This is a genomic window from Pseudomonas sp. LB3P25, from assembly GCF_054897985.1.
The window spans coordinates 6,365,043-6,595,728 of the sequence record NZ_CM142711.1; the positions used below are offsets into that span (position 1 = coordinate 6,365,043).

The following is a 230,686-nucleotide window of genomic DNA, read 5'->3' on the forward strand; positions in this document are numbered from 1 at the left end:
CGGTGCCGGAGTAGCCGGCTGAGCCTTGGCCGATTGCAGTTCGGCTTGCAATTGCTGGACTTGCTGGGCGAGCTGTCTGTTCTGTTCGTCGAGACTTTTGATGGCGGCCTCTTGCACCAGAATCGCCTGGGTCATGAAATAGCCTGCCGCGGGCTGGCGAGTCAGGTGTTCCTTGATCCGCGCCTCGGCCTGGGCGTCGCGCGGGGCTGAATCCGTTTCGGCCTGTTGCAGCCGGGAAAACAGTCCATCGATCAGGGTTTGTTCTTCGCTGTTCATGGCGACCTCGTAGATTGCCGGGAATATCTGCCCTATCCACTGTGGATAAGGTACTCATCCGTAATGGAGGCTGATACAGGATGTTTCAATGGTCTTTACCGAACGTTTACGTTTGCGCCCCAAAGCGCTTCATCGGTTAAAGTGGGCCACTGCTTACAACCTGCGATACCGACTGATGAATTCGTTCGATGTGCTGCGTGACTCTCTGTACTTCTTCAAGCGCAATCTGGGCCAGATCGTGCGGCTGTGCCTGCCGCTGGTGATCTTCGAGGCGGTCCTGCAACAAGTGGTCGACCACTCCACGGAGCCGGACAGTTTCCCCGGCATCAGCGTGATTGTCGGCTTGCTGGTGTATCCGCTGTACACCGCCGCGCTGATTCTGTTTCTCGATGCCCGCAGCCGTGGCGAATCGCCGCGCAACCGCGACCTGCTGGCGATGTCCGCGACCCTGTGGCCGCGCTTCGCCCTGCTCACCGCGCTCAATACCTTGCTGATCCTGATTGGCTTGTCGCTGTATTTCCTGCCGGGCATCTGGCTGATGGTGACCCTGGCGTTTGGCGAGTACCTGCTGGTGCTGCGCGGCCTGGCGCCACTGGCGGCGATGAAGGAAAGCCTGCGCCTGACCCGCGGCCATTTCCTGCGCATTCTGGTGTGCATTCTGTGTGTGATGGGTCCGTTGTGGGTGCTCAAGGGCGCGACGCTTGCGGTCTACCCCGAACCGCAGAACCCGGTGATTTCCCTGCTGATCGACAGCGCCCACAGCTTCCTGCAACTGTTCACCAGCGTGGTGCTGTTCCGCCTGTTCATGCTGATCAGCGATGTGCCTGAAAAGATTGATCGACCGCTTTGAAAAACGACGCGCCCCCTTGTAGCAGCTGGCGAAGCCTGCGTCCGACTGCGCAGCAGTCGTAAATCCGGCGCACGAGGTTTGCCTGATGCACCGTGAGCAATGATTTTACGACTGCTTCGCAGCCGAACGCAGGCTTCGCCAGCTGCTACGGAGTCTGTATTACAGCTGATTGATGGGCATGCCGTTTCACCCTTGGGATTACACCCGACGCTCGGTTATGCTCGGGGTCAACTTTTGTAACGCTATTAAGCCGAGCCATGACCCGTCTACTGCGCTACACCCTGCTGGGCCTGTTGATCGTGACCGGCCTGATTGCCTTGCTGATCTACAACCTGACCTGGCGCCCCGAAGCCAAGGAAGCCTTACCGGTCAGTTGCAACGCCAAGGCACCGACGCTGGTGCCCGGTCAGGCGCTGAAGGTGATGACCTGGAACGTTCAGTACCTGGCGGGAAAACGCTACGTGTTCTGGAATGACCTGGCGGCCGGCAATGATGAAAAACCCACACCCGAAGACATGGCCTTCAGCCTCGATGAAGTGGCCCGGGTGATCCGCGACGAGCAACCGGACGTCGTGCTGCTGCAGGAGCTCGATGACGGCGCCAAGGCCAGCGATTACCAAAACCAGTTCAAGCTGCTTCAGGAGCGAGTCGCGGACCTGTATCCGTGCACCGCTCACGCCTTCGACTGGAAAGCCGACTTCGTGCCTGAGCCGCACATTTTCGGCAGCGTCGGCCGGCAACTGGCCACCCTCAGCCGCTACCAGATCGAACATGCCGAACGCCTGCAATTGCCGATCGCACCGGCCAATGTCATCAGCCGTCAGTTCAAACCGAAAAACGCCTTGTTGGTCACGTATCTGCCGTTGAGCGACAAGGGGCAGATAGCGGTGTTCAACACCCATCTGGACCGCGTCATCCAGCCTGACGAAACGCTGCAATCTCAGGTAACGGCGGTCACCAAAGTCCTCGACAAGTTCGAAAGCCGCGGCACGCCGTGGTTGATCGGTGGGGACTTCAACTTGTTACCGCTGGGGCAATATCGACGCCTGCCCGACGCACAACGCACGTCCTACTCCGCCGACAGCGCGCTGCATGTGCTGTGGGATAAATACCCGATGATCCCGACCAACAACGAAGCCAGCGGCATCGACCGGGCGCAGTGGCTGACTCATTACCCGAACGATCCGGGCTTGAACGGCCCGGACCGGACTGTCGACTACCTGTTCTACAGTCCGCGGATCAAACGGGTTGAGGCGACGGTGAGGCAGGACGACACCTTGCGGATCTCCGATCACCTGCCGGTGATCGCCCGTTTCCTGTTGCCGGCAGCACCTTAACTTCGGGCCAACGCAAAACCTGTGGGAGCGAGCCGGCTCCGGGCGGCGTTCCGACGAAAGCGGTGTGCCAGGCAACATCAATGTTGAAGGTACTGCCGCCTTCGCGAGCAGGCTCGCTCCCACAGGGATAGATAGCGCACGGTCAATGTTCCTCCTCCAGCTCATCATGCAATAACCCGAAGATCTTGCGTTTCATATCGATAAACGAGCGCTCCATCACCATGTCCAGGGTCCGTGGGCGTTCGATCGGCACGTCCAGAATCTGCTTGATCCGACCCGGCCGTGCGCCCATCACGTAGACCCGGTCGCCCAGCAGAATGGCCTCGTCGATATCGTGGGTCACGAACAACACGGTCTTCTTGCTGTTGCCCCAGACCCGCAACAACAGCTGCTGCATTTGCAGGCGCGTCTGGCTGTCGAGCGCACCGAAGGGCTCGTCCATCAGCAGGATTTGTGGGTCGTTGGCCAACGCTCGAGCAATGGCGACGCGCTGCATCATGCCGCCGGACAGCTGCTTGGCGTAGTTGTCGGCGAACCCGGTCAGGCCGACTTCATTGACGTAGTAATCGACGATCTCCTTGCGCTGAGCGGCCGCCATGCCGCGACGCTTGAGGCCGAACTCGACGTTCTGCCGCACAGTCAGCCACGGGAAAAGCGTATAGCTCTGGAACACCATGCCACGATCCGCACCCGGTCCTTGAACTTGCTGGCCACCGACGTAGATCTCGCCTTCCGTGGGCTCATTCAATCCGGCGGTGAGGTACAGCAAACTCGACTTGCCACAGCCCGAAGGCCCGACCAGTACGGCGAATTGCTGATCCGGCACTTCGAACGACACCTGATCCAGCGCGGTGAACACGCCACCGTCGGGCTTTTGATAGCGAAGGCTGACCTTGTCCACTTGCAGCCGTGGCGCGGCGTGCACCGGGGCGGCCTGTGGCGTGACGAAACGAGGGTTGACGGCGCTTACTGAGCCCATGCGGCGATCCTCAGACGTAGGAAACGGAACAGTTGATCGGTGACCAGGCCCAGCAGGCCGATGATCGCGATTGCCAGGAAAATCACATCCACTTGAAAGCCGCGCATGGCTTTGAGGCTCAGATAGCCCAGGCCACTGGAAGCCGCGACCAGCTCGGCAACCACCAGGTAAGTCCAGGCCCAGCCCATGGTCACGCGCAAGGTGTCGAGCACACCCGGCAACGACGCCGGGGCGATCACATGCAGCACCGCATCGCGGCGGTTTGAACCCAAGGTATAAGACGCGTTGATCAGGTCCTTGGAGATGCCCTTGGACACGTCCGCGATCATCACCAGTTGCTGGAAAAACACGCCGAAGATGATCACCGAGACCCGCTGTTCCAGACCGATACCGATCCACAAAATGAACAGCGGCACGAACGAGGTCACCGGCAGGTAGCGGATGAAATTGACCATCGGCTCGAGGAACGCCTGAACGATGCGAAAGCTGCCCATCAGCAGCCCCAACGGCACCGCCACCAGCGACGACACGATAAAACCGACCATCACCACTTCGACGCTGGCCCACACGTGCTGGCCGAGCGTGCCGTCGCGGCTCAGGCGCACGGCGGCCTCGACCACCGCGCCCGGTGTCGGCAGGAACATGCCCGGCACCACGCCGCCGTAAGACAACCCGGCCCACAGGCCGACCAATAACACCCAGGCCAGACCGCTCGCGCTCCAAATCACTGACACCGGCAAGCCGGTCTTGGGCGTGATGCAGCGGCTCAGCCATGAATTGCGCTTGAACATGCAAACCTCCTAGAGCGGGCTGACGAAGCGGTTATCGATCAGGTCGTCATTGCTGACGTTGTAGGGTTTGCCCTGCAATTCGCTGGCGGTCTCGTTGGCCAGTTTGATCAGCGGCTCGCTGTCACCCGGCTTGCCCGGCGAGCCGAGGAGTTTTTCGCTCATGGCCTGATCGTAGAAGCGCACGCCCTGCGCGGCAGCGGCCAGTTCCTTCGGATCGGCGAGGTAGCCGCCGACGCCTTTGGCCATGATTTTGTAGGCTTGCTCCGGGTGATCCTTGGTGTACTGGACCGCCTTGTACAGACCGGCCACCAACGCCTTCACGTCTTCCGGCTGCTTTTCGATGACCGTGCAGTTGAGCGCGACCACGTCGACAATCACTCCCGGCGTGCTACTGCTGTCGATCAGCACCTTGCCTTGTTGCTTGCTGCGGACCATCGACAGATGCGGCTCCCAGGTCACGGCGGCCGGCACGCGACCGGCGATGAACGCAGTGGCGGCGTCGTCGGCCGTCATGTTCTGCACGGTGATGTCACTCATGGTCATGCCGTGTTTTTTCAGCAGGTAAGACAGCCAGAACTGAGAGGTCGAACCTTCGTTCACCGCCACGGCTTTGCCCTTCAGCTCCTGCAGGCTTTTGACGTCCTTGCCGACCAAAACACCGTCGCCACCATGGCTGTCATCCAGTGCGGCCACTGCTTTGAAGCAAAATTGCGGACGGTATTTGAGCACCTCGTCGATGGTCGACGCCGAGCCCGATAACTCGCCCGAAGCTTGTGCGGCCATGTACATCGAAGCCTCTTCGACGACGGGCAATTCGACGGTCAAACCGTTTTCCTTGAAGTAGCCCAGATCCTGAGCCAGGTAGAGCGTGCCGTAACCGACCCACGTGGTGTGGCCGATAGAGAGGGTGCCGGCCTGGGCGCTGGTAGCGACCGTCGCGGCGATGGCGGTGACCACCAGTGGATGTGCGTAGCGGGTAAGCAAGGACTTGATCATGGAGCACTCCCAAAGCTGTTGATTTAGTTTTGTCATGGGCAGTACGGCCAGCGGCCATGGAGAAGAGCTGCCACCTGAGGTCTCTGATGGACCTTTCGGTGAGCAGCGTTTGGCTGACTGGCGAGGTCGATGGTGGCCCAAGGCGGGGATTAGGAAAATTAGGAAATATGTCGATGGGAGTGATGAAAAAACTGGGTAGTGCGCACTGCGAAAGGGCGGGGTTGGCGAGGGTGCACGGGGTGGGTGCAAGACTGGGGAAATGTGCTGAATGGGCAAAAGCATTCGCGAGCAGGCTCGCTCCCACAGGGGATCTGTGTCGAACACAATTCCACTGTGGGAGCGAGCCTGCTCGCGAAAAGGTCCGAAGGACCTTCCGGCAATGTCAGAGTCTGCCAAATTCCTGCGCCGTACGATCGACCGCTTTAAGGGTTTTGCCAACCAACTCATCAACCTCTTCCCGACTGGCAATCAACGCCGGCGCCATGATCATCCGCCCCAACGTCGAGCGAATAATCACCCCCTCTTCAAACCCAATCGTGCGGCAACGCCAGGCAATATCGTTCTCGTTGGCAAAGCGCTTGCGACTGGTTTTGTCCTCCGCCAATTGCAACGCCGCCACCATACCGACACCCTGAATATCGCCCACCAACGGGTGATTGCCGAACACCTCGCGCAAGCACTGTTGCAGGTACGGCCCGATGTCATCCTTGACCCGCGTCACCACCCCTTCATCGCGCAATGCCGTGAGGTTGGCAATCGCCACCGCGGCTGCCACCGGGTGCCCGGAGTAAGTCAAACCGTGGGCAAACACCCCGCCCCGCTCCACCAGCACCTGAGCCATTTTCTTCGACAGAATCAGCCCGCCCATGGGGATGTAACCGGAGGTCAAACCCTTGGCGATCGACAACGTGTCCGGCTCGAAACCGAAGTGCTCGTGGGCGAACCATTCGCCGGTGCGACCGAAGCCACCGATCACTTCGTCAGCGCACAACAGCACGTCGTACTTGTGGCAGATCCGCTGAATTTCCGGCCAGTAACTCTCTGGTGGAAAGATCATCCCGCCGGCGCCCTGGAACGGTTCGGCGATGAACCCGGCGACCTTGTCCGCACCGAGTTCGAGAATTTTCGCTTCCAGCTGCTGCGCCGCTCGCAGGCCAAATTCAGCCGGGGTCAGATTGCCCTCGTGGGCGAAAAAGTACGGCTCATCGATGTGTTCGATGTCGGGAATCATGCCGCCCATTTCGTGCATGAACTTCATGCCACCGAGCGCCGTCGCCGCCAGGGTCGAGCCGTGATAACCGTTCCAGCGACCGATCATGATTTTCTTCTCGGGCTTGCCGAGGATCGTCCAGTAACGGCGCACGGTGCGGATCAGCACCTCGTTGGCTTCGGAGCCTGAGTTGGTATAGATCGCGTGGCTGTAGTGCCCCGGCAACAGGCTGAACAGCAGCTCCGAGAGCTCGATCACCTGCGGGTGAGTGGTGTGGAAAAACATGTTGTAGTACGGCAACTGCTCCAACTGCCGGGACGCGGCGGCGGCCAGGTCCTTGCGCCCGTAACCGAGGTTGGTGCACCACAGCCCGGACATGCCGTCGAGGTAACGCCGACCATCGTTGTCCCACAGGTGCAGACGCTCGCCACGGACCATCACCCGAGGCCCTTCATCGTTGAGCGCTTTTTGATCGACGAATGCGTGGATGTGGTGCGCAGCGTCGGCGGCCTGGTAGTCGCGGGTTTCACGTGGTGTGGTCATCGCCAGTTCTCCGTTTTGTTATTAGCGGCTGTTATGAGCGCAGCTGAAACCAGGTGGTCTTCAACTGGGTGTATTTATCGAATGAATGCAGCGACAGGTCGCGGCCGAAACCGGATTGTTTACCGCCACCGAAAGGCACGGTCACATCCAGCGCATCGACGCTGTTGACCGACACCGTGCCGGCTCGCAATTGCCGCGCCACGCGGTGGGCACGATTGAGGTCGTCGGTCCACAGCGACGCGGCCAAACCGTAGACGCTGTCGTTGGCCAGCTGCAAGGCGTGGGCCTCGTCATCGAACGCCGTGACCGCCAGCACCGGGCCGAACACTTCATCGCGAAACAGCGGCATGTCCGGGCTCACGCCGGTGAAAATGGTCGGCTGAATGAAGTTGTCGGAGCCGTTGAAAATCGACTGGCGACCGCCACAGAGTTTCGTTGCGCCTTGGCGTTCGGCCTGCTGGACGAACTTCATGATGCGTGCCGTCTGGCGGCTGTCGACAATCGCCCCGGCGCGGCTCGACGGGTCCAGCGGATCACCCGGTTGCCAACGTTCGGCCTGCACTTTGAGGCGCTCGACGAACTCATCATGAATCGAACGTTCCACCAGCAACCGCGAGTTGGCCGAGCAGACTTCGCCCTGATTGAAGAAGATCCCGAACGCGGCTTTCTGTGCAGCCAGATCCAGGTCCTGACAATCGGCGAACACCAGATTGGCGCTCTTGCCGCCGCACTCCAGCCACACCTGTTTCAGGTTCGATTGCGCCGAGTACTGCATGAAATATTTACCGACTTCGGTGGAGCCGGTGAACACCAGGCAATCAACATCCGGGTGCAAACCGAGGGCTTTGCCGGTCTGCTCGCCGAGCCCCGGCAGCACGTTCAGCACGCCGGCTGGCAGGCCGGCTTCCAGCGCCAGCTCGGCCAGCCGCAGGGCGGAAAACGGAGACTGCTCGGCGGGTTTGAGGATCACCGAATTGCCCGCCGCCAGTGCCGGTGCGAGTTTCCATGCAGCCATGTCCAGCGGGAAATTCCACGGCACCACGGCAGCGACCACACCCAGCGCTTCGCGGGTGATGGTCGCCAGCACGTTCTGCGCGCTGGGGGCGATCTGGTCATAGAGTTTGTCGAGGCTTTCGGCGTACCAGCGAAACACCCCGGTGGCGCCTGGCACGTCGATGTTGTAGGCGTCCATCACCGGTTTGCCCATGTTCAGCGAATCGAGCAGCGCCAGTTCTTCGCGATGGGTCATGATCAGATCGGCCAGGCGCAACAGCACGTGCTTGCGCTCATTCGGCGAACGCGCCGACCAGGTTCCGGACTCGAATACTTGCCGCGCATTGCGCACCGCGGCGTCCACGTCTTCATCGCCGCACGCGGCCACGTTGGCCAGGCACTGGCCGGTGGCGGGGTTGATCGCGGCGAAGGTCTGCCCCGACTGCGCCGTACGGGGTTTGCCGTCGATCACGGCTTGATCGGGAAATTGCAGCGCGGCGGCTTTGCTTTGCCAATTGGTAAGCTCGAACACGTTCAGATGCTCCATGGGCTTTCTTGTGGATTGGATGGTGGCCCAGGCCTGTGTCCAGGAAAAATAGTAAAAATGTCTTCGCAGACCATGAAAAAACTGGGCAGCTAATCTCCCCGGTGGCGCGGTATGTGGTTATTGTTCAGGCATAACAACACCGTCGTCAGAACGGATGCGGGCGGCTCGCAATTTGCTTGGATGTCGAGACCATCCACCCCGAGGTTTGCCGTGGCTGCCTACAACCTGCGTCAATTGAAGTACTTCATCACCACCGTCGAATGCGGCAGCGTCGCCGAGGCCTCGCGCAAGCTGTACATCGCGCAACCGGCGATCTCCACGGCGATCAAGGGCCTGGAAGACAGCTTCGGCGTGCAACTGCTGATTCGTCATCACGCCCAGGGCGTGTCCTTGACCCCCAGCGGCGCACGCTTCTACCGCAAGGCTCAGGAACTGCTGCGCATGGCCAAGGAGTTCGAACAGAACGCCCTGGCCGACAACGACGTGGTGGCCGGGCAAATCGATATCGGTTGCTTCGAAACGGTCGCTCCGCTGTACCTGCCGCAGTTGATTGCCGGGTTCTCGGCGCTGTATCCAGGGGTGAAAATCCGCATCCGCGACGGCGAACAGCAAGAGCTGGTGCAAGGCCTGACCTCGGGCACCTTCGACCTGGCGATCCTGTATGAACACGACCTCGACGCCACCATCCAGACCGAACCGCTGATGCCGGCGCAGCGGCCTTATGCGTTGCTGCCAGCGGATCATCGCTTTGCCCAACTCAAGCAAGTGTCGCTGCGTGATCTGTGCCTGGAGCCAATGATTCTGCTGGACGTGCAACCGAGCCGGACCTACTTCGTCAGCCTGTTCGAGGAGTTGGACCTGACGCCTAACATTGCCTTCAGCTCACCGTCGATCGAGATGGTCCGGGGCATGGTCGGGCAAGGGTTCGGCTTCTCGATCCTGGTCACCCGGCCGCATTCGGAATGCACCTATGACGGCCAGAAAGTGGTGTGCGTGGACATCGTCGAAGACGTCACCGGCTCAGGGCTGGTGGCGGCGTGGCTCAAGCGCGGGCAGTTGACCAAACCGGCGCAGCTGTTTGCCGATTATTGTCGGGAGCAGCTCACCGCGAAGGCCACGACAAGAATCTGAGTCAGGTGAGCCCCTGTGGCGAGGGAGCTTGCTCCCGCTCGACTCTGCGCAGCAGTCGCAAAACCATTGCATGCGGTGCATCTGACGCATCCAGGTGGCTGATTAAGGGGCCGCTTCGCGGCCCAACGGGAGCAAGCTCCCTCGCCACAGGTTTTGTGTTCGGCCTTAAGGATTATTTGCGGGGTTTGATTCTCGCGGTAGCCTCGGCCACCAGCGGATCATCCGGCCAATAATGCTTCGGATACCGCCCTTTCAAATCCTTCTTCACCTCGGCATACGTACTGCGCCAGAAGTTCGCCAAATCCTGCGTTACCTGCACCGGCCGCCGCGCCGGGGACAGCAGATGCAACTTCACCACTTGCCGGCCACCGGCAATGCGCGGGGTTTCCGCCAGGCCGAACAACTCCTGCAACCGCACCGCCAGAATCGGCGGCTGCTCGCTGTAATCCAGACGAATCGATGAACCCGACGGCACGCTCAGATGATGTGGCGCCAGCTCATCCAGCCGTTGCGGCAGCGGCCACGGCAACAGGTTATGGACGATGCTCGACAGGTCCAGATTGGCGAAGTGACTGAGGCGCGAGACTTTGCCCAAATAAGGCATCAACCAATGTTCGAGGCTTTTGAGCAGGGCGGCGTCGCTGACATCCGGCCATTCACTTTCACGCTTACTGTTGAGGTCCAACTGTCGCAACAACGCAACCCGCGCCTGCCACTGACGCAGCTCCGGGGTCCATGGCAACAGTTCCAGACCTTTGCGCCGCACCAGATTCACCAGTGCCTGACTGCGAGCAGTTTCGTCGAGGCCCGTCAGCGGTTCACGGCTGAGGATCAACTCGCCAACCTTGCGCTGCCGCTCGGCGCGCAACACGCCTTCACGCTCATCCCAATCCAGTTGATCGACGCAACGCACCTGTTCGGCCAGCACCGAGTCGAACAGCGCCGGATCGAAATCCGCCGCCAGATAAATCCGTTCTTCACGCTGGCCCTGACGACTGCCGAGATCGGCGATCACCAGCCACGGTTGCTTCATCAAACTGTCGGTTTCGGCGAACAGTGCTGCGCGGCCGTTGGCCAAACGATACTCCGCGCCACCGGCCCGGCGCTGTTGGGCAACTCGATCGGGATAGGCCAACGCCAGCAGTGCGCCGAGCCAGCGCGGATGATCCGGATCGCCGACCGGTTCCGACGCCTTGCCCCGCAGATAACCGCGATATTGCCGCGCCAATTGCCGGGCACGTTGCACGCCACCCTGAGCGCCGCGTGCGGCCCGTTCTTCGCCGGACAACAGCACCAGTCGGCTGTGCAGATCGGCTCCAGCACCGCGCAAGATATCTCGCTCGCCGAGCAAGGCCGCTACATCACAGGCCATGTCGGCCAAGCCAAGCGCCTGACCGCGCAACAGCAAATGCGCGATGCGCGGATGGGCCGGTAGTTCGGCCATGGCCTGACCGTGACGGGTCAGCGCTTCGCCGTCCAATGCGCCCAGGCGATCAAGCAAGTCCTGAGCCTGTGCATAAGCGGCCGCTGGCGGCACGTCGAGCCAAATCAATTGCCCCGGTGTCACGCCCCAGCGACCGAGCTGCAACGCTAATCCGGCAAGATCCGCCGAGAGGATTTCCGCGCTGGCGTAGGCCGCCAGTTGTTCGTGCTGATCTTGCGACCACAACCGATAACACACACCCGGTTCCAACCGCCCTGCCCGGCCCGCGCGCTGAGTGGCACTGGCTTTGGAAATACGCTGAGTGTCGAGGCGGGCCATGCCACTGCCCGGATCGAAACGCGGCACCCGCGCCAGCCCGGCATCGATTACCACGCGCACGCCGTCGATGGTCAGGCTGGTCTCGGCGATGTTGGTCGCCAGCACCACTTTGCGTTTGCCTGCGGGGGCCGGATCGATCGCCGCGCGTTGCGCGGCAAGATCCAGTTCACCGTGCAACGGGCAGAGCAGGACTTGCGTGCTCTCGCCCAGTGCATCGGCAAGTTGCTGATGCACCCGACGGATTTCCGCTTGCCCCGGCAGAAACACCAGAACGCTGCCGGTTTCGTCATTCAAGGCGTCGAGAATGGTCTGCACCAAACGCGGTTCGATGAATTCACCGGGCTGGAACGGTCGGCCCCAGCGCATCGCCACCGGGTACATGCGGCCTTCGCTGCGCAGGATCGGCGCGTCGTCCAGCAACCCGGCCAGGCGTTCGCCTTCCAGGGTTGCCGACATTAATAGAATTTTCAGTGGCTGATCGTCACGAAACAGCTCGCGGCCATTCAGGCTCAAGGCCAACGCCAGATCGGCGTCGAGGCTGCGCTCGTGGAATTCGTCGAAGATCAGCAGGCCAACGCCTTCGAGTGCCGGGTCGTCTTGCAAGCGTCGGGTCAGAATCCCTTCGGTGACCACTTCGATGCGGGTGTTGGGGCCGACTTTGCTGTCGAGACGAATGCGATAGCCGACGGTTTCGCCGACCTTCTCGCCCAGTTCACTGGCCAGACGCTCCGCCGCCGCCCGCGCGGCCAACCGGCGCGGTTCGAGCATCAGAATGGTCTGCCCGGCCAACCAGGGCTCATTGAGCAAGGCCAACGGCACGCGGGTGGTTTTACCGGCGCCGGGCGGTGCTTCGAGCACGGCTTCGTGGCGTGTAGCCAAGGCTTCACGCAGGGCGGGTAAAACTTCATCAATCGGCAAAGAAATCATGCTGGCTCCAAAACAGAGCGGCGAGTATAACGGCGAACTGCTCGGCGTTAATGACGGTCCTAATTCATACAGGCGTCCTTTCGTTTTGAAATTACCCAGGAGATTTCATATGCGTGTTCCCTTTCGCTTGATTGGCGGTGTATTGGTCGCGACGTTGCTGACCCAGGTGACCGCTTGCGGATCGATTTTCTACCCTGACCGTCGTGGTCAGATCGACGGCAAGATCGACCCGGCCATCGCCGCGCTCGATGCCGTGGGTCTGCTGTTCTACATCATTCCCGGCCTGATCGCGTTTGCCGTGGACTTCGCCACCGGCGCGATTTACTTCGAGCCCGGCAAGACCGCCCAGGTGGCCCCGGAAAAACTCAAGGAAGCCATCGGCGCCGATGGCAAGGTCGATAACCACAAATTGCAGACTATTCTCGAAACCGAACTGGGCCGCAGCTTCCCGCTGGATGACCCACGCCTGATCCAGCACAAGGGTAGCGCGCAGCAACTGGCCATGTTCGGCCTGCAACCTGCCGCGTAATCCGTGCCTGTGAAGGAACACTTAAAGGACAAGCCACCCCTATGATCGCAAGCTCCGAACATGCCCGCCTGCTGCGGCTGGCGACCCGTGCCTCGGTGGCGGTGGCGTGCACGCTGATCGTCGCCAAAGCCATTGCCTGGTGGTTGAGCGGTTCAGTGAGCATGCTCGCCGGGTTGACCGACTCGACCCTCGACGGCGTCACCTCGCTGCTCAACCTGCTCGCCGTGCATTACGCCTTGCGCCCGGCCGACGATGATCATCGGTACGGGCACGGCAAGGCCGAGTCGCTGGCGGGCATGGCTCAGGCGTTGTTCATTGGCGGCAGTGCGGTGCTGATTGCCTTGCAGGCGATTGATCGACTGAAACACCCGGAACCGGTGGGGGCGCCATGGATCAGTATCGGGGTGATTGTGTTTTCCCTGGTGCTGACCCTGGCCCTGCTGATGTTGCAACATCGCGTCGTCAAGGCGACCGGCTCCAACGCGGTGCGCGCCGATTCCCTGCATTACCGCTCGGACCTGCTGCTCAACGGCAGCATTCTGGTGGCGCTGGTGCTCGCCGGGTTTGGCTGGCATCAGGTCGACCCTTGGTTCGGTTTGGGGATTGCCGCCTACATTCTCTGGAGCGCGATTCATATCGCCCGGGAAAGTTTTGCCGTGCTGATGGATGAAGAATTGCCACTGGACGTCAGCCAGCACATGCTCGAACTGGCCTGCAGCGTACCGGGAGTCTTGGGGGCGCACGACCTGCGCACACGGATTTCCGGTAACCAGTGGTTCGTGCAGTTGCACCTGGAATTGCCGGGGGATTTGACCCTGTCAGTCGCTCACGGCATCAGCGACCAGGCCGCCGATGCGATTCACGCGGCTTATCCGCGAGCCGAAGTGCTGGTGCACGCCGACCCGCAGGAAGTGGTACTGGCAGACAGGGCTCAGAAAGAAACCTGATAACCGCGACTGCTCAGACAGTTGCCCTGGGCCTGGCGGTAGGCTTGTACCACCGACGGGTCTGGCTGATAGGTGGCCGTTCGCGGATCGAAGCCACTCTGCTGCACCGCGTATTGATAGCACTCGTAACCATCCTGATTGACCTGCTCTGGCGACTGACCGTTGGCCGGATACGCCACCACGTCATAACCATTGCTGACCGGTTGCGGCTGCGGTTCCACGGGCGGCTCGACCACGACGTAATCCTGAGTGCTTTCTTCGTAGGCGTAGTAAGAGCCGGCCGCGAGAAATAACAGCGCACCGCCGATCCACACTTCACGGGCGTAATCGGGCATGTAGTGGACGCGAATCCCGCGTGGCGGTTGAACCACCACGTAACGCGGGCCTTGTGGGCGATACCAGTAGCCGCCGGAGTAGAAGTAATCCTGACCTCGGTACGGCACACGGTAATCACGGTCCGGGAAGCGATCGATCACATGACCGGGGCGATACTGCGGGCCTGAGCCCCAGCCATTACCGTGCCCGTCCGGGCGACCGGCCCAGCGATGATCATCGGGACGCGGACCGTTGTTCTGCCAATGCGCGTTGTTATCATTGCGCCGCGGAACGTCCTGATAGTAGCCACGCTGCGGCTGCTGGGTCTGGCGCACGGTGTCGGGCCGGCCCTGGATCGGCAGGTCATTGGCCGGTAGTTGCGGCGGTGGCGGTGGTGATCGAACCGGACTGTTGTAGTCGTGCGCCGGACGGTCCTGCCGTTGACCGCCGTTCTGATTCTGGCCGTTGTGCTCGAACTGACGGTTGTTGTCGCCACGAATGATGTCGTTATTCTGCTGACGCGGCTGATTATTCTGTTGTGGGTTGTTCTGCGGGCGTGGCTGGTTATTGCCGCCATGGCCCTGATTGTTTCCCTGATGACCGTCCGACCCGCGCTGCCCGCCATCGGGGCCACGATTTTGCGGCTCATCGGCCAGGGATTGCGCAGTGACACTGATACACAACAAACCAACACCGGCCAAACGCCAGATGCGCGACTTCATGCTTTTCCTCACTGCGGGTTAGGGCCTGTACGTAAGACTGGGAAAGCACGGGCCGGTTCTGCAACAGGTTATCAGTCGCGCAACTTATTTATTGAGCGCGGCGCCAAATTCCGGGCAAAAGAAAAGGGAGACCCGTCGGCCTCCCTTTGAGAACTTCGTCCGTGCTCGACGCTTTTGACGTCGGCTCACCTCACGCCGTCTTCTGGACAGTGTGTAGCTCGGGGGCCGGCACATCCCCTGTGGGGGTGGCGACCGCCGCCGGCCTGATTCGGCGAGCGGCTGTGGACTGTTTGTCCGAGCAGTGATTCTGGTGATAAGAATAGGCTCGTGGCGCCAGCAGAGGATTGCGAAGATTGCTCAAATAAACATCACTTGCGCAATTTTTAACCCTGGATAGATAATCCACCGCAATAGTTATGACAAAGGCCTGATTGATGAGCAAACTCGACCGATACGACCTGAGCATTTTGGCCGAATTGCAGCGTGACGCGCGCATTTCCAACCAGGAGCTGGCCGAACGCATCGGCCTGTCCCCCTCGCCATGCTCGCGGCGGGTCAAGCAGCTGGAAGACGACGGCTACATCTCCCGCCAGGTGGCCTTGCTGGACCGCAAGATGCTCGGCTTGAGCCTGACGGCTTACGTGTTGATCGGCATGGACCGACACACACCCGAGCGTTTCGAAAACTTCGAAGCGGCGATTCGTACGTTGCCGCAGGTGCTGGAGTGCAGTTTGGTGACCGGAATGGATGCCGACTATCAGCTCAAGGTGGTGGTGCCGGACATGGACCATTATCAGAAATTGCTGCTGGGGCATCTGACCCGGATTGAAGGGGTGACGAGTGTGCGGTCGAGTTTTGTGTTGAACCAGGTGCTCAACAGTACCGAGTTGCCGCTGACTCATCTGCGCAGCTGATTGTGGCGAGGGGATTTATCCCCGCTGGGTTGCGAAGCAACCCTAAAAGTCTCGGCCAGTGCTACGCACTGGAACGGGGATAAATCCCCTCGCCACAGTGTGTTTTCAGACAAATGACTGCGGTACACCGACGCAGGTCAATGCCCCGCCAATCCCCCTTGGCGTATACTCGCTCCGCCCTTTTAGCCCCGCCCGCGCTGGAGATGTTCGATGGATCCTGCAGTATTCGAAGAGTGGATGATGACCGGACTGGTCAGCATTCTGATCATTTTCATGGGTTTCATCGTCTGGGATCTGGCGAAGAAATCCAAGGCCGGCAAGTTCGGTACGTTCATTCTGTTCTTTGTACTGGGCCTGGGGATTCTCGCGTTCATCATCAAGAGCGTGGTCATCGCGTACATCGAAAGCGGCTCGTCATAAACGCGCCGGCACTTCCTTCCACTGGCCCTGATCGAGCCCTTCGATCGACCAGTCGCCGATTTTGACCCGCACCAGGCGCAACGTCGGCAAGCCGACCGCCGCGGTCATGCGCCGTACCTGACGGTTACGCCCTTCGCGAATCACCAACTCCAGCCAACGGGTCGGCACGCTTTTGCGAAAACGCACCGGCGGGTTACGCGGCCACAACTGCGGCTCATCCAGTTGCCGCGCCTCGGCCGGCAACGTCATGCCATCGTTCAGCTCAACGCCATCGCGCAAGCGCTGCAACTGCTCGGCACTCGGCTCGCCTTCCACCTGCACCCAATAGGTCTTCGCCAGTTTGTGTTTCGGGTCGGCGATCCGCGCCTGAAGCTGGCCATCATTGGTCAGCAGCAGCAAACCTTCACTGTCGCGGTCCAGCCGTCCTGCCGGGTAAATCCCGGGAATCTCGATGTAATCCTTGAGCGTCGCCCGCCCTTCGCCGTCGCTGAATTGCGTCAGCACATCGAATGGTTTGTTGAACAAAATAAGCTTCGGCTCGGCGGGCGGCGCTTTGGCGACACGGCGCGGAGCTGAGGACGATGGCGCAGGCTTCACGCCAGGGCGGCGGGAAACGGGACGTTGAGGACGGGACATGGGAAAAGGAACATCTAGCGGTCAGGGCTGCTAATGCTAGGGCGTGCCATCGATTATTTCCACTGCCGCGCCGGGTCTGCTGTTGCGCAGGGCAAGGCGCGAGGAGCGTGGTTTGGTCATTCCAAATAAGCTCCGAGCAACGCGGCCCTGCGCAACAGCAGGCCCGGCCCTTCGGGTTGTGCCTGAAAGCGGGCCAGACTGCGTTGCAGTCCTCGGCAAGGGAGAAACCATTACCTTCGGACTGCGCCTTGCCTGGCCCGCTTTCAGGCGACAACGCGGCGGTGGAAATAATCGATGGCACGCCCTGCCCTGACCGTTAAATGACCATCTCGCAATCAGCGGAACGGCGGCTCGTCGAAGCTGCGCAGTTTGCGCGAGTGCAGCGAGTTGAGTTCGGTGCGCAACAGATCCACCGCCTCAATCCCGATCTTCAAATGCTGGCTGACCGCGCGTTCATAGAAGGCGTTGGCCGAACCCGGCAGCTTGATTTCGCTGTGCAACGGTTTGTCCGAAACACAGAGCAACGTGCCGTACGGAACCCGCAAGCGATAACCTTGCGCTGCGATGGTGCCGCTTTCCATGTCCACCGCCACGGCGCGGGACAGGTTGATCAGCGGACGTTCCTGAGCCCAACGCAATTCCCAGTTTCGGTCGTCGTAGGTCAGCACGGTGCCGGTACGCAGGCGTTTTTTCAGCTCGTCGCCCTTCTCACCGGTGATATTGGCCGCCGCTTGCTGCAACGCCATCTGCACTTCGGCCAGGGCCGGAATCGGGATATTCGGCGGCACGACCCGATCGAGAATCCCGTCGCGGCGCATGTAAGCGTGCGCCAGCACGTAATCGCCGATGGTCTGCGACTGACGCAAGCCACCACAGTGGCCGATCATCAGCCAGCAATGCGGACGCAGCACTGCCAAATGGTCGGTGATGTTCTTGGCGTTGGACGGGCCGACGCCGATGTTCACCAGGGTCACGCCATGGCCGTCGCTGGCGATCAGGTGATAAGCCGGCATCTGATAGCGGTGCCAGACCACACCGGCGGCAATCGCCGAGGCTTCGCCGTGGTCCATGCTCTTTTCGATGATCACGTTGCCCGGCAAGACCATGCGCACGAAGCGCGGATCGCTGCGCAACTGTTCCAGGCCATGGACGATGAACTGGTCGACGTAGCGGTGGTAGTTGGTCAGCAGAATCCATGGCTGCACATGACGCCAGTCGCTGCCGGTGTAATGCACCAGGCGGCGCAAGGAGAAATCCACCCGCGCGGCGTCGAACAAGGCCAATGGCAACGGGTCAGTGTTTTCCCAATCGTACAAACCGTCGGCAATGCCATCGGTCGCGGCGGACAAATCGGTACTCGGGAACACCCGCGCCAGCACGGCGGCGGTGACGCCAGAGCCGGCCAGTTCATCGCCCTGCTCAACCACGTACGGATAAGGAATGTTTTGCTGGCTGATACCGACTTCCACCGTCACGGTGAAGTCATGCATCAACGGCACCAGCTGTTCCAGCAGGTACTTACGGAAGGCGGCGGGATGAGTGACGGTGACGCTGTAAGTCCCCGGCAGTTGAACCTTGGCGTAGGCCCGAGTGGTCTGTGGGACTTCGCCCTGGCAATGGTAGGTCAGACGCAGTTCGGGATAGCGAAACATCGCACGCTGTTCAGCGTCTGGTTCGACTCGATCCTTGAGGTAACGCTTGAGCGCCTGGTTCAGCGCGGTGGTTGCACGATTGTGCAAGAGCGCAAGCCGGTCCACGGCTTGCTCGGCGGTTTGAACGACAATAAAAGCTTCGGTCACGATCAGCATCCTGTGTTCTGACTTGCAGGCCTTCATCTTGCCTGCATCGTCGCTTCACGGGAACAGTGGTTGCTACACAAATGCCAAGTCCACCCTAGATCCAATGTGGGAGCGAGCGGGCGACAATCGCTTCCACATCCAGCCCGCGTGGTAACGCGCCATACACCCGACCGGCGGAACCGAGACGACTGGCGATAAATGCATCACTGACCGCCGCATTGCCAGCCTCCAGCAACAGCTTGGCCTGAAGGCCCAACGCAATGTCTTCGGTCAATTGCCGCGCGCGGTATTGAATGTCGCTGGTGTCTTTGAAGGCCGCCTGCAATTGGCTGATGTGTGCAGCCAGGTGCTTGTCGCCATGGCCATCGCCCAATTCGCCGAACAGTACGTCAAGCACACCCGGCTCCTTGGACAACGCTCGCAATACGTCGAGGCATTGCACGTTGCCGGAACCTTCCCACGTCGAATTGACCGGTGCCTCACGGTACAAACGCGGCAAGATGCTGTCTTCGACATAACCGGCGCCGCCCATGCATTCGGCAGCCTCGTTGATCATCCCGGGCGCGCGTTTGCAGATCCAGTACTTGCCCACCGCAGTGACCAGCCGCGCGAATTTGGCTTCATGGTCGTCATCCAGATGATCCAGCGCCTGGCCCATGCGCAGGCTCAAGGCCAGGGCGGCTTCGCTTTCCAGGGCCAGGTCGGCCAGTACGTTCTGCATCAAGGGTTGTTCGCTGAGCAACTTGCCGCCGACCTTGCGGTGAGCGCAGTGATGGCTGGCCTGGGTCAGGGCCTGGCGCATCAGCGAACTGGAACCGACCATGCAATCGAAGCGGGTCATGGCGACCATTTCGATGATGGTCGGAACGCCTCGCCCCTCCTCGCCGACCATCCACGCCAGCGCACCACGGAACTCCACTTCGCTGGAAGCGTTGGAGCAATTGCCGAGTTTGTTCTTCAGGCGCTGTATGTAGAACTGATTGCGTGTGTCATCCGGACGATGGCGCGGCAGCAGGAAACAGGTCAGCCCCTTGTCAGTCTGAGCCAGGGTCAGAAAGGCATCGCACATGGGTGCGGAGCAGAACCACTTGTGGCCCACCAGTTCATACGCCTGGCCCGGACCACTGGCGCCGACCGGAAAAGCCTTGGTAGTGTTGGCCCGCACGTCGGTGCCGCCCTGTTTCTCGGTCATGGCCATGCCTATGGTGACCCCGGCCTTGTGGACCATGCCGACGTTGCGCGGATCGTATTCGGTAGAGAGGATTTTCGGCAGCCATTGCTCCGCCAGATCCGCTTGCAGGCGCATCGCCGGGACGCTGGCGAAAGTCATGGTCAGCGGGCAACCACTACCGGCTTCGGCCTGGCTGTGCAGGTAGGTCATGGCGGCGCGGGCGACGTGGGCGCCGGACTGTGGATGTGCCCAGGGCAATGAGGTCAGACCGTGCTCGACCGCCGTGCGCATCAGTTCGTGATAGGCCGGGTGAAATTCCACCAGGTCGATGCGATGGCCGTAACGGTCATGGCTGCTGAAAACCGGCTTGTTCTGATTGGCCAGGAACCCCGCTTCCATCAGCGGCCCGCCGGCCAGGGCGCCGTAAGCGTCGATCCGCGACTCGGCCCACCCGGCCCCGAAACGCCGCGACCACTCCTGCAAGGGCAGGTCGATGCGGTACAGGTTGGCGCCGTCCAGCGACGGTGGCTGGTTGGTGACTTCGTGGGTTTCGGCGAACTGATGCAGGTTCATGACGGGGCTCCTTTGGTCAGCCAAGGGACTTCAGTTAAGCACCGCCCCCCGGCCGAACAAAGTGTCATATCTGCCTAACTGTCGGCGCTTTCGCCTTGCCTTGGACACAGCACCCGGCGATAGAGCGCTGCCTGCAGGTCCTCGAATTTCACCGGCTTGCTCAGGTAATCGATCAAGGCACCGGTCGGGCAGCGTTCCCGATCAATGCTCAAGGCAATCACGAATACCGGCAATTCGGTACAGCCCGGCAACGTGCGGATCTGGCAACAGAGGGACGTGCTGTCCAAAGGTGGAAGCTGGCAATCGAGCAATACCGCATCGAAGGTTTCGCGCTGCAAGTGATCGAGCGCGGTAGCCCCGTTGTCGACGGTGCGCACCCGGAACCCCAGCTTGAGCAACATGCCGCGCATCACCAACTGATTGATGCTGTTGTCATCAACCAGCAGGACAGTGCAGTCCTGAGGCAGTCGCAGTCGAGGAAACTCCCGGTTCATCAAGGGCACTGGCGACCGCTCCACCACGGGCAGTTCGAACTCGACGTCGAGCTGGAAGCGGCTGCCACGACCAGGCTCGGAGCGGTGAGTCAGCTTTCCACCGAGCAGTTCGACCAACTGCCGACAGATCGCCAGGCCGACGCCCAGACCACCGTATTCACGGGTCATCGAGCCGTCGAGCTGGAAGAACCGCTGATACAGTGTCGCCTCCCCCAGATCGGTGAAGCCGATGCCAGTGTCGATCACCGCAAAGGACAGTGCCAGTCGGTCGGGCGCCACGGGCTTACCCGTCACCCGCAGCGCCAACCCGCCGATCCGAGTGAACTTGATCGCGTTATCCAGCAGGCACTCCAGGCATTGCGCCAACTTGGCGCTGTCGCCGTGCAAACGATCCGGCAGCCCCGGCGTGACCTCGACTTTGAAGTCCAGCGACTTGCTCAACGCGTTGCCCTCGAACTGCAGGCGCAAAGCCTCGACCACGCCGCGCAAACTGAAAATGGCCGGATAGGTCTTGAGCTTGCCGGCCTGCAACTCGGTCAGGGTGAGGATGCCGTTGACCATGCGCATCATGTCTCGCGCCGAACCGGCGGCCGTTTGCTGATATTGCTCCAGCTCCGGGTCCATCTCGACCGTCTGCATCAGTTCCAGCGAACCGATCACACCGTTCATGGGCGTGCGCAGTTCGTGGGTCAGGGTGGCGAGGAATTCGTCCTTGAGCTTGTTACTGTGAGCCAGTTGCTGGTTCAGCACTTCAAGCGTTTGACCGGCATCGAACAGGGTCTGCGCCTGTTGCTCGCGCATGGCGTTGATGCGATCAGCCAGCGCCAGGGACAGCAGCGCCACCTCTATCGCCGAGCCAATCTGGCTGGAATACATGGTCAGGAACACGTTCGGCAGGTAACCCAGCACCATCAGGGTGTTGACGATGCCGCCGAGTAAAAACGCCGACCAGGCAATGATGAAATAACGCGCCACTCGCAGACCACGCAGCCAGGCGAAAATCCCTGCGGCAAAAATCACCACGGTGAAGACCAATGCCAGCGCTGTCGCCAGGCGCAGGGCCAGGGCGTAACTGGTCATCAACGACAACCCGACCACCACCGCGCTAAACGCAATCAGCGCCAGCAGCAAGCGGTCGAGCCAACGACTGTGGGTCGCCGTCTGCAAGAAGCCGCGCGCGAACTGGCTGCCGAACAGGCCTGCACAACCGATGAAAAACGGCGTCGCGGCGTTAGCCCACCAGGGATTGTTCGGCCAGAAATATTCCACCGCCGCGCCATTCACTGACAACTGATACAAGCCGAACGAGGCGATATAGAAGATGTAATGGAGGTAGCTGGTATCGCGCACGCTGAGGTAGATGAACAGGTTGTACACCAGCATTCCCAGCAATACGCCGTAGATCAGCCCCAGTACATAGAGGCGGATTGGCTGCTCTTCCAGGTAGGCAGTGCTCGACCACAAGGTGACCGGCGCCTGGATCGACCCTTCACTCTGCAGACGCAGGTACAGGGTTTGCGCTTGATCAGGGGTGAAGTTCAGATTGAACAAATAATTGTTCTGGCGGATCTCGCGACTGTCGAACGGCAAGGCATCGCCCGTCTGGCGTGCCAGTTGATAGCCACCGGCGGTATCGGGCAAGTACAGATCAAGGTGATCGAGGGGCGGATAGGCCAGTTCCAGCAACCAGGTGCGTTGCACCGCGGGGTTGTTCGGCCGGTAATGCAGGTCGATTTTTAACCAGAACACTGAACGCGAGTAACCGGCGTTGAGGGTGGCTTTGTCGTGGGGCTTGAAGTTTCCGGCCGCGGCTTGTGCACGGACATCGGCGATGGTCGCCTGACCGCCCGCGTCTTCGAACACTTGCAGGGTTCGGCCCAGGGGAAGGCTTTGAGTGAATTCGTCGAATTCGAATGCACTCGCCATGAGGGGCAAGCACAACAGCAACATCAGCAAATAGCGCATTTAAGCCCCAGCGTGGCCTGTCCGGTTATCTCAGGAAGCCCCTCATTCCTTTTGAGTAGACGTAAAACCGGTATTACCTGTTATTGGTTTGGATCCACTCTAGCATAGCCGTTGGTGGCCATTGAACACCATTGAAATTTTTCCTACAAAGGCTCTAGCACGGGCGCTCCAGCTCCATGCACTGAGATAGAGCTGTTTGCCCGGTCAGATTATGAAAATGCCCTGTTCCCTGTAGCAGCTGGCGAAGCCTGCGTTCGGTTCGGGCCGCGTTCGGACGTAGCAGTCGTGAAGTCAGTCGCTGCGGTGTATCAGGCAGACTGCGTGTTCAGGTTTTACGACTGCTACGTCCGAACGCGGCCCGAACCGAACGCAGCCTTCGGCAGCTGCTACATGGACCGCGTCATGACTCGCTGGGGACACCCGAAAAAAGATGTTTGGTGGTAAGCTCGCGCACCATGAATATCTACAGCTCTCGCCCCGTTGTCCTCTGTCTCTCCGGCCACGACCCAAGTGGTGGCGCCGGCTTGCAGGCAGATATCGAAGCCCTGCTCGCTCAGGGTTGTCATGCGGCCCCGGCCGTCACCGCCCTGACCGTGCAAGACACGGTCAACGTCACTGACTTTCGCGTGCTCGACCGTGAGTGGGTGTTGGCCCAGGCCAATGCCGTGCTCAACGACTCGACGGTCGCGGCCGTGAAACTGGGCATGCTCGGTTCGCTGGAAATGGTCGACACCGTGGTCGAACTGTTGTCGGCGCACCCGCATTTGCCGGTGGTCTGCGACCCGGTGCTGCGCGCCGGTGGCGGCGGACGGCTGGGCAAGGACGAAGTCGGTTACGCCATGCGCGAGCGCCTGCTGCCCCTGTCGATCATCGCCACTCCTAACCTTCCCGAAGCCCGCATCCTCGCCGAACTGCCCGAAGGCACCGCGGACGAGTGCGCTGAAAAACTCCTGCCATTCGTCAAACACCTGCTCATCACCGGCGGCCATGGCGATGAACACGAAATCCACAATCGCCTGTACAGCCGCGACGGTCGCCGCGAAACCTTCACCTGCCAGCGCTTGCCCGGCAGTTATCACGGCTCCGGTTGCACGTTGGCCAGCGCCCTGGCCGGTCGTCTGGCCCAGGGTGAAAATCTCGTCAGTGCCGTGCAGACCGCGCTTAACTACACGTGGCGCACCCTGCGTGATGCGGAGCAGTTGGGCAAAGGCCAGTTCGTGCCGCGCCGCCTGCCGCTGGATTTCTGTTCGTAACTGTCCATGCGTAAAGCAAAAAGGATTGCCAGATGAAGCTACGTGGCCTGTACGCCATTACCGATAGCCAGCTGCTGGCCGGTAAATTTCTTTCGTATGTGGAGGCGGCGTTGGAAGGCGGCGTCACCCTGCTGCAATACCGTGACAAGAGCAGCGACGAGGCCCGCCGTCTGCGCGAGGCCGAAGCCCTGCGCGATCTGTGCGAACGCTACAAGACCCAGTTGATCATCAACGACGATGCCGAACTGGCTGCACGGCTGAACGTCGGCGTGCACCTGGGCCAGACCGATGGCCCGCTGACCCCGGCCCGCGCGCTGCTCGGTCGCCAGGCGATCATCGGCTCGACCTGCCACGCGCAGCTCGAACTCGCTGAACAAGCGGCCAAGGAAGGCGCCAGTTATGTCGCCTTCGGCCGCTTCTTCAACTCCAATACCAAACCCGGCGCACCGACCTGCAGTCTCGAACTGCTCGACCAGGCCCGCAGCAAACTGCACCTGCCGATCTGCGCGATTGGCGGCATCACGCTGGAAAACGCCGCGCCACTGGTGGCCCACGGGGTCGATCTGCTGGCGGTAGTCCATGGCCTGTTTGGCGCCGAGAGCACGGCTGAAGTGACACGCCGCGCCCGCGCATTCAACGAATTACTAAAAATCTGATTTGAGAACCCGATCATGTCTCGTTCCGAAACGCTGTTTGCCAATGCCCAGAAACACATTCCCGGTGGCGTGAACTCGCCTGTTCGCGCATTTAAAAGCGTTGGCGGCACGCCGTTGTTCTTCAAACACGCCGAAGGCGCCTACATCACCGACGAAGACAACAAGCGTTATGTGGATTACGTCGGTTCCTGGGGGCCGATGATTCTCGGCCACAGCCACCCCGACGTGCTGGACGCCGTGCGCAAACAGCTTGAGCACGGTTTGTCCTACGGCGCGCCGACCGAGATGGAAACCCAGATGGCTGATCTGGTCTGCTCGATCGTGCCGTCGATGGAAATGGTACGCATGGTCAGCTCCGGCACCGAAGCGACCATGAGTGCTATCCGTCTGGCCCGTGGTTTCACCGGCCGCGACAGCATCATCAAGTTCGAAGGCTGCTACCACGGTCACTCCGACAGCCTGCTGGTCAAGGCCGGTTCCGGCGCCCTGACCCAAGGCGTGCCGAGCTCGGCCGGTGTGCCGGCGGCCTTCGCCAAACACACCCTGACCTTGCCGTTCAACGACATCGACGCCGTAGCAACCCTGCTCGCCGAAGTCGGCCAGGACGTGGCGTGCATCATCGTCGAGCCCGTGGCCGGCAACATGAACTGCGTACCGCCGGCACCAGGTTTCCTCGAAGGCCTGCGCACCCTGTGCGACAAGCATGGCGTGGTGCTGATTTTCGACGAAGTGATGACCGGTTTCCGTGTCGCCCTTGGCGGAGCACAAGCCCACTACGGCGTGACGCCTGACCTGACCACCTTCGGCAAGATCATCGGTGGCGGCATGCCGGTTGGCTGCTTCGGCGGCAAGCGCGAAATCATGTCGCACATCGCACCATTGGGCCCGGTCTATCAGGCTGGCACATTGTCGGGTAACCCGCTGGCCATGGCGGCCGGCCTGACGACCCTGCGCCTGATCAGCCGTCCCGGCTTCCACGCAGAGTTGACTGACTACACCAGCCGCCTGCTCGATGGCCTGCAACAGCGTGCCGATGCCGCGGGCATTCCGTTCGTGACCACACAGGCCGGCGGCATGTTCGGCCTGTACTTCAGCGGCGCCGACGACATCGTGACTTTCGATGACGTGATGGCCAGCGACGCCGCCCTGTTCGGGCGCTTCTTCCACTTGATGCTCGAAGGTGGCGTGTACCTGGCGCCGAGTGCCTTCGAAGCCGGCTTCACCTCGATCGCCCACGGCGAAACCGAGCTGAAACTGACATTGGATGCCGCCGAGCGTGCATTTGCTGCCTTGAAATAGCGCTGTGTCGCTGATGTTGGCGATTGCCAGCGTCAGCTTTCACCTACATTCCCGCCCTTATTCCTACGCTTCTGCTAAAAATCCCCAGCAAAGTGGGCGATATATTCCCCGTGCAGCAGAAAAACGAGTAAAGACTTTGTAAGGTTGGCCCTGCTTATTTCATAATGCGCGCTTATTGGATCCCTCGATGGGTCCGCGCGCCCTTCAGAGGTAAGTCGATTCCCATGAACCGCACCGGCCGCGCCCTTGCATTGGGCTGCCTGTTGCTCCTTCAGCCCCTGCTCGCGCTCGCACAAGCAGGCGGCAACTCGTTGTTAATCCCAGCGATGGGTCGTTGCACCCTCAATACTCAGCCGCAAGACCTGGCACAGGCGCTCGCCGCCTGCCAGAAAGCGTCGGATGAAGGGGATGCGCAAGCGCAATACGAGTTGGGTGAGTTCTACTACGACGGCAAAAACACGCCGCGCGACCTCAAAAAAGCCCTGGGCTACTTCGAAAAGGCCTCGCTGCAAGGCCATGCTCAGGCGCAATTCAAACTCGGCACCATGTTCTTCCACGGCGAAGGCGTACCGGCCAATAACGTCCAGGCTTACATCGTGCTGAAAATGGCTGCGGTCAATGGCGCTGAAGAAGCGTTGGACACCGCCGACGAAGTCGCCGAGAAAATGCCTCGCGAAGAACTTGAGGTGGCTACCCAAGTGCTGGGGCAAATCTTCCGCAAATATCTGATGGAATTGCAGAGCGCCGATGGGCGTACGCCTTTTTCGCCCCTTCCCTGACTGTGGCGAGGGGATTTATCCCCGTTCGGCTGCGCAGCAGTCGTAAAGTCAGCGAATGCGATCCAGTTGAGCGAATGGGATGCCTGAATGCGGGGCTGCTTCGCAGCCCAACGGGGATAAATCCCCTCGCCACAATAAATCCCCTGACCACAATGACTCTCTAGCCACAGAAGAGAGCCCTGTCAGCTTCAAGATTGCTACTTACTTCTCAGGCATCGGCATCGGAAACGGCATGACATTGCCGACCGCGCCGCGGGCTTCGCTGATTTTCGGCGTGCCGAGGCGCTCGACCTCGTCGATCCGCACGATCGAATGCATCGGCACAAAGCTGCGCACAACGCCTTCGAACTGAGCCTTGAGCTTCTCTTCGCTCGGATCGACGACCACTTGCGTGCGCTCGCCAAAGACGAACTCTTCCACTTCCAGGAAGCCCCACAGATCACTTTGATAGATCTGTTTGGCATACATTTCGTACACCTGGCCCTGATTGAGGAAAATCACCTTGTAGATTGGAGCTTCACGTTTGGTCATGGTGGGCGAACAACACATCGGGGATAAAAATGAGGGCGCGAACTATAGCATAGCCACCGGACGCACAGCGGTAGGAACCTTGGGTCATGTTCCCTATAATGCGCGGTTCTTTGAATCACGTGATGACTCTTTCCATGGCCAAGAAGCTTTACATCGAAACCCACGGTTGCCAGATGAACGAGTACGACAGCTCGCGCATGGTCGATTTGCTGGGTGAACATCAGGCCCTGGAAGTCACCGCTCGCGCTGAAGATGCCGACGTGATCCTGCTCAACACCTGCTCGATCCGCGAGCGCGCCCAGGACCGTGTGTACTCCCAACTCGGCCGCTGGCGCGAACTGAAACTGGCAAACCCGGACATGGTCATCGCCGTCGGCGGCTGCGTGGCCAGTCAGGAAGGCGCGGCAATTCGCGACCGTGCCCCATATGTGGACGTGGTCTTCGGCCCGCAGACCCTGCACCGCCTGCCGGAAATGATCGACGCCGCGCGCGCTACCAAACTGCCGCAAGTCGACGTCTCGTTCCCGGAAATCGAAAAGTTCGACCACTTGCCCGAGCCGCGCATCGATGGGCCAAGCGCCTACGTGTCGGTCATGGAAGGCTGCAGCAAGTACTGCACCTTCTGCGTGGTGCCTTACACCCGCGGTGAAGAAGTCAGCCGCCCCTTCGATGACGTGATCGCCGAGATCATCCACCTGGCTGAAAACGGCGTGCGCGAAGTGACCCTGCTGGGGCAGAATGTCAACGGTTATCGCGGCACCACTCACGATGGGCGCCTGGCGGATCTCGCCGAGTTGATCCGAGTGGTGGCCGCCGTCGATGGCATCGACCGCATCCGCTACACCACCTCACACCCGCTGGAGTTCTCCGATAGCCTGATCCAGGCCCACGCCGACGTGCCGGAACTGGTCAAACACCTGCACTTGCCCGTGCAATCGGGTTCGGACCGAATCCTGGCGGCGATGAAGCGAAACCACACCGCACTGGAATACAAATCAAAACTGCGCAAGTTACGCGCTGCCGTGCCGGGGATTTGCATCAGCTCGGACTTCATCGTTGGCTTCCCGGGTGAGACAGAGAAAGACTTCGAACAGACCATGAAGCTGATCGAAGACGTCGGTTTCGACTTCTCCTACTCGTTCGTCTATAGCCAGCGTCCGGGTACTCCGGCTGCCGATCTGGCCGACGAAACGCCGGAAGAGCTGAAAAAAGAACGCCTGAACGCCCTGCAACATCGCCTGAACCAGCAAGGCTTCGAGATCAGTCGACAAATGGTCGGTTCGACCCAGCAGATCCTGGTGACCGATTATTCGAAAAAGGACCCCGGCGAACTGCAAGGCCGGACCGAGAATAACCGCATCGTCAATTTCCGCTGCGACAATCCAACCTTGATTGGTCAGTTCGCCGATGTGCACATTGATGCCGCTCAGCCACACTCGCTGCGGGGCTCGTTGATCCAGTGACAGCGCATTCCCCTGTGGGAGCGAGCCTGCTCGCGAAGGCGGTGTATCAGCTACATTAATCTCGACTGACACTCCCTCTTCGCGAGCAGGCTCGCTCCCACAGGTCCGGTGTTGGACGTTGCTTTATTTAAGAGCTTTCGCACCCAGGCCACTGGCGTTATCCTTGATTTCATCTTAATTGCCCCAGGGCGGCTAAATACGACCTTGAACGCACCCATAGAACCACATCGTTTTATCCTCGAGCCTTTTGAAGCTCGCCGCTTCGCCAATCTGTGCGGGCAATTCGACGAGCATCTGCGCTTGATCGAACAGCGCCTGACCATCGAGATCCGCAACCGCGGAAACCAGTTCGAACTGATCGGCGAGCCCAAACACACCACCTCCGCGGAAAACCTCCTGCGCCGCCTGTACCGGGAAACCAAGGGTACCGAGCTGTCGCCGGACATGGTTCACCTGTTCCTGCAGGAATCGGCCGTCGAAGAGCTGGACAACGTCTCCCCCTCCGAACCTTCCGTCGCCCTGCGCACCAAAAAAGGCATGATTCGCCCTCGCGGCTTGAATCAGTTGCGCTACGTGAAGGAAATCCTCGGTAACGACATCAACTTCGGCATCGGCCCGGCCGGTACCGGCAAGACCTATCTGGCCGTTGCCTGCGCGGTAGACGCGCTGGAACGCGAGCAGATTCGCCGCATCCTGTTGGTGCGCCCGGCGGTTGAAGCGGGCGAAAAGCTTGGCTTCCTGCCCGGCGACCTGTCGCAGAAAATCGACCCGTACCTGCGCCCGCTCTACGACGCACTCTATGAAATGCTCGGCTTCGAACACGTCGCCAAGCTGATCGAGCGTCAGGTGATCGAAGTTGCGCCGCTGGCCTACATGCGCGGTCGCACCTTGAACAACAGTTTCATCATCCTCGACGAAAGCCAGAACACCACCGTCGAGCAGATGAAGATGTTCCTGACCCGGATCGGCTTCGGCTCCACAGCAGTCATCACCGGTGACATCACCCAGGTCGACCTGCCGAAAGGCACCAAGTCCGGGCTGCACCATGTGATCGAAGTGCTAAAAGACGTGCCGGGAATCAGCTTCACCCATTTCATGCCCAAAGACGTCGTGCGCCATCCATTGGTGCAGCGCATCGTCGAAGCCTACGAGCGCTTCGAGAATCGCGTGGCCGACGAACCGGCGAAGTTCTCGTCCAAGGACACTCGCCACGATGCTTGAGCTTGATCTGCAACTGGCTACCGAAGCGCCTGCCCCAAGCGAAGCCGAGTTCCGCCAATGGTGCGAACTGGCGCTGCGCCAGCGCACAGCCGACTCCGAAATGACCATCCGTTTGGTCGATGAAGAGGAAGGTCGCGAGCTGAACCACACCTGGCGGCAAAAGGATTACGCCACTAACGTCTTGTCGTTTCCTGCCGATGTGCCCGACGAGTTTCTCGACATCCCGCTGCTGGGCGATCTGGTGATCTGCGTGGCGGTGGTCGAGCGCGAAGCCGCCGAACAAGGCAAGGCACTCAAGGCCCATTGGGCGCATCTGGTCATTCACGGCTGCTTGCATCTGCTGGGTTACGACCATATAGATGACGATGAAGCCGAAGAAATGGAAGCACTGGAACGAACGTTGCTTGCAGAGTTGGGCTATCCCGACCCTTATGCGGACGACGAAACAGACGCATCCCCTATCGTTACAACAAAGGATTCAGAGTAATCGCTATGAGCGAAGATCGATCGAGCAACGGGCAAAAGTCATGGCTGGGTAAGCTCACCCAGGCTTTTGCCCACGAGCCGAAGAACCGCCAGGAGCTGCTGGAACTGCTGCGCGACGCACACCAAAACAAGTTGCTGGACAGCGAAGCGCTGGCCATCGTCGAAGGCGCCATCCAGGTCGCTGACCTGCAAGTACGGGACATAATGGTCCCGCGCTCGCAGATGATCAGCATCAAGGCGACCCAGACACCCCGCGAGTTTTTGCCCGCCGTGGTCGACTCGGCCCACTCCCGCTACCCGGTGATTGGCGAAAGCCATGATGACGTGATGGGCGTGCTGCTGGCCAAGGATTTGCTGCCGTTGATCCTCAAGGAGAACGGCGACAGCTTCAACATCAAGGACCTGCTGCGCCCGGCCACTTTCGTGCCCGAGTCCAAGCGTCTGAATGTGCTGCTGCGCGAGTTTCGCGCCAACCACAACCACATGGCCATCGTCATCGACGAATACGGCGGTGTGGCCGGCCTGGTGACCATCGAAGACGTGCTGGAACAAATCGTCGGCGACATCGAAGATGAGCATGACGTCGAAGAAGACAGCTACATCAAGCCGCTGCCCAGCGGTGACTTCCTGATCAAGGCCCTGACGCCGATCGAAAACTTCAACGAATTCTTCGACAGCCAATTCTCCGATGACGAATTCGACACCGTCGGCGGTCTGGTGATGAGCGCGTTCGGGCACCTGCCAAAACGCAACGAAATCACTGAAATCGGCCCTTATCGCTTCCGCATTTTGAACGCTGACAGCCGTCGGATTCACCTGCTTCGCCTGACGCCTATTGCCCGGTAATTCTAAGGACTGAAATGCAGCGTATGACCCGCCCCGGCTGGCCCGGTAACCTGCTGGCCGTGGCGGCCGGTGCAATCACCACCCTGGCCCTGGCGCCGTTCGATATCTGGCCGTTGGCGTTGCTGGCGGTCGGTTTCTTCTATGCCGGCTTACGCGAACTGAACCCCCGCCAGGCGCTTGGCCGTGGCTGGTGTTTCGGGTTCGGTCTGTTTGGCGCCGGTACCAGTTGGATCTACTACAGCATTCACCACTTCGGCGGCGCTTCGGTACTGCTGGCCGGTTTCCTGATGCTGATCTTCACGGCGGCGATTGCCTGGTTCTTCGCCCTGCCCGCCTGGATCTGGGCGCGCTGGCTGCGCCGTAACGAAGCACCGCTGGCAGACGCCTTGGCGTTTGCGGCGTTGTGGGTCGGTCAGGAAGCCTTTCGCGGCTGGTTCCTGACCGGTTTTCCCTGGCTTTATTCCGGCTACAGCCAGCTCAACGGTCCGTTGGCCGGGCTCGCACCACTCGGCGGAATGTGGCTGATCTCCTTCACCCTGGCCCTGACGGCCGCGCTGCTCTACAACGCGTTGCGCCTGGTGCGCACGGGCCGCAAAGGTTTCATCGCCGCTGGTGTGTTGCTGCTGGTCGGCCCTTGGGTGGCCGGCGTGGCGCTCAAGGAGCATGCCTGGACCAGCCCGGCGGGCGCACCGCTGAGTGTCGCGGCGATTCAGGGCAACATCGAACAGAGCATGAAGTGGGACCCGGCGCAGCTCAACGCGCAGCTGGCGCTGTACCGCGACATGAGCTTCAGCTCGAAACGCGTCGACCTGCTGATCTGGCCGGAAACGGCCATCCCGGTGCTCAAGGAGTCCGCCGAGGGCTACCTGAACATGATGGGAAGCTTCGCTGCAGAGCGTAAGTCCGCGCTGATTACCGGCGTACCGATTCGCGAGGAAGTCCATCACCAGAAGCGTTTCTTCAACGGCATCACCGTCGTGGGTGAAGGAGACGGCACTTACCTCAAACAGAAGCTGGTGCCGTTTGGCGAATACGTTCCGTTGCAGGACGTACTGCGCGGACTGATCGCCTTCTTCGACCTGCCGATGTCGGACTTTGCCCGTGGCCCGGCCGATCAGCCGATGCTGCAGGCCAAGGGTTATCAGATTGCGCCGTTTATCTGCTACGAAGTGGTTTACCCGGAATTCGCCGCCAGCCTTGCAGCGCGTAGCGATCTGCTGCTAACCATCAGCAATGACACCTGGTTCGGGACGTCCATCGGCCCGTTGCAACACTTGCAAATGGCGCAGATGCGCGCGCTTGAGGCCGGTCGCTGGATGATCCGCGCCACCAACAATGGCGTAACCGGTTTGATCAACCCGTTCGGCCAGATCACCGTGCAGATCCCGCAGTTCGAACGCGGCATTCTGTACGGCGAAGTGGTGCCAATGCACAACCTGACGCCTTATCTGGAATGGCGCTCTTGGCCGCTGATCATTGTTTGCGTGCTGCTGTTTGGCTGGGCGTTGGTGGCTAGCCGGATGGCAAAAACCGTTTAGGTATCGCGGCGCCTGCAAAAAGATCGCAGCCTCGTTTCACTCGACAGCTCCTACAGAGTACGCAATTCCCTGTAGGAGCTGTCGAGTGAAACGAGGCTGCGATCTTTTGATCTTCAGCGGTAAAACATCGAATACCCGACCTGCCCCACCGCTTCATTCAACAACTGCCCGCTCTGCCAGATCGATTTAAATTCCGGTATCCAGCCACCCAATGGCCGGGCGTTGTCCACGCCTAAAAAACCGACCGGCGCTGGCACCACTTCAAATCCTGCCTTTTTGAAACTCCAGAGCGCTCGTGGCATGTGCCAGGCCTGAGTCACGACGACCACGCGCTTGATCCCTTCCGGCAACAACACCTCGGCGCTGAACTGCGCGTTCTCCCAGGTCGTGCGGCTGCGCCCTTCTTGCCAGCGCACCGCCATGCCGAAATCATCGCGCAACGAGTCCGCCATCAACTTCGCTTCGGTCGGCGGCGTGCCGTAATGCAGGCCTCCGCTGGTCAGAATCGGCAAACCGGAGGCCTTGGCCAGCCGCGCAGCATAGCGCTCGCGTTCCAGGCCCACGCCCGTTGGCTGGTCAGCGCCCCATGCCGGATCACCCCGCTCACGCCCCGAACCGAGCACCACGATCGCATCGGCGCGCTGACGCAGTGTTGCCCATTCGTCGCGAGCCAGCGGCGCTTCACGCTCCAGCGCCTTGGCGCCCCACTGCACCACCACCGGCAAGCTCATCAGCCAGAAACCGCCCACGCCCAGCGCAAAGCACACTCCGGCAAGGCGCGGTCTTGAGCGACGCAACCACCAGGCAAGCACCAACAACAGCAAAAGAATGCCGGGCGGCAGCAGTAGTTGTTTAACGAAATAGCGAAAAGGCATCGAGCATCTCCAAAAAGATGCCCGAAGCCTAAGTGGGTTGACGCAATGCGACAACAAATACGGAAGGACTATGCTTCAAAAAACCATACGTCATGGCTTCAAGTGCCCTTACTTGAATTGCAGAGACCGGACCTTTACCGCGTCTCTGCCGGGAGCCTTGTCCTTGAGCCAGATGATCTTGGCCGAACGTGGTGCGTCGAGTTGCTTCACTGCTTCTGACAAGCATCCGTGTGTCTCACGTTCACTGCGATCGAGATACGCTTTGACCAGTGCAAACTCTGCGGGACTCAAGCCACGCAATTCCAGTTCCAGCGGACGCTCATCGCGTAACCGGCCAGCGGTTTTTGCCGCGTCCAGGGCCATTCCCAGACGATCGATCAGTCTTTCGTACAGCTCCGGTTTTGTAACTTTTTGCCGTGACTCAACCATCCATCACCTCATTGAAGATAAGACTTACTCCCCATTTAGAGCTTAGCTTCCATGAACAAACCGGCTGAGCGCTGCGACCAACGGCCCTCGCAGCGGTTTTTGGGAGGCCCGCAGCAGTAATCAGGGTTTCCCTCGGTAGAGTGCGGTCATGTATGCTACGGCGCTTCCTGTAACTCCACTTCCAGCTCGCCTGGGCACCGAACCGCCGATTTGGCGTGATCACCGTCCAGCGTTGCATTGAAGAGGATTAGGCCACCCCTATTCAGTTCAAAAGTAGCCATGCACGAACAATATCAGCCCCGTGAAATCGAAGCCGCCGCCCAGTCGTTCTGGGACGAGCAAAAGTCCTTTGAAGTCAGTGAACAGCCAGGCAAGGAGACTTTCTACTGCCTGTCGATGTTCCCTTACCCCAGCGGCAAGCTACACATGGGGCACGTGCGCAACTACACCATCGGCGACGTGATCTCCCGCTACCAGCGCATGCAAGGCAAGAACGTCCTGCAACCCATGGGTTGGGACGCCTTTGGCATGCCGGCGGAAAACGCCGCGATGAAGAACAACGTAGCGCCCGCCAAGTGGACCTACGAAAACATCGCCTACATGAAAACCCAGCTGCGCAGCCTGGGCCTGGCGGTGGACTGGTCCCGCGAAGTCACCACCTGCAAGCCTGATTACTACCGCTGGGAACAATGGCTGTTCACTCGCCTGTTCGAAAAAGGCGTGATTTACAAGAAAAGCGGCACCGTGAACTGGGACCCGGTCGACCAGACCGTCCTGGCCAACGAGCAAGTGATCGACGGTCGCGGCTGGCGTTCCGGCGCGCTGATCGAAAAGCGCGAAATCCCGATGTACTACTTCAAGATCACCGCTTACGCGGATGAGCTGCTGTCGAGTCTCGACGACCTGACGGGCTGGCCTGAACAGGTCAAGACCATGCAGCGCAACTGGATCGGCAAGTCCCGCGGGATGGAAGTGCAGTTCCCGTACAACGTCGATTCCATTGGCGAAGCCGGCGCACTAAAAGTCTTCACCACCCGTCCAGACACCCTGATGGGCGCGACCTACGTTGCTGTAGCCGCCGAGCACCATTTGGCGACCCTGGCCGCGCAGAACAACCCTGAGCTGCAAGCGTTCATCGCTGAATGCAAGGGCGGCAGCGTCGCCGAAGCCGACGTCGCCACTCAAGAGAAAAAAGGCCTGCGCACTTCGCTGTTCGTGGAGCATCCGCTGACCGGTGAAAAACTCCCGGTGTGGGTCGCCAACTACGTGCTGATGCACTACGGCGATGGCGCGGTCATGGCCGTCCCGGCGCACGACGAACGTGATTTCGAGTTCGCCACCAAATACAACCTGCCGATCAAGTCGGTGGTGCGCACCAGTTCCGGTGACATTAACCCGGCGCCTTGGCAGGATGCTTACGGCGAGCACGGCACGCTGATCAATTCCGGCGAGTTCGACGGCCTGGACTTCGAAGGCGCCTTTGACGCCATCGAAGTCGCGCTGATCAAGAAGAACCTCGGCGCCTCTCGCACCCAGTTCCGCCTGCGCGACTGGGGCATCAGCCGCCAGCGCTACTGGGGCTGCCCGATCCCGATCATCCACTGCGACACCTGCGGTGATGTGCCAGTCCCGGAAGATCAACTGCCTGTCGTACTGCCGGAAGACGTCGTACCGGACGGTGCGGGCTCGCCACTGGCACGCATGCCCGAGTTCTACGAGTGCATCTGCCCGAAATGCGGCCAGCCTGCCAAGCGTGAAACCGACACCATGGACACCTTCGTCGAGTCCTCGTGGTACTACGCCCGTTACGCCTCGCCTCACTATGAAGGTGGTCTGGTGGAAAAATCGGCGGCCGACCACTGGTTGCCGGTTGATCAGTACATCGGCGGTATCGAACACGCCATTCTTCACCTCCTGTACGCGCGCTTCTTCCACAAGCTGATGCGTGACGAAGGCCTGGTGAGCTCCAACGAGCCGTTCAAGAACCTGCTGACCCAAGGCATGGTGATCGCCGAGACCTACTATCGTCGCGAAGCCAACGGTGCCTACACCTGGTTCAACCCGGCGGACGTCGAACTCGAACGCGACAGCAAGGCCAAGGTCATTAGCGCCAAGCTGATCGCAGACGGCCTGCCGGTGGAAATCGGTGGCACCGAGAAGATGGCCAAGTCAAAGAACAACGGCGTTGACCCACAGTCGATGATTGACCAGTTCGGCGCAGACACCTGCCGCCTGTTTATGATGTTCGCCTCGCCACCTGACATGAGCGCGGAATGGTCCGACTCCGGAGTAGAAGGTTCGCACCGCTTCCTCAAGCGTGTCTGGCGCCTGGCTCAAGCCCACGTCACTCAGGGCCTGCCGGGCAAACTGGACGTCACCAGCCTGAATGACGAACAGAAAGTCATTCGCCGTTCGATCCACCAGGCCATCAAGCAGGCCAGCCACGACGTCGGCCTGAACCACAAATTCAACACCGCCATCGCTCAGGTGATGACGCTGATGAATGTGCTGGAAAAAGCCCCGCAAGGCACCGGACAGGATCGCGCGCTGGTTCAAGAAGGTCTGGAAACCGTAACTCTGCTGCTGGCTCCGATCACGCCGCACATCAGCCACGAGCTGTGGAATCAACTGGGTCACGCTGACCCGGTGATCGACGCCGCTTGGCCGGTACTGGACGAAAGCGCTCTGGTACAAGACAGCCTGCAACTGGTGATTCAGGTCAACGGCAAGCTGCGCGGCCATATCGAAATGCCCGCCAGCGCCAGCCGCGAAGAAGTCGAAGCCGCCGCACGGGCCAACGAGAACGTGCTGCGCTTTGTCGACGGTCTGACCATTCGTAAAGTGATCGTAGTGCCCGGGAAACTGGTCAATATCGTCGCCAGCTAATTGGATCAGGCGCCAGGTCATGCCTGGCGCCGAGTAAAACCTTTCGGGCCGCAAGATCGGCCCACATGGTTTCAAGGGGAGCAACAAGATGATCAAACGCAATTTGCTGGTGATGGGCCTCGCCGTTCTGCTGAGCGCCTGCGGTTTCCAGCTGCGTGGCACCGGCACCACCGAACTGGCGATCAAGGAACTCGACCTGAGCGCCCGCGACGCCTACGGCCAAACCGTGACTCAACTGCGCCAGGTACTCGAAAGCAGCGGCGTCAAGGTTTACACCGGTGCCCCCTACAAACTGGTGCTGACCGATGAGCAGGAAAGCCAGCGCATCCTCAGCTATGCGGGTGCCGGTCGCACTGGCGAGTATCAGGTGACTACGGTGCTGAACTACGATATCCGTGGCCAGGGCAACCTGCCGTTGATGACCGACAAGCTCGAAGTGCAGAAAGTCTTCATTCACGACGGCAACAACCTGGTGGGTTCCGATCAGGAAGCCAACGATGCCCGCATCGAAATGCGTCGCGAACTGGTTCAGCGCATGATGCTACGCCTACAACAGCTCACGCCGACCCAGCTGGACCAGCTGCAACAGACTGCCGAAGCCCGTGCCAAGGCTGAAGCCGCGGCCCTGGAGGCGGCGCAGAAGGCTGAAGCGAACACTCCGCGTCAGTCGCCAATCCAACTGCCGCAGCAGTAAGACTTACGGGGCGCTCAGGCGCCCCGTTCGCCCTCGCCTATGAAACTCGCCCCCGCCCAACTCGCCAAACACCTGCAAGGCGCTCTCGCGCCGGTCTACATCATCAGTGGCGATGACCCACTGCTGTGTCAGGAAGCCGCCGACGCCATTCGTGCCGCTGCCCGCCAACAGGGCTTCGACGAACGCCAGGTCTTCGCCGCCGACGCCAGTTTCGACTGGGGTACGTTGCTGCAAGCCGGCGCGAGCATGTCGCTGTTCGCCGAAAAGCGCCTGCTGGAACTGCGTCTGCCGTCCGGAAAACCCGGTGACAAAGGCGCGGCCGCGTTCATCGAGTATTGCTCGCGACCGGCCGAAGACACGGTGTTGCTGATCAGCCTGCCCAAGCTGGATGGCAGTGCGCAGAAAACCAAGTGGGGCAAGGCGCTGGTCGAAGGCCAGCAGACCCAGTTCGTGCAAATCTGGCCGGTAGAGGCCAACCAGTTACCGAGCTGGATCCGTCAACGTTTGTCCCAGGCCGGGCTTTCCGCCAGCCAGGACGCCGTCGAACTGATCGCCGCACGGGTCGAGGGCAACCTGCTGGCCGCCGCCCAGGAAATCGAAAAGCTCAAGCTGATGGCCGAAGGCGGTCAGATCACCGTTGAAACCGTGCAAGCGGCGGTGGCCGACAGTGCGCGCTTCGATGTCTTTGGCCTGACCGATGCGATTCTCAACGGCGAAGCGGCTCATGCCCTGCGTATGCTCGAAGGGCTGCGCGGTGAAGGCGTCGAACCGCCAGTGATTCTCTGGGCGCTGGCCCGGGAGCTGCGCCTGCTGGCCAACCTGTCGCTGCAGTACAGTCAGGGTGTGCCGCTGGACAAAGCCTTCAGCTCTGCCCGACCGCCGGTCTGGGACAAACGCAAACCGCTGATGAGCAAAGCCCTGCAACGCTATTCGGCGCAACGCTGGGCGCAGCTATTGCTGGAAGCGCAGCGCATCGACGCACAGATCAAAGGCCAGGCGGCGGGTTCACCGTGGATGAGCCTCAGTCGATTGTCGTTGTTGATGGCCGGGCAGAGATTGTCGTTGCCCGCTGAATAAGATCAAAAGATCGCAGCCTCGTTTCACTCGACAGCTCCTACAGGGGGACGCATTCCAATGTAGGAGCTGTCGAGTGAAACGAGGCTGCGATCTTTTGATCTTGCTTCCTACAAATCAAATCTGAATTTCCCCTCTAGACAGCCCCCCAACTTCGGCAGATTATTTCCCCCCGCAAAACCCACTCAATCGAGAGATCTGATCATGAGCAAAAAGCCATCGAAGCATGGCCCCAACAAGGCCAAATCCATCATCGCCCAGCCACTGTTCCGCAGCCGTCAGGAACCAGCCGGCAAGGGCAAAGGCAGCTACCGCCGCGAAGCCTTCCAGTCTAATAGCTGGGAGGCTTCTTACTTTCTGGCGGCCTGAAAGGCAAGCGCTCGCTCAACATGTTAAGGTCTGCACCTGATTCGTACTCCCTGGACCCGTGCATGCCCCTTTGTATTTCCCGTCGTTGGCACCTGCGCCAACTGATCGCTGCCTCCAGCCTCGTTTTGCTAGTCGCCTGCGCGGAAAAACCGACCGCCGCCGACGCCCAACCGCTTCAGACCCTCCCCGTCGCGACAGCCCCTGCGGTCATTCCGCCCGTGGTGCCGACCGGTGAAAACCTCGACATCCAGCCCACCCAGACCTTCGCCGAATGGCAGGCGGGTTTCCGCAAGGACGCTCTGGCCGCCGGTATCCGCGCCGATCTGTTCGACCGCGCCTTCGCCAATGTCAGCCTCGACACCAGCGTGATCAACGCCGACCGCAGTCAGCCGGAATTTTCCCGCCCGGTGTGGGAATACCTCGACGGCGCCCTTTCGCCGCTGCGGGTACGCAAAGGTCAGGCGCTGGTCAGCCAGTACGCCGACATCCTGCAAAGCATCGAACAGCGCTACGGCGTCGACCGTCAGGCACTTGTCTCGGTGTGGGGCATGGAAAGTAACTTCGGTCAATTCCAAGGCAACAAGTCGGTGATCAACTCTCTGGCGACCTTGGCCTATGAGGGCCGGCGTCCTGGTTTCGCCCATGCGCAACTGATCGCCGCGCTGCAGATCCTGCAACAGGGTGATATCGAACCTGAAAAAATGCTCGGTTCGTGGGCGGGCGCCATGGGGCAGACCCAGTTCATCCCGACCACCTACAACACCCATGCAGTGGATTTCGACGGCGACGGCCGCCGCGACATCTGGGGCAGCCCGGCCGATGCCCTGGCCTCGACGGCGCACTACCTGCAAAGTTCAGGCTGGCAGAAAGGCCAGCCATGGGGCTTTGAAGTGCAGCTGCCGGGCAGTTTCAACTACGTCCTGGCCGATGGCACGATTCGCAAGAGCGTCGCTGAATGGCTGCAACTGGGCGTCACCCTGCCCACTGGCGGCCAGGTTCCGCCGGGCTCAGAACACCTGTCAGCCGCCCTGCTGCTGCCGGCCGGTTATCGCGGCCCGGCGTTCCTCGTCTTCGACAACTTCCGCGCAATCCTCAAGTACAACAACTCGTCGTCCTACGCCTTGGCCGTAAGCCTGTTGTCCGAGCGTTTCAACGGTTCAGGCTTCATCAGCGGCACGTGGCCCAAAGATGATTTGCCGCTGAGCCGTACCGAGCGGATCGAACTGCAAAGCTTGCTGAGCGCGCAGAACTATGACGCGGGCAACGCCGACGGCATTATCGGCGCCAACACTCGCAAGGCGATCCGCAGCGCCCAGCAGTCGTTTGGCTGGCCGGCGGATGGGTATCCGACGCACAAGCTGCTCGAAGGCCTGCGTAACCGCTAAAAGCATCGCGAGCAGGCTCGCTCCCACAAGTTTTCGTTAACCCTGTGGGAGCGAGCCTGCTCGCGAAGACTGACTAACAGGCGACCACTATCTAGCGTCTGACCACCACATCCTGCTCCAACACCAATTCCTTGTTCCCCGCATCCAGCCTCACCAGCGCGCCCATCGGCAATGTCAGGTTCGGATCGCAATGCCCGCTGCGCCACCCGGACAACACCGGTATCCGCAACGGCTCGAAGGTCTGCTTGAGCAAGCGCTCCAACGCAACCCTATCAACCCCCGCCACATCCCCCACCAGAACCCCGCGCAGCTTATGCAGCGTGCCGGCCAGACGCAGATGGGTCAGCAGCCGGTCGATGCGATACAGCGGCTCGTTAATGTCCTCGATGAACAGGATGACGCCCTCGGCATCCATCTCATACGGTGTGCCCATGGTCGCGGCGATTATCGACAGATTGCCCCCCAGCAAACGCCCGTGAGCGATGCCAGGCTCGATGGTGGTCAACGGGTAGGCCACCGGATGCGCCAGCACGCTGCCCGTCTTCACCTGTCCTCTGAGCATGTTGAAGAACGAAGACTCGGTAGGTTTTTGCTTGTCACCCAGCAAGTCAGCGTTGAGCATCGGGCCATGAAAGGTCACGAAGCCCGCATAACGGCTGATCGCCAAGTGCAGCGCGGTGATGTCGCTGTAGCCGATGAACGGCTTGGCATTATTGCGCAGCAGTTCAAAGTCGATGCGATCGAGCAAGCGCGGCGTACCGTAACCCCCACGCAAGCAAATGATGGCGTCGACCTCACTGTCGGCGAACGCTGCGTGCAGGTCATTGAGCCGCACATCATCACTGCCGGCCAGGTAATCATCTTTCTCGTACACGCCGGGGAAAACCCGCAGTGAATATCCGCGAGCGCGCATCCAGGCGATGGCCTTATCGGTATCCAGCGCTGCGGGACCGGCGGGCGCGATGACGCCAATCAGCCCTTCTGACGGCAAGGCCGGAACGGGTGCGTGCGGACAAAGTGTGTGAGTCGGTCGAACGGTCATCCATGAATCTCCCTGCGTGAAAGTGTCAAGCACACAGTAGTCAGGAACGGGGACAAACAGAAGAGGGTCAGTCGCCCCGCAAGTTGCAGGAAAAGACGGTCATTGCCGTGGGCAAGGCAAAAAAAATGCCCGCAAGGCCGGATAAGCATTGCGGGCGCCTTTTTTACTGGCAGCTGATCAGGACGACATCAGCTCGGCCTTGACCAGTTTCGCCTGCTCGTCGGCGTGGTACGAGGAACGTACCAGCGGGCCGGAAGCGACGTTCTTGAAGCCCATCTTGTAACCTTCCTCGGCAAACCAGGCGAACACGTCCGGGTGCACAAAACGCTGCACCGGCAAGTGGCTGCGGGATGGTTGCAGGTACTGGCCAAGGGTCAGCATGTCGATGTCGTGTTCGCGCATGCGCTTCATGACTTCGATGACTTCTTCGTCGGTTTCGCCCAGGCCCAGCATCAGGCCGGATTTGGTTGGAATGTGCGGCATCATCTGCTTGAAGCGTTGCAGCAGGGTCAGCGACCACTGGTAATCCGAGCCCGGACGCGCAGCCTTGTACAGGCGCGGCACGGTTTCCAGGTTGTGGTTGAACACATCCGGCGGCTCGGCAGCGGTGATTTCCAGCGCTACGTCCATACGGCCACGGTAATCCGGGACCAGGGTTTCAAGTTGCACGTTCGGCGACAGTTTGCGGATCTCACGGATGCAATCGGCAAAGTGCTGGGCACCGCCATCACGCAGGTCGTCGCGGTCAACCGAGGTGATCACTACGTACTTGAGTTTCAGGTCGGCGATGGCGATGGCCAGGCTTTCCGGCTCGTTGACGTCCAGTGGCTTCGGACGACCGTGACCAACGTCGCAGAACGGGCAGCGACGGGTGCAGATGTCACCCATGATCATGAAGGTCGCGGTGCCGCCGGAGAAGCATTCGCCCAGGTTCGGGCAGGACGCCTCTTCGCAGACACTGTGCAGCTTGTGTTTGCGCAGCAGGGCCTTGATGCGGTCGACTTCCGGGGAAACCGGGATGCGCACGCGAATCCAGTCAGGCTTCTTCGGCAGTTCGGTGGTCGGAATGATCTTCACCGGGATACGTGCAACCTTCTCGGCGCCGCGCAGCTTGACGCCGGCTTCAACCTTGGCACGCGGGGCCGGACGCTCGGTGACATCCAGCGTCGGGATCATGGTTTGCACTGCATCAGTAGTCATATCAGTCGATTCCGCCCGTTAGGGTCGTCTGCTCAGCATAGTCGAGGTGTTTGACGAGCTGCGCGCGCAGCCGGGCACTTACCTCGGCAAATTCAATCGATCCTGCGTGATCGCTTAGCTGGGTCATCGCCAGCCCGGCGTAGCCGCAGGGATTAATCCGTTGAAACGGTTCCAGGTTCATGTCCACGTTCAGGGCCAGGCCATGAAAGGAGCAGCCGTGGCGGATCCGCAAACCCAGAGAAGCGATTTTCGCCCCATTGACGTAGACACCCGGTGCATCCGGCTTGGCCACTGCGGTCACGCCGTAGCTGGCCAGCAACTCGATCAGGCATTGTTCCATGCGGCTGACCAGGTCACGCACGCCGAAACCCAGCTTGCGCACATCAAGCAACAGGTAAGCCACCAATTGGCCGGGACCGTGATAAGTCACCTGACCACCGCGATCAACCTTTACCACCGGAATATCCCCCGGGAGCAACACGTGCTCGGCCTTGCCGGCCTGCCCCTGGGTGAACACCGGTGGGTGCTCGACCAGCCAGATCTCGTCCGCGGCATCGCTGCCGCGTTCGTTGGTGAAGCGTTGCATGGCATGCCAGACCGGCTCGTAAGCCATCTGGCCGAGCTCGCGAAAACCCACCGCGGCGGACATCACAGCACCATATGCACGAAACCGGTAGCCCGCAACTCGCTGTTGATGTCGTACAGCTGTTCTTGACCGGTGGCGATGATGTGCAACTGGATGGTCGTGTACTTGCCGTTGGTACTCTGGCGCTCGGCCAGGGTCTTGTGGTCAACGGTCGCGTGTTTCTCAAGGATTGCGATGATCTTGTCCTTGAAACCCACGCCGGTGTCGCCGATTACCTTAATAGGGTAATCCGCGCAGGGGAATTCGATTTTTGGCGCCTTTACTTCGGTGTCTGTCATGGCGTAACGGCCTCGTAAGCCGTGGCAACGGACATGGCCCCGTTCCGGATTGGAACAGGGCCATGCAGGTCCACACTAATTCAGTTGAACAAGCCGTAGAAGAATAGACGGATGCTATCCCACATGCGGCGGAAGATACCACCCTCGTCGACCGCGTCCAGAGCGATCAGATCAGCGCTGTGCACGACTTTGTCGTCCAGCTTCACTTCGACTTTACCGATTACGTCGCCCTTGGCGATTGGCGCAACCAGTTGCGGGTTCATGGTCATGCTGGCGGCGAGCTTTTTCAGCTGGCCTTTTGGCAGGGTCATGGTCAGGTCTTCAGCCAGGCCGGCCTTGACTTGATTGGTGGTGCCTTTCCAGACAGGAGCCTGAGCCAGCTCGGCGCCTTTCTGATAGAACGTCTGGGTTTCGAAGAAGCGGAAACCGTAAGTCAGCAGCTTCTGGGTTTCAGAGGCGCGAGCCACTTCGCTGTTGGTACCGAACACCACGGCGATCAGGCGCATGCCATCACGTACAGCCGAAGACACCATGCAATAGCCGGCTTCGTCGGTGTGGCCGGTTTTCAGGCCGTCAACCGTCTTGTCGCGCCACAGCAGCAGGTTACGGTTAGGTTGCTTGATGCCATTCCAGAAGAACTCTTTCTGCGAGTAGATCGCGTAGTGAGCCGGGTCTTCGTGGATGATCGCGCGAGCCAACACCGCCATGTCGTGAGCCGACGAGTAGTGCTCAGGGTTCGGCAGACCGGTCGGGTTCAGGAAGTGGCTATTGGTCATACCAAGGTCGGCCACGGTTTTGTTCATCATGTCAGCGAAGGCGTCTTCGCTGCCGGCGATGTGCTCGGAGAGCGCAACGCTGGCGTCGTTACCCGACTGAATGATGATGCCGTGCAGCAGGTCGCTGACAGTCACCTGCGAGCCGACCTTGATGAACATCCGCGAACCGCCGGTACGCCAGGCGTTTTCGCTGACGGTCACCGGATCGTTTTCGCCGATCTGGCCACGACGGATTTCCAGGGTCGCGATGTACGCGGTCATCAGCTTGGTCAGGCTGGCCGGAGGCAGACGCTGATCACCGTTGTTCTCTACCAGCACGTTGCCGCTGCTGGCGTCCATGAGTACGTAGGCTTTGGCGGCCAGTTGCGGTGGCGACGGCATCATCTCGACCGCGAAAGCGGCAGGCGAGAGGAGCAGCGGGACTAGCAGACACAGGCGTTTGGCAAAGGTGGTGATGTTCATCCGTCTCTCGAAATCGCTAATGGAAACTGCCTAAAGGCAAAACTAATCAGACAACCTTCAGGCTTTGCCCGAAAACTACCTGCGCGACGATCATGCTGCGTTAAAAACAGGCTCAGAATGCTCATGTAGGTCCCCTACACTCCGCTTCCGCGCCTGTTTTTGCCTTGCCTGATCGCCGCTCGGCGAGTTTTCGAACAAACCCTACGGGTCATCGCGTGTTCAGTTGCTCACTCTGTAACCCTTGCCGGGCTTTTGTTCTTTAACGAGCCAACAACCAGGTCCACCCCCCAAACCGCAAGCGAACCGTCAATCAAGTACTACGTATTACTCGGCAGTGACCAGGCTCGGCGAACCAAGATTGGCCAGGCGCACGCTGTTCTGCACTTGCTGGATTTCACCCGGCGAACCGATCGGCCCCAGGCGCACCCGATGCAGCGTCTGTTGATTGCGCACGATCGAGCTGATGAACACCGGAGCGCTCACCATCCCGCTGAGCTTCGATCTCAGGAGTTCTGCAGCGTCCGGGTTGGCGAACGCGCCCACCTGCAGATACTGGCCAGAGGCTGGTACAGAAGCGTTTTTTTTTGCATCGATCTGCACGGGCACAACGGCCGCGGCGTGTTGCTGCGGCGGTGGTGTCCATTGCTCGACCGTCCCCGCCGAAGCGGTAATCGTCGGCGCGGCATTTTGCGCTACTTGAGGCTCGTTGAGCATCAAAGGCGCCGGACGGCCTTTGGCGGCCCACCACGTTTGCGGGTCGATGCCTTCGACCTTGACCCTTGCCGTGCCGATTTCGGCGTAACCGAGTTTCTTCGCGGCGGCGTAGGACAAGTCGATGATGCGGTCCGAGTAGAAAGGCCCACGGTCATTGACCCGCAGGATCACGCTCTTGTTGTTGTCCAGGTTAGTCACCCGAACGTAACTCGGCAGCGGTAAAGTCTTGTGGGCGGCACTCATGCCATACAGGTCATAGACCTCGCCGTTGGCGGTGTTCTGGCCATGGAACTTGGTGCCGTACCACGACGCCGTACCCGAGGCGACGTACGTCTTGGAGTCTTGCAGCGGAAAGTAGGTCTTGCCCAGCACGGTGTACGGGTTGGCTTTATAAGGACCGGAGTGCAGGGTCGGCGTGGCGTCCGGGATGCGCGATACATCGACGTCCCACCACGGCGCGCCATCTTTGTGCGCGCGGTTGATGTCCAGGCCTGGCGCTGCGCGCACGACGGTGGAAGACTTTTGCGTCGGCGAACGACTGGTCGAACAACTGGCGATCAGCACCGCCAACGCGGCGAATGCCATCAGCTTCAGGGGTTTATTCATAGGCAATGCCCGCATTACTTGACGCCCCGTGCTTGGACCAGCTGTTCAGACAGTTGATGTACGGCCATGGCGTACATCACGCTGCGGTTATAACGCGTGATTGCGTAAAAATTCGTCAGGCCCATCCAGTATTCGGGGCCATTGTCACCTTCCAGGCGGAAAGCCGTAACCGGCATATCATCGCGCAGCGCATCATGACTTGACCACCCCAGCGCCCGCAACTCCCCGACGGTTTTAGTCGGTTCGATGCCCGCGGTCAAACCTTCGTCCACCTGATCGCCACGCACCTCGGCGCGGCTGACCACCGGTTCGCCGGCCACCCAGCCGTGACGCTTGAAATAACTGGCGACGCTGCCAATGGCATCATCCGGATCGGTCCAGATATTAATGTGGCCGTCACCGTCAAAATCCACCGCATAGGCGCGGAAACTGCTCGGCATGAACTGCGGCAACCCCATGGCGCCGGCGTAGGAGCCTTTGAGGGTCAGCGGATCGACCTGCTCTTCCCGGGCCAGCAACAGGAACTCACGCAATTCCTTGCGGAAAAATTCGGCACGGGGAGGATAGTCGAAACCCAGGGTCGACAAGGCGTCGATTACCCGAAAATTGCCGGTATTGCGGCCGAAAAAGGTCTCAACACCAATGATCGAAACAATAACCTGCGCCGGCACGCCGTATTCCTGCTCAGCACGGGCCAGTACCGCCTCGTGCTGACGCCAGAAATCCACACCACGGGCGATGCGCGCGTCGGTGATGAACATCGGGCGATATTCGTTCCACTGCTTGACCCGCTCGGCAGGTTTCGAGATCGCGTCCAGAATCGACTGCTTGCGCTCGGCTTCGCGGAACACGCCCATCAGCTGTTCGCCGGCAAAACCGTAGTCGCGGGTCATTTCACCGACGAATTCGGCCACTTGGGGTGAGCCTTCGTAATCGCCGGCCAACGCTTCCTGCGTTGTGCCAAGGATGCTTACCAGGCCGACCCATGGCGCATATCGAGTCGCCCAGCCACGCATTACTTGCATTGAAATCTTCACCTTATTCAAACCTGAGCGATCCACTTACGATGGGTATGGATCGACATCAAAACCCCAAACGCTGACAGCAGCGTCACCAGCGAAGTTCCTCCGTAGCTAATGAACGGCAACGGCACCCCCACAACCGGCAACAGGCCACTGACCATACCGATGTTGACGAAAACGTAAACAAAAAACGTCATGGTCAGGCTGCCCGCGAGCAATTTGCCGAACAATGTCTGGGCCTGGGCGGTAATCACCAGTCCGCGGCCGATCAACAGCAGGTAAATCAGCAGCAGTGCGCAGATGCCCACCAGGCCAAATTCTTCGCCCATGACCGCAATAATGAAGTCGGTGTGGCTTTCCGGCAGGAAGTCCAGGTGCGACTGGGTACCGAGCAACCAACCCTTGCCGAACACACCGCCGGAACCGATGGCGGCTTTCGACTGAATGATGTTCCAGCCCGTGCCCAGCGGATCGCTCTCGGGATCGAGGAAGGTCAGGATTCGCTGCTTCTGGTAGTCGTGCATGATGAAGAACCACATCGCGACGGCCACCGGCACGGCGGCGGCGATCACGCTGATGATCCAGCGCCAGCGCAAGCCACCCATGAACAACACGAAAGCGCCACCGGCGAGGATCAGCAACGAAGTGCCGAGGTCGGGCTGACGCACGATGAGGATGAACGGCAACCCGATCAGAAACAGACTGACGCCCACATGCTTGAGCTGCGGCGGCAAGGTGCGCTTGGACAAGTACCAGGCGATGGTCGCGGGCATCAGGATCTTCATGAATTCCGAGGGCTGGAAACGGATCACCCCGGGAATGTTGATCCAGCGTGTGGCGCCCATGGCGTTGTGGCCCATAACGTCCACCACCACCAGCAACAGCACGCCGAGCACATAACCGACCGGCACCCAACGGGCCATGAAGCGCGGCTCGAACTGAGCGATGACGATCATCGACACCAGGCCGATGCCGAACGAAGTGGCTTGCTTGGCCAACAGGTCCCAGCTCTTGCCGCTGGCCGAATACAGCACGAACAGGCTGCCGGCCGCGAGGGTCAACAGCAGGATCAGCAACGGGCCGTCGATGTGCAGGCGTTGCAACAGCGTCGCACGGCGACGCATCACATCCTCGCTGGAGAGGATGCGATCGAAATTACTCTTCACGGGCCGTAGCCTCCGCACTGATAGGGCTGGCGTATTCGGCCTTCAACCGACCGTCCTGGTCCAGAAGCCAGGCGTCCATGACTTGACGCACCACCGGCGCGGCGACGCCGGAACCGGACTCACCGTTCTCGACCATCACCGACACCACGATTTGCGGGTTCTCGGCCGGCGCGAAGCCGACGAACAAGGCGTGGTCACGGTGGCGTTCCTGAACCTTGGAGCGGTCGTACTTCTCGCCCTGCTTGATGGCGACCACCTGGGCCGTACCACTTTTGCCGGCAATCCGGTATTGCGCGCCGATCGATGCCTTGCGCGCGGTACCACGGGCACCGTGCATCACCTGCTGCATGCCGTGGTTGACCTTGGTCCAGTCCGACGGGTCGCGCAGGATGATGTCCGGCATCGGATTTTGATCCTTGGGCTTCTCGCCCTCGACGGTCCTGGCCAGGTGCGGGCGGTTCCACACGCCCTTGTTGGCCACCAGTGCCGTGGCCTGGGCCAACTGCAACGGAGTGGACTGCATGTAGCCCTGGCCGATCCCCAGAATCAGCGTTTCGCCCGGGAACCAGGCCTGACGACGGGTTGCACGCTTCCACTCACGAGACGGCATCAGCCCCGGCGACTCTTCGAACATGTCCAGGGAAACCTTCTGGCCAATGCCGAACTTGCCCAGGTACGTCGACAACCGATCGATCCCCAGCTTGTGGGCCAGGTCATAGAAGTAGGTGTCGTTGGACCGCATGATCGCCGTATCCAGATCCACGTAGCCGTCGCCAGTGCGGTTCCAGTTACGGTACTTGTGATCGTAGTTGGGCAACATGTAGTAACCCGGGTCGAAGACCCGGGTCGAAGCGGTGACCACACCCGAATCCAGACCGGCAATCGCCACCGCAGGCTTGATGGTCGAGCCCGGCGGGTACAGACCACGCAGCACGCGGTTGAACAGCGGCCGGTCAATGGAGTCGCGCAGCTCGGAATAGGCCTTGAAGCTGATGCCGGTGACGAACAGGTTCGGGTCGAAACTCGGCTGGCTGACCATTGCCAGCACTTCGCCGGTTTTCGGGTCCAGTGCCACTACCGCGCCGCGACGACCACCCAGCGCGGCTTCGGCGGCCTCCTGCAATTTGATGTCCAGGCTCAGGACGATGTCCTTGCCGGAAATCGGCTCGGTACGTTTGAGCACCCGCAGCACGCGGCCACGAGCGTTGGTCTCGACTTCTTCGTAACCGACCTGACCGTGCAACTCCGGCTCATAGAAGCGCTCGATGCCGGTTTTGCCGATTTGATGGGTGCCGCTGTAACTCACCGGATCAAGAGACTTGAGTTCTTTCTCGTTGATCCGCCCCATGTAACCCACCGAGTGCGCAAAGTGCGCACCCTGTGGATAGTGACGAACCAGTTGCGCGACCACTTCCACCCCAGGCAGGCGAAACTGGTTCACAGCGATCCGCGCGATCTGTTCTTCGGTCAGCTCGAACAGGATCGGTACCGGCTCGAACGGCCGGCGCCCCTGACGCATGCGTTTCTCGAAGATCACCCGATCCTCGGGCGTCAGCTCCAGCACTTCGACGATCACGTCGAGCACTTGCTGCCAGTCGCCGGAGCGCTCGCGGGTCATGCTCAGGCTGAAGCTGGGCCGGTTATCGGCCACCACCACGCCATTGCGGTCGAAGATCAGCCCGCGCGTCGGCGGAATCGGTTGCACATGGACGCGGTTGTTTTCCGACAGGGTCGAGTGGTACTCGTACTGAATTACCTGGAGGAAATACAGCCGCGCAATCAGCACACAGATCAGCGACACCACCGCAATTGCCCCGAACACGACGCGGCCACGCACCAGACGGGCGTCTTTTTCGTGGTCCTTGATGCGGATCGGCTGGGGCATGAGGGCAGAACTACTTGTGGTAAGGGTGGCCGGACAAGACTGTCCAGGCACGATACAGCTGTTCGCCGATCAGGATTCGCACCAGCGGATGCGGCAACGTCAACGGCGAGAGCGACCAGCGCTGATCGGCCCGGGCACAGACTTCCGGCGCCAGCCCTTCGGGGCCGCCGACCATGAAATTCACCGTGCGCGAGTCCAGCCGCCAGCGATCGAGCTCGACCGCCAGCTGCTCGGTGCTCCAGGGCTTGCCGTGGACTTCGAGGGTGACAACGCGCTCGTTCGGCCCGACCTTGGCCAGCATGGCTTCGCCTTCCTGGCGGATGAAGCGCGCCACGTCGGCGTTCTTGCCACGGGTGTTGAGCGGTATTTCCACCAGTTCCAGCGCCAGCTCGGACGGAAGACGCTTGGCATATTCATGCCAGCCTTCTTCCACCCACTTGGGCATGCGTGAACCGACGGCGATCAGTCGCAGTCGCACAGCGATCCCTTATTGCTGGTCTTTGTTGAGCTTGACGAAGTGCTCATGGGTGTTTTCCGGGCTGTGGTGAGCCGCGTTCAGAGCACGGCTCTGCTCTGCACCGGACCACAGACGCTCCAGGTCGTAAAACTGACGAGCCGAAGCGGTCATCATGTGCACGATGACATCATCCATATCCAGCAGGACCCAGTCGCTGTCGCCCTTGCCTTCTTCACCCAGCGGCTTGACGCCCAGGGCTTTGACCGCTTCGCGGACCTTGTCCAGCATCGCGCCGATCTGGCGGTTCGAAGTACCGGTCGCGATGATCATGAAGTCAGTGATGCTCTGCTTTTCACGAACGTCGATGACCTGGATGTCCTGGCCCTTCACGTCTTCCAGGGCCGCTACGGCAACCTTGACCAGTTCTTCGCCACGCAGCTCCGGCCCGGTTGGAACTTCTACTGGCAGCGGGGCGCTCTTGAACGTGCCTTTGCGCTTTACTTTAGTTACGTCTTTGTCAGTCATATAAAACTCGTTTTGCTCGTATGTTCGGGCGCTTCGGTACACGCGTTCACGTGTTTTGAAGCGCTCCCTTTTTCAGTTCGACGCACGGTAGAGTCCGTGCGCATCGATGTAGGCCAGGACCGCGTCGGGCACCAGGAAACGTACCGACTTACCGCTGGCCAGCAGTTGACGGATCTGGGTGGCGGATACCGCGAGCGGTGTCTGCCAGACGAATGCAATCTGTCCGCTCGGCCCTTTGAGGGCCAGCGGGTCGCTCACCGAGCGCGCTGCCAGCAGGTTGCGCAAGGCATCCGGCGGTTCGCTGTCGGCATCCGGGCGTTGCAGCACCAGGATGTGGCAATGCTGGAGCAACTCTTCCCAGCGGTGCCAAGTGGGCAGGCCGCAAAATGCGTCCCAGCCCAAAAGTAGAAAAACCTGGTCGGAGGCGGCAAGTTCTGCGCGCATCAGTTCCAGGGTGTCGATGGTGTAGGACGGTTTGTCCCGCTGCAGTTCGCGGGCGTCCACCACCAACGGTGCCACACCGGCCACCGCGCACTCGACCATCGCCAGACGGTCTTTCGCCGATACTTGCGGCGTACCGCGATGCGGCGGTCTGGCACTGGGTGTCAGACGTAACTCGTCGAGCGCCAGCGATTCGGCAACTTCCAGCGCACCGCGCAAATGGCCGATGTGCACCGGGTCGAAGGTCCCGCCCAGCACGCCAATACGTCGAGGGGCGGGCTCGCTGGCGGCTTCCAGGGCTGACAGGTCGAGGTCGCCCAAGTCAAACCGACGCCTGGCCGCGTAACTGGCCATCACCGACCACGATGTACTTCTCGCAGGTCAGCCCTTCGAGGCCCACCGGGCCGCGGGCGTGCAGCTTATCAGTAGAAATGCCAATCTCGGCACCCAATCCGTACTCGAAGCCATCGGCGAAGCACGTCGGGGTGTTGATCATCACCGACGATGAATCGACTTCCGCGACGAAACGCCGGGTGTCCGCAAGGTTTTCGCTGACGATCGAATCAGTGTGATGGGAGCCGTACTTATTGATGTGCTCGATAGCCTGGTCCAGCCCATCGACCACACGGATCGAGAGAATCGGCGCCAGGTATTCGGTGTTCCAGTCTTCTTCTGTTGCCGCGACAGCATCGATGATCGCCCGCGTGCGCTCGCAACCGCGCAGTTCGACGCCTTTTTCGCGGAACTGTGACGCCATCGACGGCAGGAAATCTTGGGCAACGGATTGATCCACCAGCAGCGTTTCCATCGCACCGCAGATGCCATATCGGTAAGTCTTGGCGTTGAACGCGATGCGCTGGGCTTTCGGCAGGTCGGCGTGAGCACTGACGTAAACGTGACAGATGCCGTCCAGGTGCTTGATCACCGGCACGCGGGCGTCACGGCTAACGCGCTCGATCAGGCCACGGCCGCCACGGGGCACGATAACGTCGACGTATTCAGGCATGGTGATCAGCGCGCCGACGGCGGCACGGTCAGTGGTTTCGACCACTTGCACCACGGCGGCAGGCAAATCGGCTTCGGCCAGACCGCGCTGGATGCAGGCGGCAATGGCACGATTGGAATGAATCGCCTCGGAACCGCCACGCAGGATGGTCGCGTTGCCAGACTTCAGGCACAGGCTGGCGGCATCGATGGTCACGTTGGGACGGGATTCGTAGATGATCCCGATCACGCCCAGCGGCACGCGCATCTTGCCGACCTGGATGCCCGACGGCCGAAAGCTCATGTCGCGGATCGCGCCGACAGGGTCCGGCAGAGCCGCTACCTGACGCAAACCGACGATCATGCCGTCGATGCGTTCCGGGGTCAGCGCAAGACGCTCAAGCAACGCGGGTTCAAGACCATTGGCGCGGCCAGCGGCCAAATCCAGTTCATTGGCAGCCGTCAGCTCGGCGCGTGCAGCGTCCAACGCATTGGCAGCAGCCTGCAAGGCGCGGTTTTTCTGCGCGGTGCTGGCACGGCCGATGACGCGAGAAGCCTCGCGGGCAGCGCGACCCAAGCGGGTCATGTAGTCAAGAACGGACTCAGTCATGGTCTGGCGTGGACTTGGTAAAGAGGAAAGCGGCAGATTATAGCTGTCACGTCTCCCGACTAACAGCGGTGACGGGCGGATGGTCGAAATGGAGGGCAATTTGCCGACGTTCAGCCGTGATTAAGCTGCAAATTGTTATCATCACGGCTCAATCAGCCCTGATAAACGCCGTTCATCATGACCAACCTGACTGTTCGCACGTCCGCGACGAGCCTGCCCAAGGGGCTCGCGGATGCATTTTTCGACAGAGATGCCCAAACGCTGGCCCGGGACTTACTCGGCAAAGTCATCCGTCACCGGGTTGGCGACCTGTGGCTCAGCGCCCGGATTATCGAGACTGAAGCCTATTACTGCGAAGAAAAAGGCAGCCACGCCTCCCTCGGCTACACAGAAAAACGTAAGGCTTTGTTTCTGGATGGCGGCCACATCTATATGTATTACGCCCGAGGCGGCGATTCCCTGAACTTCAGCGCTCAGGGTCCGGGCAATGCGGTATTGATCAAATCCGCCTATCCGTGGGTCGATGACTTGAGCGGGCCGGCGAGCCTGGCGCAGATGCTATTGAACAATCCCGACGCCCAAGGTCGCCCTCGCCCCTCGCAAAAGCTTTGCGCCGGACAGACTTTGCTCTGCAAGGCGCTGGGCCTGAAGGTGCCGGTCTGGGACGCCAAGCGCTTCGACCATGATGTGCTGTTAGTCGAAGATGTCGGCCCGGCGCCTGTTCACATCATACAAACCACGCGCCTGGGCATTCCCCACGGGCGCGATGAGCATTTGATGTACCGCTTCGTCGATGCGGCTTACGCGCCGTATTGCACGCGCAACCCGCTGCGACGGGGGCAGGTCGAAGGTCGCGATTATTTTTTGCTTTCCTGAACAATGAAAATCCCCCCTGTGGGAGCGAGCCTGCTCGCTCCCACAGGGGGATCTGTAATGTTTTGAAGATGCATTCGTCCCATGGGACTAATGAATATCAGAGGGAGTTGTTTTTATGGGCCCATGGCTCGATAGCGTGACCGGTTGGTTGACGGTCAACCCGCAATGGCTGGCCGCGGCGGTGTTCATAGTGGCCTTCGTGGAATGCCTGGCGATTGCCGGACTGATCGTGCCCGGCACGGTGTTGCTGTTCGCCGTGGCGGTACTGGCCGGCAGTGGCGCGCTGTCATTGAGCGAAACGCTATTACTGGGGTTCGTCGCCGGCGTTCTAGGCGATATCGTCTCTTACTTCATCGGACGACATTTCCACCAGAACATCCGGCGCCTGCCAGGGTTGCGTCATCACCCGGAATGGATCGCCGGGGCCGAGGCGTATTTCCAGCGTTACGGCATCGCCAGCCTGTTGGTCGGACGCTTTATCGGTCCCCTGCGCCCGATGCTGCCAATGGTCGCCGGGATGTTCGACATGCCGTTCCCGCGTTTCGCCGCTGTCAGCCTGCTGGCCGCCGCAGGCTGGAGCGTCGCTTACTTGCTGCCCGGCTGGGCCACGGGCGCGGCGATTCGCTTGCCATTGCCTGAAGGGTTCTGGCCTGAGGCGGGGATCGTCGCCGGCAGCATCGCCATCATGGTGGGCCTGAGCGTCACCAGCAGTCTGCGCCGTCATCGCAAAGCGACGATGCTGATTACCGGGATGAGCTTCCTTATTTTGGCGGGACTGTTTATTGGCTATCCGCACCTGACCGCCCTCGATCAGGGCGTGATGACCCTGGTGCAGGAACACCGCAGCCCGCTGCTCGATGAGGTGGCGGTGACGTTCACGCTGATCGGCGAATACCGCAACATGCTGGTGTTCAGCGCCCTGCTGACCGGTTTGCTGTTGCTCACCCGACAATGGCGACAAGCGATCTTTGCCGGCAGCACTCTGCTGTGCACCGCGCTGGGCAACACCGTGACCAAACACTTTTTCGCCCGTATGCGCCCGGAAGTGCTGAGTGACCCATTGACCAGCTACAGCATGCCCAGCGGCCACGCCTCGGGCTCTTTTGCGCTGTTTCTGACGCTAGCCGTGCTGGCCGGCCGCGGACAACCACCGCGGATGCGTCTGACCTGGCTGCTGGTAGGGGGCTTGCCGGCGCTGGCGATTGCCATGTCGCGGGTGTACCTCGGCGCGCACTGGCCAACGGATGTGTTGGCCGGCGCCATGCTGGCGGCGTGCGTGTGTGCCGCGAGTTTGTGGCTGAATCAGCGCCCGGCACCGCTCAACGCCATGCCACCGAAGGTCTGGTGGTTGGTGCTTCCGGCGCTGGTGGCGCTGTTCGGGTTCTTCGCGTTGCGGCATTTGCCGCATGCGATGTTGCGGTATGCGTATTAAAGATGCCGATAAACAGCGCCACTCATCGCACGAATGAATGGCGCGAACTCACTCTTCCACCACAGTGGGCTTATCAATAATCTTGAGTACGAAAGTGGCAGGTTCGCTATTAAAAGCATCGTGCCCCGTCACATTCGGATCTACATCTTTGAAGATTATATTTCCACCCACCTTGGCACGATACAAAGCGTGTTTATTTGCCTCGCTCACAAGATGAACATAAGAGGGGCCTGCGGCAAGATCTGCAAGCCCGGCTTTCGGCACACCATTTTTACGGATTGAAAAATAATCGGATGGCGCGTTATCACTCACGGACAAATGATGCGTACCGCCTTCTATTTTCAAGCGCCATCCTTCATAAATACCCCGCAGAACGACGGTGACAACATAGTTGTCACCGTGCGGAACAAATTTCAGCAACAAGGGTTTGTCATCTTCATGATCGGCGAGCGTAACAAAACTCGAGCCGTTCCTGTCGGCCAGCGCGACTTCGACATCCAACTGCTCGCGCCTGGTGATCCGTGGGTCGCGCAGCCGTAGCTTCAGACGCTGTTGATTGAGCACCAAGGGCAGACCGTTGACGTAAAGATTAGCTGTAAATGCTTTGTTATTATCCAGGAACATAAAACCACCTGTACTGTATTAAACTCGATATTATTTAATACCCGCCCATTCAGCCGGGAACTCTGAAAACAAGAAAATCGACTAAATACAGAAAGACTGCCTAAGCGGCTGCCGCCACGGGCGCGTCTTTAACAGGAAGTTTTACGCGTTTGCGCTTACGGCGTTCAAGCACCATCAAGTCAGCATAAACGCCCGCAGCGTCTATAATTCTATCGACATTATGATCGACCGCGGAATGCTTCAAAATATACTTGCCGGCAATATCATCCCAGAACGCCCATTCATCTTCATAAATAATCATGATCCCATCCTTATCATTAATCAGACAACCCACGCCTTGTGGGCAACTTGAAATTAAGACAAAGACAAAATCAAAACAATGCTGGCAGACAAACCAAGTTAATACAAAGTACAACTAAGCAAACAATTCACCCTGCAACTCATCCAGCAGCGCCTGAATCGCATCCAGTCGCTGCTGCGGATCATCGAGTTGCAGCAGGTCGATCTTGTCCACTTCGGCAAACGGCAACAGGTACGCCAGCTGATTGGCCAGCGATTGTTGCCCGGTCGCTTCAGTGCCCATGTTCAGCGCCTCGACCATCGGGTGTTCGGCCAACGCTTTAAGCAGCGCAACCAGGTCCGCGTCCTCATCCTGCAGCGGTTGCTCAGGCTCGTCTTCCAGCCACTCGACCTCGGCGACGGTCAATTGATCGCGCTGAATCTCGGTGCGCAACACGTGGAAACGCCGCCCGCCCTGTACCCGAATGCCCAGCAAGCCATTGTCCTGCTGTTTGAAATCAGTGATCAGCGCCTCGCATCCGACCAGCGCGTAGCCCGCCGGGGCGATGCCGACTTCTTCGCCGTCGAGGATGCACACCACGCCGAAGCCGCCGCCCTGTTTCATGCAGCGACTGATCATGTCCAGGTAACGCGCCTCGAAAATCTGCAAATCGAGGATGCAACCCGGAAACAACACCGTGTTCAGCGGAAAAAGCGGCAAGCTCATAGACAATTCCTTACACCACCATCGACACCGCCAACGGCAGGAAAACTGCCGTGGCCACGCCCATCAGACTCATCGCCAGCGCCGCGAAGGCGCCGCATTCTTCATTTTCCTGCATCGCCACCGCCGTGCCGACCGCGTGCGCCGTCATGCCCAGCGCCATGCCGCGTGCCTCAGGGCTGTGCACACCCAGCCGGGTCAAAAGACTCGGCCCGAAGATCGCCCCGATCACCCCGGTGATCAATACGAAGACTGCCGCCAGCGCCGCAACGCCACCGATCTGTTCTGCCACCAGCATGGCAATCGGCGAAGTCACCGACTTCGGTGCCATGGTCATCAGGATCATGTGTTCGGCACCAAACGACCAGCCCAGCAATACGCCCATGCCGGTGGCGACGACGCCACCTATCACCAGCGTAGTAAATATCGGCCAGAACAACTGCCGAATGCGTCGCAGATTGAGGTACAGCGGCACAGCCAGCGCAACGGTCGCAGGCCCGAGCAGGATGCTGAGGATCTCGGTGCTCTTGCGGTACTCCGCATAGGTCAGGCCGCACCCCACCAGTACGCCGATCACCAGCAGCATCGAGACCAGCACCGGTTGCAGAAAGATCCAGCGGGTTTTCTCGAACGCCGCCAGCACCAGCTGATAAGCACCCAGCGTAATACCGATGCCGAACAACGGATGATGAATCACCGACGCCCAGGCGCCGTGCCAGTCGAAGATCATTGGTCGCCCTCACGATGAGCGTGACGCTTGACCATGCGCTGCATCAGCACGCCAGCGAAGGCCAGGGACAGCAACAGTGACAACACCAGCGCGCCGACGATGGCCCAGAAATCTGCGGCAATGTCTTTGGCGTAAACCATCACACCCACGGCGGGCGGCACCAGCAACAACGGCAGGTAACGCAGCAGACTGCTGGCCGCGAGGTTCAGCGGTTCGCCGACCTGGCCGCGGCTGATCAGGAACACCAGCAGCAACAGCAGGCCGACAATCGGCCCCGGCAGTATCGGTAAAAACAAGTGGTTGATGGCTGTGCCCAGCAATTGGAACAGCACCAGCCAGGTCAGGCCACGTAACAACATCCGTCATCTCCCGCCAATATCCTCCCGCACAAGCGGGCCGAGCATTATAAGCACGTCAACGCTATAGACCGGCATTCGCCAAAATCATGGTCAGTTGACCGGAGCCATTTGCCATGTTGATCTAAAGTGGTAATCCGGGAGGTCAAATCCCCCCACCTCAACACTATAAAACCGATGAACCCAAGGAGATGCTCAATGCCCTATGTTCCCGTTGCAGAGCTCAAAGATTATGTCGGCAAGGAACTCGGACGTTCCGAATGGCTCACCATCGATCAGGAGCGCATCAACCTGTTCGCCGAAGCCACAGGGGATTATCAGTTCATCCACGTCGACCCGGTCAAAGCCGCGCAAACGCCATTTGGCAGCACCATTGCACACGGTTTCCTGTCGCTGTCGCTGATCCCCAAACTGATGGAAGACATCCTGATCCTGCCTGAAGGGGCGAAGATGGTGGTCAACTACGGCTTGGACAGCGTACGTTTCATCCAGCCAGTGAAGGTCAACTCCAGGGTTCGGCTCAAGGTCGACATGAACGAAGTCATCGAGAAGAAACCCGGCCAATGGCTGCTCAAAGCCACCGCCACGCTTGAGATCGAAGGCTCGGACAAACCGGCCTACATCGCCGAGCCTCTGTCCCTCTGCTTCGTGTAAACCATCCCGGATGCGAAGCAGCTCACGCTGTTTCGCGCCCTCTCCTGTTTTCCCGGCTATATAAGGTCATAGAGCTGCGGCATACTCGCTCGCCTAATTGCCCGGATCCCGCTATGCGCTCACTTGCACTCCTCGCTCTGACCCTATTGCTCACCGCTTGCGGCGACGGCGAATCGCTATTGCCCCCCGACACCCGATTGCCGGACGGCGGACGCTATCGCGGTGAACTGGTCAACGGATTGCTGCAAGGCCAGGGCCGTATCGATTACCCGAACGGCAGCTGGTACGCCGGCGACTTCGACAAGGGCCAATGGCATGGCCAGGGTGAGTGGCACGGCAGCAACGGCGAAGTCTATCGCGGGGAATTCAATCAAGGGCTGTTCGACGGCAAGGGCACACTGACCACCAGCGGCAGCAGCTTCACCGGCGGCTTCAAAGCCGGTCGACGGGACGGCGAAGGCACCCTCAAAGAAAACGGTATGACCTACCGCGGTGAATTCAAGGCCGATCAATATTCAGGGCTCGGTCGTCTCGAACTCGACGACGGCAGCTCGTATCAGGGCCAGTTCGCCCGCGGCAAACCCAATGGCGAAGGCCAACGCGGCGACGCCAGCGGCAATCAGTTCACCGGGCATTTCGTCGATGGTCAGCTCGAAGGCAATGGGACGTTCAACAGTGCCGACGGCGATATCTATGTCGGCGGTTTCAAGAACAACCAACTGCACGGCAAGGGTCGCTACGAAAACGCCGACGGTGATGTCTGGCTCGGTCAGTTCAAGGAAGGATCGCTGAACGGCAAGGGCGAGTTGATCGGCGCCGACGGCAGCCATTACATCGGCCAGTTCAGTGACTGGCGCTTCACCGGCCAAGGTCGATTGAACCTGTCCGACGGCAGCTTCTACATCGGCCAATTCGACGGTGACAGTTACTCGGGGCGCGGCACCCTGGTGCTGACTGACGGCACAGTGCAAAGCGGTACGTGGATCAATGGCCAGCGTGTTCGCGATGCCGATGGCAAGCTGCTGCCCGATAGCCTGGAACTCGGTTTGCTGGCCCAGGGCCGTTTGCTCGACGATGCACTGTCCAACGTGCCGGCTTCGACCCCGGCGGTCGAGTTGTACACCCTGACAGTCGGCGGTGACGGCAAACAAAGCGTGTTCCTGCGCGAATCCGATTACGTCAGCAACATGCTCAGCAGCCGCTTTGGTGCGTTTGGGCAGATCCGCCTGGTGAACCATCGCGACCACCTCGTCGACCGGCCGATGGCCACCCGGGAAAACCTGCGCCGCGCCGCCGCCACCCTGGCCGAACGCAGTGGCCCGGAAGACTTGATATTCATTTACATGACCAGCCACGGCACCAGCGAACACGAACTGGTGCTCGACCAGCCGCGCATGGAACTGTCCGATCTACCGGCCGACGAACTCGCCGCGGTTCTCGCCCCGTTGAAAAACCGCGACAAGATCATCGTGATTTCGTCCTGCTACTCCGGTGGCTTCATTCCGGCTCTCAAGGATGAACGCACCCTGATCATGACCGCCTCGCGGGCTGACCGCGTGTCCTTCGGCTGCTCGGAAGAAGCCAACTTCACCTACTTCGGTGACGCGCTGTTCGCCCAGGCACTGAACCAGACCGACGATCTGGAGCAAGCCTTCAAACTGGCCAAGGCCACCGTCGCCGAGCGCGAACTGGCGGACAGCTTCGAAGCCTCCGAGCCGCAGATCTGGGCACCGAAAACCGTTCTGTCCCACTGGCAGCTGTTACGCAAACAGCAGGCACGAAAAGCACTACAAAGTGTCTCTATCAGCAACAAGGATGCAAAGAACAACTAAGCTGAACAGTATCAAGGGGGAAACACTATGTACTTGACGCCTCAGCATGTATTGCTTGCCGGAGCTACCGGGTTAACCGGTGAACATTTACTTGATCGCCTGCTCAATGAGCCAACGATTTCAAGGGTACTAGCCCCCTCACGCCGGCCACTGGCCGAGCATCCCCATCTGGAAAACCCGGTCGGCGACCCGGCGGTGTTTCTGCCGCAACTGAACGGTCGCGTCGACATCGCCTACTGCTGTCTCGGCACCACCATCAAGCAGGCCGGCTCGGAACAGGCGTTTCGCGCAGTGGATCTGGACATGGTGGTGGCGTTCGCCAAACGTGCACGGGAGATGGGCGCACGGCACCTGATCGTGATCAGTGCCCTGGGGGCCGATCGCAGGTCCTCTATTTTCTACAACCGGGTCAAAGGCGAGATGGAATATGCATTGCGCGCACAGGACTGGCCGCAACTGACCATTTGCCGACCTTCGTTGCTGCTGGGCGAGCGACTCGTACCGCGCACGGCCGAGCAATTCGTCGGGCCGTTATCCCGCTTGATCCCCGGCAAATACCGCGGCATCGAAGCCTGCCAACTGGCCCGCGCCATGTGGCGACTGGCGCTGGAAGAGCAGGATGGGGTGCGGGTTGTCGAGTCGGATGAGTTACGCAAGTTAGGCAAGTAATCCGCCGGACTTGTGGCGAGGGAGCTTGCTCCCTCGCCACAAGAGCCGCGCTCGGGCTTACAACCCGCCCGTCGCCTGAAAACTTACCCCAATCACCGTGAGCACCGACAGCGGCAATAGCAGCGTATCGAGCAACGCACTGGCTGGCAGGTCGACACCCGGATAGCTTGGGGCTTCGGCGCCGAAGCGGTCCATGGCGCAGCAACCGCCATTCATGGCATACAAATCCAGACGCGTCCCCGAATACACCACTGGCGCCCCAGGCTTGGCGGCATCGAGCGTTCGCGCCGTGGCGCAGCCGGCCAATTGCAGCGCCAACACAATCGTCAGCAGCTTATTCATCGCTGGTCAGATGGTGTTCGCCCCAACGTGGCAGCATGTCCTGGGGAATGTTCAGCAGATTGAGAATTCGCGCCACGACGAAATCGATCAAGTCGTCGATGGTTTGCGGCTGGTGATAAAAGCCTGGCGACGCCGGCAAAATCGTCACGCCCATGTTCGACAACTTGAGCATGTTCTCCAGATGAATGCTTGAATACGGCGCCTCTCGCGGCACCAGAATCAGCTGACGTCGCTCCTTCAAGGTGACGTCGGCGGCACGCTCGATCAGGTTGTTGCAGGCCCCCGTCGCGATAGCCGACAAGGTCCCCGTGGAACACGGCACCACCACCATCGCCGCCGGCGCGCCGGAGCCCGAGGCCACCGGCGACATCCAGTCTTCCTTGCCGTACACCCGAATCTGTCCGGCGGCAGCGCCGGTGTATTCGGTGAGGAAGGCCTGCATCATCTGGGTTTTCGGCGGCAACGTAACGTCAGTCTCAGTGGCCATCACCAGTTGCGCAGCCTTGGAGATCATGAAGTGCACTTCGCGGTCTTCACGAATCAGGCAGTCAAGCAGGCGCAAACCATATTGGGCGCCCGAAGCACCGGTCATCGCCAGCGTGATGCGTTCCGGGCCGTTGTTCATTGCAGCGCCTCGGCAAGTTTGCCGTGCAGGCCGCCGAAGCCACCGTTGCTCATGATCACCACGTGAGTACCGGGCTGAGCCTGGCTCTTCACGCGCTCGATGATGCCTTCCAGCGAATCGCTGACGATCGACGGTACCGTGCACAACGCAGCAGTAGCCCCCAGATCCCAGCCGAGGTTGGCCGGTGCGTACCAGATCACTTGATCGGCATCGACCACGCTTTCCGGCAAGCCATCGCGGTGAGCACCAAGCTTCATGGAGTTGGAGCGCGGCTCGATGATCGCAATCAACGGTGCATCGCCGATGCGCTTGCGCAGACCGTCGAGGGTCGTCGCAATAGCCGTCGGATGGTGAGCGAAGTCGTCGTAAATGGTAATGCCACGGACCTCCGCGACTTTCTCCATCCGGCGCTTGACGCTTTTGAATGCACTCAGAGCAGCGATGCCCATGGACGGCACAACACCGACGTGACGGGCCGCAGCCAACGTGGCCAGAGCGTTGGCGACGTTGTGTTGACCGGTCATGTCCCACTCGACCACACCCTGGGCAACACCTTCGAACATCACTTCGAATTTCGAACCGTCGTCGCTGAGCAGTTTGACCTGCCACTGACCGCCGGCACCGGTGGTTTGCACCGGGGTCCAGCAACCCATCTCGATCACACGCTGCAACGCCGGCTCGGCGGTCGGATGGATCACCAGGCCTTCGCTCGGAATGGTCCGCACCAAATGGTGGAACTGCCGCTCGATGGCTGGTAGATCGGGGAAGATGTCGGCGTGATCGTATTCCAGGTTGTTCAGGATCGCCGTGCGCGGGCGGTAGTGAACGAACTTGGAGCGCTTGTCGAAGAACGCGCTGTCGTACTCGTCGGCTTCGATCACGAAGAACGGTGTGCCACCCAAACGAGCGGACACCGAAAAGTTTTGCGGCACGCCGCCGATCAGGAAACCCGGGCTCATGCCCGCGTGCTCCAGCACCCAGGCGAGCATGCTGCTGGTGGTGGTTTTGCCGTGAGTACCGGCGACGGCCAACACCCAGCGACCCTGCAGCACGTGATCCGCCAGCCATTGCGGGCCGGAGACGTAGGGCAGACCTTTGTTCAGCACGTATTCGACAGCCGGGTTGCCGCGGGACATGGCATTGCCGATCACGACCAGATCCGGTGCCGGATCGAGCTGCGCCGGGTCGTAGCCTTGGGTCAACTCAATGCCCTGAGCCTCAAGTTGAGTGCTCATCGGCGGATAGACGTTGGCATCGGAGCCCGTCACGTGATGGCCCAGCTCTTTGGCCAGAACCGCCATCGAACCCATGAAAGTGCCGCAGATACCAAGAATGTGAATGTGCATTAGTCGACCTCGTAAAACATGGCCGCAGGTTAGCGTAGGGTGGGGAAAATCGCACTCTTTAGGTGATGGGGTGGATTGGGGGTGGTGATATTAGGGATGTGGGGCTGACTCCGGATCCACCCCTCACCCCAGCCCTCCCGAAACGTCGGACCGCCCCAAGGGGGAGAGGGGGGAAAGGGAGCCGATCTCCATGGTTTTCGTAACCTGAGTTCGACTCGGAATTTCAGGTCGATGTATTTCGAAAGACACTTCGGTCAGTCCCCTCTCCCTACGGGCGGTCCGACGTTTCGGGAGGGCTAGGGTGAGGGCTGGATCTAAAGGCCTACCGCTCAATCCCATGCTTACGCAGTTTCCTGTAAAGCGTATTACGACTGACACCCAACTGTTCAGCCGTGTGAGTCATATGCCAACGCGTCTGCTCCAGAGCATTCAGCAACGCCAACCGCTCGGCATTATCCAGCGGATGCTCGGAAGTCTCTTCGACCGCCAACGCAACGGGCGGCCGAGCCTGACGAATCATCGCCGGCAAATCTTCCAGCCCAATCCGCCCGCCATCACACAACGCCGCCAAGGTGCGCAGCACATTGCGCAACTGCCGCACGTTTCCCGGCCAGGCGAAGGCCAGCAGCGCCTGGCGTGCCGGACCGTCGATCAATACGGTTTCCCCTCCCGCCTCTTCGGCCAGCAAAAAGTCGAGCAGCTGGGATTTATCACTGCGATCACGCAATGCCGGCAGTGCAACTTCCAGCCCATTGAGCCGGTAATACAAATCCTCGCGGAAGCTGCCGTCCTGCACCCGTTCCAGCAGATTACGGTGAGTGGCGCTGATGATTCGTACGTTGACCGACTCCGGCTCGCCACCGATCGGCACCACCTGACGATCTTCCAGCACCCTTAATAGCCGGGTCTGCAAAGCCAAGGGCATGTCGCCGATTTCATCCAGGAATAACGTGCCGCCATCGGCCTGCTGCAACTTGCCACGCATGCCTTCCTTACGCGCACCGGTAAAGCTGCCGCCGCGATAGCCAAACAGTTCGCTCTCGATCAGGCTTTCTGGGATGGCTGCGCAGTTGAGGGCAATGAAGGCTTTTTCTGCTCGCTGGCTGGCTTGGTGGACGGCTTTGGCAAACGCTTCTTTGCCGGACCCGGTTTCGCCGTTGATCAGTAGCGGTACGTCCCGCTCGAACACGCGCAAGGATTTGCGGAAATCTTCCTGCAACCCCGTGTCGCCCAGACAAATGCCCGACAAACGCGAAGGTTCGGCGATCACCGCACTTTGCACCACCGGCACCGGAATGCTGCGTGGCTGGCCCCGCAACACCGCAAACAGACTCCGCCCGTCGCGCGTGCGCAACGGCCAACTGGCGCTGGCATTGACGCTGGCGCGGCCGAGCAATTCATCCAGCGAGCAGTCGAAAAACGCCTCCACCGGTTTGCCCAGCAGCCCACCGCGAATATGCCCCAGCAGGTTCAGCGCGCTTTGGTTGACCGCGCTGATCCGCCCTTCTCCGTCGAATGCCAACAACCCTTCGCTGAACAGCCCGACGGATTCAGCCTGAAGGTGAAAACGCAGCAACCACTGATTGTCGAAGTAGCGCAGGAAATAGCAGCTCTCGATCATCTTCGCCGAAAGATTGACCAGGGCCATGGTGTGGAACTGGCTTTGACGAGAAACCTCGTGGCGCGCCGAGGACACGTCGAGCACCGCCAGCAGTTCACCATGCGGGTCGAATACCGGGCTCGCCGAGCAGGTCAGGCCGGTGTGACGGCCGCGAAAGTGCTCGTCCTGGTGGATGGTCAGCGACTGACGCTCCACCAGACAGGTGCCGATGCCGTTGGTGCCTTCGCAGGCTTCGCTCCAGTCAGCACCGAGCCAGAGGCCGGCGCGTTCGAAAATCTTCCGCTCGGCAGGTGCAGTGACGCAATTGAGGATCACGCCGCGGGCGTCGGTCAGCAGGACCGCGTGGCCGGCACCGGAGAGTTGCTGATGAAGGCTGGTCATTTCACTGCCGGCGATGTGCAGCACTTGCTGCAAGCGTTCGCGGCTTTCCAGGACGCGGCCATGTTCCAGCACCGTGGGTGCCATGGTCAGGGCCGGGTCGAGGTGATAATCCTCGAGACAGCGCAGCCAGGAACGGGCAATCGACGGATCGCTGCCGGGGCCGTGCAGGTGGGATTTTCCCTGAGTGACGGTCAGGACCTGCTGGGCATGGCGACTCAAATGGTTGTCGTGCATTTCTTATTGTTCTCCCCGAAAGCCGAGCTGCTCCCCATATTCAAGGGCTGGCATCACCTTGTGGCGAGGGAGCTTGCTCCCGCTCGAGTGCGAAGCGCTCGCCAACGATCATGTTCGGCAGACATTTTGGGGGCTGCTTCGCAGCCCAACGGGAGCAAGCTCCCTCGCCACAGAACGCCGAGCATCCTCCAGCCTAGCCGTCATTGCAATGCTGGCAAGACCGCCCGGTCACAGGTTGTGCCGAAGACGGTACAAAGTGTCACGGAGGCTGTACCGAAAGCGTCACAGGCGCCGCCCACCTGTCCGACAAAAACCGCGTAAGGCCTTGATTTTCCTGACCTGCAAGGCAGTGGCCCGACCTTTGCTCTACGCTTATAGCAAGCGCACATGCGCTCTCCCTTATAAGCACAAAAGCCAAGGAGAAATCACCATGCGTTACGCTCACCCCGGTACTGAAGGCGCTATCGTTTCGTTCAAGAGCAAATACGGTAACTACATCGGCGGCGAGTTCGTCGCGCCTGTTAAAGGTCAGTACTTCACCAATACCTCGCCAGTAAATGGCCAACCGATTGCCGAATTCCCGCGCTCCACGGCCGAAGACATCGACAAAGCCCTGGACGCTGCCCACGCGGCCGCCGATGCCTGGGGCGCCACGTCCGCCCAGGCTCGCTCGCTGGTGCTGCTGAAAATCGCCGACCGCATCGAACAAAACCTCGAAGTCCTGGCGATCACCGAATCCTGGGACAACGGCAAAGCCGTTCGCGAAACCCTCAACGCCGACATCCCGCTGGCTGCCGACCATTTCCGCTACTTCGCCGGTTGCATCCGCGCTCAGGAAGGCAGCGCCGCTGAGATCGACGGCAACACCGTGGCGTATCACATCCATGAACCGCTGGGCGTGGTCGGCCAGATTATTCCGTGGAACTTCCCGATCCTGATGGCCGCCTGGAAACTCGCCCCGGCCCTGGCTGCCGGTAACTGCGTGGTGCTCAAGCCTGCCGAGCAAACGCCACTGGGCATTACCGTGCTGATGGAGCTGATCGGCGACCTGCTGCCGCCGGGCGTGTTGAACGTCGTGCAAGGCTTCGGCAAAGAAGCCGGCGAAGCGCTGGCTACCAGCAAACGCATCGCCAAGATCGCCTTCACCGGCTCGACCCCGGTCGGCTCGCACATTATGAAATGCGCCGCCGAAAACATCATTCCGTCCACCGTGGAGCTGGGTGGCAAGTCGCCGAACATCTTCTTCGCCGACATCATGCAAGCCGAAGAAACCTTCATCGAAAAGGCCGCCGAAGGCTTGGTGCTGGCGTTCTTCAACCAGGGCGAAGTCTGCACCTGCCCATCCCGTGCATTGGTGCAAGAGTCGATCTACGACGACTTCATGAAAGTCGTGATGAAAAAAGTCCTGTCGATCAAACGTGGCGACCCGCTGGACACCGACACCATGGTCGGCGCCCAGGCGTCCGAGCAGCAATTCGACAAAATCCTTTCGTACCTGGAAATCGCCAAGGGCGAAGGCGCCGAGCTGTTGACCGGCGGCAAGGTGGAAAAACTCGAGGGCAATCTGGCGACCGGGTATTACATCCAGCCGACCCTGCTCAAGGGCACCAACAAAATGCGCGTGTTCCAGGAAGAAATCTTTGGCCCGGTGGTGAGCATCACCACCTTCAAGGACGAAGCCGAAGCCCTGGCCATCGCCAACGACACCGAGTTCGGCCTGGGTGCCGGTCTCTGGACCCGCGACATCAACCGCGCCTACCGCATGGGCCGCGCCATCAAGGCCGGTCGTGTGTGGACCAACTGCTACCACCTGTACCCGGCACACGCCGCGTTCGGCGGTTACAAAAAATCCGGCGTGGGTCGTGAAACCCACAAAATGATGCTTGATCACTATCAGCAGACCAAAAACCTGCTGGTGAGCTACGACATCAATCCACTGGGCTTCTTCTAAAAACCGGGGGCGGGACAGGTATTCCTGTGTCGCCCTTCACATAGCTTTCGCGAGCAGGCTCGCTCCCACATTTACACCGCGTTCCCCCTGTGGGAGCGAGACTGCTCGCGAAGGCGTCCTCAATGACACACCAAACATTGCCCTGCCGCTCTGGCACGGGCTTTGCGTGCCCGCTCTACACGAAAACGTCGTACCTGAAAGTCCAACAGATCAAACAATAAAAAAGACAGCGAGGACTTATGACTTCTACTACACAGCTCAAACCCACACTCGGCACCCTGCATTTATGGGGCATTGCCGTCGGCCTGGTGATTTCCGGCGAGTACTTCGGCTGGAGTTACGGCTGGGGCACCGCAGGGACTCTGGGGTTCCTCGTCACCGCGTTGATGGTGGCGACGATGTACACCTGTTTCATCTTTAGCTTCACCGAATTGACTACCGCGATTCCCCACGCCGGCGGGCCGTTTGCCTACAGCCGGCGGGCCTTTGGTGAGAAAGGCGGACTGATCGCCGGCATCGCCACGCTGATCGAATTCGTCTTTGCGCCCCCGGCGATTGCCATGGCCATCGGCGCCTACCTCAACGTGCAATACCCCGAACTGGACCCCAAGATCGCCGCCGTTGGCGCCTATTTCGTGTTCATGGGCTTGAATATCCTCGGCGTCAGCATCGCCGCGACGTTTGAACTGGTAGTCACCGTGCTGGCGGTCGCCGAATTGCTGGTGTTCATGGGCGTCGTTGCGCCGGGCTTCAGCTTCAGTAATTTCGCGCTTAACGGCTGGTCGGGCGCCAACGAGTTCACCTTGGGCTCGATCCCTGGCATCTTTGCGGCGATCCCCTTTGCGATCTGGTTTTTCCTCGCCATTGAAGGCGCGGCGATGGCGGCCGAAGAGGCCAAGGACCCGAAACGTACGATTCCCAGGGCTTATGTCAGTGGCATTCTGACCCTGGTGTTCCTGGCCATCGGCGTGATGGTGATGGCGGGCGGCGTCGGTGACTGGCGTCAACTGTCGAACATCAACGACCCGTTGCCGCAGGCGATGAAAGCGGTGGTCGGCAACAATTCGAGCTGGATGCACATGCTGGTGTGGATCGGCCTGTTCGGTCTGGTGGCGAGTTTCCACGGGATCATTCTTGGCTACTCACGGCAGTTCTTTGCGCTGGCCCGGGCCGGTTACTTGCCTCGCGGCCTGGCCAAGCTCTCGCGCTTCCAGACTCCGCACCGGGCGATCCTGGCCGGCGGCGTGATCGGCATCGCGGCGATCTATAGCGACGGTCTGGTCAACCTGCAAGGTATGACCCTGACGGCAGCAATGATCACCATGTCGGTATTCGGTGCCATCGTGATGTACATCATCAGTATGCTGAGCCTGTTCAAACTGCGTAAAACCGAGCCGAACCTTGAACGCACCTTCCGCGCGCCGGGTTATCCGATCGTGCCGGGGATTGCGCTGTTTCTGGCGGTGGTGTGCCTGGTGGCGATGGCCTGGTTCAATACGCTGATCGGGTGTGTGTTCCTCGGATTTATGGCTGCCGGTTACTTGTATTTCCAATTGACCGCCAAGCAGCGCTTCGACGCACCGGCGGACGCGATGCTAGAAGGCGTCTGAGTTGCACCGGCGCCGGGCCTGTTGCCCGGTGCCTGCCATATTGAAGTGCACGCAGCTCCCAATGTGGGAGCGAGCCTGCTCGCGAAAGCGGTCTGACATCCAACAGTTGTGGTGAATGACACTCCGCATTCGCGAGCAGGCTCGCTCCCACAAGGGGCTCGGTGGTGTATTTGAGTTGTTTATAGAATCAGGAGGACTCCGTTCCATGGCCGCATTTGCCCATTCCGTCGGCGCCCAGACCTATCGCTTCGAGAGTCTCAAGGAAGTCATGGCCAAGGCCAGTCCAGCGCGTTCCGGGGACTTTCTGGCCGGCGTCGCCGCCCTCAACGATGGCGAGCGTGTGGCCGCGCAGATGGCCCTCGCTGACATCCCGCTCTGCCACTTCCTGCAAGAAGTACTCATTCCGTACGAGGCCGATGAAGTCACCCGACTGATCATCGACACTCACGATAAACAAGCTTTCGCGGTCGTCAGCCACCTCACCGTCGGCGGTTTTCGTGACTGGCTGCTCAGCGACGCGGCCGACGAACAGAGCCTGCGCGCACTCGCGCCCGGCCTGACACCGGAAATGGCCGCCGCCGTGTCGAAGATCATGCGTGTGCAGGACCTGGTGCTGGTGGCGCAAAAAATCCGTGTTGTTACAAAATTCCGCGGCACGATGGGTTTGCGCGGGCGGTTATCCACACGCCTGCAACCCAATCACCCCACCGACGAACCGGCCGGCATCGCCGCGAGCGTTTTGGACGGCCTGCTGTATGGCAACGGCGACGCGATGATCGGCATCAACCCGGCCACCGACAGCATCGCTTCGATCTGCGCCATGCTGGAAATGCTCGACGCAATTATTCAGCGCTACGAGATTCCAACCCAGGCCTGCGTGCTGACGCATGTCACCACGTCCATTGAGGCTATCAATCGCGGCGTTCCGCTGGACCTGGTGTTCCAGTCGATCGCCGGCACCGAGGCGGCCAACGCCAGTTTCGGTATCAACTTGAACGTGCTGCAGGAAGGCTACGACGCCGGTTTGAGCCTGAATCGCGGGACGCTGGGCCAGAATCTGATGTATTTCGAGACCGGCCAAGGCAGCGCCCTGTCAGCCAACGCCCACCACGGCATCGATCAACAGACCTGCGAAACCCGCGCCTACGCCGTGGCGCGCCATTTCAAGCCGTTCCTGGTGAACACCGTCGTAGGATTCATTGGCCCGGAATACCTCTATAACGGTAAACAGATCATCCGCGCCGGCCTCGAAGACCACTTCTGCGGCAAACTCCTGGGCGTGCCCATGGGCTGCGACATCTGTTACACCAACCACGCCGAAGCCGACCAGGACGATATGGACACCCTGCTGACCCTGTTGGGCGTGGCCGGGATCAACTTCATCATGGGCATCCCCGGCTCCGATGACATTATGCTCAACTATCAGACCACCTCGTTCCATGACGCCCTTTACGCCCGCCAGACGCTGGGCCTGAAACCGGCGCCGGAATTCGAACAGTGGCTGGCGAGAATGGGCATCTTCACCCAGGCGGACGGCAAGATTCATTTCGGCGACAGCCTGCCGCCGGCCTTCCGCCAAGCGATGGCGCAACTGGGATGAGTGTTGAAATGGATAAACCACCCGTGGATCCACAGAACCCGTTGCTGGAACTGCGTCGCCTGACCCCGGCGCGGATCGCCTTGGGTAGAACCGGCACCAGCATGCCGACCAGCGCGCAGCTGGATTTCCAGTACGCCCACGCTCAGGCACGGGATGCGGTGCACTTGCCGTTCGACCCTGCGGGGCTGAGTTCGCAATTGGCTGAACGCGGGCGTGCCAGTTTGCTGCTACACAGCGCCGCGACGGACCGGAACAGTTATTTGCAACGCCCCGATTTGGGGCGAAAGCTGAGTGATGAGTCGGCTCAGACACTGCGCGATTACGCATTGGCCAATCCCGGCGGTGTCGATCTGGCAATTGTCGTTGCCGATGGGTTGTCGGCGCTGGCCGTTCATCGCCATACCCTGCCGTTTCTGGCTCGGATGGAAGATCAGATTGTGAGTGACGGCTGGTCCGTCTCACCGGTCATTCTAGTGGAACAGGGCCGAGTCGCCGTAGCCGACGAGATCGGCGAACTGCTGGGCGCGAAAATGGTGGTGATTTTGATCGGCGAACGCCCTGGCCTCAGTTCCCCGGACAGCCTGGGCTTGTATTTCACCTACAATCCAAAGGTCGGGCTGACGGATGCCTATCGCAACTGCATCTCCAATGTCCGGCTCGAAGGCCTGAGTTACGGCATGGCGGCACACCGTTTGCTGTATTTGATGCGCGAGGCCTGCCGGCGGCAGTTGTCAGGGGTCAATCTGAAGGACGAAGCGCAGGTTCAGACGCTGGAGTCGGACGCAGGAGCAGACATGAAAGGTAATTTCCTACTGAGTCTGCCGGATGCCTGAACCGTTTCCGCATTGCGTTTCTGATTCAGTTTCAGGCAGGATCGAAACACGACTGCCCGAGTGAGAACCGTTCGCCGTCACAGTACGTGAAGACAGCCACTTGAAGACGAGACCTACCATGCGGATTATTCAAGCGACCCTCGAACACCTGGACCTGCTGACCCCGTTGTTCGTCAAATATCGCGAGTTTTATGGCTCCCTGGCTTATCCGGACTCGTCCCGTGCGTTCCTCGAGAAACGCCTGCGTCGCAAGGAGTCGGTGATCTACCTGGCCCTGGCCGATGACGACAGCAACAGACTGATGGGTTTCTGTCAGCTGTATCCGAGCTTTTCGTCCCTTTCGCTTAAACGCGTGTGGATCCTCAACGACATCTACGTCGCCGAAGAGGCCCGCCGCCAGTTGGTGGCCGACAACCTCATCCGCACCGCGAAGAAAATGGCCAAGGAAACCAACGCTGTACGCATGCGCGTTTCCACCAGCAGCAATAACGAAGTCGCGCGCAAAACCTACGAATCCATCGGGTTCAAGGAAGACACCGAGTTCAAGAACTACGTGCTGCCGATCAGCGACGAGCTGTAAGGTTCTGGGTGAGTAGGCAGGCTCTTGTGGCGAGGGAGCTTGCTCCCGCTGGAGTGAGAAGCACTCCCAAAACCCAAGTCCGCAGTGGGTCAGTTTTACGTCTGCTGCGCAGCCGAGCGGGAGCAAGCTCCCTCGCCACAGGGGTTTTGCAAAGCCGACAGATTCTAGTTGATCCCTCGAAATCCCCCGCTACAAACTCAACGCGCTTTTCACTTCTCAGCCCGTATAATGCCGACCTTTCCGGTTCGTAAGAAAAACTACACCCGTCTGTAGGCTTTCGCGAAGTCATCCGCACAGGCCTGCCGAGTCGGGCCGTCACTACAGGTGCTCTCCATGGATTTCAACCCGCTCGACATTATCCTGCATCTCGATGTGTACCTCGATTTGCTGGTAAACAACTACGGGCCATGGATTTACGCCATTTTGTTCCTGGTGATCTTCTGCGAAACCGGCCTGGTGGTGATGCCATTCCTGCCGGGCGATTCCCTGCTGTTCATCGCTGGCGCAGTAGCCGCCGGCGGCGGCATGGACCCGGTGCTGCTGGGTGGCCTGCTGATGCTGGCGGCAATCCTTGGCGACAGCACCAACTACCTGATCGGACGAACGGCCGGCGAGCGTTTATTCAGTAACCCGAACTCGAAAATCTTCCGCCGCGACTACCTGCAACAAACCCACGACTTCTACGACAAGCACGGCGGCAAAACGGTGACGTTGGCGCGTTTCATGCCGATCATTCGCACCTTTGCACCGTTTGTCGCCGGCGTGGCCAAAATGCCCTACCCGCGTTTCTTCGCCTTCAGCGTCCTCGGCACTATTCTGTGGGTGGGTGGCCTGGTGACCCTCGGTTACTTCTTCGGCAACGTACCGTTCATCAAAAAGAACCTGTCGCTGCTGGTAGTGGGCATCATCCTGCTGTCGCTGGTACCGATGATCATCGGCATGATCCGCAGTCGCCTTGCTAACGCCGCGTCCAAAGCCCAATCGCGCTGATTCACCATGTGGTCCCTGAGCGCCTGGCGTCGCCAGCGCACCCTGGCCAAGCATCCGATTGCCGACGACATGTGGCAGCGAGTGCGTCATCACTTGAGTTTTCTCGATGGCATCAGCGCCGCCGAAGACCAGTGGTTGCGCGAAGCCAGCGTGCTGTTCCTCCAGGACAAACACCTGACCGCCCTGCCCGGCGTCGAGCTCCACCAGGAGCAACACCTGCTGCTCGCCGCTCAGGCGCAACTACCGCTGCTGCACCTGGGCGATCTGAACTGGTATCAGGGTTTCCACGAAATCGTCCTCTATCCCGACGACTTCCTCAGCCCACAGCGCCATCGAGATGCCAGTGGTGTCGAGCACGAATGGGACGGAGAACACAGCGGCGAAGCCTGGCAGCAAGGCCCGATCATCCTCGCATGGCCCGGCGTGATGGCCAGCGGTGGCTGGGAAGGCTACAACCTGGTGATCCACGAACTCGCGCATAAACTCGACATGCTCAACGGCGACGCCAACGGCCTGCCGCCGCTGCACGCCGACATGCGGGTCAGCGACTGGGCCAAGGTCATGCAAGAGGCCTACGACGACCTCGACCGGCAACTGGACCGCAATCCCGACGCTGACACCGCCATCGACCCGTACGCCGCGGAAAACCCGGCCGAGTTCTTCGCGGTCACCAGCGAATACTTCTTCAGCGCCCCGGATTTGCTGCACGAGGCGTATCCTCTGGTCTATGAGCAGTTGAAGCTGTTTTATCGTCAGGACCCTCTGGCCCGGCTGCGGCAACTTCTGGCCGAAGACCCGGTCTATCAGGCACGCGACTAAGGTCTCTACGACCCTTGGATCGTGGCATCGGCGGCGGAATATGCCTATAATCGCCGCCACTTTTTGGTCAATCCGGCCAAGTGTTTTTGGTCAACTAACGGGGGCACCGCCCAATGAGCTACAGCAAGATTCCGGCTGGCAAAGACCTGCCGAACGACATCTACGTCGCGATCGAGATTCCGGCCAACCACGCGCCGATCAAATACGAAATCGACAAAGACAGCGATTGCCTGTTCGTTGACCGTTTCATGGCCACCCCGATGTTCTACCCGGCCAACTACGGTTTCATCCCGAACACCCTGGCTGACGACGGTGACCCCCTCGACGTGCTGGTCGTAACCCCTTACCCGGTTGCTCCAGGTTCGGTCCTGCGCGCCCGTCCGGTTGGCATCCTGCACATGACCGACGACGGCGGCGGCGATGCCAAAGTCATCGCAGTCCCACACGACAAGCTGTCCCAGCTGTACGTCGACGTGAAGGAATACACCGATCTGCCACCTCTGCTGCTGGAGCAGATCAAGCACTTCTTCGAGAACTACAAAGACCTCGAAAAAGGCAAATGGGTGAAGATCGAAGGTTGGGGCGACGCAGAAGCCGCTCGCACCGAGATCATGAAGTCGGTTGCTGCCTATAAAGGCTGATAGCCGCCTCTCACGAGCGGCTATAACGAAGAACCCCGGTTGATCCGGGGTTTTTTGTGGGCGTTTGAATATCATGTTCAACAGCACATTTAACTGGCGGGCAAACCGGTTTTTTCTAGTTTAATTTTTACAAAAGACGTCTTACATCAGGACTTAAATTTCACGCCAGATTTGAACGTTTTGTTGAATCAAAGCCTTATGCCGCAAGGCTAGACTCGTGTTTATGAAAAAGAACAAAACCTGCGGCCCACGATTCAGAATGCTCCTGAAAGAGCTACAAATCACGACAACGAGATTTGCCGAATTCCTGGGTATTTCCGACCCTCAAACTGTCCATAACTGGTATACCCGCGGAGTTCCTGACTACCGCATGGAAGATGTCGCCAGAAGACTGTCCGTGAACACTGAATGGCTGAAAACCGGCGAAGGACCGCAAGACGCCAGGGAATTGCATCTGATCGACGAATCCGGCAACACCTTCGACGCCCAGTCAATCCGGGGCACCTATCGGGTCATCGACCCAGTCGATATCGAACTACCCTTTTACAAAGAAGCGGCCACCGCCCCCGGCTCCGACAAAACCCATGTCATCAAAGACCCGAGCGAATCGATCCGCCTGCCGCGCAGCGACCTTGACTCCCTGGAAATCAACCACGCCGATGCCATCTGCGCCCGCATGGTTGGCAACAGCATGGCCGAAAAAATTGAAGATGGCTCCATCGTCGCCATCGACCGCGGGCTCACGCAAATTGTTGACGGAGAGATTTACGCAATCGAGCACGACGGCATGTTGCGCATCAAATACTTGAGCCGGGTACCAGGCAACGCGATACGCATGCGCAGCCACAACAGCTCCGAATACCCGGATGAAGTCTTCAGACCTCCACAAATCGAAGAACAAAACATTAGGGTTCTGGGATGGGTGTTCTGGTGGTCGACCCTGAATAAACGCAGGCCACCCATACCTTTTTTGTAAACACATAACTTTGTAGCAGCTGGCGAAGCCTGCGTACGGCTCGGGAATAGCTCTAGGTCGCACACCATGCTGGGAATTGTGCAAAAAAATCAGTATGCTGCGCCCCACATTTGCGCATCGACCCGCCCCGCGGCTCCGATCGCACCGACAAGGCAGATCACGCTCTCGCCGAGTCCCACAGCCGGACGCAAGATCCGGGTGTACGTTTTGAAGGCTGGCGCGGTTTACCAAAAATGAACCAAGCCAGTCCCCGAGAAGCCGGCCACAAGCCGGCTTTTTAATTGTCCGAAATAATCCTATCCCATCCGAGAATCCTGCCGATAGCCTAGCTATTGCGGGCGTCTCAAGCATTCCCCTGTCCGATGGTGCTCAACACCATTCGACCTCATCCGACGATGAAGTGGGGGGACAATTGGGGGGACAGAAGGGACGACAGGGAAAATCCAATGGGTAAGCTGAATCCGAAACAAGTCGAAAACCTGACCGAACCTGGCACCTACGAAGATGGTGACGGGCTTCGCTTGGTCGTCAAACCTACCGGGCGCAAATCCTGGCTACTTCGCTTCCAACTGGCAGGCCGCCGCAGAGAGATGGGCTTGGGCTCCTTTCCTGAAGTCAGCCTTAAGAAGGCCAGACAAGATGCCAGCACCAAACGCACCCAATTGAGCGATGGCATTGATCCCCTGGCAGCCAGAGACATAGAGCGCGCTGCTCAACGGGAAGCCCAACGTGCAAGCGAAGCCAAGCAACTTAAGTTCGAGATGCTCGCAACGGAATACCGTGATGCTCACGGCGCGGCGTGGTCGGAGAAATGGCGTAAAGGCTGGCTGCGAAAGCTAGAGCTGTATGCGTTTGATCACATAGGCAAGCTGTCAGCTGAAGACATCGGCACTCCCGAAGTGCTTAAGGTGTTGCAACCCATCTGGGCCACCAAGACCAGAACCGCTGACGAGGTGCGTGGGCAAATTGAGCAGGTTCTGGATGCCGCCAAGGCACGTAATCTACGACAAGGTGAGAACCCTGCTCGCTGGCGCGGGCATTTAGAGAATCTGTTGAGCCGTGCTGAAAAGAAGAAGGCTCGGAAGCGTGAGCACTTTGAAGCTTTACGTTGGCAGGATGTGCCGGAGCTGATGATAAAGCTCAGGGCAAACTCCACACCTCCGTCTTGGGCCGCTCAACTGCTGATCATGACCAGCGCACGTGCCCACATGGTCAGGTTCGCTCGTTGGGATGAGTTTGATTTGGAAGCTTGCACTTGGTCTCTTCCGGACGAGCGCATGAAAATGCGCGTGGCATTTGTCGTCCCGCTTGCCGAGGAGGCGATAAAGCTGGTGCGAAGCATTCCACGAACTGAAGGAGGCCCCTATCTGTTCCCAGGCCAGGGTAAGTCAGGAGTGATGCATACAAACGCCATACGCACGCTTCTGCACGGCATGGAGTACAAACACATCACTCGACACGGCTTTCGTTCTTCCTTTCGTGACTGGGCGGGTGAATGCACGCACTACCCACGTGAGGTTTGTGAAATGGCACTCGCACATGACGAACGCGACCAAACTGAAGGGGCGTACTCTCGCTCCGATTTCCTCGACAAGCGACGGGCACTCATGACAGATTGGGCTAAATTCATATGCAAGCCGCTGACTGAGAACACCCGAGCAACTAATTCAGTTTAAAAATATAAGCAGCTCCTTCGAAGCAGCTGCCTCAGCGACCGATTCAAGGACGATGAAATTTTGCAGATTCAACGCAACAAATTAAGAATTATTACACATACAAGTAACGACCCCAAAATAAAAAAGCCCTTCTCCATAGAGATCTCTCTAGACTTTGATAATTGGACTGCAACCCAAAAAACAAAACTAGAACTCATAATCGAGAAGTCCCCTTCCAAAGAAAAACCCTTCCTACCAAACCTAGCGGACTACCCCGAATACAAACACCTAGCCGCCCTTAACATAGAGAACGCAGCAAATGAAGTGCTTGAAATACTAATAAAACGATACATGATGCTTCGCAGAACCATTTCGAACGAAAACAAAATCAATCTTGATAAAATATTAGTAGAACGCACGAACACATACTCACACAACAACAAGGAACTAAAAAATAAATTAAAATCAATTCTAACAAAGGAAAAAAGCGCTACCTTCCAACATATAAAAAACGCTTACTCAAGCATATTTATCGCGATAGCTTACTACCAAGCACACGGAGCAGATATAGGAATAAAAATATTATTTTGCGGCATGCATATGCTTTATTCAGGAGACCAACGATACTTTAAAGAGGCAACCAAAACACGATCAGAGGTTGCGACAGAAGGAGGCCTTGCTCGCAAGGAGCACTACTTGGCCACCAAACAAAAAATTTGCGACCTTATTAACACACTAGCTCCGCACGAAGGCTGGACTCAAGAGTTAGATGCTTACAAAGCAATATTACCAGAAATAAAAAAATACATAGTAGAAAACAACGTAAGACGTCCCGCACTGAGCAACATCGAAAAGACATTGAGACGCTGGATAAAAAATGATCCTATCGTCTCCGCTGCCGTTAGGATCGCAAAACCTCCAATTCATTACATCTCTGATTGATATTAATGCTCTCTCGGCCGACCAACTGATCGCTCGCCAACCTTTGGCGAGTTCCCTTTACCAAATGTTCTTTTGTTCCCAGGCATGCAAGCACTTACATATCGATCCGCTTTGGTAAGGTAGATTGCTGCCATCCCTTTAAGACTGCTCAGCTTTTCCGCCTCACTGTAGTGAATCATCCCCACACCACAGTGCCTGTACTTAGCTTTATTCCCGTTGCAGTTATAATAAACGCCCTTCCCCTGAGTAATCACATTATTCCAGTACTCACCTATCAGCTTCGCAATGACAATATCCTGCCGCACCTTCGCCCCATCTAAAAAGAACATCATGTGGTAATGATGGCCTTTCTCTCTCCCGTACTCAAGCTTCCATACATACCCCACCATCCCCAGTTCAGGGCACTTATTTTTCAGATGGTCGATCAGCTCTATCCGATGCTGAGAAATCTGCTTCGTAACAATACGTAGCGCGTCCAATCTATCACTCAATCGGCTATAACCCTCAACTTCAAGCCTCCCCTTTCCATATGAGAAATCAACTCTCAAAACCAACAGTCGAGAATAACGTGCAAACAAAGAATCTATGTAACTCAACAAGCCCGAGTAGTTCTTATTAGCTGCCCGCACATGTGCGGACATTTCCCGCTTGAATGCCCCGCCAGATATCCACTCTCTCACTGCATCAACGAACCGATTTAGCCCACGAATACATTCAGGTAATTCTGCTCTCTCTATCTTGTATGGACTTGAAGGGTTTATTTTTCTATAACACTCACAAAACGCACTGACATAAGGATTGACCTTAAACAACACCATCCCTCTTTCAAGCTCAACATAGTTAATTGTAACCGCTGAGATAATACACTTTTCCGCTTTGCTTGACGCAATTCCGTCTCGACGCTTGAGCGACTCCACCCTAAAGATATCACCTGATGTTTTCTCCACCACACTTACAGCCCTCATGATCCTACTAACAGAATCAAACAGCATACCTTCTCCATTAGCAGATGAAGACTCTACGCACCTTATTGGATCATAAAAATCCTCATCGACCTTCTCCTTATAAACATCGACAAACTTCCATTCATTAAAACTCATAACCCCACCACACTCATAAACAATTATACGATCATAATCAATCAACAACTCATAGCTATTATCTAATAACATATAAACCAATATTCACATATCTCCTTCACCCCAGAGACTCCACGAATAAAAATCCAATGCACCACCCAAATCGAGACTTAATTAACTCAACCAATTTCTTAAGTTAGTACGCAAAACGACTTATATCTAGACGGGCTTATACTGAGTTTTTTTCTAAACTCAACTCCCCCCCAAAGTGCTATCAACCAGTGATTCAATCCATTTGTTAATGCTCGATTCCAACCAGCCTACCGCTGAACTACCAATTTTCATTGGTTTGGGGAACGAGTGGTCGTAACGCGGCGAAGCAGGGTTCATCCGGTCATATATCGTTGACCGCGACAACCCCACACGATCCAGCACCTGCTTTAGGCGTAAAACCCTGGGATGGGTAGTGCTACTTCCTGCCATTTCTTGAGCTCCAGACTGCGTTGGTACGCGATGGAACCACTCTAAAGGGTTTCCCTCGTCCAGAAAATTACCGGTGCTTATGTAGAAGTTTTACAGAGTCGCGCCAACACACCAGGCGGGTGCCCACGGCTGTTTACCTCGCGAGCGCGCGCGTATACGGGTACGTGCATGCGTGCACGCATTGGCTCGTCCGAGAGTTAGTTCTCAGACATGGGACTTAGTTCTCATGGTCAATTTCCAGCAGAAAATATCTTTCCTTCACCTTGTCCAACTCGATCTGAGCCAGTCCTGCAAGATCCGAACAGATTCCAGAGCGCCACTCGCAAGCACAATTCGAGCCATAATCGAGATTGAAAATCCCTCAAAATTCGCAGCCAACGAAATTTCAGTCATACATCACAACCCTGTACCTCTGCGTATCTAGCATCCCTCCACACTCGAAAGCTCACCATTCAAACGGATCGCCTAGGCGATCCGTTTGATGAGCTCTATGCCGGTGCAATGACTTCATCCCGACTCTCTCCATAGGAACCCTGGACATGACCACTCAATGCCCACGCTGTCACTCCAGCACTGTCATCACCAAGGATTTCGCCAGGAAAGTCGGCGCCCTTATCGGCACCGTCAGTGGCACAGCCCAAGGTGTCACAGCCTCTATGGGTGGCGCCGAGGTTGGCGCTGTCATCGGCGGCGTGGCCGGCCCCGCTGGTGTCGTTGCTGGCGGTATGGTCGGGGCCATTCTCGGTGGATTAGCCGGAGCGGCGACCGGCTGTATCGCGGGCGCCAAACTTGGCGAAGTCATCGATGAACGGGTTTTGGACAATTACAGTTGTCTCGACTGCGGACTGTCATTTAGCAGCCGTCATTCCACTTAAGCTGTCCATCTCCCGCTTTACGCAACTGCTGCCCCCATCTGATCCATCACTACCCCCTCTCAAATACCATCCAGCACGTCGACTAATCCCTGCTGAACGCTCAGCGGCCTCGTCGTGCGCCTATGATAAGGAATCATTTCTATGGCTCATCTCGTCGAACAAATGGCCTACGTTGGCGCTACCCCTTGGCATGGTCTGGGTAACCGCCTGACTCAAAAACAACCGCTGGAAGTCTGGCAGCGCGAAGCCGGCATGAACTGGCAAATCCAGGACAGCCCAGTGCATTTCAAATCAGACACTATCGGCACCCTAGGCTCGATCCATTCCTTTCCGGAACAGAAGGTGCTGTATCGCTCCGACACCAAAGCGCCGTTATCGGTGGTATCTAATCGCTATCAAGTGGTACAGCCGCGTGAAGTCCTGGAGTTCTACCGGGACCTCACCGAGGTCTCAGGGTATGAACTGGAAACTGCCGGAGTGCTTAAAGGTGGACGCAAGTTCTGGGCGCTTGCCAGGACTGGCCAAGAGACCGCGCTGAAGGGGAATGATCAAGTGAACGGCTATCTGCTACTGGCCACCTCCTGTGACGGCACACTAGCCACCACTGCGACTCCCACCACTGTTCGCGTGGTCTGCAATAACACACTGACTATCTCTCTGAACGGAACCACCCGCGCCATCAAAGTCCCGCACAGCACGCGCTTTGATTCGCAGGCAGTAAAAAAACAACTAGGCATTGCCGTCTCGCAATGGGACGAATTCATGTATCGGATGCGCGCACTCGCGGAACGTAAGGTTCAGTGGACTGAGGCCATGGGCTTCTTCATGGACGTGCTATGCGACACCAGCGCGCATGATCCCATTCCCAATGTACTGCCCAACAAACGAGCAATGGAGAAGGTACAAAGCCTGTACGAAGGTAAAGGCCGAGGATCTAATATGGCATCCGCTCGCGGTACAGCATGGGGCTTGCTGAACGCCGTGACTGAATATGTGGATCATGAAAGACGCGCCAGGAGCTCTGAGTATCGAATGGATTCGGCATGGTTTGGGCAAGGTGCAGTAATCAAACAGAAGGCTCTCGATGCAGCCTTACAACTCGTTGCATGAACCATCGGACCCCATTACTGCCAAGCGATCTCGCCTAAAGGGGGGTCGGATCATTTAATCCCGACACCCACCTTCCAGTAACTTCGCCACCCACCCTCCAGTGCTTTCACGCGTTCGGATAGGAATACCAGCATGAAATATCCCAAGCTCAAAGCCGGTGAAACACCCGACACTTATGTCATGGAGTCTCCGGTCACCGAGGCCGACATCCTGCAGATGGCTCAACAACTCGCGATGTATCGTCTGTCTAAAGGTCGGGCGCTGACTGAACGTAGACTCGTCTTCAGTCACCTAGAAACGCTGCTGCAATTCCATGAACACGAACTCTTTGCTCTATTACTGCTAGATACCGAGCACCGGGTTATTGGTTTCAGGGAACTATTCAGGGGCGCATTGGAGGTTGCCTGCGTGTCCCCTCGGGAGGCGGTCAAGATCGCCCTGGAACATAACGCAGCAGCCGTGATCCTAGTGCATAACCATCCTTCTAGCGATTCCGCGCCCAGCCAAGCTGATTGCGCATTGACCCCAACCCTCAAAAACGCTCTCAACATGATTGGCACCCAGATATTGGATCATGTCGTGGTAGGCCGGGGAGGCTGCATCTCACTGGTCGAACAAGGTTGCCGTTAAACCGAGAGTTTAATCATTCTGTTCGACAGACTGCCCTTGGCCGACGCTGGGGCGGTCTTCGACCGCACTCGTCCGCCAGGTCATGCTTTTTTTTGTCAGTACAATTACCCAAAGCATCGACCCAAAGCATCCATGAAACTAATTCGCGAATCAGGCTGAAGCTATGTGGCCTGAGCCCTATGGAATATAGGACTCAAGCACGGCGGGCATAGAAGGCGTCCAAATTTTCGGGGTCAGATCAAAATACGCGGACACCATCGCCCTTACCGGCCGAGCGAAGAAGGTGTGTTCGCCGGTCCCTTACAGCAGAGAAACGAGAATCCCAACTTGATGGGTGATGTTCGGTCGCGGTAGGAATCGCAGTTCCCCCAACATTGACGCACTCGTCATTGAGGACTGCTGCCTTTGATGGCCGAGATTTTAAAGCGTTAGGGATTTCGTATAGGATCTAGTGCTGCTCGCTGATTCGGGTAATTGGGCATTGAGTCAACGAACGGTTCCATTGCCCAACGTTCATCACATGCACCTCAAAAGACTTGTTCCAGCCGCGCTTTGCACCTGCCAACCACTCAGTTTTCCATAACCGCTCTTTCAGACCATTAAGTTGAGCAGGCTCAAGGGTGCTCAGACCGATCACTGTGATGTACTTCAACGGCTTTTCCGCGATCCCCCGATCCATGCCGAGAATGATCAGGCTGTCACGAAGTTTGGGAAACAGGTGTTTTTCAATTAGCTCGTTGCTCAACAACGTATGTAGAAAATTTTTCTGCTGTTGATCTCGGTGCTGCTCAGGAATATCGCCACTATCGGGATCCTTCACCTCGACAAGCCACAGCTGATTACTCCACTCGACGACAAAATCGACGCCACCTTTCAGTAAATGCGTCAGCCCTCGGGCTTCCTCATCCAGCTTGATGACCTGCATTGCTGCAGAGAAATCAAAGAACAGATCGTCCTCTCGCCATAGTGGATGGGTCTCCCAAAGAGTCATTTCGCGCCTCCCAGCGACTTTTGAATTTCTAGGTCATATAGCCGCTGGTACTCCTCAGCGATCTTGTTCGGCTGGATGTCCTCGTAGCCTGAAAAGGCATGTGATATCACACCGTCATCCTTGGTCAGTTCCAGCGCGAAGTACCGCGTTGGCACCTCAGCCTTGGCGTAGTCCAACTCACGAAGAAAGGCATAGTTGTGCGTTGACACGAATACCTGCACGCCACGCTCAGCCAGCATCAACAGTATTTTGGCAACGTCCTTCATCAGCGATGGATTGAGGTTCGCTTCGGGCTCATCCCAGAACAATGTGTTATTGGCAAAAAGAGAGCCGTTGTGAATCAACTGCCAGATCAATGCCAACTTGCGGTGCCCCTCGGCCACCAGTGAAATTTCCAGCTTTTTGTTGCCGGCACTGAGGTGAAACTCATCACCGACAACCGAAACCTTGCCGCCGACCGTCTTGCGGATGAATTCCAAAAGCGGCTGCTCATCCTTTAGCGGCATTCCCTTACGTGTAGGTAGGTAAGCCTGCTTGATGATGTCGTAGTAGATCTCTTCGAAAGCCAACTCGTACTTGTCATAGAGGGAAATGAACCCCGGGGCGAACGACAGTACCTCCTTGACTGGAATAAATACCGGCGAACGCTCAACATTCCAACGTCCTTGCAACTCGAAGGTCTGGTGCCGGGTCGTGTCGAAAAGCAAAGAAAGCGCTTGATCATCGACTGTTCGCAAGATGACCTGCGCTGCCCTGCCGCCACGCTTACGATTGACAAGACGCGAAATTCGGCCACCACTAGGACGGAATACAGTCGCGAGTTTCTTGTGCAAGGCCGACGCATCATGGCCGGCCATCTGCAACGTGTAGATAAGCTTCATGATGTGAGTCTTACCGGTGCCATTGGCACCGATCAGTACATTGATACCCGGCACCCAGTCGAACTGTGCGCTTTTGAACGCCGTGAAGTTTTCCAGTTTCAACTGCTTGAACATAGCGACTCCTAGTCAATCGTTTTTTGCGTGTTCCAAAAATGTGTCCGTCACCTTTTGGTCTCATAGACTGAACCCAAAGCGGACGTAGCCCACTGTCTATTATGCGGACACCATCGTCCTGAGCGTTAGGATCAGAAAGGTGTATTGTCCGGATGCCTATGGCGAACGGGGGGGCAATGTGATGCCGGAAAGACTTGGCCGTATCACCAGATGCGCACCTCTCGACTCCGCCCTGGCGTGGTAACGATTATTTGCGTGGCCGTTTTCGTGTGCAGTTTGTCGTCAGGTTCTGAGATTAAATCTGCCCCTCCTGAACAGAATAAGCCCCTGGAGCCCAGGGGAAATACCGCACCCGAAAACTCTGACAGAAAGTGTCAATTGCAACCATTGGCTCCGCAAATTACGAGTGACTATCTTCGCCACTCGCCTCGGGGGCGATCGCCTCCCACATCAGCCAGAGACAGACGCCACCAACCGGCCCTCTCTCAGCTCCAACCGCCTATCACGCATCAGTTGCTTGATTCTTTCTTCCAGCAGCGCGGCCAAAGCCGAGCAGTCTTAATGCTCCGGAGATGGCGTCCTCATGGCTCATGGAGAAGCCCGAGATGATAATTTCTATCAGGGCCCGATCAAGCTCTTCCGGTGCGACCCACTCTAGCTTGCGCTCGGCGGATTCCCAATGCGCCCGGCTGCGGATGACAACGGGGCGACTCTCGACCAGGTGGAGAAATTCGCCACGGCGCAGGAAGTGCTTCTGCTTGATGCCCAGGCCAATGGCGTGCTCCACGGCGGCGGTGATTCGAGAGCCTTGGCGGGTCACCCCGAAAGCGTCCATGAGTCGTCGGGTGACTTCCACTGAATGCACCGGTGATTCGACGTCGACCACCGTACGAATCATCCGCAGCAGGTGCTCGGCCTGCTGTTGATGCAGTTCCACTTGGGTGGTCACGGCAGAGAGCAGGGCCTTTTCGTAAGGCTGGCTGACGACCGGTTCGGCTTCGACAACGGTTTCGTCGCGGAGAATTTCATGCGGGGGCTCGATCAAAACTTCTGTGGCCGAGATTTTCCGGCGGTTGGCAATACGTTCGCGGGCTGCCTCGATAGCCGCCACCGTGCGGATGATTTCTTGCCGAGGATTGCGGAACCAGTCGGTGCTCCAGATACGATGGAAGTTCCAACCCAAGCCTTCAAGCACTCCCTGGCGCAGCCGGTCACGATCACGCGCGGAGCGCGAGCTGTGATAGGCCGCGCCGTCGCATTCGACGGCCAGCACATAGCGGCCAGGGAACTCAGGGTCTCTCACGGCGAGGTCAATGAAGTAACCAGCGGTGCCAACTTGCGGTTCTACCTGGTAGTCGAGATCGCGCAAGGCGCGGATGACTTCGTCCTCAAAGGGCGAGTCCGTGGCCTTGCCGGTTTCCTCAGCGACTTCCAGCTCACCCGTTTCCGCGTACTTGAGAAAGTTCTTCAGGGCCCGTACGCCGTGATTGGCACTGGCATCGATGTCCAGCTCATCGCCACGGAAGTTACAGAACACGCGCATCGCCAACTTGGCCCGCGTGATCAGTACGTTGAGCCGACGATGCCCGCCGTCTTTATTGAGCGGGCCAAACTCACGAGCGATACGACCGGATTCATTGCGGCCATAACCGATGCTGATGAAGATCACGTCACGCTCATCACCCTGAATGTTTTCGAGGTTTTTGACGAAGTACCGCTCGCTGCTGCCCTGTGCGGTGAAAAACGCTTCGGCCTGAGGTGTCTTGCGCCGTAGCAGCTCAACCTCATCTCCGATCAGATCACGCTGGTGAACGCTGAACGCGGCAACGCCCAAGGAAAGTTCCGGTGTTTCAAGCGCATGCTTCATCACCGCGCGGGCGACTGCTTTGGCCTCTTCTTTATTGGTTCGTGTGCGACCACGATCATAAAGGGCGTGAGGCAGGTAATCGAAGCTCACGCCCTTGGCATGCGGATGCTGACCCGCAGAGGGAAATACCACCAGTTTGCTTTCATAGAATTCCACGTTTGAGACAGCGATGAGTGACTCATGTCGGCTACGGTAGTGCCAGCGCAGATATCGCTCCTGGCTGCCCGCAGCCTTGAACAAGCTGAGAATACTTTCGATATCAGCTGTGCTCTCCGCATCCTCGCTATTGGGAGCCACCTCGCGGCCGAACAAATCGCTGGGCGGCATCTGCCTTGTATCACCAACTACTACTACTTGTTTGCCCCGCAGAATCGCTCCAAACGCATCCACTGCCTTGACCTGAGAAGCCTCATCGAACACCACTACATCGAATGCCAGTTTTCCAGGAGGCAGGAAATTGGCGATGGACATCGGGCTCATCATGAATACTGGCTTGATTTGCTGAATTGCTCGGCCGGCTTTATCAATCAGTTGGCGGATAGGAATGTGCCGACGTTTTTTATTCAGCTCTACGCGCAAAATTGCCATTTCGCCCGGCTGATTCACATTCGGCATATGCTCCCACACCTGCCGAGCTAGAAAAGTTTGCGCATGGTTCAACGAATCGGCATCGAGGGCTTTGAACCTGGCGATCTGATGCTCGTGCTTAATACGATCAAATTGCTGTAGTGCCGGTTTTTCGGCGTAGGCCTTCTGCACAAGCCCGGAGTACCAGGAAAAGTCTAGAATTGCGGGTAGCTGATCCGGCGTTTCACTGTGGAATGCGATGCTCAGCAGCTCCCCCAGTTGGGCCTGACGTACTTCGTTCGACAACACATTGAGACGGGACATATGGTAGAGCGCCCCTAGGCTGGCCTGCCACAGCTGCAAGCGTGCACCTAGGGCCGACAGATCCAGCGTGCGTAAGGACTGGGCGGTATCATCCGGCATACTGATGACTTCCAGACTGGCTAATAATGCTTGATCAAGGCCGGCAAGATGTCCCTCAATATCACTAACCGTCTCTCCAAGTCCGCTGGCGTCCGAGTGCCCGGCGAGGAATGCAATGATCCCCTGTGGTACATGACCATTTCCGAGGTCTTCGTAGAGCCTGACAACCCAAGCACTGACGCGTTCGAGTACCGCCCAATCAGACTGCTGACGCTGCCATTGAGCACCGAAAAGGGCACTGCCCAGCCCCTCGTATTGTTGATAAACCTTCTGGCTTTGTTGATAGGCCAGAACCGAATCGACCAGAGTGAGTTGCTCGGCGGTACTGCCAGGAAGCACACCTTGTGCAAGCCCTTGCAAACGAGCCTTAGCTGCACGATAGCGCCCAGAAAATATCTTCCACCACTTGCCACCGTAGGCCAGCAGGTTCTGCCGTACCTCTAACAGATCCTGCCCCCACGCGGCCTCGACCAACTGAGTGCCGTGGTCGGCCTTGCATGTGCTCATGCGCTGGCCGGCTTCGAGCAACTCGCGAATCGCATCGCGGCGCAACTGCCAGTCACCTGTACTCAGCTCTACACCTTGCAAACGAGGCGCTTCGGCCGCTCGTCTTGCAGCGCGACAGATGACATCAACATCAGCGAGGGTGGCGGGCTGACTCAGCATCAGACGAATCGATAGGGCCTTGGCAGCGGCGTCCAGCGCGGCCAAATGTGTACTTGCCCGCTGCAGTGCATCGTTCGCGCTGCTTTGTTCAATGGGAGAGAAATAAGTTCGTTTGCTTCCCCAGAACGGACTCTGATCCGGACGCCCCATTTCTTTAAGATGAAGCGCCAACTCGTCAATCAGTTCGCGGCGCTTTTGCTGATCGGCTTGAGTCCAGGCCGCCATTGGCGCGAAGGGAATCGTTTGCAATACGCCACAGTTGCTCTTGAGCTTGAGGTAACGACCAAGCACCTCGACAAAATCCATGCCGCTTGCACCTACAGGAGCGCTCACCGCTTCGCAATAGCGGTTCAAGTTACCTTGCAGCTCCGCAAGGTTGGCCAAATCATCTTCCCCCACCTTCGTCAGCGGGCGGCCCTGCTCAAGTGTGCGACCCAACTCCTTAAGCACCGATTGCTTGGTTGACTTGTGGCTATGCAACTCCAGTACTGCATCTCCCAGGTTACACTCGTCAAGACGACGTTTGACCACCTCAAGAGCGACCATTTTTTCGGCCACGAATAAAACGGTTTTTTTCTGGGCAATCAGCTCCGCGATGATGTTCGTGATGGTCTGTGACTTACCGGTGCCTGGAGGTCCCTGGATAACCAGGTTAGCTCCCTCTCGCACCTCAAGAATTGCTTCAGTTTGACTGCTGTCCGCATCTTTAACGAATCGCACTTCCCCAGGCTGGAGAACCGAGTCAATGTTCACATCCTCGGCATAAGCTGGCCGCTGATCACCGAAACCGCCCCCAAGCAATCGGTTTATTACTGGGTGAGCATCGGGCTGCTGGTCTTCCGGCCAACTCTTTGGGTCCAAGTCCTTGAACATTAGAAACTTGCCGAAGGAGAAGAAACCAAGGGAGGCCTCGTTTGTTGATACCTTCCAGCGGGGCTGCTTACTCATCATTTCTGTGACTTCAGCATAAAAAGCATCAAGGCTGCCGTCTGCGGTAAAGTATTCCTCACTGAAGTCGCAAGCCGCTAGATCAATGCCAAAATCGGTCCTGAGCTTTGCGATCAACGACAGGTTAGGCATTAATTCTTCGCCAGAATACTTGAGCTTGAAGACATCCTTTGCACCGCTACGCTCAAGAGTCACCGGCAACAACACCAAGGGGGCCTTGCGTAGAATTTCCGAACTGTCCGCCTCATACCAATGCAGAAAACCCAGCGCTAGAAATAGGGTGTTCACCCCTTGTTCCTCGACGAACTCGCGAGCCTCAGAGTGAACTCTGAGCAGTTGCAGAAATAGGCGCTCCTCATCCAGTGCAGTCTGCAACTTCGTATCTGTATGCTTTCGTGCCCGACCCGACTCGTCAATTTCGTCGCCAGCAGTGTCCCATTCGCCCAGACTATCGAGTTCATGCAGCAGCAATTCATCGGTTGCCGCATCGTCAGCCTCCACAACCTCTGACGGGTTAGCTTTAGCCAATGCAGCCTGTTTCTGGCGCCCCATTGGCAAAAAGCTCATGGCCTTTTCCTGCCGGTAAAGCAGATCAAACACTGTCTCAGACAGCTCATCTACTATCGCCAGAGTCCTGGCCGAGGCGCGGAAATTCAACATGGAATTGCGAAGACCGATATCAAGCAATTCCTTGCGGCTACCATGCAGCTTTTGACTGATCCCTGAACTCATGAGAACTCTCTTGAAACGTGGTCGATGCTGGAACGAAGCGGGAAGCCGTCTCTTGATAGAAGGCGCTTGGATCATGAACGACGATCATGACCATGACAACGGAGTATTTGTGGTGATTACGCAAAAGGCTCAGCGACCTTTCAGCTCGACATCACTGAGCAAACTCAGTACACATCCTGACGTTAATCGATCAAACGATGCTATCAAGTGAAAGCTTCTGCTTTCCAAGCCGCTCATGCAGCTCAATGGTCCTGCACCTGTCTACATTTGCGCAGCGTTGATAAGCTTCTGAGCTCCCCCACCTATGAATGATCACGCCCCATCAAAATGGGGGGACAAATGGGGGGACAGAAATCCCTAAAGCCACAAAGACCAACAAAACAAGGTAAATACTCAAAAATAACGCCGCCCACAAGCCGGCTTTTTAATGCCTGGAAGAAAGCAAGCCTGTTATCTGAAAATCTAAATGAGGGGTTGTCGGGCTAGCACCGCAATTGCTACCGTAACGACAAACGTCATTACAGGCATCACACCATGGCTTCCATCAACATCCGCATCGACGATGATCTGAAACAGCGTTCATTTGCTGAGCTGGAAAAGCTCGGGGTAACGCCTTCCGAACTTCTGCGCCAAACCCTTCAATACGTCGCCGAGCGCGGCAAATTGCCTTTCAAAGCTGCATTACTCAGCGAAGAGGATGAAGCGCTCATCGCCGTGGTCACTGAACGTCTTGCCGCCCCTCAAAGAGTCAAGGTAAGCCTGGATGACCTATAGCCTCGAATTTGATCGTCGCGCGTTGAAAGAGTGGAACAAACTGGGCGACACGTTACGCCAACAGTTCAAGAAGAAGCTTGCGTAAATACTCGAAAATCCTCGTATTGAAGCCAATCGGCTTCGCCAACTGCCAGACTGCTACAAACTCAAATTACGCAGCGCCGGCTATCGGCTGATCTACCAGGTCCTCGATCAGGAAGTAGTGGTATTTGTGGTTGCCATCGGGAAGCGCGAGCGTGAAGTCGCTTACCAAGATGCGCAGGACCGAATTAGTCAGCAGCCTGCTGACTAATTTGATCTGCCGCAGAACTGCTGCGACAAATCCGGGGGAGAGATCACTCTCCAGTTTCGGCGACTGAGCCTGACTGTATGTCGCGGGGATGGCTGGAGGTCTGAGCAGGAGTCGGGTTGCAGAACAGCCCCTTAACGTGAGTGTTATCTAGCAAACTTCTAATCGGCTATACGCCAGTCACTCCATTTACTACTACCGCTTCAAAGTGGAGGAACCGCTGCTTCAACCGCTCAATCGTCCACCGCCACTTAGCCGCAGTCGGCCGACAAATCGTATTTTGGTTCCCAAACATCCCAATTTCCCGCACGGCCTGCTCCACAGGAACGGTTTCCAGCCATTGGATTGGAACGAAGTATTCGCAACGCTCCGGATCCCCCACAAACTCGGCGTGATATTTGGCGCGCTTCGCGACCTCTAACACAGGGCGCTCAACGCCATCTTGAATAACCGTAAATTCTTTTGCAGGCGTAGCTATGCCAAGAACGCGCCCAACGCCAACGTAGCCTTTCTGAGGAGTATTGACCCAGACGCGATCCCCCGGAGACAGTAGCTGCAAAGTCTTGCTGTACCACGCGCCACCACCACCGCCAATGAAGCCGTACTCAACAGCATCAGCCCACGAACGTGAAATAGGGTCGCCAAACGAACAATAAAACTCGCCGTTCCAAGGTTCGTTATGCCCTTCGCTCGTCGAGACAGCGTTTACTTGGGTTTGTACAGGATCCAGCAACCAGGATCGACTCAACAACTGTTGGTCGCCTACCTGGAAAATCTGAAAGCAGAGCACGTTGATCGGAATATCTCGTTTGCTGAGGTACTCAACGATTCGTTCGCTACTGGCATCTAGCTCGGTAGCCACGATGATCAACTGATGACTTTTGTTCAGTTCATCGTCATCCAGCACGCGCCCAAAACGTGCCAGAAAATCAACGTCCAGGCTACCTCCGGGGCGAAAACGCTTGTAGATTGCTGCAATTTCGTCCCCTCGCAAGTTCTCGACCCAAGCGGCGTAGTCGAGAGTTTGAGCGACCACCTCACGAGGGGTACGATCACGTTTGAGTTCGATCAGAACCAACGCGCCATCAGGTGCAATGGCCAACAAATCGATGCGCCCCCCCGTACCGGTATTTTCTTGTTTGCCTATCAGCATCCACTCATCCGACAGGATGCTGGGAGATTGAATAATCATGTCCTCCAACACCTTTTCGCTTACTAATCGGCTCGGGGCTAGTTTGTTAGGTGAGAGACCTACGGTCCAGACGTCCGTTTTGATAGGCAAGACTTGAATCCTTATTTGAATGCTTCTGAGAAATCAGAGCCGCTAAAACGCCATGATCATCATGGTGCCGCTCCAAATCCACCTTGGTGGCAGCTTCTTGGACTCGACAGAATTGGTCAGCGGCCTACTGACCAATTTTGCCTACCTCGCTAAATTCAATAGGGCAGCAAGCCGCTGCCCAATTCAATTTTCCAACAGCCCATTGGAAAATTCCCCCCTCACGGATAACTAAACCCCTTGACCAACGTCAACTCCCCCACCGCCCGCATCGGCACCAGAAAAGTCTCCATCTTCTCGTTCGGCGTCCCCTCCTCCGTAATCACCGTCACCTGCGCCGTCGTCAGCGGCTGAACCGCCTCCTCCTGCCCCTCCTCATCACTGCGATACCCACCGCCGAAGTAGTTCACATACACCAGATACTGTCCCTTGATCGGCGCCGGCATGGCGAAAATTTCCGGGCCGTACCCCGTCGTCACGTCAACATCGAGCGCAGCACCATTGGGAACAACGCGGTTGCCGTACCAGATGTGGGCGCCGTCGGGTGTGATGAGGTGCAAGTCGAGGTCGGTGTTGTCGCTATCCCAGGAAAGCAGTACTCGCAGTTTGGCCGGGGTGGCGCCGCCGCTGGCGTTGAGAAATTGGGTTCGGTGGCGCTGCTGGCCATCTGGACTGCGGACTTCGACGCTGTTGCTGCCATTCGGAAATGAGAACGGGCGATCAAAGCGGCCAGCAGGATCGATCTTCAGCGGCATGCTGACGCCGTTGACGATCAACCGGCCCGGCTCACCGGACTTGGGTGTGGCTTTGATTTGCCCGGTGATGCGGGCGGTATTGGCTTGGCCCACCGGCGTGTTCACCGAGGAGGCCGGGTAGTTAACGATCTGGCGAAAGTTTTCACCTTCCCCCTCAACGGCGCCAGTACGCCAGCCACCAACGGGAGTATCCAGTTTAACGGCGCTATCGGCGGCAAACACCGTCGGCCATACGCAAAAAGAACAGAGGAACAGGAAGACCTGTGGATAACGGAGTTTCATGGCCTATTCCAGCAAGAGGTGGCGGGCGAGCCCTTCGATGTAGGTTTCATCCTGGCCGTTGGGGTGTGCGTCGAAGGCCAGGTGCAGGTATTCGTGGGTCAGGTCGAGGCGGTCTTGCAGCGACAGCACGCCGCGCACGTAGATGCGCTGGCGTTCGCGGTCGACATAGGGGCGACCGAAGGCCAGGCGGCAGACGGCGAAGGTGCTGACTTCGTTGTAGCCAACCTCGCTTTCCAACCGCGGACGCCAGCCGCGGCGTTGGTTTTGCAGCCAGTCTTGCGCGGCGGGCAGTGCTTCGCAGGAGGCAATGGGGTTGTCCCATCGGCTGAGGCTGGCGCGCGGGTAGGCGTGCAGCAGGATGGCGTCGTAGCGTTGGCCGGCGTTGGCTTGCTCGACGGCTTGCTGCCAGGAGAGTTTGTCCGGGCCGGGTTGGTCGGAGTGGTAGGTGACGGTGCTGCCGGCCAGGACCAGGTCGCTGGTCCAGGCGGCGATGTGGCGTGATTCGGCGGTGGCCGGGCGTGGGGCGACGCGTTGCCGGCTGCTACTGTCGTCGATGCTCAGGCAGTCGCCGTTGCGGGTGGCGTTTTGCAGCAGGTACGTACGGATCGCGACGGCCAGGGCTTTGGCCGCTTCAACAGGTTCGGGTTTGGCTTCGCGCTGGAGGACGCGGGCGACGTATTCTTCGCGGTCCAGGCGGGCGACCAGCGTGTCGTTGAGCAGAAAGAGTTCGCCGTCGCTGTGGATATCGAGTTGATTGCCGTTGGTGAATTCGACGCGGTAGTCGCCCTGCATAGGACCGGACGCAACGACACGATCACCCGCCAGAACGCGCGCAATCGGATAACGGGAAAACAGGCCAACTTCGACGCAACGCCCCGCGTCTGCTGGCCATTCAACAGGCAGCACAGAAGACAACGTCTCACCGTAGTTGCGCAGAACCATTTGACTGGTCCCACGCCCACCGGCCCAAATCGGCGTACCGTCCGCCGTCCACCCAGCAAACCCGCCCTGACGCGACGAAGGGTCCTGATCCCCCAACCAGCTCCAGGTTTTCACCCGCAATCGGCCACCGAGCTCGCCCACAACATTGCCGTCAGCCGCATTCAACATCACATCCAGCAACACCCGCCGCGCCTGATCCTGCGCCGGCATCACGGCCAGCATTCGCAACAACTCAGTCACTGAAACTCGCGTGGAAGGCTGCAACGAAGCCATGTCCAACAACCACTGCGGTGCCTGCCGCGCCTGCCAATACGCGCGCCAGTCAGCGCCAGCAATGCCCAACCGCTGCGGCTCAAAGTACAATCCGCACGACTTCACCAACGCCTGATCGCGCTCAATTTTGCCGCCCGCTGTGCAGCAATAAACTTCGTCTTTCGACTGACCGCGACATTCGTAAGGCGATTCATGGGCGTCGGTATCCACCAACCAGCCGTACACAAACAACTTCCACACACTGCCCAATGGCGTCTGCACATCAGCAGGCAACGGCTCGTGCGCGATCACCTGAGTCCGGCTCAACGACAGCAACTCACCTTTAAAGGCCAGCCGCAGCGGTTCGTCCTGCGCTGTCGCCAGTGCAGGGATCAAACACAGCAGCCACCAGATGAGAGGTCGGGTCATGTCAGTTGACCGTGACTTGGCCGAGGGCCGGTTTCTGCTCCTGCGCCTGATGCTGTGGCGCGTAAACCTGAGTGAAACGCACCGGCGGCAGGTTGAACTGGCCTTTCTGCGAGAAACGCACCAAATGACGCAAACGCAATTCGCCGCTCAAGGCGTCGACCGGAATCGCGTAAGCCATTTGCCCCGGCTCGAAACGCGCCTTCTCCAACGCGGACGGTTCGGTGCCGGCCTTGCCCATGAGCTTGATGCCCCATGTGGTGCGCTCGACATCGGCACCCGGTGGCAGCGGCACTTCGAGCATGCCGTAGCGCAGCGGTTTGGCCGCTTTGCTGGTGATGATCACTTCGTCCAGATACAGGCTGTCGCTGGACAACGGTTTGGTGCCGACCGCTTCCAGTTTGAAGGTGAAGGCTTCGTCGCCCGGCACCAGACGCGACAGGCGACGGGTGATGGTCACGGCCATCGGATCAACCAGCGGTTGTTTGGTCTGGAAGCTCAACGCCGCTCGCAACGGACGCTCTTGCGCACCGGTCAGCGACAACACCGCCGGCACTGGCGAAGCACCCTGCCACGTCCAATAAACCTCACCGGTATCACCGTGTTCTTTCTTCCAGCCCTCACCCGGTGCCAGCGCGACGGTGGGCGAGGCCTGCTCGATACTGCGTTGCAACCAGGTCAACGACAACGCGCGTTCCAGGGTCGATTGCTGTGGCAGGAGTCGTTGCAACAACGCTTGCGCGTGAGCCTGATCGAAGGCCTGCAGCGACAGGTCCAAGGCTTCGGCAAACGGCTGCGAACTGACCGCCAATCGTTGTTGCGCATCGGGCAATTGACGATTGAAGGCGTCAGGCAACGTCACCTTGGATTGACGCGCCAACGACGCCGTCAACGCACGAGCGGCCGCCAGCCCCAGCGCCGAATCCGGATCGCTCATGACGATGCTGTCTTCGCCATCGTCCATCAGGTTCGCCGCATTGCCCTCGCCCGCTTTCGACAGATCATCCATCAAACCGCTGAGCAAGGTGTTCACCGGCAATTGCATCTGTTTGGCGAACGACAGGATCAGCGCCCGCTGCAACAGCGGCGTGTTTTTGGCCTGCTTCGAATACACCTCCAGCACCCGCTGCCAATGCTCCGGCGGCAGGCTCAACTCCAGCGCTTTGCTGGCGTGCCAGTCGGCGTAGTAAGCGTAAGCCGTGAGGAATGCATCCGGCTCGCCGTCCATGCCCCACCAGGTGAAGCTCGCCGAAGGCCCGGCCATTTGCACCAGCCGCAGACGGCTGTTCTGCATGATCAAACGCAAGCGATCGCGGATCTGCGGATTCGACGACAAGGTCGGATACGCGATGCTCAGCGGTAGCAAACGACTGGCCGTTTGTTCGACGCCGCCGTACGGATAACTCAACAGATCGTCGAGTGCCGAGCGGAACAGCGCTTGCGGACTGTCGTCCAGACGCAGGCGAATATCCGTCGCGTCCGCTGGCAGGGTCAGCGGTGTATCACCGCTGGCTACGTCCAGGCTTTGACTTTGGGTCACTTGCCAGCCTTCGCCGGTCGCGGTCAGGCGCACGGCCAATGCATCTGCCGTTTTGCCGTCCTGCACCAGCTCAGCTGTCCACTCGCCACTGGTCAACGCGAACGCTGGAAGCGCGATGTAGTTGATGCCGTTATTCAGCGTCACGGGTACGCGTTGTTCGGCGCCAGCGTAATGAATCACCAGCTCAGCCTTGACCGGTTTCTCGGCCTGACTGAAAGCAAACACACCCAGATCCGGTTTGTCGCCCGTGCGGAATTTGGTCGGGCCACTCCACTTCAGGTACAGCGGTTTTTCCGAGCGTACGAATTGCTTTTTCTGCCCGACCTGACCGTCATCGGCGATGGCCCGGGCGGTGATGCGCCAGCGGGTCAGCGAGTCCGGCATCTTGAAGGTGAAACCGGTTTTGCCGTTGGCGTCGGTGATCAATTCCGGCTGCCACGCGGCGGTGTCAACGTCTTCGCGACGCGGACGCTCCAGCACTTTCACGCCTCGCTCGCTGCGATTGGCTTTGCCCGGCGCACCCGGGCTGCCAGGCAGTGCAACGTCGTAGCTGATGAACGACAGACTGGCGCTGGTGCGCACGTTATTGCGGCGCGGGTGGTAGAAGAACTGGTCGATGGTCGGCGCGACTTCCGGTTGCAGCGCGTAGACCATTTCGTCGACCACGCTGACCGTCAGGTGTGCTGGAATCGGTTTGCCGGCGAACTGGGTCGTCAGGTCCACCGACACGGTATCGCCCGGCTGATACGACTCTTTGTCCGTGGCAATCGCCACGTCGATTTGCGGTGCAATCACCCTGATGCCGGCGTTCTGGAAGCTGTACTGACCGCCTTTGGTGTAGAGCACGGAGAACGTCAGGTTCGGCGCAAAATTGTCTTTCACCGGGATCCGCGCGCGGTATTGGGTCTCGCTGAGTTTTTCCATCTTCAGCCAGTCGCCGCCCTTGGACAGCAGCGCTGTGGCCTCGACCTTGTCGCGCTCCAGCGACAACAGTGCATCGGTGATCGGCTCAGGGAACGTAATCAATGCGAGGGCTTCGTCGCCGGCCTTGTACTCGGGTTTATCGAGGACGATTTCCACGGTACCCGGCACGGCTTTGACGCCGTCACCCGTGACCGAATGACCGGTGGCACCCACCACGCGGCCATGGTCATCCTTCAGCGTCAGGTTGTAAGTACCCGGACGGTCGAAGGCCAACGTGAAGCCTTTATCGGCGGCGGCAAGTTTGCCTTCGCCGGTGCTCTGGTCTTCCAGACGCACCCAACCGTAGCTGTTCGGCGTCACCGATTTGCTTTGTTCGCTGCCGCCTTCGTTCAAGTAACTGAACGCAACCTTGTCGCCCACCGCGCTAAATCGCTGAGGCGCGCGCAGGCTGAAACTCGCGGCGCCACGGTCGATGAGGATTTCCTTGGTCGTCTTGACCCGATACGCCGCGCCGTCGCTGGCGAACACGGTGAGCATGTAACGGCTCGGCTTCTCGGCAGCCGGCAGATCCAGCGTCGCGTTGCCCTTGGAATCGGTGGTCAGTTCGGTGCTGGTCAGCTCCACCGGGAATTGCCCGAGGTATTGCAGTTCGTTGTCGACCATCGACAATTGTTGGGCGCGCAGGCTCAGGCTCAACTTGGCGTTGGCCACCGGTTTACCGTCCGGGTACAGCAGCACGAGGCTGCCTTTTACCGGCTCGCCGGTGCGGTAATCCTGCTTGGCCAGATTCAGGGAAATTTCGAAGTGCGGCTTGATGTATTCGGCGACACGGAAGGCGCTGCTGTAGGCCTGATCCTTGTAGCTGAAACGCAGCTCGTAACCGCCCGCGACCGCGTTGTCCGGCAACTGGAAACGGCCTTGAGTACCAGCCTTGGAATCGAGCTTCAGCGCCAACGATTGCAGCGCAGTGCCGGTGGCATCGAGCACGGTCACGTTGACGTCGGCTGCAGTCGGTAATACCGAATCACGGGCGTTCTTGAACTCGCGACCTACGATTTTCAGCGACACCCAATCCCCAGGTCGATACAGCGGCCGGTCGGTGAAGGCATAAAGTTTGGTGTCGTAGATTTCGCTGTCGTAATAGAAGTTTTCGGAGACAAACACCCCGCCCTCTTCGTCCTCGCCAATCACGAACGAACGCTCAGGGCTGACGTGTTTCAAACGCAGCAAGCCATCAGCATCGGTGGCGCCACTGCTCATCACGCCGAGGCCATCGGTCCATAGCACGTTGACCTTCGGCACCGAACTGCCTTCGTGTTTGCGTGCGGCCCACACCAGCAATTCATCACCGACAATTTTGCTCACGGCCACGGTGTTGGACACGAAGACCATGGTGGTCGCGCGGTACTTGCCGATCAGCGCTTCCACCAGGTACAGACCCGGTTTGAGGTTGCCCAACGGGATGTACACGTTACCCGGCGCAACGCTGACGAACTCGCTGGAAGAACCGGCGAGGTTCACGCCCTCGGGCGGCTGGATCGGTTTGGCTTGCCACAGCGGGTAGCGGAATTGGCTGACCACCGGCAAGCCCGGAATCAGCGCGAATTGCGGCTGAGCGTCATAGGGCGTTGGCGCGGCCATGGCGGCGCCCATCTTCAGCTCCGGCACTTCCTCGGTGACTTGTTTACGCGATTCGTAGGAGAACGCTCGCTGCATCACCCGACGGGATTTGCGGTACCAGTTGTCCCACAAATACGCGAGGGTGTTCGACAGGCCTTCGCCCTTGAACTGGCCGTCGCTGACCACCCGGTGCAGGTTCTTCTGGCGCTTGAGGAAGTCCAGTGGTTTGTCGATGCGGTACACGCGAATGTCGGCGCCGCCGTAAGGCTCCATGCGGAACCGGCGATAGTCGCGGCCCGGCGCTTCGAGGCGAACCATCGCCTGTTCGTCGCTGGCAAAACTGCTGTCGGCCAGCAGGAAAAAGCTTTCACCGGCCACCGGCGTGTAGCCGCTCGGCTCGACGGTGTCTTCAGCGTTGACCGTGGCTATAGGAACCAGCAAGGCCAGCAGCAACGGAATTCGAGAGCAAATGCGCAGCATGCGGGCACCGATCATTGGGAGAGAAAGTTCAGTCGATAGACGCCGATGAAGTTGGGGTTGGCTGCGTCGGGTATCCATCGGGTGTCCTTCCATGTCATGAGTTGCTGCAGGCTTGCGGAGCGCATGCCGTTGTCAGTCGGGGTGGTAGTGCCGGTGTGATAGGCGATGTAGCGGCCCATCCAGATCATCAGGTGCTGGTCGTCGCCCTGATCGAAAAACATCAGGTCGCCGGGCCGGGCTTGCGCCAGATCACGGCCAACCAAATGACTGTTGAACTGAATCAGTTTGATCGCGTTGACGTACGGCCCGACCTTGCCGCCGCCCTGTTGCCATCGCTGGGCAAGGCCGCGTTGGGCCTCGCTCAGTTGCAGCTCTGGCGGCAGGTAACGGTTGGACAGGCCATTGCTGCGCAGCCATTTATCGTCATGGGCTTTCAGCGCTTCGTTGGCGGCAAAACGTACCAGGCCTGCGCAGTCCTGCTGATACCAGCGCGGGCTCGGGCCTTGGGTCAGTTGTTCCTGAGCGATGCGCACGAACCAGGCACGGAATACCTGGGATTGCTGCACGTCCAGCGGCGGCGCCTCAGTGGCAAATGCCCGGGTGCCCAGCAGCAACGCGAGCAGGCCGAGGCCTCGGATGAGTGCTGTCACAGGGCTTTCCATTCCAGCGGCAGCCATTGCCAGTGGCCGTCGGGTTCGCTGCCTTCCGGCAAGGTCAGGGCATATTTGCCGTAACCGCCGAGTTTGCGCAGTTTCGGGATCAGGTAGGTCTGCGCGGCGTTGTAGAACACCGGCTCCATGTCCTGCGGCAGGCTATCGAGGGTTTCCTGCTGCATCAGTTGCGCCATGGAATCCGGGCCGAAGTAGACCGGCATCAGCAAGTCTTTCGGTACCACGTCGGCCATCGGCGGGAAGCGTTTGTCGAGGGTGCCGAGGGCTTTGTCCACGAGCTTATCGTCGAGGGAAAACAGCAGCGTCGAACCGTGGCGCGCCAGGCTGACTTGCATGAACGCCTTGCCGGTGATCGCATCCGGGGCCTCGGCATCCTTGGCTTTGTAAGGGCCGAAGTTGGAGCTGACCTGGCGCTGCCACTGATGGGTTTCACCTTCCTGTTTCTCGACCACCGGGAATGCGTGCTCTTCGACGTTGCCTTCGTAGGCGCCGACCATCGAGCCGAACAGGTTGCCCAGGTCGCCATCGAGTTTGGCGCTGTTCTTGTCGTTCAGGCTGGCCACCAGCAACGGCGTGTACAGCCGCGAATCGGCGTACCAGCACAGCCCGGCGGCACCGGCCATGTGTTCGGTCAGGGCCTGGGCTACGGACTCTTCGGCGCCGAGCTTCACCAGCAGCGGTTTTTGTTGTTCGGCGGCGAGCGGCAAGGCGACACAGGCACTGGCGCCCATGGGCATGGCTTGCCAGATCGGTCTGAAATCGAAGTCCGGCTGGTTGTCCAGTTCGTCCATGGCGAGGAAGCTGTGCCAGCCCTTGTCGTCCATGTCGAAACGCAGGCCGGCGAAGTTCGGGATAAAACGCTGATACCCCATGGCCAGGACGCTGGAATTCACCGACAGACGTTGTTTCACTTCAGGCGTGCGCGGTTGCAGGCCGAAGGCTTCGGGGAAGAGTTTGTCGCCGTTGAGCAACGCGGCGATGGCTAGAGTCGAAACGCTGCCTGGCTCTTGCGATGAGCCGCTTTGCGGATCGTAGAGTTTGGTCGGATTGGACAGCACCACCAGTTTGTCGCCATGGGAGGCAAACAGCAGCGCTTTGCTGGCGTTGTAGCTCAGTTGATAAAGCGCCACGTCGTCGGCGCCGACTTTCACAGCGCCGACTTGGGTCAGTTGCGAATCATCCAGCGCCACTTTCGCCAGCGGCTCCAGCACCTTGGCCAGACCACCGCGATCCATCACCAACAAAAAGTCTTTCAGGCGACCATCCGCCCCACGCCACAGCGCCACATCCGCCGGCTGATCAAAAAGCTGCTCGATCAAACTGTCCTGCAACTTCAGGTCATGCTCGTAAATGATCCGCCGCAGACTGCCGATCAAACCGAGACGATCCGCATGCGCTTCGTAATAGAAGACGAAATCTTCGGTCAGGGTTTCCTTGAGGAGCGGCACCGCCAGCAAGTCCTTGGGCAACTGGCTCAAGGAGTGGGTTTCGAGCAGACCGTCCGGCCGGCTCATGCCCAGTTTGTCGCTGGCCAACGCCGCCGGCGGCGCCTTGGGTTTGTGCATGAACCAGCCAAGCCCGGCCGCCACGCCAGCCACCAGGATCAGCCCGACCAGCAGCGCCGGCCAGCGACGGGGAGTTTTGGCTGCAGGCGTTTCGGCGGCCGGAGAAACAGTGTTATCGCTCATGTTCACAAAACCCGATGTCATCCGTGGAGCGGGATGCTTAATAGTTGAAAGTCTTGACCAGCAGCAGGTCACCGATGGCGCGCAGGGGCACGATGAAGGTCTCGCGTTTTTCGTCGACGGTGTTTTCGTTGAGCACCAGGTTGATCTGCGAAGTGATCACCTCGTTCTGGTTGCTGGTCTCATCGAAGTTATAGCCGCCACTGCCGAAGTTGCCCCAATAGTTCACGTAAACCAGATAGGTGCCATGCATCGGCGCGGTCATGGTGAACATTTCCGGGCCGGGGCCATCGACGCCGTCCGGGTCCAGACCGCCGCCATTGGTCAGCGCCGAGTGAGCCCAGAACGCGTGTTGGCCGTCGGGGGTAATGATGTGCAGATCGAGTTCGGCTTTCGGGTCATCCCAACCCAGCACCACGCGAATCCGCGCCGGGGTGCGCAGGTTGTTGGCTTCATAGAATTGAACGCGCTTGAGCGATTTGCCTTCGGAGCTACGCACTTCGATGCTGTTGGAGCCGGCGCCAAACGCATACGGCCGGGCGAAACGCCCTTGGTCGTCGGTGTACAGGTTCAGGGGGTTGCCGTTGACGGCCAGGGTGTGCGGCCCTCGCTGAGTGCCGATGGACTTGAGCTGGCCCTGGATCATGGTGCGATTGCGCTGCACACCGCGATCGATGGGTGGCGTGGGATAGGCGACTTGAGGATTTTCGCTGCGGTCCAGCAGGCCGGAATAACGCCAACCGCCCACGGGTTCCGACACCTCGGCCGAAGGCTCGGCCAAAACCGCGGTCGCGCAGACGAGCCCCATCAGCAATAGAAGAAATGAACGCATGTGACGCCTCCTGCCATGCATAACGAAACCTTGCGCCCGATCCTCGGCGCGTTACAGATCCAAAAACTGCGTTTCGTCAGAAAGACCCGTGACTGTTGGGTCCTGGAAGGCGCGAAGATTAGCCATTCGGCGGTTTTTTAACAATCGGATACATCTGAATTTGCGGCAGAAGTCACGCACATTCCGGGGCGTGAGCCGAATAGCGATCTTATTCGGCTCACCAAATGAGCCGAATACCCCGCTCCGTTAAGCCGTAATGCGATTTGTAGCAGCTGGCGAAGCCTGCGTCCGGCTGCGCAGCAGTCGTAAAACCAGTACCCGCGTTAAATCAGGCATACCGTGCACGCAGGATTGACGACTGCTGCGCAGCCGAACGCAGGCTTCGCCAGCTGCTACATAGAGTGTGTTGCGGCTGAAAGCAGTGGCTGAAATGCTGCCCTCATTTGCCCATACCCCCCATGTCTGCTAGTGTCGCGCCGGTTTAACGTCAACCGGAAATAGCCGCCATGGCCCGCAAAAAAGCTGCACTGGATTTCGAACAATCTCTCGCTGACCTGCAAACGCTGGTGGAGCGTCTGGAGAACGGCGAATTGTCGCTGGAAGACTCGCTGACAGCTTTCGAGCAAGGCATCGGTCTGACCCGCGATTGCCAGGCGGCGCTGGCCCAGGCCGAGCAAAAGGTTCAGGTGCTGCTCGAGCGTGATGGTGAGCTGGCCGAGGAACCCTTCGACGCGGATCAGCCAGAATGATTGCAGCGTATTCGGCGACCAGCCAGGCCCGCGTCAATGCTGCACTGGAAACCCTGTTCAACGCGCCGAGCCCTGAGCTCGCGCGTCTGTACGAGGCCATGCGCTACAGCGTGATGAATGGCGGCAAACGGGTCCGCCCGCTGCTGGCCTACGCCGCGTGCGAAGCGCTGGGCGGCAAGGCTGAGCACGCCAACGGCGCGGCTTGCGCGGTGGAACTGATACACGCTTATTCCCTGGTGCATGACGATTTGCCGGCCATGGACGACGACGATCTGCGTCGCGGCCAGCCGACCACTCACAAAAAATTCGATGAAGCTTGCGCGATTCTGGCTGGTGACGGCTTGCAGAGCCTGGCCTTCAGCGCCCTGCTTGATCCGCGCCTGAGCAACTCTGACGCTGAAATCCGCCTGCAAATGGTCAGCGCTCTCGCATTGGCCGCAGGCCCGGCCGGTATGGTCGGCGGTCAAGCCATTGACCTCGGTTCGGTCGGTCTGAAACTCGATCAAAAAGCCCTCGAAACCATGCACCGGCACAAGACCGGTGCGCTGATCGAAGTCAGCGTCAAACTCGGCGCCCTGGCCAGCGGCCGTGCCGAGAAGGACGAACTGAAGTCTTTGCAGACTTATGCACAGGCCATTGGCCTGGCGTTCCAGGTGCAGGACGACATTCTCGACGTCGAAAGCGATACCGAAACCCTCGGCAAACGCCAGGGCGCCGACATCGCTCGCGACAAGCCGACCTACCCGGCCCTGCTCGGCCTCGACGCCGCCAAGGCCTACGCCCTGGAACTGCGTGATCAGGCCCTGCATGCGCTGCGACCGTTTGACGCGGCGGCCGAACCGTTGCGCGATCTGGCCCGTTATATCGTCGACCGCCGCAGCTGACGGCGTATCCGCCAAAAAAGACCTACGCGTGGGCAGGGGGCGATGCATCAGGTAAACTGCCGCATCTTTTATACCTATAACGATTCGCCTGATGCCCACGACGTTTCATGAGATTCCCCGCAAGCGCCCGACCACGCCCCTGCTCGACCGTGCCAACACGCCGGACGGCCTGCGCCGGTTAGGCGAAGCCGAGCTGGAAACCCTGGCCGATGAGTTGCGCCTGGAGTTGCTCTACACGGTCGGTCAGACCGGCGGGCATTTCGGTGCCGGCCTGGGCGTCATCGAGCTGACCATCGCGTTGCATTACGTCTTCGACACCCCGGACGACCGGCTGGTGTGGGACGTGGGTCATCAGGCCTATCCGCACAAAATCCTCACCGGCCGTCGCGAGCGCATGGGCACCCTGCGCCAGAAGGACGGCGTCGCGGCCTTCCCGCGTCGTTCCGAGAGCGAGTACGACACCTTTGGCGTCGGCCACTCCAGCACGTCGATCAGCGCAGCGCTGGGCATGGCCATTGCCGCCCGCCTGCAAAACAGTGATCGCAAGGCCATCGCGGTGATCGGCGACGGCGCATTGACTGCCGGCATGGCCTTCGAGGCGCTGAACCATGCGCCGGAAGTGAACGCCAACATGCTGGTGATCCTCAACGACAATGACATGTCGATCTCGCGCAACGTCGGTGGGCTGTCGAATTATCTGGCGAAGATCCTTTCCAGCCGCACTTACGCGAGCATGCGCGAGGGCAGCAAAAAGGTCCTGTCGCGCCTGCCCGGCGCCTGGGAAATCGCCCGTCGCACCGAAGAATACGCAAAAGGCATGCTGGTTCCCGGCACGCTGTTTGAAGAGCTGGGCTGGAACTACATCGGCCCGATCGATGGCCACGACCTGCCTACCCTGATCGCCACCCTGCGCAACATGCGCGATCTGAAAGGCCCGCAGTTCCTGCACGTCGTCACCAAGAAAGGCAAGGGCTTCGCTCCGGCAGAAGTCGACCCGATCGGTTACCACGCGATCACCAAACTCGAACCGCTGGACGCTCCGGCCGCCGCGCCGAAGAAAGCTGGCGGACCGAAGTATTCCGGTGTGTTCGGTGAATGGCTATGCGACATGGCCGCGTCTGATCCGCGCTTGGTGGGCATCACTCCCGCGATGAAGGAAGGCTCCGATTTGGTGGCCTTCAGCGAGCGTTTCCCGCTGCGCTATTTCGATGTGGCGATTGCCGAACAACACGCCGTGACCCTCGCTGCCGGCATGGCCTGCGAAGGCGCGAAACCGGTGGTGGCGATTTATTCGACGTTCCTGCAACGCGGTTACGACCAACTGATCCATGACGTCGCGGTGCAAAACCTCGACGTGCTGTTCGCCATCGACCGCGCGGGTCTGGTGGGCGAAGACGGCCCGACTCACGCGGGTAGCTTCGACCTGTCGTTCCTGCGCTGCATTCCCGGCATGCTGGTGATGACCCCGAGCGACGAAAACGAACTGCGCAAAATGCTCACCACCGGCCACCTGTTCAACGGCCCGGCGGCGGTGCGTTATCCGCGCGGCGCTGGCCCAAACGCGACGATCGAGAAAGACCTCGAACCGATCGAAATCGGCAAGGGTGTCGTTCGTCGTCAGGGCAGCAAAGTCGCCCTGCTGGTGTTCGGCGTGCAATTGGCCGAGGCGCTGAAAGTTGCCGAGACGCTGGATGCAACCGTGGTCGACATGCGTTTCGTCAAACCGCTCGATGAAGCACTGGTTCGCGACATCGCCGGCAACCACGAGCTGCTGGTGACCATCGAAGAAAACGCGATCATGGGCGGTGCCGGTGGCGCCGTCAGTGAGTTTCTCGCCCGCGAAAACATCCTCAAGTCGATGCTGCACCTGGGCTTGCCGGACAGTTACGTCGAGCACGCCAAGCCTGCGCAAATGCTGGCCGAGTGCGGGCTGGATGAGGCCGGGATCGAAGCGTCGATTCGCCAACGCCTGCAACTCCTGAACATCTAAACACCACACCCTGTGGGAGCGAGCCTGCTCGCGATAGCGGACTGACAGTCAACATAGTCGTTGACTGACACACCGCCATCGCGAGCAGGCTCGCTCCCACAGTGGTTTTTTGTGCCCTTCAAATTGTGTTCGCTACAACGCGCCAACGGACTGCCAATGAAACTCTCCCGCCTCGCCCTGACGCTGACCTTGCTGCCGGCCGGCCAACTGCTGGCCGACACCTTCGAACGCGATCAGGCCCTGAAGCTTCCCGACGTGCTGATCAGCGCCAACCGTCAGGTCGAAGCGCGCAATGACAGCAGTGCCGCCAATACCGTGTTCACCCGTGAAGACATCGATCGTCTGCAACCGAGCAGTGTCACTGACTTGCTACGTCGTGTGCCGGGAGTGCAGGTCGGGCAAACCGGCGGGCGCGGCAGCCTGCCGGGGATTTACATCCGCGGCACGAAATCAGCCCAGAGTCTGGTGCTGGTCGACGGCCAGCGCATCGGCAACGCCACCTCCGGCGACAGTAACCTGCAACACATCAACATCGAACAGGTCGAGCGCGTGGAAGTGCTGCGCGGCTCCCGTTCGGTGATTTATGGCAGCGATGCGATTGGCGGAGTGATCCAGATCTTCACCCGTCGTGGCGACGAACAAGGCCTGCAGCCAAGGATGCACGTAGGCTTTGGCAGCAACCAGACCTGGGAACGCGGCCTCGGGCTGTCCGGCGGCGACGAGCAGACCCGATTCAACCTCGGCGCCAGCCTCGATGAAACTGCCGGAATCAATCGCACTCACGCGTCCTATCCCCGCGACGGCGATCATGACGAATACCGCAACCAATCGGTGAGCTTGAGCCTGAGTCACGCCCTCACCGATGACATCGGAATCGGCGCCAACCTGCTGGATAACCATGGCAAAAGTGAGTTCGACAATCCGTTCGGCCGCTTCGACATGGGCACGTTCGAGTCAGTCCAGCAACAGCCCTACAGCGACTTCGCGGTGAGCAGCGTCAGCAGCTATGTCGATGCGCGGATCAATGACCTGTGGAACACCCGCGTCGAGTTCGGCCACGGCGAAAACCGCGAGAAGACGCTCGACAAGCTCAGCGCTGAACGCAGTGTCTTCAATACGTATCGCGACTCGGTGAACTGGCAGAACGACCTGACCCTCGACGCGCGCAACAGCCTGATCCTCGGCGGCGACTGGTACGAGGACCGGATCAACAGCAGCACGCCATTCGACGAGGACAGCCGCTGGAACCGTGCGGCGTTCATTCAGCATCATTACCAAGCGGATAGTTTCTCCACCGAGCTGGGGCTTCGCCGCGATCAGAACCAGCAGTTCGGCGGCCAGAACAGCTGGAGCGGCACCTTCACCCTGCCGCTGAATCCGGACAACGATGTGCTGCTGACCTACAGCGAAGGCTTCCGCGCCCCGACGTTCAATGATCTGTATTACCCCGACTTCAGTAATCCGGATCTGAAACCCGAGACGTCGAAAAGCTATGAGCTGCAATGGCGCAGTCAGCTGACCGACACCGCTCGCCTGGAAGCTTCTCTGTACCGTACGGACCTGGAAGACGCGATTATTTTCGGTAGTAACGACCGGCCACAGAACGTGGCCTCGGCACGGATCAACGGATTCGAAACGGCGTTGAAACAGGAACTGTTCGGCTGGCAGAGCAACCTCGGCATAGCGATCATCGACCCGCGGGATCGCGATAGCGGACACACTCTGGCTCGTCGCGCGCGGCGGACCTTGAGCCTGGATCTGGATCGGCAGTTTGACCGGCTAGGGCTCGGCGCCAGCTGGCAGGCTGTGAGCAGCAGCTATGACGATGAGAACAATCAGCAGCCGTTGGGCGGGTACGCGTTGCTGGGGTTGCGCAGCAGTTGGGCGTTGAATCGCGAGATCAAGCTTGAGCTGAAGGTCGATAACCTGCTGGACAAGGGTTATAGCCGGGCGCTGTACAGCCATGATGGCAGTCAGTATGGGTATCGAGAGGAAGGTCGGGCGTGGATGTTTGGGGTGACGTGGACGCCTGAAATCTAAAGACTGGCGCAGTCACCTGTGGCGAGGGGATTTATCCCCGTTGGGCTGCGAAGCGGCCCCAAAGCCTGCAAGCATGGAATGTCAGGTACACCGCAGGCAATGCATACGACTGCTTCGCAGCCGAACGGGGATAAATCCCCTCGCCACAGGTCAGCGATCAGGCGCGATGACTTCGCACAACTTGGCCGTCGCCTCAATCATCTGCCCACTCGGCCGCTCCAAACCTTTATCCGTCACCAACAACAACCGCCCCTGCGCCACCGCGGCCACCTGCGGCCAAGCCTTCCAGGCATCCAGCTGCGCCTGGTCGCTGGCCAGAATCACCTCTGGATTACGCTGCAATACCGCCTCAATACTGACCTGCGGCGCCGGCAGGGTCATGTCCGCAAACACATTGCGCGCTCCGCACACCTCAAGCGCATCGCTGATGATCTGGCCGCCGCCCACAGTGTATAGCGGCCTATCCCAGACCTGATAAAACACCCGCAATGGCACGTCCCGACGATAACGCTGGCGCAGCGAATCCAGGCGCTGACGCAAATTTTCAGTCAATGAAACGCCACGCTCTGGACGGCCGAGCTGTGAGGCAATCGCCTCGATCTGTGAAGTGAGTTGTTCGAGGTTGTGGGGTTCAGCAACGTAGGTCGAGATGTTTAACCGCTTGAGCTGTTCACGCTGGGCCGGGCCAACGCTGCCGGGCCAGAGCAACAGCAGATCGGGCTGGAGACTGAGCAGTTGCTCCATGTCCAACTGGCCATAGCGGCCAACCGAAGGAAGGCCTTTGAGTTCGGCAGGACGCTCACCGGCATCCAGCACACCCACCAGCAGGTCGGCTGAACCCAGCTCAACAACGATTTCAGAGAGCGATGGCGCGAGGCTGACAACGCGTTCGACCGCAGCCGCCGGGCCACTGACGGCCAGCAGCAAAACCGCCAGCCAGACGGGTCGCATCAGCCGAGTTGACGCGGAATACGGTAGAGATAAAACAGCACCAGGGTCGACAGCGACAGCAGCATCAACGGCACGGCTTCGAGGCCGACGAATACCGCCAGCGCGCCGATCCAGGCCGGCAGGCCGGCAGCCAGGAACGCGGTGCGACGCTTGGCAGCCAAGGCGATCCAGGCAGCAGGTTCTTCAGGGGTGTCGAGGGCTTTTTGAGTGGCGATCAGCGCGTGTTTGTAGCCGCCAAAAAATTTCAGGCTGACAAACATCGACGCCACACCGGCGATGAACAACGGCATCGCCAGTACCGGCAGGGTCGCCTCGCTCTGGCCAAATACGCCGTTGATCACGAACAGCGGCACCAAGGCCAGCGCCAGGTATTGCCACCAATTGACGGACAGTCGCCGTCGAACCTGACCGCGGGTCACGCCCGGTCTGCCTCACCCTGGTGCTCGTTGCCCATCATGTGGTCGAGCTTGCTGGCCTTGGTGGCCAGGTAGAGTTTGTTGTGCGGGTTATGGCCGGTGTGCAGCGGCACGCGCTCGGCGACCACGATGCCCATGTCGGTCAAGGCTTTGACCTTGCGTGGGTTATTGGTCATCAGACGCAGGGATTTCACGCCCAAGTGCTCCAGCATCGGCAGGCACATGGCGTAATCACGTTGGTCGGCGGCAAAGCCCAGACGCTCGTTGGCTTCAACAGTATCGGCGCCGCCATCCTGCAATTCATAGGCGCGGATCTTGTTCAGCAGGCCAATGCCACGGCCCTCTTGACGCAAGTAGAGCAACACGCCACGGCCTTCACGGGCGATGGCCTGCAAGGCGGCCTCGAGTTGCGAGCCGCAGTCGCAACGCTGACTGAACAAGGCATCGCCGGTCAGGCATTCGGAGTGCAACCGGCCGAGTACCGGGGCACCGTCGGCGAACTCACCCAGGCTCAGCACAACGTGCTCGCGCCCGTTTTCTTCATCGAGAAAGCCGTGCATGGTGAATTGCGCAAAAGGCGTTGGCAGCTTGGAAGCGGCGACAAAAACGACAGGCACCGGTGTGCTCCTGATCAATAAGTACTGGAGATTCGCAGACGCGGCATTGTAACAGCACGTTCCTACAGACGCTTAGGCTGAATTATGGGGCATAACGATCAAAAAGTTAGATCTCAAGCCACCACAGCCCCCCTGTGGGAGTGAGCCTGCTCGCGATAGCGGTCTGTCTTTCACCATTGATGTCGACTGATACACCGTCATCGCGAGCAGGCTCGCTCCCACAGGGTTAATCAAGCGCCACAGGGTTCGCGCTTAGTTTGAGTCAAATGGGTAGGGTTGTTTCCAGCGCTCGAAGATCGGTTTCAGCTGGCCGTTTTTCACCAGGTGCTCCATGCGCTGATCGAATAGAGCCATCAGTGTTCGGGCCTTGGGGGTCTTGGCAAAGCACAGATACAGCGGCAATTCCGCGATGTGGGTGCGACGGAACTGCGACGGATCCTTGGCCCATTTGAGGACATAGTCGACCTCGGTCAGCGCGTCGATGTAAAAGTCGGCGCGATTGTGGGTCAACATCGACAAAATCCCGGTACGCCGCATGACTTCGTTATAGCGGCGTATGTTGGGCAGGTAATCCTGGTAGTCGTAGCCGCGGACCCAGGCCAGTCGATAGTTGCCCAGGGTTTCCGGGGTCGGTGCGGGGTTGCTGGCCAGGCCCAGGGCATAGATGTGATCGGTATCGAAGTTCCAGCGCGGATAGAGCAGATCGCGGGACTCATCAAGATAGGAGCCGACACAGGCATCCACTTCGCCGCGCTGGGCCAGGCCCATGGAGCGAACGTAGGGTTCGCTGCGGATGTCCAGTTTGACCCCCGCGGGCTCGAAGACTTCCCGCAACACGTCCCAGCCCAGACCGTGGCCATCGGCGGCGGTGTAGTCTTCCCAGTCTTCGCTGGCCAGATGAATCACCGACGGCGTCGTCCCCTCACCCGCCTGGGCGAGCGAGCAAAACATCGCGAAAACCATCACAGCCAGCCAGCGTCGAGCCATCCCTAGTCCCCTGTTTCGCCACTCAGGCGAAAAACCAAACCAATCCCTGCATCCCCAACCACGCAAACACTCCGGCCAATACGTCATCGAGCATGATCCCGACGCCGCCGTGCACATGCCGGTCGATCCAGTGGATCGGCCAAGGCTTGAGGATGTCGAAGAAGCGGAACATCAAAAACCCCGCCAGCAACCAGTACCAACCTTCCGGCACCAGCCACAGGGTGATCCACATCCCGACCATTTCGTCCCAGACGATGCCTTCGTGGTCGTGTACCCGTAAATCGTCGGCCACTTTACCGCACAGCCAGAAACCGAACAGCATGGTGATGCCGAGCATCAGCCAGTAGCCCCAATCGGGCAGCATCTGCCACAAAGGGATAAAGGGTAGCGCAACCAACGAACCCCAGGTGCCCGGTGCTTTTGGCAAGGTGCCCGAGCCGAAGCCGAACGCCAGGAAATGCCACGGATTGCGCCAGACCGACGGCGGTACGAATTCCGCCGGGACCTGTTTGGGATGATCTGTCACGGTGTCTCCCGAAAATGTTGATAGCCCCGGGCTTGCGGGGTGATGTCATGTCCATCAGCGTCCAGCAGCACCACGCCCTGCCCCGCCACAACACGGCCGACCACATGGATCGGCCAGCCGTCGTTCAACAATGGCGGCAACTCGACGGACGGCAAGGTGAAGGCCAGCACGTAATCATCACCGCCGCTCAGGGCCGCGACTTCTGCATCCGATTGACCGAGGAAGGCGACCAAAGCTTTCGACAATGGCAGCGTGTCCCGTTCAACCTGAATGCCGACCTTCGACGCGAGAGCGATGTGCCCGCAGTCCGCGAGCAGGCCGTCGGAGATATCCAGCGCCGAGGTGGCTTTGCCGCGCAGCGCCATTCCCAGCCCAAGCTGCGGCTGCGGCGACCAGTAATGTGCCAGCAGCGGATCGGCGATGGCGGCTTCAGCCGTCCGCTGGCCGAGCACCAGCGGCAATGCCCCCGCCGCGTTACCAAGCTCACCGCCCACGCACAGCAAGTCGCCTGGCTGCGCACCACTGCGGGTCAACGCTAAACCTGCCGGCACACGACCGAACACGGTCATCGTCAGGCTCAATGGCCCACGGGAGGTATCACCACCCACCAGCGCCACGCCACAGCTTTGCGCCATGAGGTTCAAACCACGGGCGTAGGCGTCCAGCCAATCGGCGGTCACCGTCGGCAACGTCAGGGCAAGGGTAAAGGCAACGGGGGTGGCGCCCATGGCAGCCAGATCGCTGACGGCCACGGCCAGCGAACGCTGACCGAGCAGAAACGGGTCGCAAGGGTCTGCGAAATGCACACCGGCAACGAGCGTGTCGGTGGAAATGGCCAACTGCTCCCCGGGAGGAACAGCCAGCAAGGCGCAATCGTCGCCGATCCCGAGGGCAACGCCTTCGCCGCCCTGCGCACAAGGCGCGGCGGCGAAGAAATTGCGGATCAGCTCAAACTCGCCCATCAGGTATCCTGTCTCACCAATGCTGTTCCTTTTTTAGCGGCGTCTGTTGTCGCCAGACTGCGTTGCCGCTCCTCGCCATAGCCAGCTATGACTCGTCGCGGCGCCTTGTCTGACAACAACAGCCACTCGCCAAAAAAGGAACGCATCGGCGAGACAGGACACTGGCCTCCAAGCGCGAATCAGCGCTTGAACGCCTTCACTTCAGCTTCACGCAGACGCGGGGCCAGCTTGTCGAGTACGCCGTTGACGAACTTGTGGCCGTCGGTGGAACCGAAGACTTTTGCCAGCTCGATACCTTCGTTGATCACAACGCGGTACGGCACGTCGACGCGCTTGAGCAGTTCCCAGGTCGACAGACGCAGAACGGCCAGTTCAACCGGGTCCAGCTCTTCGATCGTAATGTCCAGGCATGGCGCCAGGGCCGTATCGATCTCGGTGCGATGCGCCGGAACGCCGTGCAGGATGTCGTGAAAGTAAGCGGCATCGACATCGCTGAAATCGTTATCGACCCGGAATTGCGCTTCGATCTCGTTCAAAGACTGCTTGGCCATGTGCCATTGGTACAGCGCCTGAGTCGCGAGCTGACGGGCTTCGCGACGCTTGACGCTTTTCGATGGCTTGCCGGCATCCGCAGGCTTTGGATCGCGCGGGTTGAAACGATCGCTTTCGTCGCTAATCACTTGGCCTCCAACTGCGCCAGCAGGCTGACCATTTCCAGAGCGGACAGGGCAGCTTCAGCACCTTTGTTACCGGCCTTGGTGCCGGAACGTTCGATGGCTTGCTCGATGGAATCAACGGTCAGCACGCCAAATGCGACTGGAATGCCGAACTCCATGGACACTTGGGCCAGGCCCTTGGTGCATTCGCCAGCCACGTATTCGAAGTGCGGAGTACCGCCACGAATGACCGCGCCCAGGGCGATGATTGCTGCGTATTCGCCCTTCTGAGCGACTTTCTGCGCAACCAGCGGGATTTCGAAGGCGCCAGGTGCGCGGATGATGGTGATGTCGCTTTCGCTCACGCCGTGGCGAACCAGGGCATCAACTGCACCGCTGACCAGACTTTCAACGACGAAGCTGTTGAAACGGCCTACTACCAAAGCGTAGCGGCCTTTAGGGGCGATGAAGGTACCTTCGATGGTCTTCAGGGTCATTCGTTAGATCTCTTAAAGAGCCGGGACGCGTTTTCTACGCGTCCCTCAGTGATGTGTTAACCGCGAATCAAGGACTGGAAACAACCGGTCATTATTCGGAGGGCACGTATTCTACAACTTCCAGATCGAAACCGGATATCGCATTAAATTTCATTGGCGCACTCATCAGGCGCATTTTGCGCACGCCCAGGTCCCGGAGGATCTGCGAACCGGCACCGACGATGCTGTAGGTGGTCGGTTTTTTCGCCGGTACGTGCTCCGCGGTTTCGCGGATATGCGCCAGCAAGACGTCGCCATCGAGCGGATGACCGAGCAACAGCACGACACCGCTGCCAGCCTCGGCAACCGCAGCCATCGCGGCGCGCAGGCTCCAACGGCCAGGCTGTTTGACCATCAACAGGTCGCGCAGCGGGTCCATGTTATGCACCCGAACCAGGGTCGGCTCTTCGGCGCACACGGTGCCCAGAGTCAGGGCCATGTGCACGTCGCCTTCCACGGAATCACGATAGGTCACCAGGTTGAATTGGCCCAGTTCGCTGTCCAGCGGCTGCTCGGCAATCCGCTGAACGGTACGTTCGTGGATCATCCGGTAGTGAATCAGATCGGCGATGGTGCCGATCTTGATGTTGTGTTCGGCAGCAAACGCTTCCAGTTCCGCGCGGCGGGACATGGTGCCGTCGTCGTTCATCACTTCGCAGATCACGCCGCTCGGCTCGAAACCGGCCATGCGCGCCAGGTCGCACGCCGCTTCGGTGTGGCCGGCACGAGCCAGCGTACCGCCAGCCTGAGCCATCAGCGGGAAGATGTGACCGGGGCTGACGATGTCTTCAGCCTTGGCGTCCTTCGCGGCAGCCGCTTGCACGGTGCGCGCACGGTCGGCGGCGGAAATGCCGGTGGTCACGCCGGTGGCCGCTTCGATGGACACGGTGAACTTGGTGCCGAAACCGGAACCGTTGCGCGGCGCCATCAAGGGCAGCTTCAGCAGTTCGCAGCGCTCGCGGCTCATTGGCATGCAGATCAGGCCACGGGCGTGCTTGGCCATGAAGTTGATGTGCTCGGCCTTGCAGCACTCGGCGGCCATGATCAGGTCGCCTTCGTTCTCGCGGTCTTCGTCATCCATGAGGATGACCATCTTGCCTTGGCGGATGTCTTCAACCAGTTCTTCGATGCTATTGAGCGCCACAAGGCACCCCCTTGGGTCAGGATTTGAGGTAGCCGTTGGCGGCCAGAAAGCTTTCGGTGATGTTTCCAGAAGCCGGCTCTGCGGCCTTATCGCCTAGTAACAGGCGTTCCAGATAACGTGCCAGCAAGTCAACTTCGAGGTTCACCCGGCGACCTGGCTGGTAAGACGCCATGATGGTTTCGCTCAGGGTGTGCGGAATGATCGTCAGCAAGAACTCGGCGCCATCAACCGCGTTCACGGTCAGGCTGGTGCCGTCGACGGTGATCGAACCTTTATGGGCGATGTACTTGGCCAGCTCTTTCGGCGCGCGGATGCGGAACTCCACCGCGCGGGCATTCTCTGTACGGGCAACCACTTCGCCCACGCCATCGACGTGGCCGCTGACCAGATGCCCGCCGAGGCGAGTGGTCGGGGTCAGGGCTTTTTCCAGGTTGACCGGGCTGCCGCTTTTCAGATCATTCATGGCGGTGCAGTCGAGGGTTTCGCGACTGACGTCCGCCGCAAAGCCGTTGCCTGGCAATTCAACCGCGGTCAGGCAAACGCCGTTGACCGCGATGCTGTCGCCCAGTTTGACGTCGCTCAAGTCGAGCTTGCCGGTTTCTACGTGGACCCGCACATCTCCGCCTTTTGGGGTCAATGCACGAATACTGCCGATGGATTCGATGATGCCGGTAAACATGGAGTCCTCCTCGAGAACAGGGCCGTCGCGTGGCGCAGGCCCGGAATTATACGCTCGCCGCTGGCGAAGGAATGGCAGTGACCCGCCAGTCATCGCCAACCGCGCGAATTTCGGTGATTTTGAGCTCGGGCGCATCCTTCATTTGCGCGAGCGGCCAATCCAGCAACGGACGCGCAGACGAACCTAAAAACTTGCCGGCGATGAAAATCTGGAACTCGTCCACCAGCCCTTGCTGGGCGAAAGCCCCGGCCAGACGCGGCCCCGCTTCGACCAGCACTTCGTTGACCCCACGGGCGGCCAGTTCGATCAGCAGTTTGCGCAGGTCGACCAAGCCATCCTCGCCCGCCACAATCAAGCACTCCGGGCCATGGGCGTATTGCTCTTCGATCGCCATGCATGTGGCGACCAGCGCTGGGCCAGCCTTGAAGAACGGTGCATCCAGCGGCACTCGCAAACGGCCGTCGATCAGCACGCGCAGCGGCGGACGGCTCATGGCCAGGGCCGTTTGCTCAGGATCCAGGCCCAACTCATCGGCACGCACGGTGAGACGGGCGTTGTCTGCCAGTACCGTGTCGGCACCGGTCAGCACCACGCTGGCCTGAGCGCGCAGGCGTTGCACCGCCGAACGCGCCGCGGTGCCGGTGATCCATTGGCTTTCGCCGCTTTCCATCGCCGTACGACCGTCGAGGCTCATGGCCAACTTGACCCGCACGAACGGCAAGCCGTGCTCCATGCGCTTGAGGAAACCTTCATTGAGCTTGCGCGCTTCGCCTTCCAGCACACCGCTTTCGATAGCGATGCCGGCCTGGGCCAGGCGCTGCATGCCACGACCGGCAACCGACGGATTCGGGTCTTGCATCGCTGCGACTACCCGAGCCACACCGGCATGTACCAGCGCATCGGCGCAGGGCGGCGTACGTCCGTGGTGGCTGCAAGGTTCAAGGGTCACGTAAGCGGTGGCGCCTCGGGCCTTATCGCCGGCGGCGCGCAGGGCGTGGACTTCAGCGTGGGGTTCGCCGGTGCGCACGTGCCAGCCTTCGCCGACAATTTGCCCGTCCCGCACGATCACGCAGCCCACCCGAGGGTTGGGGTGTGTCGTGTAATGACCTTTGCGCGCCAGTTCCAGGGCACGGGCCATGTAATGGGCGTCGAGGATGGCTTGTTCGGCAGAGGTGGTCATTCTTTCACCGGCTCACGGGCCAGGCGATCGATCTCTTCGCGGAACTCGTTGAGGTCCTGGAAGCGCCGATACACGGAGGCGAAACGAATGTAGGCGACTTCGTCGAGCTTTTGCAGCTCGGCCATCACCAGTTCACCGACGACAAGGGACTTAACCTCTCGCTCACCGGTGGCGCGCAGTTTGTGTTTGATGTGCACCAGCGACGATTCCAGACGCTCGACACTCACCGGGCGCTTCTCCAGCGCACGCTGCATGCCGGCGCGGAGTTTTTCTTCGTCGAACGGCTGGCGGCTGCCGTCGGTTTTGATCAGGCGCGGCAACACCAGTTCGGCAGTCTCGAACGTCGTGAAACGCTCGCCGCAGGCCAGGCATTCGCGCCGGCGGCGCACCTGTTCGCCCTCGGCGACCAGACGCGAGTCGATGACCTTGGTGTCGTTGGCACCGCAGAAGGGACAGTGCATGGTGGCAGGCAACAAAAAAAGGGAGGGCCATGGTAGCGCATCCCGGTGGCAAGACAAGCCATAGGGTTTGCGGTATACAGACGGGCTATAGAGCTAGATCCATGGATTTCACCTTGCTGGAGCCGAAAATGTCCCTAAGACCGCTCGTTTTGCTCAGTCTTTTCAGCCTGCTGGTGGCCTGCAGCAGCGATGCGCCCAAGCCCCAGCCGCCGACGCCAGGCCCCGCGCCACAACAGGCACAGAAGAAGGCCAGGGAATCGGCCAACCTCGGTCCGTTACCCGCCTATCAGCGTGAATTGAGCGGCACCCTGCAAGGCGTGCCGGCCGGCGCCGAAGTCGAACTGGCGCTGCTGGTGATCGACGACAAGGGCCGCCCGCAACAATTGCTGGCCAGTTCCAGCCTGATCGGCACCAATCAGGTTCTGCCGTTTCACCTGCGTTTCAACCCGGAATCCTTTCCGGTCGGTGCCCGCGTTGAACTGCGTGGCCGCGCCAGCCAGTCCGGCCAGCTGATTTTGCATCTGCCGTCACAATTCATCAGCCAGCCAACGACGCAAGCGCTGGGTCAGCTGCAATTCGTCAAAGCGCCATGATTGCACCGTTTGACCTGCAACAGGCGCTAGGTGAACTGCTCGGTGATGCGCAGCTTGTGCCTGTCGCATTGCCGGAGACCGACCTGAAGCTTTGGCTGATCGACGGCGATAATATGGACCGCGCCTTCAGCCCGGAAGAAACCCGGCGGATTCTCCATGAGCCGCCCTACTGGAGTTTCTGCTGGGCCAGCGGCCTGGCGGTCGCCCGCTATCTCGCCGAATTCCCTGAGTGGGTCAAAGACAAACGGGTGCTGGATTTCGGTGCCGGTTCCGGTGTGGCGGGGATTGCGGCCGTCAAGGCCGGAGCGCTGGAAGTGGTGGCGTGTGATCTGGACCCGCTGGCGATTGCCGCGTGTCGGGCGAATGCCGAACTCAATGACGTACACCTCAACTACTCAACGGACTTTTTCGCCGAGGCAGATCGCTTTGATCTGATTCTGGTGGCTGACGTGCTGTACGACCGGGCGAATCTGCCGTTGCTCGATGAATTCTTGAGTCGCGGCCAGGAAGCGCTGGTGGCCGATTCGCGCGTAAGGGATTTTCGCCACCCGTTGTATCAGCGCATCGAGATGCTGGAAGCGATGACCTTGCCGGATCTGGCCGAACCCGAAGAGTTTCGGCATGTGAGCCTTTACCATGCGCGGCGCGCTTAAAAGCTTCGCGAGCAGGCTCGCTCCCACATTGGATCTCTGTCACACCGGAAATCCCGGTGGGAGCGAGCCTGCTCGCGATGGCGGTTTGTCAGGCAACGCAAGACTAGCAGCCTCCCCGCTTCCGGCCACACCCCGCCAAGCCGTATAGTTGCCCCATTCACGCTTTGACGAGATCCCCCAATGAGTCAGGAAACGCCGTACATCTTCGACGCCACGACTGCCGATTTCGAGCAGTCGGTGATCGAGAACTCTTTCCACAAACCGGTGCTGGTGGATTTCTGGGCCGAATGGTGTGCGCCGTGCAAGGCGATGATGCCGATGCTGCAAACCATCGCCGAGAGCTATCAGGGCGAGTTGCTGCTGGCCAAGGTCAACTGCGACGTCGAGCCGGACATCGTTTCGCGCTTCGGCATTCGCAGCCTGCCGACGGTGGTGCTGTTCAAGGACGGTCAGCCGGTGGATGGTTTTGCCGGTGCACAGCCGGAATCCGCCGTGCGCGCGATGCTTGAACCTCACGTGCAAATGCCGCCGCCGGCCGCTGCCGACCCGTTCGAACAGGCTCAGGCGCTGTTTGATGACAACCGTTTCGCCGATGCCGAAGCCACCCTGAAAGTGCTGCTGGGCGAAGACAACACCAACGCCCGCGCGCTGATCCTCTACGCCCGTTGCCTCACCGAACGTGGCGAGCTGGGCGAAGCGCAAATCGTGCTCGATGCGGTCAAGAGCGATGAGCACAAGGCCGCCCTCGCCGGCGCCAAGGCGCAGATCCAGTTTCTCGGCCAGGCCAAGGATTTGCCGGATGCGGCAGACCTGAAAGCGCGTCTGGCGAAAAATCCGCAGGACGATGAAGCGGTTTATCAGCTGGCGATCCAGCAACTGGCCCGTCAGCAGTACGATGCGGCGCTGGATGCGTTGCTCAAGCTGTTCGTGCGCAATCGCAGCTACAGCGAAGGCTTGCCGCACAAGACTTTGCTGCAGGTGTTCGAACTGCTGGGCAACGATCACCCGCTGGTGACCACGTACCGTCGCAAGTTGTTTGCTGCGCTGTATTAACCCGTAGGAGCTGCGGCACGCTGCGATCTTTTGATCTTGTTTTTGCGGTGCTGAAACAACCGAAAGATCAAAAGATCGCAGCCTGCGGCAGCTCCTACGCTGGCTCGATCCAGCTGTAGAGCGGCGTATCCCCGCCGCTCGTCACCTTCACATCAGAGCAGTGGCGCAAACGCACCAGCAACCGCTTGCCCGACGTCGCACTGCCAGTCAGCCCTTCCAACTGATCCAGCAAATCCGGCCCGCTCAATTGCCCGGCCTTGCGCAGCAAATCCTTGGCGATCTGCCACAGCGCATCATCCTGATTGATCGGTTTTGCCGGCGCAGCACTGGCCTCGGGGTTCACCACCTGCAACTGCGCACCGAGTCGTGCCCAGTCGCCGTCATCCATCTCCAGCGTCAAATCCACCGGCCAGTCGCCGATGCTTCCGCGTATACGCAACATAAGTCTGCTCCTGCACATTTCTGACGAGCATGCTCCCATGGGACTTGTGCAACGCCAAGCAGGCGTTCAAACTCTCAGCACTTACGTTATAAGATCACATAACAAATTATTCATTTTACTTTTCGGAGACCCGTCATGCGCCGTCTGCTTCTCGCTCTGCCGTTTGCCCTGTTGCCGCTGGCCGTCGCCCACGCTGCCGATGAACACGACCATGAGCACGGCAGCCTCGGCGCTCACGAACATGGTGTCGGGCGCCTGAACGCAGCGCTGGACGGTCAGACCCTGGAGCTGGAACTGGAAAGCCCGGCGATGAATCTGGTGGGTTTCGAACACGCCGCCACCACCGACGCCGACAAGGCCAAAGTCGCCGCCGTTCGTGCGCAGCTTGAGAAACCGCTGGTGCTGTTCAACCTGCCGAAAGCCGCTGGTTGCGTGGTTGCGACTCAGGAACTGGAAAGCCCATTGTTCGGCGACAAGCCGGATGCCGATGATGATCACGACGAAGATGCCAAGGGCGAGCATCACCACGACCACAGCGAAATCCACGCGCATTATCAATTCAGCTGCTCGGCACCGGGCGCGCTGAAGACTCTGGACCTGGCGAACATTTTCAACACGTTCCCGGCGACCCAGAAGATTCAGGTACAACTGATCAGTCCGAGCGGGCAGCAAGGGGTTGAAGTGACGGCCAAGGCTGCCGCCCTGAAATTCTAAACTCACCGAAGATCCCTTGTGGGAGCGAGCCTGCTCGCGAAAGCGGTCTGACAGTCGACATTGATGTTGAGGCTGACGGCCCCTTCGCGAGCAGGCTCGCTCCCACAGGGTTCACCACCAACCTGACCGGTTTCACATGACCCAAGCACTCATCAAACTGTCCGACCTGGGCTTCAGCTGGCCCGGTCATCCGCCGCTGCTGGATATCCCGGCGTTTCGCCTGGAACCTGGCGAAACCCTGTTCCTCAAAGGCCCCAGCGGCAGCGGCAAGACCACCCTGCTCGGCCTGCTCGGCGGTGTGCAGAAGCCTGATCGCGGCAGCATCCGATTGCTGGGCCAGGAGCTGACCGAACTCTCGGCCGGCGCTCGCGACCGCTTCCGGGTCGATCACACCGGCTACATCTTCCAGCAGTTCAACTTGCTGCCGTTTCTCTCGGTGCGCGAGAACGTTGAGTTGCCCTGCCACTTCTCCAAACTGCGCGCTCAACGGGCGATCCAGCGTCACGGCAGCGTCGATCAGGCGGCGGCCACCCTCCTCGCCCACTTGGGTTTGAAGGATCAAAACCTGCTCAGCCGCCGCGCCGACTCACTGTCCATCGGCCAGCAACAACGGGTGGCCGCTGCGCGCGCGTTGATCGGTCAGCCTGAGTTGGTGATCGCCGACGAACCGACCTCCGCCCTGGATTACGACGCCCGCGAGAATTTCATTCGCTTGCTGTTCGCCGAATGCCGCGAAGCCGGGTCGAGCCTGCTGTTCGTCAGCCATGACCAGAGCCTGGCACCGCTGTTCGATCGCCACCTGTCGCTGGCCGATCTCAATCGCGCCGCCACCCCGTCCGAGGTCTGAGATGTATTTGTTTCGTCTAGCCATGGCCAGCCTGGCTAACCGCCGCTTCACCGCGATCCTCACCGCGTTCGCCATTGCCCTGTCGGTCTGCCTGCTGCTCGCGGTGGAACGGGTGCGCACCGAAGCCAAGGCCAGTTTCGCCAGCACCATCAGCGGTACCGACCTGATCGTCGGCGCGCGTTCCGGTTCAGTGAACCTGTTGTTGTACTCGGTGTTCCGCATCGGCAATGCCACCAACAACATTCGTTGGGACAGCTTCGAACACTTTGCCAACAACCCGAAAGTGAAGTGGGCGATCCCGATGTCCCTGGGCGACTCCCACCGCGGTTACCGCGTGATGGGCACCACCGAGGCGTACTTCGAGCATTACCAATACGGTCATCAGCAACACCTGGAACTGGCCGACGGCCGCGCCTTCGCCACCGATCCGTTTGAAGTGGTGCTCGGTGCCGAAGTGGCCGACGCGCTGCACTACAAACTCGGTGACAAACTGGTGCTGGCCCACGGCGTGGCGGCGATCAGCCTGGTCAAGCACGACGACAAGCCGTTCACCGTGGTCGGCATTCTCAAGCGCACCGGCACCCCCGTGGACCGCACGTTGCACATCAGCCTCGGCGGCATGGAAGCGATTCACATCGACTGGCACAACGGCGTGCCGGCGCGCGGCAATGGTCGGATCAGTGCCGATCAGGCACGCAACATGGACCTGACGCCGCAAGCGATCACCGCGTTCATGCTCGGCCTAAACAACAAGATTTCGACCTTCGCGCTGCAGCGTGAGATCAATGAATTCCGGGATGAGCCGATGCTGGCGATCCTGCCGGGCGTGGCGTTGCAAGAGTTGTGGAGTTTAATGAGCACGGCGGAAAAAGCCTTGTTCGTGGTTTCACTGTTCGTGGTGCTGACCGGGTTGATCGGCATGCTCACGGCAATCCTCACCAGCCTCAACGAACGCCGTCGGGAGATGGCGATTCTGCGTTCGGTGGGTGCCCGACCGTGGCACATCGCGACGTTGCTGGTGCTGGAGGCGTTTGCCTTGGCGCTGTCGGGCGTGATTGCCGGGGTGGGTCTTTTGTATGTGGGCATCGCCTTGGCCCAAGGTTATGTGCAATCCAATTACGGCTTGTACCTGCCGCTGGCCTGGCCGAGCGAATATGAATGGACGCTGCTCGGTGGCATCCTGATCGCCGCGTTGCTGATGGGCAGCGTGCCGGCCTGGCGCGCGTATCGCCAATCCCTGGCCGATGGCCTGTCGATCCGTTTATGAGGACGTTGAACATGCCCCGCGCTGTGCTTGCGCTGTTGATGCTGGTCGCCTTGCCCCTGTGGGCGGCCGAGCCGAAAGACCTGACCTGGTCGCAAATGATCCCGCCGGACGCTGCACCGGAAGTGCCGAACATGACGCCGCTGCACGACTTGTCGCAGATGGGCAACGCGTTGGCCGCCGAGTCGGCACCCGCGGCCAAGCAAGACATGCCCAATGCTCCCGTGGTGAAAAGCCTCGACGGTCAGCACATTCGGCTGCCGGGCTACATCGTGCCGCTGGAAGTGAGTGAAGAAGGTCGCACCACCGAGTTTCTGCTGGTGCCGTATTTCGGCGCCTGCATCCACGTGCCGCCACCGCCGTCGAACCAGATCGTGCACGTCAAAAGCGAGGTGGGCGTGAAGCTCGACGAGTTGTATCAGCCGTACTGGATTGAAGGGGCATTGCAGGTTAAAGCGTCGACCAGCGAGTTGGCGGATGCCGGGTATCAGATGGAGGCGGACAAGATTTATGTGTATGAATTGCCGGAGTGAACCCGGTAGTTATTCTTCGCCTGGAAGATAGCTTTCGTCGGAACGCCGCCCGGAGCAGGCTCGCTCCCACATTTGATCTGTGCATCAACACAAATCCCTTGTGGGAGCGAGCCTGCTCGCGAAGAGGCAATCAGCCCCACCACAAAAAACGAGCCATCACTGTTTCATTGAGCTGAGTCAAAAGACCCTATCAGACGCCTCCGTACCATTGGACATCGAACATTTTTAACGTCCTTTGGAGCTCTCCATGCACAAGTCCAAGCTCTGCGCTTCGCTGTTTGCCCTCGCGCTCGCAGCACCGCTAGCTTACGCCCACGACGCCGGCGATATCATCGTTCGTGCCGGTGCAATCACCGTCAACCCGAAAGCCGACAGCTCCAGCGTCAAGGTTGATCAAGGTCCGCTGAAGGGTGCCGATCTGGGTGGCAAGGCCACCATGAGCAGCGACACGCAACTGGGTCTTAACTTCGCTTATATGCTCAACAGCCACTGGGGGATCGAGCTGCTGGCAGCCTCGCCGTTCGAGCATGACGTGAAGCTCAAAGGCACCGCCCTCGGCGCAGCCAATGGCAAACTCGGTACGCTGAAACACCTGCCACCGACGCTGAGCATTGTGTATTACCCACTGGACGCGAAGTCCGCATTCCAGCCGTATGTCGGCGCCGGTATCAACTACACCTGGATCTACGACGAGCATGTTGGCAGCGAAGCCAGCGCCAACGGCTTCAGCAACTTCAAGGCGGATAACTCCTGGGGCATGGCCTTCCAGGTCGGCGCCGATTACATGCTGACCGACAACATCATGATCAACGCCCAGGTGCGCTACATCGACATCGACACCACCGCGACCGTGCAAAATAACGCAGTGGCACAGGGCACTCGCGCCAAGGTCGATGTGGACGTAGACCCGTTCATCTACATGGTTGGCCTGGGTTACAAGTTCTAAACCCTCCACACACAAAAAGGCGCCTCGAAAGGCGCCTTTTTCATTTGATCATCAGCGCCCCAGCAACCGCGCCAGGCCGACACACATCGGTGTCTGCTCCGGATAGGTAAAGCGCTCCAGCAAACGCCGATTGTTCGCTCGCGAGTGGCGGATGTCACCGGAGCGCGCCGGGCCATAGCTTACCGGCGGCAATTGACCGACCACCGCTTCAAGGGCTTCAAGCATTTGCTTGAGGGTCGTGGCCTGGTTCCAGCCGACATTGACCGCACCGACTTCGACCTGCGGTTTCTCGATCGCTTGCACCAACAAGTCGACCAGGTCTTCGACATAGACGAAATCGCGAGTCTGCTCACCGTCACCGAACACAGTGATCGGCAGGCCCTTCTGCGCGCGCTCGCTGAAAATGCTGATCACCCCGGAGTACGGCGAGGACGGATCCTGGCGTGGGCCGAAGATGTTGAAGAAGCGAAACACCACGGGCTCCAGACCATGCTGGCGACGGTAAAAATCGAAGTAATGCTCGCTCGCCAATTTGTCCGCAGCGTAGGGCGTCAACGGTGCCTTGGGCGTGTCTTCGTCGATTGACTCACCTTCGCCATTGTTGCCGTAGACCGCCGCGCTGGACGCGTACAGCACCCGTTTGACGCCGGCCTGGCGCATGGCTTCGCAGACATTCAGCGAACCAATGAAATTGCTCTGGTGAGTCTTCACCGGATCATCCACCGACGCCTGCACCGACGCCACCGCGGCCAGGTGCGCCACAGCGCTGCAACCGATCATCGCCTGCGCGACCAGCGCGGCATCGGCGACATCGCCCACGATCAGTTCGACGCCGGGATTGTCCAGCGGCAAGTTGCTGCGTTTGCCCGTGGAGAGGTCATCGAGAATGCGCACCGAATGGCCCTTGGCGAGCAAGGCATCGGTGAGGTGCGAGCCGATGAAACCGGCACCGCCGGTGATTAAAACAGGGCCGTCAGCCATGGCGATAAAACCTATCCAGTAAGCCCGGGAGTGCCGCGCGCCAGGCGCGGGGCTTGATCCCGAAAGTGTGCAGAATTTTCTTGCAGGCCAACACCGCGTGCTGCGGCTCTTCGGCGGCATCGGGCCGGGCGGCGTGAGCCTGGGCAGTCGGCGCTTCGATGGCCAGCGGATGCAGCGCGCGTGCTTCGGTGAGGATCGCCTGCCCAAGCGCCAGCGGCGTGGTCGCCTCATGCCCGGCGTAATGGTAGGTGCCCCACAGCGGCGCCGAGCAATCGAGTTGCTTGAGGACCGAGATGATCACCCGGGCGGCGTCATCCACCGGTGTCGGATTGCCCCGACGGTCATCGGCCATCAGCAATGCTTCAGGCAGCTCGGCGCGGCCGAGGAAACGCCCGAGGGTGCCGTCGGGGCTGTCATCCAGCAGCCAGCCGAATCGCAGCAACACGTGTTGCGGGCAGGTGGCGCGAACGCTTTGTTCGATTCGCCACAAGGCCTGACCGCGCAGGCCCAGGGGCACCGGTTCGTCTTTTTCGCTGTAGGCCGTCGCCCGGGAGCCATCGAACACTCGATAGCTCGACGGTTGCAGCAGCACGATGTTGTGATGCTGGCACAGTTCGGCCAGACGCTCGATCGCCCGCTCCTGCCCGGCCAGACGCTGTTCGCTGACCGTCTCCGCCTGAAACCAGTCGAAGTAATAGGCGAGGTTGATCAACGCGTCTGGACGGGTGTCGTCGAGCAGTTGCGTCAGGGTCGCGGCATCCCAGCCGTCTTGCGGTGGGCGGGGGGCGAGGAAGCCGATGTCTTCCTCCGCACCGAGGCGAATCAGCGCCTGCCCAAGGGCATTTCCGCCGCCCAGTAACATAAGGCGCATTCGCATAGAGTCAGCAGGCCCAGTCTGATTGAAACAATGGCTTTATCGACACCGCTCGCGGGCGATGCCGTCGATAGTTGCCGGAATCGTTGCATTTTGCGGGTTTAGTGCGCAACCGTCATCCGTAAAGTGTAGTTACCTGAGATCTGCGGCGCTGCTACTGGCCTCTTCGCGAGCAGGCTCGCTCCCACATTGGATATATGTGTGCCTGGATCCCTTGTGGGAGCGAGCCTGCTCGCGAAGAGGCCATAAGGATCGACGCAGGTCTTGAGCGGTACTTGCAACTTCCCCGACTCGCCCGCATAAATCAGAACATGAATCTGCCAATCCCGACGGACAGCGCCCTGGCAGGCTTCCACCCCGCCGTCAGCGCCTGGTTCAGCAGCACCTTCCCGACGGTTACCGCCGCCCAGGCCCGGGCGTGGCCGTTGATCCGCCAGCACCGTTCGACCCTGGTCGCCGCACCCACGGGCTCCGGCAAGACCCTCACCGCGTTCCTCGCGGTCATCGACGACCTGGTCCACCGCGGATTGGCCAACGGCGGCCATCTGCCGGATGAAACCCTGGTGGTCTACGTTTCGCCCCTTAAAGCCTTATCCAACGACATCCAGATCAACCTGCAAGACCCGCTGGCCGGCATCACCGAGCAGTTACGCACAATGGGCCTGCCACAATTGCAGATCAACACCGCCGTGCGCACCGGCGATACGCCGCAAAAAGATCGCTCGGCGATGCGCAAGACCGCGCCGCACATTCTGGTGACCACCCCGGAATCCCTTTACGTGCTGCTCGGTTCCGACTCCGGCCGGCAAATGCTCAGTACCGCCCGCACGGTGATCGTCGACGAAATTCACGCGATCGCCGCCAGCAAGCGCGGCAGCCACCTGGCCCTGAGCCTCGAGCGGCTGCAAGCGTTGTGCGCGCAACCGCTGATGCGGATCGGCCTGTCTGCCACGCAAAAACCCATCGAAGCCGTCTCGCAATTTCTGGTTGGCCGTGATCGCGCGTGCGAAATCATCGACATCGGCCACGCCCGCCCGCGGGATCTGGACATCGAAGTGCCGCCCGTGCCGTTGTCGGCGGTGATGGCCAACGACATCTGGGAACTGGTCTACGACCGTCTCGCCGCCCTCGCCCGCGAACACCGCACTACCCTGATTTTCGTCAACACCCGACGCCTCGCCGAACGCCTGAGCCGTCACTTGAGCGAACGCCTCGGCAAGGACGCGGTGGCCGCCCACCACGGCAGTCTGGCCAAGGAGTTTCGCCTCGACGCCGAACAGCGCCTCAAGCGCGGCGAACTGCAAGTGCTGATTGCCACGGCGTCCCTGGAACTGGGGATCGATATCGGCGATGTCGATCTGGTCTGCCAGATTGCCTCGCCGCGTTCGATCGCCGGGTTTCTGCAACGGGTCGGCCGCTCCGGGCACCAGGTCGGCGGCACGCCCAAGGGCCGTTTGTTCGCCACCACCCGCGACGACCTGATCGAATGCGCTGCCCTGCTCGACTGCGTGCGGCGCGGCGAACTCGACACGTTGCTGATCCCCAAGGCACCGCTGGACGTGCTGGCCCAGCAGATCATCGCCGAGGTCAGCTGCCAGGAATGGCAGGAGCAGGCGCTGCTGGAGATGTTCCGCAACGCCTCGCCCTACGCCGAGCTCGACGAAAAACATTACCAGGCGCTGCTGCAGATGCTCGCCGAAGGCTACAACGGTCGCCTGGGTGTCCGCAGCGCTTACCTGCACCGCGACGCCGTGACCCGCACCCTGCGCGGCAGAAGGGGCGCCAAACTGACTGCCGTGACCAGCGGCGGGACCATCCCGGACAACGCCGACTACAGCGTTTTACTCGAACCCCAAGGGCTGAATATCGGCAGCGTCAACGAAGACTTTGCGGTGGAAAGCATCGCCGGGGACGTCTTCCAATTGGGCAATACTTCCTACCGCATCCTGCGCGTTGAAACCGGCAAGGTCCGGGTCGAAGACGCTCAGGGCCAACCGCCGACTATTCCATTCTGGCTCGGCGAAGCGCCGGGGCGCAGCGCGGAACTGTCGTTTGCCGTGGCCCGCCTGCAAGCGCAACTCGATGAGCTGCTCGGCGCCACTCCCGGTCACTTGCAGCCCGCGATCGACTGGCTGACCGACACCCTCGGTCTGAACCTGGCCAGTGCCGAACAATTGGTCGATTACCTGGCCCGTGCGCGCCTGACCTTGGGCGCCCTGCCGTCACAAGACACACTGCTGATGGAGCGGTTTTTCGACGAGTCCGGCGGCACGCAACTGATCATCCACACGCCGTTCGGTAGCCGCATCAACCGTGCCTGGGGTCTGGCGCTGCGCAAGCGCTTCTGCCGCACCTTCAACTTCGAATTGCAGGGCGCCGCCAGCGAAGACGCCATCGTCCTGTCGCTGTCCACCAGCCACAGTTTTGAACTCGATGACGTTTGGCGTTATTTGCACAGCAACAGCGCCGAGCACACCCTGATTCAAGCCGTGCTCGATGCGCCGCTGTTCGGTGTGCGCTGGCGCTGGAATGCCGGGGTCGCTCTGGCGCTGCCGCGCTACAGTGGCGGACGCAAAGTCCCGCCGCAGATCCAGCGGATGAAAAGCGAAGACCTGATCGCCAGCGTGTTTCCCGACCAGGTGTCCTGCATGGAAAACCTCGCCGGTGAACGGGAAATTCCCGACCATCCACTGGAGGAACAAACCCTCGATGATTGCCTGCACGAAGCCATGGACAGCGAAGGCTGGCTGGCGTTGTTGCAGCGTATGGAACGTGGCGACATCCGCCTGATCAGCCGTGATTTGCCAGCCCCTTCGCCGCTGGCAGCGGAGATTCTCAGCGCCCGGCCCTACACCTTTCTCGACGATGCGCCGCTGGAAGAGCGTCGCACTCAAGCGGTACTCAACCGCCGCTGGAGCGATCCGCAGTCCACCGACGACCTCGGTGCGCTGGATGCGCAAGCCATTCAAGCCGTGCGCGAGGAAGCCTGGCCAACGCCGACCGGCGTCGATGAAATGCATGAGGCATTGATGAGCCTCGCGTGCATCACTGACGCCGAGGCCCAGGCCAATCCAGACTGGCTCGACTGGCTGAGCGCCCTAGCCGACAGCGGTCGCGCCAGCCGCCTGAAAATCAATGCCGGGCAAGCGCTATGGTTGGCACTGGAGCGGCTGACCTGTCTGCGGGCGATTTATCCTCAGGCGATTTTGCAGCCACCGTTGGAGGCATTGCCTGGGTTCGATGAAGTCTGGACGCCGGACGAAGCGGTGCTGGAGGTGATCCGTGCGCGGCTCAGCGCGTTCGGTCCATTGCCGCTGAACGCGATTGCCGAACCGCTCGGTTTACCGGCGACTCAAATCACCCAGGTGTTGGCGCAACTGGAACGCGAAGGCTATGTGCTGCGCGGTCAATTCACGCCCGGCACGCCTGAGGAAGAATGGTGCGAGCGGCATCTGCTGGCGCGGATTCACCGCTACACCGTCAAGCGTCTGCGGCGGGAAATCGAGCCCGTGGCGTTGCAGGATTTCATGCGTTTCCTGTTCGACTGGCAGCATCTGTCCGCCGCGACCCAGGGTCAGGGCAGCGCAGTGTTGCCCGCCGTTGTCGGTCAGTTCGAAGGCTACCCCGCCGCTGCTTCAGCCTGGGACAGCGATATTTTACCGGCCCGAATAAAAGACTATTCAGCGAGTTGGCTGGATGACCTGTGTCGCAGCGGCAAACTGGTCTGGACGCGACTGACTGCGCGCAACAAGAGCGCCAGCACGGCGCTGCGCAGCACGCCGATTCTGCTATTGCCGCGCAGTCGGGTCGGGTTGTGGAGCGGGTTGACCGAGCAGACACCCGTCAGCGAACTGTCGCCCAAGACGCAAAAAGTCTACGAAGCCCTGAGCCAACACGGCGCGCTGTTTTTCGATGAGCTGACTCACGAAGCCCACCTGCTGCGCTCGGAACTGGAAATCGCCTTGCAGGAACTGGTCGGTGCCGGGTTGGTGAATGCCGACAGCTTCGCCGGTCTGCGAGCACTGATTACTCCGGCCAGCAAACGGCAGAATCGCAGCAGCCGACGCGGGCGCGGTGCGTTTGTCGGCGGGATGGACGACGCCGGGCGCTGGGCGCTGTTGCGGCGCGGGGCGCCTGCGCCGGTTGTGGATAACAAGCGCCCGGCGCCCACGCCGACCGACACCCTTGAACACATCGCCATGATCTTGCTTCGGCGCTACGGCGTGGTGTTCTGGCGCTTGCTGGAACGTGAAGCGGAGTGGTTGCCGAGCTGGCGGGAATTGCTGCGCACTTTCCATCGATTGGAAGCTCGCGGTGAGATTCGCGGCGGGCGGTTTGTCAGTGGCTTGGCCGGTGAACAGTTTGCGTTGCCCGAGGCCATACCGTTGCTGCGCGAGGTGCGGCGACGGCCGCATGACGGGAGCTTGATTGCCGTCTGCGGGGTTGATCCGCTGAACCTCGCCGGGACGCTTTTACCGGGTGCAAAAGTACCGGCATTGGCGAGTAATCGATTGGTTTATCGCGATGGATTGCCGGCGGCTGCCGAGATTGCCGGCAAGCAGCATTTCTGGCTGGAGCTGGATCAGCAATCAACTGCCGAGCTGCACAACAAATTGATCCGGCATTGATGTTGTCGGCACCGGCCTCTTCGCGAGCAGGCTCGCTCCCACAGGGGATCTGTGTCGGTCACAAAACCTTGCTCAGACACAGATCCAATGTGGGAGCGAGCTTGGTCCGGGCGGCGTTCCGACGATGAGGCCATCAGTCCCAACACAAATCATTGAGTTCTCGGCTGAGCCGGCAGGAACACCGGTGAATGCTCCGATGCAAGCCCATCGCTTTGCGGCGGCTCAACAGCCTGCCGGGGCATCAACACCTGCTGTGGATAAGTCTGCGCGAAATGCACCCACGGGCTGTTATCCACAAGCTTTTTCAAACGCTGGTTGAACGCCCGACTCACCGCGTACTGCCCACCCGACACGGTGCGGAACTGTGCCGTCAGCACCACGCCGTTGAGGTCCATCTTGTCGACCCCAAACACATCCAGCGGCCCTTGCAGGTTGTACTTGAGGAACGCGTCTTCGCGGATGGAATCCCCGGCCTCGCGGATCAACTCGATAGCCTTGTCGACATCGGTGTCGTAAGTGAATTGCACCGAAAAGAACGCATAGGCGAATTGCCGTGATTGATTGGTCACGGCCTTGATCTGACCGAACGGCACCGAGTGCACGAACCCCTTGCCGTCGCGCAGGCGCAAGGTGCGGATGGTCAGGCCTTCGACGGTGCCGGCGTGGCCAGAGTCGAGCACCACCCAATCGCCAATCGACAGCGTGTCTTCGATGATGATGAACAATCCGGTGATCACGTCCTGCACCAGTTGCTGGGAACCGAAACCGATGGCCAGCCCCACGACACCGGCACCGGCCAAAAAGGGTGCAACGTTGATCCCCAGGTTCGCCATGGTGGTGATGGCGCAGATCACCACCAGGATAATTTTGATCGCGTTGCGCAGCAGCGGCAGGATGGTTTTGGTTCGGGTACTGGGTTGGCGCGCCGAGCGTTTGTTGACGGCCGGTTTCAGCGCTTCCTGAATCGCCGTGTCCAATACCACCCAGCCCATCCAGGTCACCAGGAAAATCAAACCGATACGGCTCAGGGAATCGCTGATCGCCCGGCCGACCGAATTGCTCACCGCAAACTCAAACAGCGACACGCCCCAGATGCGCCCCAGGACATCGATGAAGACAATCGCCAGGGCGATCCGCAGCAACGCATGGGAAAGGCTGAGAAAACGCTCCTTGTAGGCACTGCTGCGGCGCACGACCACCTCACTGCGCGACTTGAACAGGTGATGCAGCGACGTGCTGAGGAACACCGTCGCAATCAGCAACACCGTGGTAAACAGCGCACAGCGCAGCACTTTCTGGTTGTCATCGCCGATGCCAATCAGGTTGATCACCGACACCAGCACCATCAACAGAATCGGCCAGTACCAGAGCCCGGAAAAGATCCGCAGCATTTCACGCAAGGCCGGCTGGCTGAGGCGCTGGGCCAACGGCAAAATGCGGATCAAATGGGCCACCGGACGGCGCATCTTGAACACCAGAAGACCAAAGGCGATCGAGGCCGCCAGCCCGGTGAATACCGCGACACTGCTGGTGAGATTGCGCCCGAGCAGGCGGGCGATCTGCGGACTGATCAAGGCATCACTCAGGGCCACGAGGAAGCCAATCAAAAAGAGCGGTCGTGGGCTGAGCTGACGAATAAACTGCACCGCCCGGCGTTTGTGGCCGGCGTTGAACAGCACCACCACCGACAACAGCAACGACGCGGCGAAAATGCCGCTGCTGGTGGCATAGGCGAAACACAATGCCAGCGCCCGGCCGGCGGACACTTGCAAGAAGTGGCTGACATACAGCGTCAGCGGCAGGCTGATCAGCGCCGGAATTGTGTAAGGCAACACATAACCCAGTAATGCCTGACCGCGCTCGCGAGTGAGCAGCAGGCGGTTCTGGCACAGACGTTTGGCGAGCAGCCCTCCCAGCAGCCACAGCAGCGCAAAAACACCCATCCACACACCGGACAACAGCAGGAAATCCCCCGCCACGCTCCAGCTCGAACGGGACGATGGATGATTGACCAGTTGATCCACCTCATCGGCCGCCCGGTCTGCACGCAGACGCCAGGCGTCCAGCAGGTCCTCGTTGAGATCGAGTTTTCCCTGGACTTGATCAATGCTCGAACTGATGGCACCCAGCAAACCACCCTGTACCAGCGGTTCGGGGTGGGCCAGTGGTGTCGTGGCGGTGGCCGCCGCTGGCACACCCGGTAGTGCGGCAGCCTCCAGCTCGTTGCTGCCTAGAACCAGCAACGCCCCCAGTAGTATCGCGGTCTTGAACTTGAACAAAACGGGAAGCTCCTTGGGAAGGGTCTGTTAAGAACTGATCGGGAAACGGCGGGCAAGTTCGGTTATTGGGTGAAATCAAGGGCCACCCCTCACCCCAACCCTCTCCCCATAGGGGAGAGGGGGAAAGGGAGCCAATCTTCATGGCTTTCCGGACCTGAGTTCGACTCCGAATATTCAGGTCGCCGTATTTCTAAAGACACTTCGGTCAGTCCCCTCGCCCCTTGGGGAGAGGGCTAGGGTGAGGGGGCGCTTTTGATCTTTGCGCACAAAGCAAATATCAAATGCCCATCCCCCTATTTTTCCGCACAACCCAAACCCCGACACTGCGCTCCATCAATCAATCCACCGGAGTTGCAGCCATGCCCATTGCCTTGCTCGCGCTGACCCTCAGCGCTTTCGCCATCGGGACGACCGAGTTCGTCATCGTTGGCCTGTTACCCACCATCGGCGCCGACCTCGGCGTCAGCCTGCCGTCCGCCGGCCTGCTGGTCAGCCTCTACGCATTGGGCGTTGCCAGTGGCGCCCCGGTGCTGACCGCCCTCACCGGCAAAGTCCCGCGCAAAATGCTGCTGTTGTCGCTGATGGTGCTGTTCACCCTCGGCAACCTGCTGGCCTGGAAAGCGCCAAGCTACGAATCGCTGATCATCGCGCGGATCGTCACTGGCCTGGCCCACGGGGTGTTTTTCTCGATTGGCTCGACGATCGCCACCAGCCTCGTGCCGAAGGAAAAAGCCGCCAGCGCGATCGCCATCATGTTCACCGGCCTGACCGTGGCGCTGGTCACCGGCGTGCCACTGGGGACGTTCATTGGTCAGCATTTCGGCTGGCGTGAAACCTTCCTCGCGGTGTCTGCACTGGGTGTGATCGCGTTCATCGGCAGCCTGCTTTACGTGCCGAAAAACATTGCCCACAGCAAACCGGCTTCACTGTTGCAGCAATTGCAGGTGCTCAAGCAGCCGCGTCTGTTGCTGGTGTACGCCATGACCGCAGTCGGTTACGGCGGCTCGTTCATTGCGTTCACCTTCCTGGCACCGATTCTTCAGGATATTTCCGGCTTCAACGCCAGCACTGTCAGCCTGGTGTTGCTGGTCTACGGCATCTCGGTGGCCGTCGGTAACATCTGGGGCGGCAAACTGGCGGACAAACGCGGCCCGATCATCGCCCTGAAAATCATCTTCGCCCTGCTCGCCGCGGTGTTGTTCGTACTTACCTTTACCGCCGGCAACCCATGGCTGGCCCTGGCCACCGTACTGGTCTGGGGCGCGGTTGCGTTTGGCAACGTGCCGGGCCTGCAAGTGTATGTGGTGCGTCAGGCCGAACATCACACCCCGCATGCGGTGGACGTGGCGTCGGGCCTGAACATCGCCGCGTTCAACCTCGGCATCGCCGGTGGTGCGTGGGGCGGTGGCTTGATCGTTGCTCACATGGGCCTGATCCACACCGCGTGGATTGGCGGTCTGGTGGTGTTGGTCGCGTTGGTACTGACCGCGTGGAGCGGTCGTCTTGATCGGTTGGGGCCGGTGTATGCCGAACCGGTTGAAGGCACGGCCCGCATCGTCGCTGGGCATTGATAGATCAAAAGATCGCAGCCTTCGGCAGCTCCTACAGGTGTTCACATGCCCCTGTAGGAGCTGCCGCAGGCTGCGATCTTTGCTTTAACCGTCCGTATTCCCGTCGAAACTTTCTCGCCCGCCCCGCAGTCATCAAAAGACAGGGGCAGTCCGAAGACCATTAGACGGGAGGCGATATGGCGGCGATCCACATCGGTATTTCAGGCTGGCGCTACACGCCCTGGCGGGGGGATTTCTACCCAAAGGGGCTGACCCACACGCGCGAATTGCAATTCGCCTCACGGGCGGTCAACAGCATCGAAATCAATGGATCGTTTTACGCCCTGCAACGGCCCGAACGTTATGCCCAATGGTACGCCGAAACCCCGAGGGGCTTCGTTTTCAGCGTCAAAGCCCCGCGTTTTATCACCCACATCAGGCGACTGCGGGAGATCCATAAACCCTTGGCGAATTTCTTCGCCTCCGGGGTGCTGGAGCTCAAAGAAAAACTCGGCCCGATCCTCTGGCAATTCCCGCCCAACTTCAAATTCGATGCCGAGTTGTTCGAGACCTTTCTGGAGCAGTTGCCTCACAACACCGAAGAGGCCGCCGCCCTCGCCCGCCAGCATGATTCGCACGTGAACGGTCACGCCAGCATGAAGGCCTACGGGAAAAAGCCTTTGCGCCATGCCGTAGAAATCAGAAACGAGAGCTTCGTCGACCCCGCCTTCATCCGCCTGCTCAAACGCCACAATGCTGCGCTGGTGATCGCCGACACCGCCGGTAAATGGCCGTACCGCGAAGACCTCACCAGCGACTTCGTCTACCTGCGCCTGCACGGTGCCGAAGAACTCTACGCCAGCGGTTACACCCCCGAAGCGCTGAAACGCTGGGGTGACCGGATCGAAGCCTGGTACCACGGCCAGCAACCGCCCGACCCGCAGTTGATCGCGCCCCGGCAAAAGCCCAAGGCATGCAAGTCCCGCGAAGTGTTCTGCTATTTCGACAACGACATCAAAGTCCGCGCGCCTTTCGATGCCCGCCGCTTGCTGGAGCGCTTTCAACTGGATAAAGACCTCGCCACCCGTCCCGGTGAACTGGCCGCCGAAGGAGTGCTGTCATGAGCATTTCCGAACCGGTCGGCACCACCGACGAACAGCAACCCATCATCACCTCCGTGCGCAGCTTCACCGTGCTGACGGTCAACACGCACAAGGGGTTCACCGCGCTCAACCGGCGTTTCATCCTGCCGGAATTGCGCGAAGCGGTGCGCAGCGTGTCTGCCGACGTGGTGTTTTTGCAGGAAGTCCACGGCACCCACGAGCATCATCCCCAGCGCTACAGCAATTGGCCGGCGATGCCGCAATACGAATTCCTCGCCGACACCCTCTGGCCGCAGTTCGCCTATGGACGCAACGCGGTTTATCCGGCGGGCGATCACGGCAATGCGTTGCTGTCGAAATTCCAGATCATTCGCCACGACAACCTCGACGTTTCCATCAGCGGTCACGAGAACCGCGGCATCCTGCATTGCGTGCTGCGCCTGCCCGGTGACGGCCAGGAAGTGCATGCCATTTGCGTGCACCTGGGCCTTCGCGAATCCCACCGGACCGAACAACTCAAGTTGCTGGCCCGGCGCCTCGAAGAACTGCCCAGCGATGCCCCGGTGATCGTTGCCGGTGACTTCAACGACTGGCGCCAGCGTGCCGATGCACTGCTCAAACCCTGTGGTTTACGGGAGGTTTTCGCCGAACTCCACGGCAAACCGGCGCGCAGTTTTCCAGCGCGTTTGCCAGCGTTGCGCCTTGACCGCATCTACGTGCGCAACCTCAAGGCCAGCCAGCCGCAAGTGCTGGCCGCGCGGCCCTGGTCACACCTTTCCGACCATGCACCGCTGTCGGTGGAGATCGAGCTATGAGCAGCCCATCGATGGATAAAACCGATGTGGAGCACCTCTCCACAACCCTGCCGATTCGTGAGCCGGGCGTGGTCGACGTCGAATATGGCTGGCAAGGCAACAACCGCGTAGAGCTGCTGGAAAATGGTGAAGATTATTTCCCTCGGGTGTTCGAGGCTATGCGTCAGGCGAAGACTGAAATCCTGTTGGAAACCTTCATTGTATTCGAGGACAAGGTCGGTAACGAGCTGCAGGAAGTACTGGTCGCCGCCGCTCAACGCGGCGTGCGGATCAGCGCCAGTCTCGATGGCTTTGGCTGCGGTGAACTGAGCACGGGATACCTCACCGCCCTGAGTGAGGCCGGCGTGCGCATCCAGATTTTCGACCCTGCGCCCAAACATTTGGGCATCCGCACCAACTGGTTCCGCCGCCTGCACCGCAAGATCGTGGTGGTCGACGGCACGGTTGCGTTCATCGGCGGCATCAATTTTTCTGCTGACCATTTGGCCGACTTCGGCCCTGAGGCCAAGCAGGATTATTCCGTTGAAGTACAAGGCCCGGCGGTGGCTGACATTCATCACTTCGCCTTGCTGCAATGCGGTCGCCCGGCCCGGGCCAAATACTGGTGGCAACGCCGCAGGCAACGGCGCTCGGAACTGGCGTTCAGCGATCATGACGGTCAGGTTCGCCTGGTGTACCGCGACAACGGCGAGCATCCGACCGACATCGAAGAGGTTTACCGACAGGTGCTACGCAGTGCCCAGCGCCGGGTGGTGATCGCCAATGCCTACTTCTTTCCGGGCTATCGCCTGCTGCGCGAGATCCGCAACGCGGCGCGCCGTGGCGTCGATGTGCGGCTGATCCTGCAAGGTCAGCCCGATATGCTGGCGGCCAAACTCGCCGCGCGCATGACCTATGACTACCTGCTCAAATCCGGCGTGCAGATTTACGAATATTGCGACCGTCCGCTGCACGGCAAAGTCGCGCTGGTGGATGAGGATTGGAGCACTGTCGGTTCGAGCAACCTCGACCCGTTGAGCCTGTCCTTGAACCTGGAAGCCAATGTGTTGATCCGCGATCGCGCCTTCAACCGCGACCTGTTCGAGCGCCTCGAAGACCTGAGTAACAACCATTGCAAGGTCATGTCCACAGACAAGTCCCCGCGCGGGCGGGTCTGGCACATGACCGTCGGCTTTCTGGTGTTTCACTTTCTGCGGCACTTCCCGGCCTGGGCCGGTTGGCTGCCAGCGCACAAGCCGCGCCTGAAACCTTTTACCCACTCCGCCGGGAGTGACACCTGATGAGCCACTCTGATACACAACCGGCGACCCACGCCGACAGCCCGGGCAAATCACGCTGGAGCCGCTGGAAACGGCCGCTGACGATGCTGTTTTTCCTGGCGCTGATCGTACTGTTCACGATGCTTGCCCAGCGCATCGAATGGGATGAAGTGTTCGACAACCTCGCTGATTTCAAGGTGCGCACGCTGATCATCGCGTCCGGTCTGACCTTGCTGAGTTTTCTGGTTTACGCCTGCTTCGACCTGATCGGTCGTACCTACATTCGCCAGAACCTGACGTGGAAGCAGATCTTGCCGGTGGGGATTATCAGCTATGCCTTCAACCTCAATCTGAGCGCTTGGGTCGGCGGTATTGCCATGCGTTATCGACTGTATTCGCGACTTGGGGTGAGCAAGGGCAACATCGCGAAAATTCTCGGGTTGAGCCTGGCGACCAACTGGTTCGGTTACATGGTGGTTGCCGGTGCGGTGTTCAGCAGCGGGCTGGTGCGAATGCCGCCAGGCTGGAAGCTGAGCAGCGACGCCTTGCAAGGTGTGGGCGTGTTGTTGTTGCTGGTGAGCGCGGGGTATCTGGCGGCGTGTCAGTTTTCCAAGCGGCGGGAATGGGCGATACGCGGGGTGGAAATCGACCTGCCGTCCCTGCGCATGGCGGTGCTGCAACTGGCCCTCGGGGCGCTGAATTGGTCGCTGATGGCGGCGGTGATTTTCACCCTGCTGCCGAGCAAGCTGGATTACCCGCTGGTACTTGGAGTGTTGCTGATCAGCGCGATTGCCGGGGTCATCACGCACATTCCCGCCGGGCTCGGCGTGCTTGAAGCGGTGTTCGTGGCGCTGCTACAACATGAAGTGTCCAGAGGAAGCCTGGTGGCCGGATTGCTGGCGTATCGGGCGATCTATTTCATTTTGCCGCTACTGATTACCCTGGTGATGTACCTGATCGTGGAAGCCAAGGCCAAGTCGTTGCGGATCGAGAAGAAACCGAGGCACTAACAGCCTAATGCCAATCAGTTAAGCCAAAACGCACTCTGTAGCAGCTGGCGAAGCCTGCGTTCGGCTGCGTAGCAGTCGTGAAATCAGACGATGTGGTGTTTCAGGAAGTCCGTGCTTACAGGATCTACGACTGCTACGCAGCCGAACGCAGGCTTCGCCAGCTGCTACAGATTGTGTTGTTCTTTATCTATCGGCATCAGGCATTAACAGTCCGTATTTTCACGATGACTGGATAATACTCAACCGCTCGCCCACCACCATCTCGGTGATCCAGCCCACCAGGATCGAGGTGTACGCCTGTTGCGAAACTGGCTCACTCAAGGCGTGATCGGCGCCGTCGATAATCCGGTGGGTCAGCGAGTGGGTCTGCTGACAGGCCGCCCGGTAACTCATGATGGTTGCGTGGGGCACATAGTCGTCAGACTCTGATTCGACCAACAGCACATCCCCGGTAAATTGCGAACAGGCATGCAGCGCACGATTGCTGTCGGCGCGGACTAACGTGCGGCGGTAATCACGTAAATCGAGCTTATCCAGGTCACGTTTGGGCGTGTGCCATTGATCATCGCGATACAGCGCCGGCACCCGCAGCGCCAGCCAGCGCACCGGACGCAATGACGTCAGGATCGAGGCCAGGTAACCGCCATAACTGGTGCCGACCACCGCGATGGCCGAGGTGTCGAGCGCCGGGTGCGCGAGCAAGCGGTCATACGCCGCCAGCAGGTCGCGCAGGTTGTCTTCACGGGTCACGCGGGACAATGGAATTCCGTTGCCGCCGGTGTGCCCGCGCAAGTCGAACGTCAGGCACACGCACCCCAAACCGGCGATGCCTTTGGCCCGTTCAAGGTCCCGCTCCTGACTGCCGCCCCAGCCGTGCACAAAGAGCACGCCGGGGACTTTTGATTTGGGGCTGAGAAAAGTCCCGACCATCTGTTCATCGTCGATGTCGATCTGAATGGTTTCGCTTCTAGCCGTCATAGGATTTAACCGTTACGTACTTGAGAAGAAAGTCACTGTTTTGCGCCGGCCCGCGATACACCTCGATGGCGTTCGCCGGCAGCGGCTGGTCGAGGTAGGTCTCGACCGACGACACGCGAATCGCGCGCATCCCGGGGTTGTTGACGAAGCTCTGCAAGGCGGCGACTTCGGCACTGCTGGCACCGCCCATCCGCCAGGACTGCTCGAGCACGCCGCTGCGCTGCTTGCCGTTGCTGTCCACGCCTTGGGCGATGTCGTAGTTGCGCCGCGAGGCGTAGAAACCGGGATAAGCCTCATCCGCGGCACGGTCGAACACTTGCGCCTGACGGATCGCGAGCCGCACATCGTCCGACAGTTCCAGTTCGAGCAGATCGTCGTAGTGCCCCTGCACCACCAGCAGGTTGGAGCCTCCATAAACCTGCTCGCCCTGATCGTCTTCGGTCAAGTATTGATCACCGCAATAACTCAGCACCGTGTCGCCGATAAAGCTCTGACCGACGCTGTGGGTGATCACTTGGTCCAGGTCCTGCTCCAGCACCACGCCTTCGGTGAACAGCGTTTTGGCATCGGGTCTGGCGAGGATGGCATCGAACTGATCGAGGCTTTTGATCACTTCCTGACCGCGTCCGGCGCAGGCATGAATAGGCTTGATGCGGATCGGGCCGCTGTAGAGCAGGTGTTCTGCCGCGGGCCGCGCATCGTCCATAGAAAAAACACTGAGGCCGTCGAGCACCACGCTGCGCACCCGTTCGGAAAACAACGGTGACCAGCCTTCCGGTGCGTGAGCATCTTTGTTGCGCAGCCCGTGACTGATGGCTTTGGTGCAGATGAAATCATGGTCGACGTAACCGCCCCACAAATCCTCCGGCCCCTTGACGCCTAATTGCCGGGCGGCAGCAACGCCAACAAGCGTCTGGGTCGGCAACAGATAAAGGTCTCGCCCGTTGTGCAATTCGGGGTCGTAACTGCCGCCGTATTTAAGCCCCAGGATCTGCGCCAGCCAACGGGCCAGCGCACGATTGGTTTCTACTTCGTGCAATGGAGCCTCGGGGCGCACGGAGTGGGCGACCACCAGTTTGTTGCGATTTGTTGGGGTCATGCGTTCCCCTTCAATCTGCGCTTGATGAATGTAGTAGAAAGGGTGCAGAGATCAGGCCAAGTGCGGCTGGAGTGAAACGGCTTTGGAATCAGCCAATTGCGCAAAACGTGATGGCACCCCGCCTGTTTTATTCTGCACGACAGCCTTCAAGGTTCCGGCATTTTGCACGACTCAAGCCTTCCACTGACCCAATGTGGGAGCGAGCCTGTGTGGCGAGGGGATTTATCCCCGTAGGGCTGCGAAGCGGCCCCGAAATCGAAAACCGCGGTGGGCCAAGTACACCGCACACGATGGTTTACGACTGCTTCGCAGCCGAACGGGGATAAATCCCCTCGCCACACAGGCTCGCTCCCACAGGGGATTTGGAGTGAGGCTTCTACCGGGTTGCCGCAGTCGGCGTCACTCCAAACCGCGACCGGTAATCACTCGGAGCCAACCCGGTAATCTTCTTGAACGTCGCCCGAAACGCACTCGGATCCTGATACCCCACCGTCCAGGCAATGTGATCGATGGTGCCGTTGGTGAACTCGAGCATTTCCCGGGCCTTGCCGACCCGCAGGTGCTGGCAGTACTCGGTGGGTTTAAGCCCGGTTGCCGCGCGAAATCGACGCAAGAACGTGCGCTCTTCCAACCCTGCCCGATCGGCCATCGTCGCCAGCGACACATCGGTCGCGCCGGTGCTTTGCAGCCAATGCTGGACCTTGAGAATCGAAGCATCGCCATGGCTGAGTATCAGTGAAAAGTTGCTGCCGCACTCACTCGCGCTGTCGCTGTGTTCCACCACCAGAAACCGCGCGGTGCTGGTGGCGATGCTCGGCCCCAGCAGGCGGTTGACCAGACGCAAACCCAGTTCGGACCAGGCCATCAGCCCGGCGGTGGTGATCAGGTCGCCGTCGTCAACGATGGGTGTGTCGGCCTTGAGCTTGATCGCCGGGTAACGCTCGGCGAAGGCTTTGGCCGAGGTCCAGTGGGTAGTGGCGCTACGGCCGTCGAGCAGGCCGCTCTCGGCCAACAGAATCGACCCCACACAAACCCCGCCGAGTGTCGCGCCATTGGCGTGTTGCTGACGCAGCCAGCGAATCAGCCCCTGCGGTGCCTGGCCTTCGGAAAAACCGGCAATCGACGGCGGAATCAACACTGCCACCAACGCGCCGTCCGCAGCGGGATGACTGTCGTAGACCCGCTCGGGCGTCTGATCGCCGTCAACTTGCCAATGGCTGACCCGCAACAATGGCAATTGCGCCGCCTGATGCTCGGCGGCAATCCGGTTTGCCACCCCGAACAAGTCCGTCAATCCGTGCACCGCCGCCATCTGCGCGCCGGGATAGATCAGTACACCCAGTTCGGCGATTGGTCTTTCTACATCCATTGTCAGTTTTCCCCCTTCTATTGTCGGTGCGGCCAATCCTCGGACGGCCTGCCAGACCCAATACTTCATTCCACACCCAACAAGCACTTCGAGGAAACAGTCATGGCCAAGCAAGCACTCATCGTAGTCGATATCCAAAATGACTACTTCCCTCAAGGCAAGTGGCCGCTGGTGGGCGCCGATGCCGCCGCGGACAACGCCGTACGGTTAATCAAAGCCTTCCGCGATGCCGGTGATTCAGTGGTGCACATCCGCCACGAGTTCACCTCCGACGCCGCGCCATTTTTCACCCCGGGTTCCGAAGGCGCGAAACTGCACCCCAAAGTCCTCAACCGCGCCGACGAGCCGGTCGTGCTCAAACACTTCGTCAACTCGTTCCGCGAAACCGAACTACAGTCAATCCTCGACGAGCAAGGCATCAAAGAACTGGTCGTCGTCGGCAGCATGAGCCACATGTGTGTCGATGGCATCACCCGCGCCGCCGCCGACCTTGGCTACACCGTCACAGTGATTCACGACGCCTGCGCTACCCGTGATCTGGAGTTCAACGGTGTCACCGTTCCGGCAGCCCACGTGCACGCGGCCTTCATGTCGGCCCTGGGCTTCGCCTATGCAAACGTGGTGTCCACTGACGAGTTCCTGGCGGCGCATCACTGACCAACGCTTCTGCCTCGGGTGCTGCAATCCGACGCTCCCGAAACAAAGAAGGCCAGTCGCGTGCGCACATGACTGGCCTTTTTTCTGAGACTTACGGCCGAAAAGCCGGATAATGGCGACCAAATCGTCTAGCCCGTTATTCTGGTAATCCCCCATGGAAATCAAGGTCAACTTTCTCGACAACCTTCGGCTTGAAGCCAAGTTCGATGACTTCACGGTGGTGGCCGATCAACCTATCCGCTACAAAGGCGATGGCTCGGCACCGGGTCCGTTCGACTACTTCCTGGCGTCGTCGGCGTTGTGTGCCGCCTACTTTGTGAAGTTGTATTGCAGCACGCGCAATATCCCCACCGATAACATCCGCCTGTCGCAGAACAATATTGTTGACCCGGAAAACCGTTACAACCAGATTTTCAAGATCCAGGTCGAGCTACCGGCGGACATCTCCGACAAGGACCGCCAGGGCATCCTGCGTTCCATCGACCGTTGCACCGTGAAAAAAGTGGTGCAAGCCGGGCCTGAGTTTGTGATCGAAGAAGTGGAAAACCTCGACGCCGATGCCCAGGCGTTGCTGATGCCTGCGTCTAATTCAGAGGCGCACACCTATATCGCGGGCAAGGATCTGCCGCTGGAGCAAACCATCGCCAACATGTCGGCCATTCTGGCGGACCTGGGCATGAAGATTGAAATCGCTTCGTGGCGCAATATCGTTCCCAACGTGTGGTCGCTGCATATCCGCGATGCGCACTCGCCGATGTGTTTTACCAACGGCAAGGGCGCAACCAAGGAAGGCGCGTTGGCGTCGGCGTTGGGCGAGTTTATCGAGCGACTCAACTGCAACTTCTTCTACAACGATCAGTTCTGGGGCGAAGAGATCGCCAACGCTGCGTTTGTGCATTACCCGAACGAGCGCTGGTTCACGCCTGGCCGCAAAGACGCGCTGCCAAGTGAAATCCTCGACGCGTACTGCCTGAAGATTTACAACCGCGACGGCGAGCTGCGTGGCTCTCACCTGATCGACACCAACTCGGGCAACGAAGAGCGCGGCATCTGCTCGTTGCCGTACGTGCGCCAGTCGGACGGCGAGGTGGTGTACTTCCCGTCCAACCTGATTGAAAACCTTTTCCTGAGCAACGGCATGAGTGCCGGTAACACACTGGCCGAAGCCCAGGTGCAGTGCCTGTCGGAGATCTTCGAGCGCGCGGTAAAGCGCGAAATCATCGAAGGCGAATTCGCACTCCCGGATGTCCCGGCCAATGTGCTGGCGAAGTACCCTGCCATACTGGCCGGTATTCAGGCGCTGGAAGAGCAGGGATTCCCCGTGTTGGTGAAGGATGCGTCCCTGGGGGGTGAGTTCCCGGTGATGTGCGTCACATTGATGAACCCGCGTACCGGCGGTGTGTTCGCCTCGTTCGGCGCGCACCCGAGCCTGGAAGTGGCGCTGGAACGCAGCCTGACCGAATTGTTGCAGGGCCGCAGCTTCGAAGGCCTCAACGACCTGCCCCAGCCGACGTTTGAAGGCCATGCGGTGACCGAGCCGAATAACTTCGTCGAGCACTTCATCGATTCCAGCGGCGTGGTGTCGTGGCGCTTCTTCAGCTCCAAGTCCGATTACGAATTCGTGGAGTGGGACTTCTCCGGCCAGGGTGAAAACTCGAATACCGATGAAGCCGCGACTTTGTTCGGCATTCTCGAAGGCATGGGCAAAGAAGTGTATATGGCGGTCTACGAGCATATCGGCGCGACGGCCTGCCGCATCCTGGTGCCGGACTACTCGGAGATCTATCCGGTGGACGACCTGATCTGGGATAACACCAACAAAGCGCTGTTCTTCCGCGCCGATATCCTGAACCTGCATCGCCTGGACGACGACGAACTGCAAGCGCTGGTTGAGCGCCTGGTGGAAAGTGAGCTGGATGACTACACCGATATCACCTCCCTGATCGGCATCGAATTTGACGACAATACGGCCTGGGGTCAGCTGACGATCCTGGAGTTGAAGCTGCTGATTTATCTCGCCTTGCAGCAATTTGAAGAGGCGAAAGAGGCAGTGGAGATGTTCCTGCAGTACAACGACAACACGGTTGAGCGCGGCTTGTTCTACCAGGCCGTGAACGTGGTGCTGGAGATGAAGCTGGACGAAGACCTGGAACTGGAAGACTACGAGGCCAACTTCCGCCGGATGTTCGGTAACGAGCGGATGGATGCAGCGATCGGATCGGTGGACAGCAGCGTGCGCTTCCATGGCTTGACGCCGACCAGCTTGAAACTGGAGGGGCTCGACAGGCACCTGCGGTTGATCGATAGCTACAAGAAACTGCACTCGGCACGGGCCAATGTGACCGCGTTATCCAGTTAATAGCGCCAACAAAAAAGCGAAGCCAGATGGCTTCGCTTTTTTGTTACTGACTGGATAGCTGCTTTTTAGAACGGGATATCGTCATCAAAGCTGTCGAAATCCGGAGCCGGTTGCGGAGCAGCCTGCTGTGGAGCCGGAGCCTGACGCGACTGTTGCGGTGCTGCCGACTGCTGCGGACGCGGAGCCTGTTGGCGTGGGGCTGGGGCGGACTGCTGGTAGTTATTGCCCCCGCCTTGTTGGTCGCCCTGCTGTGGACGGCCGCCCAGCAGTTGCATGGTGCCTTGCATGTCGACCACGATTTCAGTGGTGTAACGCTTGATACCGTCTTTTTCCCACTCGCGGGTCTGCAGCTTGCCTTCGATGTAAACCTGTGAACCTTTACGCAGGTACTCGCCGGCGATCTCGGCAACCTTGCCGAACATCGACACACGGTGCCATTCGGTCTTCTCGACCTTCTGACCGGTTTGCTTGTCAGTCCACTGTTCGCTGGTCGCCAGACTCAGGTTGGTCACGGCGTTACCGTTAGGCAAGTAGCGAACTTCGGGATCCTGGCCGCAAGTGCCGACCAATATGACTTTGTTAACCCCACGGGCCATAACGTTCTCCTAGGCTACGCACGCTGCCCCGGCCGGGTTGTTCACCAGGCGTTCAAGGGTGGTGCGATCCAATAGTTCTGTGTCCAATTTGATGTAAATCGCCGCTTCATCCTCGACGATCACTGCATCTGTTACCCCTACGACGGCCTTCAGGCGCTCGACCAGACCCGCTTCGCGGATCGCCTCGGGCGACAACGGCAAGCGCAGGCTCGTCACGTAGGGAGGTTCGCGCATGGTAACAGCAAAGGCCAGCCAGAGGGCAGCCAGACCGGCGCATCCAAGGAACACAACCGACAGACCGCCATGCTGGAACAACCAGCCGCCGAGGATGCCGCCCAGTGCCGAACCGAGGAACTGGCTGGTGGAATAAACCCCCATCGCCGTGCCCTTGCCGCCTGCCGGTGAAACCTTGCTGATCAGCGATGGCAAGGACGCTTCCAGCAAGTTGAACGCGGTAAAGAACACCACCGTCCCGATCACCAGAGCCCGCAAGCTATCGCCGAACTGCCAGAAGAATAGCTCAGTGAGCATCAGCGTCGCGACGGCGCCGAGTAAAACTCGTTTCATTTTGCGTTTCTTCTCGCCGTAGATGATGAACGGGATCATGGCGAAGAAGGAAATCAACAACGCGGTCAGGTAGACCCACCAGTGCTGCTCTTTGGGCAACCCGGCTTTTTCGACCAGCGCCAGCGGCAATGCAACGAAGCTCGACATCAACATCGCGTGCAACACAAAAATGCCCAGGTCCAGACGCAGCAGGTCCGGGTGCTTGAGCGTCGGTATCAGCGCCTGGCGCGCAACACCGGATTCGCGATGCTGCAACGGCCCGGTTGAGCGCGGCACCATGAACATCACGATCACGATGCCGAACAGCGCCATGCCGCCCGTGGCGAGGAACAACCCGGACAGGCCGAAGGCGCGGGTCAGCAACGGTCCTACAACCATCGCGACAGCGAACGACAGACCGATCGTCATGCCGATCATCGCCATGGCTTTGGTCCGATGCTGTTCGCGGGTCAGGTCTGACAGCAACGCCATCACCGCCGCGGAAATCGCCCCGGCGCCTTGCAGGATTCGTCCGGCGATCACGCCCCAAATCGAGTCGGCGTTGGCCGCCAGCACGCTTCCGAGGGCGAAGACGATCAGCCCGAGATAAATCACCGGGCGGCGACCGATGCGGTCGGAAATAAAGCCGAAAGGAATCTGGAAGATCGCCTGGGTCAGGCCGTAAGCGCCAATCGCCAGCCCGATGAGGGCCGGGGTCGCTCCTGCCAGATCCATTCCATAGGTCGCCAGTACCGGCAACACCATGAACATGCCAAGCATACGGAAGGCGAACACCAGGGCCAGACCGCTTGCTGCGCGGGTCTCACTGCCACTCATGCGTTCGCTGTGGGGATCGTGCATGGAAAAACCTCATGTGAACCGGCGGCGATTCTACCAGTCCCATCGATTGACGGGGTATATCGCGACGCTTTGACGCGCTCTGCTGACAGACTCTTCATGTAAGGCTGCAACCCGCTCATTCGATAGTGTGCATCCATCCAGTATTTGGCCGTATACTCCTACGTTTTCGACGCCCGCCGAGCGAGGCCACTTTGGACAAGATCCTGATTCGTGGGGCCCGAACCCACAACCTGAAGAACATCGACCTGACCCTGCCACGGGACAAACTGATCGTCATCACCGGCCTGTCCGGCTCCGGAAAATCATCCCTGGCATTCGACACGCTGTACGCCGAAGGCCAGCGCCGTTACGTCGAATCGCTGTCGGCCTACGCCCGGCAGTTCCTGTCGATGATGGAAAAACCTGACGTCGACACCATCGAAGGTTTGTCGCCAGCCATTTCCATCGAACAGAAGTCGACCTCGCACAACCCGCGTTCGACGGTCGGCACCATCACCGAAATCTACGATTACCTGCGCCTGCTTTACGCTCGCGTGGGTATTCCGCGTTGCCCGGATCACGACATTCCACTGGAAGCCCAGACCGTCAGCCAGATGGTTGACCTGGTCCTCGCCCAACCGGAGGGCAGCAAGCTTATGCTGTTAGCGCCGGTGATTCGCGAGCGTAAAGGCGAACACCTTTCGGTCTTCGAAGAACTGCGCGCCCAAGGTTTTGTGCGAGCCCGGGTCAACGGCCGGCTCTGCGAGCTGGACGAGTTGCCGAAGCTGGATAAACAAAAGAAGCATTCGATTGATGTGGTGGTCGACCGCTTCAAGGTGCGCGCCGACCTGCAACAGCGCCTGGCCGAGTCGTTCGAGACCGCGCTGAAGCTCGCCGACGGCATAGCCCTGGTAGCGCCGATGGACGACGAGCCAGGTGAAGAGATCATCTTCTCCGCGCGCTTCGCCTGCCCGATTTGCGGTCACGCCATCAGCGAGCTGGAACCCAAGCTGTTCTCCTTCAACAACCCGGCCGGCGCTTGCCCGACTTGCGATGGCCTGGGTGTTAAGCAATTCTTCGACATCAAGCGTTTGGTGAATGGCGAACTGACGCTGGCGGAAGGCGCGATTCGCGGCTGGGACCGGCGCAACGTCTATTACTTCCAGATGCTCGGGTCGTTGGCTTCGCACTACAAGTTCAGCCTGGAAGTGCCGTTCAACGAACTGCCGGCCGATCAGCAGAAGTTCATCCTGCACGGCAGCGGCTCGCAGAACGTCGACTTCAAATACCTGAACGACCGTGGCGACATCGTCAAACGCTCGCACCCGTTCGAAGGCATCGTGCCGAATCTGGAACGTCGCTACCGCGAAACCGAGTCGGCTTCGGTGCGTGAAGAGCTGGCCAAGTTCCTCAGCACACAACCTTGCCCAGATTGCCGTGGTACTCGCCTGCGGCGTGAGGCGCGGCATGTGTGGGTGGGCGAGAAGACGCTGCCGGCAGTGACCAATCTGCCGATTGGCGATGCCTGTGAGTATTTCGGCATATTGAAACTTACTGGCCGTCGCGGTGAAATTGCCGACAAGATTCTCAAGGAAATTCGCGAGCGACTGCAGTTCCTGGTCAACGTTGGCCTGGACTATTTGTCGCTGGATCGAAGTGCCGACACGTTGTCCGGTGGTGAAGCACAGCGAATCCGTCTGGCCAGCCAGATCGGCGCAGGCCTGGTTGGCGTTCTATACATTCTCGACGAACCATCGATTGGCCTGCATCAGCGAGACAACGACCGGTTGCTCGGTACGCTCAAGCACCTGCGGGACATCGGCAATACGGTGATTGTGGTCGAGCACGATGAAGATGCGATTCGCCTGGCTGACTACGTGGTGGATATCGGCCCGGGTGCCGGCGTGCATGGTGGGCATATCGTCGCCGAAGGTACGCCGGCCGAGGTCATGGCTCACCCTGATTCGTTGACCGGCAAGTACTTGTCGGGACGGGTGAAAATTGCAGTTCCGGCCAAACGCACGCCGCGTAACAAGAAATTGTCGCTGTCCCTCAAGGGCGCCCGTGGCAACAACTTGCGCGATGTCGATCTGGACATTCCGATCGGCCTGCTGACCTGCGTGACCGGTGTGTCCGGCTCGGGCAAGTCGACGCTGATCAACAACACGTTGTTCCCGCTTAGCGCTACGGCATTGAACGGTGCGACGACGCTCGAAGCGGCCGCTCATGACAGCATCAAAGGTCTGGAGCATCTGGACAAGGTTGTCGACATCGACCAGAGCCCGATCGGCCGAACGCCGCGCTCCAACCCGGCGACCTACACCGGGTTGTTCACACCGATTCGCGAACTGTTCGCCGGCGTGCCGGAGTCCCGCTCCCGCGGTTATGGTCCTGGACGTTTCTCCTTCAACGTGAAGGGCGGACGTTGCGAGGCCTGTCAGGGTGATGGCCTGATCAAGGTGGAAATGCACTTCCTGCCGGACATCTATGTCCCGTGCGACGTCTGCAAGAGCAAGCGCTACAACCGCGAAACCCTCGAGATCAAGTACAAGGGCAAGAGCATCCACGAAACCCTTGAGATGACGATCGAGGAAGCGCGGGTGTTCTTCGATGCAGTTCCTGCTCTGGCGCGCAAGCTTCAGACGCTGATGGATGTCGGCCTTTCGTACATCAAGCTCGGGCAGTCAGCGACCACGCTGTCGGGTGGTGAAGCCCAACGGGTGAAGCTGTCCCGCGAACTGTCCAAGCGCGATACCGGCAAGACGCTGTATATCCTCGATGAGCCGACGACCGGCCTGCACTTCGCGGATATTCAGCAGCTGCTCGACGTACTGCATCGATTGCGCGACCACGGCAACACGGTGGTGGTGATCGAGCACAACCTGGATGTGATCAAGACCGCCGACTGGTTGGTGGACTTGGGGCCGGAAGGCGGCTCCAAAGGCGGCCAGATCATTGCCGTCGGTACGCCGGAAGAAGTGTCAGAGATGAAGCAATCTCACACCGGCTTCTACCTCAAGCCGCTGTTGGCTCGCGACAAAGCCTGAATCAGGCCCACGAAAAAGCCCCTGTCACTTCATCAGTGACAGGGGCTTTTTGTATTTAATCCTGTAGGAGCCAAGCTTGCTTGCGATAGCGATCTCAAGGACGCCATCGCCGGCAAGCTTGGCTCCTACAGGTCAGCAGCATCAGCACTGCGATTGCAGGTAATTCTTCAGACCGATCAACTTGATCAGACCCAGCTGCTTCTCAAGCCAGTAGGTGTGATCTTCTTCGGTGTCGTTTAGCTGGATACGCAGCATCTCGCGGCTGACGTAGTCCTTGTGCAGCTCGCAAAGCTCGATACCCTTGCAGAGTGCGGCGCGGACTTTGTATTCCAGTCGCAAGTCAGCGGCGAGCATGTCAGGCACTGTGGTGCCGACATCCAGATCGTCGGGACGCATGCGTGGCGTGCCTTCGAGCATCAGAATCCGGCGCATCAAGGCGTCAGCGTGCTGCGCCTCTTCTTCCATCTCGTGGTTGATACGTTCGTAGAGCTCGGTGAAACCCCAGTCCTCGTACATCCGCGAATGGATGAAATATTGATCACGCGCCGCCAGTTCGCCGGTCAGCAACGTGTTGAGGTAATCGATTACGTCTGGGTGGCCTTGCATCGCCCTACATCTCCCTGCTTGAAAGTCTGTAGTTTGAACCAAGCCGACTGCCTGGTCACTTCGTTTGCGCGATAAAAGCGAAGAAATTCTGAGAAATGTGGTTCAAATAACGCAAAAACCGCCCAAATAAGGGCGGTTCTGCTTCTCGTTTAGACTTCGTTAAGCTGTACGCCCAACGCCTTTGCGATTGCTTCTCCGTACGCCGGGTCAGCCCTGAAGAAGTGCTGCAGTTGACGATCAACCACGTCACCGGACACCCCCGCCATGGCGCCGGCAATGTTGTTGATCAGCAGGGTTTTCTGCTCATCATTCATCAGGCGGAACAGCGCCCCCGCATGGCTGTAGTAATCGGTATCTTCACGATGATCGTAACGATCAGCCGCGCCGCTCAGTGCCAGCGCTGGCTCAGCATAGCGAGGCGCTTGTTTCGGCGATTCGACGTAGCTGTTCGGCTCATAGTTAGGTGCCGCACCGCCATTGCTGCCAAACGCCATCGAACCATCGCGCTGATAGCTGTTTACCGGGCTGCGAGGCGCGTTCACCGGCAATTGCTGGTGGTTGGTGCCAATGCGGTAACGGTGAGCATCAGCGTAAGCGAACACTCGACCTTGCAGCATGCGGTCAGGCGACAAACCGACACCCGGGACCATGTTGCTCGGACCGAACGCCGCTTGCTCGACTTCAGCAAAATAATTCTGCGGGTTGCGGTTAAGCTCCAGCTCGCCCACTTCGATCAGCGGAAACTCTTTCTGCGACCAGGTCTTGGTCACGTCAAACGGGTTCTCGTAGTGCGCTGCGGCCTGATCCTCGGTCATGATCTGGATGCACACGCGCCATTTCGGGAAATCACCGCGCTCAATCGCGCCGAACAGATCACGCTGTGCGTAATCCGGATCGGTACCGGCCAAGCGTGCCGCTTCTGCCGGCGCCAGGTTTTTGATTCCTTGCTTGGTCTTGTAGTGCCACTTCACCCAGTGACGCTCGCCATTGGCGTTGATCAGGCTGTAAGTGTGGCTGCCGAAGCCGTGCATGTGACGGTAGCCATCAGGAATGCCGCGATCCGAGAACAGAATGGTGACCTGGTGCAACGCCTCAGGTGAGTGCGACCAGAAGTCCCACATCATTTGCGCGCTTTTCAGGTTGCTTTGTGGCAGACGTTTCTGGGTGTGAATAAAGTCGGGGAATTTCAGAGGATCGCGAATGAAGAACACTGGTGTGTTGTTACCGACGATGTCCCAGTTACCTTCTTCGGTGTAGAACTTCAGGGCAAAGCCACGTGGATCGCGCTCGGTGTCGGCCGAACCGCGCTCGCCGCCCACGGTGGAAAACCGCAGGAAGGTTGGGGTTTGCTTACCAACAGATTCAAACAGTTTGGCGCTGGTGTACTCGGTGATATCCCGAGTTACGGTGAACGTACCGTAAGCACCCGAACCTTTGGCGTGTACACGGCGCTCAGGGATGTTTTCACGGTTGAAGTGGGCAAGCTTCTCGATCAGGTGGAAGTCGTCGAGTAGCAGCGGGCCACGCGGGCCGGCGGAACGGGAATTCTGGTTGTCGGCGACAGGAGCGCCACTGGCGGTGGTAAGCGTTTTATTTTGGCTCATGCGATCTCTTCCTTTGTCAGTTTTTGAACTGCCGGCTAATCGGCTTGGAACGGAGTATTGACCATTGATCAGGAAGGCTACAAATTCATTAATTTGCAGAGATCAATAGAAAAATACTACCAACAGCCCCGTTCACATCATGACGGCATGGACCGCAGGGAAGCTTGTATAAACAGCGCGTTTCTTACGGGCACAAAAAACCGGGCACTAGGCCCGGTTCTTCGTTTCAGACTGACGTCTTACTCAGCGGATACAGCTTCACCGCCGGTAGCACGATCAACCAACTCGACGTACGCCATAGGCGCGTTGTCGCCAGTGCGGAAGCCGCACTTGAGGATGCGCAGGTAGCCACCCTCACGGGTAGCATAACGCTTGCCCAGGTCGTTGAAGAGCTTACCAACGATAGCTTTCGAACGAGTACGGTCGAAAGCCAGACGGCGGTTAGCCAGGCTGTCTGTCTTGGCCAAAGTGATCAGCGGCTCAGCAACGCGACGCAGTTCTTTAGCTTTTGGCAGTGTAGTTTTGATCAGCTCGTGCTCGAACAGCGACACCGCCATGTTTTGAAACATGGCCTTGCGGTGCGAGCTGGTGCGGCTCAGGTGACGACCACTTTTACGATGACGCATGGTTCATTCCTTACCAAACACAACGTTCGGTGATTACGACGATCAGGCAGTCGCCTTGTCGTCCTTCTTAAGACTTGCAGGCGGCCAGTTGTCGAGGCGCATGCCGAGGGACAGACCGCGGGAGGCCAGAACGTCCTTGATTTCAGTCAAGGATTTCTTGCCAAGGTTCGGAGTCTTCAACAGCTCTACTTCGGTACGCTGAATCAGGTCACCGATGTAGTAGATGTTTTCCGCCTTAAGGCAGTTAGCCGAACGTACAGTCAGTTCCAGATCGTCAACCGGGCGAAGCAGGATCGGATCAATCTCGTCTTCCTGCTCGACAACCACTGGCTCACTGTCACCTTTGAGGTCGACGAACGCAGCCAACTGCTGTTGCAGAATGGTTGCAGCGCGGCGAATTGCCTCTTCAGGATCCAGAGTACCGTTGGTTTCCAGATCAATAACCAGCTTGTCCAGGTTAGTACGCTGCTCGACACGGGCGTTTTCCACCACGTATGCGATACGGCGAACCGGGCTGAACGAAGAGTCAAGCTGCAAGCGACCGATGCTGCGGCTTTCGTCTTCATCGCTCTGACGCGAGTCTGCCGGTTCATAACCACGACCACGAGCTACGGTGAGCTTCATGTTCAGGGCGCCGTTAGACGCCAGGTTAGCGATTACGTGATCGGGGTTAACGATCTCGACATCATGATCCAGCTGAATATCGGCAGCGGTAACCACCCCCGAACCCTTCTTCGACAAGGTCAGCGTAACTTCGTCACGGCCGTGCAGCTTGATAGCCAGACCTTTAAGGTTCAACAGGATTTCAATTACGTCTTCCTGTACACCTTCGATGGCGCTGTACTCATGGAGCACACCGTCAATCTCGGCCTCGACTACTGCGCAGCCGGGCATTGAGGACAACAGGATGCGTCGCAGCGCGTTGCCCAGGGTGTGGCCGAAACCACGCTCGAGAGGCTCGAGAGTGATCTTGGCGCGGGTTGGACTGACAACCTGCACATCAATATGGCGGGGTGTCAGGAACTCATTTACCGAAATCTGCATGGATGCACCTATTTTCTAGCCCTTACTTGGAGTAGAGCTCGACAATCAGGCTTTCGTTGATGTCGGCGGACAGATCACTGCGAGCTGGAACGTTCTTGAAAACGCCCGACTTCTTCTCAGTGTCTACTTCTACCCATTCTACGCGGCCACGTTGGGCACACAGATCGAGAGCTTGGACAATGCGAAGTTGGTTCTTTGCTTTCTCGCGAATCGCGACCACGTCACCAGCACGAACCTGGTACGAAGGTACGTTTACGGTCTGACCGTTAACGCTTACGGATTTGTGCGATACCAGCTGACGGGATTCGGCACGAGTAGAGCCAAAACCCATACGGTATACAACGTTGTCCAAACGGCATTCGAGCAGTTGCAACAGGTTTTCGCCAGTTGCACCTTTCTTGCCAGCAGCTTCTTTGTAGTAGCCGCTGAATTGACGCTCGAGAACGCCGTAGATACGACGGACCTTCTGCTTTTCACGCAGTTGGGTGCCGTAATCGGACTGGCGACCGCGGCGTTGGCCGTGGATACCAGGTGCTGCTTCAATGTTGCACTTCGATTCGATCGCGCGCACGCCGCTCTTCAAGAAGAGATCGGTGCCTTCGCGACGAGCGAGTTTGCATTTTGGACCAATGTAACGAGCCATTCTTTACAATCTCCTGGATTACACGCGGCGCTTCTTCGGCGGACGGCACCCGTTGTGCGGGATTGGCGTCACGTCGGTGATGCTGGCGATCTTGTAGCCACAGCCGTTCAAAGCGCGGACTGCAGATTCACGACCTGGACCTGGACCTTTGACGTTAACGTCGAGGTTTTTCAGGCCGTATTCCAGCGCAGCTTGACCAGCACGTTCAGCAGCTACTTGAGCAGCAAACGGGGTGGACTTGCGGGAACCGCGGAAACCCGAACCACCGGAGGTAGCCCAGGAAAGAGCGTTACCTTGACGGTCGGTGATGGTCACGATTGTGTTGTTAAAAGACGCGTGGATGTGGGCGATGCCATCAACCACTGTCTTTTTGACTTTTTTACGAGGACGAGCAGCAGGTTTAGCCATGATTAATTTCCTGTCGATTCGCTGGGGCGATTACTTGCGGATCGGCTTACGCGGACCTTTACGGGTACGCGCGTTAGTCTTGGTACGCTGACCGCGCACTGGAAGACCACGACGATGACGCAGACCGCGATAGCAACCGAGGTCCATCAAACGCTTGATTTTCATGTTGATTTCGCGACGCAGGTCACCTTCAGTGGTGAACTTCGCCACTTCGCCACGCAGCTGTTCAATCTGCTCGTCGCTCAGATCTTTGATCTTTGCGGCTGGGTTTACCCCAGTCACTGCACAGATCTTCTGTGCAGTAGTGCGACCAACACCATAGATGTAGGTCAGCGAGATAACAGTATGCTTGTTATCTGGAATGTTAACGCCTGCAATACGGGCCATTCAGTGGGACTCCAATTGACAGCTACCTACGCCCCGGAAGCCAAGAAATAGGGCGCGAGATAATATCGCTGTAATAACAAATAATCAACCCGGCAGCGCACTAGCTGCCGGGCTTGAAGCACAATCACACTCAGCCTTGGCGCTGTTTGTGACGCGGTTCCGCGCTGCAAATTACTCGAACAACACCTTCGCGGCGAATAATCTTGCAGTTACGGCACAGCTTTTTCACCGATGCACGAACTTTCATCACCAACTCCTCGAACCTTATGGGTACTCAGCGCAACATGCCGCTGCCGTAACCCTTCAGGTTGGCTTTCTTCATCAGGGATTCGTACTGGTGCGAAACGAGGTGCGATTGTACTTGGGACATGAAGTCCATCACAACCACGACGACGATCAGCAACGAGGTCCCGCCAAGGTAGAACGGTACGTTTGCTGCAACCACCAGGAACTGGGGCAACAGGCACACGGCCGTCATGTAAAGAGCACCGAACATGGTTAAGCGAGTCAGAACGCCATCAATGTAGCGCGCAGACTGCTCGCCTGGACGGATGCCCGGAATAAAGGCACCGGACTTCTTCAGGTTTTCCGCTACGTCTTTCGGATTGAACATCAACGCCGTATAGAAGAAGCAGAAGAAAATAATCCCTGCACTAAACAGCAGAATATTCAACGGCTGACCAGGAGCGATCGACTGCGAGATGTCCTGCAACCAGCCCATACCTTCAGACTGGCCGAACCAGGCACCCAACGAAGCCGGGAACAGCAAAATGCTGCTCGCGAAAATGGCCGGAATAACACCGGCCATGTTCACCTTCAGCGGCAAGTGGCTAGTCTGCGCAGCGAAGACCTTGCGGCCCTGCTGACGCTTGGCGTAGTGAACAGCAATACGACGCTGACCACGCTCAATGAACACCACAAAACCGATAATCGCTACTGCCAGCAAACCGATGGCAACCAAGGCGAAGATGTTGATATCACCCTGACGTGCAGACTCGAAAGACTGCCCGATCGCTCTCGGAAGACCGGCGACGATACCCGAAAAAATCAACATCGAGATACCGTTGCCAACACCACGCTCAGTAATCTGCTCACCCAGCCACATCATGAACATCGCACCAGCCACAAAAGTGGATACTGCGACGAAATGGAAGCCAAAGTCACCAGTGAACGCAACGCCCTGCCCTGCCAGACCAATGGACATGCCAATTGCCTGAACGAGAGCGAGAACTACAGTGCCGTAGCGGGTGTACTGGCTGATCTTGCGACGGCCAGCTTCACCTTCCTTCTTCAACTGTTCCAGCTGCGGGCTGACGGCGGTCATCAGCTGCATGATGATCGATGCCGAAATGTACGGCATGATCCCCAGTGCAAAGATGCTCATCCGCTCCAGCGCGCCGCCGGAAAACATGTTGAACAAGCTAAGAATGGTCCCCTCATTCTGTCGAAACAGGTCCGCGAGTCGGTCCGGGTTGATACCTGGAACCGGGATGTGTGCGCCTATTCGGTAGACGATAATCGCCAGGAACAGAAAACGCAGACGAGCCCAGAGTTCAGACATACCGCCTTTGCCGAGCGCAGAGAGAGCACCTTGCTTAGCCATTTATTCCTCGAACTTGCCGCCAGCTGCTTCGATAGCCGCACGCGCACCTTTGGTGGCGCCGATTCCCTTTCCGATGGTGACAGCGCGAGTAACTTCGCCGGACAGCATGATTTTCACACGCTGTACGTTGACGTTGATCACGTTGGCATCTTTCAGGGACTGCACGGTGACGATGTCGCCTTCCACTTTAGCCAGCTCGGACAGACGCACTTCTGCGCGGTCCATGGCTTTCAGGGAAACGAAACCGAACTTCGGCAGGCGACGATGCAGCGGCTGTTGACCGCCTTCAAAGCCTGGAGCAATGGTGCCACCGGAGCGGGAGGACTGACCTTTGTGGCCACGGCCACCGGTCTTGCCCAAACCACTACCGATACCACGGCCCGGACGATGCTTTTCGCGACGGGAACCCGGCGCTGGACTCAGATCATTGAGTTTCATCGATTAACCCTCGACACGCAGCATGTAGTAAGCCTTGTTGATCATCCCGCGATTCTCGGGAGTATCAAGTACTTCTACAGTGTGACCGATGCGACGCAGACCCAGACCCTTAACGCACAGTTTGTGGTTAGGGATGCGGCCGGTCATGCTTTTGATCAGCGTAACTTTAACGGTAGCCATGATCAGAAGATCTCCTTGACGCTTTTGCCACGCTTGGCGGCAATGGATTCAGGAGACTGCATAGCTTTCAAACCTTTGAAAGTGGCGTGAACCACGTTTACCGGGTTAGTCGAGCCGTAGCACTTGGCCAGAACGTTCTGAACGCCAGCAACTTCGAGGACAGCACGCATAGCGCCGCCAGCGATGATACCGGTACCTTCAGAAGCAGGCTGCATGTACACCTTCGAAGCGCCGTGACCGGACTTCATTGCGTACTGCAGAGTGGTGCCGTTCAGATCAACTTGGATCATGTTGCGGCGAGCAGCTTCCATTGCCTTCTGGATCGCAGCAGGCACTTCACGCGACTTGCCACGGCCGAAGCCAACACGCCCTTTACCATCACCCACCACGGTCAACGCGGTGAAAGTGAAGATACGGCCGCCTTTAACGGTTTTGGCTACGCGGTTAACTTGAACCAGCTTCTCGATGTAGCCTTCGTCGCGCTTTTGGTCGTTATTTGACATAACTTAGAACTCCAGCCCAGCTTCACGAGCAGCATCAGCCAGCGCCTTGACGCGGCCATGGTACTTGAAGCCAGAGCGGTCGAAAGCCACCTGCGAGACGCCAGCGGCTTTAGCACGCGTAGCGACCAGCTGGCCAACCTTAGTGGCCGCGTCGATGTTGCCAGTGGCGCCATCACGCAGTTCTTTATCCAAAGTCGAGGCAGATGCCAGGACTTTGTTGCCGTCGGCCGAAATGACCTGGGCGTAGATGTGCTGCGACGAGCGGAACACGCAGAGACGCACGACTTCGAGTTCGTGCATTTTCAGGCGTGCTTTGCGAGCGCGACGCAGTCGAGTAACTTTTTTGTCGGTCATTTGCTATGCCCTACTTCTTCTTGGCTTCTTTACGACGGACGACTTCGTCCGCGTAGCGCACACCTTTGCCTTTGTACGGCTCGGGTGGACGGAAGTCGCGGATCTCGGCGGCCACTTGACCTACCAGCTGTTTATCGATACCCCGGATCAGGATGTCGGTCTGGCTAGGAGTCTCAGCGGTGATGCCTTCCGGCAGTTCATAATCCACTGGGTGCGAGAAGCCAAGAGCCAGGTTCAGCACTGTGCCTTTTGCTTGCGCTTTGTAACCAACACCGACCAGCTGGAGCTTGCGCTCGAAGCCTTGGCTTACGCCTTGGACCATGTTGTTTACCAACGCACGAGTGGTACCAGCCATTGCGCGAGTTTGTTGATCGCCATTGCGAGCAGCGAAACGCAGCTCACCAGCTTCTTCAACGATCTCAACGGACGAATGGATGTTCAGTTCGAGAGTGCCCTTGGCACCCTTCACCGAAAGCTGTTGGCCTGCGAATTTTACTTCGACACCGGCTGGCAGCTTAACGGGGTTCTTAGCGACGCGTGACATGCTTATCCCCCCTTAGAACACAGTGCAAAGAACTTCGCCGCCGACACCGGCAGCGCGCGCAGCACGATCCGTCATCACACCTTTGTTGGTGGAGACGATAGACACACCGAGACCGCCACGAACTTTTGGCAGATCATCGACGGACTTGTACTGACGCAGGCCTGGACGGCTAACGCGCTTCACTTCCTCGATGACCGGACGGCCTTCGAAGTACTTCAGCTCGATGGACAGCAGTGGTTTGATTTCGCTGCTGATCTGATAACCCGCAATGTAACCTTCGTCCTTCAGGACTTTGGCAACAGCTACCTTCAAAGTAGAAGATGGCATGCTTACGACGGACTTTTCAGCCATCTGGGCATTACGGATTCGAGTTAGCATGTCCGCTAACGGGTCCTGCATACTCATGGGCTAGACGCTCCTAATACAAAAAAATTAGCCTTGCGGCTACTACTTGTCGCCGAGCTCATCCATGCGAAAAAAGCACGGGCTCAGGCGAGCCGGGTATTCTAGACACACCCCACAAATGAATCAAGCCCCAATAGGGGCTTGATTCAAGTTCAAGGTCACCGGCGGTCAGGATCTTGCGATCCCGAACACCGAGACTTTGACAGTGCTTACCAGCTGGCTTTAACCAGACCAGGTACGTCGCCACGCATTGCAGCTTCACGCAGTTTGTTACGGCCAAGGCCGAACTTGCGGTAAACGCCGTGTGGACGACCGGTCAGGCGGCAACGGTTACGCATGCGCGAAGCGCTTGCGTCACGTGGCTGCTTCTGCAGAGCTACTGTAGCTTCCCAACGCGCTTCTGGACTTGCGTTCAGATCAACGATGATAGCTTTCAGTGCTGCACGCTTTTTGGCGTACTTGGCAACCGTGAGCTGACGCTTCAGCTCGCGGTTTTTCATGCTCATCTTGGCCATTTTCCTACTCCAATCAGTTGCGGAACGGGAATTTGAAAGCACGCAACAGGGCGCGACCTTCATCATCGTTCTTGGCAGTGGTGGTCAGGGTAATGTCCAGACCGCGGAGAGCATCGATCTTGTCGTAGTCGATTTCCGGGAAGATGATCTGCTCTTTAACGCCCATGCTGTAGTTACCACGACCATCGAAGGACTTGGCATTCAGGCCGCGGAAGTCGCGAACCCGAGGCAGGGAGATCGACAGCAGACGATCCAGGAACTCGTACATACGCTCACGGCGCAGGGTCACTTTGACGCCGATCGGCCAACCTTCACGGACTTTAAAGCCAGCGATGGATTTCCGAGCGTAAGTCACAACAACTTTCTGACCGGTGATCTTTTCCAGGTCGGCAACAGCGTGCTCGATGACTTTTTTGTCACCGACCGCTTCGCCCAGACCCATGTTCAGGGTGATTTTGGTAACGCGTGGAACTTCCATCACGTTCGAAAGCTTAAGTTCTTCCTTAAGCTTCGGTGCGATTTCCTTCCAGTAAATCTCTTTTAGTCGTGCCATGGTCTTCTACCTAGCAGTGTTCAAGCATCAACCGCTTTTTGGGTCGACTTGAAGACACGAATTTTCTTGCCGTCTTCTACTTTGAAACCAACGCGGTCAGCCTTGTTGGTTTCGCCGTTGAAAATGGCGACGTTAGAAGCGTCCAGTGGAGCTTCTTTTTCGACGATACCGCCTTGTACGCCCGACGCCGGGTTAGGCTTGGTATGACGCTTAACCAGGTTCAGACCACCAATAACCAGACGGTTATTAGCGAGAACCTTAAGCACCTTACCGCGCTTACCTTTGTCTTTGCCGGCGATCACGATGATCTCGTCGTCACGACGAATCTTTTGCATGTCGGATCTCCTTACAGCACTTCTGGGGCGAGCGAGACGATCTTCATGAACTTCTCAGTACGAAGTTCACGAGTCACTGGCCCAAAGATACGGGTGCCGATCGGCTCTTGCTTGTTGTTCAGAAGAACAGCAGCGTTGCCATCAAAGCGGATAATGGAGCCATCAGCACGACGTACGCCGTGACGAGTGCGGACTACAACAGCAGTCATCACTTGGCCTTTTTTCACTTTACCGCGAGGAATTGCTTCCTTCACGGTAACTTTGATGATGTCACCGATACCAGCGTAACGACGATGGGAGCCACCCAGCACCTTGATGCACATAACACGGCGAGCGCCGCTGTTATCGGCCACATCGAGCATGGATTGAGTCTGAATCATATAATTTCTCCGACCCCTAGTCCTTAGACTTCCACAGCGCGTTCGAGAACATCAACCAATGCCCAAGACTTGGTCTTGGCCAGCGGACGAGTTTCACGAATAGTGACTTTGTCGCCGATGTGGCACTGATTGGTTTCGTCGTGCGCGTGCAGCTTAGTCGAACGCTTAACGTATTTACCGTAGATCGGGTGCTTAACGCGACGCTCGATCAGAACGGTGATGGTCTTGTCCATTTTGTCGCTGACAACACGGCCAGTCAGCGTACGGACGGTTTTTTCGGCTTCAGCCATGATTACTTACCTGCCTGCTGTTTGAGCACAGTCTTCACGCGAGCGATGTCACGCTTAACTTGCCGGAGCAGGTGAGACTGCCCCAACTGGCCAGTTGCTTTCTGCATGCGCAGATTGAACTGGTCGCGCAGCAGGCCGAGCAGTTGCTCGTTAAGCTGCGGCGCGTCTTTTTCACGAAGTTCATTCGCTTTCATCACATCACCGTCCGTTTAACAAAGGCGGTGGCGAGCGGCAGCTTTGCAGCAGCCAGGGCAAAAGCCTCACGCGCCAGCTCTTCAGTAACACCCTCGATTTCATACAGGACTTTGCCTGGCTGAATCTGGGCAACCCAGTACTCCACACTACCCTTACCTTTACCCATCCGAACTTCGAGTGGCTTTTTGGAAATAGGCTTGTCCGGGAATACACGGATCCAGATCTTGCCGCCACGCTTAACGTGACGGGTCAGAGCACGACGCGCTGACTCGATCTGACGAGCGGTGAGACGACCACGAGCTACAGACTTCAGCGCGAACTCGCCGAAGCTGACTTTGCTACCGCGCTGAGCCAGACCACGGTTGTGGCCTGTCATCTGCTTGCGGAACTTCGTACGCTTTGGTTGCAACATTTGGCGTACCCCTTACTTAGCAGCTTTTTTACGAGGCGCTGGTGCTTGTGGTTTCAGTTCTTCTTGGCGACCACCAATTACTTCGCCTTTGAAGATCCAAACCTTTACACCGATCACACCATAAGTGGTGTGAGCTTCGTAGTTGGCATAGTCGATGTCGGCACGCAGGGTGTGCAGTGGCACACGACCTTCGCGATACCATTCAGTACGTGCGATTTCAGCACCGCCGAGACGACCGCTCACTTGGATTTTGATGCCTTTGGCACCAATGCGCATGGCGTTCTGTACAGCGCGCTTCATAGCGCGACGGAACATTACGCGACGCTCCAGCTGCTGAGCTACGCTCTGCGCAACCAACATACCGTCGAGCTCCGGCTTGCGGATTTCTTCGATATTGATGTGCACAGGCACACCCATTTGTTTGGTCAGGTCCTGACGCAGCTTCTCAACATCTTCACCTTTCTTCCCGATAACGATACCTGGACGAGCGGTGTGGATGGTGATACGTGCAGTCTGAGCCGGACGATGGATATCGATACGGCTTACGGACGCGCTTTTTAGTTTGTCTTGGAGATACTCACGCACCTTCAGATCAGCGAACAAATAGTCCGCATAAGTCCGACCGTCTGCGTACCAGACGGAGGTGTGCTCCTTGACGATTCCCAGGCGAATGCCAATGGGATGTACTTTCTGACCCATCTCTTCGACTCCGTTACTTGTCAGCAACCTTGACAGTGATATGGCAAGACCGCTTGACGATGCGATCAGCACGGCCTTTGGCACGTGGCATGATTCGCTTCAGCGAACGCCCTTCGTTGACGAAAACGGTGCTGACTTTAAGGTCATCAACGTCTGCGCCTTCGTTATGCTCGGCGTTGGCTACGGCCGACTCCAGCACTTTCTTCATGATCTCGGCGGCTTTCTTACTGCTGAAAGCCAACAGGTTGAGCGCTTCGCCCACCTTCTTCCCGCGGATCTGGTCGGCGACCAAGCGGGCTTTCTGGGCGGAGATTCGAGCGCCCGACAACTTAGCGGCTACTTCCATCGTTCCTTACCCCTTAACGCTTGGCTTTCTTGTCTGCCACGTGCCCGCGATATGTGCGGGTACCGGCAAACTCGCCTAGTTTGTGGCCGACCATGTCTTCGTTCACGAGAACTGGAACATGTTGACGACCGTTATGCACTGCAATGGTCAAACCGACCATTTGTGGCAGGATCATGGAACGGCGCGACCAGGTTTTAACTGGTTTGCGATCGTTCTTTTCCGCCGCCACTTCGATCTTCTTCAGTAGGTGAAGATCAATAAAAGGACCTTTTTTCAGAGAACGTGGCACTGTCGTATCCCTCTATTTACTTGCGACGACGGACGATCATTTTGTCGGTACGCTTATTACCACGAGTCTTCGCGCCCTTAGTCGGGAAGCCCCATGGCGATACCGGATGACGACCACCAGAGGTACGACCTTCACCACCACCATGTGGGTGGTCAACCGGGTTCATGGCAACACCACGAACGGTTGGGCGAACGCCACGCCAGCGTTTGGCACCAGCTTTACCCAGCGAACGCAGGCTGTGCTCGGAGTTCGAGACTTCACCCAGGGTCGCGCGGCATTCAGCCAGCACTTTACGCATCTCACCAGAACGCAGACGCAGGGTCACGTAGACACCTTCACGAGCGATCAGCTGAGCCGAAGCACCAGCGGAACGAGCGATTTGCGCGCCTTTACCTGGCTTCAATTCGATGCCGTGTACGGTGCTACCAACTGGAATGTTACGCAGTTGCAGAGCGTTGCCCGGCTTGATCGGTGCCAGAGCACCTGCGATCAGCTGGTCGCCAGCACTCACGCCTTTAGGGGCGATGATGTAGCGACGCTCGCCATCTGCGTACAGCAGCAGAGCGATGTGAGCAGTACGGTTTGGATCGTATTCAATACGCTCGACAGTGGCAGAGATGCCATCTTTGTCGTTGCGACGGAAATCGACCAGACGATAATGCTGCTTATGGCCACCACCGATGTGACGAGTGGTAATACGACCATTGTTGTTACGACCACCAGTCTTCGATTTTTTCTCGAGCAGCGGTGCGTGAGGAGCGCCTTTATGCAGCTCCTGGTTGACCACCTTGACCACAAAACGGCGGCCAGGGGAAGTCGGTTTGCATTTAACGATTGCCATGATGCACCCCTTCCTTACTCAGCACTGCTGCTGAAATCGAGATCTTGGCCTGGCTGAAGGGAGATAACTGCCTTCTTCCAGTCATTACGCTTGCCCAGACCGCGAGCAGTGCGCTTGCTCTTACCCAGAACATTCAGGGTAGTAACACGCTCTACTTTCACGCTGAACAGGCTTTCGACGGCCTTCTTGATTTCCAGCTTGGTTGCGTCAGTTGCAACCTTGAAAACGAACTGGCCTTTCTTGTCAGCCAGAACCGTAGCCTTCTCGGAAACGTGCGGGCCAAGCAGAACTTTAAATACGCGTTCCTGGTTCATCCCAGCAGCTCCTCGAATTTCTTCACGGCCGACACGGTGATCAACACCTTGTCGTATGCGATCAGACTAACTGGATCGGAACCTTGCACGTCACGTACATCAACGTGTGGCAGGTTGCGAGCAGCCAGGTACAGGTTCTGATCAACCACTTCAGACACGATCAAGACGTCAGTCAGGCCCATGCCGGTCAGTTTGTTCAGCAGATCTTTGGTCTTCGGTGCATCAACAGCGAAGTCCTGAACCACAACCAGACGATCAGTACGCACCAGCTCAGCAAGGATGGAACGCATTGCTGCGCGATACATCTTCTTGTTCAGCTTCTGGGTGTGATCCTGAGGACGAGCTGCGAAAGTGGTACCGCCGCCACGCCAGATTGGGCTACGGATAGTACCGGCACGAGCACGGCCAGTACCTTTCTGACGCCATGGGCGCTTACCGCCACCACGAACGTCGGAACGGGTCTTTTGCTGCTTGCTACCTTGACGGCCGCCGGCCATGTAGGCCACGACTGCTTGGTGAACCAGCGTCTCGTTGAATTCGCCGCCAAATGTCAGTTCGGAAACTTCGATCGCTTGAGCGTCATTTACATTTAATTGCATGTCAGCTTCCCCTTAACCGCGAGCCTTGGCTGCTGGACGTACAACCAAGTTGCCGCCAGTAGCGCCAGGAACAGCGCCCTTGACCAACAACAGATTGCGTTCAGCGTCCACGCGCACTACTTCGAGGGACTGCACGGTCACGCGCTCAGCGCCCATATGACCGGACATTTTTTTGCCCTTGAATACACGACCAGGAGTCTGGCACTGGCCGATAGAGCCTGGAACGCGGTGGGACACGGAGTTACCGTGGGTATTATCTTGCCCGCGGAAGTTCCAACGCTTGATCGTACCCTGGAAGCCTTTACCCTTGGACTGACCGGTTACATCAACCAGTTGACCGGCAGCGAAGATTTCAGCGTTGATCAGATCGCCGGCCTGGTACTCGCCTTCTTCAAGACGGAATTCCATTACGGTACGACCAGCGGCAACGTTCGCTTTAGCGAAGTGGCCAGCTTGAGCAGCTGTAACACGCGAAGCACGACGCTCGCCTACAGTGACTTGCACTGCACGATAGCCATCGGTCTCTTCAGTTTTGAACTGGGTGACGCGATTCGGCTCGATCTCAATGACCGTGACCGGAATGGAGACACCTTCTTCGGTGAAAATACGGGTCATACCGCATTTACGACCGACTACACCAATAGTCATGTTGTAAACCTCATGAGTGTACGGGGCTTTCACCCGCTATGGCCGCCCATTTCAGAGCGTTACACGACTAAGACCGAGTCTTAGCCGAGGCTGATCTGCACTTCCACACCGGCCGCAAGATCAAGCTTCATAAGAGCATCAACGGTTTTATCCGTTGGCTGGACGATGTCCAGAACGCGCTTATGAGTACGGATCTCGTACTGGTCACGCGCGTCTTTGTTGACGTGCGGGGAGACCAGAACGGTGAACCGCTCTTTACGGGTAGGCAGTGGAATTGGACCACGCACTTGAGCACCAGTACGTTTCGCGGTTTCCACGATTTCCTGGGTGGATTGGTCGATCAGGCGATGGTCAAAAGCCTTCAACCTGATACGGATTTGCTGATTTTGCATTGGATTTCAGACTCCGGCTGCTATTCCCAGCGAGCGCAATACGCCCGTTAAAAGGAGGCGCAATTCTATAGACGGGCTACTACAGTGTCAACCCAATAAAAAAGCCCCCGCTAGGCGGGGGCTTTTTCAAGTCATCACTTATTAAGCGATGATTTTGGCTACGACGCCAGCGCCGACGGTACGACCGCCTTCACGAATAGCGAAACGCAGACCATCTTCCATTGCGATGGTTTTGATCAGGGTGACAACCATTTTGATGTTGTCGCCTGGCATTACCATTTCAACGCCTTCCGGCAGTTCGCAGTTACCGGTCACGTCAGTGGTCCGGAAGTAGAACTGTGGACGGTAGCCTTTGAAGAACGGAGTGTGGCGACCGCCTTCTTCTTTGCTCAACACGTACACTTCAGCTTCGAAGGTAGTGTGCGGCTTGACCGAACCCGGCTTGACCAGAACCTGGCCACGCTCAACGTCGTCACGCTTGGTGCCGCGCAGCAGCACGCCGCAGTTCTCGCCAGCACGACCTTCGTCGAGCAGCTTACGGAACATTTCAACACCGGTGCAGGTGGTGACGGTAGTGTCACGCAGACCAACGATTTCCAGTGGATCCTGAACCTTGACGATACCGCGCTCGATACGACCAGTTACAACAGTACCGCGACCGGAGATCGAGAATACGTCTTCGATTGGCATCAGGAACGGCTTGTCGATAACACGAACTGGATCTGGGATGTAGCTGTCCAGAGTCTCAACCAGCTTACGAACGGCAGTGGTGCCCATTTCGTTGTCGTCTTGGCCGTTCAGAGCCATCAGAGCCGAACCGATGATGATCGGAGTGTCGTCGCCTGGGAAGTCGTAAGTGCTCAGCAGATCGCGCACTTCCATCTCAACCAGTTCCAGCAGCTCAGCGTCGTCTACCATGTCAGCCTTGTTCAGGAAGACAACGATGTACGGAACGCCAACCTGACGGGACAGCAGGATGTGCTCACGGGTTTGTGGCATCGGACCATCAGCGGCCGAGCAAACCAGGATAGCGCCGTCCATCTGAGCAGCACCGGTGATCATGTTCTTCACATAGTCAGCGTGACCTGGGCAGTCAACGTGAGCGTAGTGACGGATCAGCGAGTTGTATTCAACGTGCGCGGTGTTGATGGTGATACCACGAGCCTTTTCTTCCGGAGCGCTGTCGATTTTGTCGAAAGCAACAATGGCCGAACCGAAAACTTCGGAGCAGACGCGAGTCAGAGCAGCGGTCAGCGTGGTTTTACCGTGGTCGACGTGACCGATGGTGCCAACGTTGACGTGCGGGAGGGTACGGTCAAATTTTTCTTTAGCCACGACAATTAACTCCTTGCCTAAAGGGCTGAATCAGCCTTGTTTTTTAGTAACAGCTTCGACGATGTGCGCCGGAGCCGTATCATATTTTTTGAATTCCATAGAGTAGCTTGCGCGACCCTGAGACATGGAACGGACGTCGGTCGCATAACCGAACATCTCACCCAGCGGAACTTCGGCACGAATTACTTTGCCGGAGACCGTGTCTTCCATACCCAAGATCATGCCGCGACGACGATTCAAGTCGCCCATCACGTCACCCATATAGTCTTCAGGCGTAACAACCTCTACCGCCATGATCGGCTCAAGCAACACACCGCCACCTTTGGTAGCCAGTTGCTTGGTAGCCATGGAAGCAGCCACCTTAAACGCCATCTCGTTGGAGTCGACGTCGTGGTAAGAACCATCAAAAACGGTCGCCTTCAGGCCGATCAGCGGATAGCCGGCCACAACGCCGTTCTTCATCTGCTCTTCGATACCCTTCTGGATAGCCGGGATGTATTCCTTTGGAACCACACCACCAACCACTTCGTTCACGAATTGCAGACCTTCCTGACCTTCGTCAGCAGGAGCAAAGCGAATCCAGCAATGACCGAACTGGCCACGACCACCGGATTGACGAACGAACTTGCCTTCGATTTCGCAGTTCTTCGTGATCTTCTCACGATAGGAAACCTGAGGCTTACCGATGTTGGCTTCGACGTTGAACTCACGGCGCATCCGGTCAACCAGGATGTCCAGGTGCAACTCGCCCATGCCGGAGATGATCGTTTGACCAGTCTCTTCATCAGTCTTGACGCGGAAAGATGGATCTTCCTGAGCAAGTTTGCCCAGTGCGATACCCATTTTTTCCTGGTCATCCTTCGTCTTAGGCTCAACGGCAACCGAAATAACCGGCTCCGGGAAGTCCATGCGAACCAGGATGATTGGCTTGTCAGCGGAGCACAGAGTGTCACCAGTGGTGACGTCCTTCATGCCGATCAAGGCCGCGATGTCACCAGCGCGTACTTCCTTGATTTCTTCACGGGTGTTTGCGTGCATTTGCACCATACGACCCACGCGCTCTTTCTTGCCTTTAACCGAGTTGATCACGCCGTCGCCGGAGCTCAACACGCCCGAGTAAACACGAGCAAAGGTCAAAGTACCCACGAATGGGTCGGTAGCGATCTTGAACGCCAGAGCCGAGAACGGCTCGCTGTCGTCTGCGTGACGCTCCATTTCAACAGTCTCGTCATCCGGGTCAGTACCCTTGATGGCAGGAATGTCGACTGGTGCAGGCAGGTAGTCGATAACGGCGTCGAGAACCAGGGGAACACCCTTGTTCTTGAAGGAAGAACCGCAAACAGCCAGAACGATTTCGCCAGCGATAGTACGCTGACGCAGAGCGCCCTTGATTTCCGCGATGGTGAGTTCCTCACCTTCGAGGTACTTGTTCATCAGCTCTTCGCTGGCTTCGGCAGCAGCCTCAACCATGTTGCTGCGCCACTCTTCAGCCAGTTCCTGCAGTTCTGCAGGGATAGCTTCGCGACGTGGAGCCATGCCTTTGTCGGCATCGTCCCAATAGACCGCTTCCATGTTGATCAGATCGATCTGACCCTGGAAGTTGTCTTCAGCACCGATAGCCAATTGGATCGGCACCGGGGTGTGACCCAGACGCTTTTTGATCTGATCGACTACACGCAGGAAGTTTGCGCCAGCACGGTCCATCTTGTTTACGTAAACAAGACGTGGAACGCCGTATTTGTTGGCCTGACGCCATACGGTTTCCGACTGCGGCTCAACACCCGAAGTACCACAGAACACAACAACCGCGCCATCGAGTACGCGCAAGGAGCGCTCTACTTCAATGGTGAAGTCAACGTGGCCCGGGGTATCGATGATGTTGAAGCGATACTTGTCGAACTGCTTTGTAGAGCCCGACCAGAAAGCCGTGGTTGCAGCGGAGGTGATAGTGATACCACGCTCCTGCTCCTGCACCATCCAGTCCATGGTCGCGGCGCCGTCATGCACCTCGCCCATTTTGTGGTTTACGCCAGTGTAAAAAAGGACGCGCTCGGTGGTGGTGGTTTTACCAGCATCCACGTGGGCAACGATACCGATGTTACGGTAGCGGTTAATCGGAGTAGTACGAGCCATAAAGCCCTCGCAAAATTAGTGACGCTAAAATTAGAAGCGGTAGTGCGAGAAAGCCTTGTTGGCTTCAGCCATACGGTGCACGTCTTCACGCTTCTTAACTGCAGCACCTTTACCTTCAGCAGCGTCCAACAGTTCGCCAGCCAAACGCAGAGCCATAGACTTCTCGCCGCGCTTACGGGCGAAGTCTACCAACCAGCGCATTGCCAGGGCGTTACGACGGGACGGACGAACTTCGACCGGAACCTGGTAAGTAGCACCACCTACACGGCGCGACTTTACTTCGACCAGCGGAGCGATGGCGTCGAGAGCTTTCTCGAAGATTTCCAGGGGATCGCTGTTCTTGCGTTCTTTAACCTTGTCCAGCGCGCCATAAACGATACGCTCGGCAACGGCTTTCTTGCCGCTTTCCATTACGTGGTTCATGAACTTGGCCAGGATTTGGCTTCCGTATTTTGGATCGTCAAGCACTTCGCGCTTGGCTGCTACGCGTCTTCTTGGCATGGATAAGCCCTCAAACGGTCTTCAGGTTCGCTCGGAATCGGTGCCCTTTCGGGACGCCTCCGACCTTACTCTTATCGACTCAGAAAAATAGAAAAATCAGTTTTTACAAAAAGCCGCTACTACTTAGGCTTCTTGGTACCGTACTTCGAACGACCCTGGTTACGACCTTTAACGCCGGAAGTATCCAAAGAACCGCGTACGGTGTGGTAACGAACGCCTGGCAAGTCTTTTACACGACCGCCACGGATCAGTACCACGCTGTGCTCTTGCAGGTTGTGGCCTTCACCGCCGATGTACGAGGAAACCTCGAAACCGTTGGTCAGGCGCACACGGCATACTTTACGCAGTGCCGAGTTAGGTTTTTTCGGCGTGGTGGTATACACACGGGTGCATACGCCACGACGTTGCGGGCAGTTCTGCAGCGCAGGCACGTCGGATTTCTCGACGATACGCTTACGCGGCTGACGTACCAGCTGGTTGATAGTTGCCATCTACTAGCTCCACTGTTGTCTTGCGACGCTATTGTCTTGCAAGAAAAGCAAAATGGCAGGAACGAATTCCCGCCAAATTTAGGGGTACAAGAGTCTAAAGAGGATCTTGTCCCCAGTCAAGGCAAGGCCCCGACCTCCCCGCTCATCCAACCTCGACAAATTGTCTCGATTCGATGAGCGGGGCCGCCAGGGCCTCACGCTTATTACTACAGAACTCAGTTACCGCTCGAGTTCAGTGCTTCGGTCAGTGCAGCTTCCACTTCACTGGCGCTTACGCGCAACGGTTTGTCAGCATCACGGCGGCGCTTGCGCTCACTGTGATAAGCCAGACCGGTACCAGCCGGGATCAGACGACCCACGACCACGTTTTCTTTCAGGCCGCGCAGGTAATCGCGCTTGCCGGTTACCGCCGCTTCGGTCAGTACACGGGTGGTTTCCTGGAAGGAAGCCGCCGAGATGAACGATTCGGTGGACAACGACGCCTTGGTGATACCAAGCAGCACGCGAGTGAACTTGGAAACGAATTTCTCGTCGCCAGCCAGACGCTCGTTCTCTACCAGAACGTGAGTCAATTCCATCTGATCGCCCTTGATGAAACTGGAATCGCCGGATTCAGCGATTTCAACTTTACGCAGCATCTGACGCAGGATGGTCTCGATGTGCTTGTCGTTGATCTTCACGCCTTGCAGACGGTAAACGTCCTGGATCTCGTTAACGATGTACTTGGCCAGCGCACTCACACCCAGCAGACGCAGGATGTCGTGTGGATCGCTCGGGCCGTCGGAGATAACTTCGCCGCGGTTTACCTGTTCGCCTTCGAAGACGTTCAGGTGACGCCACTTCGGAATCAGCTCTTCGTACGGATCGCTACCGTCATTCGGGGTAATGACCAGACGGCGCTTGCCTTTGGTCTCTTTACCGAACGCGATGGTGCCGCTGACTTCAGCCAGAATCGAGGCTTCTTTCGGACGACGAGCTTCGAACAAGTCGGCAACACGCGGCAGACCACCGGTGATGTCACGAGTCTTCGAAGTCTCTTGCGGAATACGAGCGATAACGTCACCGATCGCGATTTTCGCACCGTCCGCCACGCCGACCAAGGCGTTGGCAGGCAGGAAGTACTGAGCAATTACGTCGGTACCCGGCAGCAAGAGATCCTTGCCGTTGTCATCAACCATCTTCACAGCAGGACGGATATCTTTACCGGCAGCTGGACGGTCTTTGGCGTCGAGTACTTCAATGTTGGTCATACCGGTCAATTCGTCAGTCTGACGCTTGATCGTGATGCCTTCTTCCATGCCCACGTAGGTCACGGTACCTTTCATTTCGGTAACGATTGGGTGAGTGTGCGGATCCCACTTGGCCACGATTGCGCCGGCGTCGACCTTGTCACCTTCTTTAACCGAAATCACAGCACCGTACGGCAGCTTGTAACGCTCGCGCTCACGACCGAAGTCATCAGCGATTGCCAGCTCACCGGAACGGGACACAGCAACCAGGCAACCATCCACTCGCTCAACATGCTTCAGGTTGTGCAGACGGACGGTACCGCCATTCTTCACCTGAACGCTGTCAGCTGCGGAGGTCCGGCTTGCCGCACCACCAATGTGGAACGTACGCATGGTCAGCTGGGTACCCGGCTCACCGATGGACTGGGCAGCAATTACGCCGACCGCTTCACCGATGTTCACCTGGTGACCACGAGCCAGGTCACGGCCGTAGCACTTGGCGCAAATGCCGTAGCGGGTTTCGCAGCTGATCGGCGAACGCACGATCACTTCGTCGATGCTGTTCAGCTCGATGAACTCGACCCACTTCTCGTCTACCAGCGTGCCAGCAGGAACGATGATTTCTTCGGTACCTGGCTTGAACACGTCACGGGCAATGACACGACCCAATACGCGCTCACCCAACGGCTCAACAACGTCACCGCCTTCAATGTGCGGAGTCATTACCAGGCCATGTTCGGTGCCGCAATCGATCTCGGTCACAACCAGATCCTGCGCCACGTCTACCAGACGACGAGTCAGGTAACCGGAGTTCGCAGTTTTCAACGCGGTATCCGCCAAACCTTTACGAGCACCGTGAGTGGAGATGAAGTACTGAAGTACGCTCAAACCTTCACGGAAGTTCGCAGTAATCGGCGTTTCGATGATGGAACCGTCCGGCTTGGCCATCAGGCCACGCATACCGGCGAGCTGACGGATCTGCGCAGCAGAACCCCGTGCGCCCGAGTCGGCCATCATGTACATCGAGTTGAAGGATTCCTGGTCGACTTCGACGCCATGACGGTCGATGACTTTCTCTTTCGAGAGGTTGGCCATCATCGCCTTGGAAACTTCGTCGTTCGCCTTGGACCAAAGGTCGATCACTTTGTTGTACTTCTCGCCCTGGGTTACCAGGCCGGAGGCGTACTGACTTTCGATCTCTTTCACTTCGTCGGTAGCAGCACCGATGATGCGGGCTTTTTCATCCGGGATAACGAAGTCGTTAACACCGATGGAAACGCCGGAAATGGTCGAATAGGCAAAACCGGTGTACATCAACTGGTCAGCGAAGATCACGGTCTCTTTCAAACCAACCACGCGGTAGCACTGGTTGATCAGCTTGGAGATCGCCTTTTTCTTCATCGGCTGGTTGACGACGTCGTACGACAGGCCAGGTGGTACAACCTGGAACAACAGCGCACGGCCGACAGTGGTGTCGACGATACGGGTGTTCTTGACGCTGCCACCATCACGATCGTTGACGGTTTCGTTGATCCGCACTTTGACCTTGGCGTGCAGTGCGGCTTCGCCGGCACGGAACACACGGTCAACTTCTTGCAGGTCCGCGAACACACGACCTTCGCCCTTGGCGTTGATCGCTTCACGAGTCATGTAGTACAGACCCAATACAACGTCCTGCGACGGAACGATGATTGGCTCACCGTTGGCTGGCGACAGAATGTTGTTGGTCGACATCATCAACGCACGCGCTTCCAACTGGGCTTCCAGTGTCAGCGGTACGTGCACGGCCATTTGGTCGCCGTCGAAGTCGGCGTTGTACGCAGCACAGACCAGAGGGTGCAGCTGGATAGCCTTACCTTCGATCAGTACTGGTTCAAATGCCTGGATACCTAGACGGTGAAGGGTCGGTGCACGGTTGAGGAGAACCGGGTGTTCGCGGATGACTTCAGCGAGAACGTCCCAAACTTCCGGCAGCTCGCGCTCGACCATCTTCTTGGCTGCTTTGATGGTGGTAGCGAGACCACGCATTTCCAGCTTGCCGAAAATGAACGGTTTGAACAGCTCGAGAGCCATTTTCTTCGGCAGACCGCACTGGTGCAGACGCAGGGTCGGACCTACGGTAATTACCGAACGACCGGAGTAGTCAACACGCTTACCGAGCAAGTTCTGACGGAAACGACCTTGTTTACCCTTGATCATGTCAGCCAGGGATTTCAGAGGACGCTTGTTGGAACCGGTGATAGCGCGGCCACGACGACCGTTGTCGAGCAGTGCGTCGACGGCTTCCTGCAACATACGCTTTTCGTTGCGCACGATGATGTCCGGAGCGGACAGATCAAGCAGGCGCTTCAAGCGGTTGTTACGGTTGATCACTCGACGATACAGATCGTTGAGGTCGGAAGTCGCGAAGCGACCGCCATCCAGCGGGACCAGTGGACGCAGATCTGGCGGCAGAACCGGCAGAACGGTCAGCACCATCCATTCTGGAAGGTTGCCGGAACCCTGGAAGGCCTCCATCAACTTCAGACGCTTGGACAGCTTCTTGATTTTAGTTTCGGAGTTGGTTTGCGGAATTTCTTCACGCAGACGGCCAATCTCGTGCTCCAGATCGATCGCGTGCAGCAGCTCACGGACAGCTTCGGCACCCATGCGGGCATCGAAATCGTCGCCAAACTCTTCCAGCGCTTCGAAGTACTGCTCGTCGTTGAGCAGCTGACCTTTTTCAAGGGTGGTCATGCCTGGATCGATAACGACATAGCTCTCGAAGTAGAGAACGCGTTCGATATCACGCAGGGTCATGTCCATCAGCAAGCCGATACGGGACGGCAGCGATTTCAGGAACCAGATGTGGGCTACTGGCGAAGCCAGTTCGATGTGCGCCATGCGCTCACGACGAACTTTGGCCAGCGCGACTTCAACGCCGCACTTCTCGCAGATCACACCACGGTGCTTCAAGCGCTTGTACTTACCGCACAGGCACTCGTAATCCTTTACCGGGCCAAAGATCTTGGCGCAGAACAGGCCGTCACGCTCAGGTTTGAACGTACGGTAGTTGATGGTTTCCGGCTTTTTAACTTCACCGAACGACCACGAACGGATCATCTCAGGCGATGCCAATCCAATACGGATGGCGTCGAACTCTTCGACTTGACCCTGGTTTTTCAGCAAATTCAGTAGGTCTTTCAAGGCCTTTCCTCCTGGCGGAGCAGAGAGCGGGCAATCCTGCCCCGCTCTCGATTCGCGTCACGTGTTATTCGGTTTCCAGATCGATATCGATGCCGAGGGAACGAATTTCCTTGATCAACACGTTGAAAGACTCGGGCATGCCCGGCTCCATACGGTGATCGCCATCCACGATGTTTTTGTACATCTTGGTACGGCCGTTCACATCGTCCGACTTCACTGTGAGCATTTCTTGCAGAGTGTAAGCAGCACCGTATGCTTCCAGTGCCCAGACCTCCATCTCCCCGAAACGCTGACCACCGAACTGCGCCTTACCACCCAGCGGCTGCTGGGTAACCAGGCTGTACGAACCAGTAGAACGAGCGTGCATCTTGTCGTCTACCAAGTGGTTCAGCTTCAGCATGTACATGTAGCCAACAGTAACCGGGCGCTCGAACTTGTTGCCGGTACGGCCGTCAGTCAGCTGCATCTGGCCGCTTTCTGGCAGGTCTGCCAGTTTCAGCATGGCCTTGATTTCGCTTTCCTTGGCACCGTCGAACACTGGAGTGGCCATTGGAACGCCGCCACGCAGGTTCTTCGCCAGATCCAGGATTTCCTGGTCGGAGAAGCTATCCAGATCTTCGTTACGACCGCCGATCTGGTTGTAGATCTCGTCGAGGAATTTACGAAGCTCAGCGACTTTGCGCTGCTCTTCGATCATCCGGTTGATCTTCTCGCCCAAACCTTTAGCCGCGAGGCCGAGGTGGGTTTCAAGGATCTGACCAACGTTCATACGCGAAGGTACGCCCAACGGGTTGAGGACGACGTCGACCGGGGTGCCATTGGCATCGTGCGGCATGTCTTCAACCGGCATGATCACGGAGACCACACCTTTGTTACCGTGACGACCGGCCATCTTGTCGCCCGGCTGGATGCGGCGACGGATTGCCAGGTAAACCTTGACGATTTTCAGCACGCCTGGAGCCAGGTCATCGCCCTGCTGCAGTTTGCGCTTCTTGTCTTCGAACTTGTCGTCCAGCAGACGGCGGCGATCAACGATGTAGGCCTGAGCCTTCTCGAGCTGCTCGTTCAGAGCATCTTCAGCCATGCGCAGTTTGAACCACTGGCCATGCTCAAGACCGTCGAGAACTTCGTCGGTGATTTCCTGACCTTTCTTCAGACCGGCGCCGCCTTCGGCTTTGTGGCCGACCAGAGCGGAACGCAGACGTTCGAAAGTGGCGCCTTCAACGATACGGAACTCTTCGTTCAGGTCCTTGCGGATCTCGTCGAGTTGAGTCTTCTCGATCGACAGTGCACGAGCATCACGCTCAACGCCGTCACGGGTGAAGACCTGTACGTCGATGACGGTACCCTTGGTGCCGGTAGGCACACGCAGGGAGGTGTCTTTAACGTCGCTGGCTTTTTCACCGAAGATGGCACGCAACAGCTTCTCTTCCGGAGTCAGTTGGGTCTCGCCTTTCGGAGTGACCTTACCAACCAGGATGTCGCCTGCGCCAACTTCAGCACCTACGTAAACGATACCGGCTTCGTCCAGCTTGTTCAGTGCAGCTTCACCCACGTTCGGGATGTCTGCAGTGATTTCCTCTGGCCCAAGCTTGGTGTCACGTGCCACACAGGTCAGTTCCTGAATGTGGATCGTGGTAAAGCGATCTTCTTGAACAACTCGTTCCGACAGGCAGATGGAGTCTTCGAAGTTGTAACCGTTCCAGGCCATGAACGCGATGCGCATGTTCTGACCCAGCGCCAGTTCACCCATGTCGGTGGACGGACCGTCAGCCATGATGTCGCTGCGCTGAACCCGATCACCTTTACGCACCAGCGGACGCTGGTTGATGCAGGTGTTCTGGTTGGAGCGGGTGTATTTGGTCAGGTTGTAGATGTCGACACCAGCTTCACCGGTTTCAACTTCATCATCAGCAACACGAACCACGATACGGCTGGCATCAACGGAGTCGATCACGCCGCCGCGACGAGCCACGACGCAAACGCCGGAGTCACGAGCTACGTTACGCTCCATACCGGTACCGACCAACGGCTTGTCAGCGCGCAGGGTGGGTACAGCTTGACGCTGCATGTTCGAACCCATCAACGCACGGTTGGCGTCATCGTGCTCGAGGAACGGGATCAGCGACGCTGCAACCGAAACTACCTGCTTCGGCGATACGTCCATCAAGGTGACGTCTTCCGGCGCCTTGACGGTGAACTCGTTCAAGTGACGAACAGCTACCAGTTCGTCGATCAGCATTTTCTTGTCGTTCATCGTGGCCGAAGCCTGAGCGATCACGTGATCAGCTTCTTCGATGGCGGACAGGAACACGATCTCGTCGGTGACCAGAGCGTCTTTCACCACACGGTACGGGCTTTCGAGGAAGCCGTACTGGTTGGTGCGCGCATAGGCGGCCAGGGAGTTGATCAGACCGATGTTCGGACCTTCCGGCGTTTCAATCGGGCATACACGACCGTAGTGAGTCGGGTGTACGTCACGAACTTCAAAGCCAGCACGCTCACGAGTCAAACCGCCAGGGCCGAGTGCAGAAACACGACGCTTGTGGGTGATCTCGGACAGCGGGTTGTTCTGGTCCATGAACTGGGAAAGCTGGCTGGAACCGAAGAACTCTTTCACCGCCGCAGCCACTGGCTTGGCGTTGATCAGGTCTTGCGGCATCAGGCCTTCGCTTTCAGCCATCGACAGACGCTCTTTGACCGCACGCTCAACACGCACCAAGCCAACGCGGAACTGGTTTTCGGCCATTTCGCCTACGCAGCGAACACGACGGTTACCCAGGTGGTCGATGTCATCGACGATGCCTTTACCGTTACGGATGTCGACCAGAGTCTTCAGGACCGCGACGATGTCTTCTTTGCACAACACGCCCGAACCTTCGATCTCGGTACGACCGATACGACGGTTGAACTTCATCCGGCCGACCGCAGACAGGTCATAGCGCTCAGGGCTGAAGAACAGGTTGTTGAACAGGGTCTCGGCAGCGTCTTTGGTTGGCGGCTCGCCTGGACGCATCATGCGATAGATCTCGACCAGCGCTTCCAATTGGTTGCTGGTGGAGTCGATCTTCAGAGTATCGGAGACGAACGGACCGCAGTCGATATCGTTGGTGTACAGAGTTTCGATGCGAACAACCTGGGACTTGGCGATTTTCGCCAGGATCTCGGTGTTCAGCTCAGTGTTGCACTCTGCCAGGATTTCGCCGGTTGCCGGATGCACGATGACCTTGGCTGTAGTGCGACCCAGGACGTAGTCCAGAGGCACTTGCAGCTCTTTGATCCCGGCTTTTTCCAGCTGGTTGATGTGGCGAGCAGTGATACGACGACCTTGCTCGACAATAACCTTGCCTTTGTCATCCAGGATATCCAGGACAGCAATTTCACCACGCAGGCGCTGAGGCACCAGTTCCAGGCTGAGGTTTTCACCCTGCACGTGGAAGACGTTGGTGGTGTAGAACGCGTCGAGCACTTCTTCAGTGGTATAGCCGAGCGCGCGCAGCAGTACCGATGCAGGCAGCTTGCGACGACGGTCGATACGCACGAATACGCAGTCTTTCGGGTCGAACTCGAAGTCCAGCCACGAACCGCGGTAAGGAATGATCCGCGCCGAGTACAACAGTTTGCCGGAGCTGTGCGTCTTGCCGCGGTCGTGGTCGAAGAACACGCCCGGGGAACGGTGCAGCTGGGAAACGATTACACGCTCGGTACCGTTGATTACGAAGGTACCGTTCTCAGTCATCAGGGGGATTTCACCCATGTAGACTTCTTGCTCTTTGATGTCCTTGATCGCTTTGTTCGACGATTCTTTGTCGAAAATGATCAGGCGCACTTTTACCCGCAAAGGTACGGCGTAAGTTACACCGCGCAATACGCATTCTTTGACATCAAATGCCGGTTCGCCCAGGCGATAACCGACGTACTCCAGCGCAGCATTGCCGGAGTAGCTGATGATCGGGAAAACGGATTTGAAGGCCGCATGCAGGCCCACGTCGCGGAACTGATCTTTAGTCGCTCCCGCTTGCAAGAATTCACGATACGAATCCAGCTGGATGGCCAGGAGGTACGGCACATCCATGACGTCCGGCAACTTGCTAAAGTCCTTGCGGATACGTTTTTTCTCAGTATATGAGTAAGCCATCAGCGTTCCCCAGCTTGGTCACCTGCTTGTTTGGCCCCTCCCGACGGGAGCAGCCAGAAAATCGTGCAAACCCCATGGTTTGCGCCACCGCATCGGGTGGTTACAGCTCGTTATCGACACCGACCCAGTCGGCTGCCAATAACGGAAAAAGGCCGGTGGCAAGAGCCACCAGCCATCAGCCTTTCGCTTAACGCTCGGGCTGGAGACGCAAAGTCGATGCTTACTTCAGCTCGACTTTAGCGCCTGCTTCTTCCAGAGTGGCTTTGGCTTTGTCAGCTGCGTCTTTCGAAACAGCTTCCAGAACCATGCCAGGAGCGCCGTCAACTACAGCCTTGGCTTCTTTCAAGCCCAGACCGGTCAGTTCACGTACTGCCTTGATCACGTTAACTTTCTTCTCGCCAGCTTCCAGCAGCATGACGTTGAATTCAGTTTGTTCTTCAACAACGGCAGCGACAGCAGCTGGACCAGCGGAAGCAGCGGCAGCGGAAACGCCGAACTTCTCTTCCATGGCCTTGATCAGCTCAACGATTTCCAGAACGGATTTTTCGCCGATTGCTTCGATGATTTGGTCGTTAGTCAGAGACATGACTATAAATTCCTGTATTGGGGTGACAGCCTACGCGGCCATCGAAATAAACAATAAACGCTGAAAGGAGTCGCTCAGCCTTAGGCTGCGGCAGCTTCTTTCTGGTCGCGAAGAGCCGCCAGAGTACGAGCCAATTTGCTGGTTGCGCCTTGAATCACGCTCATCAGCTGAGAAATTGCTTCGTCACGGGTCGGCAGGCTTGCCAGTACGTCGATCTGATTAGCTGCGAGGAACTTGCCCTCGAACGCAGCTGCCTTGATCTCGAACTTATCCTGACCTTTTGCGAACTCTTTGAAGATACGGGCAGCAGCGCCCGGATGATCTTTGGAGAATGCAATCAAGGTCGGGCCGGTGAACACGTCGTTGAGCACGTCATATTGAGTGCCAGCAACGGCGCGCTTGAGCAGGGTGTTACGTACAACACGTACGTATACGCCAGCTTCACGAGCCTCTTTACGGAGTCCGGTCATAGCGCCTACTGTTACGCCACGGGCATCAGCCACGACAGCGGACAGAGCAACTTGGGCAGCCTTGTTGACTTCAGCGACGATGGCCTTCTTGTCTTCAAGTTTAATTGCCACGGGAAAAACTCCTGCTTGTTACCGTTTCATCCAACCGAGGCCAGATGTCGTTTTGGTGTCTGATTCGGTAAGGAACCGGGAGCACCATCTGCGTAGGCTTGAGGTTTAAGACTTGCGTCGCCTACGGTCTTGGATAGCCCCCGCCAGGCAGGGACCCCAATCTTTCAATTGGCGCAATCGCTTGCGCCAACCTGTGTCTTACGCGTCGAGCGAGCCTTGGTCGATGACCAGACCTGGACCCATGGTGGTGCTCAGGGTAACGCGCTTGACGTAAATACCTTTCGAGGAAGCTGGCTTGATACGCTTCAGATCAGCGATCAGGGCTTCAACGTTTTCCTTCAGCTTGACGGCGTCGAAACCGACCTTGCCAACGGAGGTGTGGATGATGCCGTTTTTGTCGGTGCGATAACGAACCTGACCAGCCTTGGCGTTTTTAACCGCGGTAGCTACGTCTGGGGTTACGGTGCCGACTTTAGGGTTAGGCATCAGGCCACGTGGGCCGAGGATCTGACCCAACTGACCCACAACGCGCATTGCATCCGGGGATGCGATAACTACGTCATAGTTCAGGTCGCCGCCTTTCATTTCGGCAGCCAGATCGTCCATACCTACACGGTCAGCGCCGGCAGCCAAAGCGGCCTCAGCAGCCGGACCCTGGGTGAACACAGCAACGCGAACAGTCTTGCCAGTGCCGTGTGGCAGCACAGTAGCGCTACGAACGACCTGGTCGGATTTACGCGGGTCAACACCCAAGTTTACAGCAACGTCGAACGACTCGCTGAACTTGACAGTCGACAGCTCAGCCAGCAGAGCGGCAGCGTCTACAAAGTTGTAGGACTTGCCTGCTTCGATTTTGCCGGCGATAGCCTTTTGACGCTTGGTCAACTTAGCCATTACACACCCTCCACGTTAAGGCCCATGCTACGAGCAGAACCGGCGATAGTACGCACGGCCGCGTCCATATCAGCTGCAGTCAGATCCGCGTTTTTGGTTTTCGCGATTTCTTCCAGCTGAGCACGGGTAACGGTGCCAACCTTAACGGTGTTCGGACGAGCGGAACCGCTAGTCAGACCAGCAGCCTTCTTCAGCAGAACCGAAGCAGGTGTGGATTTGGTTTCGAAAGTGAAGCTACGGTCGCTGTAGACAGTGATGATCACTGGAGTCGGCAGACCTGGCTCAATACCCTGAGTACGGGCGTTGAAAGCCTTGCAGAATTCCATGATGTTCACGCCGTGCTGACCCAGAGCAGGACCAACAGGTGGGCTTGGGTTAGCCTGAGCGGCTTTCACTTGCAGCTTGATGTAAGCGGTAATCTTCTTGGCCATGAGGCACTCCAATTACGGGTTCGAACGCCTCGAAAGGCTCCCCGGTTACTTGCGCGTTTATCCCAGTGACGACAAAACCCCACAGCCTAGGGCTGCGGGGTTGGGATGCTTGCCCAGCTAGACCTTTTCGACCTGGCTGAACTCTAACTCTACCGGAGTAGAGCGACCGAAAATGAGCACTGCCACTTGGATCCGGCTCTTCTCGTAGTTAACTTCTTCGACCGTGCCAGTAAAATCGGCAAACGGACCGTCGTTAACGCGCACCGACTCGCCTGGCTCGAACAACGTCTTCGGCTTCGGCTTGTCACTACCATCAGCGACGCGACGCAGAATCGCTTCTGCCTCTTTATCTGTGATTGGCGCAGGCTTATCAGCGGTACCGCCAATGAAACCCATCACCCGAGGAGTATCCTTGACCAAGTGCCAAGTACCCTCATTCATATCCATCTGAACCAGCACATAACCTGGGAAGAACTTGCGCTCGCTTTTGCGTTTCTGGCCATTACGCATTTCAACCACTTCTTCAGTGGGAACCAGAATTTCGCCGAAGCCATCTTCCATGCCAGCCAGCTTTACGCGCTCTACCAACGAGCGCATGACATGCTTCTCGTAACCGGAGTAAGCATGCACAACGTACCAACGCTTAGCCACGGGACACCCTTAGCCGACAATCAAGGAAACAAGCCAGCCGAGCAGGGAATCAAGCCCCCACAACAGCAACGCCATAACCAGAACAACAGCCACAACAATCAACGTGGTCTGCGTGGTTTCTTGGCGAGTTGGCCATACGACTTTACGAATCTCGGTGCGAGCTTCCTTAACCAGTACAAAGAAAGACTTGCCCTTGACTGTCTGCAGGCCTACAAAGGCAGCTACAGCAGCAATGACAAGCAAAGCGAGTACGCGGTACAGGATCGGCGAAGCAGAGTAATACTGATTGCCAACAACGCCAACAACCACCAAAGCGACTACTACTAGCCACTTGAGCAGATCGAAGCGAGAGCCTTGAGCTTCAGCCTTAGGAGTCATCTATGAAGATCCTGTGAAAAGAAAGCCAGACACACCAAGTGAATCTGGCAGGTCAGGAGGGAATCGAACCCCCAACCTACGGTTTTGGAGACCGTCGCTCTGCCAATTGAGCTACTGACCTAAAACAAAATCAGGCCGACCATTATGCCGGCCCGAAAAAGACATTACAACAATTTACTCGATAACCTTAGCTACGACACCAGCGCCGACGGTACGACCGCCTTCACGGATAGCGAAACGCAGACCATCTTCCATTGCGATGGTTTTGATCAGAGTGACGGTCATTTGAACGTTGTCACCCGGCATCACCATCTCAACACCTTCTGGCAGCTCGCAGTTACCAGTCACATCAGTCGTACGGAAGTAGAACTGTGGACGATAGCCCTTGAAGAATGGCGTATGACGACCACCCTCCTCCTTGCTCAGAACGTAAACCTCAGCAGTGAACTTGGTATGCGGCTTGACGGTGCCCGGCTTGACCAGAACCTGGCCACGCTCAACATCATCACGCTTGGTACCACGCAGCAAAACGCCGCAGTTCTCGCCAGCACGACCTTCGTCGAGCAGCTTGCGAAACATTTCAACACCAGTGCAAGTAGTTTTGACAGTGTCACGAAGACCAACAATCTCAACTTCTTCCTGAATGCGAACAATGCCACGCTCAACACGACCAGTCACAACAGTACCGCGACCGGAGATCGAGAATACATCCTCGATCGGCATCAGGAACGGCTTATCAATAGCGCGCTCAGGCTGCGGAATGTAGCTATCCAGAGTCTCGACCAACTTCTTGACGGCAGTGGTGCCCATCTCGTTATCGTCTTGACCGTTCAGCGCCATCAGCGCCGAACCAATGATGATCGGAGTGTCATCACCTGGGAAATCGTAAGCGCTCAGCAGGTCGCGCACTTCCATCTCAACCAACTCCAGCAGCTCAGCATCGTCAACCATGTCAGCCTTATTCAGGAAGACAACGATGTACGGAACGCCAACCTGACGGGACAGCAGGATATGCTCACGGGTTTGCGGCATCGGACCATCAGCGGCCGAGCAAACCAGAATCGCACCATCCATCTGGGCAGCACCGGTAATCATGTTTTTTACGTAGTCGGCGTGACCAGGGCAGTCAACGTGTGCGTAGTGACGCACGGCCGAATCGTACTCAACGTGAGCGGTGTTGATGGTAATACCACGAGCTTTTTCTTCAGGGGCGCTATCGATCTTGTCGAAGTCGACCTTTGCCGAACCGAAAACCTCGGAACAAACACGGGTCAAGGCTGCAGTCAGAGTGGTTTTACCGTGGTCGACGTGACCAATAGTACCAACGTTGACGTGCGGCTTATTACGTTCGAACTTTTCCTTAGCCATCAAAATCACCCCCAGGAGAAGAATTGAGCAGGTCAAACAAGCCATTAAAACAAAGGCAGATATTTTCATATCTGCCTTGTTATATGGAGCTCTTGAGCGGATTTGAACCGCTGACCTCACCCTTACCAAGGGTGTGCTCTACCAACTGAGCTACAAGAGCGTAACGCTGTGCAGGATCTGCAAACTTGGAGCGGGTAGCGGGAATCGAACCCGCATCATCAGCTTGGAAGGCTGAGGTTCTACCACTAAACTATACCCGCGAGCTTGCAGCTCTCGCTAAAAATGGTGGAGGGGGAAGGATTCGAACCTTCGAAGTCGTAGACGTCAGATTTACAGTCTGATCCCTTTGGCCGCTCGGGAACCCCTCCTAAGCGAGCCGGCATTCTATATCATGCCGGCCTTCTGTCAAGCATTTTCTCATTAAAAACCTGAGGTTAGCTGCGTTGACGTCGCCTTGCTGCGTTAACCATCAAAGGTCTTCACTGCGAAGCGGGCGCCATTCTATGCAAACTATTCGACGGGTGCAACCCCCTCGCACGGCATTATTTTATGTTTTAACTCATTGAATTCTCTAGAAAGGTTTTTCAGCTGCGAGTCATCGAGCCAGCGCCGGCTTTCTGGTGCCACACGCACCCAGTAACCATCAGACTCGGCGGGAGCCTTCAGCAAGGACTCGAACTTGATTTCCATACCGCTCAATCGCCGCTCGACCGCCTGAATCGCTTCCTGACGAGCAAAACCACCCAGATAGAGGCAACCATCGTCTGCCTGGGAAGGCTTTCCTTTATCACGAGCCGCGTCAGTCGTCTCACTCAACAAGCGAATATCCTGCTGCGAACCCCGATACAAACTCAAAGGGGTTACGTCCTTTGCACGCAAAGGAGCCTCTTGTTGGTGCCAGATGTAATAGAACACATTGAGAACAAGCAGCAGCAGAAACAACCAACGCATAGAAACCTCAGGACAAGGGGCATGCCATAGCCAAGCCTACAAACACCAGATCGGGAACCACCCTGGCCTCAGGCACGATTTCGGAAACCAGGTCTGCATCTCCTCCAGTAAGGAACACAGTAAAGTCGTCTCCCCAATAGCTACGCGCAAGCTCTAGCTGTGTCAGGACAAAGCCTCTTAGCATCAACGAGCACCCCCGCTCGACCGCTTCGACAGTTGTCCGACCAGGGATAAGACTTTCCAGAGCGCGCTCGGCTGCCAGATCACCATAACGAATTCTACGGGTGTGGGTACGCAATTGGTTTCGCATCAGCGGCATACCCGGGCATATGAATCCTCCGAGATGCTCTCCATCCCTGGAGATGAAGTCCGCAGTAACAGCCGTACCAAAATCAAGCACAAGGCACGCGCCCGAGGCCAGATGGAACCCCCCAAGCATCGCCAGCCAACGGTCGAGTCCTAACCGCTCGAACTCATCATAGCCATTGCGAACCCCGGACATTTCACGGGACGGTTCTGCACATACCACTGAAACACCAAAAGCTTCTGTCAGCAGAAAAATCAGCGCACTGGTTTCTTCAGCGGTCCTGACACTCACCAACCGACAAAACTTGAGAGCGAGCCCCTTGAGCGCTTTCAGGCTCTCCAGCAAAGCGAGATCCGAATCAACGACTCCCTCGCCAACCACCCGCCAAACATCAGCGTCGAGCACACGCCACTTAATGAAACTGTTTCCGCAGTCGAGCTCAAGAATCATCACGCAACCTCAGGCTGAGCTCACCACCACTAAAGACTTTTTCCACACCACCCACCTTCAAGCGCAGAGCACCCTGACTATCAATACCCAGCACTTCGCCATCTATATGGTTAACACCAGCGATCAACGACACGGCCCGCCCCTGCCAGAGATGATTTTGCTCCCACTCTGCCTGGATAGCTGAAAATCCGTCGACTTGATGACGACACAGATATGCCTGGAGCATCGCGCCCAACTCCCCGACCAAATGATTTCGATCAAACACTTTGCCCGACTCGAGCCGCATGGACGTCCACTGCTGATCTACCTCATCGGTAATCTGCATGTTCACATTAATCCCCACACCCAGCACAACGTGACACACATCGGCAGGATCCCCCACCAGCTCGAGCAATATCCCGGCAATCTTTTTCTGACCAACCAGGACGTCGTTGGGCCACTTCAATCCAGCCCCCGAAATACCAAGCTCTCGCAAGGCCTGCATGACGGCGAGCCCAACAACTAGACTCAAGCCTTCCAGCTGACGCATTCCACCGTCAATACGCAGCACTAGGCTGTAATAGATGTTTTCCGCGAATGGGCTCGCCCATTTTCGTCCACGCCGCCCGCGACCTGCGGTTTGCCGTTCGGCAAGCACCAGAAAGGGGGCCGCCTGACCCCGCTCTATGGCACGCAGAGCCTCGGCATTAGTGGAGTCAATTGAATCGAAAACCAGGATGGGCCAATTACAAGAAGGCGCCCGCTCTCTTATCTCGACAGGATCAAGCAGCGTCAATGGCGCAGCCAGTTGATAGCCGCGCCCCCGCACCTTATGAATGGATAATCCCAGCTCAGCTTCCAAATGCTGAAGCTGCTTCCAAACGGCGCTACGACTGACACCCAAGGCAACACCCAGGGCCTGACCCGAATGGAATCGGCCATCTTTAAGAAGCTTTAACAACGTCAGCATGCAAGTCTCGCCTCACAATGAGGTCCGCATGATAGCCATGCCCCGCGCCATTGCATAGAAACCCTACAGGTCAGTTTTCCTGCGGACAAAACAAAACCCCTACCTGCATACGCAGATAGGGGTTTCGGAATTTAATCTTGACGATGACCTACTCTCACATGGGGAAACCCCACACTACCATCGGCGATGCATCGTTTCACTGCTGAGTTCGGGATGGGATCAGGTGGTTCCAATGCTCTATGGTCGTCAAGAAATTCGGTAGCCAGGTCGTGGGCCTTTGCAGGTTCACGCTCCAGCGAATGGGTATGCGATAGGTTGGTGTTTTGTGAGTATCTCGAACTTTCGGTTCGTGTCGTCTTCACACACCGCAATCTGCTGCTCTTTATTAAGGAGCCGACGCAAATTGCTTGGGTGTTATATGGTCAAGCCTCACGGGCAATTAGTATTGGTTAGCTCAACGCCTCACAGCGCTTACACACCCAACCTATCAACGTCGTAGTCTTCGACGGCCCTTCAGGGGACTCAAGGTCCCAGTGAGATCTCATCTTGAGGCTAGTTTCCCGCTTAGATGCTTTCAGCGGTTATCTATTCCGAACATAGCTACCCGGCAATGCCACTGGCGTGACAACCGGAACACCAGAGGTTCGTCCACTCCGGTCCTCTCGTACTAGGAGCAGCCCCTCTCAAATCTCAAACGTCCACGGCAGATAGGGACCGAACTGTCTCACGACGTTCTAAACCCAGCTCGCGTACCACTTTAAATGGCGAACAGCCATACCCTTGGGACCGGCTTCAGCCCCAGGATGTGATGAGCCGACATCGAGGTGCCAAACACCGCCGTCGATATGAACTCTTGGGCGGTATCAGCCTGTTATCCCCGGAGTACCTTTTATCCGTTGAGCGATGGCCCTTCCATACAGAACCACCGGATCACTAAGACCTACTTTCGTACCTGCTCGACGTGTCTGTCTCGCAGTCAAGCGCGCTTTTGCCTTTATACTCTACGACCGATTTCCGACCGGTCTGAGCGCACCTTCGTACTCCTCCGTTACTCTTTAGGAGGAGACCGCCCCAGTCAAACTACCCACCATACACTGTCCTCGATCCGGATAACGGACCTGAGTTAGAACCTCAAAGTTGCCAGGGTGGTATTTCAAGGTTGGCTCCACGCGAACTGGCGTCCACGCTTCAAAGCCTCCCACCTATCCTACACAAGCAAATTCAAAGTCCAGTGCAAAGCTATAGTAAAGGTTCACGGGGTCTTTCCGTCTAGCCGCGGATACACTGCATCTTCACAGCGATTTCAATTTCACTGAGTCTCGGGTGGAGACAGCGCCGCCATCGTTACGCCATTCGTGCAGGTCGGAACTTACCCGACAAGGAATTTCGCTACCTTAGGACCGTTATAGTTACGGCCGCCGTTTACCGGGGCTTCGATCAAGAGCTTCGCGTTAGCTAACCCCATCAATTAACCTTCCGGCACCGGGCAGGCGTCACACCCTATACGTCCACTTTCGTGTTTGCAGAGTGCTGTGTTTTTAATAAACAGTCGCAGCGGCCTGGTATCTTCGACCGGCATGGGCTTACGCAGTAAATGCTTCACCCTCACCGGCGCACCTTCTCCCGAAGTTACGGTGCCATTTTGCCTAGTTCCTTCACCCGAGTTCTCTCAAGCGCCTTGGTATTCTCTACCCAACCACCTGTGTCGGTTTGGGGTACGGTTCCTGGTTACCTGAAGCTTAGAAGCTTTTCTTGGAAGCATGGCATCAACCACTTCGTCACCCAGAGGGTAACTCGTCATCAGCTCTCGGCCTTAGAATCCCGGATTTACCTAAGATTCCAGCCTACCACCTTAAACTTGGACAACCAACGCCAAGCTGGCCTAGCCTTCTCCGTCCCTCCATCGCAATAACCAGAAGTACAGGAATATTAACCTGTTTTCCATCGACTACGCTTTTCAGCCTCGCCTTAGGGACCGACTAACCCTGCGTCGATTAACGTTGCGCAGGAAACCTTGGTCTTTCGGCGTGGGTGTTTTTCACACCCATTGTCGTTACTCATGTCAGCATTCGCACTTCTGATACCTCCAGCAAGCTTCTCAACTCACCTTCACAGGCTTACAGAACGCTCCTCTACCGCATCACCTAAGTGATACCCGTAGCTTCGGTGTATGGTTTGAGCCCCGTTACATCTTCCGCGCAGGCCGACTCGACTAGTGAGCTATTACGCTTTCTTTAAAGGGTGGCTGCTTCTAAGCCAACCTCCTAGCTGTCTAAGCCTTCCCACATCGTTTCCCACTTAACCATAACTTTGGGACCTTAGCTGACGGTCTGGGTTGTTTCCCTTTTCACGACGGACGTTAGCACCCGCCGTGTGTCTCCCATGCTCGGCACTTGTAGGTATTCGGAGTTTGCATCGGTTTGGTAAGTCGGGATGACCCCCTAGCCGAAACAGTGCTCTACCCCCTACAGTGATACATGAGGCGCTACCTAAATAGCTTTCGAGGAGAACCAGCTATCTCCGAGCTTGATTAGCCTTTCACTCCGATCCACAGGTCATCCGCTAACTTTTCAACGGTAGTCGGTTCGGTCCTCCAGTTAGTGTTACCCAACCTTCAACCTGCCCATGGATAGATCGCCCGGTTTCGGGTCTATTCCCAGCGACTAGACGCCCTATTAAGACTCGCTTTCGCTACGCCTCCCCTATTCGGTTAAGCTCGCCACTGAAAATAAGTCGCTGACCCATTATACAAAAGGTACGCAGTCACCCAACAAAGTGGGCTCCCACTGCTTGTACGCATACGGTTTCAGGATCTATTTCACTCCCCTCTCCGGGGTTCTTTTCGCCTTTCCCTCACGGTACTAGTTCACTATCGGTCAGTCAGTAGTATTTAGCCTTGGAGGATGGTCCCCCCATATTCAGACAAAGTTTCTCGTGCTCCGTCCTACTCGATTTCATGACTAAGAGATTTTCGCGTACAGGGCTATCACCCACTATGGCCGCACTTTCCAGAGCGTTCCGCTAATCTCAAAGCCACTTAAGGGCTAGTCCCCGTTCGCTCGCCACTACTAAGGGAATCTCGGTTGATTTCTTTTCCTCAGGGTACTTAGATGTTTCAGTTCCCCTGGTTCGCCTCTTAAGCCTATGTATTCAGCTTAAGATAACCATCTTATGATGGCTGGGTTCCCCCATTCAGACATCTCCGGATCAAAGTCTGTTTGCCGACTCCCCGAAGCTTTTCGCAGGCTACCACGTCTTTCATCGCCTCTGACTGCCAAGGCATCCACCGTATGCGCTTCTTCACTTGACCATATAACCCCAAGCAATCTGGTTATACTGTGAAGACGACATTCGCCGAAAATTCGCAATTTAACTCACAAATTTTACCTTAGCCTGATCCCACACCAGTGAAAGTGTGGTCCAGTCTATCTTTCTATCACATACCCAAATTTTTAAAGAACGATCTAGCCAAAGACTAGAAATCAACATTCACCATCTCAACGATGGAATGCTCATTTCTAAGCTTTCAACAAACAGAAGCAGTAGTGGTGGAGCCAAACGGGATCGAACCGTTGACCTCCTGCGTGCAAGGCAGGCGCTCTCCCAGCTGAGCTATGGCCCCGTATTACTACAGGTTCCCACACAAAATTGGTGGGTCTGGGCAGATTCGAACTGCCGACCTCACCCTTATCAGGGGTGCGCTCTAACCAACTGAGCTACAGACCCAATTTCGGGCTGCTTCTTATCGTCTTCTTCAATGAATCAAGCAATTCGTGTGGGAACTTATGGAGCAGCTGATGTCGTCGATTAAGGAGGTGATCCAGCCGCAGGTTCCCCTACGGCTACCTTGTTACGACTTCACCCCAGTCATGAATCACACCGTGGTAACCGTCCTCCCGAAGGTTAGACTAGCTACTTCTGGTGCAACCCACTCCCATGGTGTGACGGGCGGTGTGTACAAGGCCCGGGAACGTATTCACCGCGACATTCTGATTCGCGATTACTAGCGATTCCGACTTCACGCAGTCGAGTTGCAGACTGCGATCCGGACTACGATCGGTTTTCTGGGATTAGCTCCACCTCGCGGCTTGGCAACCCTCTGTACCGACCATTGTAGCACGTGTGTAGCCCAGGCCGTAAGGGCCATGATGACTTGACGTCATCCCCACCTTCCTCCGGTTTGTCACCGGCAGTCTCCTTAGAGTGCCCACCATAACGTGCTGGTAACTAAGGACAAGGGTTGCGCTCGTTACGGGACTTAACCCAACATCTCACGACACGAGCTGACGACAGCCATGCAGCACCTGTCTCAATGTTCCCGAAGGCACCCATCCATCTCTGGAAAGTTCATTGGATGTCAAGGCCTGGTAAGGTTCTTCGCGTTGCTTCGAATTAAACCACATGCTCCACCGCTTGTGCGGGCCCCCGTCAATTCATTTGAGTTTTAACCTTGCGGCCGTACTCCCCAGGCGGTCAACTTAATGCGTTAGCTGCGCCACTAAGAGCTCAAGGCTCCCAACGGCTAGTTGACATCGTTTACGGCGTGGACTACCAGGGTATCTAATCCTGTTTGCTCCCCACGCTTTCGCACCTCAGTGTCAGTATCAGTCCAGGTGGTCGCCTTCGCCACTGGTGTTCCTTCCTATATCTACGCATTTCACCGCTACACAGGAAATTCCACCACCCTCTACCATACTCTAGCTCGACAGTTTTGAATGCAGTTCCCAGGTTGAGCCCGGGGATTTCACATCCAACTTAACGAACCACCTACGCGCGCTTTACGCCCAGTAATTCCGATTAACGCTTGCACCCTCTGTATTACCGCGGCTGCTGGCACAGAGTTAGCCGGTGCTTATTCTGTCGGTAACGTCAAGACACCAACGTATTAGGTTAATGCCCTTCCTCCCAACTTAAAGTGCTTTACAATCCGAAGACCTTCTTCACACACGCGGCATGGCTGGATCAGGCTTTCGCCCATTGTCCAATATTCCCCACTGCTGCCTCCCGTAGGAGTCTGGACCGTGTCTCAGTTCCAGTGTGACTGATCATCCTCTCAGACCAGTTACGGATCGTCGCCTTGGTGAGCCATTACCTCACCAACTAGCTAATCCGACCTAGGCTCATCTGATAGCGCAAGGCCCGAAGGTCCCCTGCTTTCTCCCGTAGGACGTATGCGGTATTAGCGTCCGTTTCCGAGCGTTATCCCCCACTACCAGGCAGATTCCTAGGCATTACTCACCCGTCCGCCGCTCGCCACCAAGTACAAGTACCCGTGCTGCCGCTCGACTTGCATGTGTTAGGCCTGCCGCCAGCGTTCAATCTGAGCCATGATCAAACTCTTCAGTTCAAACATCTTTGGGTTTTTAAGAAACCCTAAACTTGGCTCAGCAATCGTTGGTTACATCTTTGATTTCTCGCGGAGTAACTTGTGATGCTGATAATCTTGTTGACTATCAGTCTGACTCCACAAGCACCCACACGAATTGCTTGATTCAGTTGTTAAAGAGCGGTTGGTTAAGATCTTTCGTCTCAACCGAGGCGCGCATTCTACAGCAGCCTCTGTTGCTGTCAAGCGGTTATTTTTCGAAGTTTTCAAAGTTTCCTTTGCAACTTCAACCACTTGCGCTTTCGATCTCTCGTTAGCGGGAGGCGAATTCTACAGCGTTACTCGCTGCTGTCAACACCTCTTTTTCACCGCTTTCGACCGAGAAGATCGAACCGTTAAAAGAGCCAAACAACCCCGCTCTTTCAACTCCTTCCAGGCTTCGATGAACTGAAGCAACTGGCTGCCGAAAACTGCATAACTCTTTGTTTACCAAGGAGTTTTCCGTTTCGACTGCGCCGGAAGTGGGGCGAATTATAGACTTCCAGAATCTGCCGTCAACCCCTAATTTCAGCTTTATTCGGATTTGAGCGTAATACGCGCAAATGCCTTCTTTCCAGCCTGACAAACATGAGTCGCGCCCAGTACGTATATAAAGGTGCGATCAACAACCTCACCATCTATACGCACACCACCAGACCCCAGAAGGTCTCGCGCGACAGCCGAGTTCTTGACCAAGCCCGCCTTATTAAGGACAGCAGCGATCGGCATGTCTTCAGTAGCAGTCAATTCGATCTCCGGCAGATCGTCCGGCAACTCGCCTTCCTTCATACGGTTACCCGCCGCACGATGAGCATTAGCAGCCGCCTCCTCACCATGGAAACGCGCGACGATCTCTTCGGCCAGCTTGATCTTGATATCACGCGGATTGGCACCCGCCTCGACATCGGCACGGAATGCATTGATCTCATCCATGGAACGGAAGCTGAGCAATTCGAAGTAGCGCCACATCAGCGCATCCGGAATGGAAACCAGTTTGCCGTACATCACACCCGGCGCTTCCTGAATACCCACGTAGTTGCCCAAGGACTTGGACATCTTCTTCACGCCATCCAGACCTTCGAGCAGCGGCATGGTCAGAATGCATTGAGCCTCTTGACCATAACCACGCTGCAACTCACGCCCCATCAACAGGTTGAACTTCTGATCGGTACCACCCAGCTCGACATCCGCGCGCAAAGCGACCGAGTCATACCCCTGAACCAACGGATAGAGGAACTCGTGAATGGCGATTGGCTGATTGGTCGTGTAGCGCTTGTAGAAGTCGTCGCGCTCGAGCATGCGAGCCACGGTGTATTGCGAGGTCAGGCGAATGAAGTCAGCCGGCCCCATCTGATCCATCCAGGTGGAGTTGAACGCAACTTCAGTTTTCGCCGGATCAAGAATCTTGAAAACCTGAGTCTTGTACGTCTCGGCATTCTCGAGAACCTGCTCGCGGGTAAGAGGAGGACGTGTCGCACTCTTGCCGCTCGGATCGCCGATCATCCCGGTGAAGTCACCTATAAGAAAGATCACCTGATGCCCCAGCTCCTGGAACTGGCGCAGCTTATTAATAAGCACGGTATGGCCCAGGTGCAAATCCGGCGCGGTCGGATCGAAGCCTGCCTTAATACGTAGCGGCTGGCCACGCTTGAGCTTTTCGATCAGCTCGGACTCGACCAACAGTTCTTCCGCACCACGTTTGATCAGCGCTAGCTGCTCTTCAACCGACTTCATAACAGACCCGCAAGGCTCGAATTCAAAGGGAACCAACCATACAAGATCGCGCGTCAAATACAAGTTCTGCCCGGCGCACGGATGCCAATCCACGGACACAGTGTTCGCGGACTTGCTTCAGAGATGATTTGGTTATATTTTATACAGTTATTTCATCTTCATCATGTCATTCATCTTTTCCAATTCATCTTTTTCAAAGTCAAAAATTACCTATGACCAAAGAATCGTCTAAAGCGCCGCCGCTTTACCCGAAGACCCACCTGCTCGCAGCAAGTGGCATCGCCGCCCTTCTGAGCCTGGCGCTTCTGGTATTTCCTTCCAGTGATGTTGAAGCCAAAAAGACAACCCTGAGTCTTGAACTGGAAAGTCCTGCTGAACAACTGACACAAGATCAAGACGCTGCCGAGGCCGTCCAGGCCACAAATGAGCCAGCAGCTTCCCCTTTCGCGCAGATCGAAAACAGCGCCGAAGAACCCCAGGAAACCGCTCAGGCCGCGCCCGCACCGGCGCCTGTGATCGAAGAAAAAAAGTCTCCAAACCACAGGGAAGTGATCGTTTCCAAAGGCGATACACTCTCCACACTGTTCGAGAAAGTCGGTCTTCCAGCAGCTTCAGTGCATGAGGTGCTGGCCAGTGACAAGCAAGCCAAGCAGTTCAGCCAACTCAAACATGGCCAGAAACTTGAATTCGAACTAAGCCCCGATGGCCAACTGACCAACCTGCACAGCAAGGTCAGCGACGTCGAAAGCATCACCTTGACCAAGAATGACAAGGGTTATGCATTCAACCGCATTACCGCCAAGCCGACCGTGCGCTCTGCCTACGTTCATGGCGTGATCAACAGTTCGCTGTCGCAGTCCGCTGCACGCGCCGGGCTGTCCCACAGCCTGACCATGGACATGGCCAGCGTATTTGGCTATGACGTCGACTTCGCCCAGGACATTCGCCAGGGTGACGAGTTCGATGTCATCTACGAACAGAAAGTCGTCAACGGCAAGGCTGTCGGCAATGGTCCGATCCTTTCCGCTCGCTTCACCAACCGCGGCAAGACCTACACCGCCGTGCGTTACACCAACAAACAAGGCAACAGCAGCTACTACACTGCTGACGGCAACAGCATGCGCAAGGCGTTTATCCGTACCCCGGTGGACTTCGCCCGCATCAGCTCGAAATTCTCAATGGGCCGCAAGCACCCGATCCTGAACAAGATCCGCGCCCACAAAGGCGTCGACTATGCAGCGCCGCGTGGCACCCCAATCAAGGCAGCCGGTGACGGCAAAGTGTTGTTGGCCGGCCGCCGCGGTGGCTACGGCAATACCGTGATCATCCAGCACGGCAGCACCTACCGTACGCTGTACGGCCACATGCAGGGCTTTGCCAAAGGCGTGCAGACTGGCAGTAGCGTCAAACAAGGCCAGGTGATCGGCTACATCGGCACCACCGGACTTTCCACCGGACCGCATTTGCATTACGAGTTCCAGGTCAATGGCGTGCACGTCGACCCACTAGGCCAAAAGGTGGCGATGGCCGATCCGATCTCCAAAGCTGAACGCGCACGTTTCCTCGCGCAGAGCCAACCGCTGATGGCGCGCATGGATCAAGAGAAATCCACGCAGCTGGCTTCGAGCAAGCGCTAAGCCATGGCTCTCTATATAGGTGTGATGTCCGGGACCAGCCTCGACGGTCTGGACATTGCGCTGATCGAGTTGACTCCGGCGATCAACCTGATCGCCACGCACTACACCCCAATGCCTGACTCCCTGCGCGCCGAGCTGCTTGGCTTGTGCGCCAGCGGCCCGGACGAGATTGCCCGCTCCGCCATCGCCCAACAAAACTGGGTGAAGCTGGCAGCACAGGGCATTCACACCCTCCTCGACCAACAAAACCTGAAGCCCGAAGACATTCGTGCGATTGGCAGCCACGGCCAGACCATTCGCCACGAACCGGCGCGCGGCTTCACCGTGCAGATTGGCAACCCTGCCCTTCTGACCGAGTTGACCGGCATCACCGTGATCAGCGACTTCCGCAGCCGCGATGTTGCGGCTGGCGGACAAGGCGCCCCACTAGTCCCAGCCTTTCACGAAGCGTTGTTTGAAGAGCGCGCAGGCAATCGCGCGGTTTTGAACGTTGGCGGATTCAGCAACCTCAGCCTGATCGAGCCCGGCAAACCGGTAGCCGGTTTCGACTGTGGCCCGGGCAATGTGCTGCTGGATGCATGGATTCACCAGCAACGCGGCGACAACTTTGATCGTGACGGCCAATGGGCTGCCAGCGGCAAGGTCGAACCGGTTCTGCTGAACGAACTGCTGAGCGATCCATTTTTCGTGACCAAAGGCCCCAAGAGCACCGGCCGCGAGGTGTTCAACCTGCCATGGCTGACACAGCATCTATCGAAACTGCCGACCTTCGCCGCCGAAGACGTACAGGCAACCCTGCTCGAACTGACCGCCCTGACCATCGTCGAGTCACTGCAAAGCGCCCAATCAGATACCCAGGAACTGTTGATCTGCGGCGGCGGCGCGCACAACGCCACGATGATGAACCGCTTGGCCAGCTTGCTGCCAAACGCCAAGGTCAGCAGCACCGCCACGTACGGTATAGACCCAGACTGGGTCGAAGCCATGGCCTTTGCCTGGTTGGCCCATTGCTGCCTTGAAGGCATCGCGGCCAATCGCCCAAGTGTCACTGGCGCCCGCGGTCTGCGCGTACTCGGCGCCATCTACCCCGCTTAATCTGCACACAGCAAAACGCCGCAGAGCCCTGAGGCCATGCGGCGCTTGGTGATGCGGTAGATTGCGATCAGATCGAGAACGAAGAGCCGCAGCCACACGTGGTGCTGGCGTTCGGATTCTTGATCACGAAGCGCGAGCCTTCCAGACCTTCCTGATAATCCACCTCGGCACCTGCCAGGTACTGGAAGCTCATCGGATCAACGACCAGACTCACGCCTTCGCGTTCGACGATGGTGTCGTCATCGGCCACTTCCTCATCGAAGGTGAAGCCGTACTGAAAACCTGAACAACCGCCGCCCGTAACGAATACGCGCAGCTTCAAGCGATCATTCCCCTCTTCATCGACCAGGCTCTTCACCTTGTGCGCGGCACCGTGGGTGAATTGCAAAGCCGTGGGGGTGAAGGATTCGACGCTCATGCTGACTATCTCCCGGCGTTACGCCGCCATAATGCGTGATGACGCGCATTATCCGCTTCTCCTAGAAAATCGGTCAACTATTGTTACGGTATATCAATCAACCCAATCGTAAGCCCGGAATGCAAAAAGGCCCGTCAGACGGGCCTTTTTGCTGAGCGGGATAAAGCCTTACGGCAGCATGCCTGCATGGGACAAGCCAAGACGTTCATCCAGACCAAACAGGATGTTCAGGTTCTGTACCGCCTGACCCGACGCGCCTTTGACCAGGTTATCGATCACCGACAACACCACCACCAGATCACCATCCTGTGGACGATGCACGGCAATACGGCAAACGTTGGCACCGCGCACACTGCGGGTTTCCGGATGGCTGCCGGCTGGCATGACATCGACGAACGGTTCGTTGGCATAACGCTTTTCAAACAGCGCCTGCAGATCCACGGAGCGATCCACAACCGTCGCGTAGAGCGTCGAGTGGATGCCTCGAATCATTGGCGTCAGGTGCGGAACGAAAGTCAGACCGACATCCTTGCCCGCTGCGCGACGCAGGCCCTGGCGAATTTCCGGCAAGTGACGGTGTCCTTTGACGGCGTAAGCCTTCATGCTTTCCGACGTCTCGGAGTACAGCGAACCTACAGACGCGCCACGACCGGCGCCACTGACGCCGGATTTGCAGTCAGCGATCAAGCGAGTGGTATCAGCCAGACCTGCTTCAAGCAATGGCAGGAATCCCAATTGCGTTGCAGTCGGGTAGCAACCCGGGACGGCGATCAGGCGAGCCTGCTTGATTTGCTCGCGATTGACTTCCGGCAAGCCATAGACCGCCTCTTCCAGCAGCTCCGGTGCGCCATGCGGCTGACCGTACCACTTGGCCCACTCATCAGCGTCTTGCAGACGGAAGTCCGCCGACAGGTCGATGACCTTGGTCCCGGCCGCCAACAGTTCGCCAGCCAGCGCATGAGCAACACCGTGAGGCGTGGCGAAGAACACCACGTCGCAAGCGCCCAGCGTCTTGATGTCCGGAACGCTGAACGCCAGACCATCGTAATGGCCGCGCAGGTTCGGATACATATCAGCCACGGCCAGACCGGCCTCGGATCGGGAAGTGATGACGACCACTTCAGCTTGCGGGTGCTGCGCCAACAGACGCAGCAGTTCGACACCGGTGTAACCCGTGCCGCCGACGATACCGACCTTGACCATAAACCTGCCCTCAACGAACCCACTGGAAAGCCGTCGATAATAGGGGCCGCGCGGCTCTGCGACAACCGTCAAGGTGACGTGCGGCGGCTCACGTGTCCCGTCTGGGGCATAACGTTCAACTTTTGGCGAGTGGCTTTTGTGGCCAGACAAGGCGCCGCGACGAGTCATAGCGCGCTATGGCGAGGAGCGGCAACGCAGTATGGCCGCAAAAGACGCTGTCAAAATTGAACAGTTATGTCCCAGACGGGACACTTTCTCTACTATTCGGGCTACCGTGAACCTGGGAATAACTAAAAATGCTTTATCTGTGGCTCAAAGCGCTTCACATCGTCAGCATGGTCTGCTGGTTTGCCGGCCTGTTCTACCTGCCGCGTCTGTTCGTTTATCACGCCCAAAGCGAAGACACCGTCAGCAAGGAACGCTTCAGCATCATGGAGCGCAAGTTGTACCGCGGCATCATGGGCCCGGCGATGATCGCCACCCTGATCTTCGGCATCGCGCTGATCGGCCTCAACCCCGGCATCTTCAGCCAAGGCGCATGGATGCACGCCAAGTTGACCCTGGTGGTGATCCTGATCGGCTACCACCACATGTGCGGCGCCCAGGTGAAACGTTTTGCCCGTGGTGAGAACACCCGCAGCCATGTCTTTTATCGCTGGTTCAATGAAGTGCCGGTTCTGATATTGCTGGCTATTGTAATTCTGGTCGTCGTTCGACCGTTCTAACTCCAATAAGCACAACTCACCGGGGTACTTCCAATGTCGCTGCCCGCTCTGCTCGAACAACGCTTGCGTCTGCCTGTGGTGGCAGCGCCAATGTTCCTGATCTCCAACCCACAACTGGTGCTCGCCTGCTGCCGTAATGGCGTGGTGGGCAGCTTTCCTGCGCTGAACCAGCGCGAGAGCAGTGGCTTCAAGGCCTGGCTGGAAGAGATCGAAGCAGGGTTGGCGACACTGGAGAATCCGGCGCCTTATGCGGTGAACCTGATCGTCCACAACAGCAACCCGCGACTGCAAGCGGATTTGGAGATCTGTATCGAGCACAAAGTGCCGATCGTGATCACCAGCCTCGGCGCCGTGAAAGAACTGGTCGATGCAGTGCACAGCTATGGCGGTCTGGTGTTCCATGACGTGACGACTCGTCGCCATGCAGAAAAAGCCGCCGAGGCCGGAGTCGACGGCTTGATCGCGGTGGCAGCCGGCGCCGGTGGGCACGCCGGAACCTGGAGCCCGTTCTCGCTGATTGCCGAGATACGCCAATTCTTCGACAAGACCCTGCTGCTGGCCGGTTGCCTGAACCACGGCCACGAGATTCTCGCTGCACAATTGCTCGGTGCGGATCTGGCCTACTTCGGTACGCGATTTATCGGCACCACCGAAAGTCATGCGCCTGACGCCTATAAAGAGATGCTGCTGACTTCCAGAGCGGCGGACATCGTCCATACTCCAGCGGTGTCGGGAGTACCGGCGAGCTTTATGCGTCAGAGCCTTGAGGCTGCGGGTTTCGACATGGCAGCGCTGCAAGGCAAGGGCGAGGTGGACTTCGGCTCCAAACTCAAACCCATAAACGATGAAGCCAAAGCCTGGAAAACCGTTTGGTCCGCAGGCCAGGGTGTCGGCGAGATCGAGGACCTGCCGAGTGTCGATCAACTGGTCGCTCGCCTCGATGCCGAGTACCGCAAAGCGCTGGAGCTGGCGGCAGCGCTGCCCAAGCGCTGGCCACGCTGACAGGAAAACCGGGCCAGTCCATTCCGGCTGGCCTTACACGCCACGTGCAATACTCCCTAAAACACTCGCGACAAGGATGCCTCGCAATGAACGAAAACCGTTTCAAGATCGTATTCGACGGCGCTCTGCTGCCCGGTGTTGATGTCACCACCGCCAAGTTCAATCTCGCCGAGTTGTTCAAAAGCGATGTGGCTGCCATCGAGCGACTGTTCAGCGGCAAGCCGGTTGCGCTCAAACGCGACCTGTCACAGGCCGATGCGCAGACTTATCTCCAGGCGCTGACCAAAACCGGTATCGATGCACGGGTCGAGAGTGAACCGTCGATCGAGCTGAACCTGTCTGACGTTCACGAACACGCTCCTGCCGTCGCGGCAGATCCCGAATCCCCCTACGCACCACCCCGGGCTACCGTCGGCGAAGCCTTGCCTGAATTTTCCACACCCAAGCCCTTCAGCTTCGAGGGTCGGATCGGCCGCTTGCGTTATCTGGCCTGGACGATGTCCCTGACGCTGGTGACCCTTAGCGTTGGCGCTGTGCTTGCTGTTTTCGGCTTGGCCCTCATCAGTACGGATTCGACCGCCGGCCTGATTCTCGGTGGCCTGCTGGCCTTTATGCTCGTCGTGGCGCTCGCGTTCGTCAGCATTCAGTTCAGTGTCCAGCGCCTGCATGATATTGGCTGGTCTGGCTGGCTCTGGCTGCTTACCCTCGTGCCGTTCGTGGGCAGCATCTTTCCGTTCGTGATGATGATTGCGCAGGGTAATAACACCGCCAATCGATACGGTGCGCCACCACCGCCCAACAGCACCGCGGTCAAGGTCCTGTCTTCACTGTGGCTGGTGTTTATCGCGATCCTGTTCATCGGCGGACTGACTGGTGGCCTTACGACCATCCAGAGCGAATACGAAAGCGCCACCCAGAGCCGCTATGAAAGTGACTCCGTGACCACCGAAGAGATCGAAGATCAAACCGCCGTGGAAGCAGAGCCAGCGCCAAATTCGGCCGACGATGCAGCCGAAGAAGCCCAGCCCCCTGTAGACTCTGCGAAAGAATGAACAGCGCTCCCCGCCCGTGACACCTGCGTCGCCGGCGCGGAGCTGTTGCGATGGAGAAATGCATGACCCGTTACGCTCTGATCACTGGCGCTTCCAGCGGCATCGGCCTGGCGATGGCCGAAGCGCTGGCCCGGCGCGGCCGCAGCCTGATTCTGGTGGCCCGTCAGCGTGATCAGCTGGAAAGTATTGCGATTGAACTGACTCAACGTTTTGGCGTGGAAGTGTTGTTCCGAGCCTGTGACCTCGGCGAGCCGCTACGGCTGTCCGGTTTTCTGCTGGAGCTGGAGGAAGGTGACCGACAGATCGATTTGCTGGTCAACTGCGCCGGCATCGGCACCTGCGGCCCTTTCCTGGCTCAGGACTGGATGACCGAGCAGGACCTGATCGAAGTGAACATCCTCGCGCTCACTCGCCTGTGTCACGCGATCGGCAACAGTATGGCGCTGCAGGGCGGCGGGCAGATTTTGAATGTCGCCTCGGTTGCGGCGTTCCATCCGGGCCCGTGGATGAGTACTTATTACGCCAGCAAGGCTTATGTGCTGCATTTTTCCGAAGGGTTGCGCGTCGAACTGAAAAAATGTGCGGTCAAGGTGTCGGTGCTCTGCCCCGGCCCTACCCGTACGGCGTTTTTCCGCACCGCGCAATTGGACGCTGGCAAACTGATCGACAGCAAAATGCTGATGAACCCCGAGGAAGTCGCGCTCTATACCGTGCGGGCACTAGAGAAAAATCGCGCCATCATTATTCCGGGCCGACGCAACCGCTGGCGCGCCTTCCTGCCGCGCCTCGGCTCGCGCTGGCTGACCCGGACAATCGCCGGCATGGTCAACAAGGCTTACTGCCCGCGCTGATCACACCCTCAAGGTAAAAGGCTGGGCTCAGGCATAACCCATGGTTACACTCAGGCCAGCCCAAACAACGGAGAAAACAGCTGTGGATACTCTGTTCACCAAGATTATCAACCGGGAAATCCCGGCCAAGATCATTTACGAGGACGACCAGGTACTGGCCTTCCACGACATCGCCCCACAGGCACCGGTGCATTTTCTGGTGATCCCGAAAAAAGCGGTGCGCACGCTTAACGACCTGACCGAGGACGACAAGGCATTGGCGGGGCATCTTCTGTTCACCGCCCAGCGTCTGGCCCTGGAGCTGGGTTGCGAAGAGGGCTTCCGCGTGGTCATGAATTGCAATCCACTGGGTGGGCAGACCGTCTATCACATTCATATGCATGTATTGGGTCAGCGCCAGATGCATTGGCCGCCGGGCTGATGTTTCGCTAAGCCCTCAAAAGATCGCAGCCTTCGGCAGCTCCTACACACTATTCTCCTGTAGGAGCTGCCGAAGGCTGCGATCTTTTGCTTTTGGGCGTAGAAAGCAGAAATGACCCAGCGCAAACCTTCCCCGGCCGATTGGGTTAAACTGGCCGCCGAGATTCTTCCCGGAGGTCAGCATGACTACCCAACGTCACTACTCGCCGATTGACCGTCTTCTGCTGCAAGCCGATGCCGCGATGCGTACCTTGCTGCCCTTCAGTGGCCAGCCGTACCGTCCTTCGCCCGCTATCGTGCAGCCGGATGCGCAAATGAGCGACGAAGACACCCGGCACGTCGCCGGTCTGATGCGCATCAACCATACCGGCGAAGTCTGTGCCCAGGCGCTGTATCAGGGTCAGGCCCTGACCGCCAAGCTGCCGCAAGTGCGCGCCGCCATGGAACATGCCGCCGAAGAAGAAATCGACCACCTGGTCTGGTGCGAACAACGCATAAAACAGTTGGGCAGCCACACCAGCATTCTCAATCCGCTGTTCTACGGCATGTCGTTCGGGATTGGCGCGGTGGCCGGGTTGATCAGCGATAAAGTCAGCCTGGGTTTTGTTGCCGCGACCGAGCATCAGGTCTGCAAACACCTCAACGAACACCTTGAGCAACTGCCGGCCGAGGACGAAAAATCCCGGGCGATCCTCGAGCAGATGCGCATTGATGAAGAACACCACGCTGAAAGCGCGCTGGAGGCTGGTGGTTTCCGCTTCCCGGCACCGGTGAAGTTCGGCATGAGCCTGATGGCCAAGGTCATGACCAAGAGTACTTATCGGATCTGACCTCAGGGGCCTTGCTCCTACAAAAAAAGGCGACTGCCGTGAGGAAGTCGCCTTTTTTGTGCTCGAAAATCTTAGCTCGGCATGTTGCGCGCGTAGAAGATTTCCAGCATTTCGTGTTTAACACGCTCGGTCACCTGGGCACGCTGCTCAGAAGACAGATTGCTGGTAGCGTCGCCGAACAGGTAGTTATCCAGTTCGAAGTTCTTCAGCAGCATTTTGGTGTGAAACAGGTTTTCCTGGTACACGTTCACGTCAGTCATCTGGTACGCGTCGCGGGTGTCTTCGGAAAGGTAGTTCTGAATCGAGTTGATCTCGTGGTCGATGAAGTGCTTTTTGCCTTCCACGTCACGGGTGAAACCGCGCACGCGATAATCCACGGTCACGATGTCCGAATCGAACTGGTGAATCAGGAAGTTGAGCGCCTTAAGCGGTGAAATGACGCCACAGGTCGACACATCAATGTCCACACGGAACGTTGCGATACCGTCCACCGGATGGATTTCCGGGTAGGTGTGCACCGTAATGTGGCTCTTGTCGAGGTGGGCCAGGATAATTTCAGGCAGCGGGCCCGGGGACTCTTCAATCTGACTGTCGGTGGGGGTCACCGGCTCTTCAGAGATCAGAATCGTGACGCTGGCGCCCTGTGGGTCGTAGTCCTGACTGGCGATGTTCAGGATGTTGGCACCAATGATATCGACAACTTCTGTGAGGATCTGCGTCAGGCGCTTCGCGTTGTACTCTTCATTGATGTACTCAACGTAAGCCTGTTGGTCTTGCGGGGTTTCCGCGTAGCAGATGTCATAGATGTTGAAGCTCAAGGTCTTTGTCAGGTTATTGAACCCGTGGAGCTTGAGTTTGCTTTTCACCGTTAAAAACTCTCTATGTATTGCGGCCCGGGCCGCGTGATCAAGCATGCCCGTCAGATGCGGACGACGCACCTGCGTAGGACGGTTAACACCTCTTCGCGATGGCGATTTTGGTTGTCTGTTCGGGTGCGAGGCCTGTCGGCGGACGGGCCACTACCCTGAAAAAAGTGGCGCATTATGCAGACGTCAGCTTGGGATCGCCAGAGTCTGCACTGCTTTTATGATAGTTGAATGTCGATTCAACCGAGTTCGATGATCTCGTAGTCATGGGTGATTGCCACGCCAGCCGCGCCGAGCATGATCGACGCCGAGCAATACTTCTCGGCCGACAGCTCGATGGCGCGTTTGACCTGGGCTTCTTTCAAGCCTCGGCCCTTGACCACGAAGTGCATGTGGATCTTGGTGAACACCTTCGGATCTTCGGTGGCGCGCTCGGCTTCGAGGAAAGCTTCGCAGCTTTCAACGGCCTGACGGGACTTCTTGAGGATGCTGACCACATCGAAATTGCTGCAACCACCAACACCCAGCAGGAGCATTTCCATCGGCCGGACACCCAGGTTGCGACCGCCGGCATCGGGCGGACCGTCCATGACCACGACATGACCGCTGCCGGATTCACCGAGGAACATGGCTTCGCCAGCCCATTGGATGCGTGCCTTCATCGCCAAGACTCCACTGTCTAAAAAAGGGTCGCCAGCTTAGCACAGGGCCCTTGATTGACGGTGCCTTGCCTTCCTAGGACGCAAGCTTCTGCGCTGTAGGTAAATTCTCGAATATTGCAGGAAGTGTCTGTTAAGCTGGCGCCAATTCACTGGCGCATAGCCAGCTTTGTAGCAACCTCAGCGACTCATAAGAAAACCAAACACACCGTGAAGTCTTTTCGGGATACAACCATGGTTGCTATTACCCCAACACCCAAAATCAAGAACCTCGACAAGCTGTTGATGCATTGCCAGCGCCGTCGTTATGCGGCCAAAAGCAACATCATTTGTGCCGGCGACCGCTCGGACACGCTGTTCTTCATCATCAAGGGTTCGGTCACCATCCTGATCGAGGATGACGACGGCCGCGAAATGATCATTGCCTACCTGAACTCCGGAGACTTTTTCGGCGAGTTGGGCCTGTTCGAACAGGCCGGCCTGGAACAGGAACGCAGCGCGTGGGTGCGCGCCAAAATCGAATGCGAAGTCGCGGAGATCAGCTACGCGAAATTCCGTGAACTGTCCCAACAGGATCCAGACATTCTTTACGTGCTCAGCGGACAAATCGCACAGCGCCTGCGCAACACAACGCGCAAAGTCGGTGACCTGGCATTCTTCGACGTAACCGGCCGCGTCGCACGCTGCCTGCTGGAACTGTGCAAACAGCCGGATGCCATGACCCACCCGGACGGCATGCAGATCAAGGTGACCCGTCAGGAGATCGGGCGGATTGTCGGTTGTTCACGTGAGATGGTCGGTCGCGTACTCAAGGATCTGGAAGAGCGCAACCTGGTGGACGTCAAAGGCAAGACCATGGTGGTCTTCGGTACACGCTAAGCCCTGAACATCTCTGCCAGCAACTGGCGGTACAACGTGTCGAGTCGCTCCAACGCATCAGGTGCTGCATATTTTTCATGCAGGGCAATGTGGCTTTCGGCACGAACTCGCTGCTCCAGGCCACAGGCTTCATTGAACCGGTTAACCGCCGCAACCATCGACTCACGCTCGTTGTCGAGCAACAAAGCACCGTGTACCAAGCCTACCGGGCGCGTGCCGCCCTTGCTCTGGCGCCAGCGTTGAGCCGTGCCGACCATCTTGCGCCCATCAAGGTTGACGTTGAAACGTCCATCACAGAACGCCCCCTCTATTTCGCCCAAAGACGAAACGCCGCCCAGTTCATCGAGGAGCTGACAAATCGGATCGCACAGCCGGCGATAACCGGTTTCGATCCGGTTCTGGTCACCCTCGCTACGCGGTGGCGCGTAGACCAGCGCGATGTTGATCGTCGACGCCGATTGCGGCACCGGCTCACCGCCAGTTTCACGCAACAGCACCGGCCAACCCGCCGCAGCCGACACCTCGCACGCAGCCTCGAACCCAGGCAGACGATTCAACCGCCGCGGCATGACCAGCGCCTGATCACTGGGTTGCCAGAACAGCAGGCCAAACTCCGAATCGCCGGTGCATACATGGGCCAACAGGTCCTGTTCGGAGAGCAGGCCGGCTTCGACAGTCAGAGCGGTTGGTAGAGTCATAGAGGTTTCCGTAGGACGGTCTGTCTGTGGCGCATCTTATGCCGTCTTCGCGAGCAGGCTCGCTCCCACAAAGGATTTTCTAACACCAGAGATCCAATGTGGGAGCGAGCCTGCTCGCGATGGGGTCGACTCGGTCTGCGAACAATCAGTCGAGTGTAGAACCGCTCACCGCGATACCACGTTCAGGAAAGAACAGACGCTGCAGCTCGGTGCCCGGGCTTTCGGCGCGCATGAACGCTTCGCCCACCAGGAACGCGTACACATCACTGATTTCCATCAGCTCAACATCGGCCCGGTTGAGAATGCCACTTTCGGTGATCACCAAGCGATCACGCGGGATACGCGGCAACAGATCGAGGGTGGTCTCCAGATTGACTTCGAAGGTGTGCAGGTTGCGGTTGTTCACGCCGACCAACGGCGTGTCGAGGGTTTTCAAGGCCCGCTCCAGCTCGTCGCCATCGTGAACTTCCACCAGCACATCGAGGCCGACGCTTTTGGCCACGGCCGCCAACTCGGCCATTTTCACGTCATCAAGTGCGGAGACGATCAATAGCACGCAGTCGGCGCCCAACGCTCGGGCTTCAATGATCTGGTACGGATCGATCATGAAGTCCTTGCGGATCACCGGCAGTTTGCATGCCGCCCGCGCCTGTTGCAGATATGCATCGGCGCCCTGGAAGTAATCGATATCGGTGAGCACTGACAGACAGGTCGCGCCGCCCTTCTCGTAACTCTTGGCGATGTCGGCGGGAATGAAGTTCTCGCGGATAACGCCCTTGCTCGGTGAAGCTTTCTTGATTTCTGCAATGACCGCTGGCTGCTTGAGCTTGGCCTGAGCCAACAATGCCTTGGCAAAACCACGGGGTGCATCGGCCGCCTTGGCCAGACTTTCCAGCTCCGCCAGGCTTACGCGAGCGCTACGCTCGGCGACTTCCTGGATTTTACGGGCCAGAATGTTTTCCAGAACCGTCGGTACACTCATCCCTCATTCTCCACTTTGAATACCGCGGTAAATGCACCCAACTCCTCCAGTTTTTCCCGAGCGAGGCCTGTGTGCAGCGCATCGTGCGCCAGGGCAACGCCTTCTTTCAAACTGCTGGCATGGTCGGCGGCGTACAGCGCGGCACCGGCATTGAGCATAATCATTTCCGCGGCTTTCTGACCGTTTTCGGTCTTGCGCTTGCCCAAGGCATCGCGAATCAGTTCCAGGGAGGCCGCCGGGCTATCCACTGCCAGACCGTGCAGGCTCTGGCTCTTCATGCCCAAGTCTTCTGGCTCGACCCAATACTCGGTGATCTGGTCATCCTTCAATTCCGCCACAAAGGTGGGCGCCGCCAGACTGAACTCGTCCAGGCCATCCTTCGAGTGCACCACCAACACGTGCTTGCTGCCCAGACGCTGCAAGACTTCGGCCAACGGCCGGCACAACGCATGATTGAACACGCCGACCACCTGATGTTTCACGCCGGCCGGATTCGTAAGCGGGCCGAGCATGTTGAACAGTGTGCGCAAGCCCAGCTCCCGGCGAGGGCCGGCGGCGTGCTTCATGGCGCTGTGATGGGTCTGGGCGAACATGAAACCGATACCGACGTTATCGATGCAGCGTGCTACCTGAACCGACGTCAGGTTCAAGTAGATTCCGGCCGCCTCCAGCAGGTCGGCGCTGCCGCTTTTGCCCGAGACCGCACGGTTACCGTGTTTGGCGACGGTGCAACCGGCCGCCGCGACCACGAACGAGGAAGCCGTCGAGACGTTGAAGATATTGGCACCGTCACCACCGGTACCCACCACATCGACGACGCCGTCGAGGGTCTTGAGTTCGACCTTGTCCGCCAGCTCGCGCATGACCGACACGGCGCCGACGATCTCGTCGATGCTTTCGCTCTTCATGCGCATGGCCATCATGAACGCGCCGATCTGCGCGTCCGTGCACTGCCCGGTCATGATTTCGCGCATGACATCGCGCATCTCATCGGTACTCAGGTCGAGCTGATCGACGATACGGCTCAGGGCTGTCTTGATATTCATGAAAAGTCCTTAGCGCGTGCCGCCGGTTTGTTTGAGGAAGTTGGCGAACAGCTCATGGCCCTGCTCGGTGAGGATCGACTCAGGGTGAAACTGGACGCCCTCGATGTTCAGTGTCTTGTGACGCAGGCCCATGATCTCGTCGACCGAGCCGTCTTCAAGCTGGGTCCAGGCGGTCAGCTCCAGGCAATCGGGCAGGGTTTCGCGTTTGACGATCAGTGAATGATAGCGGGTGACCGTCAGCGGATGATTCAGGCCTTCAAATACGCCTTTGTCCTCGTGGAACACCGGGCTGGTCTTGCCATGCATGACCTGACGCGCGCGCACCACATCGCCGCCAAAGGCCTGGCCGATGGACTGATGGCCCAGGCAGACGCCGAGAATCGGCAGTTTTCCGCCAAAATGCTTGATGACGTCAATCGAGACGCCGGCTTCGTTCGGGGTGCAAGGACCGGGCGAGACGACGATCCGCTCAGGGTTGAGGGCTTCGATTTCGGCAATGGTGAGCTCATCGTTGCGCACGACTTTGACCTGGGAGCCGAGCTCACCGAGGTATTGCACAACGTTGTAAGTAAAAGAGTCGTAGTTATCGATCATCAGCAACATGGCGTTAAGAACCTCTTGAATTTACTGACTTTGAATACAGCCTTCGAATGATTTACCCGCAGCGTCCTGCACTTTGTCAGTCGCTGGAGTCGCGCTGCAAAGCGGTTTGTCTTGCGGGTAAAGAAGGCAAAGCGGTAAAGATCCGGCCGGGCCGGCAGAAGGATTCAGGCGCGCCAACGCCAACGGGCGTGTGCCTTGATGACTTGATCCAGAAGTTTGCTGACGATCAACACGGGGAAGGTCTCATTTATACGTCTCGGCACAGTAACTTAGCTGGGCAGAGCGTGCAATATGGGGCGATCGAAGCGCGTGAAACAATCGACGGGTTCGCGCCGAACGGCAACAGGCTCTATAGTTTTTGGCACTGTCGTTTTGCTCACTAAAACAATAACAAACGGACTTGCTCATGATGAGACAGACGTTGGCTGTACCGCTTGCCGGCTGCTTGCTCGCTATGGCCTGCACCCAGGCGATCGCGGCGCCCAACCCTTATTCGAATTTCATCGTCTTCGGCGATAGCCTCAACGATGCCGGGCAGTTTACCGACACGGGCGGCCCTCCCGGCTCGACCCTGCGCTTCACCAACCGGACCGGACCGGTTTACCAGGACGGCAGCGGCGAAGTCTACTCCGCCAACTCGACCCAACTGCTGGGTGAAAGGCTCGGGTTTTCACCAGACCAGACGGCCGCTTCAACCTCGGCGGCGCGTGCGAACCAGGGCCTGCCGGACGGTAATAACTGGGCCGTTGGCGGATATCGCACCGACCAGATCCTCACCTCGATCACCAGCGTATCCGCCACGGGTGAACGCACGCGTTCGGGCTATCTGCCGACAAACAACTTCAGCGCCGATCCGAATGCGCTGTATTACATTTCCGGGGGTGGTAACGATTTTCTTCAGGGCCGTGTACAAAGTGGCGCTCAGGCGAATGCAGCTGCGGATCGACTGGCCAACAGCGTCCAGGTTCTGCAAACCGCCGGCGCCCGGTACATTATGGTCTGGCTGCTGCCCGACCTGGGTTTGACGCCCGCCATCAATGGCACGCCCCAGCAGACACCCACCTCACTACTGAGTTCTGCCTTCAACCGGCAACTGGTCACTCGACTGGCGGGGATCGATGCCGAAATCATCCCGTTGAACATTCCGCTGCTGTTGCAGGAAACCTTCGCCGATCCGGCTCGATTCGGTTTTGCTACAGGCCAGAACCTGACGGCGACCTGTTTCAGCGGTAACGGCTGCACCGAAAACCCTACGTATGGCATCAACAGTGCCACGCCGGACCCCAGCAAGCTGATTTATAACGATGGGGTTCATCCGACCGAAGCCGGGCAAAAACTGATTTCCGACTACGCCTATTCCTTACTGGCAGCGCCTTGGGAGCTGACGTTGCTGCCGGAAATGGCCCACGCCACCTTGCGTGCGCACCAGGATGAACTGCGCAGCCAATGGCAATCGGACTGGGAGAACTGGCAAGCGATCGGCCAATGGCGCGCCATTGTCGCCGGTGGCGGCCAGCATCTGGATGTCGATAGCCAAAGCAGCGGCGCCAGCGCCGACGGCGGCGGTTACAACCTGAACATCGGCGGCAGCTATCGTCTCAATGACGCCTGGCGCGTCGGTGTGGCGGCGGGTTTCTATCGTCAGAACCTGGAAGCAGGCAATAACGATTCGGACTACAAACTCAACAGCTACCTGGCCACCGCCTTCGCCCAGTTCCAGCAGAATCACTGGTGGGCCGATGCCGCGTTGACCGGCGGCAAGCTGGATTACGACAACCTCAAACGCAAATTCGACCTGGGCGCCGCCGAAGGTGCGGAAAAAGGCGATACCGATGGCCATCTCTGGGCCTTCAGCACGCGCGTTGGCTACGACATTGCGCAACCGGGCAGCGAGTGGCACCTGTCGCCGTTCATCAGCGCCGATTACGCAAAAGTGGAAGTTGACGGTTATTCGGAAAACAGCAATCGTTCCACGGCGCTGACCTTTGATGATCAGACTCGCGACTCAAAACGTTTGGGCGCCGGTCTGCAGGGTAAGTATCAGATCACCGCGCAGACTCAAGTGTTCGGCGAGTACGCGTATGAGCATGAATACGAGGATGACACTCAGAAAGTAAACATCGCGCTCAATAGCCTGCCGTCCCTGGACTTCAAGCTGGACGGCTATACACCGCAAAGCCACTTGAATCGCGTGAGCCTGGGGGTCAGCCACAAGTTGACGGCCGATCTGGCGCTGCGTGGCGGATACACGTTCCGCAAGGATGATGACTTTACCCAGCAAGGGCTTACCGTTGGGGTTGCGCTGGACTTCTGATCCGCAGTAAACCGCAGGCATAAAAAAACGCGGCGCCCCTACAGGTGCCGCGTTTTTTTATGGTGGTGAGATCCATGTGGGAGCGAGCCTGCTCGCGATAGCGGTGGGTCAGGCAACATCAATGTCGGCTGTGCTGACCCCATCGCGAGCAAGCCCGCTCCCACAGGTTTTGTGGGAACTCAGCTTTCCGGGGTTTGTTCAGCCAGGGCTACGGCGCGGAACATCGCGCGGCGCTTGTTCAGGGTTTCTTCCCATTCCAGCGCCGGTACCGAGTCGGCAACGATGCCGCCACCGGCCTGCACGTGCAGTTCGCCGTTCTTGATCACCGCGGTGCGGATCGCGATCGCAGTGTCCATGTTGCCGTTCCAGGCGAAGTAGCCGACGGCGCCGCCGTAGACACCACGCTTGACCGGTTCCAGTTCGTCGATGATTTCCATCGCGCGAATCTTCGGTGCGCCAGACAAGGTGCCCGCCGGCAAAATTGCCCGCAGTGCGTCCATCGCCGTCAGCCCTGCCTTCAATTGACCGGTGACGTTGGAAACGATGTGCATCACGTTGGAATAACGCTCGATGACCATCTTCTCGGTGAGTTTCACCGAACCGATTTCCGAGACCCGACCGGTGTCATTACGGCCCAGGTCGATCAGCATCAAGTGCTCGGCAATTTCCTTGTCGTCGGACAGCAGGTCTTTTTCCAGCGCCAGGTCGGCCTCTTCGTTGGCCCCGCGTGGGCGAGTGCCGGCGATCGGGCGCACGGTGATCAGGTTGTCTTCGACCCGCACCAGCACTTCCGGAGAGCTGCCGACGACATGGAAGTCACCGAAGTTGAAGAAGTACATATAAGGCGTCGGGTTGAAGCAACGCAGCGCCCGGTACAGATCAATCGGCGCAGCCTTGAAGTCAATCGACATGCGCTGGGACGGCACGACCTGCATGCAGTCGCCGGCCAGGATGTATTCCTTGATGGTGTCGACGGCTTTTTCGTAATCGTCCTGGGTGAAGCTCGAACGAAATACCGGATCAGCAGACTGTTGTTTGCTGAAATCCAGGCCACGGCGCGGCGTGATCGGCTGGCGGAGTTTTTCCAGCAGCGCTTCCAGACGCGCCTGACCTTGTTCGAAAGCATCGTCCTGCGAGGGATCGGCCAGGACAATCGCGTGCATCTTGCCGGCAAGGTTGTCGAACACCACCACCGCGTCGGAGACCATCAGCAGAATGTCCGGTACGCCCAACGGATCCGGGTTCGGGCACTTGCCCAATCGCTTCTCCACATAGCGCACGCAGTCGTAACCGAAGTAACCCACCAGGCCGCCATTGAAGCGCGGCAGGCCAGGGATGGTCGGCACGTTGTAGCGGGCCTTGAATGCTTCGACGAACGCCAGCGGATCTTCAGCCTCATGACTTTCGATCTCGATGCCGTCGTGGGTCACGCTGACGTGATGGTCGTGAACCCGCAATACGGTGCGGCACGGCAGGCCGATGATCGAGTAACGACCCCACTTCTCCCCGCCCTGCACCGATTCCAGCAAGTAGGAGTTGGGCTCGTCGGCCAGTTTCAGGTAGATCGACAGCGGTGTGTCGAAGTCGGCCAGGGTTTCGCAGGCAAGCGGGATGCGGTTATAGCCGGCAGCGGCCAAACGCAGGAATTCTTCGCGGATCATGGGGTAGCCTCGTGGCTTGAGGGTCTAACAGTCAGGTATGCAAACGCGCCGGTATGCCGGCCAGGAACAAGTCAGGCGCGCCAACGCCAGCGGGCCAGGGCCTTGATGACTTTCATCCAGAGTTTGCGAGTGACCACCACGATGGCGTTTCCAGAAGGGGGTTGAACAGCGTCGGGCAACGTTATCTCAGCGGCCGGATCCAGGCAACCGGGAATTAACTTGCGCAGATCGTCGATCACCAGCGCCGGCGACTCTTCGGCAATCGGCCGGCCATGGTTATAGCCGTAACTAAGTGCCACGCATTTGACCCCCGCCGCTTTTGCCGCCAGCACATCGCTGCGCGAATCGCCGACGAACAAGGATTGCGACGCCGGGATGTTGGTCATTTTCATCACGAAAAACAGCGCTGCCGGGTCCGGCTTTTTCTGTGGCAGGGTGTCGCCGCCGATGATCAAGCGGAAATAACGACCGATTTTCATCTGATCCAGCAGCGGCGCGACGAAGCGCTCCGGTTTGTTGGTGATCAGCGCCATCTCGACACCCTGCTTGTGCAGCCATTTCAGGGTGTCGCGCACGCCGGGGTAAACCACCGTCAGCTCGTGACCGTCCTCATAAAAGCCGTTGAACAGCTCCAGGGCATGCTCGGCTTCGACCTCATCGACACCCTCGGCGTCGATGTGGTTGGCCAAGGCCCGGCGTACCAGTACGTGCACGCCGTTGCCCACCCACTCACGCACCGATTCGATGCCAGCAGGTTGACGCCCGAGTTTGAGCAGCATGTTATCCACAGCCGCTGCGAGGTCGGGGACCGAATCGACCAGCGTGCCATCCAGATCGAACATCACCAACCGCGGCAGAGACCCCGGGAACAGCTGCTCAAAGCCACTCATGGACGGGCCAGCGCCAGTTCGGAACGCATCTTTTCAATCACCTCTTGGTAGTTCGGTGCATTGAAGATCGCCGAGCCGGCGACGAAGGTGTCAGCGCCAGCCGCGGCGATTTCACGAATGTTGTTCACGTTCACGCCACCGTCGATTTCCAGGCGGATATCACGCCCGGAAGCATCGATCAGCGCCCGCGCTTCACGCAGCTTGTCGAGGGTGCCGGGGATGAACTTCTGCCCGCCGAAGCCCGGGTTGACGCTCATCAGCAGGATCATGTCGACCTTGTCCATCACGTACTTGAGTACGTCCAGCGGGGTCGCCGGGTTGAACACCAGGCCCGACTTGCAGCCACCTTCGCGGATCAGTTGCAGGGAGCGGTCGACGTGCTGCGTGGCTTCCGGGTGAAAAGTGATGTAGGTCGCGCCGGCTTCGATGAAGTCACCGACGATGCGGTCCACCGGGCTGACCATCAGGTGCGCGTCGATCGGCGCAGTCACGCCGTACTTGCGCAACGCGGCACACACCATCGGGCCGATGGTCAGGTTCGGCACGTAATGGTTGTCCATGACATCGAAGTGCACGAAGTCGGCGCCAGCGGCCAGGACGTTGTCCACTTCTTCACCCAGGCGGGCGAAGTCGGCGGAGAGAATCGACGGAGCAATTACGAAGGGCTGCATGACGCACCTTTTTTGAGCAGAATCACGATGGCGCGCATTGTATACCTCATGCTTTGACCCGCGCACCGTGGCCGCGATGATTGACCCGCTCTAGTAAGCCGCTCGGTAGATCTTCTCGATATCGACGGCACTCAATTTGCGCGGATTGTTGCGCATCAGGCGCTCGATTCCCGCCGCTTCCACGGCCATGGCCGGGATGGCGTCTTCGGGAACGCCGAAGCTGCGCAGGCCCGGCGGGATTTCCACCGCAGCACACAGCTCGGTCATCGCCTCTACGGCCTTGTCCGCCGCGTCGTTGGCGCTCAGATGAGCGGTCTTCACCCCCATGGCCTCGGCGATATCCTGCATGCGCTCCACGCAGGCCATTTTGTTCCAGGTCATGACATACGGCAGTAGCAAGGCGTTGCTGACACCATGGGCAATGTTGAAACGCCCGCCCAGCGGATACGCCAGCGCGTGCACCGCCCCGACCCCGGCATTGCCGAACGCCATACCGGCCATCAGGCTGGCGGTGGCCATGTCTTCGCGGGCTTGAAGGCTGGACGGATTGGCGTAGGCCTTGGGCAGCGCCCTGGCGATGAGCTTGATGGCGCCGATGGCCAGCGCGTCGGTAATCGGTGACGCGTTCAGCGACAGATAGGATTCGATGGCGTGCACCAGTGCATCGACGCCACTGGCAGCCGTGACACTGCGCGGACAAGTCAGGGTCATTTGTGGACTGACCAGCGCCACGTCCGGTAATAGATAGTCGCTGACGATGCCTTTTTTCAGCTGCGCAACCTTGTCGGAGAGGATCGCCACGTTGGTGACTTCCGAGCCGGTGCCGGCGGTGGTCGGGATGGCGATCAGCGGCGGGCCTTTGCGCGGTACCTGATCGATGCCGAACAGATCCTCCAGCGCCCCGTGATAACCGGCGTAGGCTGCGACACTTTTAGCAATGTCGATGGCACTGCCGCCGCCCAGGCCGATCAGTCCGTCGTGCCCGCCCTCGCGGTAGACCCGCATGCAGTCTTCGACGATGGCGATTTCCGGGTCTGGCAGCACACGGTCGAAAATTTCGTAGGTTCGGTCGCCCATCTGCGCCAGCGCCAGCTCGACCGTGCCGGACTTGACCAGTGCGGCATCAGTGACGATCAGCGGGTTGTCGATGTCCAGGCGTGTCAGTTCAGCCGCCAGTTGCTCGATGGCACCTGCGCCGGTGATCAGTTTGTGAGCGATTTTGAAAGAGGAAAGACTCATGTGCGCAGCCTCTTATAATGGGGGAGCTGGGCACAAGAGTAGCTGGGGATTTGGGATTGTCTGCTATTCGGGGGGTGAATGATCGGTTGGTTTGCGGCGGTGGATAAGTATTGGGTGGGTCAGTTGGATCCGCCCCTCACCCTAACCCTCTCCCCAGGGGGTAGAGGGGACTGACCGAGGTGTCTTTCGCTATACATCGATCTGAAAATTCTGAGTCGAACTCAGATTTTGAAAAGCTTGAAGATCAGCCCCCTTTCCCCCTCTCCCCACTGGGGAGAGGGCTGGGGTGAGGGGTGGCTCTCCATCTCGCCACTAAACCTGGGCGGTACGCAGTTTTTCGCTGCGGCCGCGCAGCCATTCCAGGGTCAGCAGCAGGATCACCGAGAAGGCAATCAACAGCGTTGCAGCCGCCGCGATGGTCGGGCTGAGATTTTCGCGGATGCCGCTGAACATCTGCCGTGGCAGGGTCGCTTGTTCGGGACCTGCGAGGAACAGCGTCACCACCACTTCATCGAATGAGGTGGCGAAGGCAAACAGCGCACCGGAAATCACGCCCGGCGCAATCAATGGCAAGGTCACCCGACGAAACGCGGTCAGCGGCGAAGCCCCAAGGCTTGCAGCGGCCCGCACCAGGTTCTGGTTAAACCCCTGCAACGTCGCCGACACCGTGATGATCACAAACGGCACACCCAATACGGCGTGCACGACGATCAGCGAGATATAGCTGTTGCCAAATCCCAGTGGGGCAAAGGTCAGGTAACTGGCCACACCAATGATCACCACCGGTACCACCATCGGCGAAATCACCAGTGCCATCACCAGCGGTTTGCCGGGGAAGTCGCCCCGCGTCAGGCCAATCGCCGCCAGCGTACCGAAGATCATCGCCAAAACAGTCGCCGCCGGAGCGACGATGATGCTGTTCTTCAGCGAGCGCATCCACTCGGCCGAAGCGAAGAAATCCTGGTACCAGTGCAGCGAAAAGCCTTGCAGCGGGTACACCAGAAAACTCCCGGAGTTGAACGACAGCGGGATGATCACCAGCACTGGCAGGATCAGGAACAACAGGACCAGCCCGCAGAGAATGCGCAAGCTGTAGAACCACACCCGCTCAATGGGCGACATATAAGGACTCAGCATTTCGTTCTCCCCTTAGCTCAGGCGCAGGCGACTGGCGCCCACCAGCCAGCTGTAAATCAGATAAAGCACCACGGTCGCCAACAGCAGCAGCCCTCCGAGTGCGGTCGCCATGCCCCAGTTGATGCTGGTGTTGGTGTAGAAGGCGACGAAGTAACTGACCATCTGATCGTTCGGGCTGCCCAGCAACGCCGGGGTGATGTAGTAGCCGATGGCGAGGATGAACACCAACAGGCAACCGGCGCCGACACCGGCATAGGTCTGCGGGAAGTACACCCGCCAGAAACTGGCGAACGGGTGGCAGCCGAGGGAAATCGCCGCACGCATGTAGGTCGGCGAGATGCCTTTCATCACGCTGTAGATCGGCAGAATCATGAACGGCAGCAGGATGTGCACCATGGAGATGTAAACCCCGGTGCGGTTGAACACCAGCTCCAGCGGTTTATCGATGATGCCCATCGCCATGAGGCCGCTGTTGATCAAGCCACCCGATTGCAGCAACACGATCCACGCGGCGACCCGCACCAGGATCGAGGTCCAGAACGGCAGCAGCACCAGAATCATCAGCAGGTTGCTTTGCCGTGACGGCAGGTTCGCCAACAGGTAGGCCAACGGATAAGCCAGCAGCAGGCAAATCACGGTGATGATCAGCCCCATCCAGAACGTCCGGGCAAAGATGTCGAGGTAGATCGCCTGATCGGGCGTGGCCGGGGCGATTTCGCCGAGGTCGTCGATACGGTGATCAACCGCTGCCAGCAAGTAATAAGGCGTGATGCTGCTGGTGTTGCGGCGCACGGCTTGCCAGTAGGCCGGGTCGCCCCAGCGCTCGTCGAGACCTTCCAGCGCTTCTTTATAGGAGGCCGGTTCGGTGGCGAACGGTAAGGCACGTGCGGTTTTGGTCAGCAGGCTGCGGTAGCCGGCCAACTCCATGTTCAAGCGCTTGGACAGGTCGCCCAAGGTCTGATTCTTGCGGGCTTCAGCGAGGTCTTCGCTGGTTGCCTTGTAAACCGGTTCAGCGGGCAGGCCACGGCCATCCCAACTGGCGATGGCCGCCACGGTGCGCGGCATGCCGCCGACCACTTCCGGGTTACCGACGCTTTTGTAGAGCAGCGCCACGATGGGCACCAGAAACACCAGCAACAGAAACAACACCAATGGCGCGATCAAGGCTTGGGCTTTCCAGCGGTTGATCCGCTCGGCGTGCTTGAGCCGCTGCTTCAAGGTGGGGTCAGTGCCCGCGTTCAGGGGAATGGCGGTGGCCATGGCGTACTCCGGAAATCTTTGATCGATCGTTAATGTGGGAGCGGGCTTTTGTGGCGAGCGAGCTTGTGTGGCGAGGGGATTTAGCGGGACGCCGCACCGCCCCGTTCGGCTGCGTAGCAGTCGCAAATCCGATGAATGCGGTGTACCTGAAACTCCTTAGTCGCAGGTTTTGGGGCCGCTTCGCGACCCAACGGGGATAAATCCCCTCGCCACATACATCTCTTCACCACACAATTCCCCATCACAAAGCTCGCCCTCACAGGAGGGCGAGCCCTCTGGTTACTTCGCTGCCCAGGAATTAAAGCGCTGTTCCAGTTGCTCACCGTTGTCAGCCCAGAAGCTGACGTCGATCTGCACCTGGTTGGCGATGTTTTCCGGGGTGGTCGGCATGTCTTTCAGGACATCCTTGGCCAGCAACGGTACGGCCTGGATGTTGGCCGGGCCGTAGGCGATGTTTTCCGAGTAGGTCTTCTGCTGCTGCGGCTGCACCGAGAAAGCGATGAACTTCTTCGCCGCTTCAGCCCGTGCCTTGTCCAGACCTTTTGGAATGGCCCATGCGTCGAAGTCGTAAATGCCGCCGTTCCACACGACTTTCAGGTTGCTTTCTTTCTGCACGGCTGCGATCCGGCCGTTGTAGGCCGAGCTCATGACCACGTCACCGGAAGCGAGGTACTGCGGCGGTTGTGCGCCGGCTTCCCACCACTGGATGCTTGGCTTCAGTTCATCAAGCTTCTTGAACGCGCGGTCCTGACCATCCTTGCCGGCCAGTACTTTGTAGACGTCTTTCGGCGCAACGCCGTCGGCCATCAGAGCGAATTCCAAGGTGTACTTGGCGCCTTTACGCAGGCCACGTTTGCCCGGGAATTTCTTGGTGTCCCAGAAATCCACCCAGCTGGTCGGTGCGGAAGCCAGTTTGTCGGCGTTGTAAGCCAGCACGGTCGACCACACGAAGAAGCCCACGCCGCATGGCTGGATGGCGCCTTTGACGTAGTCTTCGGACTTGCCGAACAACTTCGGATCAAGCTGCTCGAACATGTCTTCGTCGCAACCACGGGACAGTTCTGGCGATTCAACTTCTACCAGGTCCCAAGACACACTCTTGGTGTCGACCATGGCTTTGACCTTGGCCATCTCGCCGTTGTACTCGCCCGCCACGATCTTGCCGTTGCCTGCCGCTTCCCACGGTGCGTAGAAGGCTTTGACCTGCGCCGCCTTGTTCGCCCCGCCAAAGGACACCACGGTCAGGTCCGGGCCCGCCGCCATCGCGTGTGCTGCCCCGATCATGCCCATGACCAAAGCGGTGAATTTCAGGGATCTCAACATTTATTGTTCTCTCCACGTGCAGGGTTGGTGTTGGTGTAGCAGGGGGCGATCAGTTCGCCTCTAGAAGTGGGTCGAGCGCGCGAACGTGTTCGACCTGCCAGCCAAGCGGTACCACGTCGCCGACAGCCAGCGCGGGATCGAGCTCGGCAATCGGTTGTTTCACGAAAAAGTCGGTCTTGCCGCAGACTTCCAGGCGAACCCGGACGTGGTCGCCCAGATAGATGAATTCCGCCACCCTCCCTGAGAAGCGGTTCACGCAGGACTCGCTGGAGCCGTTGAGGCTCACGCGTTCCGGGCGAATCGACAGCGTGACCGGTTCGCCGGTCTTGCCGACGTTAACGGCCAGGGCTTCAACCTTCTCACCGCGACCCAGTTCCACGATGCAGCGGTCGCCGGTGTGGCTGTGCAAGCGGCCGTTGAGGCGGTTGTTCTCGCCGATGAAGTTGGCGACGAAGGTGTTTTTCGGCTCTTCGTAGAGGGTGCGCGGCGGCGCAATCTGCTGAATCTCGCCTTGGTGGAACACGGCCACACGGTCGGACATGGTCAGGGCTTCGCCCTGGTCGTGGGTCACGTAGACCACAGTCACGCCGAGGCGCTGGTGCAGGTGCTTGATCTCCATCTGCATGTGTTCGCGCAGTTGTTTGTCCAGTGCGCCGAGGGGTTCGTCCATCAGCACCAGTTGCGGTTCGAACACCAAGGCACGGGCCAGGGCCACACGCTGCTGCTGACCGCCGGACAGTTGTGCCGGATAACGCTGGGCGAAGGTGTCGAGCTGAACCATGCTCAGGACTTTTTTGACCTTGTCGCTGACGTCGCTCTTGTTCAGGCCGCGCACGGTCAGCGGGAACGCCAGGTTCTCGGCAACGGTCATGTGTGGGAACAACGCGTAGTTCTGGAACACCATGCCGATGTCGCGCTTGTGCGGCGGCACGTTGTTGATGGAACGCCCGGCCAGCTGGATTTCGCCTGCGGTCGGCGTTTCGAAACCGGCGAGCATCATCAGGCTGGTGGTCTTGCCGGAGCCGGACGGGCCGAGCAAGGTGAGGAATTCGCCTTTGCGAATCTCCAGGTTGAGGTCTTTGACGATCAGGTTCTCGCCGTCGTAGCTTTTTTGCACTCCACGAAAGCTGACCAGAATGTCATTGGCCCCTGCGCTTGAATCGACCTGGCTCATACCCACACCTTTGTTGTTGATGACTGCTGTGGACTAAGCCTAGTGGACGCTGCCGACCACGCAAATCGGGGCGCAGGAGAGAATGGCCTCAGCCGGATGGAAGGTTGGGGGTAGGGATTGCCCTACACGGATGGCGGGGATGGATAGGGGCGGTGGCTAGTCTGAAGCTACAAGCCGCAAGAACTGGCAAAAGTAGCTTTTCAGGATGTCGCAAACGGATATGACGACGAGATCCCTGTGGGAGCGAGCCTGCTCGCGATAGCGGTGAATCAGGCAAAGCTATGCCGACTGACACGCCGCTATCGCGAGCAGGCTCGCTCCCACATTGGGACGGTGGTGGGCTTTAGAGAAGTTTGTGCTCCATGGCGTACTTCACCAGTTCCGCCAGGGAGGTGATGTTGAGTTTCTGCATCAGCCGCGCCTTGTGGGTGCTGATGGTTTTGCTGCTCAAGGCCAGTTGCTGGGCGATGTCGTTGACGTTGGCGCCCTGGGCCAGGCGTTCGAATACCGAGAATTCGCGCTCAGACAGCAACGAGTGCAGCGGCCGCGAATCGGTCAGGCCGACTTCGAAGACCATGCGGTCGGCCAGGTCCGGGTCGATGTAGCGCCCGCCCGCTGCGACCTTGCGGATCGCCGTCAGCAGCAGTGCCGGATCGCTGTCCTTGGTCGCATAACCCGCGGCGCCGACCTTCAACGCACGGGCGGCCATTTGCGCTTCGTCGTGCATCGACAACACCAGAATCGCCGGCGGATTGTTCAGCGCGCGAATCCGCGGAATCGCCTCCAGGCCGTTAACCCCGGGCATGGAGATGTCCAGCAAGACCACTTCGCAGGGAACATGGCGCAAGGTCTCGAGCAACTGCTCGCCATTGCTCGCCTCTCCTACCACCAGCAAATCCTTGGCCAGGCCGATCAATTGCTTGATGCCTTCGCGGACGATGGTGTGGTCTTCGGCTACCAGTACACGGATCACAGACTTCTCCAGATTCAAGATCTTTCGCGAGCAGGCTCGCTCCCACATTGGACTTCGGTGTTCCATAGATTTGTGCATTTACCAAATCCCTGTGGGAGCGAGCCTGCTCGCGAAAGCGTCAGCCCAAACACCACGAAGCCATCAGGCCTCATCCAACGGCACTCGCACACTCAGGGTCGTGCCTTCACCCGGTTCACTCTCAAGCGACAACTGCCCGCCCATGATCAACACTCGCTCGCGCATGCCGACCACCCCGAAGGATGTTGACCTACCTGTGACAGGGACAAATCCTACGCCATCATCGCTGACGGTCAGACACAACTCGTCGCCTTCCAGCGCCAATGTCAGTTCGACAGTATGCGCCTGGGCATGGCGCATGACATTGGTCAGCGCTTCCTGAAGGATCCGGAACAGGCCAATCGCCTTGGCATCACTGAGCACCGGCAGATTCTCCGGCACCTGCACCAGACACGGAATCTGCGTGCGCGCCTCGAATCGGCGGGCCTGCCATTCAATGGCCGACGCAATGCCGGCGTCGAGAATCGGCGGCCGCAGCGCCGTGGCCACATCGCGTACCAATTGGAACAACTGCGCTATCAGTCGCTTCATGCTGTTCAAGCGTTCGTTCAGGCCGGGGTCGAGCTGGGCGTAGGCCAGTTCACACATCGACGTTTCCAGTTTGAGCACGGTCAACATCTGACCCAGTTCGTCGTGAACTTCCCGGGCGATGCGGGCCTTTTCCTCTTCCCGCACGCTCTCCAGGTGCGCGGACAACTCACGCAACTGCTCGCGAGAGCTGGCCAGTTCCAGTTCGATGCGCTTGCTCTCGCTGATGTCCCAGACGATCCCGTCCCAGACATAGGCGCCGTCTTCGAGTCGGCGGGTGATGGCCTTGATCTCGGCCCAGCGTTGTTCGCCCGAACGGGTGAGAATCCGTCCCTGCCACGACCAGTCACTGTCCGTATCCAGCGCATGGTCCTGGGTTTGGTGGTAACTGGCCTTGTCGTCCGGGTGCACCAGGCTGCGCAGGCCTTTGTCGCGATGGGCCAGGGTGGCCGGTGCGTAACCCACCAGGCTCTCGCTGCCTTCACTGATGTAGGCAAAATCGATCTGCCCCGTCACCGGCGCCCGCTCCAGACGAAAGACCAGTCCTGGAACGTTGGCGGCGATCCCTTGCAGACGCGCTTCGCTTTCCTGCAACGCGGCCAATGCACGACGGCGCTCGGTGACGTCGTTGAGGTAAACCACCAGGTATTCGCCGTCGCGAAACCGCAAAAAGCTCAGCGAAACATCCACCGGCAGATTACTGCCATCGGCCCGCACGCAGTTGGTTTCGAAACTTTGCGGGCTGTCCTCACTGGCCCGGGCGCGTTTCCACAGGTTCAACCAGCGATCCATGTACAAGCCGGGCTCGAAGTCGATCAGCGGCCGATCAATGATCCCGCCCGCCGGATAACCCAGCATGGTTTCGGCCGCGCGATTGGCGTAGCGCACATGACTGTCCCAGTTGACCCAAAGGATGCCAACGGTGCTCTGGTCGATGGAAAACTGGGTGAGGCTCAAGGCTTCTTCGCTGGCGACACGCAGGGCAATGTCTTCGCGCGCTGCCAGCAAACGATGCTCAAGACTGTGCTGCTGCCGACGCTGCCAGAACACGATGGCCATGCTGCTCAGCATCAACACCGCCAACAACAGACAGAGGTTTTGCCAGAACCCCGGGGACTCGGTCAGCCGCGGGTATTTGGGTTGCAGCCATTGGTTGTGCAGTTGCTCCAGGTCTTTGGCCGGGATCGCCCGCAACGCGCTTTCGACGATGCCGGCCAGTTCCGGCCAATCCCGGCGCGTGGCCACCCGCAACAGTTGCGGCAAGCCGATGTCTCCCACCACCACCAGCCCGGCGAATTCCGGCTCGGCAGACAGACGTCCCAGCTGCGCTTCGTCGACCACGGCGTAACTGGCCTGCTGACTCAATAACAGTTGCAGTGCCTGGCGCTCGATCGGTACGCCTTGAAGGTTCAGATGCGGGTAGTTGCTGCGCAGGTAATCGGCGGTGGCGCCGGGCATGCGCACGGCAACGCGGGTCTGGCTGTCGAGTTTTTCCAGCTCTACCACGCCGGTGCTTTTCTGGTCACTGACCACCAGTTGCGGCACCCGCATATACGGGTCGGAAAACTGCCAGAGACGCAAGCCACCGGGTGTTTGGGTCAGCCCCGGAGCGATGTCGATTTCACCCTCTCGCGCGGCGTCTTCCAGCTGCGCCAGGTCGGGAAAGTTACGCCAGCTCAGCTCGACTTTAAGCGCCTTGGCCAACCACTTCATCAGCTCGACATTGACCCCGGACAATCGCTGCAAGCGACGATCGTATTGGGCGTAGGGCACTTGCAACACCAGCCCCACGCGCAATTCGCCATGTTGCGCCAGCCATTGGCGCTGGCCCGCGGACAATTGCGCGACATGCGCCGGTGGCGCGGGAGCCGCCCAGCCCATCAAGGGAAACCACAAACAGCCGATAACCCACAGGCAGCGAAAACGCATCATCGAAGTCTCACACACTGACAAATACTGACCAACCCATTAGGCTGCCGGAATAACTTCTGGCCTGGAATATCCGATGCCCCCTGTCTACCGCCTGGCACTGCCAGCATTGTGCCTGTCGCTGATCCTGCCTTGCGCCTTTTCCGTCGAGGCCGCCGACCCGGTACCTGCCGCAACGGAAACGCCCGCCGAAGAAAAACCGGTCGAGCGCCAGCCGCTGCTTGAGCGTAGTCAGGAAGAAGCGTCTGCACTTGAGCGACAGATTCCTGCTCAGGAACAGCAGCAACTGCAAGCGGGCAGCGACACGTTTCTGGCCTTGTGGAAACCGGCCAATACCGCCGAACCCAAAGGCGCGGTGATTATCATCCCGGGCGCCGGCGAAACCGTTGACTGGCCGCAAGCAATAGGTCCATTGCGACGTAAATTGCCGGACGCCGAGTGGAGCAGCGTGAGTATCACCTTGCCGGACCTGCAAAGCGATGCCATTGCGCCGCGTATCGCAGAAGTGGCACCCACACCAAAAGCCCCGGACACCGGCAGCAAAGACTCCACCACCGCAGCGCCCATCGAACAAGCGGCGGGCGGTGAAGCGGAGGTGGCGGACAAGGCGATCGCCGAAACCACCGAGGAACAGGCCAAAGCCGACGCCGAACGAATCTTCGCCCGCATCGACGCCGCCATTGCCTACGCCGAACAGCAAAGCGCTCGCAGCATTGTCATATTGGGGCATGGTACTGGCGCTTACTGGGCCGCGCGCTACCTGAGCGAGAAGCAGCCCTCGCAAGTGGAGAAGTTTGTGATGGTCGCCGCTCAGATGCCGACGAAAGCCAAGCCAGAGCTGGCCGAACTGACACCGACCCTGAAGCTGCCCACCGCAGACATCTTCTATATGGATAAGCCGCTGGATCGCAACCTGGCACTGGAACGCTTGCAGGCCAGCAAACGATTGAAGACTTCGGGGTTCAGTCAGGTCTCGCTCAAGGCCTTGCCTGGTAATACCAAGGCAGAGCAAGAGCAACTGTTCCGTCGGGTCCGCGGTTGGTTGAATCCACAGAACGCGGCGGACTGATAGACCGCGTCGCCCCATTCGCGAGCAGGCTCGCTCCCACAGTTGATCTCGGTCGTACACACATTCTGTGTCCACTGAAGATTCAATGTGGGAGCGAGCCTGCCCTACCGAAAATCCCGCCGCTCACGAATCAATGTGTAGGCGCTATGCAGCTCACGAGTCTTGTCAGTGGCCTCGCGAACTTGCAACGCCGTCGCACCGCTGCCAGCAATCTTGTCCGGGTGATGGCGACTCAGCAGGCGTCGATAGGCGCGCTTGATCTGCGCCGGCTCGCTGGTCGCCGAAACGCCCAAAAGCCGCAGGGCATCTTGATAGGTCAGCGCGCTGCTGACCTGTGCAAACTTGTGCTGCTCGTAATCGGCCGCCAGAGCCTGCACCTGTTGTGACGTCCAGCCCAGCCATTTACCCCACTGCCTGATCAGCGCTCGTTCAGCACTGCCGGCGCGGCCATCAGCCCAGATCATCCGCCAACAGGCGCGCAAGACGCCTTCGGCGGCATGAGGTTGTTTACTCAAGCGGCGCAGGTAACCGCGCAACCGGTCATCTCCCGACTTGCCGCGATTAAACGCGGCAATTGCCCGGCGCTGGGCCGACTCGGTCATGTCCAGCGAGCGCATTTCCTGACGGGCCTGCTGGATGTGGCCTTCCACCACCCGTCCATCGCACTTGGCCAGCCGTCCCAACAACACAAACAGCAGTTCATCATTGCGCAGCACCGAGCGGCCACCGAGCTTTTCTCGCAAGTGCGCCCAGCTCTGTATGTGCAAGTGCCGGTCCAGTACCTGCCCCAACAAGGCGCCAAGCATGGCCCCGGGAATGCTGGCTATGTAAAAGCCCGCTCCGGCTCCAATCAGAGTCCCTGGCCACAGCATGTCAGCGTCTCGCTTCTAACAGAGTTTCGACTTCAGCCAGGCGCTCGTGAGTGCCAACATCCACCCAATGTCCATTCAAGTGCTCGCCGGTGACGTGTCCATCGGCCATGGCCTTGCGCAGCAGCGGTGCAAGCTTGAAGGCGCCGGCGGAGCAACCGTCGAACAGCCGCGGGTGCAACACCGCGATACCGCTGTAGGTCAGGGTTGCAGTGTCCGGCTGGCCGTCGCGTACTTGCCCGTCGATCAAACTGAAGTCCCCGGCCGGGTGGTGGGGCGGGTTGTCCGCCAGCACCAAATGAGCCAGCCCGCCAATGGGCTGATGCAATACGCTGAAGTCGTAATCGGTCCAGATGTCACCGTTGACGACCAAAAAGGCCTCATCACCCAACAACGGCAACGCGCGGAAAATCCCGCCTCCGGTTTCCAGTGGCTCACCTTCCGGCGAGTACTGAATACGTACGCCGTATTGCGAGCCATCACCCAGGTAGCTTTCGACCTGCTGGCCGAGCCAGGCGTGGTTGATCACCACCTCGGTAAACCCCGCCACCGCCAAGGCCTTCAAGTGATACTCGATCAACGGAATACCACCAGCGCGAACCAGTGGTTTCGGCGTGGTCAGGGTCAGCGGGCGCATGCGCTCGCCTTTGCCTGCCGCCAGAATCATCGCCTTCATGCATTCGCTCCAGCACGCAGACTCAGCAGCAACACATCCAGCTCAGCCAGTTCAGGACGGCGGGCGATCACGGCGTCTATATAAGCAAAGAAGCGCGGTACATCGCCGAGATAGCGCGGCTTGCCGTCGCGGTGGCAGATGCGGGCGAAGATGCCGATCACTTTCAGGTGCCGCTGCACGCCCATCAGGTCGCTGGCACGCAGGAAATCTTCGAAGTCGGGCTGAACCGGGATCCCGAGATTGCCCGCTTGCTGCCAGTAAACTTCCAGCCAACCGCGCACACGCTCCTCGGGCCAGCTGAGGAACGCATCCTTGAACAGGCAGGTCACGTCGTAGGTCACCGGGCCATAGACCGCGTCCTGGAAATCCAGCACACCGGGATTTGGCTCGCTGAGCATCAGGTTGCGTGGCATGTAGTCGCGGTGCACCAGCACTTTGGGCTGGGCCAGCGCGCTGTCGATCAATAGCTCAGTCACGTTCTGCCAGAGCATTTGCTGCGCCGAGTCGAACTCGATACCCAATTCGCGCTTCACGTACCACTCAGGGAACAATTCCAGCTCGCGGCGCAGCAGCGTCACGTCATAACCCGGCAGCGGTGCAACCATCGGTAACTGCTGAAAAGCCAGCAGTGCTTGCAGGGCATCCTTGAACAAATCGTCGGCATTTTCGCTGTCAATCACGTCCAGGTAAGTCTTGTTGCCCAGGTCATTGAGCAAAAGAAAACCACGCTCGAGGTCTTCGGCATAAATTTTCGGAACATTTATTCCGGATTTCGCGAGCAAAAAAGCGATATCCACGAAGGGTTTACAGTTTTCCTGGGGCGGTGGCGCGTCCATCACGACGAAGCTTCTGCCCTCGCCTTCCCAGCGGAAATAACGTCGAAAACTCGCATCGCTGCTGGCCGCGGTCAACGTGGCCGGGGGTACGGCACCCCAGCCCTGCTCTGCAAAGAGGACAGCCAATTGCTCATCGAGCCAAACTTTCAGGTGTTGCAAACGTACATCTTGGTCAGGCATTGCAAGGGTCTCCGACGGCGCTAGCCGTCAAGCGGGTCATGCTTTATTATCCAGCATCTTTTTCAGACCATCGAGAGGCGTGCGGCCCACACCGCGGGCAGATGGCACGCAGGAAGCCCGGACTAATAAGATGGCATTGAAATCCCCCGCGTTTCGTAAAAAATTTCCGTTGTTGGTTACCGGCAGTCTGCTGGCCCTGCAACCTCTAGCCACTTCGTTCGTGGTCGCCGCGGAACAGTATGACTGCTCAGTCTCTGCTTCGGGTGCCTGGAACTGTGCGCCAAAATCTCCAGCAGCTGCGCTGCCACCGCGTCCCGTCCATGACGGCAGTGCGGCGGTAAGCACGAGCGGCGAGACTCCGGCCGACAGCGGTTCCAGTCAAGACACCGGCCCTAAGCCTGTGCTGGTGACCGAATCCAAGGGCCGCGGGCTAAAATCGCGTAGCGAAGACTACAGCCACCTCGATTGGGTTCCGCGCGAGAAGCTCACTGCAGCGCAATTGGCCGAAACCGGTCCTTACTGCTCTGGTTCCTATATCGAACCGATTCGTCCTGGCATGAATGACAAGACGAATAAAAGTGACGCTCCGACCTTTCTTGGCGCCAAAGCCTCTCGCTATAAGCAGGATGAGCAGATCGCGACCCTGGCCGGTGACGTGGTCATGCGCCAGGGCAGCATGCAGGTCGAAGCCGACGAAGCGAACCTCTACCAGGCTGAAAGCCGTGGCGAACTGAGCGGCAACGTCCGTGTTCGCGACAACGGCGCACTGATCGTGGGCGACCACGCCGACGTGCAGCTCGACACCGGTGAAGCCAAGGTCGACAACGCCGAATACGTGATGCACAAATCCCGTATCCGAGGCAATGCGCTGTACGCCAAACGTGCCGAGAACGCGATCATCCGCCTCAAGGATGGTACGTACACCACGTGTGAACCGAACAGCAACGCCTGGCAGCTCAAGGGCAACAACATCACCTTGAACCCGGCGACCGGCTTCGGTACAGCGACCAACGTGACACTGCGGGTCAAAGACATTCCGGTCCTGTACACGCCGTACATCTATTTCCCGATCGATGACCGTCGCCAGTCCGGCTTCCTGCCGCCGACTATCGGCACCGGCAGCGATACCGGCTTCATGCTGGTCACACCGTATTACTTCAACCTGGCACCGAACTACGATGCCACGTTGTACCCGCGCTACATGGCCAAGCACGGGCTGTTGATGGAAGGCGAGTTCCGTTACCTGACCCCGTCCAGCGAAGGTCAGTTCGGCGCCGCGTACCTCAACGACGAAGACACCGATCGCAAGCTGCAGACCGACTACGAAAAAACCCGGTACATGTACAACTGGCAGCACAAGGGTGGTCTCGACTCGCGCGTCTTCACGCAAGTCGACTACACCAAGATCAGCGATCCGTATTACTTCCAGGATCTGCAGACTGACCAGATTGGCGTGAAAAGCGCGGATTACGTGAATCAGCAGGGTTCTGTCAGCTATCGGGGCGACAGCTATGTCGCTCGCATCAACGCTCAGGCTTATCAGCTGGCGACCGTTTCAAACATCACGCCGTATGACCGCTTGCCGCAGATCACCTTTGATGGTGCGCTGCCGGTACATCCGGGCGGCCTGGATTTCGCATACAACACGGAAATCGTGCGGTTTGATCGGGATTTGAAAACCGGCAATTTCGTAGATGAAGATGGCGGGCCGCTTAATGCGGATGGCACCACCGGTACTCCACGTCTTGATACCAACGTTTTCGGCCTGGCCCGGGCCAACGGCAATCGCCTCAACGTAGCTCCGGTTGTCAGCTATCCGATGAATGCAAGTTATGGCTTCCTGAAACCATCGCTCAAATATCAATACACCCAGTACGACCTGGATCTCGATAACAAGGGCAAAGCTGACATCGCCAGCCAAGGCGCTGAAGGCGATCGACTCAACGGCACCTTCGGCAGCAACCAAAGCCGTGGCGTGCCAATCGCCAGCATCGATAGCGGCCTGTACTTCGATCGCAACACCAACTGGTTCGGCAAGAACTATCGCCAGACCCTGGAACCGCGTCTGTACTATCTCTATGTACCTGAGAAAGACCAGACCGACATTCCAGTCTTCGACACCGCCGAATACACCTTCAACTACGCGTCGCTGTTCCGTGACAACCGTTTCTCCGGCTCCGACCGCGTCGGCGACGAGAACAAACTGTCTCTGGGCATAACCAACCGCTGGATCGAAGACAATGGCTTCGAACGTCAACGCATCAGCGTCGGCCAGGCCTTGTACTTCAAGGACCGCGAAGTCCAGTTGCCGGGGATCGATGCCAAAACCCGCGACGATGCGCATGCCAACGTTTCGCCTTATGCACTGGAATACGAATACCGCTGGAACCGCGATTGGCGCACCACAGCCGATTACAACTGGGAC

The 230,686-nt window shown here is 58.5% G+C and carries 213 protein-coding genes, 6 tRNA genes, 3 rRNA genes and 1 pseudogene (2 of these 223 only partly in view); 76 read left to right on the plus strand and 147 right to left on the minus strand.

Features of this window, described 5'->3' with window-relative positions:
* Positions 1–276, minus strand: partial view of a DUF2076 domain-containing protein gene (locus ACYZTW_RS29340; protein ID WP_462002825.1) — the beginning only. The gene continues 480 nt to the left of window position 1, outside the view; the window shows 276 of its 756 coding nt (coding positions 1–276); its start codon is at positions 274–276; the stop codon falls past the left edge of the window.
* 175 nt (positions 277–451) lie between these two features.
* Between ACYZTW_RS29340 and ACYZTW_RS29345 the strand changes: the two genes are divergently transcribed.
* Positions 452–1,126: a YciC family protein gene (locus ACYZTW_RS29345; RefSeq protein ID WP_462002826.1), complete on the plus strand. Its 675-nt coding sequence runs from the start codon at positions 452–454 to the stop codon at positions 1,124–1,126.
* Between the two features lie 257 nt (positions 1,127–1,383).
* Positions 1,384–2,463, plus strand: coding sequence for an endonuclease/exonuclease/phosphatase family protein (locus ACYZTW_RS29350; RefSeq protein ID WP_462002827.1), 1,080 nt, complete (start codon positions 1,384–1,386; stop codon positions 2,461–2,463).
* A gap of 142 nt (positions 2,464–2,605) precedes the next feature.
* Here the strand turns inward: ACYZTW_RS29350 and ACYZTW_RS29355 are convergent, their stop codons facing one another.
* The 5 genes from ACYZTW_RS29355 to ACYZTW_RS29375 form a co-directional block, all read right to left on the minus strand.
* The gene (locus ACYZTW_RS29355) at positions 2,606–3,442 is read right to left on the minus strand and encodes an ABC transporter ATP-binding protein (protein WP_046048732.1); all 837 of its coding nucleotides are present in this window, start codon (positions 3,440–3,442) and stop codon (positions 2,606–2,608) included.
* Positions 3,430–4,233, minus strand: coding sequence for an ABC transporter permease (locus tag ACYZTW_RS29360; protein ID WP_033054201.1), 804 nt, complete (start codon positions 4,231–4,233; stop codon positions 3,430–3,432). Before ACYZTW_RS29360 ends, ACYZTW_RS29355 begins: the two co-directional genes overlap by 13 nt.
* Positions 4,234–4,242: 9 nt before the next feature.
* Positions 4,243–5,229, minus strand: coding sequence for an ABC transporter substrate-binding protein (locus ACYZTW_RS29365; RefSeq protein ID WP_462002828.1), 987 nt, complete (start codon positions 5,227–5,229; stop codon positions 4,243–4,245).
* A gap of 382 nt (positions 5,230–5,611) precedes the next feature.
* Positions 5,612–6,982: an aspartate aminotransferase family protein gene (locus ACYZTW_RS29370; protein WP_462002829.1), complete on the minus strand. Its 1,371-nt coding sequence runs from the start codon at positions 6,980–6,982 to the stop codon at positions 5,612–5,614.
* A gap of 31 nt (positions 6,983–7,013) precedes the next feature.
* Positions 7,014–8,507 carry an aldehyde dehydrogenase gene (locus ACYZTW_RS29375; RefSeq protein ID WP_462005863.1) on the minus strand — a complete coding sequence of 498 codons (1,494 nt, stop codon included), beginning with the start codon at positions 8,505–8,507 and terminating at the stop codon, positions 7,014–7,016.
* Positions 8,508–8,732: 225 nt separating this feature from the next.
* On the opposite strand from ACYZTW_RS29375, the gene ACYZTW_RS29380 reads away from it, so the two are divergent.
* Entirely contained in the window at positions 8,733–9,653 is a 921-nt protein-coding gene (locus tag ACYZTW_RS29380) for a LysR substrate-binding domain-containing protein (protein WP_462002830.1), read from the plus strand.
* Positions 9,654–9,825: 172 nt separating this feature from the next.
* Here the strand turns inward: ACYZTW_RS29380 and hrpB are convergent, their stop codons facing one another.
* A complete protein-coding gene (gene hrpB / locus ACYZTW_RS29385) occupies positions 9,826–12,342 on the minus strand; it encodes an ATP-dependent helicase HrpB (RefSeq protein WP_462002831.1) in 2,517 nt (838 codons plus the stop codon).
* Between the two features lie 109 nt (positions 12,343–12,451).
* Here hrpB and ACYZTW_RS29390 point away from each other — a divergent pair, with 109 nt between their 5' ends.
* Together ACYZTW_RS29390 and ACYZTW_RS29395 are read left to right on the plus strand one after the other, a co-directional pair.
* Positions 12,452–12,871: a hypothetical protein gene (locus ACYZTW_RS29390; protein WP_046056587.1), complete on the plus strand. Its 420-nt coding sequence runs from the start codon at positions 12,452–12,454 to the stop codon at positions 12,869–12,871.
* A gap of 41 nt (positions 12,872–12,912) precedes the next feature.
* Complete coding sequence (locus ACYZTW_RS29395; protein WP_462002832.1) at positions 12,913–13,818, plus strand: cation diffusion facilitator family transporter; 906 nt, start codon at positions 12,913–12,915, stop codon at positions 13,816–13,818.
* Here the strand turns inward: ACYZTW_RS29395 and ACYZTW_RS29400 are convergent.
* Entirely contained in the window at positions 13,803–14,855 is a 1,053-nt protein-coding gene (locus tag ACYZTW_RS29400) for a DUF6515 family protein (protein ID WP_462002833.1), read from the minus strand. The two genes, ACYZTW_RS29395 and ACYZTW_RS29400, sit on opposite strands and share 16 nt — an antisense overlap.
* 434 nt (positions 14,856–15,289) lie before the next feature.
* Here ACYZTW_RS29400 and ACYZTW_RS29405 point away from each other — a divergent pair, with 434 nt between their 5' ends.
* Both ACYZTW_RS29405 and ACYZTW_RS29410 read left to right on the plus strand, forming a co-directional pair.
* Positions 15,290–15,769: an Lrp/AsnC family transcriptional regulator gene (locus tag ACYZTW_RS29405; RefSeq protein WP_007937367.1), complete on the plus strand. Its 480-nt coding sequence runs from the start codon at positions 15,290–15,292 to the stop codon at positions 15,767–15,769.
* Between the two features lie 210 nt (positions 15,770–15,979).
* Positions 15,980–16,189, plus strand: a complete 210-nt coding sequence (locus ACYZTW_RS29410; RefSeq protein ID WP_462002834.1) for a DUF2788 domain-containing protein — start codon at positions 15,980–15,982, stop codon at positions 16,187–16,189.
* Here ACYZTW_RS29410 and ACYZTW_RS29415 read toward each other — a convergent pair.
* From ACYZTW_RS29415 to ACYZTW_RS29430, 4 genes are all read right to left on the minus strand, one after another.
* Positions 16,184–16,825: a pseudouridine synthase gene (locus ACYZTW_RS29415; RefSeq protein WP_462002835.1), complete on the minus strand. Its 642-nt coding sequence runs from the start codon at positions 16,823–16,825 to the stop codon at positions 16,184–16,186. The genes ACYZTW_RS29410 and ACYZTW_RS29415 overlap by 6 nt on opposite strands.
* A 335-nt stretch (positions 16,826–17,160) precedes the next feature.
* Positions 17,161–18,660 (minus strand): AMP nucleosidase, encoded by a 1,500-nt coding sequence (gene amn, locus ACYZTW_RS29420; RefSeq protein WP_185753236.1) that lies wholly within the window; start codon positions 18,658–18,660, stop codon positions 17,161–17,163.
* Between the two features lie 58 nt (positions 18,661–18,718).
* Entirely contained in the window at positions 18,719–20,368 is a 1,650-nt protein-coding gene (locus tag ACYZTW_RS29425) for an acyl-CoA dehydrogenase family protein (protein WP_462002836.1), read from the minus strand.
* Positions 20,369–20,442: 74 nt separating this feature from the next.
* Positions 20,443–22,827, minus strand: coding sequence for a 7TM diverse intracellular signaling domain-containing protein (locus ACYZTW_RS29430; RefSeq protein WP_462002837.1), 2,385 nt, complete (start codon positions 22,825–22,827; stop codon positions 20,443–20,445).
* A 455-nt stretch (positions 22,828–23,282) separates the two neighbouring features.
* Between ACYZTW_RS29430 and ACYZTW_RS29435 the strand changes: the two genes are divergently transcribed.
* The 4 genes from ACYZTW_RS29435 (at position 23,283) to ACYZTW_RS29450 (ending at position 26,814) form a co-directional block, all read left to right on the plus strand.
* The gene (locus ACYZTW_RS29435; RefSeq protein ID WP_462002838.1) at positions 23,283–24,080 is read left to right on the plus strand and encodes a hydroxymethylpyrimidine/phosphomethylpyrimidine kinase; all 798 of its coding nucleotides are present in this window, start codon (positions 23,283–23,285) and stop codon (positions 24,078–24,080) included.
* A gap of 32 nt (positions 24,081–24,112) precedes the next feature.
* On the plus strand, positions 24,113–24,736 hold the full coding sequence (thiE, locus tag ACYZTW_RS29440) for a thiamine phosphate synthase (RefSeq protein ID WP_462002839.1): 624 nt from the start codon (positions 24,113–24,115) through the stop codon (positions 24,734–24,736).
* A 15-nt stretch (positions 24,737–24,751) separates the two neighbouring features.
* The gene (gene hemL, locus ACYZTW_RS29445; protein ID WP_462002840.1) at positions 24,752–26,035 is read left to right on the plus strand and encodes a glutamate-1-semialdehyde 2,1-aminomutase; all 1,284 of its coding nucleotides are present in this window, start codon (positions 24,752–24,754) and stop codon (positions 26,033–26,035) included.
* Positions 26,036–26,259: 224 nt separating this feature from the next.
* A complete protein-coding gene (locus ACYZTW_RS29450) occupies positions 26,260–26,814 on the plus strand; it encodes a tetratricopeptide repeat protein (RefSeq protein ID WP_056744588.1) in 555 nt (184 codons plus the stop codon).
* A 201-nt stretch (positions 26,815–27,015) separates the two neighbouring features.
* Here the strand turns inward: ACYZTW_RS29450 and ACYZTW_RS29455 are convergent, their stop codons facing one another.
* Positions 27,016–27,345, minus strand: coding sequence for a DUF1820 family protein (locus ACYZTW_RS29455; RefSeq protein WP_007894425.1), 330 nt, complete (start codon positions 27,343–27,345; stop codon positions 27,016–27,018).
* Positions 27,346–27,479: 134 nt separating this feature from the next.
* On the opposite strand from ACYZTW_RS29455, the gene miaB reads away from it, so the two are divergent.
* From miaB to lnt, 5 genes are all read left to right on the plus strand, one after another.
* Positions 27,480–28,808 (plus strand): tRNA (N6-isopentenyl adenosine(37)-C2)-methylthiotransferase MiaB, encoded by a 1,329-nt coding sequence (gene miaB, locus ACYZTW_RS29460; RefSeq protein ID WP_462002841.1) that lies wholly within the window; start codon positions 27,480–27,482, stop codon positions 28,806–28,808.
* Positions 28,809–29,012: 204 nt separating this feature from the next.
* A complete protein-coding gene (locus ACYZTW_RS29465) occupies positions 29,013–30,029 on the plus strand; it encodes a PhoH family protein (protein ID WP_462002842.1) in 1,017 nt (338 codons plus the stop codon).
* Positions 30,022–30,516: an rRNA maturation RNase YbeY gene (gene ybeY / locus ACYZTW_RS29470; RefSeq protein WP_462002843.1), complete on the plus strand. Its 495-nt coding sequence runs from the start codon at positions 30,022–30,024 to the stop codon at positions 30,514–30,516. The genes ACYZTW_RS29465 and ybeY overlap by 8 nt, the downstream gene beginning before the upstream one ends.
* 5 nt (positions 30,517–30,521) lie before the next feature.
* Positions 30,522–31,361 carry an HlyC/CorC family transporter gene (locus ACYZTW_RS29475; RefSeq protein ID WP_008152854.1) on the plus strand — a complete coding sequence of 280 codons (840 nt, stop codon included), beginning with the start codon at positions 30,522–30,524 and terminating at the stop codon, positions 31,359–31,361.
* Positions 31,362–31,375: 14 nt separating this feature from the next.
* On the plus strand, positions 31,376–32,899 hold the full coding sequence (gene lnt, locus ACYZTW_RS29480; RefSeq protein WP_462002844.1) for an apolipoprotein N-acyltransferase: 1,524 nt from the start codon (positions 31,376–31,378) through the stop codon (positions 32,897–32,899).
* A gap of 113 nt (positions 32,900–33,012) precedes the next feature.
* Here lnt and ACYZTW_RS29485 read toward each other — a convergent pair whose 3' ends face one another.
* A complete protein-coding gene (locus ACYZTW_RS29485) occupies positions 33,013–33,774 on the minus strand; it encodes a YdcF family protein (RefSeq protein WP_462002845.1) in 762 nt (253 codons plus the stop codon).
* A 108-nt stretch (positions 33,775–33,882) separates the two neighbouring features.
* Positions 33,883–34,203 carry a hypothetical protein gene (locus ACYZTW_RS29490; RefSeq protein ID WP_462002846.1) on the minus strand — a complete coding sequence of 107 codons (321 nt, stop codon included), beginning with the start codon at positions 34,201–34,203 and terminating at the stop codon, positions 33,883–33,885.
* Between the two features lie 279 nt (positions 34,204–34,482).
* Between ACYZTW_RS29490 and leuS the strand changes: the two genes are divergently transcribed.
* The 5 genes from leuS (at position 34,483) to ACYZTW_RS29515 (ending at position 40,611) form a co-directional block, all read left to right on the plus strand.
* Positions 34,483–37,089, plus strand: a complete 2,607-nt coding sequence (gene leuS, locus ACYZTW_RS29495; protein WP_462002847.1) for a leucine--tRNA ligase — start codon at positions 34,483–34,485, stop codon at positions 37,087–37,089.
* A gap of 88 nt (positions 37,090–37,177) precedes the next feature.
* A complete protein-coding gene (locus ACYZTW_RS29500) occupies positions 37,178–37,783 on the plus strand; it encodes an LPS-assembly lipoprotein LptE (RefSeq protein WP_462002848.1) in 606 nt (201 codons plus the stop codon).
* Between the two features lie 39 nt (positions 37,784–37,822).
* A complete protein-coding gene (gene holA, locus ACYZTW_RS29505) occupies positions 37,823–38,860 on the plus strand; it encodes a DNA polymerase III subunit delta (protein WP_449645726.1) in 1,038 nt (345 codons plus the stop codon).
* A gap of 201 nt (positions 38,861–39,061) precedes the next feature.
* Positions 39,062–39,226, plus strand: coding sequence for an alternative ribosome rescue factor ArfA (gene arfA / locus ACYZTW_RS29510; protein ID WP_056744572.1), 165 nt, complete (start codon positions 39,062–39,064; stop codon positions 39,224–39,226).
* Between the two features lie 62 nt (positions 39,227–39,288).
* A complete protein-coding gene (locus tag ACYZTW_RS29515) occupies positions 39,289–40,611 on the plus strand; it encodes a lytic murein transglycosylase (RefSeq protein WP_462002849.1) in 1,323 nt (440 codons plus the stop codon).
* A 91-nt stretch (positions 40,612–40,702) separates the two neighbouring features.
* Here ACYZTW_RS29515 and ACYZTW_RS29520 read toward each other — a convergent pair whose 3' ends face one another.
* The 13 genes from ACYZTW_RS29520 to ACYZTW_RS29580 form a co-directional block, all read right to left on the minus strand.
* Positions 40,703–41,653 (minus strand): S66 peptidase family protein, encoded by a 951-nt coding sequence (locus ACYZTW_RS29520; RefSeq protein ID WP_462002850.1) that lies wholly within the window; start codon positions 41,651–41,653, stop codon positions 40,703–40,705.
* 177 nt (positions 41,654–41,830) lie between these two features.
* The gene (gene lipA, locus ACYZTW_RS29525) at positions 41,831–42,853 is read right to left on the minus strand and encodes a lipoyl synthase (RefSeq protein ID WP_059402097.1); all 1,023 of its coding nucleotides are present in this window, start codon (positions 42,851–42,853) and stop codon (positions 41,831–41,833) included.
* Between the two features lies 1 nt (position 42,854).
* Complete coding sequence (gene lipB, locus ACYZTW_RS29530) at positions 42,855–43,502, minus strand: lipoyl(octanoyl) transferase LipB (RefSeq protein ID WP_462002851.1); 648 nt, start codon at positions 43,500–43,502, stop codon at positions 42,855–42,857.
* Positions 43,502–43,777 (minus strand): DUF493 domain-containing protein, encoded by a 276-nt coding sequence (locus ACYZTW_RS29535; protein WP_008152827.1) that lies wholly within the window; start codon positions 43,775–43,777, stop codon positions 43,502–43,504. Before ACYZTW_RS29535 ends, lipB begins: the two co-directional genes overlap by 1 nt.
* 80 nt (positions 43,778–43,857) lie before the next feature.
* Positions 43,858–45,015 (minus strand): D-alanyl-D-alanine carboxypeptidase family protein, encoded by a 1,158-nt coding sequence (locus ACYZTW_RS29540; protein ID WP_462002852.1) that lies wholly within the window; start codon positions 45,013–45,015, stop codon positions 43,858–43,860.
* Positions 45,016–45,339: 324 nt separating this feature from the next.
* Complete coding sequence (locus tag ACYZTW_RS29545) at positions 45,340–46,350, minus strand: septal ring lytic transglycosylase RlpA family protein (protein ID WP_462002853.1); 1,011 nt, start codon at positions 46,348–46,350, stop codon at positions 45,340–45,342.
* Positions 46,350–47,360 (minus strand): lytic murein transglycosylase B, encoded by a 1,011-nt coding sequence (gene mltB, locus ACYZTW_RS29550; RefSeq protein ID WP_462002854.1) that lies wholly within the window; start codon positions 47,358–47,360, stop codon positions 46,350–46,352. The genes ACYZTW_RS29545 and mltB overlap by 1 nt, the downstream gene beginning before the upstream one ends.
* Positions 47,361–47,377: 17 nt before the next feature.
* Positions 47,378–48,481: a rod shape-determining protein RodA gene (rodA, locus tag ACYZTW_RS29555; RefSeq protein ID WP_462005864.1), complete on the minus strand. Its 1,104-nt coding sequence runs from the start codon at positions 48,479–48,481 to the stop codon at positions 47,378–47,380.
* Positions 48,482–48,512: 31 nt separating this feature from the next.
* Entirely contained in the window at positions 48,513–50,408 is a 1,896-nt protein-coding gene (mrdA, locus tag ACYZTW_RS29560) for a penicillin-binding protein 2 (protein ID WP_462002855.1), read from the minus strand.
* Between the two features lie 10 nt (positions 50,409–50,418).
* Positions 50,419–50,886, minus strand: a complete 468-nt coding sequence (gene rlmH / locus ACYZTW_RS29565) for a 23S rRNA (pseudouridine(1915)-N(3))-methyltransferase RlmH (RefSeq protein WP_007937439.1) — start codon at positions 50,884–50,886, stop codon at positions 50,419–50,421.
* A gap of 9 nt (positions 50,887–50,895) precedes the next feature.
* Positions 50,896–51,390, minus strand: a complete 495-nt coding sequence (gene rsfS, locus ACYZTW_RS29570) for a ribosome silencing factor (RefSeq protein WP_046055550.1) — start codon at positions 51,388–51,390, stop codon at positions 50,896–50,898.
* Between the two features lie 72 nt (positions 51,391–51,462).
* Positions 51,463–52,185 (minus strand): nicotinate-nucleotide adenylyltransferase, encoded by a 723-nt coding sequence (nadD, locus tag ACYZTW_RS29575; RefSeq protein ID WP_462002856.1) that lies wholly within the window; start codon positions 52,183–52,185, stop codon positions 51,463–51,465.
* Positions 52,154–53,425, minus strand: coding sequence for a glutamate-5-semialdehyde dehydrogenase (locus ACYZTW_RS29580; protein WP_462002857.1), 1,272 nt, complete (start codon positions 53,423–53,425; stop codon positions 52,154–52,156). The genes nadD and ACYZTW_RS29580 overlap by 32 nt, the downstream gene beginning before the upstream one ends.
* Before the next feature lie 177 nt (positions 53,426–53,602).
* On the opposite strand from ACYZTW_RS29580, the gene ACYZTW_RS29585 reads away from it, so the two are divergent.
* Complete coding sequence (locus ACYZTW_RS29585; RefSeq protein ID WP_462002858.1) at positions 53,603–54,301, plus strand: DNA-3-methyladenine glycosylase; 699 nt, start codon at positions 53,603–53,605, stop codon at positions 54,299–54,301.
* Positions 54,302–54,416: 115 nt separating this feature from the next.
* Entirely contained in the window at positions 54,417–55,733 is a 1,317-nt protein-coding gene (locus ACYZTW_RS29590) for a bifunctional DedA family/phosphatase PAP2 family protein (protein WP_462002859.1), read from the plus strand.
* A 48-nt stretch (positions 55,734–55,781) separates the two neighbouring features.
* On the opposite strand, the gene ACYZTW_RS29595 is transcribed toward ACYZTW_RS29590, so the two are convergent.
* The 5 genes from ACYZTW_RS29595 to ACYZTW_RS29615 form a co-directional block, all read right to left on the minus strand.
* A complete protein-coding gene (locus tag ACYZTW_RS29595) occupies positions 55,782–56,357 on the minus strand; it encodes a hypothetical protein (RefSeq protein WP_462002860.1) in 576 nt (191 codons plus the stop codon).
* Positions 56,358–56,457: 100 nt separating this feature from the next.
* A complete protein-coding gene (locus ACYZTW_RS29600) occupies positions 56,458–56,658 on the minus strand; it encodes a hypothetical protein (protein ID WP_462002861.1) in 201 nt (66 codons plus the stop codon).
* 114 nt (positions 56,659–56,772) lie between these two features.
* Positions 56,773–57,363: an LON peptidase substrate-binding domain-containing protein gene (locus ACYZTW_RS29605; RefSeq protein WP_008152802.1), complete on the minus strand. Its 591-nt coding sequence runs from the start codon at positions 57,361–57,363 to the stop codon at positions 56,773–56,775.
* Between the two features lie 10 nt (positions 57,364–57,373).
* Positions 57,374–58,090: an LrgB family protein gene (locus ACYZTW_RS29610; RefSeq protein WP_008152800.1), complete on the minus strand. Its 717-nt coding sequence runs from the start codon at positions 58,088–58,090 to the stop codon at positions 57,374–57,376.
* Positions 58,087–58,449: a CidA/LrgA family protein gene (locus ACYZTW_RS29615; RefSeq protein ID WP_462002862.1), complete on the minus strand. Its 363-nt coding sequence runs from the start codon at positions 58,447–58,449 to the stop codon at positions 58,087–58,089. The genes ACYZTW_RS29610 and ACYZTW_RS29615 overlap by 4 nt, the downstream gene beginning before the upstream one ends.
* Before the next feature lie 195 nt (positions 58,450–58,644).
* Between ACYZTW_RS29615 and ACYZTW_RS29620 the strand changes: the two genes are divergently transcribed.
* From ACYZTW_RS29620 to ACYZTW_RS29630, 3 genes are all read left to right on the plus strand, one after another.
* A complete protein-coding gene (locus ACYZTW_RS29620; protein ID WP_008009033.1) occupies positions 58,645–59,100 on the plus strand; it encodes a MaoC family dehydratase in 456 nt (151 codons plus the stop codon).
* Between the two features lie 113 nt (positions 59,101–59,213).
* Positions 59,214–60,932: a C13 family peptidase gene (locus ACYZTW_RS29625; RefSeq protein WP_462002863.1), complete on the plus strand. Its 1,719-nt coding sequence runs from the start codon at positions 59,214–59,216 to the stop codon at positions 60,930–60,932.
* Positions 60,933–60,959: 27 nt separating this feature from the next.
* A complete protein-coding gene (locus ACYZTW_RS29630) occupies positions 60,960–61,601 on the plus strand; it encodes an oxidoreductase (protein ID WP_462002864.1) in 642 nt (213 codons plus the stop codon).
* A gap of 57 nt (positions 61,602–61,658) precedes the next feature.
* On the opposite strand, the gene ACYZTW_RS29635 is transcribed toward ACYZTW_RS29630, so the two are convergent.
* The 4 genes from ACYZTW_RS29635 to ACYZTW_RS29650 form a co-directional block, all read right to left on the minus strand.
* Entirely contained in the window at positions 61,659–61,943 is a 285-nt protein-coding gene (locus tag ACYZTW_RS29635; protein ID WP_056744541.1) for a YceK/YidQ family lipoprotein, read from the minus strand.
* Positions 61,936–62,568: a flavin prenyltransferase UbiX gene (gene ubiX / locus ACYZTW_RS29640; RefSeq protein ID WP_046048695.1), complete on the minus strand. Its 633-nt coding sequence runs from the start codon at positions 62,566–62,568 to the stop codon at positions 61,936–61,938. Before ubiX ends, ACYZTW_RS29635 begins: the two co-directional genes overlap by 8 nt.
* Positions 62,565–63,914 (minus strand): UDP-N-acetylmuramate:L-alanyl-gamma-D-glutamyl-meso-diaminopimelate ligase, encoded by a 1,350-nt coding sequence (mpl, locus tag ACYZTW_RS29645; protein WP_462002866.1) that lies wholly within the window; start codon positions 63,912–63,914, stop codon positions 62,565–62,567. The genes ubiX and mpl overlap by 4 nt, the downstream gene beginning before the upstream one ends.
* Positions 63,915–64,236: 322 nt before the next feature.
* Positions 64,237–66,150: a sigma-54-dependent Fis family transcriptional regulator gene (locus ACYZTW_RS29650; protein WP_462002867.1), complete on the minus strand. Its 1,914-nt coding sequence runs from the start codon at positions 66,148–66,150 to the stop codon at positions 64,237–64,239.
* A gap of 430 nt (positions 66,151–66,580) precedes the next feature.
* Between ACYZTW_RS29650 and exaC the strand changes: the two genes are divergently transcribed.
* The 11 genes from exaC to ACYZTW_RS29705 all read left to right on the plus strand — a co-directional run bounded on the left by exaC (position 66,581) and on the right by ACYZTW_RS29705 (position 78,747).
* A complete protein-coding gene (gene exaC, locus ACYZTW_RS29655) occupies positions 66,581–68,101 on the plus strand; it encodes an acetaldehyde dehydrogenase ExaC (protein WP_046055564.1) in 1,521 nt (506 codons plus the stop codon).
* Positions 68,102–68,340: 239 nt separating this feature from the next.
* Positions 68,341–69,711: an ethanolamine permease gene (eat, locus tag ACYZTW_RS29660; RefSeq protein ID WP_462002868.1), complete on the plus strand. Its 1,371-nt coding sequence runs from the start codon at positions 68,341–68,343 to the stop codon at positions 69,709–69,711.
* A 205-nt stretch (positions 69,712–69,916) separates the two neighbouring features.
* On the plus strand, positions 69,917–71,311 hold the full coding sequence (locus tag ACYZTW_RS29665) for an ethanolamine ammonia-lyase subunit EutB (protein ID WP_462002869.1): 1,395 nt from the start codon (positions 69,917–69,919) through the stop codon (positions 71,309–71,311).
* Between the two features lie 8 nt (positions 71,312–71,319).
* Positions 71,320–72,144: an ethanolamine ammonia-lyase subunit EutC gene (eutC, locus tag ACYZTW_RS29670; RefSeq protein ID WP_462002870.1), complete on the plus strand. Its 825-nt coding sequence runs from the start codon at positions 71,320–71,322 to the stop codon at positions 72,142–72,144.
* A gap of 118 nt (positions 72,145–72,262) precedes the next feature.
* On the plus strand, positions 72,263–72,724 hold the full coding sequence (locus ACYZTW_RS29675) for a GNAT family N-acetyltransferase (RefSeq protein ID WP_462002872.1): 462 nt from the start codon (positions 72,263–72,265) through the stop codon (positions 72,722–72,724).
* 333 nt (positions 72,725–73,057) lie between these two features.
* Positions 73,058–73,714 carry a DedA family protein gene (locus ACYZTW_RS29680; protein WP_462002873.1) on the plus strand — a complete coding sequence of 219 codons (657 nt, stop codon included), beginning with the start codon at positions 73,058–73,060 and terminating at the stop codon, positions 73,712–73,714.
* Between the two features lie 6 nt (positions 73,715–73,720).
* Positions 73,721–74,533, plus strand: a complete 813-nt coding sequence (locus ACYZTW_RS29685) for a M90 family metallopeptidase (RefSeq protein ID WP_462002875.1) — start codon at positions 73,721–73,723, stop codon at positions 74,531–74,533.
* A gap of 113 nt (positions 74,534–74,646) precedes the next feature.
* Positions 74,647–75,174, plus strand: coding sequence for an inorganic diphosphatase (gene ppa, locus ACYZTW_RS29690; protein ID WP_462002876.1), 528 nt, complete (start codon positions 74,647–74,649; stop codon positions 75,172–75,174).
* Between the two features lie 223 nt (positions 75,175–75,397).
* A complete protein-coding gene (locus ACYZTW_RS29695; protein ID WP_462002877.1) occupies positions 75,398–76,150 on the plus strand; it encodes a S24 family peptidase in 753 nt (250 codons plus the stop codon).
* Between the two features lie 446 nt (positions 76,151–76,596).
* Positions 76,597–77,826, plus strand: a complete 1,230-nt coding sequence (locus ACYZTW_RS29700) for a tyrosine-type recombinase/integrase (protein WP_462002878.1) — start codon at positions 76,597–76,599, stop codon at positions 77,824–77,826.
* A 60-nt stretch (positions 77,827–77,886) separates the two neighbouring features.
* On the plus strand, positions 77,887–78,747 hold the full coding sequence (locus tag ACYZTW_RS29705; protein ID WP_462002879.1) for a hypothetical protein: 861 nt from the start codon (positions 77,887–77,889) through the stop codon (positions 78,745–78,747).
* A gap of 2 nt (positions 78,748–78,749) precedes the next feature.
* Here ACYZTW_RS29705 and ACYZTW_RS29710 read toward each other — a convergent pair whose 3' ends face one another.
* Complete coding sequence (locus ACYZTW_RS29710) at positions 78,750–79,919, minus strand: YagK/YfjJ domain-containing protein (RefSeq protein WP_462005865.1); 1,170 nt, start codon at positions 79,917–79,919, stop codon at positions 78,750–78,752.
* Between the two features lie 159 nt (positions 79,920–80,078).
* The gene (locus ACYZTW_RS29715) at positions 80,079–80,309 is read right to left on the minus strand and encodes a helix-turn-helix transcriptional regulator (protein WP_462002880.1); all 231 of its coding nucleotides are present in this window, start codon (positions 80,307–80,309) and stop codon (positions 80,079–80,081) included.
* A gap of 539 nt (positions 80,310–80,848) precedes the next feature.
* Here ACYZTW_RS29715 and ACYZTW_RS29720 point away from each other — a divergent pair.
* From ACYZTW_RS29720 to ACYZTW_RS29730, 3 genes are all read left to right on the plus strand, one after another.
* The gene (locus ACYZTW_RS29720) at positions 80,849–81,184 is read left to right on the plus strand and encodes a hypothetical protein (RefSeq protein WP_462002881.1); all 336 of its coding nucleotides are present in this window, start codon (positions 80,849–80,851) and stop codon (positions 81,182–81,184) included.
* A gap of 141 nt (positions 81,185–81,325) precedes the next feature.
* Positions 81,326–82,294, plus strand: coding sequence for a DUF932 domain-containing protein (locus tag ACYZTW_RS29725; RefSeq protein WP_462002883.1), 969 nt, complete (start codon positions 81,326–81,328; stop codon positions 82,292–82,294).
* Between the two features lie 132 nt (positions 82,295–82,426).
* Positions 82,427–82,924: a JAB domain-containing protein gene (locus ACYZTW_RS29730; protein ID WP_462002884.1), complete on the plus strand. Its 498-nt coding sequence runs from the start codon at positions 82,427–82,429 to the stop codon at positions 82,922–82,924.
* Between the two features lie 448 nt (positions 82,925–83,372).
* Here ACYZTW_RS29730 and ACYZTW_RS29735 read toward each other — a convergent pair whose 3' ends face one another.
* The 3 genes from ACYZTW_RS29735 to ACYZTW_RS29745 form a co-directional block, all read right to left on the minus strand.
* Positions 83,373–83,915 (minus strand): hypothetical protein, encoded by a 543-nt coding sequence (locus tag ACYZTW_RS29735; protein ID WP_462002885.1) that lies wholly within the window; start codon positions 83,913–83,915, stop codon positions 83,373–83,375.
* On the minus strand, positions 83,912–84,910 hold the full coding sequence (locus tag ACYZTW_RS29740) for an AAA family ATPase (RefSeq protein WP_462002886.1): 999 nt from the start codon (positions 84,908–84,910) through the stop codon (positions 83,912–83,914). The genes ACYZTW_RS29735 and ACYZTW_RS29740 overlap by 4 nt, the downstream gene beginning before the upstream one ends.
* Before the next feature lie 502 nt (positions 84,911–85,412).
* Positions 85,413–90,113 (minus strand): DUF3320 domain-containing protein, encoded by a 4,701-nt coding sequence (locus ACYZTW_RS29745; RefSeq protein ID WP_462002887.1) that lies wholly within the window; start codon positions 90,111–90,113, stop codon positions 85,413–85,415.
* A 534-nt stretch (positions 90,114–90,647) separates the two neighbouring features.
* Here ACYZTW_RS29745 and ACYZTW_RS29750 point away from each other — a divergent pair.
* Complete coding sequence (locus ACYZTW_RS29750; RefSeq protein WP_054616768.1) at positions 90,648–90,887, plus strand: type II toxin-antitoxin system RelB/DinJ family antitoxin; 240 nt, start codon at positions 90,648–90,650, stop codon at positions 90,885–90,887.
* Positions 90,877–91,179 (plus strand): annotated as a pseudogene (locus ACYZTW_RS29755) (type II toxin-antitoxin system RelE family toxin). Before ACYZTW_RS29750 ends, ACYZTW_RS29755 begins: the two are co-directional and overlap by 11 nt.
* 166 nt (positions 91,180–91,345) lie before the next feature.
* Here the strand turns inward: ACYZTW_RS29755 and ACYZTW_RS29760 are convergent.
* From ACYZTW_RS29760 to ACYZTW_RS29790, 7 genes are all read right to left on the minus strand, one after another.
* Positions 91,346–92,458, minus strand: coding sequence for an endonuclease NucS domain-containing protein (locus ACYZTW_RS29760; RefSeq protein ID WP_462002888.1), 1,113 nt, complete (start codon positions 92,456–92,458; stop codon positions 91,346–91,348).
* A gap of 218 nt (positions 92,459–92,676) precedes the next feature.
* On the minus strand, positions 92,677–93,492 hold the full coding sequence (locus ACYZTW_RS29765; RefSeq protein WP_462002889.1) for a YfaP family protein: 816 nt from the start codon (positions 93,490–93,492) through the stop codon (positions 92,677–92,679).
* 3 nt (positions 93,493–93,495) lie between these two features.
* Positions 93,496–95,115, minus strand: a complete 1,620-nt coding sequence (locus ACYZTW_RS29770; RefSeq protein ID WP_462002890.1) for a DUF2300 domain-containing protein — start codon at positions 95,113–95,115, stop codon at positions 93,496–93,498.
* A gap of 1 nt (position 95,116) precedes the next feature.
* Entirely contained in the window at positions 95,117–99,691 is a 4,575-nt protein-coding gene (locus tag ACYZTW_RS29775; RefSeq protein WP_462005866.1) for an alpha-2-macroglobulin family protein, read from the minus strand.
* Positions 99,688–100,338, minus strand: coding sequence for a DUF1175 domain-containing protein (locus ACYZTW_RS29780; RefSeq protein ID WP_462002891.1), 651 nt, complete (start codon positions 100,336–100,338; stop codon positions 99,688–99,690). Before ACYZTW_RS29780 ends, ACYZTW_RS29775 begins: the two co-directional genes overlap by 4 nt.
* Positions 100,323–102,035, minus strand: a complete 1,713-nt coding sequence (locus ACYZTW_RS29785) for a DUF2138 domain-containing protein (RefSeq protein ID WP_462002892.1) — start codon at positions 102,033–102,035, stop codon at positions 100,323–100,325. Before ACYZTW_RS29785 ends, ACYZTW_RS29780 begins: the two co-directional genes overlap by 16 nt.
* A 37-nt stretch (positions 102,036–102,072) precedes the next feature.
* Positions 102,073–102,864 (minus strand): YfaP family protein, encoded by a 792-nt coding sequence (locus ACYZTW_RS29790; RefSeq protein WP_462002893.1) that lies wholly within the window; start codon positions 102,862–102,864, stop codon positions 102,073–102,075.
* A 506-nt stretch (positions 102,865–103,370) separates the two neighbouring features.
* Here ACYZTW_RS29790 and ACYZTW_RS29795 point away from each other — a divergent pair.
* From ACYZTW_RS29795 to ACYZTW_RS29810, 4 genes are all read left to right on the plus strand, one after another.
* Entirely contained in the window at positions 103,371–103,613 is a 243-nt protein-coding gene (locus tag ACYZTW_RS29795; protein ID WP_007894317.1) for an exodeoxyribonuclease VII small subunit, read from the plus strand.
* The gene (ispA, locus tag ACYZTW_RS29800; protein ID WP_462002894.1) at positions 103,610–104,497 is read left to right on the plus strand and encodes a (2E,6E)-farnesyl diphosphate synthase; all 888 of its coding nucleotides are present in this window, start codon (positions 103,610–103,612) and stop codon (positions 104,495–104,497) included. Before ACYZTW_RS29795 ends, ispA begins: the two co-directional genes overlap by 4 nt.
* 91 nt (positions 104,498–104,588) lie before the next feature.
* Positions 104,589–106,487, plus strand: coding sequence for a 1-deoxy-D-xylulose-5-phosphate synthase (gene dxs / locus ACYZTW_RS29805; RefSeq protein WP_462002895.1), 1,899 nt, complete (start codon positions 104,589–104,591; stop codon positions 106,485–106,487).
* A 156-nt stretch (positions 106,488–106,643) separates the two neighbouring features.
* The gene (locus ACYZTW_RS29810; RefSeq protein ID WP_462002896.1) at positions 106,644–108,527 is read left to right on the plus strand and encodes a TonB-dependent receptor domain-containing protein; all 1,884 of its coding nucleotides are present in this window, start codon (positions 106,644–106,646) and stop codon (positions 108,525–108,527) included.
* A 150-nt stretch (positions 108,528–108,677) separates the two neighbouring features.
* Here the strand turns inward: ACYZTW_RS29810 and ACYZTW_RS29815 are convergent, their stop codons facing one another.
* The 12 genes from ACYZTW_RS29815 to nrdR form a co-directional block, all read right to left on the minus strand.
* Positions 108,678–109,478, minus strand: a complete 801-nt coding sequence (locus tag ACYZTW_RS29815) for a cobalamin-binding protein (protein ID WP_462002897.1) — start codon at positions 109,476–109,478, stop codon at positions 108,678–108,680.
* Complete coding sequence (locus tag ACYZTW_RS29820) at positions 109,478–109,897, minus strand: MFS transporter (protein WP_462002898.1); 420 nt, start codon at positions 109,895–109,897, stop codon at positions 109,478–109,480. Before ACYZTW_RS29820 ends, ACYZTW_RS29815 begins: the two co-directional genes overlap by 1 nt.
* Positions 109,894–110,511, minus strand: a complete 618-nt coding sequence (ribA, locus tag ACYZTW_RS29825) for a GTP cyclohydrolase II (protein ID WP_027924335.1) — start codon at positions 110,509–110,511, stop codon at positions 109,894–109,896. Before ribA ends, ACYZTW_RS29820 begins: the two co-directional genes overlap by 4 nt.
* A gap of 252 nt (positions 110,512–110,763) precedes the next feature.
* Positions 110,764–111,498 (minus strand): substrate-binding periplasmic protein, encoded by a 735-nt coding sequence (locus tag ACYZTW_RS29830; RefSeq protein WP_462002899.1) that lies wholly within the window; start codon positions 111,496–111,498, stop codon positions 110,764–110,766.
* A 22-nt stretch (positions 111,499–111,520) separates the two neighbouring features.
* Positions 111,521–112,024 carry a phosphatidylglycerophosphatase A family protein gene (locus ACYZTW_RS29835; protein WP_462002900.1) on the minus strand — a complete coding sequence of 168 codons (504 nt, stop codon included), beginning with the start codon at positions 112,022–112,024 and terminating at the stop codon, positions 111,521–111,523.
* Entirely contained in the window at positions 112,021–112,986 is a 966-nt protein-coding gene (gene thiL, locus ACYZTW_RS29840) for a thiamine-phosphate kinase (protein ID WP_462002901.1), read from the minus strand. Before thiL ends, ACYZTW_RS29835 begins: the two co-directional genes overlap by 4 nt.
* Positions 112,987–113,165: 179 nt before the next feature.
* Entirely contained in the window at positions 113,166–113,666 is a 501-nt protein-coding gene (gene nusB / locus ACYZTW_RS29845; protein ID WP_462002902.1) for a transcription antitermination factor NusB, read from the minus strand.
* Positions 113,663–114,139 carry a 6,7-dimethyl-8-ribityllumazine synthase gene (gene ribH / locus ACYZTW_RS29850; RefSeq protein WP_462002903.1) on the minus strand — a complete coding sequence of 159 codons (477 nt, stop codon included), beginning with the start codon at positions 114,137–114,139 and terminating at the stop codon, positions 113,663–113,665. Before ribH ends, nusB begins: the two co-directional genes overlap by 4 nt.
* A gap of 91 nt (positions 114,140–114,230) precedes the next feature.
* The gene (gene ribBA, locus ACYZTW_RS29855) at positions 114,231–115,322 is read right to left on the minus strand and encodes a bifunctional 3,4-dihydroxy-2-butanone-4-phosphate synthase/GTP cyclohydrolase II (RefSeq protein ID WP_282480132.1); all 1,092 of its coding nucleotides are present in this window, start codon (positions 115,320–115,322) and stop codon (positions 114,231–114,233) included.
* 16 nt (positions 115,323–115,338) lie between these two features.
* On the minus strand, positions 115,339–116,001 hold the full coding sequence (locus tag ACYZTW_RS29860) for a riboflavin synthase (RefSeq protein ID WP_150654505.1): 663 nt from the start codon (positions 115,999–116,001) through the stop codon (positions 115,339–115,341).
* A 46-nt stretch (positions 116,002–116,047) separates the two neighbouring features.
* On the minus strand, positions 116,048–117,181 hold the full coding sequence (gene ribD / locus ACYZTW_RS29865) for a bifunctional diaminohydroxyphosphoribosylaminopyrimidine deaminase/5-amino-6-(5-phosphoribosylamino)uracil reductase RibD (RefSeq protein ID WP_462002904.1): 1,134 nt from the start codon (positions 117,179–117,181) through the stop codon (positions 116,048–116,050).
* Positions 117,178–117,642 carry a transcriptional regulator NrdR gene (nrdR, locus tag ACYZTW_RS29870; protein WP_003228656.1) on the minus strand — a complete coding sequence of 155 codons (465 nt, stop codon included), beginning with the start codon at positions 117,640–117,642 and terminating at the stop codon, positions 117,178–117,180. Before nrdR ends, ribD begins: the two co-directional genes overlap by 4 nt.
* Before the next feature lie 128 nt (positions 117,643–117,770).
* On the opposite strand from nrdR, the gene ACYZTW_RS29875 reads away from it, so the two are divergent.
* From ACYZTW_RS29875 to trxA, 3 genes are all read left to right on the plus strand, one after another.
* Positions 117,771–118,235, plus strand: coding sequence for a hypothetical protein (locus ACYZTW_RS29875; protein ID WP_462002905.1), 465 nt, complete (start codon positions 117,771–117,773; stop codon positions 118,233–118,235).
* A complete protein-coding gene (locus ACYZTW_RS29880) occupies positions 118,232–118,888 on the plus strand; it encodes a class I SAM-dependent methyltransferase (protein WP_462002906.1) in 657 nt (218 codons plus the stop codon). Before ACYZTW_RS29875 ends, ACYZTW_RS29880 begins: the two co-directional genes overlap by 4 nt.
* A gap of 180 nt (positions 118,889–119,068) precedes the next feature.
* A complete protein-coding gene (trxA, locus tag ACYZTW_RS29885) occupies positions 119,069–119,941 on the plus strand; it encodes a thioredoxin (RefSeq protein WP_462002907.1) in 873 nt (290 codons plus the stop codon).
* 94 nt (positions 119,942–120,035) lie between these two features.
* Here trxA and ACYZTW_RS29890 read toward each other — a convergent pair whose 3' ends face one another.
* A complete protein-coding gene (locus tag ACYZTW_RS29890) occupies positions 120,036–120,383 on the minus strand; it encodes a hypothetical protein (protein WP_462002908.1) in 348 nt (115 codons plus the stop codon).
* A gap of 135 nt (positions 120,384–120,518) precedes the next feature.
* Here ACYZTW_RS29890 and ACYZTW_RS29895 point away from each other — a divergent pair, with 135 nt between their 5' ends.
* From ACYZTW_RS29895 to ACYZTW_RS29915, 5 genes are all read left to right on the plus strand, one after another.
* Positions 120,519–121,097 (plus strand): DUF2796 domain-containing protein, encoded by a 579-nt coding sequence (locus ACYZTW_RS29895; protein WP_462002909.1) that lies wholly within the window; start codon positions 120,519–120,521, stop codon positions 121,095–121,097.
* Between the two features lie 136 nt (positions 121,098–121,233).
* Positions 121,234–121,944, plus strand: a complete 711-nt coding sequence (locus ACYZTW_RS29900) for an ABC transporter ATP-binding protein (RefSeq protein ID WP_462002910.1) — start codon at positions 121,234–121,236, stop codon at positions 121,942–121,944.
* A 1-nt stretch (position 121,945) separates the two neighbouring features.
* Positions 121,946–123,211: an ABC transporter permease gene (locus ACYZTW_RS29905; protein ID WP_462002911.1), complete on the plus strand. Its 1,266-nt coding sequence runs from the start codon at positions 121,946–121,948 to the stop codon at positions 123,209–123,211.
* Positions 123,212–123,222: 11 nt separating this feature from the next.
* A complete protein-coding gene (locus tag ACYZTW_RS29910; protein ID WP_462002912.1) occupies positions 123,223–123,741 on the plus strand; it encodes a DUF3299 domain-containing protein in 519 nt (172 codons plus the stop codon).
* A 247-nt stretch (positions 123,742–123,988) separates the two neighbouring features.
* Complete coding sequence (locus tag ACYZTW_RS29915) at positions 123,989–124,687, plus strand: OmpW/AlkL family protein (protein ID WP_462002913.1); 699 nt, start codon at positions 123,989–123,991, stop codon at positions 124,685–124,687.
* A 51-nt stretch (positions 124,688–124,738) separates the two neighbouring features.
* Here the strand turns inward: ACYZTW_RS29915 and ACYZTW_RS29920 are convergent, their stop codons facing one another.
* Entirely contained in the window at positions 124,739–125,668 is a 930-nt protein-coding gene (locus ACYZTW_RS29920; RefSeq protein WP_462002914.1) for an NAD-dependent epimerase/dehydratase family protein, read from the minus strand.
* Positions 125,661–126,545 carry a sugar nucleotide-binding protein gene (locus ACYZTW_RS29925; protein WP_462002915.1) on the minus strand — a complete coding sequence of 295 codons (885 nt, stop codon included), beginning with the start codon at positions 126,543–126,545 and terminating at the stop codon, positions 125,661–125,663. Before ACYZTW_RS29925 ends, ACYZTW_RS29920 begins: the two co-directional genes overlap by 8 nt.
* Before the next feature lie 308 nt (positions 126,546–126,853).
* On the opposite strand from ACYZTW_RS29925, the gene ACYZTW_RS29930 reads away from it, so the two are divergent.
* The gene (locus ACYZTW_RS29930; protein ID WP_462002916.1) at positions 126,854–131,170 is read left to right on the plus strand and encodes an Lhr family helicase; all 4,317 of its coding nucleotides are present in this window, start codon (positions 126,854–126,856) and stop codon (positions 131,168–131,170) included.
* Between the two features lie 149 nt (positions 131,171–131,319).
* On the opposite strand, the gene ACYZTW_RS29935 is transcribed toward ACYZTW_RS29930, so the two are convergent.
* Positions 131,320–133,449, minus strand: coding sequence for a mechanosensitive ion channel family protein (locus ACYZTW_RS29935; RefSeq protein WP_462002917.1), 2,130 nt, complete (start codon positions 133,447–133,449; stop codon positions 131,320–131,322).
* Positions 133,450–133,808: 359 nt separating this feature from the next.
* On the opposite strand from ACYZTW_RS29935, the gene ACYZTW_RS29940 reads away from it, so the two are divergent.
* From ACYZTW_RS29940 to ACYZTW_RS29960, 5 genes are all read left to right on the plus strand, one after another.
* A complete protein-coding gene (locus tag ACYZTW_RS29940) occupies positions 133,809–135,020 on the plus strand; it encodes an MFS transporter (protein WP_462002918.1) in 1,212 nt (403 codons plus the stop codon).
* A 176-nt stretch (positions 135,021–135,196) separates the two neighbouring features.
* Positions 135,197–136,123, plus strand: a complete 927-nt coding sequence (locus ACYZTW_RS29945; RefSeq protein ID WP_462002919.1) for a DUF72 domain-containing protein — start codon at positions 135,197–135,199, stop codon at positions 136,121–136,123.
* Complete coding sequence (locus ACYZTW_RS29950) at positions 136,120–136,917, plus strand: endonuclease/exonuclease/phosphatase family protein (protein WP_462002920.1); 798 nt, start codon at positions 136,120–136,122, stop codon at positions 136,915–136,917. The genes ACYZTW_RS29945 and ACYZTW_RS29950 overlap by 4 nt, the downstream gene beginning before the upstream one ends.
* Positions 136,914–138,197, plus strand: coding sequence for a cardiolipin synthase ClsB (gene clsB, locus ACYZTW_RS29955; RefSeq protein ID WP_462002921.1), 1,284 nt, complete (start codon positions 136,914–136,916; stop codon positions 138,195–138,197). The genes ACYZTW_RS29950 and clsB overlap by 4 nt, the downstream gene beginning before the upstream one ends.
* Positions 138,197–139,186, plus strand: a complete 990-nt coding sequence (locus tag ACYZTW_RS29960; protein WP_462002922.1) for a lysylphosphatidylglycerol synthase domain-containing protein — start codon at positions 138,197–138,199, stop codon at positions 139,184–139,186. Before clsB ends, ACYZTW_RS29960 begins: the two co-directional genes overlap by 1 nt.
* Before the next feature lie 219 nt (positions 139,187–139,405).
* Here ACYZTW_RS29960 and ACYZTW_RS29965 read toward each other — a convergent pair whose 3' ends face one another.
* From ACYZTW_RS29965 to ACYZTW_RS29975, 3 genes are all read right to left on the minus strand, one after another.
* Entirely contained in the window at positions 139,406–140,164 is a 759-nt protein-coding gene (locus ACYZTW_RS29965) for an alpha/beta hydrolase family protein (protein WP_462002923.1), read from the minus strand.
* Positions 140,154–141,263, minus strand: coding sequence for a DUF3182 family protein (locus ACYZTW_RS29970; protein WP_462002924.1), 1,110 nt, complete (start codon positions 141,261–141,263; stop codon positions 140,154–140,156). The genes ACYZTW_RS29965 and ACYZTW_RS29970 overlap by 11 nt, the downstream gene beginning before the upstream one ends.
* 376 nt (positions 141,264–141,639) lie before the next feature.
* The gene (locus ACYZTW_RS29975; RefSeq protein WP_462002925.1) at positions 141,640–142,632 is read right to left on the minus strand and encodes a GlxA family transcriptional regulator; all 993 of its coding nucleotides are present in this window, start codon (positions 142,630–142,632) and stop codon (positions 141,640–141,642) included.
* 102 nt (positions 142,633–142,734) lie between these two features.
* Between ACYZTW_RS29975 and ACYZTW_RS29980 the strand changes: the two genes are divergently transcribed.
* Positions 142,735–143,289, plus strand: a complete 555-nt coding sequence (locus tag ACYZTW_RS29980) for a cysteine hydrolase family protein (RefSeq protein WP_462002926.1) — start codon at positions 142,735–142,737, stop codon at positions 143,287–143,289.
* Positions 143,290–143,443: 154 nt separating this feature from the next.
* Entirely contained in the window at positions 143,444–145,648 is a 2,205-nt protein-coding gene (locus ACYZTW_RS29985; RefSeq protein WP_462002927.1) for an OsmC domain/YcaO domain-containing protein, read from the plus strand.
* A gap of 65 nt (positions 145,649–145,713) precedes the next feature.
* Here the strand turns inward: ACYZTW_RS29985 and ACYZTW_RS29990 are convergent, their stop codons facing one another.
* Together ACYZTW_RS29990 and ACYZTW_RS29995 are read right to left on the minus strand one after the other, a co-directional pair.
* Positions 145,714–146,244 (minus strand): single-stranded DNA-binding protein, encoded by a 531-nt coding sequence (locus tag ACYZTW_RS29990; protein ID WP_008145505.1) that lies wholly within the window; start codon positions 146,242–146,244, stop codon positions 145,714–145,716.
* 9 nt (positions 146,245–146,253) lie between these two features.
* The gene (locus tag ACYZTW_RS29995) at positions 146,254–147,651 is read right to left on the minus strand and encodes an MFS transporter (protein ID WP_415771747.1); all 1,398 of its coding nucleotides are present in this window, start codon (positions 147,649–147,651) and stop codon (positions 146,254–146,256) included.
* Positions 147,652–147,842: 191 nt separating this feature from the next.
* On the opposite strand from ACYZTW_RS29995, the gene uvrA reads away from it, so the two are divergent.
* The gene (gene uvrA / locus ACYZTW_RS30000; protein WP_462002928.1) at positions 147,843–150,677 is read left to right on the plus strand and encodes an excinuclease ABC subunit UvrA; all 2,835 of its coding nucleotides are present in this window, start codon (positions 147,843–147,845) and stop codon (positions 150,675–150,677) included.
* Positions 150,678–150,818: 141 nt separating this feature from the next.
* Here uvrA and bfr read toward each other — a convergent pair whose 3' ends face one another.
* The 56 genes from bfr to tyrS form a co-directional block, all read right to left on the minus strand.
* Positions 150,819–151,283 carry a bacterioferritin gene (bfr, locus tag ACYZTW_RS30005; RefSeq protein WP_462002929.1) on the minus strand — a complete coding sequence of 155 codons (465 nt, stop codon included), beginning with the start codon at positions 151,281–151,283 and terminating at the stop codon, positions 150,819–150,821.
* A gap of 149 nt (positions 151,284–151,432) precedes the next feature.
* Entirely contained in the window at positions 151,433–152,887 is a 1,455-nt protein-coding gene (locus tag ACYZTW_RS30010) for a catalase (protein WP_462002930.1), read from the minus strand.
* A 239-nt stretch (positions 152,888–153,126) separates the two neighbouring features.
* Entirely contained in the window at positions 153,127–153,513 is a 387-nt protein-coding gene (gene rplQ, locus ACYZTW_RS30015) for a 50S ribosomal protein L17 (protein ID WP_007943777.1), read from the minus strand.
* A gap of 42 nt (positions 153,514–153,555) precedes the next feature.
* Entirely contained in the window at positions 153,556–154,557 is a 1,002-nt protein-coding gene (locus tag ACYZTW_RS30020; protein WP_003186012.1) for a DNA-directed RNA polymerase subunit alpha, read from the minus strand.
* Positions 154,558–154,579: 22 nt separating this feature from the next.
* Positions 154,580–155,200, minus strand: coding sequence for a 30S ribosomal protein S4 (gene rpsD, locus ACYZTW_RS30025; protein WP_003210056.1), 621 nt, complete (start codon positions 155,198–155,200; stop codon positions 154,580–154,582).
* A gap of 18 nt (positions 155,201–155,218) precedes the next feature.
* Positions 155,219–155,608 carry a 30S ribosomal protein S11 gene (rpsK, locus tag ACYZTW_RS30030; RefSeq protein WP_002555466.1) on the minus strand — a complete coding sequence of 130 codons (390 nt, stop codon included), beginning with the start codon at positions 155,606–155,608 and terminating at the stop codon, positions 155,219–155,221.
* 30 nt (positions 155,609–155,638) lie between these two features.
* Positions 155,639–155,995, minus strand: coding sequence for a 30S ribosomal protein S13 (gene rpsM / locus ACYZTW_RS30035; RefSeq protein WP_003186020.1), 357 nt, complete (start codon positions 155,993–155,995; stop codon positions 155,639–155,641).
* 130 nt (positions 155,996–156,125) lie between these two features.
* Complete coding sequence (rpmJ, locus tag ACYZTW_RS30040) at positions 156,126–156,242, minus strand: 50S ribosomal protein L36 (RefSeq protein ID WP_002555468.1); 117 nt, start codon at positions 156,240–156,242, stop codon at positions 156,126–156,128.
* Between the two features lie 27 nt (positions 156,243–156,269).
* Complete coding sequence (gene secY, locus ACYZTW_RS30045) at positions 156,270–157,598, minus strand: preprotein translocase subunit SecY (RefSeq protein WP_003228718.1); 1,329 nt, start codon at positions 157,596–157,598, stop codon at positions 156,270–156,272.
* Positions 157,599–158,036: a 50S ribosomal protein L15 gene (rplO, locus tag ACYZTW_RS30050; protein ID WP_007896782.1), complete on the minus strand. Its 438-nt coding sequence runs from the start codon at positions 158,034–158,036 to the stop codon at positions 157,599–157,601.
* 3 nt (positions 158,037–158,039) lie between these two features.
* Complete coding sequence (rpmD, locus tag ACYZTW_RS30055) at positions 158,040–158,216, minus strand: 50S ribosomal protein L30 (protein WP_003186033.1); 177 nt, start codon at positions 158,214–158,216, stop codon at positions 158,040–158,042.
* Between the two features lie 2 nt (positions 158,217–158,218).
* Positions 158,219–158,719 carry a 30S ribosomal protein S5 gene (gene rpsE, locus ACYZTW_RS30060; RefSeq protein WP_007943782.1) on the minus strand — a complete coding sequence of 167 codons (501 nt, stop codon included), beginning with the start codon at positions 158,717–158,719 and terminating at the stop codon, positions 158,219–158,221.
* Positions 158,720–158,722: 3 nt separating this feature from the next.
* Entirely contained in the window at positions 158,723–159,073 is a 351-nt protein-coding gene (rplR, locus tag ACYZTW_RS30065) for a 50S ribosomal protein L18 (RefSeq protein ID WP_003186037.1), read from the minus strand.
* A 10-nt stretch (positions 159,074–159,083) separates the two neighbouring features.
* Positions 159,084–159,617 (minus strand): 50S ribosomal protein L6, encoded by a 534-nt coding sequence (gene rplF, locus ACYZTW_RS30070; protein WP_007896774.1) that lies wholly within the window; start codon positions 159,615–159,617, stop codon positions 159,084–159,086.
* Between the two features lie 12 nt (positions 159,618–159,629).
* Positions 159,630–160,022 carry a 30S ribosomal protein S8 gene (gene rpsH / locus ACYZTW_RS30075; RefSeq protein ID WP_003186040.1) on the minus strand — a complete coding sequence of 131 codons (393 nt, stop codon included), beginning with the start codon at positions 160,020–160,022 and terminating at the stop codon, positions 159,630–159,632.
* A gap of 209 nt (positions 160,023–160,231) precedes the next feature.
* Entirely contained in the window at positions 160,232–160,537 is a 306-nt protein-coding gene (gene rpsN, locus ACYZTW_RS30080; protein WP_003176414.1) for a 30S ribosomal protein S14, read from the minus strand.
* A 13-nt stretch (positions 160,538–160,550) separates the two neighbouring features.
* Positions 160,551–161,090 (minus strand): 50S ribosomal protein L5, encoded by a 540-nt coding sequence (gene rplE / locus ACYZTW_RS30085; protein WP_003176415.1) that lies wholly within the window; start codon positions 161,088–161,090, stop codon positions 160,551–160,553.
* Between the two features lie 20 nt (positions 161,091–161,110).
* A complete protein-coding gene (gene rplX, locus ACYZTW_RS30090; protein WP_008145498.1) occupies positions 161,111–161,425 on the minus strand; it encodes a 50S ribosomal protein L24 in 315 nt (104 codons plus the stop codon).
* Between the two features lie 11 nt (positions 161,426–161,436).
* Positions 161,437–161,805, minus strand: a complete 369-nt coding sequence (rplN, locus tag ACYZTW_RS30095; RefSeq protein WP_002555479.1) for a 50S ribosomal protein L14 — start codon at positions 161,803–161,805, stop codon at positions 161,437–161,439.
* A gap of 23 nt (positions 161,806–161,828) precedes the next feature.
* Positions 161,829–162,095: a 30S ribosomal protein S17 gene (gene rpsQ / locus ACYZTW_RS30100; RefSeq protein WP_003176419.1), complete on the minus strand. Its 267-nt coding sequence runs from the start codon at positions 162,093–162,095 to the stop codon at positions 161,829–161,831.
* Positions 162,096–162,097: 2 nt separating this feature from the next.
* Entirely contained in the window at positions 162,098–162,289 is a 192-nt protein-coding gene (gene rpmC, locus ACYZTW_RS30105; protein WP_008030901.1) for a 50S ribosomal protein L29, read from the minus strand.
* Positions 162,289–162,702 carry a 50S ribosomal protein L16 gene (gene rplP / locus ACYZTW_RS30110; RefSeq protein WP_008145497.1) on the minus strand — a complete coding sequence of 138 codons (414 nt, stop codon included), beginning with the start codon at positions 162,700–162,702 and terminating at the stop codon, positions 162,289–162,291. The genes rpmC and rplP overlap by 1 nt, the downstream gene beginning before the upstream one ends.
* A gap of 12 nt (positions 162,703–162,714) precedes the next feature.
* A complete protein-coding gene (gene rpsC / locus ACYZTW_RS30115; protein WP_003176422.1) occupies positions 162,715–163,401 on the minus strand; it encodes a 30S ribosomal protein S3 in 687 nt (228 codons plus the stop codon).
* A 13-nt stretch (positions 163,402–163,414) separates the two neighbouring features.
* On the minus strand, positions 163,415–163,747 hold the full coding sequence (gene rplV, locus ACYZTW_RS30120; protein WP_003103908.1) for a 50S ribosomal protein L22: 333 nt from the start codon (positions 163,745–163,747) through the stop codon (positions 163,415–163,417).
* Positions 163,748–163,760: 13 nt separating this feature from the next.
* Positions 163,761–164,036: a 30S ribosomal protein S19 gene (gene rpsS, locus ACYZTW_RS30125; RefSeq protein ID WP_002555486.1), complete on the minus strand. Its 276-nt coding sequence runs from the start codon at positions 164,034–164,036 to the stop codon at positions 163,761–163,763.
* Between the two features lie 16 nt (positions 164,037–164,052).
* Entirely contained in the window at positions 164,053–164,877 is an 825-nt protein-coding gene (gene rplB / locus ACYZTW_RS30130) for a 50S ribosomal protein L2 (protein WP_003176423.1), read from the minus strand.
* Between the two features lie 14 nt (positions 164,878–164,891).
* Positions 164,892–165,191 (minus strand): 50S ribosomal protein L23, encoded by a 300-nt coding sequence (gene rplW, locus ACYZTW_RS30135; RefSeq protein WP_002555488.1) that lies wholly within the window; start codon positions 165,189–165,191, stop codon positions 164,892–164,894.
* On the minus strand, positions 165,188–165,790 hold the full coding sequence (gene rplD, locus ACYZTW_RS30140; RefSeq protein ID WP_007896707.1) for a 50S ribosomal protein L4: 603 nt from the start codon (positions 165,788–165,790) through the stop codon (positions 165,188–165,190). The genes rplW and rplD overlap by 4 nt, the downstream gene beginning before the upstream one ends.
* 12 nt (positions 165,791–165,802) lie before the next feature.
* On the minus strand, positions 165,803–166,438 hold the full coding sequence (rplC, locus tag ACYZTW_RS30145) for a 50S ribosomal protein L3 (protein WP_003186059.1): 636 nt from the start codon (positions 166,436–166,438) through the stop codon (positions 165,803–165,805).
* Positions 166,439–166,518: 80 nt separating this feature from the next.
* Positions 166,519–166,830, minus strand: a complete 312-nt coding sequence (rpsJ, locus tag ACYZTW_RS30150) for a 30S ribosomal protein S10 (RefSeq protein ID WP_003186070.1) — start codon at positions 166,828–166,830, stop codon at positions 166,519–166,521.
* Positions 166,831–166,971: 141 nt separating this feature from the next.
* Positions 166,972–168,165, minus strand: a complete 1,194-nt coding sequence (gene tuf / locus ACYZTW_RS30155; protein ID WP_462002931.1) for an elongation factor Tu — start codon at positions 168,163–168,165, stop codon at positions 166,972–166,974.
* 30 nt (positions 168,166–168,195) lie between these two features.
* Positions 168,196–170,298, minus strand: coding sequence for an elongation factor G (gene fusA, locus ACYZTW_RS30160; RefSeq protein WP_462002932.1), 2,103 nt, complete (start codon positions 170,296–170,298; stop codon positions 168,196–168,198).
* Between the two features lie 30 nt (positions 170,299–170,328).
* Complete coding sequence (gene rpsG, locus ACYZTW_RS30165) at positions 170,329–170,799, minus strand: 30S ribosomal protein S7 (RefSeq protein ID WP_010490886.1); 471 nt, start codon at positions 170,797–170,799, stop codon at positions 170,329–170,331.
* A gap of 119 nt (positions 170,800–170,918) precedes the next feature.
* Positions 170,919–171,290: a 30S ribosomal protein S12 gene (gene rpsL / locus ACYZTW_RS30170; RefSeq protein ID WP_002555494.1), complete on the minus strand. Its 372-nt coding sequence runs from the start codon at positions 171,288–171,290 to the stop codon at positions 170,919–170,921.
* A 215-nt stretch (positions 171,291–171,505) separates the two neighbouring features.
* The gene (gene rpoC / locus ACYZTW_RS30175; protein WP_007896632.1) at positions 171,506–175,705 is read right to left on the minus strand and encodes a DNA-directed RNA polymerase subunit beta'; all 4,200 of its coding nucleotides are present in this window, start codon (positions 175,703–175,705) and stop codon (positions 171,506–171,508) included.
* A 64-nt stretch (positions 175,706–175,769) separates the two neighbouring features.
* Positions 175,770–179,843, minus strand: coding sequence for a DNA-directed RNA polymerase subunit beta (gene rpoB, locus ACYZTW_RS30180; protein ID WP_462002933.1), 4,074 nt, complete (start codon positions 179,841–179,843; stop codon positions 175,770–175,772).
* A 220-nt stretch (positions 179,844–180,063) separates the two neighbouring features.
* A complete protein-coding gene (rplL, locus tag ACYZTW_RS30185) occupies positions 180,064–180,429 on the minus strand; it encodes a 50S ribosomal protein L7/L12 (protein WP_010467258.1) in 366 nt (121 codons plus the stop codon).
* Positions 180,430–180,509: 80 nt separating this feature from the next.
* Positions 180,510–181,010, minus strand: coding sequence for a 50S ribosomal protein L10 (gene rplJ, locus ACYZTW_RS30190; RefSeq protein WP_008145489.1), 501 nt, complete (start codon positions 181,008–181,010; stop codon positions 180,510–180,512).
* A gap of 198 nt (positions 181,011–181,208) precedes the next feature.
* A complete protein-coding gene (rplA, locus tag ACYZTW_RS30195) occupies positions 181,209–181,904 on the minus strand; it encodes a 50S ribosomal protein L1 (RefSeq protein ID WP_007896626.1) in 696 nt (231 codons plus the stop codon).
* Positions 181,904–182,335, minus strand: coding sequence for a 50S ribosomal protein L11 (gene rplK, locus ACYZTW_RS30200; RefSeq protein WP_003210097.1), 432 nt, complete (start codon positions 182,333–182,335; stop codon positions 181,904–181,906). The genes rplA and rplK overlap by 1 nt, the downstream gene beginning before the upstream one ends.
* 117 nt (positions 182,336–182,452) lie before the next feature.
* Positions 182,453–182,986: a transcription termination/antitermination protein NusG gene (nusG, locus tag ACYZTW_RS30205; protein WP_007896622.1), complete on the minus strand. Its 534-nt coding sequence runs from the start codon at positions 182,984–182,986 to the stop codon at positions 182,453–182,455.
* Between the two features lie 9 nt (positions 182,987–182,995).
* On the minus strand, positions 182,996–183,364 hold the full coding sequence (gene secE / locus ACYZTW_RS30210; RefSeq protein WP_007896620.1) for a preprotein translocase subunit SecE: 369 nt from the start codon (positions 183,362–183,364) through the stop codon (positions 182,996–182,998).
* A gap of 45 nt (positions 183,365–183,409) precedes the next feature.
* Positions 183,410–183,485: transfer RNA gene (locus ACYZTW_RS30215), tRNA-Trp, on the minus strand.
* Positions 183,486–183,538: 53 nt separating this feature from the next.
* Positions 183,539–184,732, minus strand: a complete 1,194-nt coding sequence (tuf, locus tag ACYZTW_RS30220) for an elongation factor Tu (protein WP_019693885.1) — start codon at positions 184,730–184,732, stop codon at positions 183,539–183,541.
* A gap of 84 nt (positions 184,733–184,816) precedes the next feature.
* A tRNA-Thr gene (locus ACYZTW_RS30225) sits at positions 184,817–184,892 on the minus strand.
* 26 nt (positions 184,893–184,918) lie between these two features.
* A tRNA-Gly gene (locus ACYZTW_RS30230) sits at positions 184,919–184,992 on the minus strand.
* Between the two features lie 23 nt (positions 184,993–185,015).
* Positions 185,016–185,100 (minus strand) — tRNA-Tyr (locus ACYZTW_RS30235).
* Between the two features lie 142 nt (positions 185,101–185,242).
* Positions 185,243–185,683 carry a hypothetical protein gene (locus ACYZTW_RS30240; RefSeq protein ID WP_462002935.1) on the minus strand — a complete coding sequence of 147 codons (441 nt, stop codon included), beginning with the start codon at positions 185,681–185,683 and terminating at the stop codon, positions 185,243–185,245.
* Positions 185,684–185,690: 7 nt separating this feature from the next.
* Positions 185,691–186,440 carry a pantothenate kinase gene (locus ACYZTW_RS30245; RefSeq protein ID WP_462002936.1) on the minus strand — a complete coding sequence of 250 codons (750 nt, stop codon included), beginning with the start codon at positions 186,438–186,440 and terminating at the stop codon, positions 185,691–185,693.
* Positions 186,430–187,389 (minus strand): bifunctional biotin--[acetyl-CoA-carboxylase] ligase/biotin operon repressor BirA, encoded by a 960-nt coding sequence (birA, locus tag ACYZTW_RS30250; protein WP_462002937.1) that lies wholly within the window; start codon positions 187,387–187,389, stop codon positions 186,430–186,432. The genes ACYZTW_RS30245 and birA overlap by 11 nt, the downstream gene beginning before the upstream one ends.
* A gap of 135 nt (positions 187,390–187,524) precedes the next feature.
* Positions 187,525–187,640: ribosomal RNA gene (gene rrf, locus ACYZTW_RS30255) — 5S ribosomal RNA — on the minus strand.
* 167 nt (positions 187,641–187,807) lie between these two features.
* A 23S ribosomal RNA gene (locus ACYZTW_RS30260) occupies positions 187,808–190,699 on the minus strand.
* Between the two features lie 236 nt (positions 190,700–190,935).
* A tRNA-Ala gene (locus ACYZTW_RS30265) sits at positions 190,936–191,011 on the minus strand.
* A 27-nt stretch (positions 191,012–191,038) separates the two neighbouring features.
* Positions 191,039–191,115, minus strand: a tRNA-Ile gene (locus tag ACYZTW_RS30270).
* Positions 191,116–191,197: 82 nt separating this feature from the next.
* Positions 191,198–192,736 (minus strand): 16S ribosomal RNA (locus ACYZTW_RS30275).
* The 16S, 23S and 5S rRNA genes sit together here with 2 tRNA genes alongside, the layout of an rRNA operon.
* Before the next feature lie 552 nt (positions 192,737–193,288).
* Positions 193,289–194,488: a tyrosine--tRNA ligase gene (gene tyrS, locus ACYZTW_RS30280; protein ID WP_056741332.1), complete on the minus strand. Its 1,200-nt coding sequence runs from the start codon at positions 194,486–194,488 to the stop codon at positions 193,289–193,291.
* A gap of 212 nt (positions 194,489–194,700) precedes the next feature.
* Here tyrS and ACYZTW_RS30285 point away from each other — a divergent pair, with 212 nt between their 5' ends.
* Positions 194,701–196,125, plus strand: coding sequence for a peptidoglycan DD-metalloendopeptidase family protein (locus tag ACYZTW_RS30285; RefSeq protein WP_462002938.1), 1,425 nt, complete (start codon positions 194,701–194,703; stop codon positions 196,123–196,125).
* A gap of 3 nt (positions 196,126–196,128) precedes the next feature.
* Positions 196,129–197,220, plus strand: a complete 1,092-nt coding sequence (locus ACYZTW_RS30290; RefSeq protein WP_462002939.1) for an anhydro-N-acetylmuramic acid kinase — start codon at positions 196,129–196,131, stop codon at positions 197,218–197,220.
* Between the two features lie 67 nt (positions 197,221–197,287).
* Here ACYZTW_RS30290 and erpA read toward each other — a convergent pair whose 3' ends face one another.
* Entirely contained in the window at positions 197,288–197,638 is a 351-nt protein-coding gene (gene erpA, locus ACYZTW_RS30295) for an iron-sulfur cluster insertion protein ErpA (protein ID WP_007947969.1), read from the minus strand.
* 168 nt (positions 197,639–197,806) lie between these two features.
* A complete protein-coding gene (gene argC, locus ACYZTW_RS30300; RefSeq protein ID WP_007941665.1) occupies positions 197,807–198,841 on the minus strand; it encodes an N-acetyl-gamma-glutamyl-phosphate reductase in 1,035 nt (344 codons plus the stop codon).
* 296 nt (positions 198,842–199,137) lie between these two features.
* On the opposite strand from argC, the gene hemJ reads away from it, so the two are divergent.
* The 6 genes from hemJ to coq7 all read left to right on the plus strand — a co-directional run bounded on the left by hemJ (position 199,138) and on the right by coq7 (position 203,721).
* Positions 199,138–199,566 (plus strand): protoporphyrinogen oxidase HemJ, encoded by a 429-nt coding sequence (hemJ, locus tag ACYZTW_RS30305; protein WP_462002940.1) that lies wholly within the window; start codon positions 199,138–199,140, stop codon positions 199,564–199,566.
* Positions 199,567–199,599: 33 nt separating this feature from the next.
* A complete protein-coding gene (locus tag ACYZTW_RS30310) occupies positions 199,600–200,568 on the plus strand; it encodes an NAD(P)H-dependent flavin oxidoreductase (RefSeq protein WP_462002941.1) in 969 nt (322 codons plus the stop codon).
* Positions 200,569–200,654: 86 nt separating this feature from the next.
* Positions 200,655–201,620, plus strand: coding sequence for a DUF805 domain-containing protein (locus ACYZTW_RS30315; protein WP_462002942.1), 966 nt, complete (start codon positions 200,655–200,657; stop codon positions 201,618–201,620).
* A gap of 62 nt (positions 201,621–201,682) precedes the next feature.
* Positions 201,683–202,471 (plus strand): SDR family NAD(P)-dependent oxidoreductase, encoded by a 789-nt coding sequence (locus ACYZTW_RS30320; RefSeq protein WP_462002943.1) that lies wholly within the window; start codon positions 201,683–201,685, stop codon positions 202,469–202,471.
* Positions 202,472–202,553: 82 nt separating this feature from the next.
* Complete coding sequence (locus tag ACYZTW_RS30325; protein WP_129440740.1) at positions 202,554–202,892, plus strand: histidine triad nucleotide-binding protein; 339 nt, start codon at positions 202,554–202,556, stop codon at positions 202,890–202,892.
* Between the two features lie 181 nt (positions 202,893–203,073).
* Positions 203,074–203,721, plus strand: a complete 648-nt coding sequence (coq7, locus tag ACYZTW_RS30330; protein WP_008147238.1) for a 2-polyprenyl-3-methyl-6-methoxy-1,4-benzoquinone monooxygenase — start codon at positions 203,074–203,076, stop codon at positions 203,719–203,721.
* Positions 203,722–203,792: 71 nt separating this feature from the next.
* On the opposite strand, the gene speD is transcribed toward coq7, so the two are convergent.
* Complete coding sequence (gene speD / locus ACYZTW_RS30335; protein ID WP_462002944.1) at positions 203,793–204,587, minus strand: adenosylmethionine decarboxylase; 795 nt, start codon at positions 204,585–204,587, stop codon at positions 203,793–203,795.
* A 239-nt stretch (positions 204,588–204,826) separates the two neighbouring features.
* Positions 204,827–205,249 carry an OsmC family protein gene (locus ACYZTW_RS30340; protein WP_007941657.1) on the minus strand — a complete coding sequence of 141 codons (423 nt, stop codon included), beginning with the start codon at positions 205,247–205,249 and terminating at the stop codon, positions 204,827–204,829.
* A gap of 231 nt (positions 205,250–205,480) precedes the next feature.
* Between ACYZTW_RS30340 and crp the strand changes: the two genes are divergently transcribed.
* On the plus strand, positions 205,481–206,125 hold the full coding sequence (gene crp / locus ACYZTW_RS30345) for a cAMP-activated global transcriptional regulator CRP (protein ID WP_008147233.1): 645 nt from the start codon (positions 205,481–205,483) through the stop codon (positions 206,123–206,125).
* Here crp and ACYZTW_RS30350 read toward each other — a convergent pair.
* The 4 genes from ACYZTW_RS30350 to ACYZTW_RS30365 all read right to left on the minus strand — a co-directional run bounded on the left by ACYZTW_RS30350 (position 206,122) and on the right by ACYZTW_RS30365 (position 209,454).
* Positions 206,122–206,823 carry a lipoate--protein ligase family protein gene (locus ACYZTW_RS30350; protein ID WP_462002945.1) on the minus strand — a complete coding sequence of 234 codons (702 nt, stop codon included), beginning with the start codon at positions 206,821–206,823 and terminating at the stop codon, positions 206,122–206,124. The two genes, crp and ACYZTW_RS30350, sit on opposite strands and share 4 nt — an antisense overlap.
* Before the next feature lie 145 nt (positions 206,824–206,968).
* Positions 206,969–207,805 carry an indole-3-glycerol phosphate synthase TrpC gene (gene trpC / locus ACYZTW_RS30355; protein WP_462002946.1) on the minus strand — a complete coding sequence of 279 codons (837 nt, stop codon included), beginning with the start codon at positions 207,803–207,805 and terminating at the stop codon, positions 206,969–206,971.
* A complete protein-coding gene (gene trpD, locus ACYZTW_RS30360; RefSeq protein WP_462002947.1) occupies positions 207,802–208,851 on the minus strand; it encodes an anthranilate phosphoribosyltransferase in 1,050 nt (349 codons plus the stop codon). The genes trpC and trpD overlap by 4 nt, the downstream gene beginning before the upstream one ends.
* A 9-nt stretch (positions 208,852–208,860) precedes the next feature.
* Positions 208,861–209,454 (minus strand): aminodeoxychorismate/anthranilate synthase component II, encoded by a 594-nt coding sequence (locus ACYZTW_RS30365; RefSeq protein WP_033056198.1) that lies wholly within the window; start codon positions 209,452–209,454, stop codon positions 208,861–208,863.
* 47 nt (positions 209,455–209,501) lie between these two features.
* On the opposite strand from ACYZTW_RS30365, the gene ACYZTW_RS30370 reads away from it, so the two are divergent.
* Entirely contained in the window at positions 209,502–209,837 is a 336-nt protein-coding gene (locus ACYZTW_RS30370) for a hypothetical protein (RefSeq protein WP_462002948.1), read from the plus strand.
* A gap of 23 nt (positions 209,838–209,860) precedes the next feature.
* The gene (estP, locus tag ACYZTW_RS30375) at positions 209,861–211,768 is read left to right on the plus strand and encodes an esterase EstP (RefSeq protein ID WP_462002950.1); all 1,908 of its coding nucleotides are present in this window, start codon (positions 209,861–209,863) and stop codon (positions 211,766–211,768) included.
* A gap of 179 nt (positions 211,769–211,947) precedes the next feature.
* On the opposite strand, the gene trpE is transcribed toward estP, so the two are convergent.
* From trpE to ACYZTW_RS30425, 10 genes are all read right to left on the minus strand, one after another.
* Positions 211,948–213,429, minus strand: a complete 1,482-nt coding sequence (trpE, locus tag ACYZTW_RS30380) for an anthranilate synthase component I (protein ID WP_462002951.1) — start codon at positions 213,427–213,429, stop codon at positions 211,948–211,950.
* Positions 213,430–213,500: 71 nt separating this feature from the next.
* On the minus strand, positions 213,501–214,319 hold the full coding sequence (locus ACYZTW_RS30385; protein WP_462002952.1) for a phosphoglycolate phosphatase: 819 nt from the start codon (positions 214,317–214,319) through the stop codon (positions 213,501–213,503).
* Positions 214,316–214,990, minus strand: coding sequence for a ribulose-phosphate 3-epimerase (rpe, locus tag ACYZTW_RS30390; RefSeq protein WP_008035979.1), 675 nt, complete (start codon positions 214,988–214,990; stop codon positions 214,316–214,318). The genes ACYZTW_RS30385 and rpe overlap by 4 nt, the downstream gene beginning before the upstream one ends.
* 90 nt (positions 214,991–215,080) lie before the next feature.
* Positions 215,081–216,229, minus strand: coding sequence for an iron-containing alcohol dehydrogenase (locus tag ACYZTW_RS30395; RefSeq protein ID WP_462002953.1), 1,149 nt, complete (start codon positions 216,227–216,229; stop codon positions 215,081–215,083).
* 312 nt (positions 216,230–216,541) lie between these two features.
* The gene (locus tag ACYZTW_RS30400) at positions 216,542–217,366 is read right to left on the minus strand and encodes an ABC transporter permease (protein ID WP_056741317.1); all 825 of its coding nucleotides are present in this window, start codon (positions 217,364–217,366) and stop codon (positions 216,542–216,544) included.
* 12 nt (positions 217,367–217,378) lie between these two features.
* Complete coding sequence (locus tag ACYZTW_RS30405) at positions 217,379–218,626, minus strand: ABC transporter permease (protein ID WP_008147215.1); 1,248 nt, start codon at positions 218,624–218,626, stop codon at positions 217,379–217,381.
* A 279-nt stretch (positions 218,627–218,905) separates the two neighbouring features.
* A complete protein-coding gene (locus ACYZTW_RS30410; RefSeq protein ID WP_282381942.1) occupies positions 218,906–219,949 on the minus strand; it encodes an ABC transporter substrate-binding protein in 1,044 nt (347 codons plus the stop codon).
* A gap of 49 nt (positions 219,950–219,998) precedes the next feature.
* Positions 219,999–221,123, minus strand: coding sequence for an ABC transporter ATP-binding protein (locus ACYZTW_RS30415; RefSeq protein WP_462002954.1), 1,125 nt, complete (start codon positions 221,121–221,123; stop codon positions 219,999–220,001).
* 343 nt (positions 221,124–221,466) lie between these two features.
* Complete coding sequence (locus ACYZTW_RS30420) at positions 221,467–222,096, minus strand: response regulator (RefSeq protein WP_003210977.1); 630 nt, start codon at positions 222,094–222,096, stop codon at positions 221,467–221,469.
* Positions 222,097–222,237: 141 nt separating this feature from the next.
* Complete coding sequence (locus ACYZTW_RS30425) at positions 222,238–224,634, minus strand: PAS domain-containing sensor histidine kinase (protein ID WP_462002955.1); 2,397 nt, start codon at positions 224,632–224,634, stop codon at positions 222,238–222,240.
* Positions 224,635–224,707: 73 nt separating this feature from the next.
* On the opposite strand from ACYZTW_RS30425, the gene ACYZTW_RS30430 reads away from it, so the two are divergent.
* Complete coding sequence (locus ACYZTW_RS30430; protein ID WP_462002956.1) at positions 224,708–225,700, plus strand: alpha/beta hydrolase family protein; 993 nt, start codon at positions 224,708–224,710, stop codon at positions 225,698–225,700.
* Positions 225,701–225,804: 104 nt separating this feature from the next.
* Here the strand turns inward: ACYZTW_RS30430 and ACYZTW_RS30435 are convergent, their stop codons facing one another.
* From ACYZTW_RS30435 to ACYZTW_RS30445, 3 genes are read right to left on the minus strand one after another with little or no spacing between them, the layout of a single operon-like run.
* The gene (locus ACYZTW_RS30435) at positions 225,805–226,572 is read right to left on the minus strand and encodes a TerB family tellurite resistance protein (protein WP_462002957.1); all 768 of its coding nucleotides are present in this window, start codon (positions 226,570–226,572) and stop codon (positions 225,805–225,807) included.
* A 1-nt stretch (position 226,573) separates the two neighbouring features.
* Positions 226,574–227,245, minus strand: coding sequence for an N-acetylmuramate alpha-1-phosphate uridylyltransferase MurU (murU, locus tag ACYZTW_RS30440; RefSeq protein WP_462002958.1), 672 nt, complete (start codon positions 227,243–227,245; stop codon positions 226,574–226,576).
* Positions 227,242–228,261 (minus strand): aminoglycoside phosphotransferase family protein, encoded by a 1,020-nt coding sequence (locus ACYZTW_RS30445; RefSeq protein WP_462002959.1) that lies wholly within the window; start codon positions 228,259–228,261, stop codon positions 227,242–227,244. The genes murU and ACYZTW_RS30445 overlap by 4 nt, the downstream gene beginning before the upstream one ends.
* A gap of 130 nt (positions 228,262–228,391) precedes the next feature.
* On the opposite strand from ACYZTW_RS30445, the gene ACYZTW_RS30450 reads away from it, so the two are divergent.
* On the plus strand, positions 228,392–230,686 hold the 5' portion of the coding sequence (locus ACYZTW_RS30450; protein WP_462002960.1) for an LPS-assembly protein LptD. The gene runs 531 nt beyond the window's last position; 2,295 of the gene's 2,826 nt are visible here — the first part of the coding sequence; it begins with the start codon at positions 228,392–228,394; its stop codon lies off the right edge, out of view.

Excerpts from the sequence above, each read along its gene's own strand:
- ACYZTW_RS29710 (WP_462005865.1), bottom strand. The coding sequence starts at position 79,919 with ATGTTATTAGATAATAGCTATGAGTTGTTGATTGATTATGATCGTATA.
- rsfS (WP_046055550.1), bottom strand. The coding sequence starts at position 51,390 with ATGACTGACAAAGACGTAACTAAAGTAAAGCGCAAAGGCACGTTCAAG.
- ACYZTW_RS29450 (WP_056744588.1), top strand. The coding sequence starts at position 26,260 with ATGAACCGCACCGGCCGCGCCCTTGCATTGGGCTGCCTGTTGCTCCTT.
- ACYZTW_RS29725 (WP_462002883.1), top strand. The coding sequence starts at position 81,326 with ATGGCTCATCTCGTCGAACAAATGGCCTACGTTGGCGCTACCCCTTGG.
- ACYZTW_RS29745 (WP_462002887.1), bottom strand. The coding sequence starts at position 90,113 with ATGAGTTCAGGGATCAGTCAAAAGCTGCATGGTAGCCGCAAGGAATTG.
- ACYZTW_RS29520 (WP_462002850.1), bottom strand. The coding sequence starts at position 41,653 with ATGACCGTTCGACCGACTCACACACTTTGTCCGCACGCACCCGTTCCG.
- rpsQ (WP_003176419.1), bottom strand. The coding sequence starts at position 162,095 with ATGGCTGAAGCCGAAAAAACCGTCCGTACGCTGACTGGCCGTGTTGTC.
- ACYZTW_RS29815 (WP_462002897.1), bottom strand. The coding sequence starts at position 109,478 with ATGCGACCCGTCTGGCTGGCGGTTTTGCTGCTGGCCGTCAGTGGCCCG.
- ACYZTW_RS29700 (WP_462002878.1), top strand. The coding sequence starts at position 76,597 with ATGGGTAAGCTGAATCCGAAACAAGTCGAAAACCTGACCGAACCTGGC.
- eat (WP_462002868.1), top strand. The coding sequence starts at position 68,341 with ATGACTTCTACTACACAGCTCAAACCCACACTCGGCACCCTGCATTTA.
- eutC (WP_462002870.1), top strand. The coding sequence starts at position 71,320 with ATGGATAAACCACCCGTGGATCCACAGAACCCGTTGCTGGAACTGCGT.
- ACYZTW_RS29625 (WP_462002863.1), top strand. The coding sequence starts at position 59,214 with ATGCGCTCACTTGCACTCCTCGCTCTGACCCTATTGCTCACCGCTTGC.
- ACYZTW_RS29635 (WP_056744541.1), bottom strand. The coding sequence starts at position 61,943 with ATGAATAAGCTGCTGACGATTGTGTTGGCGCTGCAATTGGCCGGCTGC.
- ACYZTW_RS29365 (WP_462002828.1), bottom strand. The coding sequence starts at position 5,229 with ATGATCAAGTCCTTGCTTACCCGCTACGCACATCCACTGGTGGTCACC.
- rplC (WP_003186059.1), bottom strand. The coding sequence starts at position 166,438 with ATGACTATTGGTGTAGTCGGTCGTAAATGCGGTATGACCCGTATTTTC.
- ACYZTW_RS29915 (WP_462002913.1), top strand. The coding sequence starts at position 123,989 with ATGCACAAGTCCAAGCTCTGCGCTTCGCTGTTTGCCCTCGCGCTCGCA.
- ACYZTW_RS29595 (WP_462002860.1), bottom strand. The coding sequence starts at position 56,357 with ATGTTCCTGGATAATAACAAAGCATTTACAGCTAATCTTTACGTCAAC.
- ACYZTW_RS29910 (WP_462002912.1), top strand. The coding sequence starts at position 123,223 with ATGCCCCGCGCTGTGCTTGCGCTGTTGATGCTGGTCGCCTTGCCCCTG.
- ACYZTW_RS30365 (WP_033056198.1), bottom strand. The coding sequence starts at position 209,454 with ATGTTGCTGATGATCGATAACTACGACTCTTTTACTTACAACGTTGTG.
- ACYZTW_RS29830 (WP_462002899.1), bottom strand. The coding sequence starts at position 111,498 with ATGGCTCGACGCTGGCTGGCTGTGATGGTTTTCGCGATGTTTTGCTCG.
- clsB (WP_462002921.1), top strand. The coding sequence starts at position 136,914 with ATGAGCAGCCCATCGATGGATAAAACCGATGTGGAGCACCTCTCCACA.
- ACYZTW_RS30010 (WP_462002930.1), bottom strand. The coding sequence starts at position 152,887 with ATGAGCCAAAATAAAACGCTTACCACCGCCAGTGGCGCTCCTGTCGCC.
- lipB (WP_462002851.1), bottom strand. The coding sequence starts at position 43,502 with ATGTCCGCCGCGGTGGGTTTTCGCGAGCTCGGCCAGATGGCTTACGAG.
- fusA (WP_462002932.1), bottom strand. The coding sequence starts at position 170,298 with ATGGCTCGTACTACTCCGATTAACCGCTACCGTAACATCGGTATCGTT.
- dxs (WP_462002895.1), top strand. The coding sequence starts at position 104,589 with ATGCCCACGACGTTTCATGAGATTCCCCGCAAGCGCCCGACCACGCCC.
- tuf (WP_019693885.1), bottom strand. The coding sequence starts at position 184,732 with ATGGCTAAGGAAAAGTTCGAACGTAATAAGCCGCACGTCAACGTTGGT.
- ACYZTW_RS29540 (WP_462002852.1), bottom strand. The coding sequence starts at position 45,015 with ATGAACATCACCACCTTTGCCAAACGCCTGTGTCTGCTAGTCCCGCTG.
- ACYZTW_RS29795 (WP_007894317.1), top strand. The coding sequence starts at position 103,371 with ATGGCCCGCAAAAAAGCTGCACTGGATTTCGAACAATCTCTCGCTGAC.
- ACYZTW_RS29605 (WP_008152802.1), bottom strand. The coding sequence starts at position 57,363 with ATGAGCTTGCCGCTTTTTCCGCTGAACACGGTGTTGTTTCCGGGTTGC.
- rplR (WP_003186037.1), bottom strand. The coding sequence starts at position 159,073 with ATGACCGACAAAAAAGTTACTCGACTGCGTCGCGCTCGCAAAGCACGC.
- ppa (WP_462002876.1), top strand. The coding sequence starts at position 74,647 with ATGAGCTACAGCAAGATTCCGGCTGGCAAAGACCTGCCGAACGACATC.
- ACYZTW_RS30370 (WP_462002948.1), top strand. The coding sequence starts at position 209,502 with ATGATTTACCCGCAGCGTCCTGCACTTTGTCAGTCGCTGGAGTCGCGC.
- rplO (WP_007896782.1), bottom strand. The coding sequence starts at position 158,036 with ATGAAACTCAATGATCTGAGTCCAGCGCCGGGTTCCCGTCGCGAAAAG.
- ACYZTW_RS30445 (WP_462002959.1), bottom strand. The coding sequence starts at position 228,261 with ATGCCTGACCAAGATGTACGTTTGCAACACCTGAAAGTTTGGCTCGAT.
- rplF (WP_007896774.1), bottom strand. The coding sequence starts at position 159,617 with ATGTCACGCGTCGCTAAGAACCCCGTTAAGCTGCCAGCCGGTGTCGAA.
- miaB (WP_462002841.1), top strand. The coding sequence starts at position 27,480 with ATGGCCAAGAAGCTTTACATCGAAACCCACGGTTGCCAGATGAACGAG.
- trpD (WP_462002947.1), bottom strand. The coding sequence starts at position 208,851 with ATGAATATCAAGACAGCCCTGAGCCGTATCGTCGATCAGCTCGACCTG.
- ACYZTW_RS29695 (WP_462002877.1), top strand. The coding sequence starts at position 75,398 with ATGAAAAAGAACAAAACCTGCGGCCCACGATTCAGAATGCTCCTGAAA.
- mpl (WP_462002866.1), bottom strand. The coding sequence starts at position 63,914 with ATGCACATTCACATTCTTGGTATCTGCGGCACTTTCATGGGTTCGATG.
- thiE (WP_462002839.1), top strand. The coding sequence starts at position 24,113 with ATGAAGCTACGTGGCCTGTACGCCATTACCGATAGCCAGCTGCTGGCC.
- rpsN (WP_003176414.1), bottom strand. The coding sequence starts at position 160,537 with ATGGCCAAGATGAGCATGAAAAACCGCGAGCTGAAGCGTCAGCTCACG.
- ACYZTW_RS29615 (WP_462002862.1), bottom strand. The coding sequence starts at position 58,449 with ATGTTGTTACGTGGCCTGACCTGGCTGGTGCTGTTCCAATTGCTGGGC.
- ACYZTW_RS29875 (WP_462002905.1), top strand. The coding sequence starts at position 117,771 with ATGTCCCTAAGACCGCTCGTTTTGCTCAGTCTTTTCAGCCTGCTGGTG.
- ACYZTW_RS30405 (WP_008147215.1), bottom strand. The coding sequence starts at position 218,626 with ATGGCCACCGCCATTCCCCTGAACGCGGGCACTGACCCCACCTTGAAG.
- ACYZTW_RS29400 (WP_462002833.1), bottom strand. The coding sequence starts at position 14,855 with ATGAAGTCGCGCATCTGGCGTTTGGCCGGTGTTGGTTTGTTGTGTATC.
- rplL (WP_010467258.1), bottom strand. The coding sequence starts at position 180,429 with ATGTCTCTGACTAACGACCAAATCATCGAAGCAATCGGCGAAAAATCC.
- ACYZTW_RS29880 (WP_462002906.1), top strand. The coding sequence starts at position 118,232 with ATGATTGCACCGTTTGACCTGCAACAGGCGCTAGGTGAACTGCTCGGT.
- ACYZTW_RS30425 (WP_462002955.1), bottom strand. The coding sequence starts at position 224,634 with ATGATGCGTTTTCGCTGCCTGTGGGTTATCGGCTGTTTGTGGTTTCCC.
- trxA (WP_462002907.1), top strand. The coding sequence starts at position 119,069 with ATGAGTCAGGAAACGCCGTACATCTTCGACGCCACGACTGCCGATTTC.
- ACYZTW_RS29675 (WP_462002872.1), top strand. The coding sequence starts at position 72,263 with ATGCGGATTATTCAAGCGACCCTCGAACACCTGGACCTGCTGACCCCG.
- coq7 (WP_008147238.1), top strand. The coding sequence starts at position 203,074 with ATGACTACCCAACGTCACTACTCGCCGATTGACCGTCTTCTGCTGCAA.
- ACYZTW_RS29790 (WP_462002893.1), bottom strand. The coding sequence starts at position 102,864 with ATGCGTTCATTTCTTCTATTGCTGATGGGGCTCGTCTGCGCGACCGCG.
- ACYZTW_RS29665 (WP_462002869.1), top strand. The coding sequence starts at position 69,917 with ATGGCCGCATTTGCCCATTCCGTCGGCGCCCAGACCTATCGCTTCGAG.
- leuS (WP_462002847.1), top strand. The coding sequence starts at position 34,483 with ATGCACGAACAATATCAGCCCCGTGAAATCGAAGCCGCCGCCCAGTCG.
- ACYZTW_RS29405 (WP_007937367.1), top strand. The coding sequence starts at position 15,290 with ATGAGCAAACTCGACCGATACGACCTGAGCATTTTGGCCGAATTGCAG.
- ACYZTW_RS29345 (WP_462002826.1), top strand. The coding sequence starts at position 452 with ATGAATTCGTTCGATGTGCTGCGTGACTCTCTGTACTTCTTCAAGCGC.
- ACYZTW_RS29920 (WP_462002914.1), bottom strand. The coding sequence starts at position 125,668 with ATGGCTGACGGCCCTGTTTTAATCACCGGCGGTGCCGGTTTCATCGGC.
- ACYZTW_RS29890 (WP_462002908.1), bottom strand. The coding sequence starts at position 120,383 with ATGTTGCGTATACGCGGAAGCATCGGCGACTGGCCGGTGGATTTGACG.
- nrdR (WP_003228656.1), bottom strand. The coding sequence starts at position 117,642 with ATGCACTGTCCCTTCTGCGGTGCCAACGACACCAAGGTCATCGACTCG.
- ACYZTW_RS29990 (WP_008145505.1), bottom strand. The coding sequence starts at position 146,244 with ATGGCCCGTGGGGTTAACAAAGTCATATTGGTCGGCACTTGCGGCCAG.
- ACYZTW_RS29940 (WP_462002918.1), top strand. The coding sequence starts at position 133,809 with ATGCCCATTGCCTTGCTCGCGCTGACCCTCAGCGCTTTCGCCATCGGG.
- crp (WP_008147233.1), top strand. The coding sequence starts at position 205,481 with ATGGTTGCTATTACCCCAACACCCAAAATCAAGAACCTCGACAAGCTG.
- rpsK (WP_002555466.1), bottom strand. The coding sequence starts at position 155,608 with ATGGCTAAACCTGCTGCTCGTCCTCGTAAAAAAGTCAAAAAGACAGTG.
- ACYZTW_RS29430 (WP_462002837.1), bottom strand. The coding sequence starts at position 22,827 with ATGCGCTATTTGCTGATGTTGCTGTTGTGCTTGCCCCTCATGGCGAGT.
- rpsH (WP_003186040.1), bottom strand. The coding sequence starts at position 160,022 with ATGAGTATGCAGGACCCGTTAGCGGACATGCTAACTCGAATCCGTAAT.
- rplN (WP_002555479.1), bottom strand. The coding sequence starts at position 161,805 with ATGATTCAGACTCAATCCATGCTCGATGTGGCCGATAACAGCGGCGCT.
- ACYZTW_RS29950 (WP_462002920.1), top strand. The coding sequence starts at position 136,120 with ATGAGCATTTCCGAACCGGTCGGCACCACCGACGAACAGCAACCCATC.
- rplA (WP_007896626.1), bottom strand. The coding sequence starts at position 181,904 with ATGGCTAAGTTGACCAAGCGTCAAAAGGCTATCGCCGGCAAAATCGAA.
- rodA (WP_462005864.1), bottom strand. The coding sequence starts at position 48,481 with ATGCGTCGCCGTGCGACGCTGTTGCAACGCCTGCACATCGACGGCCCG.
- rplK (WP_003210097.1), bottom strand. The coding sequence starts at position 182,335 with ATGGCCAAGAAGATTACCGCTTACATCAAGCTGCAAGTGAAAGCCGCT.
- rpmJ (WP_002555468.1), bottom strand. The coding sequence starts at position 156,242 with ATGAAAGTTCGTGCATCGGTGAAAAAGCTGTGCCGTAACTGCAAGATT.
- rpsJ (WP_003186070.1), bottom strand. The coding sequence starts at position 166,830 with ATGCAAAATCAGCAAATCCGTATCAGGTTGAAGGCTTTTGACCATCGC.
- ACYZTW_RS30350 (WP_462002945.1), bottom strand. The coding sequence starts at position 206,823 with ATGACTCTACCAACCGCTCTGACTGTCGAAGCCGGCCTGCTCTCCGAA.
- rplQ (WP_007943777.1), bottom strand. The coding sequence starts at position 153,513 with ATGCGTCATCGTAAAAGTGGTCGTCACCTGAGCCGCACCAGCTCGCAC.
- ACYZTW_RS29425 (WP_462002836.1), bottom strand. The coding sequence starts at position 20,368 with ATGAACCTGCATCAGTTCGCCGAAACCCACGAAGTCACCAACCAGCCA.
- murU (WP_462002958.1), bottom strand. The coding sequence starts at position 227,245 with ATGAAGGCGATGATTCTGGCGGCAGGCAAAGGCGAGCGCATGCGCCCG.
- ACYZTW_RS29975 (WP_462002925.1), bottom strand. The coding sequence starts at position 142,632 with ATGGATGTAGAAAGACCAATCGCCGAACTGGGTGTACTGATCTATCCC.
- rpsM (WP_003186020.1), bottom strand. The coding sequence starts at position 155,995 with ATGGCCCGTATTGCAGGCGTTAACATTCCAGATAACAAGCATACTGTT.
- ACYZTW_RS29475 (WP_008152854.1), top strand. The coding sequence starts at position 30,522 with ATGAGCGAAGATCGATCGAGCAACGGGCAAAAGTCATGGCTGGGTAAG.
- rpoB (WP_462002933.1), bottom strand. The coding sequence starts at position 179,843 with ATGGCTTACTCATATACTGAGAAAAAACGTATCCGCAAGGACTTTAGC.
- rpsC (WP_003176422.1), bottom strand. The coding sequence starts at position 163,401 with ATGGGTCAGAAAGTACATCCCATTGGCATTCGCCTGGGAATCGTCAAG.
- ACYZTW_RS29860 (WP_150654505.1), bottom strand. The coding sequence starts at position 116,001 with ATGTTTACCGGCATCATCGAATCCATCGGCAGTATTCGTGCATTGACC.
- ACYZTW_RS29360 (WP_033054201.1), bottom strand. The coding sequence starts at position 4,233 with ATGTTCAAGCGCAATTCATGGCTGAGCCGCTGCATCACGCCCAAGACC.
- ACYZTW_RS29720 (WP_462002881.1), top strand. The coding sequence starts at position 80,849 with ATGACCACTCAATGCCCACGCTGTCACTCCAGCACTGTCATCACCAAG.
- ACYZTW_RS29590 (WP_462002859.1), top strand. The coding sequence starts at position 54,417 with ATGGGCCCATGGCTCGATAGCGTGACCGGTTGGTTGACGGTCAACCCG.
- ACYZTW_RS29770 (WP_462002890.1), bottom strand. The coding sequence starts at position 95,115 with ATGACCCGACCTCTCATCTGGTGGCTGCTGTGTTTGATCCCTGCACTG.
- ACYZTW_RS29395 (WP_462002832.1), top strand. The coding sequence starts at position 12,913 with ATGATCGCAAGCTCCGAACATGCCCGCCTGCTGCGGCTGGCGACCCGT.
- ACYZTW_RS29630 (WP_462002864.1), top strand. The coding sequence starts at position 60,960 with ATGTACTTGACGCCTCAGCATGTATTGCTTGCCGGAGCTACCGGGTTA.
- ACYZTW_RS30400 (WP_056741317.1), bottom strand. The coding sequence starts at position 217,366 with ATGCTGAGTCCTTATATGTCGCCCATTGAGCGGGTGTGGTTCTACAGC.
- mltB (WP_462002854.1), bottom strand. The coding sequence starts at position 47,360 with ATGCAAGTAATGCGTGGCTGGGCGACTCGATATGCGCCATGGGTCGGC.
- hrpB (WP_462002831.1), bottom strand. The coding sequence starts at position 12,342 with ATGATTTCTTTGCCGATTGATGAAGTTTTACCCGCCCTGCGTGAAGCC.
- ACYZTW_RS30290 (WP_462002939.1), top strand. The coding sequence starts at position 196,129 with ATGGCTCTCTATATAGGTGTGATGTCCGGGACCAGCCTCGACGGTCTG.
- ACYZTW_RS30395 (WP_462002953.1), bottom strand. The coding sequence starts at position 216,229 with ATGAGTCTTTCCTCTTTCAAAATCGCTCACAAACTGATCACCGGCGCA.
- ACYZTW_RS30320 (WP_462002943.1), top strand. The coding sequence starts at position 201,683 with ATGACCCGTTACGCTCTGATCACTGGCGCTTCCAGCGGCATCGGCCTG.
- ACYZTW_RS29765 (WP_462002889.1), bottom strand. The coding sequence starts at position 93,492 with ATGAAACTCCGTTATCCACAGGTCTTCCTGTTCCTCTGTTCTTTTTGC.
- rplX (WP_008145498.1), bottom strand. The coding sequence starts at position 161,425 with ATGCAAAAGATTCGTCGTGACGACGAGATCATCGTGATCGCCGGCAAA.
- ACYZTW_RS29960 (WP_462002922.1), top strand. The coding sequence starts at position 138,197 with ATGAGCCACTCTGATACACAACCGGCGACCCACGCCGACAGCCCGGGC.
- ACYZTW_RS29485 (WP_462002845.1), bottom strand. The coding sequence starts at position 33,774 with ATGCCTTTTCGCTATTTCGTTAAACAACTACTGCTGCCGCCCGGCATT.
- ACYZTW_RS30430 (WP_462002956.1), top strand. The coding sequence starts at position 224,708 with ATGCCCCCTGTCTACCGCCTGGCACTGCCAGCATTGTGCCTGTCGCTG.
- ACYZTW_RS30285 (WP_462002938.1), top strand. The coding sequence starts at position 194,701 with ATGACCAAAGAATCGTCTAAAGCGCCGCCGCTTTACCCGAAGACCCAC.
- trpE (WP_462002951.1), bottom strand. The coding sequence starts at position 213,429 with ATGATCCGCGAAGAATTCCTGCGTTTGGCCGCTGCCGGCTATAACCGC.
- ACYZTW_RS29995 (WP_415771747.1), bottom strand. The coding sequence starts at position 147,651 with ATGCACGATCCCCACAGCGAACGCATGAGTGGCAGTGAGACCCGCGCA.
- ACYZTW_RS29905 (WP_462002911.1), top strand. The coding sequence starts at position 121,946 with ATGTATTTGTTTCGTCTAGCCATGGCCAGCCTGGCTAACCGCCGCTTC.
- ACYZTW_RS29810 (WP_462002896.1), top strand. The coding sequence starts at position 106,644 with ATGAAACTCTCCCGCCTCGCCCTGACGCTGACCTTGCTGCCGGCCGGC.
- ubiX (WP_046048695.1), bottom strand. The coding sequence starts at position 62,568 with ATGAACAACGGCCCGGAACGCATCACGCTGGCGATGACCGGTGCTTCG.
- ACYZTW_RS29740 (WP_462002886.1), bottom strand. The coding sequence starts at position 84,910 with ATGTTCAAGCAGTTGAAACTGGAAAACTTCACGGCGTTCAAAAGCGCA.
- ACYZTW_RS29390 (WP_046056587.1), top strand. The coding sequence starts at position 12,452 with ATGCGTGTTCCCTTTCGCTTGATTGGCGGTGTATTGGTCGCGACGTTG.
- ACYZTW_RS30240 (WP_462002935.1), bottom strand. The coding sequence starts at position 185,683 with ATGCGTTGGTTGTTTCTGCTGCTGCTTGTTCTCAATGTGTTCTATTAC.
- ACYZTW_RS29680 (WP_462002873.1), top strand. The coding sequence starts at position 73,058 with ATGGATTTCAACCCGCTCGACATTATCCTGCATCTCGATGTGTACCTC.
- ACYZTW_RS29580 (WP_462002857.1), bottom strand. The coding sequence starts at position 53,425 with ATGACTGAGTCCGTTCTTGACTACATGACCCGCTTGGGTCGCGCTGCC.
- trpC (WP_462002946.1), bottom strand. The coding sequence starts at position 207,805 with ATGAGTGTACCGACGGTTCTGGAAAACATTCTGGCCCGTAAAATCCAG.
- ACYZTW_RS30340 (WP_007941657.1), bottom strand. The coding sequence starts at position 205,249 with ATGAAGGCACGCATCCAATGGGCTGGCGAAGCCATGTTCCTCGGTGAA.
- lipA (WP_059402097.1), bottom strand. The coding sequence starts at position 42,853 with ATGACTACTGATGCAGTGCAAACCATGATCCCGACGCTGGATGTCACC.
- ispA (WP_462002894.1), top strand. The coding sequence starts at position 103,610 with ATGATTGCAGCGTATTCGGCGACCAGCCAGGCCCGCGTCAATGCTGCA.
- ACYZTW_RS29490 (WP_462002846.1), bottom strand. The coding sequence starts at position 34,203 with ATGGTTGAGTCACGGCAAAAAGTTACAAAACCGGAGCTGTACGAAAGA.
- ACYZTW_RS30385 (WP_462002952.1), bottom strand. The coding sequence starts at position 214,319 with ATGAGTGGCTTTGAGCAGCTGTTCCCGGGGTCTCTGCCGCGGTTGGTG.
- bfr (WP_462002929.1), bottom strand. The coding sequence starts at position 151,283 with ATGCAAGGCCACCCAGACGTAATCGATTACCTCAACACGTTGCTGACC.
- rpe (WP_008035979.1), bottom strand. The coding sequence starts at position 214,990 with ATGCAGCCCTTCGTAATTGCTCCGTCGATTCTCTCCGCCGACTTCGCC.
- ybeY (WP_462002843.1), top strand. The coding sequence starts at position 30,022 with ATGCTTGAGCTTGATCTGCAACTGGCTACCGAAGCGCCTGCCCCAAGC.
- ACYZTW_RS29455 (WP_007894425.1), bottom strand. The coding sequence starts at position 27,345 with ATGACCAAACGTGAAGCTCCAATCTACAAGGTGATTTTCCTCAATCAG.
- ACYZTW_RS29620 (WP_008009033.1), top strand. The coding sequence starts at position 58,645 with ATGCCCTATGTTCCCGTTGCAGAGCTCAAAGATTATGTCGGCAAGGAA.
- ACYZTW_RS30415 (WP_462002954.1), bottom strand. The coding sequence starts at position 221,123 with ATGAGCCAGGTCGATTCAAGCGCAGGGGCCAATGACATTCTGGTCAGC.
- secE (WP_007896620.1), bottom strand. The coding sequence starts at position 183,364 with ATGACTCCTAAGGCTGAAGCTCAAGGCTCTCGCTTCGATCTGCTCAAG.
- ACYZTW_RS29900 (WP_462002910.1), top strand. The coding sequence starts at position 121,234 with ATGACCCAAGCACTCATCAAACTGTCCGACCTGGGCTTCAGCTGGCCC.
- rpmD (WP_003186033.1), bottom strand. The coding sequence starts at position 158,216 with ATGGCTACCGTTAAAGTTACGCTGATCAAAAGCATGACCGGCCGCATC.
- ACYZTW_RS29515 (WP_462002849.1), top strand. The coding sequence starts at position 39,289 with ATGCCCCTTTGTATTTCCCGTCGTTGGCACCTGCGCCAACTGATCGCT.
- rpsE (WP_007943782.1), bottom strand. The coding sequence starts at position 158,719 with ATGTCAAATAACGACCAAAAGCGCGACGAAGGCTACATCGAGAAGCTG.
- ACYZTW_RS29585 (WP_462002858.1), top strand. The coding sequence starts at position 53,603 with ATGACCAACCTGACTGTTCGCACGTCCGCGACGAGCCTGCCCAAGGGG.
- ACYZTW_RS30315 (WP_462002942.1), top strand. The coding sequence starts at position 200,655 with ATGAACGAAAACCGTTTCAAGATCGTATTCGACGGCGCTCTGCTGCCC.
- ACYZTW_RS29600 (WP_462002861.1), bottom strand. The coding sequence starts at position 56,658 with ATGATTATTTATGAAGATGAATGGGCGTTCTGGGATGATATTGCCGGC.
- arfA (WP_056744572.1), top strand. The coding sequence starts at position 39,062 with ATGAGCAAAAAGCCATCGAAGCATGGCCCCAACAAGGCCAAATCCATC.
- ACYZTW_RS29650 (WP_462002867.1), bottom strand. The coding sequence starts at position 66,150 with ATGCACGACAACCATTTGAGTCGCCATGCCCAGCAGGTCCTGACCGTC.
- amn (WP_185753236.1), bottom strand. The coding sequence starts at position 18,660 with ATGAAGGCCTGCAAGTCAGAACACAGGATGCTGATCGTGACCGAAGCT.
- ACYZTW_RS29715 (WP_462002880.1), bottom strand. The coding sequence starts at position 80,309 with ATGGCAGGAAGTAGCACTACCCATCCCAGGGTTTTACGCCTAAAGCAG.
- ACYZTW_RS30245 (WP_462002936.1), bottom strand. The coding sequence starts at position 186,440 with ATGATTCTTGAGCTCGACTGCGGAAACAGTTTCATTAAGTGGCGTGTG.
- ACYZTW_RS29730 (WP_462002884.1), top strand. The coding sequence starts at position 82,427 with ATGAAATATCCCAAGCTCAAAGCCGGTGAAACACCCGACACTTATGTC.
- ACYZTW_RS29610 (WP_008152800.1), bottom strand. The coding sequence starts at position 58,090 with ATGATCTTCGACTGGCACGGCGCCTGGGCGTCGGTGATTCATCATCCG.
- nadD (WP_462002856.1), bottom strand. The coding sequence starts at position 52,185 with ATGGCCAGTTACGCGGCCAGGCGTCGGTTTGACTTGGGCGACCTCGAC.
- ACYZTW_RS29535 (WP_008152827.1), bottom strand. The coding sequence starts at position 43,777 with ATGACAGACACCGAAGTAAAGGCGCCAAAAATCGAATTCCCCTGCGCG.
- rpsG (WP_010490886.1), bottom strand. The coding sequence starts at position 170,799 with ATGCCAAGAAGACGCGTAGCAGCCAAGCGCGAAGTGCTTGACGATCCA.
- lnt (WP_462002844.1), top strand. The coding sequence starts at position 31,376 with ATGCAGCGTATGACCCGCCCCGGCTGGCCCGGTAACCTGCTGGCCGTG.
- mrdA (WP_462002855.1), bottom strand. The coding sequence starts at position 50,408 with ATGCCCCAGCCGATCCGCATCAAGGACCACGAAAAAGACGCCCGTCTG.
- rplD (WP_007896707.1), bottom strand. The coding sequence starts at position 165,790 with ATGCAATTAAATGTAAATGACGCTCAAGCGATCGAAGTTTCCGAACTG.
- ACYZTW_RS29370 (WP_462002829.1), bottom strand. The coding sequence starts at position 6,982 with ATGACCACACCACGTGAAACCCGCGACTACCAGGCCGCCGACGCTGCG.
- argC (WP_007941665.1), bottom strand. The coding sequence starts at position 198,841 with ATGGTCAAGGTCGGTATCGTCGGCGGCACGGGTTACACCGGTGTCGAA.
- ACYZTW_RS29685 (WP_462002875.1), top strand. The coding sequence starts at position 73,721 with ATGTGGTCCCTGAGCGCCTGGCGTCGCCAGCGCACCCTGGCCAAGCAT.
- rplE (WP_003176415.1), bottom strand. The coding sequence starts at position 161,090 with ATGGCACGACTAAAAGAGATTTACTGGAAGGAAATCGCACCGAAGCTT.
- ACYZTW_RS29435 (WP_462002838.1), top strand. The coding sequence starts at position 23,283 with ATGAATATCTACAGCTCTCGCCCCGTTGTCCTCTGTCTCTCCGGCCAC.
- hemL (WP_462002840.1), top strand. The coding sequence starts at position 24,752 with ATGTCTCGTTCCGAAACGCTGTTTGCCAATGCCCAGAAACACATTCCC.
- ACYZTW_RS30310 (WP_462002941.1), top strand. The coding sequence starts at position 199,600 with ATGTCGCTGCCCGCTCTGCTCGAACAACGCTTGCGTCTGCCTGTGGTG.
- rplW (WP_002555488.1), bottom strand. The coding sequence starts at position 165,191 with ATGAACCAGGAACGCGTATTTAAAGTTCTGCTTGGCCCGCACGTTTCC.
- estP (WP_462002950.1), top strand. The coding sequence starts at position 209,861 with ATGATGAGACAGACGTTGGCTGTACCGCTTGCCGGCTGCTTGCTCGCT.
- secY (WP_003228718.1), bottom strand. The coding sequence starts at position 157,598 with ATGGCTAAGCAAGGTGCTCTCTCTGCGCTCGGCAAAGGCGGTATGTCT.
- ACYZTW_RS30020 (WP_003186012.1), bottom strand. The coding sequence starts at position 154,557 with ATGCAGATTTCGGTAAATGAGTTCCTGACACCCCGCCATATTGATGTG.
- tyrS (WP_056741332.1), bottom strand. The coding sequence starts at position 194,488 with ATGAAGTCGGTTGAAGAGCAGCTAGCGCTGATCAAACGTGGTGCGGAA.
- rplP (WP_008145497.1), bottom strand. The coding sequence starts at position 162,702 with ATGTTGCAACCAAAGCGTACGAAGTTCCGCAAGCAGATGACAGGCCAC.
- ACYZTW_RS29930 (WP_462002916.1), top strand. The coding sequence starts at position 126,854 with ATGAATCTGCCAATCCCGACGGACAGCGCCCTGGCAGGCTTCCACCCC.
- ACYZTW_RS29785 (WP_462002892.1), bottom strand. The coding sequence starts at position 102,035 with ATGAGCGATAACACTGTTTCTCCGGCCGCCGAAACGCCTGCAGCCAAA.
- ACYZTW_RS29985 (WP_462002927.1), top strand. The coding sequence starts at position 143,444 with ATGGAAATCAAGGTCAACTTTCTCGACAACCTTCGGCTTGAAGCCAAG.
- ribH (WP_462002903.1), bottom strand. The coding sequence starts at position 114,139 with ATGACCCTGAAGACCATCGAAGGTACCTTCATCGCCCCTAAAGGCCGC.
- ACYZTW_RS29980 (WP_462002926.1), top strand. The coding sequence starts at position 142,735 with ATGGCCAAGCAAGCACTCATCGTAGTCGATATCCAAAATGACTACTTC.
- rpsL (WP_002555494.1), bottom strand. The coding sequence starts at position 171,290 with ATGGCAACTATCAACCAGCTGGTACGTCAGCCGCGTAAGCGTATCGTC.
- ACYZTW_RS29945 (WP_462002919.1), top strand. The coding sequence starts at position 135,197 with ATGGCGGCGATCCACATCGGTATTTCAGGCTGGCGCTACACGCCCTGG.
- rpsD (WP_003210056.1), bottom strand. The coding sequence starts at position 155,200 with ATGGCTCGTTACATTGGTCCAAAATGCAAACTCGCTCGTCGCGAAGGC.
- ACYZTW_RS29415 (WP_462002835.1), bottom strand. The coding sequence starts at position 16,825 with ATGTCCCGTCCTCAACGTCCCGTTTCCCGCCGCCCTGGCGTGAAGCCT.
- ACYZTW_RS29970 (WP_462002924.1), bottom strand. The coding sequence starts at position 141,263 with ATGACCCCAACAAATCGCAACAAACTGGTGGTCGCCCACTCCGTGCGC.
- ACYZTW_RS29895 (WP_462002909.1), top strand. The coding sequence starts at position 120,519 with ATGCGCCGTCTGCTTCTCGCTCTGCCGTTTGCCCTGTTGCCGCTGGCC.
- hemJ (WP_462002940.1), top strand. The coding sequence starts at position 199,138 with ATGCTTTATCTGTGGCTCAAAGCGCTTCACATCGTCAGCATGGTCTGC.
- holA (WP_449645726.1), top strand. The coding sequence starts at position 37,823 with ATGAAACTCGCCCCCGCCCAACTCGCCAAACACCTGCAAGGCGCTCTC.
- ACYZTW_RS29775 (WP_462005866.1), bottom strand. The coding sequence starts at position 99,691 with ATGATCGGTGCCCGCATGCTGCGCATTTGCTCTCGAATTCCGTTGCTG.
- ACYZTW_RS29750 (WP_054616768.1), top strand. The coding sequence starts at position 90,648 with ATGGCTTCCATCAACATCCGCATCGACGATGATCTGAAACAGCGTTCA.
- ACYZTW_RS29965 (WP_462002923.1), bottom strand. The coding sequence starts at position 140,164 with ATGACGGCTAGAAGCGAAACCATTCAGATCGACATCGACGATGAACAG.
- ACYZTW_RS29410 (WP_462002834.1), top strand. The coding sequence starts at position 15,980 with ATGGATCCTGCAGTATTCGAAGAGTGGATGATGACCGGACTGGTCAGC.
- ACYZTW_RS30410 (WP_282381942.1), bottom strand. The coding sequence starts at position 219,949 with ATGTTGAGATCCCTGAAATTCACCGCTTTGGTCATGGGCATGATCGGG.
- ACYZTW_RS29350 (WP_462002827.1), top strand. The coding sequence starts at position 1,384 with ATGACCCGTCTACTGCGCTACACCCTGCTGGGCCTGTTGATCGTGACC.
- ACYZTW_RS29355 (WP_046048732.1), bottom strand. The coding sequence starts at position 3,442 with ATGGGCTCAGTAAGCGCCGTCAACCCTCGTTTCGTCACGCCACAGGCC.
- birA (WP_462002937.1), bottom strand. The coding sequence starts at position 187,389 with ATGCTGACGTTGTTAAAGCTTCTTAAAGATGGCCGATTCCATTCGGGT.
- exaC (WP_046055564.1), top strand. The coding sequence starts at position 66,581 with ATGCGTTACGCTCACCCCGGTACTGAAGGCGCTATCGTTTCGTTCAAG.
- rplV (WP_003103908.1), bottom strand. The coding sequence starts at position 163,747 with ATGGAAGTAGCCGCTAAGTTGTCGGGCGCTCGAATCTCCGCCCAGAAA.
- ACYZTW_RS29545 (WP_462002853.1), bottom strand. The coding sequence starts at position 46,350 with ATGCGGGCATTGCCTATGAATAAACCCCTGAAGCTGATGGCATTCGCC.
- ACYZTW_RS30435 (WP_462002957.1), bottom strand. The coding sequence starts at position 226,572 with ATGCTGTGGCCAGGGACTCTGATTGGAGCCGGAGCGGGCTTTTACATA.
- ribD (WP_462002904.1), bottom strand. The coding sequence starts at position 117,181 with ATGACCACCTCTGCCGAACAAGCCATCCTCGACGCCCATTACATGGCC.
- rpmC (WP_008030901.1), bottom strand. The coding sequence starts at position 162,289 with ATGAAAGCGAATGAACTTCGTGAAAAAGACGCGCCGCAGCTTAACGAG.
- ACYZTW_RS29925 (WP_462002915.1), bottom strand. The coding sequence starts at position 126,545 with ATGCGAATGCGCCTTATGTTACTGGGCGGCGGAAATGCCCTTGGGCAG.
- ACYZTW_RS29500 (WP_462002848.1), top strand. The coding sequence starts at position 37,178 with ATGATCAAACGCAATTTGCTGGTGATGGGCCTCGCCGTTCTGCTGAGC.
- ACYZTW_RS29780 (WP_462002891.1), bottom strand. The coding sequence starts at position 100,338 with ATGGAAAGCCCTGTGACAGCACTCATCCGAGGCCTCGGCCTGCTCGCG.
- rplB (WP_003176423.1), bottom strand. The coding sequence starts at position 164,877 with ATGGCAATCGTTAAATGCAAACCGACTTCCCCTGGCCGCCGTTTTGTG.
- erpA (WP_007947969.1), bottom strand. The coding sequence starts at position 197,638 with ATGAGCGTCGAATCCTTCACCCCCACGGCTTTGCAATTCACCCACGGT.
- ACYZTW_RS29735 (WP_462002885.1), bottom strand. The coding sequence starts at position 83,915 with ATGACTCTTTGGGAGACCCATCCACTATGGCGAGAGGACGATCTGTTC.
- thiL (WP_462002901.1), bottom strand. The coding sequence starts at position 112,986 with ATGGGCGAGTTTGAGCTGATCCGCAATTTCTTCGCCGCCGCGCCTTGT.